The 230,686-nt window shown below is 45.0% G+C and carries 195 protein-coding genes and 1 tRNA gene (1 of these 196 only partly in view); 132 read left to right on the forward strand and 64 right to left on the reverse strand.

Going from position 1 to position 230,686, the window contains the following annotated elements; all coding sequences use genetic code 11:
• The 3 genes in view from L0U88_RS12990 to L0U88_RS13000 are tightly spaced (at most 23 nt apart) and all read left to right on the forward strand, a layout consistent with a single transcriptional unit that may run on beyond the window.
• Positions 1–657 carry the 3' portion of a TonB-dependent receptor gene (locus L0U88_RS12990; RefSeq protein ID WP_234866497.1) on the forward strand. 1,587 nt of this gene lie to the left of the window's left edge, so the window shows 657 of its 2,244 coding nt (coding positions 1,588–2,244); its start codon lies beyond the left edge, outside the window; its stop codon occupies positions 655–657.
• A gap of 23 nt (positions 658–680) precedes the next feature.
• On the forward strand, positions 681–1,025 hold the full coding sequence (locus L0U88_RS12995; RefSeq protein ID WP_234866498.1) for a phage holin family protein: 345 nt from the start codon (positions 681–683) through the stop codon (positions 1,023–1,025).
• Between the two features lie 3 nt (positions 1,026–1,028).
• Positions 1,029–3,026, forward strand: a complete 1,998-nt coding sequence (locus L0U88_RS13000) for an alpha-ketoacid dehydrogenase subunit alpha/beta (RefSeq protein ID WP_234866499.1) — start codon at positions 1,029–1,031, stop codon at positions 3,024–3,026.
• On the opposite strand, the gene L0U88_RS13005 is transcribed toward L0U88_RS13000, so the two are convergent.
• Together L0U88_RS13005 and L0U88_RS13010 are read right to left on the reverse strand one after the other, a co-directional pair.
• Positions 2,995–4,818, reverse strand: a complete 1,824-nt coding sequence (locus tag L0U88_RS13005; protein WP_234866500.1) for an ABC transporter ATP-binding protein — start codon at positions 4,816–4,818, stop codon at positions 2,995–2,997. The two genes, L0U88_RS13000 and L0U88_RS13005, sit on opposite strands and share 32 nt — an antisense overlap.
• Position 4,819: 1 nt before the next feature.
• A complete protein-coding gene (locus L0U88_RS13010) occupies positions 4,820–6,028 on the reverse strand; it encodes a dipeptidase (RefSeq protein WP_234866501.1) in 1,209 nt (402 codons plus the stop codon).
• A gap of 138 nt (positions 6,029–6,166) precedes the next feature.
• Between L0U88_RS13010 and L0U88_RS13015 the strand changes: the two genes are divergently transcribed.
• Complete coding sequence (locus tag L0U88_RS13015) at positions 6,167–6,376, forward strand: YgaP family membrane protein (RefSeq protein ID WP_234866502.1); 210 nt, start codon at positions 6,167–6,169, stop codon at positions 6,374–6,376.
• Between the two features lie 3 nt (positions 6,377–6,379).
• On the opposite strand, the gene L0U88_RS13020 is transcribed toward L0U88_RS13015, so the two are convergent.
• The 4 genes from L0U88_RS13020 to purN are packed head-to-tail and all read right to left on the reverse strand — an operon-like array spanning position 6,380 to position 10,230.
• Positions 6,380–6,919, reverse strand: a complete 540-nt coding sequence (locus L0U88_RS13020; protein ID WP_234866503.1) for a DUF8685 domain-containing protein — start codon at positions 6,917–6,919, stop codon at positions 6,380–6,382.
• Positions 6,920–6,925: 6 nt separating this feature from the next.
• Entirely contained in the window at positions 6,926–8,455 is a 1,530-nt protein-coding gene (locus tag L0U88_RS13025; protein ID WP_234866504.1) for a serine hydrolase, read from the reverse strand.
• A 32-nt stretch (positions 8,456–8,487) separates the two neighbouring features.
• Positions 8,488–9,261 carry a carboxypeptidase-like regulatory domain-containing protein gene (locus L0U88_RS13030; protein ID WP_234866505.1) on the reverse strand — a complete coding sequence of 258 codons (774 nt, stop codon included), beginning with the start codon at positions 9,259–9,261 and terminating at the stop codon, positions 8,488–8,490.
• Positions 9,262–9,300: 39 nt separating this feature from the next.
• Positions 9,301–10,230, reverse strand: coding sequence for a phosphoribosylglycinamide formyltransferase (gene purN / locus L0U88_RS13035; RefSeq protein WP_234866506.1), 930 nt, complete (start codon positions 10,228–10,230; stop codon positions 9,301–9,303).
• Between the two features lie 201 nt (positions 10,231–10,431).
• On the opposite strand from purN, the gene L0U88_RS13040 reads away from it, so the two are divergent.
• The 15 genes from L0U88_RS13040 (at position 10,432) to L0U88_RS13110 (ending at position 26,761) form a co-directional block, all read left to right on the forward strand.
• Entirely contained in the window at positions 10,432–11,679 is a 1,248-nt protein-coding gene (locus L0U88_RS13040) for a c-type cytochrome (protein ID WP_234866507.1), read from the forward strand.
• A 65-nt stretch (positions 11,680–11,744) separates the two neighbouring features.
• Entirely contained in the window at positions 11,745–14,897 is a 3,153-nt protein-coding gene (locus tag L0U88_RS13045) for a TAT-variant-translocated molybdopterin oxidoreductase (RefSeq protein ID WP_234866508.1), read from the forward strand.
• Between the two features lie 127 nt (positions 14,898–15,024).
• Entirely contained in the window at positions 15,025–16,467 is a 1,443-nt protein-coding gene (gene nrfD / locus L0U88_RS13050) for an NrfD/PsrC family molybdoenzyme membrane anchor subunit (RefSeq protein WP_234866509.1), read from the forward strand.
• A gap of 70 nt (positions 16,468–16,537) precedes the next feature.
• Entirely contained in the window at positions 16,538–17,131 is a 594-nt protein-coding gene (locus L0U88_RS13055; RefSeq protein ID WP_234866510.1) for a DUF3341 domain-containing protein, read from the forward strand.
• 21 nt (positions 17,132–17,152) lie between these two features.
• Positions 17,153–17,800 (forward strand): c-type cytochrome, encoded by a 648-nt coding sequence (locus tag L0U88_RS13060; protein ID WP_234866511.1) that lies wholly within the window; start codon positions 17,153–17,155, stop codon positions 17,798–17,800.
• Positions 17,801–17,833: 33 nt separating this feature from the next.
• Entirely contained in the window at positions 17,834–19,054 is a 1,221-nt protein-coding gene (locus L0U88_RS13065) for a quinol:cytochrome C oxidoreductase (protein ID WP_234866512.1), read from the forward strand.
• Positions 19,055–19,127: 73 nt separating this feature from the next.
• On the forward strand, positions 19,128–20,195 hold the full coding sequence (locus L0U88_RS13070; RefSeq protein WP_234866513.1) for a cytochrome c oxidase subunit II: 1,068 nt from the start codon (positions 19,128–19,130) through the stop codon (positions 20,193–20,195).
• Between the two features lie 28 nt (positions 20,196–20,223).
• A complete protein-coding gene (locus L0U88_RS13075) occupies positions 20,224–22,056 on the forward strand; it encodes a cytochrome c oxidase subunit I (protein ID WP_434801962.1) in 1,833 nt (610 codons plus the stop codon).
• Positions 22,057–22,157: 101 nt separating this feature from the next.
• Positions 22,158–23,084, forward strand: a complete 927-nt coding sequence (cyoE, locus tag L0U88_RS13080; RefSeq protein WP_234866514.1) for a heme o synthase — start codon at positions 22,158–22,160, stop codon at positions 23,082–23,084.
• A 54-nt stretch (positions 23,085–23,138) separates the two neighbouring features.
• On the forward strand, positions 23,139–23,705 hold the full coding sequence (locus tag L0U88_RS13085) for a cytochrome c oxidase subunit 3 (RefSeq protein WP_234866515.1): 567 nt from the start codon (positions 23,139–23,141) through the stop codon (positions 23,703–23,705).
• Between the two features lie 50 nt (positions 23,706–23,755).
• Positions 23,756–24,427, forward strand: a complete 672-nt coding sequence (locus L0U88_RS13090; protein WP_234866516.1) for a cytochrome c oxidase subunit 3 — start codon at positions 23,756–23,758, stop codon at positions 24,425–24,427.
• A gap of 19 nt (positions 24,428–24,446) precedes the next feature.
• Positions 24,447–24,896, forward strand: coding sequence for a cytochrome C oxidase subunit IV family protein (locus L0U88_RS13095; protein WP_234866517.1), 450 nt, complete (start codon positions 24,447–24,449; stop codon positions 24,894–24,896).
• Between the two features lie 101 nt (positions 24,897–24,997).
• Entirely contained in the window at positions 24,998–25,717 is a 720-nt protein-coding gene (locus tag L0U88_RS13100; protein WP_234866518.1) for an SCO family protein, read from the forward strand.
• Between the two features lie 5 nt (positions 25,718–25,722).
• Entirely contained in the window at positions 25,723–26,265 is a 543-nt protein-coding gene (locus tag L0U88_RS13105) for a DUF420 domain-containing protein (protein ID WP_234866519.1), read from the forward strand.
• Between the two features lie 22 nt (positions 26,266–26,287).
• Positions 26,288–26,761, forward strand: coding sequence for a hypothetical protein (locus tag L0U88_RS13110; protein WP_234866520.1), 474 nt, complete (start codon positions 26,288–26,290; stop codon positions 26,759–26,761).
• Positions 26,762–26,764: 3 nt separating this feature from the next.
• On the opposite strand, the gene L0U88_RS13115 is transcribed toward L0U88_RS13110, so the two are convergent.
• The 3 genes from L0U88_RS13115 to trmB are packed head-to-tail and all read right to left on the reverse strand — an operon-like array spanning position 26,765 to position 28,056.
• Entirely contained in the window at positions 26,765–27,178 is a 414-nt protein-coding gene (locus L0U88_RS13115) for an MGMT family protein (RefSeq protein ID WP_234866521.1), read from the reverse strand.
• Entirely contained in the window at positions 27,153–27,365 is a 213-nt protein-coding gene (locus tag L0U88_RS13120) for a C1orf53 family protein (protein WP_234866522.1), read from the reverse strand. The genes L0U88_RS13115 and L0U88_RS13120 overlap by 26 nt, the downstream gene beginning before the upstream one ends.
• Positions 27,346–28,056 (reverse strand): tRNA (guanosine(46)-N7)-methyltransferase TrmB, encoded by a 711-nt coding sequence (gene trmB, locus L0U88_RS13125; protein WP_234866523.1) that lies wholly within the window; start codon positions 28,054–28,056, stop codon positions 27,346–27,348. The genes L0U88_RS13120 and trmB overlap by 20 nt, the downstream gene beginning before the upstream one ends.
• A gap of 187 nt (positions 28,057–28,243) precedes the next feature.
• Here trmB and L0U88_RS13130 point away from each other — a divergent pair, with 187 nt between their 5' ends.
• On the forward strand, positions 28,244–29,338 hold the full coding sequence (locus L0U88_RS13130; RefSeq protein WP_234866524.1) for an alkaline phosphatase family protein: 1,095 nt from the start codon (positions 28,244–28,246) through the stop codon (positions 29,336–29,338).
• A gap of 295 nt (positions 29,339–29,633) precedes the next feature.
• Here the strand turns inward: L0U88_RS13130 and L0U88_RS13135 are convergent, their stop codons facing one another.
• The 3 genes from L0U88_RS13135 to L0U88_RS13145 form a co-directional block, all read right to left on the reverse strand.
• On the reverse strand, positions 29,634–30,302 hold the full coding sequence (locus L0U88_RS13135) for a YiaD family glycine zipper/OmpA-like lipoprotein (RefSeq protein WP_491893170.1): 669 nt from the start codon (positions 30,300–30,302) through the stop codon (positions 29,634–29,636).
• A gap of 55 nt (positions 30,303–30,357) precedes the next feature.
• On the reverse strand, positions 30,358–30,993 hold the full coding sequence (locus tag L0U88_RS13140; protein WP_234866526.1) for a porin family protein: 636 nt from the start codon (positions 30,991–30,993) through the stop codon (positions 30,358–30,360).
• Positions 30,994–31,444: 451 nt separating this feature from the next.
• Positions 31,445–31,564: transfer RNA gene (locus tag L0U88_RS13145), tRNA-Asp, on the reverse strand.
• 142 nt (positions 31,565–31,706) lie between these two features.
• Here L0U88_RS13145 and L0U88_RS13150 point away from each other — a divergent pair.
• A complete protein-coding gene (locus tag L0U88_RS13150) occupies positions 31,707–32,174 on the forward strand; it encodes an Lrp/AsnC ligand binding domain-containing protein (protein ID WP_234866527.1) in 468 nt (155 codons plus the stop codon).
• Between the two features lie 153 nt (positions 32,175–32,327).
• Positions 32,328–32,744: a hypothetical protein gene (locus L0U88_RS13155; RefSeq protein WP_234866528.1), complete on the forward strand. Its 417-nt coding sequence runs from the start codon at positions 32,328–32,330 to the stop codon at positions 32,742–32,744.
• 35 nt (positions 32,745–32,779) lie between these two features.
• On the opposite strand, the gene L0U88_RS13160 is transcribed toward L0U88_RS13155, so the two are convergent.
• The 3 genes from L0U88_RS13160 to L0U88_RS13170 are packed head-to-tail and all read right to left on the reverse strand — an operon-like array spanning position 32,780 to position 35,928.
• Positions 32,780–33,934, reverse strand: coding sequence for an ABC transporter permease (locus tag L0U88_RS13160; protein ID WP_234866529.1), 1,155 nt, complete (start codon positions 33,932–33,934; stop codon positions 32,780–32,782).
• 17 nt (positions 33,935–33,951) lie between these two features.
• Positions 33,952–35,094: a glycosyltransferase gene (locus tag L0U88_RS13165; RefSeq protein ID WP_234866530.1), complete on the reverse strand. Its 1,143-nt coding sequence runs from the start codon at positions 35,092–35,094 to the stop codon at positions 33,952–33,954.
• Positions 35,095–35,106: 12 nt separating this feature from the next.
• Positions 35,107–35,928 (reverse strand): alpha/beta fold hydrolase, encoded by an 822-nt coding sequence (locus tag L0U88_RS13170; protein ID WP_234866531.1) that lies wholly within the window; start codon positions 35,926–35,928, stop codon positions 35,107–35,109.
• Between the two features lie 97 nt (positions 35,929–36,025).
• Here L0U88_RS13170 and L0U88_RS13175 point away from each other — a divergent pair, with 97 nt between their 5' ends.
• The 8 genes from L0U88_RS13175 (at position 36,026) to L0U88_RS13210 (ending at position 50,677) form a co-directional block, all read left to right on the forward strand.
• Positions 36,026–36,466, forward strand: coding sequence for a MarR family winged helix-turn-helix transcriptional regulator (locus tag L0U88_RS13175; RefSeq protein WP_234866532.1), 441 nt, complete (start codon positions 36,026–36,028; stop codon positions 36,464–36,466).
• A gap of 58 nt (positions 36,467–36,524) precedes the next feature.
• Positions 36,525–38,321: an acyl-CoA dehydrogenase FadE gene (locus L0U88_RS13180; RefSeq protein ID WP_234866533.1), complete on the forward strand. Its 1,797-nt coding sequence runs from the start codon at positions 36,525–36,527 to the stop codon at positions 38,319–38,321.
• 356 nt (positions 38,322–38,677) lie between these two features.
• Positions 38,678–41,914, forward strand: a complete 3,237-nt coding sequence (locus tag L0U88_RS13185) for a SusC/RagA family TonB-linked outer membrane protein (RefSeq protein ID WP_234866534.1) — start codon at positions 38,678–38,680, stop codon at positions 41,912–41,914.
• Between the two features lie 10 nt (positions 41,915–41,924).
• Positions 41,925–43,805 (forward strand): RagB/SusD family nutrient uptake outer membrane protein, encoded by a 1,881-nt coding sequence (locus L0U88_RS13190; protein ID WP_234866535.1) that lies wholly within the window; start codon positions 41,925–41,927, stop codon positions 43,803–43,805.
• A gap of 72 nt (positions 43,806–43,877) precedes the next feature.
• Positions 43,878–47,198: a VCBS repeat-containing protein gene (locus L0U88_RS13195; RefSeq protein ID WP_234866536.1), complete on the forward strand. Its 3,321-nt coding sequence runs from the start codon at positions 43,878–43,880 to the stop codon at positions 47,196–47,198.
• A gap of 5 nt (positions 47,199–47,203) precedes the next feature.
• On the forward strand, positions 47,204–48,556 hold the full coding sequence (locus tag L0U88_RS13200) for a vanadium-dependent haloperoxidase (protein WP_234866537.1): 1,353 nt from the start codon (positions 47,204–47,206) through the stop codon (positions 48,554–48,556).
• Entirely contained in the window at positions 48,544–50,232 is a 1,689-nt protein-coding gene (locus L0U88_RS13205; RefSeq protein WP_234866538.1) for a CRTAC1 family protein, read from the forward strand. The genes L0U88_RS13200 and L0U88_RS13205 overlap by 13 nt, the downstream gene beginning before the upstream one ends.
• 25 nt (positions 50,233–50,257) lie before the next feature.
• Positions 50,258–50,677, forward strand: coding sequence for a Dabb family protein (locus L0U88_RS13210; protein WP_234866539.1), 420 nt, complete (start codon positions 50,258–50,260; stop codon positions 50,675–50,677).
• 102 nt (positions 50,678–50,779) lie between these two features.
• Here L0U88_RS13210 and L0U88_RS13215 read toward each other — a convergent pair whose 3' ends face one another.
• From L0U88_RS13215 to L0U88_RS13235, 5 genes are all read right to left on the reverse strand, one after another.
• Entirely contained in the window at positions 50,780–51,949 is a 1,170-nt protein-coding gene (locus L0U88_RS13215) for a T9SS type A sorting domain-containing protein (protein WP_234866540.1), read from the reverse strand.
• 263 nt (positions 51,950–52,212) lie between these two features.
• Positions 52,213–52,944: a 6-phosphogluconolactonase gene (pgl, locus tag L0U88_RS13220; RefSeq protein WP_234866541.1), complete on the reverse strand. Its 732-nt coding sequence runs from the start codon at positions 52,942–52,944 to the stop codon at positions 52,213–52,215.
• A 25-nt stretch (positions 52,945–52,969) separates the two neighbouring features.
• The gene (gene zwf, locus L0U88_RS13225; RefSeq protein WP_234866542.1) at positions 52,970–54,490 is read right to left on the reverse strand and encodes a glucose-6-phosphate dehydrogenase; all 1,521 of its coding nucleotides are present in this window, start codon (positions 54,488–54,490) and stop codon (positions 52,970–52,972) included.
• A gap of 29 nt (positions 54,491–54,519) precedes the next feature.
• Entirely contained in the window at positions 54,520–55,959 is a 1,440-nt protein-coding gene (gene gnd / locus L0U88_RS13230; protein ID WP_234866543.1) for an NADP-dependent phosphogluconate dehydrogenase, read from the reverse strand.
• Between the two features lie 79 nt (positions 55,960–56,038).
• On the reverse strand, positions 56,039–57,316 hold the full coding sequence (locus L0U88_RS13235) for a sugar MFS transporter (RefSeq protein ID WP_234866544.1): 1,278 nt from the start codon (positions 57,314–57,316) through the stop codon (positions 56,039–56,041).
• A gap of 92 nt (positions 57,317–57,408) precedes the next feature.
• Between L0U88_RS13235 and L0U88_RS13240 the strand changes: the two genes are divergently transcribed.
• Together L0U88_RS13240 and rbp are read left to right on the forward strand one after the other, a co-directional pair.
• On the forward strand, positions 57,409–58,605 hold the full coding sequence (locus L0U88_RS13240; RefSeq protein WP_234866545.1) for a TCR/Tet family MFS transporter: 1,197 nt from the start codon (positions 57,409–57,411) through the stop codon (positions 58,603–58,605).
• Between the two features lie 164 nt (positions 58,606–58,769).
• Positions 58,770–59,078, forward strand: coding sequence for an RNA-binding regulator (gene rbp, locus L0U88_RS13245; protein ID WP_234866546.1), 309 nt, complete (start codon positions 58,770–58,772; stop codon positions 59,076–59,078).
• Between the two features lie 46 nt (positions 59,079–59,124).
• On the opposite strand, the gene L0U88_RS13250 is transcribed toward rbp, so the two are convergent.
• Positions 59,125–61,554, reverse strand: coding sequence for a hypothetical protein (locus tag L0U88_RS13250; protein ID WP_234866547.1), 2,430 nt, complete (start codon positions 61,552–61,554; stop codon positions 59,125–59,127).
• Positions 61,555–61,631: 77 nt separating this feature from the next.
• On the opposite strand from L0U88_RS13250, the gene L0U88_RS13255 reads away from it, so the two are divergent.
• Genes L0U88_RS13255 through L0U88_RS13265 form a run of 3 tightly spaced genes read left to right on the forward strand, consistent with a single transcriptional unit; the run spans position 61,632 to position 64,658 of the window.
• Positions 61,632–62,000, forward strand: coding sequence for a carboxymuconolactone decarboxylase family protein (locus L0U88_RS13255; RefSeq protein ID WP_234866548.1), 369 nt, complete (start codon positions 61,632–61,634; stop codon positions 61,998–62,000).
• A 60-nt stretch (positions 62,001–62,060) separates the two neighbouring features.
• The gene (locus L0U88_RS13260) at positions 62,061–63,404 is read left to right on the forward strand and encodes an alpha-L-fucosidase (protein ID WP_234866549.1); all 1,344 of its coding nucleotides are present in this window, start codon (positions 62,061–62,063) and stop codon (positions 63,402–63,404) included.
• 3 nt (positions 63,405–63,407) lie between these two features.
• Positions 63,408–64,658, forward strand: a complete 1,251-nt coding sequence (locus L0U88_RS13265; RefSeq protein WP_234866550.1) for a DUF2264 domain-containing protein — start codon at positions 63,408–63,410, stop codon at positions 64,656–64,658.
• A gap of 71 nt (positions 64,659–64,729) precedes the next feature.
• Here the strand turns inward: L0U88_RS13265 and L0U88_RS13270 are convergent, their stop codons facing one another.
• Positions 64,730–65,743 carry a LacI family DNA-binding transcriptional regulator gene (locus L0U88_RS13270; RefSeq protein WP_234866551.1) on the reverse strand — a complete coding sequence of 338 codons (1,014 nt, stop codon included), beginning with the start codon at positions 65,741–65,743 and terminating at the stop codon, positions 64,730–64,732.
• 202 nt (positions 65,744–65,945) lie between these two features.
• Between L0U88_RS13270 and L0U88_RS13275 the strand changes: the two genes are divergently transcribed.
• Genes L0U88_RS13275 through L0U88_RS13285 form a run of 3 tightly spaced genes read left to right on the forward strand, consistent with a single transcriptional unit; the run spans position 65,946 to position 68,996 of the window.
• Positions 65,946–66,815: an META domain-containing protein gene (locus tag L0U88_RS13275; protein ID WP_234866552.1), complete on the forward strand. Its 870-nt coding sequence runs from the start codon at positions 65,946–65,948 to the stop codon at positions 66,813–66,815.
• A 1-nt stretch (position 66,816) separates the two neighbouring features.
• Complete coding sequence (locus tag L0U88_RS13280; RefSeq protein WP_234866553.1) at positions 66,817–67,905, forward strand: lipase family protein; 1,089 nt, start codon at positions 66,817–66,819, stop codon at positions 67,903–67,905.
• A gap of 47 nt (positions 67,906–67,952) precedes the next feature.
• Positions 67,953–68,996, forward strand: coding sequence for a 2-oxoacid:ferredoxin oxidoreductase subunit beta (locus L0U88_RS13285; RefSeq protein WP_234866554.1), 1,044 nt, complete (start codon positions 67,953–67,955; stop codon positions 68,994–68,996).
• Between the two features lie 299 nt (positions 68,997–69,295).
• Here L0U88_RS13285 and L0U88_RS13290 read toward each other — a convergent pair whose 3' ends face one another.
• Positions 69,296–70,162, reverse strand: a complete 867-nt coding sequence (locus L0U88_RS13290; protein ID WP_234866555.1) for a cupin-like domain-containing protein — start codon at positions 70,160–70,162, stop codon at positions 69,296–69,298.
• Between the two features lie 29 nt (positions 70,163–70,191).
• Here L0U88_RS13290 and L0U88_RS13295 point away from each other — a divergent pair, with 29 nt between their 5' ends.
• A complete protein-coding gene (locus L0U88_RS13295; RefSeq protein ID WP_234866556.1) occupies positions 70,192–70,806 on the forward strand; it encodes an L-threonylcarbamoyladenylate synthase in 615 nt (204 codons plus the stop codon).
• Here the strand turns inward: L0U88_RS13295 and rnhB are convergent, their stop codons facing one another.
• Positions 70,807–71,403, reverse strand: coding sequence for a ribonuclease HII (rnhB, locus tag L0U88_RS13300; RefSeq protein WP_234866557.1), 597 nt, complete (start codon positions 71,401–71,403; stop codon positions 70,807–70,809).
• Positions 71,404–71,468: 65 nt separating this feature from the next.
• Here rnhB and L0U88_RS13305 point away from each other — a divergent pair, with 65 nt between their 5' ends.
• The 7 genes from L0U88_RS13305 (at position 71,469) to L0U88_RS13335 (ending at position 75,753) form a co-directional block, all read left to right on the forward strand.
• Positions 71,469–72,104, forward strand: coding sequence for a Crp/Fnr family transcriptional regulator (locus L0U88_RS13305; RefSeq protein ID WP_234866558.1), 636 nt, complete (start codon positions 71,469–71,471; stop codon positions 72,102–72,104).
• Positions 72,105–72,184: 80 nt separating this feature from the next.
• The gene (locus tag L0U88_RS13310; RefSeq protein ID WP_234866559.1) at positions 72,185–73,600 is read left to right on the forward strand and encodes an MBL fold metallo-hydrolase; all 1,416 of its coding nucleotides are present in this window, start codon (positions 72,185–72,187) and stop codon (positions 73,598–73,600) included.
• Positions 73,601–73,640: 40 nt separating this feature from the next.
• Complete coding sequence (locus tag L0U88_RS13315) at positions 73,641–73,946, forward strand: rhodanese-like domain-containing protein (RefSeq protein ID WP_234866560.1); 306 nt, start codon at positions 73,641–73,643, stop codon at positions 73,944–73,946.
• A 115-nt stretch (positions 73,947–74,061) separates the two neighbouring features.
• Positions 74,062–74,313, forward strand: coding sequence for a hypothetical protein (locus tag L0U88_RS13320; RefSeq protein ID WP_234866561.1), 252 nt, complete (start codon positions 74,062–74,064; stop codon positions 74,311–74,313).
• A 5-nt stretch (positions 74,314–74,318) separates the two neighbouring features.
• A complete protein-coding gene (gene trxA, locus L0U88_RS13325; protein WP_234866562.1) occupies positions 74,319–74,612 on the forward strand; it encodes a thioredoxin in 294 nt (97 codons plus the stop codon).
• A 37-nt stretch (positions 74,613–74,649) separates the two neighbouring features.
• On the forward strand, positions 74,650–75,213 hold the full coding sequence (locus tag L0U88_RS13330) for a YeeE/YedE family protein (RefSeq protein WP_234866563.1): 564 nt from the start codon (positions 74,650–74,652) through the stop codon (positions 75,211–75,213).
• A 12-nt stretch (positions 75,214–75,225) separates the two neighbouring features.
• A complete protein-coding gene (locus L0U88_RS13335; protein ID WP_234866564.1) occupies positions 75,226–75,753 on the forward strand; it encodes a DUF6691 family protein in 528 nt (175 codons plus the stop codon).
• 65 nt (positions 75,754–75,818) lie between these two features.
• On the opposite strand, the gene L0U88_RS13340 is transcribed toward L0U88_RS13335, so the two are convergent.
• Positions 75,819–76,820: a 4-hydroxyproline epimerase gene (locus L0U88_RS13340; RefSeq protein WP_234866565.1), complete on the reverse strand. Its 1,002-nt coding sequence runs from the start codon at positions 76,818–76,820 to the stop codon at positions 75,819–75,821.
• 183 nt (positions 76,821–77,003) lie between these two features.
• Here L0U88_RS13340 and L0U88_RS13345 point away from each other — a divergent pair, with 183 nt between their 5' ends.
• The 4 genes from L0U88_RS13345 to L0U88_RS13360 all read left to right on the forward strand — a co-directional run bounded on the left by L0U88_RS13345 (position 77,004) and on the right by L0U88_RS13360 (position 82,620).
• Positions 77,004–78,752 (forward strand): DUF885 family protein, encoded by a 1,749-nt coding sequence (locus L0U88_RS13345; RefSeq protein WP_234866566.1) that lies wholly within the window; start codon positions 77,004–77,006, stop codon positions 78,750–78,752.
• Positions 78,753–78,856: 104 nt separating this feature from the next.
• A complete protein-coding gene (locus L0U88_RS13350) occupies positions 78,857–79,801 on the forward strand; it encodes a dihydrodipicolinate synthase family protein (RefSeq protein ID WP_234866567.1) in 945 nt (314 codons plus the stop codon).
• Positions 79,785–81,377 (forward strand): aldehyde dehydrogenase (NADP(+)), encoded by a 1,593-nt coding sequence (locus L0U88_RS13355; RefSeq protein WP_234866568.1) that lies wholly within the window; start codon positions 79,785–79,787, stop codon positions 81,375–81,377. The genes L0U88_RS13350 and L0U88_RS13355 overlap by 17 nt, the downstream gene beginning before the upstream one ends.
• 4 nt (positions 81,378–81,381) lie before the next feature.
• Positions 81,382–82,620: an NAD(P)/FAD-dependent oxidoreductase gene (locus L0U88_RS13360; protein WP_234866569.1), complete on the forward strand. Its 1,239-nt coding sequence runs from the start codon at positions 81,382–81,384 to the stop codon at positions 82,618–82,620.
• Here L0U88_RS13360 and L0U88_RS13365 read toward each other — a convergent pair.
• On the reverse strand, positions 82,589–83,998 hold the full coding sequence (locus L0U88_RS13365; protein WP_234866570.1) for an APC family permease: 1,410 nt from the start codon (positions 83,996–83,998) through the stop codon (positions 82,589–82,591). The two genes, L0U88_RS13360 and L0U88_RS13365, sit on opposite strands and share 32 nt — an antisense overlap.
• A gap of 135 nt (positions 83,999–84,133) precedes the next feature.
• Here L0U88_RS13365 and L0U88_RS13370 point away from each other — a divergent pair, with 135 nt between their 5' ends.
• From L0U88_RS13370 to L0U88_RS13385, 4 genes are all read left to right on the forward strand, one after another.
• Positions 84,134–86,416, forward strand: a complete 2,283-nt coding sequence (locus tag L0U88_RS13370) for a S9 family peptidase (protein ID WP_234866571.1) — start codon at positions 84,134–84,136, stop codon at positions 86,414–86,416.
• Positions 86,417–86,543: 127 nt separating this feature from the next.
• Positions 86,544–89,531: a SusC/RagA family TonB-linked outer membrane protein gene (locus L0U88_RS13375; RefSeq protein WP_234866572.1), complete on the forward strand. Its 2,988-nt coding sequence runs from the start codon at positions 86,544–86,546 to the stop codon at positions 89,529–89,531.
• 17 nt (positions 89,532–89,548) lie between these two features.
• Positions 89,549–91,144, forward strand: a complete 1,596-nt coding sequence (locus L0U88_RS13380) for a RagB/SusD family nutrient uptake outer membrane protein (protein ID WP_234866573.1) — start codon at positions 89,549–89,551, stop codon at positions 91,142–91,144.
• A gap of 59 nt (positions 91,145–91,203) precedes the next feature.
• A complete protein-coding gene (locus tag L0U88_RS13385) occupies positions 91,204–93,612 on the forward strand; it encodes a glycoside hydrolase family 127 protein (protein ID WP_234866574.1) in 2,409 nt (802 codons plus the stop codon).
• A 1-nt stretch (position 93,613) separates the two neighbouring features.
• Here L0U88_RS13385 and L0U88_RS13390 read toward each other — a convergent pair whose 3' ends face one another.
• Positions 93,614–94,498, reverse strand: a complete 885-nt coding sequence (locus L0U88_RS13390) for a helix-turn-helix domain-containing protein (RefSeq protein ID WP_234866575.1) — start codon at positions 94,496–94,498, stop codon at positions 93,614–93,616.
• Positions 94,499–94,679: 181 nt separating this feature from the next.
• Between L0U88_RS13390 and L0U88_RS13395 the strand changes: the two genes are divergently transcribed.
• From L0U88_RS13395 to L0U88_RS13415, 5 genes are read left to right on the forward strand one after another with little or no spacing between them, the layout of a single operon-like run.
• The gene (locus L0U88_RS13395) at positions 94,680–95,879 is read left to right on the forward strand and encodes an NAD(P)/FAD-dependent oxidoreductase (protein WP_234866576.1); all 1,200 of its coding nucleotides are present in this window, start codon (positions 94,680–94,682) and stop codon (positions 95,877–95,879) included.
• 34 nt (positions 95,880–95,913) lie between these two features.
• Entirely contained in the window at positions 95,914–96,231 is a 318-nt protein-coding gene (locus L0U88_RS13400) for a DUF202 domain-containing protein (RefSeq protein ID WP_234866577.1), read from the forward strand.
• Between the two features lie 21 nt (positions 96,232–96,252).
• Complete coding sequence (locus L0U88_RS13405; RefSeq protein ID WP_234866578.1) at positions 96,253–97,086, forward strand: universal stress protein; 834 nt, start codon at positions 96,253–96,255, stop codon at positions 97,084–97,086.
• Between the two features lie 50 nt (positions 97,087–97,136).
• Positions 97,137–98,210 (forward strand): COX15/CtaA family protein, encoded by a 1,074-nt coding sequence (locus L0U88_RS13410; protein ID WP_234866579.1) that lies wholly within the window; start codon positions 97,137–97,139, stop codon positions 98,208–98,210.
• Between the two features lie 44 nt (positions 98,211–98,254).
• Positions 98,255–100,492 (forward strand): patatin-like phospholipase family protein, encoded by a 2,238-nt coding sequence (locus tag L0U88_RS13415; protein ID WP_234866580.1) that lies wholly within the window; start codon positions 98,255–98,257, stop codon positions 100,490–100,492.
• Here the strand turns inward: L0U88_RS13415 and L0U88_RS13420 are convergent.
• Both L0U88_RS13420 and L0U88_RS13425 read right to left on the reverse strand, forming a co-directional pair.
• A complete protein-coding gene (locus tag L0U88_RS13420; RefSeq protein ID WP_234866581.1) occupies positions 100,476–101,216 on the reverse strand; it encodes an SDR family oxidoreductase in 741 nt (246 codons plus the stop codon). The two genes, L0U88_RS13415 and L0U88_RS13420, sit on opposite strands and share 17 nt — an antisense overlap.
• Before the next feature lie 57 nt (positions 101,217–101,273).
• Entirely contained in the window at positions 101,274–101,810 is a 537-nt protein-coding gene (locus tag L0U88_RS13425; protein ID WP_234866582.1) for a Crp/Fnr family transcriptional regulator, read from the reverse strand.
• 88 nt (positions 101,811–101,898) lie between these two features.
• Here L0U88_RS13425 and L0U88_RS13430 point away from each other — a divergent pair, with 88 nt between their 5' ends.
• Both L0U88_RS13430 and L0U88_RS13435 read left to right on the forward strand, forming a co-directional pair.
• Complete coding sequence (locus tag L0U88_RS13430; protein WP_234866583.1) at positions 101,899–102,261, forward strand: YciI family protein; 363 nt, start codon at positions 101,899–101,901, stop codon at positions 102,259–102,261.
• Positions 102,248–103,057: an RNA polymerase sigma factor gene (locus tag L0U88_RS13435; RefSeq protein ID WP_234866584.1), complete on the forward strand. Its 810-nt coding sequence runs from the start codon at positions 102,248–102,250 to the stop codon at positions 103,055–103,057. The genes L0U88_RS13430 and L0U88_RS13435 overlap by 14 nt, the downstream gene beginning before the upstream one ends.
• 103 nt (positions 103,058–103,160) lie before the next feature.
• On the opposite strand, the gene L0U88_RS13440 is transcribed toward L0U88_RS13435, so the two are convergent.
• The 4 genes from L0U88_RS13440 to L0U88_RS13455 all read right to left on the reverse strand — a co-directional run bounded on the left by L0U88_RS13440 (position 103,161) and on the right by L0U88_RS13455 (position 111,500).
• Complete coding sequence (locus L0U88_RS13440) at positions 103,161–103,370, reverse strand: hypothetical protein (protein WP_234866585.1); 210 nt, start codon at positions 103,368–103,370, stop codon at positions 103,161–103,163.
• 113 nt (positions 103,371–103,483) lie between these two features.
• Positions 103,484–106,765 (reverse strand): VCBS repeat-containing protein, encoded by a 3,282-nt coding sequence (locus tag L0U88_RS13445; RefSeq protein WP_234866586.1) that lies wholly within the window; start codon positions 106,763–106,765, stop codon positions 103,484–103,486.
• A gap of 69 nt (positions 106,766–106,834) precedes the next feature.
• Complete coding sequence (locus L0U88_RS13450; protein WP_234866587.1) at positions 106,835–108,385, reverse strand: SusD/RagB family nutrient-binding outer membrane lipoprotein; 1,551 nt, start codon at positions 108,383–108,385, stop codon at positions 106,835–106,837.
• 19 nt (positions 108,386–108,404) lie between these two features.
• Positions 108,405–111,500 (reverse strand): SusC/RagA family TonB-linked outer membrane protein, encoded by a 3,096-nt coding sequence (locus L0U88_RS13455; RefSeq protein WP_234866588.1) that lies wholly within the window; start codon positions 111,498–111,500, stop codon positions 108,405–108,407.
• Positions 111,501–112,243: 743 nt separating this feature from the next.
• Between L0U88_RS13455 and L0U88_RS13460 the strand changes: the two genes are divergently transcribed.
• The 10 genes from L0U88_RS13460 (at position 112,244) to L0U88_RS13505 (ending at position 124,410) form a co-directional block, all read left to right on the forward strand.
• Positions 112,244–113,635, forward strand: a complete 1,392-nt coding sequence (locus L0U88_RS13460; RefSeq protein ID WP_234866932.1) for a Gfo/Idh/MocA family protein — start codon at positions 112,244–112,246, stop codon at positions 113,633–113,635.
• A 97-nt stretch (positions 113,636–113,732) separates the two neighbouring features.
• A complete protein-coding gene (locus L0U88_RS13465; protein WP_234866589.1) occupies positions 113,733–114,746 on the forward strand; it encodes a LacI family DNA-binding transcriptional regulator in 1,014 nt (337 codons plus the stop codon).
• Between the two features lie 77 nt (positions 114,747–114,823).
• The gene (locus L0U88_RS13470; protein WP_234866590.1) at positions 114,824–116,503 is read left to right on the forward strand and encodes a GMC oxidoreductase; all 1,680 of its coding nucleotides are present in this window, start codon (positions 114,824–114,826) and stop codon (positions 116,501–116,503) included.
• A gap of 15 nt (positions 116,504–116,518) precedes the next feature.
• Positions 116,519–117,799, forward strand: coding sequence for a sugar MFS transporter (locus L0U88_RS13475; RefSeq protein WP_234866591.1), 1,281 nt, complete (start codon positions 116,519–116,521; stop codon positions 117,797–117,799).
• A gap of 22 nt (positions 117,800–117,821) precedes the next feature.
• Positions 117,822–119,801, forward strand: coding sequence for an alpha/beta hydrolase family protein (locus L0U88_RS13480; protein ID WP_234866592.1), 1,980 nt, complete (start codon positions 117,822–117,824; stop codon positions 119,799–119,801).
• Positions 119,802–119,818: 17 nt separating this feature from the next.
• The gene (locus L0U88_RS13485; RefSeq protein WP_234866593.1) at positions 119,819–120,550 is read left to right on the forward strand and encodes a glucosamine-6-phosphate deaminase; all 732 of its coding nucleotides are present in this window, start codon (positions 119,819–119,821) and stop codon (positions 120,548–120,550) included.
• A gap of 24 nt (positions 120,551–120,574) precedes the next feature.
• Positions 120,575–121,747 (forward strand): N-acetylglucosamine-6-phosphate deacetylase, encoded by a 1,173-nt coding sequence (nagA, locus tag L0U88_RS13490; RefSeq protein WP_234866594.1) that lies wholly within the window; start codon positions 120,575–120,577, stop codon positions 121,745–121,747.
• Between the two features lie 18 nt (positions 121,748–121,765).
• On the forward strand, positions 121,766–122,758 hold the full coding sequence (locus L0U88_RS13495) for a UxaA family hydrolase (protein WP_234866595.1): 993 nt from the start codon (positions 121,766–121,768) through the stop codon (positions 122,756–122,758).
• Positions 122,724–123,782 carry a sensor histidine kinase gene (locus L0U88_RS21090; RefSeq protein WP_234866596.1) on the forward strand — a complete coding sequence of 353 codons (1,059 nt, stop codon included), beginning with the start codon at positions 122,724–122,726 and terminating at the stop codon, positions 123,780–123,782. The genes L0U88_RS13495 and L0U88_RS21090 overlap by 35 nt, the downstream gene beginning before the upstream one ends.
• Positions 123,769–124,410 (forward strand): response regulator, encoded by a 642-nt coding sequence (locus L0U88_RS13505; protein WP_234866597.1) that lies wholly within the window; start codon positions 123,769–123,771, stop codon positions 124,408–124,410. The genes L0U88_RS21090 and L0U88_RS13505 overlap by 14 nt, the downstream gene beginning before the upstream one ends.
• Positions 124,411–124,432: 22 nt before the next feature.
• Here the strand turns inward: L0U88_RS13505 and L0U88_RS13510 are convergent, their stop codons facing one another.
• Positions 124,433–125,089: a hypothetical protein gene (locus tag L0U88_RS13510; RefSeq protein ID WP_234866598.1), complete on the reverse strand. Its 657-nt coding sequence runs from the start codon at positions 125,087–125,089 to the stop codon at positions 124,433–124,435.
• 10 nt (positions 125,090–125,099) lie between these two features.
• A complete protein-coding gene (locus L0U88_RS13515) occupies positions 125,100–125,519 on the reverse strand; it encodes a hypothetical protein (RefSeq protein ID WP_234866599.1) in 420 nt (139 codons plus the stop codon).
• Between the two features lie 57 nt (positions 125,520–125,576).
• Here L0U88_RS13515 and L0U88_RS13520 point away from each other — a divergent pair, with 57 nt between their 5' ends.
• A complete protein-coding gene (locus L0U88_RS13520; RefSeq protein ID WP_234866600.1) occupies positions 125,577–126,527 on the forward strand; it encodes a nitrilase family protein in 951 nt (316 codons plus the stop codon).
• Positions 126,528–126,534: 7 nt separating this feature from the next.
• On the opposite strand, the gene L0U88_RS13525 is transcribed toward L0U88_RS13520, so the two are convergent.
• The 7 genes from L0U88_RS13525 to L0U88_RS13555 are packed head-to-tail and all read right to left on the reverse strand — an operon-like array spanning position 126,535 to position 132,645.
• The gene (locus L0U88_RS13525) at positions 126,535–127,395 is read right to left on the reverse strand and encodes a hypothetical protein (protein ID WP_234866601.1); all 861 of its coding nucleotides are present in this window, start codon (positions 127,393–127,395) and stop codon (positions 126,535–126,537) included.
• A gap of 11 nt (positions 127,396–127,406) precedes the next feature.
• Positions 127,407–127,892 carry a GDYXXLXY domain-containing protein gene (locus L0U88_RS13530; RefSeq protein ID WP_234866602.1) on the reverse strand — a complete coding sequence of 162 codons (486 nt, stop codon included), beginning with the start codon at positions 127,890–127,892 and terminating at the stop codon, positions 127,407–127,409.
• Positions 127,879–128,844 (reverse strand): DUF4401 domain-containing protein, encoded by a 966-nt coding sequence (locus L0U88_RS13535; RefSeq protein ID WP_234866603.1) that lies wholly within the window; start codon positions 128,842–128,844, stop codon positions 127,879–127,881. Before L0U88_RS13535 ends, L0U88_RS13530 begins: the two co-directional genes overlap by 14 nt.
• Positions 128,825–129,700 (reverse strand): DUF2157 domain-containing protein, encoded by an 876-nt coding sequence (locus L0U88_RS13540; RefSeq protein ID WP_234866604.1) that lies wholly within the window; start codon positions 129,698–129,700, stop codon positions 128,825–128,827. Before L0U88_RS13540 ends, L0U88_RS13535 begins: the two co-directional genes overlap by 20 nt.
• 27 nt (positions 129,701–129,727) lie before the next feature.
• Positions 129,728–130,216 (reverse strand): peptide-methionine (S)-S-oxide reductase MsrA, encoded by a 489-nt coding sequence (msrA, locus tag L0U88_RS13545; RefSeq protein WP_234866605.1) that lies wholly within the window; start codon positions 130,214–130,216, stop codon positions 129,728–129,730.
• Positions 130,206–131,903, reverse strand: a complete 1,698-nt coding sequence (locus L0U88_RS13550) for an amidohydrolase (RefSeq protein WP_234866606.1) — start codon at positions 131,901–131,903, stop codon at positions 130,206–130,208. The genes msrA and L0U88_RS13550 overlap by 11 nt, the downstream gene beginning before the upstream one ends.
• Positions 131,904–131,934: 31 nt before the next feature.
• Positions 131,935–132,645, reverse strand: coding sequence for a YqjF family protein (locus L0U88_RS13555; protein ID WP_234866607.1), 711 nt, complete (start codon positions 132,643–132,645; stop codon positions 131,935–131,937).
• A gap of 74 nt (positions 132,646–132,719) precedes the next feature.
• On the opposite strand from L0U88_RS13555, the gene L0U88_RS13560 reads away from it, so the two are divergent.
• From L0U88_RS13560 to L0U88_RS21210, 6 genes are all read left to right on the forward strand, one after another.
• A complete protein-coding gene (locus L0U88_RS13560; protein ID WP_234866608.1) occupies positions 132,720–133,406 on the forward strand; it encodes a hypothetical protein in 687 nt (228 codons plus the stop codon).
• 30 nt (positions 133,407–133,436) lie between these two features.
• On the forward strand, positions 133,437–134,141 hold the full coding sequence (locus L0U88_RS13565; protein ID WP_234866609.1) for an energy transducer TonB: 705 nt from the start codon (positions 133,437–133,439) through the stop codon (positions 134,139–134,141).
• 10 nt (positions 134,142–134,151) lie between these two features.
• The gene (locus L0U88_RS13570) at positions 134,152–134,808 is read left to right on the forward strand and encodes an HD domain-containing protein (protein ID WP_234866610.1); all 657 of its coding nucleotides are present in this window, start codon (positions 134,152–134,154) and stop codon (positions 134,806–134,808) included.
• Between the two features lie 77 nt (positions 134,809–134,885).
• Positions 134,886–136,757 (forward strand): beta-N-acetylhexosaminidase, encoded by a 1,872-nt coding sequence (locus L0U88_RS13575; RefSeq protein WP_234866611.1) that lies wholly within the window; start codon positions 134,886–134,888, stop codon positions 136,755–136,757.
• On the forward strand, positions 136,757–138,283 hold the full coding sequence (locus tag L0U88_RS13580) for a sulfatase family protein (RefSeq protein WP_234866612.1): 1,527 nt from the start codon (positions 136,757–136,759) through the stop codon (positions 138,281–138,283). The genes L0U88_RS13575 and L0U88_RS13580 overlap by 1 nt, the downstream gene beginning before the upstream one ends.
• 71 nt (positions 138,284–138,354) lie before the next feature.
• Positions 138,355–139,416: a bifunctional transcriptional activator/DNA repair enzyme AdaA gene (locus L0U88_RS21210; RefSeq protein ID WP_234866613.1), complete on the forward strand. Its 1,062-nt coding sequence runs from the start codon at positions 138,355–138,357 to the stop codon at positions 139,414–139,416.
• Positions 139,417–139,441: 25 nt separating this feature from the next.
• Here the strand turns inward: L0U88_RS21210 and L0U88_RS13590 are convergent, their stop codons facing one another.
• The 4 genes from L0U88_RS13590 to L0U88_RS13605 form a co-directional block, all read right to left on the reverse strand.
• Complete coding sequence (locus tag L0U88_RS13590) at positions 139,442–140,353, reverse strand: diacylglycerol/lipid kinase family protein (protein ID WP_234866614.1); 912 nt, start codon at positions 140,351–140,353, stop codon at positions 139,442–139,444.
• Positions 140,354–140,386: 33 nt separating this feature from the next.
• Positions 140,387–141,346, reverse strand: coding sequence for a glycoside hydrolase family 43 protein (locus L0U88_RS13595; RefSeq protein WP_234866615.1), 960 nt, complete (start codon positions 141,344–141,346; stop codon positions 140,387–140,389).
• Positions 141,321–142,625 (reverse strand): Gfo/Idh/MocA family protein, encoded by a 1,305-nt coding sequence (locus L0U88_RS13600; RefSeq protein WP_234866616.1) that lies wholly within the window; start codon positions 142,623–142,625, stop codon positions 141,321–141,323. The genes L0U88_RS13595 and L0U88_RS13600 overlap by 26 nt, the downstream gene beginning before the upstream one ends.
• 74 nt (positions 142,626–142,699) lie before the next feature.
• Positions 142,700–143,746: a 3-oxoacyl-ACP synthase III family protein gene (locus L0U88_RS13605; RefSeq protein WP_234866617.1), complete on the reverse strand. Its 1,047-nt coding sequence runs from the start codon at positions 143,744–143,746 to the stop codon at positions 142,700–142,702.
• A 71-nt stretch (positions 143,747–143,817) separates the two neighbouring features.
• Here L0U88_RS13605 and L0U88_RS13610 point away from each other — a divergent pair, with 71 nt between their 5' ends.
• Both L0U88_RS13610 and L0U88_RS13615 read left to right on the forward strand, forming a co-directional pair.
• On the forward strand, positions 143,818–144,159 hold the full coding sequence (locus tag L0U88_RS13610; RefSeq protein WP_234866618.1) for a DUF2752 domain-containing protein: 342 nt from the start codon (positions 143,818–143,820) through the stop codon (positions 144,157–144,159).
• On the forward strand, positions 144,128–144,478 hold the full coding sequence (locus L0U88_RS13615) for a TM2 domain-containing protein (protein WP_234866619.1): 351 nt from the start codon (positions 144,128–144,130) through the stop codon (positions 144,476–144,478). Before L0U88_RS13610 ends, L0U88_RS13615 begins: the two co-directional genes overlap by 32 nt.
• Here the strand turns inward: L0U88_RS13615 and L0U88_RS13620 are convergent.
• Both L0U88_RS13620 and L0U88_RS13625 read right to left on the reverse strand, forming a co-directional pair.
• Complete coding sequence (locus L0U88_RS13620; RefSeq protein ID WP_234866620.1) at positions 144,458–145,450, reverse strand: alpha/beta hydrolase; 993 nt, start codon at positions 145,448–145,450, stop codon at positions 144,458–144,460. The two genes, L0U88_RS13615 and L0U88_RS13620, sit on opposite strands and share 21 nt — an antisense overlap.
• A gap of 51 nt (positions 145,451–145,501) precedes the next feature.
• Positions 145,502–146,809: a Gfo/Idh/MocA family oxidoreductase gene (locus L0U88_RS13625; RefSeq protein ID WP_234866621.1), complete on the reverse strand. Its 1,308-nt coding sequence runs from the start codon at positions 146,807–146,809 to the stop codon at positions 145,502–145,504.
• A 244-nt stretch (positions 146,810–147,053) separates the two neighbouring features.
• Between L0U88_RS13625 and typA the strand changes: the two genes are divergently transcribed.
• From typA to L0U88_RS13685, 12 genes are all read left to right on the forward strand, one after another.
• Positions 147,054–148,865 carry a translational GTPase TypA gene (gene typA / locus L0U88_RS13630; RefSeq protein WP_234866622.1) on the forward strand — a complete coding sequence of 604 codons (1,812 nt, stop codon included), beginning with the start codon at positions 147,054–147,056 and terminating at the stop codon, positions 148,863–148,865.
• Positions 148,866–148,934: 69 nt separating this feature from the next.
• Positions 148,935–149,459 (forward strand): hypothetical protein, encoded by a 525-nt coding sequence (locus L0U88_RS13635; RefSeq protein WP_234866623.1) that lies wholly within the window; start codon positions 148,935–148,937, stop codon positions 149,457–149,459.
• 110 nt (positions 149,460–149,569) lie between these two features.
• Positions 149,570–150,664 (forward strand): TonB-dependent receptor plug domain-containing protein, encoded by a 1,095-nt coding sequence (locus L0U88_RS13640; RefSeq protein ID WP_234866624.1) that lies wholly within the window; start codon positions 149,570–149,572, stop codon positions 150,662–150,664.
• 45 nt (positions 150,665–150,709) lie between these two features.
• The gene (locus L0U88_RS13645) at positions 150,710–151,945 is read left to right on the forward strand and encodes a TonB-dependent receptor (RefSeq protein ID WP_234866625.1); all 1,236 of its coding nucleotides are present in this window, start codon (positions 150,710–150,712) and stop codon (positions 151,943–151,945) included.
• Between the two features lie 80 nt (positions 151,946–152,025).
• A complete protein-coding gene (locus L0U88_RS13650) occupies positions 152,026–155,277 on the forward strand; it encodes a DUF1553 domain-containing protein (protein ID WP_234866626.1) in 3,252 nt (1,083 codons plus the stop codon).
• 3 nt (positions 155,278–155,280) lie between these two features.
• Entirely contained in the window at positions 155,281–156,801 is a 1,521-nt protein-coding gene (locus tag L0U88_RS13655; RefSeq protein ID WP_234866627.1) for a DUF1501 domain-containing protein, read from the forward strand.
• Position 156,802: 1 nt separating this feature from the next.
• Positions 156,803–158,131, forward strand: a complete 1,329-nt coding sequence (locus tag L0U88_RS13660) for a c-type cytochrome domain-containing protein (RefSeq protein WP_234866628.1) — start codon at positions 156,803–156,805, stop codon at positions 158,129–158,131.
• 113 nt (positions 158,132–158,244) lie between these two features.
• Positions 158,245–160,641, forward strand: a complete 2,397-nt coding sequence (locus L0U88_RS13665) for an ABC transporter permease (protein WP_234866629.1) — start codon at positions 158,245–158,247, stop codon at positions 160,639–160,641.
• A gap of 24 nt (positions 160,642–160,665) precedes the next feature.
• Entirely contained in the window at positions 160,666–161,877 is a 1,212-nt protein-coding gene (locus L0U88_RS13670; RefSeq protein WP_234866630.1) for a DUF2062 domain-containing protein, read from the forward strand.
• 6 nt (positions 161,878–161,883) lie between these two features.
• Positions 161,884–165,747: a trifunctional MMPL family transporter/lysophospholipid acyltransferase/class I SAM-dependent methyltransferase gene (locus tag L0U88_RS13675; RefSeq protein ID WP_234866631.1), complete on the forward strand. Its 3,864-nt coding sequence runs from the start codon at positions 161,884–161,886 to the stop codon at positions 165,745–165,747.
• Complete coding sequence (locus L0U88_RS13680; protein WP_234866632.1) at positions 165,737–167,254, forward strand: phytoene desaturase family protein; 1,518 nt, start codon at positions 165,737–165,739, stop codon at positions 167,252–167,254. The genes L0U88_RS13675 and L0U88_RS13680 overlap by 11 nt, the downstream gene beginning before the upstream one ends.
• Positions 167,251–168,927, forward strand: coding sequence for a C45 family peptidase (locus L0U88_RS13685; protein ID WP_234866633.1), 1,677 nt, complete (start codon positions 167,251–167,253; stop codon positions 168,925–168,927). The genes L0U88_RS13680 and L0U88_RS13685 overlap by 4 nt, the downstream gene beginning before the upstream one ends.
• A 5-nt stretch (positions 168,928–168,932) precedes the next feature.
• On the opposite strand, the gene L0U88_RS13690 is transcribed toward L0U88_RS13685, so the two are convergent.
• The 4 genes from L0U88_RS13690 to L0U88_RS13705 all read right to left on the reverse strand — a co-directional run bounded on the left by L0U88_RS13690 (position 168,933) and on the right by L0U88_RS13705 (position 174,061).
• Positions 168,933–169,589 carry a YiaD family glycine zipper/OmpA-like lipoprotein gene (locus tag L0U88_RS13690; protein WP_234866634.1) on the reverse strand — a complete coding sequence of 219 codons (657 nt, stop codon included), beginning with the start codon at positions 169,587–169,589 and terminating at the stop codon, positions 168,933–168,935.
• Positions 169,586–170,416 (reverse strand): tetratricopeptide repeat protein, encoded by an 831-nt coding sequence (locus tag L0U88_RS13695; RefSeq protein ID WP_234866635.1) that lies wholly within the window; start codon positions 170,414–170,416, stop codon positions 169,586–169,588. The genes L0U88_RS13690 and L0U88_RS13695 overlap by 4 nt, the downstream gene beginning before the upstream one ends.
• Positions 170,417–170,423: 7 nt before the next feature.
• Positions 170,424–171,812, reverse strand: coding sequence for an OmpA family protein (locus L0U88_RS13700; protein WP_234866636.1), 1,389 nt, complete (start codon positions 171,810–171,812; stop codon positions 170,424–170,426).
• 89 nt (positions 171,813–171,901) lie between these two features.
• Positions 171,902–174,061: an alpha-L-fucosidase gene (locus tag L0U88_RS13705; RefSeq protein WP_234866637.1), complete on the reverse strand. Its 2,160-nt coding sequence runs from the start codon at positions 174,059–174,061 to the stop codon at positions 171,902–171,904.
• A gap of 86 nt (positions 174,062–174,147) precedes the next feature.
• Between L0U88_RS13705 and L0U88_RS13710 the strand changes: the two genes are divergently transcribed.
• Entirely contained in the window at positions 174,148–176,460 is a 2,313-nt protein-coding gene (locus tag L0U88_RS13710) for a glycoside hydrolase family 20 protein (RefSeq protein ID WP_234866638.1), read from the forward strand.
• 19 nt (positions 176,461–176,479) lie between these two features.
• Here the strand turns inward: L0U88_RS13710 and aqpZ are convergent, their stop codons facing one another.
• On the reverse strand, positions 176,480–177,163 hold the full coding sequence (aqpZ, locus tag L0U88_RS13715) for an aquaporin Z (RefSeq protein ID WP_234866639.1): 684 nt from the start codon (positions 177,161–177,163) through the stop codon (positions 176,480–176,482).
• Between the two features lie 72 nt (positions 177,164–177,235).
• Here aqpZ and L0U88_RS13720 point away from each other — a divergent pair, with 72 nt between their 5' ends.
• The gene (locus tag L0U88_RS13720; RefSeq protein ID WP_234866640.1) at positions 177,236–178,429 is read left to right on the forward strand and encodes a porin; all 1,194 of its coding nucleotides are present in this window, start codon (positions 177,236–177,238) and stop codon (positions 178,427–178,429) included.
• Here L0U88_RS13720 and L0U88_RS13725 read toward each other — a convergent pair whose 3' ends face one another.
• From L0U88_RS13725 to L0U88_RS13735, 3 genes are read right to left on the reverse strand one after another with little or no spacing between them, the layout of a single operon-like run.
• Positions 178,430–179,614, reverse strand: a complete 1,185-nt coding sequence (locus L0U88_RS13725) for a tetratricopeptide repeat protein (protein WP_234866641.1) — start codon at positions 179,612–179,614, stop codon at positions 178,430–178,432.
• The gene (locus tag L0U88_RS13730; RefSeq protein WP_234866642.1) at positions 179,556–182,084 is read right to left on the reverse strand and encodes a beta-N-acetylhexosaminidase; all 2,529 of its coding nucleotides are present in this window, start codon (positions 182,082–182,084) and stop codon (positions 179,556–179,558) included. The genes L0U88_RS13725 and L0U88_RS13730 overlap by 59 nt, the downstream gene beginning before the upstream one ends.
• A 49-nt stretch (positions 182,085–182,133) precedes the next feature.
• Positions 182,134–184,659: a hypothetical protein gene (locus L0U88_RS13735; protein WP_234866643.1), complete on the reverse strand. Its 2,526-nt coding sequence runs from the start codon at positions 184,657–184,659 to the stop codon at positions 182,134–182,136.
• A gap of 236 nt (positions 184,660–184,895) precedes the next feature.
• On the opposite strand from L0U88_RS13735, the gene L0U88_RS13740 reads away from it, so the two are divergent.
• From L0U88_RS13740 to L0U88_RS13865, 26 genes are all read left to right on the forward strand, one after another.
• Positions 184,896–188,084 carry a SusC/RagA family TonB-linked outer membrane protein gene (locus L0U88_RS13740; protein WP_234866644.1) on the forward strand — a complete coding sequence of 1,063 codons (3,189 nt, stop codon included), beginning with the start codon at positions 184,896–184,898 and terminating at the stop codon, positions 188,082–188,084.
• A gap of 17 nt (positions 188,085–188,101) precedes the next feature.
• Positions 188,102–189,598, forward strand: a complete 1,497-nt coding sequence (locus L0U88_RS13745; protein ID WP_234866645.1) for a RagB/SusD family nutrient uptake outer membrane protein — start codon at positions 188,102–188,104, stop codon at positions 189,596–189,598.
• Between the two features lie 11 nt (positions 189,599–189,609).
• Complete coding sequence (locus L0U88_RS13750) at positions 189,610–190,299, forward strand: hypothetical protein (RefSeq protein ID WP_234866646.1); 690 nt, start codon at positions 189,610–189,612, stop codon at positions 190,297–190,299.
• A gap of 10 nt (positions 190,300–190,309) precedes the next feature.
• Positions 190,310–191,314: a DUF5007 domain-containing protein gene (locus L0U88_RS13755; protein ID WP_234866647.1), complete on the forward strand. Its 1,005-nt coding sequence runs from the start codon at positions 190,310–190,312 to the stop codon at positions 191,312–191,314.
• 120 nt (positions 191,315–191,434) lie between these two features.
• Positions 191,435–191,809, forward strand: a complete 375-nt coding sequence (acpS, locus tag L0U88_RS13760) for a holo-ACP synthase (RefSeq protein WP_234866648.1) — start codon at positions 191,435–191,437, stop codon at positions 191,807–191,809.
• A gap of 15 nt (positions 191,810–191,824) precedes the next feature.
• Positions 191,825–193,114, forward strand: a complete 1,290-nt coding sequence (gene flxY, locus L0U88_RS13765) for a flexirubin biosynthesis putative acyl-CoA ligase FlxY (protein ID WP_234866649.1) — start codon at positions 191,825–191,827, stop codon at positions 193,112–193,114.
• 56 nt (positions 193,115–193,170) lie between these two features.
• Positions 193,171–194,736, forward strand: a complete 1,566-nt coding sequence (flxA, locus tag L0U88_RS13770) for a flexirubin biosynthesis tyrosine ammonia-lyase FlxA (RefSeq protein WP_234866650.1) — start codon at positions 193,171–193,173, stop codon at positions 194,734–194,736.
• A gap of 7 nt (positions 194,737–194,743) precedes the next feature.
• Positions 194,744–195,472, forward strand: coding sequence for a flexirubin biosynthesis SDR family reductase FlxB (flxB, locus tag L0U88_RS13775; RefSeq protein WP_234866651.1), 729 nt, complete (start codon positions 194,744–194,746; stop codon positions 195,470–195,472).
• Between the two features lie 5 nt (positions 195,473–195,477).
• Complete coding sequence (locus L0U88_RS13780; RefSeq protein WP_234866652.1) at positions 195,478–196,701, forward strand: beta-ketoacyl-[acyl-carrier-protein] synthase family protein; 1,224 nt, start codon at positions 195,478–195,480, stop codon at positions 196,699–196,701.
• A gap of 68 nt (positions 196,702–196,769) precedes the next feature.
• Positions 196,770–197,027 (forward strand): acyl carrier protein, encoded by a 258-nt coding sequence (locus L0U88_RS13785; protein WP_234866653.1) that lies wholly within the window; start codon positions 196,770–196,772, stop codon positions 197,025–197,027.
• On the forward strand, positions 197,027–197,908 hold the full coding sequence (locus L0U88_RS13790; RefSeq protein ID WP_234866654.1) for a lysophospholipid acyltransferase family protein: 882 nt from the start codon (positions 197,027–197,029) through the stop codon (positions 197,906–197,908). Before L0U88_RS13785 ends, L0U88_RS13790 begins: the two co-directional genes overlap by 1 nt.
• A complete protein-coding gene (locus tag L0U88_RS13795) occupies positions 197,905–198,336 on the forward strand; it encodes a hotdog family protein (RefSeq protein ID WP_234866655.1) in 432 nt (143 codons plus the stop codon). The genes L0U88_RS13790 and L0U88_RS13795 overlap by 4 nt, the downstream gene beginning before the upstream one ends.
• Positions 198,337–198,353: 17 nt before the next feature.
• Positions 198,354–198,992: a hypothetical protein gene (locus L0U88_RS13800; RefSeq protein WP_234866656.1), complete on the forward strand. Its 639-nt coding sequence runs from the start codon at positions 198,354–198,356 to the stop codon at positions 198,990–198,992.
• A gap of 10 nt (positions 198,993–199,002) precedes the next feature.
• The gene (locus L0U88_RS13805) at positions 199,003–199,434 is read left to right on the forward strand and encodes an acyl-CoA thioesterase (protein WP_234866657.1); all 432 of its coding nucleotides are present in this window, start codon (positions 199,003–199,005) and stop codon (positions 199,432–199,434) included.
• A gap of 2 nt (positions 199,435–199,436) precedes the next feature.
• Positions 199,437–200,585, forward strand: a complete 1,149-nt coding sequence (locus L0U88_RS13810; RefSeq protein WP_234866658.1) for a beta-ketoacyl-[acyl-carrier-protein] synthase family protein — start codon at positions 199,437–199,439, stop codon at positions 200,583–200,585.
• 11 nt (positions 200,586–200,596) lie between these two features.
• Positions 200,597–201,667 (forward strand): methyltransferase, encoded by a 1,071-nt coding sequence (locus L0U88_RS13815; protein WP_234866659.1) that lies wholly within the window; start codon positions 200,597–200,599, stop codon positions 201,665–201,667.
• Positions 201,668–201,706: 39 nt separating this feature from the next.
• Positions 201,707–202,960, forward strand: coding sequence for an NAD(P)/FAD-dependent oxidoreductase (locus tag L0U88_RS13820; RefSeq protein ID WP_234866660.1), 1,254 nt, complete (start codon positions 201,707–201,709; stop codon positions 202,958–202,960).
• A complete protein-coding gene (locus L0U88_RS13825) occupies positions 202,953–203,603 on the forward strand; it encodes a hypothetical protein (protein ID WP_234866661.1) in 651 nt (216 codons plus the stop codon). The genes L0U88_RS13820 and L0U88_RS13825 overlap by 8 nt, the downstream gene beginning before the upstream one ends.
• Positions 203,581–203,850: a phosphopantetheine-binding protein gene (locus L0U88_RS13830; RefSeq protein ID WP_234866662.1), complete on the forward strand. Its 270-nt coding sequence runs from the start codon at positions 203,581–203,583 to the stop codon at positions 203,848–203,850. The genes L0U88_RS13825 and L0U88_RS13830 overlap by 23 nt, the downstream gene beginning before the upstream one ends.
• The gene (locus tag L0U88_RS13835) at positions 203,822–205,078 is read left to right on the forward strand and encodes a beta-ketoacyl-[acyl-carrier-protein] synthase family protein (protein ID WP_234866663.1); all 1,257 of its coding nucleotides are present in this window, start codon (positions 203,822–203,824) and stop codon (positions 205,076–205,078) included. Before L0U88_RS13830 ends, L0U88_RS13835 begins: the two co-directional genes overlap by 29 nt.
• Positions 205,079–205,080: 2 nt before the next feature.
• A complete protein-coding gene (locus L0U88_RS13840; protein WP_234866664.1) occupies positions 205,081–206,070 on the forward strand; it encodes a beta-ketoacyl synthase chain length factor in 990 nt (329 codons plus the stop codon).
• Positions 206,064–206,825, forward strand: coding sequence for a polysaccharide deacetylase family protein (locus L0U88_RS13845; RefSeq protein WP_234866665.1), 762 nt, complete (start codon positions 206,064–206,066; stop codon positions 206,823–206,825). The genes L0U88_RS13840 and L0U88_RS13845 overlap by 7 nt, the downstream gene beginning before the upstream one ends.
• A complete protein-coding gene (lolA2, locus tag L0U88_RS13850) occupies positions 206,818–207,450 on the forward strand; it encodes a flexirubin biosynthesis/transport protein LolA2 (protein WP_234866666.1) in 633 nt (210 codons plus the stop codon). The genes L0U88_RS13845 and lolA2 overlap by 8 nt, the downstream gene beginning before the upstream one ends.
• The gene (gene lolB2, locus L0U88_RS13855) at positions 207,428–208,063 is read left to right on the forward strand and encodes a flexirubin biosynthesis protein LolB2 (protein WP_491893168.1); all 636 of its coding nucleotides are present in this window, start codon (positions 207,428–207,430) and stop codon (positions 208,061–208,063) included. Before lolA2 ends, lolB2 begins: the two co-directional genes overlap by 23 nt.
• The gene (locus tag L0U88_RS13860; protein ID WP_234866668.1) at positions 208,060–208,443 is read left to right on the forward strand and encodes an ApeI family dehydratase; all 384 of its coding nucleotides are present in this window, start codon (positions 208,060–208,062) and stop codon (positions 208,441–208,443) included. Before lolB2 ends, L0U88_RS13860 begins: the two co-directional genes overlap by 4 nt.
• 44 nt (positions 208,444–208,487) lie before the next feature.
• Positions 208,488–208,706, forward strand: coding sequence for a hypothetical protein (locus L0U88_RS13865; protein WP_234866669.1), 219 nt, complete (start codon positions 208,488–208,490; stop codon positions 208,704–208,706).
• A 47-nt stretch (positions 208,707–208,753) separates the two neighbouring features.
• Here the strand turns inward: L0U88_RS13865 and L0U88_RS13870 are convergent, their stop codons facing one another.
• Positions 208,754–208,897 carry a hypothetical protein gene (locus L0U88_RS13870; protein ID WP_234866670.1) on the reverse strand — a complete coding sequence of 48 codons (144 nt, stop codon included), beginning with the start codon at positions 208,895–208,897 and terminating at the stop codon, positions 208,754–208,756.
• Here L0U88_RS13870 and L0U88_RS13875 point away from each other — a divergent pair.
• Positions 208,896–211,295 (forward strand): zinc-dependent metalloprotease, encoded by a 2,400-nt coding sequence (locus tag L0U88_RS13875; protein ID WP_234866671.1) that lies wholly within the window; start codon positions 208,896–208,898, stop codon positions 211,293–211,295. The two genes, L0U88_RS13870 and L0U88_RS13875, sit on opposite strands and share 2 nt — an antisense overlap.
• Before the next feature lie 135 nt (positions 211,296–211,430).
• Here L0U88_RS13875 and meaB read toward each other — a convergent pair whose 3' ends face one another.
• Positions 211,431–212,327, reverse strand: coding sequence for a methylmalonyl Co-A mutase-associated GTPase MeaB (gene meaB, locus L0U88_RS13880; protein ID WP_234866672.1), 897 nt, complete (start codon positions 212,325–212,327; stop codon positions 211,431–211,433).
• Between the two features lie 75 nt (positions 212,328–212,402).
• On the opposite strand from meaB, the gene L0U88_RS13885 reads away from it, so the two are divergent.
• From L0U88_RS13885 to L0U88_RS13910, 6 genes are all read left to right on the forward strand, one after another.
• On the forward strand, positions 212,403–213,047 hold the full coding sequence (locus L0U88_RS13885) for an LON peptidase substrate-binding domain-containing protein (RefSeq protein WP_234866673.1): 645 nt from the start codon (positions 212,403–212,405) through the stop codon (positions 213,045–213,047).
• 17 nt (positions 213,048–213,064) lie between these two features.
• Positions 213,065–213,790 (forward strand): type III pantothenate kinase, encoded by a 726-nt coding sequence (locus L0U88_RS13890; RefSeq protein WP_234866674.1) that lies wholly within the window; start codon positions 213,065–213,067, stop codon positions 213,788–213,790.
• Positions 213,768–215,138, forward strand: coding sequence for a BamG family beta-barrel-assembly machinery protein (gene bamG / locus L0U88_RS13895; protein ID WP_234866675.1), 1,371 nt, complete (start codon positions 213,768–213,770; stop codon positions 215,136–215,138). Before L0U88_RS13890 ends, bamG begins: the two co-directional genes overlap by 23 nt.
• Complete coding sequence (gene lptC / locus L0U88_RS13900) at positions 215,131–215,844, forward strand: LPS export ABC transporter periplasmic protein LptC (RefSeq protein ID WP_234866676.1); 714 nt, start codon at positions 215,131–215,133, stop codon at positions 215,842–215,844. Before bamG ends, lptC begins: the two co-directional genes overlap by 8 nt.
• A gap of 10 nt (positions 215,845–215,854) precedes the next feature.
• Positions 215,855–216,841, forward strand: a complete 987-nt coding sequence (locus L0U88_RS13905) for an aldo/keto reductase (RefSeq protein WP_234866677.1) — start codon at positions 215,855–215,857, stop codon at positions 216,839–216,841.
• A 602-nt stretch (positions 216,842–217,443) separates the two neighbouring features.
• Entirely contained in the window at positions 217,444–218,265 is an 822-nt protein-coding gene (locus L0U88_RS13910) for an SDR family oxidoreductase (protein WP_234866678.1), read from the forward strand.
• A 74-nt stretch (positions 218,266–218,339) separates the two neighbouring features.
• On the opposite strand, the gene lysS is transcribed toward L0U88_RS13910, so the two are convergent.
• Positions 218,340–219,848 carry a lysine--tRNA ligase gene (lysS, locus tag L0U88_RS13915; protein ID WP_234866679.1) on the reverse strand — a complete coding sequence of 503 codons (1,509 nt, stop codon included), beginning with the start codon at positions 219,846–219,848 and terminating at the stop codon, positions 218,340–218,342.
• 120 nt (positions 219,849–219,968) lie between these two features.
• Between lysS and L0U88_RS13920 the strand changes: the two genes are divergently transcribed.
• Both L0U88_RS13920 and L0U88_RS13925 read left to right on the forward strand, forming a co-directional pair.
• Positions 219,969–220,805 carry a UDP-2,3-diacylglucosamine diphosphatase gene (locus L0U88_RS13920; RefSeq protein WP_234866680.1) on the forward strand — a complete coding sequence of 279 codons (837 nt, stop codon included), beginning with the start codon at positions 219,969–219,971 and terminating at the stop codon, positions 220,803–220,805.
• Between the two features lie 19 nt (positions 220,806–220,824).
• Entirely contained in the window at positions 220,825–221,859 is a 1,035-nt protein-coding gene (locus L0U88_RS13925; protein WP_234866681.1) for a glycosyltransferase family protein, read from the forward strand.
• On the opposite strand, the gene L0U88_RS13930 is transcribed toward L0U88_RS13925, so the two are convergent.
• Together L0U88_RS13930 and L0U88_RS13935 are read right to left on the reverse strand one after the other, a co-directional pair.
• Complete coding sequence (locus L0U88_RS13930) at positions 221,856–222,740, reverse strand: flavin reductase family protein (RefSeq protein WP_234866682.1); 885 nt, start codon at positions 222,738–222,740, stop codon at positions 221,856–221,858. The genes L0U88_RS13925 and L0U88_RS13930 overlap by 4 nt on opposite strands.
• Positions 222,730–223,749, reverse strand: coding sequence for a fumarylacetoacetate hydrolase family protein (locus tag L0U88_RS13935; RefSeq protein ID WP_234866683.1), 1,020 nt, complete (start codon positions 223,747–223,749; stop codon positions 222,730–222,732). Before L0U88_RS13935 ends, L0U88_RS13930 begins: the two co-directional genes overlap by 11 nt.
• Before the next feature lie 81 nt (positions 223,750–223,830).
• Between L0U88_RS13935 and L0U88_RS13940 the strand changes: the two genes are divergently transcribed.
• Positions 223,831–225,711, forward strand: coding sequence for a serine hydrolase (locus tag L0U88_RS13940; RefSeq protein ID WP_234866684.1), 1,881 nt, complete (start codon positions 223,831–223,833; stop codon positions 225,709–225,711).
• Between the two features lie 14 nt (positions 225,712–225,725).
• On the opposite strand, the gene fabG is transcribed toward L0U88_RS13940, so the two are convergent.
• A complete protein-coding gene (gene fabG / locus L0U88_RS13945; protein ID WP_234866685.1) occupies positions 225,726–226,481 on the reverse strand; it encodes a 3-oxoacyl-[acyl-carrier-protein] reductase in 756 nt (251 codons plus the stop codon).
• An 86-nt stretch (positions 226,482–226,567) separates the two neighbouring features.
• Here fabG and L0U88_RS13950 point away from each other — a divergent pair, with 86 nt between their 5' ends.
• Positions 226,568–227,305: a GNAT family N-acetyltransferase gene (locus tag L0U88_RS13950; protein ID WP_234866686.1), complete on the forward strand. Its 738-nt coding sequence runs from the start codon at positions 226,568–226,570 to the stop codon at positions 227,303–227,305.
• Here L0U88_RS13950 and L0U88_RS13955 read toward each other — a convergent pair.
• Positions 227,292–228,797, reverse strand: a complete 1,506-nt coding sequence (locus L0U88_RS13955) for a GH3 auxin-responsive promoter family protein (protein WP_234866687.1) — start codon at positions 228,795–228,797, stop codon at positions 227,292–227,294. The genes L0U88_RS13950 and L0U88_RS13955 overlap by 14 nt on opposite strands.
• Positions 228,798–228,821: 24 nt before the next feature.
• Complete coding sequence (gene lptB, locus L0U88_RS13960) at positions 228,822–229,613, reverse strand: LPS export ABC transporter ATP-binding protein (RefSeq protein WP_234866688.1); 792 nt, start codon at positions 229,611–229,613, stop codon at positions 228,822–228,824.
• A gap of 86 nt (positions 229,614–229,699) precedes the next feature.
• Between lptB and metF the strand changes: the two genes are divergently transcribed.
• Positions 229,700–230,653, forward strand: a complete 954-nt coding sequence (gene metF, locus L0U88_RS13965; protein WP_234866689.1) for a methylenetetrahydrofolate reductase [NAD(P)H] — start codon at positions 229,700–229,702, stop codon at positions 230,651–230,653.
• Positions 230,654–230,686: the final 33 nt, after the last annotated feature.

Genomic DNA, 230,686 nt, shown 5'->3' on the forward strand with positions numbered 1-230,686 from the left:
TTCCATTCCAATGATACACGGGTGGTAGTAGCACAGCAGGGCCGGGAGATATTACCTGCAACCTATGGCGCAGACCTGGGAGCTATAATTAAGCTCCATCCGAAATTATTAGTGCAGCCTGCGATCTGGTACCTGTATATGGAACAGGAGTTTGTATATGTGGGAGATGCGGCGATTGTAGAACCATCTGGCAAAACCCGTCGGCTGGGTGCTGAACTGGGGATTCGCTACCAACCTTTCAGCTGGCTTTACCTGGATGCTGATATTAATTATGCAAAAGCGAGAGCGATTGAAGAAGCCAAAGGGAATGATTTTATTCCCCTGGCTCCATCACTTACCAGTACAGGAGGCATATCGGTTAGTCCGGTTAAGCGGCTTGACCTCAACTGGCGCTACCGGTATATGAAGGATCGTCCGGCTAATGAAGACAATTCCATCCAGGCCCAGGGTTATTTTGTAAATGACCTGCTAATCAACTATACGCGCAGCAAATGGGCATTGGGGCTACAGGTTGAAAATCTCTTTGATACAGAATGGAGAGAAGCCCAGTTTGAAACCGAATCGCGGTTGCGAAATGAGGTTGCTCCGGTTACAGAAATTCATTACACGCCCGGTACTCCTTTCTTTGCGCGGATTAAATGGAGCTTGTTTTTTTGATTAACTTCAACAAAACAACTGGTATGAATTTCCTGACCCGATTGCTGATCACCGCGCTGGTGGCATTTGGATTATCCTATTTGCTTCCTGGGGTGCATATGGACTCCTTTATTGCTGCTTTGATTCTTGCACTGGTACTTGCCTTATTAAATACATTGGTAAAGCCAATTCTGGTTATACTGACTTTCCCGATCACGATCATCACCCTGGGTTTGTTCCTGCTGGTGATAAATGCGGTAATTATATTGTTTGCTGCCAGGCTCGTGGAGGGTTTCAAAGTTGACGGGTTCTGGTGGGCATTGTTATTCAGTATTCTGTTATCTGTTGCGAGCTCCCTTCTGCAGGGTTCTGATGAAAGAAAATCCTAGTGTATGCAATTTGATCGAAAGGGTTTGTCCGATGAGGACCTTTTAAGATTTTACCTGGCAATCTTAAAGCCACGCATGATCGAAGAGAAGATGCTGGTACTGTTGCGGCAGGGCAGGATCAGCAAATGGTTCAGTGGAATTGGTCAGGAAGCCATTTCTGTTGGAGCAGCACTGGCATTACAGCCCGATGAATGGGTTATGCCCCTGCATCGTAACCTGGGTATATTTACCACACGTGGCATGCCGCTCCATAAATTATTCCAGCAATGGCAGGGACAAAAAGAAGGATATAGCAAGGGACGCGAAAGGAGTTTTCATTTTGGATCAGGAGAACATCATATCTGTGGCATGATCTCGCATCTGGGACCCCAATTGAGTATCGCCGATGGAGTTGCATTGGCGCATAAACTTCGCCGTGAGGATAAAGTAAGTCTCAGTTTTACAGGTGATGGTGGCACAAGTGAAGGTGATTTCCATGAGGCGCTGAATGTTTCTGCAGTATGGGATCTGCCTGTGATTTTCATCATTGAAAACAATGGATATGGACTCAGTACACCGGTATCTGAACAATATAGATGCGAGAGTCTGGTACAAAGGGCTAAGGGTTATGGCATGGAAGGAGTATGTATTGATGGGAATAATCTCCTGACGGTGTATGATACTATTAAAGGGGTACGTGAATATTGTATCCGGGAGCAGAAACCTTACCTGATTGAATGTATGACCTTCCGGATGCGGGGACATGAGGAAGCCAGCGGTACCAAATATGTGCCACCCGAATTATTTGTGCAATGGGCGGAGAAAGATCCGGTGAAAAAATTTGAGGAATGGCTCTTACTGGAAGGTGTATTAACCTACTCCCATATGGAGCAGGTTAAGGCTTCCATGAAAGCGGAAATAGAATCTGAATTAGTAAGGGCTGAACTGGGCGGACCAATTGTTCCGGTAACAACCGAAGAGCTGGAAGATGTGTATGCACCAGTTCCTGAAGTTGGAACTGATAAAGATATTGAAACAGTACGCCAGTTTTCAACTTCCCGACCGATACGCTTTATTGATGCCATTAAAGAAGGATTGAAATCCGGCATGGAAGAGCATTCCAACCTGGTGCTGATGGGCCAGGATATCGCTGATTACGGTGGGGCCTTCAAGATTACAGAAGGATTTGTGGAGCTTTTCGGTAAGGAACGTGTTCGAAATACACCCTTATGTGAAAGTGCCATTCTGGGCGCTGCACTTGGGCTTTCGCTGGAAGGATTCAAGTCGATGGTTGAAATGCAGTTTGCTGATTTTGTGAGTGTGGGATTAAACCAGATCGTCAATAACCTGGCTAAAATTCACTACCGCTGGGGGCAGCATGCCGATGTGGTGGTAAGGCTTCCTACAGGTGCCGGTGTGGGTGCGGGTCCCTTTCATAGCCAAAGTAATGAGGCCTGGTTTGTGCATACACCCGGATTAAAGATTGTATATCCTTCCACGCCGGAAGATGCGAAGGGGTTGTTGTTAGCTTCCCTTGCGGATCCGAATCCTGTTTTGTTTTTTGAACACAAGGCGTTGTATAGAAGCATAAGTGGAGAAGTTCCTGAAGCTTATTACACCATTCCAATTGGTAAAGCCAGGATCGTGCAGGAGGGAAGCGATCTCAGTATCATCACCTATGGAGCAGCAGTGCACTGGGCAAAAGAATATGCAGATCAGCATCCGGAATTAAGTATAGATATAGTAGACCTGAGAAGTTTGTTACCGCTTGATTATGATGCCATTAGGGCTTCGGTTACACGTACCGGTAAAGTGATTGTGCTGCATGAAGATACGCTGACCGGTGGCATTGGAGGAGAGATCAGTGCCTGGATCGGGGAACATTGTTTTGAACTGCTGGACGCACCTGTATTGCGTTGTGCATCTCTTGATACTCCGGTTCCTTTTAATCTCGAGCTGGAGAAAAATTTCCTGGCGAAATCAAGACTGGCTACAACAGTGGATCGTCTGTTGCGGTATTGATAACATCTTCATCGGGCTGTTCCGGGGCAAGCTCCATAACGGGAACAATTGGATCGCGTTCACCGATCTGCTGTCTCCACATGGCGTAATAAAGTCCTTTTTGTTCCAGTAATTCCTGGTGTTTGCCTTTTTCGGTAATCTTTCCTTTTTCCAGCACGAAGATGGTATCGGCATGCATAATCGTAGAAAGCCGGTGAGCAATCAGGATGGTCATCTGTTTATTGGTGGCAGAAATCTCCCGGATGGTGTCTGTTATTTCTTCTTCGGTGATGGAGTCAAGGGCTGAAGTAGCTTCATCAAAGATCAGTAATCGTGGTTCACGTAATAGTGCCCTGGCGATGGCAAGTCTTTGTTTTTCTCCCCCTGAAACGCGTTTGCCACCTTCCCCGAGGACAGTATCAAGACCTTTGGGCGAATTGGTAACCAGGTTGAGGCAGGATGCTTTTTCCATCGCGTCAAAGATCTGTTCATCTGTAGCGTCCGGTTTAACAAAGAGCATATTGTCGCGAATGGTGCCAGAAAACATTTGCGTCTCCTGTGTCACAAAGCCAAGTTGCCGCCGAACCCGGTTATAACGGAGTTGCCTGACCGAAATTCCATCAATCCGGATATCTCCTTCAACTGGTGAGTAGAGTCCGACCAACAGTTTTACCAGTGTGGATTTACCGGAACCCGATGGTCCTACAAATGCAATGGTTTGTCCAAGGCCAACGCGGAAACTGATATCATCCACTGCCTTTTGTGTTGCATTCCGGTGACGGAAGCTGACGCGGTCAAATTCCAGTTCTTCAATAGCCTGTATATCGATCGGTTCTTCGGGGCGGTATTCAGGCTCTTTCATCATGAGTTGGTTGAATACCTGCAGAGAGGCTTCCGCTTCCCGGTATTGAAGGATAATATTGCCCAGGTCCTGCAAAGGTCCGATGATGGCGGTGGAAATAAACTGCATCGAAATCAGTTCCCCGGTAGTTAATACATTCCGGAAGATGAGCCAGAGCAGGATAAACAGAATGGATTGTTTAAGCAGGTTCAGTGTGGTTCCCTGGAAAAAGGAGAGGGTACGCACTTTCCTGTTTTTCATCATTTCGAGGTCAAAGATCTGCTGCGTTTTATCTCGCAGGCGCCTGATCTCCGAGTAGGTTAGCCCAAGACTTTTAACCAGTTCAATGTTTCTGATGGATTCGGTAATACTGCCACTCATGATATTGGTCTGGCGAACAACCTGGCGCTGGATCATTTTTATTTTTCGGCTAAGCAGAGAGGTGAGTCCGCCCAGCAATAACACCCCGATTAGGAATACCGGTATCAGTGCCCAGTGTTTGGTGATGGCATACCAGATAAGAAATCCCATTCCAACAAGGGTTGAAAACAGGATATTGATAAAGGAGTTGATAAAACGTTCTGTGTCAGTGCGCACTTTCTGCAGCTTGGAAAGAGTTTCACCGCTGCTTTGGTCTTCAAATCCGTCATAAGGAAGGCGAAGGGTTTGGCGAAGGCCATCATTGAAGATTTGCATGCCGAATTTCTGCACTACCAGGCGCACCACAAAGTCTTTAAAGGTTGAGGAAATACGGGCTAGCAGGGCAACGCCGATGGCAAGCAGGAGCAGCCAGATAACACCATTGGTCCTTTCCTTTTCAGAGAGATTCTCCGGGTTAAGCGCATAGGTGTCTATGACTTTTCCGAAGATAACCGGATCGTAGAGGGCGAGCACCTGTGCCAGTGCTGCCAGCCCGAGTGCTAAAAAGACCCAACCCCGGTAGGGCTGGAGATACTTCCATAAAATTCTCATGTCATTTACTTACGGCTTTGAAGACACGTATAAAATTGCCGCCCAGTATCTTTTTGATATCCTGCCTGCTGTAACCACGCACCAGCAATGCAGAGGTGATATTCGGCATATCTTCCACACCATCCAGATCCTGGGGAGCCAGTTCTATGCCATCAAAATCAGAGCCAAGTCCGACATGGTCCACACCAATCATTCGAACTATATAATCCAGGTGATCGAGTAAAATATTCATAGAAGGCCGGAGCGCTTCTGCTTCTTCGGGAAACCGGTTACTAAGGTAACCGTCAATTTCGTAGTCTGGCATTTTTTGTTGAAGCAGAGAATCGACCACCGGTTTGTGTTTGCTGATAAAAGCAGCTTTATTGCGGTTATAGGTGCTATCCAGGAAACCCGCATAAAAATTCAGGAAGATGACACCGCCATTTTTTCCAATAGCGCGAATTTGTTCATCTTTCAGGTTCCGGGGTACAGGGCAAAGCGCATACACACAACTGTGAGATACAATTACCGGTTTGGTAGAAACGGCGATTGCATCATTGAAGGTTTGTTCACCAACATGGCTCAGGTCAATCATCATGCCCAGTTCATTCATTCTTCGTACGACCTGTTTACCAAAATCATTGAGCCCCTTTTTTTCGATGGGTGTTGGTTGCTGCCGGTCGTAATAGGTTTCATCCCAGGCTGAACTCGCCCAGGAAGTAGAGTTATTCCAGGTAAGTGTCAGGTACCTTGCTCCCCGATTATAGAGGCTATCAAGGTATTCCATTTTGTCTTCTATCATATGACCGCCTTCCACGCCTTTCATGGCGCCCAGTTTTTTCTTTCTGACTGCCATTCGGAGGTCTGCCGGAGAGTTTACCAGCATCATTTTACGCGGATTTCGGGCTACAATCGCATCCAGCGAATCAATTTCCCGCAGGGCGTGTGCAAAGGCAGTGCCTTTACCAAATCGTTCGTCGCAGAAAATGGAAAAGATCTGAATATCAATTCCGCCTCTTCGAAAACGCTCCAGGTCGCTATGCGTTTTTCCGCTCAGGTCTTCTTCAATATTCAATCCTTTCAGGGTTGCACTGGAAAGCACATCATTATGAGTGTCTACTACTATACTTTTCTCATGCAGGTTTTTTTGCGCAGGAAGCGTAAGTGACCAGGCTAGCAAAACCATGGTGGTAAACAACAAACGGAAGAACGGGATGGAAGAAAGCTGCATATGGCGAATTATGCCTTTAATATACCAAATCCGTGGCATGCTTAGGTTGGGGGAGTGGATAAAACTCACTAGCCGACCTGATCTGCATCAGTAAACCGGAGCAGATTTCAGTTTATTTTCACTGTTCAAACATAGTATATGAAAAAGAACATGGGTGGTACAGACCGTCTAATCCGCGTACTGGTAGCAGTTGTATTGGGATATCTCTATTTTTCCGGCACTGTAACCGGCACATTGGGATTGATCCTGGCAATTGTAGGAGGTGTTTTTATCCTGACCAGCCTGGTAGGATTTTGCCCCCTTTATACCCTGCTTGGATTAAATACCTGTCCCACTAAGAAGGCCTGATGTTTAATCGGAGCTTTTGTCGCCAACGAACCAGTCTTCTTTGTTTCTGAATAGTACATTGAAAGTGGTCAGGGTGCCATAGATCCGGGTGACATATTGCTGCAGGTTGATCTTCTCTTCGTCGGTCAGCACTTTATGTGCGTTGATCTGTTGCTCCATTACTCGTAAGCGATCGCGCAACATCACGATTTTGTGGAAGAACACCTCAATGGGAACTTCCTTGGCCTTGAGGGAATTGTCTCCCGGCTGGAGGATCATCGTACCATTTTTCCAGCGATCTCCCAGAGGAACAACCTCACTAACGCCGTTCCATAAGCGAAGAATCTTAAGCAGAGATTTTTCAATTTCGGAATGCGTTTCTATTTCTTCGGATACATTTTCCGGAATGATTTCTTCCAGCTGGTCATCGGTTTTATCAATTTCTTTTATTCCATGGTGGATAAAGGAGATCAGGTAGGTTGCATACCGGAGCCCTACTATAACTCCGGGTCCGAATTGTGTGTGTTGAAGTCGGGTTCCAATGCCCAGTACAAGTTGTTCCATATTCGTCTATTGTTTGTAGAATTCGTAAGAAGTAAATTCAATAAAATCAGAAACGGTGACGGTAACTGATTTTACTTTACCATCACTGATGCTAAAAGGCCATACTTTGTTGCCGAAGAGGGGATCATTGAAGCTGGCAAAAAAACGATTACCGCCCAAGGAGCCGAGTGTTGCAAAACGACCCGGGTGATGTTCAAAGCGGGCAACCAGCTGACCCTTTTCGGGTTGAAGGGTCATTTTTCCATAAACCTCATGCTGATAGGTTCCGGCAAATGCGGAAAGTGGAAGCTGTGGCGTAAGCTTTAATGCGATAGAATCTCTTTTTTCCTTGAGCGTAGCGCTTGCTCTTTTTTCGTGTTGCTCCTGTTGTTGCAGCGCCATTGCATTATAATCGCGGAAAGGGAGTCCGAGGCAGGCATCCACCAATTCCCATTTCATTGCTTCAAAAAATCCATTCGCATCGGTATTGGTTAGTACAACGATCCCGATATTTTCTTCCGGAATCAAGGTAAAGCTGGTAACAAAACCATTTACGCCGCCGGTATGTTCCACCAGTTTTCTGCCTTCATAAGATTGTAAGAGCCAACCCAGCCCGTACAAATAAAAATGTGCCCGGTTAAAGGGATGCCCGCCACTACCCAGGATGGAATGAGGTTCCATCGGTGTCTGTACCGCGGATGCAGAAAGAATTCGTTTGCCGTTGAGTTCACCCTTGTTTAGTAATGTTTGTGCCCAGAGCCCCATATCGTAGGCACTTGAAGCAATGGCACCTGCAGGCGCCATATTATCCAGGTTGCCATAGGCAACTTTTTTTAGTACTCCTTCCGTAACAGTATGGGCAGCTGCAATATTTGGCGCTTTCGCATATTGGTTGGAGTTAGCAATGGAATTTTTCATCCCGATGGGTTGAAAAAGCTGAGTGGCGATAAACTCTCCGAATGACTGGCCACTTGCTTTCTGAATAATTTCCCCCGCGATGGCAAACCCTGCATTGGTATAACCCCAGCGGGAGCGAAAACCGTACATAGGTTTAACCAGGCCGAATTTTTCTTTGACCTCCTGGTAGCTCAGATCGGAATCAAAATACATGAAATCACCCTGAAAGGTTTCATAACCCATACGGTGACTGACCAGATCACGTATGGTGAGTTCTTTGGTAACCCAGGTATCATAAACCTGGAAATCGGGAATCCATTTTTTTACTTTATCGTCGAGTGAAAGTTTGCCCTGTGATTCCAGCATCGCGAGGGCAGTGCCGGTAAATGCCTTTGTATTACTGCCGATTCCAAAAAGCGTGTGTTCATCAACGGTAGCATTGCTTCCTGTAACTTTAACCCCATATCCTTTTGCTACCAGCCATTCCCCGTTTTTCACAACTGCAATGGAAACACCGGGTATCTTCCAGGCCTGCATGGCTTTCTGAACATAGGAATCCAGACTGTCTTTCAGAAAATTGCGGGAAGATGAATGTTGTGCGGAAGCCGGGTTGGCTATCAGCAGGCAGGATGCAAGAACCGCAAAAAATAATCGGCGCATGGGAGTTTATTTACAACCTAAAAATAGCCGTATTATTCCCACCAGTTGTCTTCTTTTCTGCCTGAAATTTTTCCACCCATGGCACGAATCCGTTTGTATTGTTCCCCGGCTTTTTTCATGTACTCGAGTAATTCATACTCAGAGGCGGCCACCACTGCTTCATAAGGGGGAGCATAGTAGCGGTAGAAGGTATCCAGGTCGGGGCCTGTTATGCCGGTTATCTTGATAATTTTAGCGCGGGAGAAACGATAGGCGACATATTTATCCTGCTCTTCTTCAAGGAGGCGATCCTGGAAGGCAGCCATGCTCCTGTTTCGCCGGAAGCGGAACATGTTGATCAGTTCATTGATATCAAGTCCAACGCCAAAGTTGCCGGAAGCAGGGTTGGCGGAAGAAAGGGCAAGTCCTGGTTTTTTGTAGTCGAACACTTTTGCGTAATCCTGGCGATTCTGCATACTATCGATGCGGTAGTCTTTAGGCATCACCCTGATTTCGCGAAGGGTAGTGACATTAACGTGAAGAGATATATCGAATTGGGAGAGTGACTGAATGTTGCTGACAGCATATTTGGGTGTGGCTTTTCCCAGGTAGGAGAAATAAATGGAATCTTTTTCGTTGACAACGATACTGTAGCGCCCGGAGGAATCTGTAACGGTTCCTTTCCCACTACTGGTCAGTACACTAACAGAACCCATCGGAAAGAGCTTGTTCATTTCATATACGGTGCCGCTTACCCGCACCTGGCCTTGCAGGAGATTTGCCAGGAGGAGGCAAAGCAATACTAATATGGAACCGAACCAATTCATCCAGGGTTACAAGGGTACAACCAAAACCTGAAAATTATATCAGGACGGTTGATTTTTAACGAGTTTGCTAAGAATTACAGATTCAATAACAGCAGGGAAGTGCTGATGTTCGAGGGCATGAATCCGGTTGGCCAGGGTTTCCGGGGTATCTTCCGGAAATACAGGGCAGGTTGCCTGGAATATGGTTCCACCGTGATCGTATTGTTCGTCCACATAGTGGATGGTTATTCCTGATTCTTTTTCTCCTGCGGCGATGACGGCTTCATGAACAAAATTACCATACATGCCTTTGCCGCCATATTTGGGCAGCAGGGCAGGATGGATATTTATCATCCGGGAGGGATAGGCCTGGATCAGGGAAGGTGGCACTTTCCAGAGGAATCCGGCCAGTACGATGAAGTCGATTCCATGGGTGGTCAGTTCTGGTACAAAGCCATCACCCCGGAAAAAGCGTTCTTTTTCAATGAGCAGGGTAGGTATACCGGCTGCTACAGCTTTGTCCAGTACACCAGCTGTTGCCTTATTACTTACAACCAGGGCTACCCGGATGGAGGGATGGTTGTGGAAATGTTCAATGATTTTCTGGGCGTTGGACCCGGTGCCGGAGGCGAAGATGGCAATTGAAAATGGAGACGAAGGAGACAAGGGAGACGAAGGAGACGGGGGAATGGAGGAGGGAGGAATGGAGGAGGGGGTGTTTGTCATCTTTTGGAAGATTCGGAATAAGTAATTTTTGAAAAAGGGATATTGGCCGAAGGGAATGCTGACCAGTACTACCATCAGGGGCCAGATCAGTGTCATGGTAATAATATAGAGTATGGTCCAGCCCACAGGGTGCACTTCCGGAAGCTGTTGCAGGATTTTGCGGCCGACAATACCGGTCAGGCTACCTCCAATGGCAAAGGTGCACAGGATGGCGAGCAATTGCCATCCATTGACCTTCCACTTCTTCTGAAGTTTTTCAAACATGCTGCAAAGAAACTGGAATAACTTGAACAAAAGCGTTTACGAATGGCAAGTAATTACCATTTGAAAAATTGCACAATTCGTTGAAAAGCAAGCCCCGCGCGGCTAAAAAAAAATGAGAGATGTTGATAGATTGTCAATAACGTGTCATATTTTTGCCCCCGAATTGAGGCATTTTAACATTACCAACGATATTTCCAGCTTATGATTCACTATAGATCGATCTTGCAGAGAGTAGCACTCATTCTTTCAGTTTTGACCGTGCTTTGTTTCGATCAGGGCGTATTTGCACAGGATGGAAAGGCTTTGTTTCAGCAGAACTGTGCTTCCTGTCACGCGGTTCATAAAAATCTTACTGGTCCGGCCCTGGCTGGAATCGAGGAACGTGTTCCGGATAAGAAGTTGTTATATGACTGGATTCGTAACAGTCAGGCAGTGCTTCAATCCGGTAACAAGTATTTCAACGACTTATATGTTGCCTGGAATAAGACAGCGATGAACCTCTTCCCGAACCTGACGGATGAGGAAATCGGTGCCATGATTACCTATATTAATTCTGTGCCTGCACCCGGGGCTGCCACAGGATCTGGTGAAGCTGGTGTACAAGCAGCTGCCGCTGAAAGTGATAACTCTCTGATTTTCGGCGTGTTAACACTGATCCTGGCGATTATCGTGCTGGTATTGCTGCAGGTAAACTCCAACCTGAAGCGCCTCAGTGATGAGAAAGAAGGCATTCCTTCCTACGAGCCGGTTCCATTCTATCGTAATAAGGCCTATATCGCGCTGTTTGCGGTAGTACTCTTTATAGTTGGTGGTTATTACACTATTCAGGGTGCGGTAGGACTGGGTCGTTCCAAGGATTATCAGCCGGAGCAACCCATTTATTATTCTCACAAAGTGCATGCTGGTACCAACCAGATCAACTGTCTGTACTGTCACAGTGGTGCCCAGGAAGGCAAGCATGCCAATATTCCTTCACTGAATACCTGTATGAACTGTCACATGGCGATCAATGAATACGCCGGTGAAAAACTTTACAGAGAAGATGGAACGGAAGTAGATGGTACTGCAGAAATTAAAAAGCTTTATTCCTATACAGGCTGGGATCCGGATCAAAAGAAATATGTGAACGAGCCAAAGCCGATCGAGTGGGTGAAGATTCACAACCTGCCTGACCATGTTTATTTCAACCACGCACAGCACGTAAAAGCAGGTAAAGTTGCCTGTCAGACTTGTCACGGTGATATCCAGAATATGGGAGAAGTTTATCAGTATTCTGATCTGAGCATGGGCTGGTGTATAAACTGTCACAGGGAAACCAAAGTGCAGTTTGAAGACAACAAGTTCTACAGCATTTACGAGAAATTCCACAATGATCTGAAGAGTGGAAAGATGGATAGCGTAACCGTTGAAAGCATCGGCGGTACAGAGTGTCAGAAATGTCACTATTAATAGAATAGCATCTCAATAAACCATTTTTTATCACCAAAATCAGCACCCCTTCCGGGGTTTGGTATATGGAGCAAAAAAAGTACTGGCAAAGTTTCGGAGAGTTGAACAACTCAGCAGCACATCAGCAAAATGCACAGGATGAGTTCAAAGAAGAGTTACCCTTTGAAGGACTCGATGACAAAGGGCTGGGTTCTGCCACCACTCCTCGCCGCGACTTCCTTAAATACGTTGGTTTCAGCACGGCTGCAGCTGCAGTAGCTGCAAGTTGTGAAATGCCTGTAAAAAAGGCGATCCCATTTGTTAACCGTCCGGTTGATGCTATTCCGGGAGTACCTAACTATTATGCTACAACTTATGTAGCAGGTGGTAATGCGATTCCTGTTGTGGCAAAGGTTCGTGATGGACGTCCGATTAAAATCGAAGGAAACGAACTGTCAAGCTGGTCAAAAGGTGCTACCACCGCGCAGGTGCAGGCATCTGTACTCGACCTGTATGATACAGCTCGTCTGCGTTTCCCGATGGCAGACAAAAAAGAAGTAAGCACATTTGATGCTTTTGATAAAATGGTGGGTGAAGCGTTGGCCGGTTTAAATGGTGCACCTGTTGTACTCTTAACCAGCACTGTTAACTCTCCTTCCTCCAAAGCAGTAATTGCAGAGTTCCTGGCAAAATATCCGGGATCCCGTCATGTTCAGTATGATGGTATTTCCTACAGTGGTATGCTGCTGGCCAATGAAGCAAGCTTTGGAAGCCGCATGATTCCCTCTTATGCATTTGACAAAGCAAAGGTGATTGTGAGTCTTGGAGCTGATTTCCTGGGAACCTGGCTGAACCCAGTTGAATTCCAGCATGGATATACCCGCGGTCGTAAGGTGGATCCCAAAAATCCATCCATGAGCAAGCATTATCAGTTTGAATCCATGCTTAGCATGACCGGAGCGAATGCCGATGAGCGTTATACGCATCGTCCTTCTGAAACAGGTGCAGTAGCTGCTGCTCTGCTCTCTGCTATCAATGGTCAGGGTGCTGCTGGTATCAGCGATGCTGCTCTGAAAAAGGGAATCGAACAGGCTGCGAAAGATCTGGCTGCCAATAAAGGCCAGGCGCTGGTAGTAGCTGGCAGCAATGATGTGAATGTTCAGCTGATCGTGAATGCGATCAATGATGCGGTTGGTTCTTATGGAACGACCATTGATCTCGTGAGCAAACTGCAGAACAAGTCAGGTATAGACGCCGAGTTTGCTAAACTGGTAGAAGAAATGAATGCCGGATCTGTAGGTGCGGTATTAATATACGATGTGAATCCGGCATACGATTATTTCGATGCTGAAAAGTTCATTGCCGGACTTAAAAAAGTACGGGTATCCGTTTCTTTCAATGAGAAAATGGATGAAACCACTGAGCTCTGCAAATATTTATTACCGGCTAACCATTACCTGGAAAGCTGGGGTGATGCGGAGCATAAAGCTGGTTATATCAGCATGCTGCAGCCGACCATCGCGCCCTTGTTTAAAACAAGACAATGGCAGGATAACCTCCTGAAATGGAGTGGTAGTGCGGTAACCTATGCTGATTATTTCAAAAACTTCTGGACTACCCGTTTGGGAGGTGAAAATACTTACCTGAAAGCACTTCAGGATGGTGTTGTGGAATCACCTGCGATGGTAATGGGCTTCCCGAGCTTTAATGGCGGATCTGTAGCTGCTGCAGTTGCGGCGGTTGGATCTGCAAAAAAATCCAGTGGAACTGAACTGGTTATTTATCAGAAAGCTACGTTTACAGATGGCCGTCAGTCGAACAACCCCTGGTTGCAGGAAACTCCTGATCCGATTACACGTGCTACCTGGGACAACTACCTGATGGTTTCACCTGCCCTGGGTAAGAGTATGTTTGGTATTGATATTACCAACCCAACCCAGGCTGATGAATACGAAGCTTTCCCCAAGAAGCCGGTTGTAAAAGTAAAGCTGGGCAATAAAGAAGAAGAGTTGCCGGTATTGATCATTCCAGGCATGCAGGCTGATACCGTAGCGATGGCAGTAGGATATGGACGTGTGGATGCTATTGGTAAGGCTGCGGCAGGAGTTGGTAAAAACGCTTATAAGTTTGGCGTTTCCAATGGTACGACGGTTCTGAATACAGCAGCGGTTACTGTAGAGAAAACTGCTGGTGAATATAAAATTGCCACCACGCAGACGCACAGTTCTTATGAGGGTCGTTACGAGGTGATCAAGGAAATCACACTCGCTGATTATACTAAAAATCCAACCAAGATCCTGGATGCCCGTGCAAAAGAGCTTGAGCCCTGGGGTGGATTGGAGAATTACGAGAAAGATGGTACCATTTATCCTGTGTTCGATAAGCCAGGTATCAAGTGGGGTATGAGCATTGACCTGAACAGTTGTTATGGTTGTGGTGCCTGTGTGGTTGCCTGTACGGCAGAGAACAACGTTTCAGTTGTAGGTAAGCCTGAGGTATTGCGTGCGCATGATATGCACTGGTTGCGTATTGACCGCTATTTCGCAGGTGATCCCAATGATCCGAACAGCATCCAGACAGTGTTTCAGCCGATGATGTGTCAGCACTGTGATAATGCTCCTTGTGAGAACGTTTGTCCGGTTGCTGCAACCAACCACAGTTCTGAGGGTCTGAACCAAATGACTTACAACCGTTGTATCGGTACAAGATATTGTGCAAACAACTGTCCGTATAAAGTACGTCGCTTCAACTGGGCTGACTATACCGGAGCAGACAGTTTCGGAGACAACATGGTAGGTGGCAAGGGTGAGAATGATGTGATCCTGATGATGAACGATGATTTAACCCGCATGGTATTGAATCCGGATGTTACTGTTCGTAGCCGTGGTGTAATTGAAAAATGTTCTTTCTGTGTTCAGCGTCTCCAGGAAGGAAAACTGGCTGCGAAGAAAGCTGGTCGTCCATTGGAAGACCGCGATGTTAAAACAGCCTGTCAGCAGGCTTGCGCTGCCGATGCGATTGTATTCGGTAATGTGAACAATGCTGAAAGTGCAGTATCCAAACACCGCGCTGATAACAAGAACCGCCTCTTCTATGTGCAGGAGCAAATCCACGTGTTACCGAATGTGAGCTACCTGGCCAAGGTTCGGAATACCGGTGAAATCAGTGCGCATGAGCAGTATGGAAAGCCTCACTTCATGAATGAGGGTGGACATGCAGCTGAAGGAGGACACCATTAAGAAGTGAGAAGTGAGAATTTAGAAGTGGGAAGTGAGAAGGAATAGAAAGTCATTGAAAGAAGAGAAACTGAACTTATAAAAACCAACAAGCGAAGGGGTTAGAGCCGACGCTAAATGCTTATACGATATGGCATTATTAAGATACGAATCGCAAGTTAGAGAGCCACTGGTAACAGGTGCTAAGACTTATCACGATGTAACAGAAGACATCGTTAGGCCAATTGAAGCGGCTCCTTCCAGGTTATGGAAGATCGGTTTTACCATCTCTGTATTACTGTTGTTATTTGGGGTTTATTCTGTGTATCGTGAAGTGGTTTACGGTATCGGGGAATGGAACCTGAACAAGACCATCGGATGGGGTTGGGATATTACCAACTTCGTATGGTGGGTTGGTATCGGTCACGCGGGTACCCTGATCTCCGCGATCCTGCTGCTGTTCCGCCAGGGATGGCGTACCGGTGTAAACCGTGCGGCAGAAGCGATGACGATCTTTGCGGTAATGTGTGCGGGCCAGTTCCCCATCTTCCACATGGGTCGTGTATGGATGGCTTTCTTTGTACTGCCTTATCCAAACAGTCGCGGTCCTTTGTGGGTGAACTTTAACTCACCACTGTTGTGGGACGTATTTGCGATCTCAACTTACTTTACGGTATCCTTGCTTTTCTGGTATGCTGGTTTATTACCTGACCTGGCAACTGTGCGGGATCGTGCCAAAGTAAAATGGAGAAAAAATCTGTATGGTGTGCTTTCATTCGGTTGGACCGGTTCCACCAAGCACTGGCAGCGTCATGAAGCCCTCTCTCTTGTACTGGCTGGTTTGAGTACACCGCTGGTACTTTCTGTACACACCATCGTATCCTTTGACTTCGCAACTTCTGTAATTCCCGGATGGCATACTACGATCTTCCCGCCTTATTTCGTTGCGGGTGCGATCTTCTCCGGATTTGCGATGGTACAAACACTGCTGATCATTACCCGAAAGGTGCTGAACCTGAACGATTATATTACCATGGAACATATTGAAGTGATGAACAAAGTAATTGTTCTGACCGGTTCCATCGTGGGTATTGCTTATATCACTGAGTTGTTTATTTCCTGGTATGGACAGAACCCGTATGAAATGGCGGCCTTCAAAAACCGTTATGACCTGAGTACGCCCTATGCCTGGAGTTACTGGCTGATGATGAGCTGTAACGTAATCGCTCCCCAATTCTTCTGGTTCCGCAAACTGAGAAGAAATATCATCTTCACTTTCTTCATGAGTATCATTGTGAATGTGGGTATGTGGTTTGAGCGTTTTGTAATCATCGTTACTTCCATCTATCGTGATTACCTGCCCAGTAGCTGGAGTACGTACTACACTCCGTCTGTGTGGGAGGTCGGATTTTACCTAGGTACATTTGGATTGTTCTTCACCTGCTTTTTCGCATTTGCCAAATACTTCCCGGTTATCGCGATCGCTGAGATCAAGCATATCCTGAAGAAAAATGGTGAAAGTTATAAAGACAATATGGGTGAAGAAGAGAAGGCAACAGTGGAGCATTTCACACATGAGCATGCACACCACTAGAAGTGAGATGTCAGACGTGAGACGTGAGAAGAGAGATGAAAAAAATTAACAACAAAGAATTCGAATAAAAATGGCAAAAAAGAAATTCGTAGTTGGATGCTTTGATGACGAAAAAGTCCTTTTTCCAGCAGTGAAGAAGGTTCGTAAGGCCGGCTATAAAATTCATGATGTGTATACTCCCTTTCCTATTCACGGACTTGACCAGGCAATGGGATTACGGGATACCAGTTTGCACACAGCGGGTTTTATTTATGGTATCACAGGCACCACTACTGCCCTGACTTTCATGAGCTGGGTTTTCAATAAAGACTGGCCTTTGAATATTGGTGGTAAGCCACATTTCCCACTGCCTGCCTTTATTCCCATTACGTTTGAATTAACCGTTTTATTCTCTGCTGTGGGCATGGTACTGACATTTTGCTATCTGTGCCAGCTGGCTCCTTTTGTAAAAAAGCACCATTTCCATGCGCGTGCTACGGATGATCTGTTTGTGATGGTATTGGAATGTACATCCAGAACAAACGAGGCAGATGCCAAAGCGTTTCTGGAAAGTGTTGGTGCAAAAGAGATCAATGTTCAGGAAGCAGAAGATGGCTGGTGGCTTGGCAGGTATGCTAAGGATCAAAAGCTGTATAGCACGCCATCAGAAAATAGTTTAGCATAACCCTAGAAGAAGTCAAGAAGCATGAATAAGAAATCCATCATAGCGGTAGTTTTCGGTGCAGTGGCTTTCAGCAGCTGTAGCGACGTGAAGCGCACTCCAGGTAAGATTTACATGCCTGACATGGCATATAGCCGCGCTGTAGAGACCTATAATGACAACCGGGAGTTGCAGGCTGAAGGTATTAATTATAATGCCGAGCCAGTAGCAGGAACTGTTGCCCGCGGTGAAGAAGTAATATACAGGATGTTGAAAGACACTACTGGTACCTATGTTACTTCTGCAGCTCTCAAGAATCCACTCACTAACAGGCTGACAGAGGAAGACTATACAGAAACCGAAAGACTTTACCTGATCAATTGTGGTATTTGTCATGGTTCCAAACTGGATGGTAACGGACCTTTATACAATGATGGAAAAGGACCTTATCCGCTGGCTCCTAAGAATCTTGTTTCAGATGAAATCAAAAACATGGCAGATGGTACCATTTTTCATTCCATTACTTATGGAAAGAACCTGATGGGGTCCTATGCTTCTCATCTGACACCCAAGCAGCGTTGGATGATGGTTCAGTATATCCGTATGAAACAAAATGGAGAAACTCCGGGAGCTGCTGCTACCGACAGTACAACTGCTGCTGCACCTGCCGGCGCTGCAACTGCGATGAAATAAAAACCAATTTGACCAAACGATAAATTTTTGAGAATGTCTTTCAGAGAGCAATTTGAAATACCTGCCAAGTACAAGATGTGGTCGTTGATTCTGATGGCGGTGGGATTGGTTTCCATCCTTGTAGGATACTTTATCTATGGCCAGGGTGATGAGCATGCCGTTGCGCGCTTCTGGGCTGTATTATTGTACAACAGTGTTTATTTTCTGCTGATAGTGAATGCTGCCATGTTCTTTATCTGTGCAACTACGCTTGCTATGGGTGGCTGGCAAATGAGCTTCCGCAGGGTTGCCGAAGCAATTTCTACGGCAGTAATTCCTATCGGAATTATTACAGGTGTTATTTTAATTGCGCTTGTAGTAGGTCACCAGCATCATATTTACCATTGGATTACGCCAGATCCGAACGATCATATTCTAATGGGAAAAATTGGATTTCTGAATCCAACTTTCTTCATCGTTTGGACCAGCCTTACACTGCTTGGATGGATTTTCCTGGGTGCAAAAATGCGTTCTGTTAGTCGCGAGATTGACAACGGTGGTCCTCTCAGCGCTGAACAAGGAAAGAAATATATTTTCAAGAATACGATCTGGGGATCACTTTACCTGGTATGGTTTGGTCTTACTGTTGCATCCACTGTACCCTGGTTATGGTTCATGAGTATCGATGCACACTGGTACAGCACCATGTATAGCTGGTATACGTTTGCGTCCTCCTTTGTTGCTGGTATGGCACTTATTACGCTTTTTGTAATCTACCTGAAGAACCAGGGCTACCTGGAATTGGTAAACCAGGAGCACCTGCATGATCTGGGTAAGTTCATGTTTGCGTTCTCTGTATTCTGGACCTATCTGTGGTTCAGCCAGTACATGCTGATCTGGTATGCGAATATTCCGGAAGAAACGGTTTATTTCAAACATCGTGTTCAGGGTCCCTATCGTGGAATTTTCTTCCTGAACCTGATCATTAACTTTATTGCTCCGCTGCTGATACTGATGAGAAGAAGTTCGAAGCGTAACTATACATTGCTGGTATTCATGTCGGTGCTGATCATCTTTGGTCACTGGATCGATTTTTACCAGATGGTAATTGCGTCAGTATCGAAAGAGCATGTGGAACTGGGGTTATTTGATTTTGGTGTGGCGGCAGGATTTATTGGACTGATCATGTGGGCAACCGGAAATGCATTAAGCAAGCATTCCCTGATCAACCGGAACCATCCCTTCCTTAAGGAAAGTATAATTCACCATACTTAAGAAAAAGGAAGATTAAACAAAAGCATAGGATATAAGCTTTCATTCAAAACTTTGTATAAACACGGAATAAGACATGTCAACATTATTAATCATTGCGATCCTGTTGTTGGGTTTTATAGTGGTCTTTCAGATCGCAAAAGCCAGCGAATATGTATCTGTGTTGAAAGGTGAAAAGAAAACCTTTGAGCAGAATAACAAGATTAATGGTTTTCTGCTCCTGGCTTTCATGATCCTGGGGCTGATCGGAGTGTACTGGTGCAATGAATTGTACAAGGGCAAAATTCTTGGGGAAGCAGCATCAGATCATGGTGAGAAGATTGATACGATGCTGTATATCACTATCGCCATTACCGGGGTAGTATTTATCATCACGCAGATCCTGTTGTTCTGGTTTTCTTTCAAATACCAGTACAAGGAAGGCAGAAAAGCCTTTTACTATCCTCACAATAACAAACTGGAAGTTATCTGGACTGTAATACCTGCCATCGCTCTTACTGTACTGGTTGGATTTGGTTTGTATTACTGGTTCAAGATTACCGGTGATGCTCCAAAAGAAGCGAATGTAGTTGAGATCACCGGAAAACAGTTTGGCTGGATTTATCGTTATCCGGGTAAGGACAAAGTTTTTGGAAAGAAGTATTATAAGAACATTGACGAGGGCAAGTTAAACCAGCTTGGTTTGATTTGGGATGACAAAGCATCTCATGACGATGTAGTAACCAACGAAGCTATGTACCTGGTTGTTGGTAAACCTGTAAAACTGATCATCAACAGCCGCGATGTGGTGCATGATGTGGGTTTGGCACATTTCCGTATGAAAATGGACGCGGTGCCTGGCACACCTACTACCATGTGGTTTACGCCAAAATATACCACGGCGCAGATGAAAGAAAAAACTGGTAATCCTGATTTTGAATATGAAATTTCCTGTGACCAGATGTGTGGTAAGGGACATTATTCCATGAAGGGAATTGTAAAAGTGGTTGAGCCTGCAGAATACCTGTTATGGCTGGCCAAGCAAAAGCCCAATTATGTAATGTCAAATCCGGAGCTGGAATCTAAACCTGCTGTACCGGTTGCAACACCGGCAGACAGTACAGTAACAGCTGCAGCTAAGATTGCAGGATCTAATTCAAATTAAGGTCGTACCGAAAAACAAATAGATTTTTATGAGCCAAGAAGTGAATTTGCACGAGCAGGTGGGTGAGATGACCACGCATGAGGTTCATCATGATGAGCACCATGGTCATCACCACAAGGAAACCTTCATTACGAAGTATGTGTTCAGCCAGGATCACAAGATGATTGCCAAGCAATTCCTGATCACGGGTATGATTTGGGCAATTATCGGAGGTCTGTTTTCGGTACTTTTCCGACTGCAACTCGGTTTTCCCAATGAAACCTTCCCGATTCTTGAAGATATTCTGGGTAAATGGGCAGCAGGTGGTAAGATCCAGCCTGAATTTTACTATGCCCTCACAACCATGCACGGTACCGTTCTGGTATTCTTTGTACTGACAGCTGGTTTGAGTGGTACCTTCGCCAACTTTCTGATTCCATTACAATTGGGTGCCCGTGATATGGCTTCTCCATTCATGAACATGCTCAGCTACTGGTTCTTCTTCATTGCCAGTATTGTAATGATTTCTTCGCTGTTTGTTCAAACAGGTCCGGCTAGTGGTGGATGGACCGTTTATCCGCCTTTAAGTGCATTGGGTGATGCATCAGAAGGATCAAAAATTGGTATGGATCTCTGGTTGATTGCAATGGCATTGTTCGTGGTGTCTTCACTTCTGGGAGGTCTTAACTATATCTCTACCATTTTAAACATGCGGACCAAGGGTATGAGTATGACCCGTATGCCGCTGACCATCTGGGCATTGTTCTTCACAGCTGTGTTGGGTGTATTATCCTTCCCAGTATTGTTGTCTGGTTTCATTCTGTTGTTGTTTGACCGTCATGCCGGAACCAGTTTCTACCTTTCTGATATCTTCCTGGCATCTACTCAAAAAGCATTGCCGAATGAAGGAGGAAGTGCGATCCTGTACCAGCACCTGTTCTGGTTTCTGGGTCACCCAGAGGTGTATATCATCATTCTTCCAACGATGGGTCTGGTATCGGATGTTATGTCCGCTAATTCCCGCAAGCCCATCTTCGGTTATATGGCAATGGTTGGTTCTATGTTTGCGATTGCGGTACTGGCCTTCCTGGTTTGGGCGCACCACATGTTTGTAACCGGACTGAATCCATTCCTGGGTGCCTTCTTCGTATTATTAACATTGTTAATTGCGGTTCCGTCTGCGATCAAAGTATTTAACTGGTTGACAACGCTCTGGAGAGGTAACCTGCGGTTTACACCTGGCATGTTGTTCTCTATCGGATTTGTGAGTCTGTTCATTTCAGGTGGACTTACTGGTATCTTCCTGGGTAACTCTACTCTTGATATTCACCTGCACGATACATACTTCGTAATTGCACACTTCCATATTGTGATGGGTGTATCAGCGTTCTTTGGCATGTTTGCCGGAATCTACCACTGGTTCCCCAAGATGTATGGTCGCTATTTGAATAATACACTGGCCTATATTCATTTTTGGATTACGTTGGTAGGTGCTTACCTGATTTTCTGGCCAATGCACTACCAGGGTCTGGCAGGTGTACCTCGCCGTTACCTGGATTTCAGCGGTTGGGCATCTTTCAACCAGTTTGATGGATTGAATCGTTTTATCTCCATCGTAACCATTATGGTATTTGCTGTGCAATTGTTATTTGTATTCAACTTTATCTATAGCATCTTCAAAGGACGCAGGGTAACTTCCCAGAATCCATGGGGAGCAACCACACTGGAATGGACAACCCCAATCAATCCTGGACACGGAAACTGGGAGGGAGAGATTCCTGAAGTTCATCGCTGGGCTTATGATTATGGTAAGGATGGTCGTGATTTTGTACCACAAACCGAACCTATATCGCCCAATGAAAGTCCGGAAAGCAAGCATTGATTCGGGGGTGATAGTTGATGAATACTGAATCGAGTTAAAATGCCCTGATCAGCAATCGGGGCGTTTTTTTAGAGTGTACGATTTTTGTTTAATAATGATGAATGCAGCAGAGTGAATCAGTTCAACCGGGTAAAGAAAATGGTGTAATGACGCGGTTACGTGATTACCTCCTGCTGATAAAGTTCTCTTTGACAACAATGGTGGTGTTTTCAGCGGTAATAAGTTACCTGCTGGCACCAAAAATTGTGGAGTATGATTGGGCGATGATCTTACTATTGTTCCTGGCAGGAATGCTGGTAACAGGAAGTGCCAATACCATTAACCAGGTAGTGGAAAAAGATACAGACGCCCTGATGAAGCGCACTGCCAGCAGACCCATAGCATCGGGTCGGATGTCAGTGACGGAGGGTTGGGCTTTTGCAGTGATTAGTGGATTGCTGGGGGTATTTCTCCTCTGGTATTTTTTTAACGGATTATCCGCTGGTCTGGCAGCTTTCAGCCTCTTCCTCTATGCTTTTATTTATACTCCGCTAAAAAAGGTGAATTCCATCTCTGTGTTGGTAGGTGCATTTCCCGGAGGGTTGCCCTGTTTAATTGGGTTTGCAGCCGGAAATAATACTATCTTTTATGGAGAGCATGGATGGCGTGACCTGGGTGGATGGGCTTTGTTTGCGATCCAGTTTTTCTGGCAGTTTCCCCATTTCTGGGCGATTGCCTGGTTGTCGCACAAGGATTATGAAGCAGCTGGTTTTCGGTTGTTGCCATCTGAAAAAGGCCCTACCAAATATTCGGCGATACAGTCGATTATATATTCGGTATTTCTGATACCGGTTGGATTGACGCCTTATTTCACAGGTATTACGGGATGGGTAAGTTTGCTGATAATCCTGGTATGCAACCTGCTGATGGTAGCCCTGAGTGTCAGGTTGTATATGAAAATGGAAAAGTCCGCAGCTCGGGGTGTGATGTTTGGCAGTTATTTGTACCTGATGATTGTTTTTTTCGCCCTGGTGGCGGATAAGATATAAGGAAGAGGGAGGAAAGGAAGAAGGAGGAAAGGAGGAGTAATTAAAATTTAATGTATGAGGGTAGAAGCTATGGAGCAGCGAAAGAGGATACATCCGAATAAATTCACGATGTGGGTGGCGATTGCAAGTATCACCATGATGTTTGCGGGCTTGACCAGTGCCTATATCGTAAAGAGGAGTCAGCCCAGTTGGACAAGTTTTGAAATGCCAGTAATTTTTTGGTATTCTACCGCAGTGATGTTGGCGAGCAGTGTTACGATTTATCTTGCACTGAAAGCTTTTCGTGAGCGCGAGCGGGTAAAGTACCGGCAACTGATAACAATTACGGCTGTGTTGGGGGTGGCGTTTGTTGTACTTCAGTACTTGGGCTTTAAGGAGATCTGGGCCTCGGGTATCAGTTTTGCAGGGGCAGGTGGGGGGCAGTTTTTGTATATAATTGCCGGGCTTCATGGATTGCACGTGGTAGGAGGAGTAATTGCGTTGATCGTCTTGTTTTTTAAGGCTTTCAGCACCCGATTCCGGAATTATAACCCGGTACCGGTGGAGGTGATGAGTACCTATTGGCATTTTGTAGATCTGTTATGGCTCTATCTGATGGTATTTTTTATGTTATTGCAATAGTATATTCCGTATATCCAATTAAATTTGCGAACCAATCTTAAACACTGAACATGGCACAAGCAGTACCTGCAGAACAAAAATGGTGGAGTGGCGGAAAAAGCCCCTTCAACGTGGAGTATGGTAAACTGATGATGTGGTATTTCCTGATGAGTGATGCGTTCACCTTTGGTGCGTTTCTGATCTCTTATGGCACCATCCGTTTCGCCTCCAACTCATGGCCCGATCCCAATGAAGTTTTCCAGTCTTTCCCCGGTCTAGGAAACGGGCTTCCACTCATGTTTGTGAGTTTAATGACCTTTATCCTGATTATCAGCTCTGTAACCATGGTATTGGCGGTGCAGGCCGGTCATGCGATGGACAAGAAAGCAGTTGTAAGAAACCTGGTACTTACCATTATTGGCGGTATTGCATTTTTGAGCTGCCAGGCCTGGGAATGGACGCATTTACACCATGAAGGTGCCTGGTGGGGAAGCAACCCCTTTCTGAATGCGGATGGCACAAAAGCTACCACCAATTTTACTAATTTCTTTTTTACGATTACGGGATTCCATGGCTTTCACGTATTTAGCGGTGTGGTGATCAACATTATCATGCTGATCATGACCCTGAATAACGTATTTGAGCGGAAAGGACACTACCTGATGATTGAAAAAGCGGGCTTATACTGGCACTTCGTGGACCTGGTTTGGGTGTTTGTATTTACTGTATTCTATCTCGTATAACCATTTAAGAAACGCAATTATGCATCAAGATAATAACACTGAAATCACCTTCCATCATGAATATGATCGGGAGGCCAGCAGAAAAGAAGTAATTAAGATTACTGTAATCCTTTCTGTAATTACACTCATTGAACTAGCACTTGGCTTTTGGTTATACCTTTCTCATCAGAGCCTGGGTCCGTTTATGGTTCACTTGATCAAGGGCGTGATTTTAATACTCATGCTGGCCAAAGCCTTTTACATTGTTGCCTATTTCATGCACCTGAAGCATGAATTGCGCAACATGATTATGACTATTGTGGTTCCTTTGCTGCTCTTTGTTTGGTTTATTATTGCTTTCCTTGCGGATGGCAATTCGTACCGGAATCTGAAGAATACCTATGATCCGTATCATAAAGAACAGAGCGAGACAAAAGTGCAAAAGACAGAACACGGTAGCAAGGAAACGGATACCAAAGTTGGGCATTAAGATTTGAGGCGGATTAGATACTGACCAACTGGATAATAACTTTATTAAACAACTGAACCATCCGCCGTGGCGGATGGTTTTTAGTATTAATACTTTCGGATTTGAATAAAACAGCATTAGCAGGGATTTTTTTAGCGGTGATCGTTCCGGTGATCTGTTATTTTATCGTAGATCATTACAGTGTGGATGCTGTAGACATGCCTCGCCGGTATTATGTAGACACCGTGCTGACTAAAATTGAGGGCGGTAAAGAGATTACTGATACCGTTTGGCATAAAGTGGCTAATATCCAACTTACCAATCAGTTGGGAGAAGAAGTGAGTCTGGATGATATCCAGGGCAAGGTAATAGTAGCCAATTTTTTCTTTACCCGTTGTCCATCTATTTGTCCGACTTTGACGGTCAATATGAAAAGGTTGCAGAATGCATTAAAACTGCAGGATGTTACCCGTAAAATTGACACCACTTTTGTTCAGTTTCTATCTTTCAGTGTAGATCCGGAGCGGGATTCGGCAGTGCAGTTAAAAAAGTTTGCGGACCGGTATGGAGTTAATCATGATGTGTGGTGGATGCTGACTGGAGATAAAAAAACGATTTATGATTTCGCTTTGAATGAAGTGAAACTCTCAGCTATTGATGGTGAGGGAGTCGATTCGAATTTCATTCATACCGAGAAATTTGTACTGATGGATCGGGATCGGGTAGTGCGGGGTTATTACAATGGACTGGACAGCATGGCCATGGCTGACCTGGCAGGTGATATTGTCAAGATCTTCATTGAGAAGGATAAAAAGAAGAAACGAAATCTCTTTAGAAAATAGAAGCTATGTTATCAGCAATGATCAAAAAAAAGGATGCGACTGCAAAGTGGTTGATCGGATTGGTTTCTTTTGTTGTTTTTATAGCAGTGGTTATTTTGTCCAGAGTTAAACTGGATGTTCAGCTTGGCTTCGATGTGCATGTTTTTGCACGCATAAATGCCATGCTGAACAGTGCTGTTGCTGTACTGCTGGTTGCTGCGTTGGTTGCGGTGAAACAGAAAAAATTTCAATGGCATAAGCGGCTTATGTTCCTGGCGATTGCGCTGTCTGCCCTGTTCCTCATATCGTATATTGCACACCACCTGCTGTCGGAGCAAACACTTTATGGAGGCACGGGATGGATGCGGACTGTTTACTATTTTATTCTTATTACCCATATCTTTCTGGCCGCTATTATACTTCCTTTTATTTTGTTTACTGCCTATCGGGCAATGATAGCAGAATGGCCGGCGCACAAAAAGATAGCGAGAATTACCTGGCCAATTTGGTTTTATGTGGCTGTAACCGGGGTGCTGGTGTACCTGATGATCAACCCCTATTACACCTGAGTGAAAACCTGTAAATTGTGCCATGAGCAAAGCAACTGCGCCCTCAATTTTCCAGGATCTTCAACATCTGTACAAGACCCTATTGTATGTGCTGGTATTATCCATGTTGGCAGCATTTCTGTTGGTTCAATTTAACATCATCAATCCTGTAGTGGACATTCCAACGGATCGGCTGCTGCAGGTAGTAGCAGTGTTGTATTGTTTCGCCGCAGTGTTTGTGGGTTTGCAACTATTCCGCAGAAAACTTGAACAGATTAAGAAAAGCGATAGTACGGCCAGGGAAAAATTAAACCGATTCAAATCAGCTTCTGTTCTACAGTGGGGACTAATGGAATCTGCGGCAATATTCAGTACACTTTGTTACCTGCTCACCGGTAACTGGGCTTTTCTTGCATTGTCATTTACGCTCCTGGTAATTTTTGGAGGGTTGAATCCTTTCAAACATAAGGTGATGATTCAATTGCGCCTTAGTGAGCAGGAGGTAGCTGGTTTGTAATCCTTAGAGTTCTTCGGCCGGATCCCAAAATACATTACTGAAGTTCTGAATGGTATCGTTTAGTACAGTGATACCTTCTTTTTCGAGTAGCTCCTGCATGCGTGTAGGAGTTGGAAAATGGGCTTTGCCGGATAACTGTCCATTTCTGTTTACTACCCGCTGGGCAGGAATGTTTCGATCGGACAGAAAGGACCCATTAAGCGCCCACCCAACCATTCTTGCAGATAGTCCTGAACCGAGGCTGCGGGCAATTGCACCGTAAGTAGTAACTCTGCCTTTTGGGATCTGTTCTACCAGGTCGTATACCTGTTCAAAGAAAGAGGCAGAATTTTTTCCGGAAGGATCCAGTTGTTTGAGTTTGGTTCCGCTATTGGATTTGGTGGTTGCTGATTTATTTTTCTTTTTCGGACTGGCCATGGCTGGATTCCCGGTTTAAGCGAAGTTGCGATCTTTTTGGCTCCGGAACATTAATATAATCAAAAGGGCAATGCAAACAGCCGTTACCACAGCAGAAGCCTTTGTCCAGATGGTATTTGGCAGTTAATACGACGAAACCGGATTCGTTATAATAAAAATCTTCGCCTTCAATCAGTTGCTTTTTCATGTTCAAAAACCAGGTCGTGCAGCTTTTCATCAAAATCCGGCAGCATGGTAGCCGGCAGACGGAAAGCCAGGTAATGAATGCGGTTGCTTTGAGCGATATCCAGTCCTTCGTAATGCGTTTTTATTTTCAATTCCGGGCTGATATCCGGCAGGGCGTAGAGATCGTCTGTTTTGTTAACAAGCTCAAGCCCATAGAGTTCAATAGCCCATAAAGTAAATTGGAATAGTACGGGGGAATCTGTTTTCAGGTGAATGAGTCCACCGGGTTTCAGTAATTGCTGGTATTTGCGGAGGAATTTCGGGTGGGTAAGCCGCTTGGTGTGACGCGAGCGTCGCAACTGCGGGTCCGGGAAAGTGATCCAGATTTCAGAAACTTCAGCAGGGGCAAAATAGTTGGTAATCTGATCGATCTTGGTTCTCAGGAAAGCGGCATTGGTCTGTCTGTTTTCAAGACATTTTTTTGCTCCAATATAAATGCGATTGCCTTTTACATCAATACCAATGAAATTCTGGTTCGGGTGCAGCGCAGATAATCCAACCGTATACTCTCCTTTTCCGCAGGCAAGTTCCAGGATAAGAGGATTGGTGTTACCGAAATGCATTGACCATTTACCGGCCATGCCTTCAGGGTATTGGAAAACATTGGAAAAACTTTTGATAGCTTCAAAACGGATGAGTTTTTTTTGTCCCATGCCGGCAAAGATAGGAGGGAAGGGAGAAGGGAGGAAAGGAAGATGGAGGAAGGGAGGAATGGAAGAGGGAGGAATGGAAGGGGAAGAGGGGGATTAAGTTTTCGTGAAATGAGGTGTGCCGGGCGCAATTTGCTAAGAGCTAAAGGATTGCATTCAGTACATTTGGTAACACTAAACCCGGTAGCAAATGAAAAAGGCTGGATTATTGGTATACCTGTTATTGTTATACATTGTTAACGTACAGGCTCAATCCAAGATTGAAAATGTTATCCTTATTACTACTGATGGTCTGCGGTGGCAGGAAGTCTTCCAGGGAATGGATCCTGTGCTGGCCAATGACCGCGCCTTTAACCAGGGCGACAGCGCTGATATTTACAAGGCGTTTTGGGCTGCGGATGCGGTTGAAAGAAGGAGTAAACTGATGCCTTTTTTCTGGTCTACCATATCAACAAGCGGACAGCTTTATGGAAACCGTGCTTATGGCAATAAGGTGAACAATGCGAATCCGCACTGGTTCTCCTATCCTGGTTACAGTGAGATACTTACCGGTTATGGTGATGAGAAGATCAATTCAAATGATTTTCCTCCGAATCCGCATATAACCGTTTTGGAATTTCTGCACAAGCAGCCGGCTTATAAAAATAAAATTGCAGTATTTGGGGCTTGGGATGCCTTTGATCGCATTGTAAATGAACAGCGGTCAGGTATTCCTGTTATCAGTGCGTTTGATCCGGTTGGTGGAAGCAAGCCAACACCAACTGAACAACTGATCAATCAAATGCAAAAAGATGTGTTTAAGCCCTGGGATCTGCATGAATGCCTGGATGTATTTACGCATTTTGCAGCGATGGAAAATCTGAAAGTACGTAAACCCAAAGTGATGCAAATCTCCTATGGTGAAACAGATGAGTGGGCCCATGCTGGTATGTATAAGAACTACCTTAATGCCGCCCATATGGTTGATAAATGGATTGGGGATATCTGGAACTATGTGCAATCAGATCCGCACTATAAAAATAAAACAGCCATCATCATTACAACGGATCATGGAAGGGGTGATAAGGTTAAGGAGGAGTGGAAACATCATGGAAGCAAAATCGTAGGTGCAGATGAAATCTGGATAGCTGTATTGGCACCTGGTATTCCAGCAAAAGGAGAAGTAAAACAGCCGGTTCAATTATACCAGCAACAGGTTGCGCAGACAGTGGCGAAGTTTTTGGGTCAGACATATACTGCAACCCATCCTATTGCCCCAGCAGTGAAAGAAATATGGGAAAAGTAATCAACGTTTTAAGCTATTTACCGACTGAATTTCGATATTAAGCAGGGCTGAATTGCCGTTCCTGGAATGAATGGTGGATCGTCCGTTTATGACTACCAGCGTCCTGGAATCCGGAGTAAGAACTGATCGTCCTGCACCTCGGCCTGAAGGATGTTTGAATCCTGTAGATTAAAATCCTTGATTATGGTGCGCAGAACCAGATCAGGGTAGTGCGAAACAGCTTCCTTGAGTGTACCGAGCCTGCAATTTTTGAGTGCTGTGAGAATGCTATGTTTTTTAGAAACTGTCATACTGTTTATTTTGAGGCTTCTTTTTTGGCATCCTCTACCATTTTTTCATTGGCATAAATGGCAAACTCAACCCTTCTGTTTTTAGCCCTGTTTTCTTCGGTACTGTTATTAAATTTTGGCTGGTCTTCGCCATACCAGGAAGTACGGATCCGACTGCTTTTAATATCCTTTTGTTCAAGATAAGAAGCTACTGATTGCGCCCTTTGCCTGGAGAGCCGCTCGTTATAAGAATGGCTTCCCTTATTATCTGTATGACCCTCTATCAGAATATAGGTATTGGGGTATTTTTTCAGGATATCAGACAGGTCTGCAATTCTTTCAGCGGCCACGCCAGTGAGGTTGGACTGATCGAATCCGAAGAGCACTCCTGAGTCGAAGGTTACATTTATACCTTCACCTACCCGTTTAACTTCTGCACCGGGAATTTTTTCAATTTCTTCTGCCTGTTTATCCATTTTCCGACCAATAACACCGCCGGTAACACCGCCAACTGCAGCCCCTATAATGGCGCCTACAGCAGTATTACCTGCAGCTTTTCCAACACCTGCACCCAGTACGGCACCACCGGCTGCTCCGATGGCTACCCCTTTCTGCGTTTTATTCATGGATTTACAACCTATGGTTGTTGTACTCACGATGCTGAAAGCAGCTGCAACCCATGCAGCCTGCCTTATTTTATTTCCTATGCTGTTGTTCATATGGTGTAGTATAACGTTAATGAATATGCGATTACTGAACTTTTCCGATGCCGAAGCTTACGCCAACATTGATTCCGATATTTCTGTTTTTCTGATCAATGGAAGCTGCTTCCATTATGTCAGTTAAACCATGATAGTAATTCAGATCTACGTTTAGCCAGGTACGTTCAACCAATCGGTAATTAAAGCCTGCACTGGCAGCCACTCCCAGATCAACTGATTTTGCAAAATCGGAGGCTTTGGTTTCAACAGTTGTTTTAGTATCGCCTGCAATGGTAGTTGCTTCGTTTTTACCTCCAATTAGAAAACCAACTGAAGGGCCCACTGTTAATTTTGGTCTGAATGCGTTTCCTCGTTCACCAAAAAAGTACATGAGTTTTAGCGGAACACGTACATAGTCGAGTCGTGTTGTACTGGTAAGGTTGGATGTGGAAGTTTTTCCCCCTTCAATTGACCATTTAAGATCTGCGCCAAATCCCCAATTTGTTTCTGTACTGTATGTTAAACTAAGGCCCAGGTTACCAGCAGGCTGATAGCGGCTATTCGTTGAATTGGAGAGCCAGGTATGGCCAAATCCGGCAGTTCCGCCGAGGGATAAATTGTCTTGTGCTATTACGCTGCCACTGATGGTAAGCGCAGCAAGGGTAATGCGGATGCTTTTTTTCATGTTCTGAAGTTTTTCAGGGCATGAAAAAAATTATGCCAGGGAGGAAGTGAGAAGTGAGACGTGAGAGGTGAGACGTCAGAAGTGAGAAATGAAAAAAGCCCCTCAGTGAACGGAGGGGCTACCTAACAGCTGTAAACACACACATGAGAAAAAACAGTGTGTACCAATGGCATGCAATCGAAACCGATGCGGCGGTACAAAAAAATCCCGCGTTTAGGCCGGGATTTTTAAATGCTGTAGGGGGAGGAGTCGAACCTCCACGGGGCAGTTAGCCGTAGTACAATGCTTAGTGGTCAACCCTGGTCGGCTTTATTACAGTCCAGTTTGCACTGAACAGCAATACCAGTCGGCTCTATGCTACGTTTATCCTGTAATCCCCACCCTCGAGACGAGAGGGCATGTCTGCCAAAAATTTCATCACCCCACAGTGTAAAGAGCAACTATTAAAAGTTGGCTGTAGGAGGAGGAGTCGAACCTCCACGGGGCAGTTAGCAAGTTTTCACTTCTTTGTCCTGTAATCCCCACCCCCGAGACAAGGGGGCATGTCTGCCGAAAATTTCATCATCCCACAGTATGTTCTAAGAACTTTGATAGTGCAAACATACAGCAAAAGGCCAATTCATTGCAAATATTTCAAACAAAATTTAAAATATATTGAAATCATTCAAATAATTGTATATTGCAATAGAATTTATCAAAAAATACTTTCTAAAATGGCTGGAAAATTGAATTTAGACAAACTGGATTATCAGATTATCCAGGAGATGATGGAAAATGCCGAAACTTCCTATGCTGATTTGGGTAAAAAGTTATTCGTTTCCGGTGGAACCATACATGTCCGCATCAAAAAATTGCAGGAAATGGGCATTGTAAAAGGGAGCCGCCTGAATGTAGACCTGAAATTACTGGGGTACGATGTAATTGCCTTTATTGGTATTTACCTGGAAAAAAGTTCGCTGTATGACAATGTTGCGAAAGAGCTGAGCAAGATTCCAGAGATTGTACGGATGAATTATACAACTGGTAACTATAGTATCCTCGCGGAGATCATTTGTAAGGATATCAACCATTTAAGAAATGTATTGCATGACCAGTTACAGAAAATAAAGGGAATTGAGCGAACCGAAACCTTTATTTCGCTGGATGAGAGTTTGAACAGGAATGTGGAAGTACGGATATGAGCATGGAAGAGGGAGGAAAGGAAGAGGGAGGAAGGGATTGTGGAAGTTCTTCTCACGTCTCACATCTGACGTCTCACATTCTACGTTTCACATTTCTTGTGGTTCTAGGGCAGAAGCCCTATCTTTAGACTAAACGTATAATTTACACATTACATGAAATCCGTTTTAGCCAGATTACTGCTTGCCTCTTTAACTGCTGCCATCCTGTTACCTGCTTGTAGTGGTGGTGGAGATGATCCGGAACCTGCAGAAGAAAACCTTGTAATAACCACTACTCCCGTTTTAAATGGTCAGCAGGAAGCAGTGGCTCCGGGACCCAATTTCCCATTGACTGTAACGGTAACTTCCAAAATGCCTCCGCAGGGAGTGCGTATTGAAGTATCTGCACGCCCGGATGGAAGCGGCACGACGGCTTTCTTTACAGCTAATCAGACTACTTCCAATGCTACTACCATTTTCACAATAACGAATACGCCTCAATTGACGGTTTCGCGGGTTACTGTAACTGTTACTTCTGTTTCAAAACCAAGTAATACCAAGACGGGTTTTTATCTGTATTCACGGAAGTGAGATGTGAGACGTCAGATGTGAGAAGTGAGAAGATATCAGGAGCGAACGTCGAGGGCGTCGCGAATGCCGTTGCCAATAAGATTAAAAGCGAGTACCAATAACATAATTGCAAAACCCGGTGCCAATGCAAGCATTGGGTTATTTGTTATAATAAAATTATAGTTCTCCTTAATCATGGCCCCCCAACTGGGCTGAGGAGGCTGTACGCCCACGCCTAAAAAACTAAGCCCTGCTTCCACCACAATAGCAGATGCAAAATTTGCTGCCGCCACCACCAATACAGGTCCCATTATGTTGGGAAGGATATGTTTTACAAGTATTCTGAAATCCCGGTATCCCAGTGCTCTGGCCGCCTCCACATATTCCAGGTTTCGGGCTGCAATCAATTGCCCACGGACCAGCCTGGCCACATTCACCCACATGGTTAGTCCCACCGCTATAAACACCTGCCAGAACCCCTTACCCAATAGCAATGTTATCGCAAATACCAGTAGAAGCGTTGGAATGCTCCAGATCACATTTATCAGCCACATGATTACCTGGTCCGATTTGCCCCCATAATATCCGGCAATACTTCCGAGCAAAAGCCCGATTGTGAGTGATAGTACCATTGCGATACCACCAACCAGTAAACTGATCCGGGTACCTATGATGAGCCGGCTCAGCATATCGCGGCCGAATTTATCTGTTCCCAAAAGAAACCGTTGCTCTTTAATATATCGGTCTGGGTTAACCGAAGTAATCGATTGCTGGTTGTTCAGTTTTTGATCGGAGCTTGTTGTCCGGTTGGAGGCAGCCTGGTCAGCGGAAAAAAGTGTCAGCGGAAAAGCTACTCTTTCGTACAAGTCTTCATCGATGAATTGTTGCACAACAACTGAATCCTGGCCCCATTTATGACCACCAATCGGGATGAACGTGAAGCGATCGGGTTGTCCGTACAGGGTACGTTTCCACCAGGATACTTCAGGGGGTTGAGGAGATTTTGGGAGTAAGAGGAATTGCTGCCGGAAACCAGGAGGGCGACTTGCAATTTCAACGATCATGCGGTTGGCATCCGGGCTACTATCAGGGCTGATCCAATACCCGGATATTGCCAGCAATAATGCAAGGAAGGTAATCAAGCCTCCAATAATGGCGGAAGGTTGTCGTATTAACTTCAACCAGACAGAGGGCGATTGAACAGCTGACATGTGATAAAAATAAACAATTAGCGCACTTGACGACCCTTCCATTGATAGGTTCCGAACTGTCCGAAGGTTCCTGCTGCTACCGTATAAATAATATGAAGGGGTTGATAAAAGGGAAAGAAAGTCACAAGGCGGGAGTAACCGAAAAATGCACCTACCCGAATCATAAAGGGCCACTCAATAAGGGTTTTAATCAGTATCGCAGGCAGCGCAATCCACCAGAGCTTTTGCATAAAGAAACCGGATATCAAAAGAATTAGTAAGAGCAGATTTAGAAGGTAAACTAACAAAAGCACCCATTTTAGCTGGGATTCCTGATAGGTGCGGGCTTTACTCGCCCAGCGTATTCGTTGCTGAAGAAAGCTGGTGATGTCGGGCATGGCAGTTGTTTCAACGATTGCCTTTTTACTTTTCAGGTAAGCGGATTTTCCTGGAAAGCGGGCGGCAATTTTTTGATGCAGCAGCATGTCATCTCCGGAGGCAAGCTGGTCTATTCCTTCAAATCCGTTGACATCGAGAAAAGCAGCTTTCAGGTAAGAAAGATTGGCGCCATTGCTCATAGCATGAAAGCCTTTGGAAATGGAAGCACCGGTGATTCCCTGAAGACTGATAAAATCCAGGGCCTGAAAATGGGTAAGCCAGGAAGTACCGCGACGAATTTTTACCGGTCCGGATATAAAGCAGGCGCCTGTTTTCTGCTGGTAAAAAACATGTTGGAGGATCCAGTCGGGCGGCAGTATACAATCTGCATCCGTAGTCAGTATCAGCTCCCCGGATGCTTCGGCAATACCGGTTTCAAGTGCCTTTTTTTTATAGGAATTGAGTGGTAGTCCGGGTAGCTTATCTGCCAGCCGGATTAGTTTAATTCCCTGGTTCGCATATTCCCTCACAATCGCAGCGGTGTTGTCTTCGGAATGATCATCTATTACAATACATTCCCGCAATTCAAAAGGATAGCTTTGTTTCAGATAAGATTCTAAACAGGCACGGATAGTAAAGGCTTCATTCCTTGCCGGAATCAAAACAGAGATTTTTAATGCAGGTGTAAAGTTTGACGGAATCTCATCCTGTATGGCTAGTGCCTTCCAGTTCCAATGGTAGAATGCAATAAGTGCGGCATATAAAACCAGCAGCAGTAATGTTATGAATACCAGAATGGTCATCAGGTGGAAGCATCAGGAGCCCGGTTCGTGAATAGGCAGCCGGATTGCTGCGGCAATATTAGGCGTAATGGCCGGATCGAGCAAACGGTGCCCCGTATTTAGCAAGATGGTGGTTGATAATGCAGCATTATTTTCCTGCATCCGCCGGCCATGGGAAGGTGGTATAATCCGGTCAAATTTTCCGAAGAATTGCCTTAGTGGAATTTGATTTGCTATTAGTTGATCTTTTAATTCCGCCTGGTTTACTTTAAAGTTTTTGTAGAAGGTCCAGCGTTCATACAGATCTTTCCTGGCCTTTTCCTGCATCAGGAACTGAATAGAGAATTTGTAAATACCCGGATGCAGCAGTTTCAGTGACCTGACAATTTTCATGGCTTTCAGAAACCATTGAGGTTGTTGCATCGTAAACTTAAAGAGGCGATTCCCCCAACCAGTTTGAGTGGCGATCCAATACCATGGGTTGCGATGAAAACCATCTGGTGCAAACAACCAAAGTTCTTCTATTGGCAACCTGGTGTTGGTAGCCAGGCAGCTGACCAAACGCCCTCCCATGGAATAGCCTGCGAGCACCACGGAATTAATCCCATGCTCCTGCATCAGCAATCGGATTATTTCTTCCAGGTCTGCAGGCGCAAATGGGGTGTCGGCTTCCCAGACTGATTTCCCATGAAGTGGCAGATCGGGACAAATGAACGTATACTCCCTGCTCATTTCAGCAGCCAGGGGGTGAAAGGAAATTCCGCTTTCGCCATACCCATGAAGAGCAATAACCCAACGGGGACCGTTCCCGATCAGCTGATAGTGCAGGTATTGATTCCGGAAGGAAATCTTCATGTTGGAAAGCGGATTTTTTTTCCGTCCGAAATTAGCAGGAAAAGATTGCAGGAGTCAATAAAATTTAGTACATTCGAATAGTTGTTTAACTAACTATATGCCAAACAACCAATTTAAGAAAGGAGAGTTATACAGTTTTATTACGGGTAAGGCATCGACAGCTATAGCGAGGCGGTTACAGAAAAAATTCAATTCGGCTCAACTGAACCTGACCATAGAGCAATGGAGTGTATTGTATCATTTATGGAAAGAGGATGGGATTAGTCAGCAGGAATTATGTAATGCCACTTTCCGGGATAAACCCAGTATTACGCGGCTGGTGGACAATCTCGAAAAGTTGAAACTGGTAAAGCGGGTGGCATCGAAAGAAGACCGCCGGATGAATATGATTTACCTGACGCCGGAAGCACGCAAGATGCAGGAAGCATCGATGGACTTGGCGGAAGAGACCTTGAATGAAGCGCTGACCGGTGTACCGGCTGATCAGGTGGAGATATGTAAAGCGGTGTTGCAGATTGTCTATGACAATTTGAAGTGAGACGTCAGACGTGAGATGTCAGAAGAAATTGATCCTTTAACTATTTAATCATATAACTATGTCCAGTGCATCCCAACAACAAGCGACCGTCCTGAAGGGTGGTGAATGGCTGATCAAGGAAAGTTCCCCGTTTGAAACCTTTATACCGGAGGATTTTAACGAAGAGCAGCAAATGGTAAAAGACATGTGTGCCAGTTTCCTGGACACGGAAGTTTTACCTATTGTAGACCGGATTGATAAATTGGAGCAGGGTTTAATGCCTTCCCTGGTGGAGAAGGCGGGTGAGCAGGGCTTGTTGGGAACATCGATTCCGGAGGAATTCGGCGGACTTGGGAAAGATTTCATTACTGCTACCCTGGTTAACGAAGGCCTGGGCGGTGGATTTTCTTTTTCTGTAGCAGTAGCGGCACATACCGGGATAGGCACACTGCCCATTCTCTATTTTGGAACACCGGAGCAGAAGGCCAGGTACATTCCGAAGCTGGCAACCGGAGAGTGGAAGGGTGCGTATGGATTGACAGAGCCGAATTCCGGTTCTGATGCGTTAGGGGCCAAAACCACGGCTAAGCTATCCGAAGACGGGAAACATTATATTCTGAATGGGCAGAAATGCTGGATCACCAATGGTGGCTTTGCTGATGTCTATACTGTATTTGCCAAAGTGGATGGTGATAAGTTCACCGGGTTTATTATAGAGCGTGGAATGGAAGGATTTACGCAGGGTCCGGAAGAACACAAAATGGGTATCAAAGGATCCTCCACTGTTCAATTGTATTTCCAGGATTGTAAAGTGCCGGTTGAAAATGTACTGGGAGAAATCGGTAAGGGGCATATCATCGCTTTTAATATCCTGAATATTGGTCGCCTTAAATTATGTGCCGCCGCACTGGGTGGAGCCAAGCGGGCATTTAATACCTCCATCGAGTATGCCAATACAAGGGAGCAGTTCAAACAGCCCATCAGCAATTTCGGTGCGATTAAAAACAAGATTGCGGAAATGGCAATCCAGATCTGGGTATGCGAATCGGCACTTTACCGTTCCAGCAAATGGATCGACAATAAAGAAGTGGAATTACTTGGCAGCGGCAAACCCTTTAATGAAGCTTTGTTAGGAGCTGCGGAAGAATACGCCATTGAATGTGCCATGCTGAAAGTATTTGGAAGCGAGGTATTGGACTTCGTGGTGGATGAAGGGGTACAGATTCATGGAGGAAATGGATTCAGTGATGAATACATCATTTCAAAAGCGTATCGAGATAGCCGGATTAACCGGATCTATGAAGGAACGAATGAAATTAACCGGCTGCTTACCGTTGATATGGTTTTAAAGCGCGCCATGAAAGGCAAGTTGGATTTGCTTAACCCGGCCATGGCGGTCATGAAAGAACTCATGAGTATTCCAGATTTTGGTTCGGGTGATGAGCAACCATTTGATGCAGAGAAAAAACTCATCGCGAATTTCAAAAAGGCCATCCTGATGACTGCGGGGGCAGCTGTACAGAAGCTTCAGATGAAGATAGAAGCTGAACAGGAAATCCTGATGAATATTGCCGATATGGCCATTCTGACTTATAATGCGGAATCCGCCTTACTGCGCCTGATGAAGCTGACCGACCAGCGTGGAGAAGGACAATGCCAGCTGGAAGCTGATATGGCAAGAACCTATCTGTATGATGTGGCCGATAAGATCAATAAATATGGAAAAGACGCCATCAATGCTTTTGCGGATGGTGATGAGCAACGTATGATGCTACTGGGCTTGAAACGCTTCACTAAAGCGGCGGCCTTCAATAGTAAGGAAGCAAGACGAAGGATCTCCGCGAAAATACTTGCGGACAATCGCTATCCCCTCTAAAATTCATATTTTATAAATGTTTACACTTAAGGAGCCTAAGGCTCCTTTTTTTATACCTACAAGAATTTGAACATATGTTTAGTTTTTTTTAACATTTTTTAAAAAAAATATTAAGTGTTTGATTGACCGTTATAAATTTTAACATATATTCAACATTGTAACCAAGCTAAAACCAATTTTATGTCACGATTGCTGCTCTGGCTCCGCCATGTTCGGGGTGACCTATTCCTCTTATTTAAAATTCCCTGTTTATCTGTTGATAGCTAATGCTTTACGTCCGATTTTGGCGATAAAGCAGGGTGCGCAGGACGCACCTGTTAACTCTAATCCAATTCAATCATTTTTAATCTACTTAAATGAATGCTTCATTTAAACTCAACCAGCTAAATGGAAAGGGCTTTGCTGCCCTGATCCTCGCTGCTGCGCTCGGGCTGGGGGTTTCGTCTCCATATCCCGTTCTCGCTGCTCCGGATGGTTATGCGGAAGCTCCTTATCAGCAGGGGCGTGAAATCAGCGGACGTGTAACGGACGAAAAGGGAAATCCCGTATCCAATGCAAGTGTAACGGTTAAAGGACGTTCTTCCGGTACCACAACGAATGACGATGGTTTATTTAAACTGACTATTGGGGAAGGCGATAAAACGCTTGTTTTCAGCTTTGTTGGATATAAAACCCTGGAATATGACCTGACGGCATCCAATTCTGTTGCGATCACGCTGTCTGCTGCCAATGAGCAGTTATCAGATGTTGTGGTAGTGGGATATGGTACCCAACGAAAGGTTACAGTAACCGGTGCGGTGGCGGCGGTAAAAGGAGATGCGCTGGTAAAATCACCGGCGGTTGATTTGTCGAATTCACTAGCAGGTCGTTTACCCGGACTGGTCGTAATTCAAACCAGTGGTGAACCAGGTTATGATGGTGCCACCATGCGTATCCGGGGTAATAATACCCTTGGTAACAGTAGTCCGCTTATTGTAATTGATGGTATTCCTGACCGTGATGGTGGTTTGGGTCGTTTGAATCCAAAAGATATTGAGTCCATCTCCGTATTGAAGGATGCGTCTGCGGCTATTTATGGAGCACGTGCGGCAAACGGTGCGATCCTTGTAACTACCAAGAGAGGGGCTTCCGGCAAACCAAAGATTACGTATGATTTCAACCAGGGCTGGAGCCAGCCGGCAAGGATTCCGAAAATGGCCAACGCTTATCAGTATGCCACCATCATGAATGAATTGCCGATTTACCGGAATGTGGCTCCTGCCAACTGGGCTGCTGCCTGGGAGTCTATTCAGGCCACAGGCACCTATCCCGGTGTACCCAGCGTTCAGTATTCACCTGAATCTGTACAGAAATTCAGGGACGGAAGTGATCCCTGGGGCCATCCTGATACCGATTGGTTTGGGGATGCATTTAAGACCTGGTCGCCACAATCCAGACACAACTTGCAGTTGACAGGTGGTAATGAGAATGTACGGTACTTTACCTCATTAGGATATGTTCACCAGGATGCTTATTATAAGAACTCAGCTACTTATTATAAGCAGTATAATTTCCGCACCAACCTGACAGCTAAAGTAAATCCATACATCAATGTCAATGTAGGAATTCTGGCCAGACGAGAAGACAGGAACTTTCCTACGGAAAACGCCGGTGCGATCTTCAGAATGCTGATGAGAGGTCGTCCTACTGAGCCGGAAGTATGGCCAAATGGATTGCCGGGGCCGGATATTGAGAATGGACAGAACCCATATGTAATTACCACCAATGCTACCGGTTACCAGAAAAACCCTACAGATTTTGTGCAGGGCAATGGTTCCGTTGAAATAACCAATCCCTGGATCAAAGGCCTGAAGCTTACGTTGTCGGGTGCTGTGGATAAAACCACATCCACCAACAAAACCTGGCAGACTCCATGGAGGCTTTACAGCTGGGATAAGATCTCCTATGAGGCAGATGGTGTAACTCCTTTGCTGGTTGGGGCCATACGTTCGAATTTTACTGATCCACGTCTGACACAGTCCTTCTCTTCCATTTTGAATACGAACCTGACAGGGATGCTGAACTATGATACCCGAATCGGGGATGATCATTCAATTGGAGTGTTAGTGGGGGTTACCCGTGAAACTTTTTCGGGCGAAGGATTCCTTGCTTACAGGAGAGATTTCCTTTCGACTGCAGTTGCGCAGATTGCAGCAGGTGGAACTGCTAACCAGCGTACTGATGGTACTGCGTATGAACGTGCCCGTTTGGGTTATTATGGTCGTGCTCAGTACAACTACAAAGAAAAATACCTGGCAGAATTTATCTGGCGTTATGATGGTTCCTATATGTTCCCGGAAGATTCCCGCTTTGGTTTCTTCCCCGGAGTTTTATTGGGATGGAACGTTTCCAATGAAAACTGGTGGAATGTTAAGGCCGTTAATAACCTGAAATTACGTGCGTCATATGGCCAGATGGGTAATGACCAGATCCTTTACAATGGTGTACTACAGGAGTTTGCCTATCTATCCATTTATGGGAGCGGACAATACCCGATCAATGGTCAGGTACAGAATACGCTGTTCGAGCGGTTGCTGCCCAACCCCTTCTTTACCTGGGAACGTGCGCAGAACTATAATATCGGTATGGATGCGAGCTTTCTGGATAACAGGTTTGATCTGACATTGGAATATTTCTACAATAACCGGACAAAAATCCTGATACCCAATACGGGTGTTACGCCGGGTTCGTCTGGTATTGCGGATCGTTTGCCACCACAGAACCTGGGTGAAGTAGACAACAGGGGCTTTGAATTTGCTTTGAATTACAACGCAAGAGCAGGCAAAGACCTGGTTATCCGTGCCGGTATCAATGGTGGTTATGCGAAAAACAAAGTGGTGTTCATGTCTGAAACCCCGGGTATTCCGGATTATCAGCGGATGGAAGGTAAGCAGATCGGAGCCTTCCTGGCCTTCCAGTACGATGGAGTATTCCGTGATGTGGACGACATTAATAAAAATACGGTTGACTATAGTGGGGTAACCGGTCAGCTGTTACCGGGAGATATGAAGATCAGGGACGTGAACGGAGACAATAAGATCAATGCCGATGATGCGGTTAGACTGGATAAAAACAATACCCCCACCTTTAACTATGGTGCAACCTTTGATCTTCGCTACAAAGGATTTGATATGAGTATGTTGTTCCAGGGAGCTACCGGAGCGTTGATCAGAATTCAGACAGAGTCCGGAGACATTGGTAACTACCTGGAATATTTCTATAAGAACAGGTGGTCCATTGACAATCCCAGCAGTGTGCATCCAAGATTGGCCAGCAGGGGTGATACTTATTTCACCGGAGGTAACTATGGTAATAACACATACTATATGTTCAGTAAAAACTATATGCGTCTGAAGAATATTGAAATCGGCTATAGTTTATCACCCGAATTACTGCAGCGCATTAAGATCAGCAATCTCCGCGTGTTTGCGAACGGATTGAATGTATTTACCATCGATAAGATGAAAGTGTACGATCCGGAGGCAACTGTTGAGAGTGGTGTTTATTATCCGCAGGCGAGAGTGATCAACCTGGGCTTTAGTGTAACTTTTTAAACTAGTACAGATGAAAAACGGGAAAATAATTACCACGATCGCATTGGCAGTTTTAGTAACAGCCGGTGCTTGTAAAAAAGACTTCCTGAACACGGAACCTCAGAACGAGTTTTCAAGTGAGTCGACCTGGACCGATGGTCCGCTTGCGCAGGCATTCGTGTTCAATGTGTACTCCTACCTGGGTTATGGTGGGTTTGAGGAACAGATGCTGGCTGCTTATACGGATGAAGCGATGTTTACCCATGCAGGAAGAAATATCAACACCTTCACTGAAGGAGCCGAAACCCCTTCGAACCCTGCCTGGTTCAGTGGCACGTATAGCTGGAATACCATGTATGAAGCAATACGGGATGCAAACATTGCCATCAACAGATTGCCTGGCGCATCCTTTGATGATCAGCCATTAAAGGATCGTCTTCTTGGAGAAGCCTATTTCCTGAGAGGGTATTACTACCAGCAGCTGATGCGCTTCTATGGAGGTGTTCCGCTGGTTAAACGTCCGTATGGACTAAATGAAGATTACAGCATTGAGAGGAGCAGTTTTGAAGCAACTGTGGCTTCTATTGTATCTGACCTGGATAGTGCAGCCCTGTTGCTGGATGGTAAACCGGTTACTCCCGGTCGCGCTTCCAAATTATCAGCAATGGCATTAAAATCAAGAGTATTGCTGTATGCTGCCAGTGATTTACACGATGCGAATACCGCAAAATCTAAATCTGCTACACTCAGCTCATTCTCTAATATTGAATTGGTAGCATATAATGGTGGCGACAGAACAGCACGCTGGCAAGCGGCAAAAAACGCAGCTAAAGCAGTGATAGATGCAGGCACCGGATATAAGCTCGATCTTACAGCTCCGGTATCGGCCGAGGAAGGCAAGAATAACTATGTTTCGTTATCAATGGGTGGCGGTAGTAAGGCTGCGGAAGCGGATGCAGCTGCGGCAGCTGAACTGATCTTTTTTAGAACACTTTCCGGCTTATATACACAGGAAAGCAACTGGCCACTGGGTGGTTTGCATTTTGGAATCAACAATGGTCCGAATGGTTATCATAACTGGGGAGGAAATACGCCTATTCAGCAACTGGTAGATGATTATGAAATGATGGATGGCAGCAAATTTGACTGGAATGACCCGGATCATAAAGCGGACCCCTATACTGGTCGTGACCCCCGCTTTTATGCAACTGTGCTGTATGATGGTGCACCCTGGAAACCCCGGCCTTCTGATGTAATCGGACTTGATCCGGTAAGCCAAATCCAAACTGGTTATTACAACAACGGATCCGGAACCATCAATGGTATTGATACCCGTGCCTCTTCCGTAGAAAACTGGAATGGATCCAGGACGCATTACTACAACCGCAAGTTTATTGATCCAAACCCGGCGTTACCGGATAACCAGTCCAATTTTCAGCTGGTACCCTGGCCCTTCGTCCGCTACACAGAAGTAGTGCTGAATTATATTGAAGCCTGTATAGCATTAGGTGAAGAAGCTGAGGCCCGGGCATGGCTTAACAAAATTCGTTTCCGTGCAGGTATGCCGGCTGTAACAGATGCTGGTCAGGACCTGGTCAACCGTTATCGCAACGAAAGGCGGGTTGAACTTGCCTTCGAAGAGCATCGATATCATGATGCCCGCAGGTGGATGATTGCGTCTGAAACAGTAGGCAGAGGTATTAAGAGCATCATCGTAAATGGTACACTGAAAAGTGGAGCCACTCCGCATATTCCGTATCGGCATGATAAGTCGCGGTATAACTATACCTATACCGTGGTGGATAATAACGAAAACGAACGGAGGAAATGGGATGATAAAATGTATTACCGTCCTATCCTGAGGGATGAAATGAATCGGAATGACAAGCTGATTCAGAATCCAGGATACTAATAAGAAAGATCAGAAGAATAAAAAGAATCTATTCCTAAATTGGGATAGATTCTTTTTATATAGAACTGTTTCATGAAATCACCTAGTTTATTTATACTACTATTGGTCGTTTATTTAACGGCTTGTAATAACCAAAACGAACCGGCTTCTACTCAGGCTGAAAACGGCCTTTTTGAATTATTGCCGGCAGAACAAACCGGAATCGCCTTTGAGAACAGGCTTACAGAAGGGTTGAATACAAATATCCTGATGTATGAATATTTTTACAATGGAGCAGGGATTGCAACCGGTGATTTCAATGGTGATGGACTCGAGGACTTATACTTCAGCTCTAATATGGGAGAGAATAAGTTCTACCTCAACAGGGGTGATTTTAAGTTTGAAGATATTACCCTGCAAACAATGGCAGGAGGAAGGCCCGGACCCTGGAAATCCGGCGTGAATGCAATAGACATCAATGGGGATGGAAGGCTGGATATTTATCTATGTTATTCCGGTGCCATGCCGGCGGAAAAAAGAAAGAACCAATTGTTTGTCAATACCGGCAATTCTCCGTCGGGTATACCGGTTTTCGAAGAGAAAGCAGAAGCTTACGGACTTGCACAAACGGGTTTCAGCAATCAATCCTATTTTCTGGATTATGATCGGGATGGCGATCTGGATATGTTATTGATGAATCACAATCCCAAGAATCTTCCCATTCTGAATGATGTGCAGACCCGGCAAATGAATGCGCAGGATAATCCGGAAAAAGGAGTCAGACTTTTTAAGCAGCAGGATGGAAGGTTCACAGATGTAACTGTTGGTTCAGGCATTAATGGTTCTGAACTTTGTTACGGATTGGGAATTGGAATCGGCGATTTCAACAATGATGGCTGGCCTGACTTTTATCTTTCAAACGATTATGCAGTGCCTGATTTTCTGTATATCAACAATCAGAAAGGAGGTTTTATCAACCAGTTGGAGACAGCCATGGGACATACCAGCCAGTTTTCAATGGGTAATGATGTTGCGGACATTAATAACGACGGGTTGACGGATATTTTCACCCTGGATATGCTACCGGAAGATAACCGCAGGCAAAAACTGCTGATGTCACCTGATAACTACGAGAAGTTTTCAGTGAACCTTAATAACGGTTTCTATTACCAATACATGCGCAACATGTTGCACCTGAACAATGGCAATGGGACCTTTAGTGAAATAGGACAGCAAGCGGGGGTTTCCAATACGGACTGGAGTTGGTCGGCCTTGTTGGCTGATTTTGATAATGATGGATGGAAAGACCTGCACATTACAAACGGTTACCTAAAGGATTTTACCAACCTTGATTTCATTCATTACATGAATTCCTATATAGAGCAAAAGGGAAGATTACAACGGGAGGATGTAATGGAAATTATTCAGCAAATGCCATCTTCCAATGTAAAGAATTACATTTTTAAAAATACAGGAGCATCCGGTTTTAAAAATATGGCTGCCAGCTGGGGAGTGGACCAGGTATCCAATAGTAATGGCGCTGTGTATGCCGATCTTGACAAGGATGGTGACCTGGACCTGATTGTTAATAATATCAACCAGCCTGCTTTTGTATATCGGAATACCGCTGCTGCACAAAGTGACAATAACTACCTGGGAGTTAAATTACTGGGCAATTCGCCAAATACCTTAGGTATTGGAGCAAAGGCGGTGTGTTATAGTAAGCATGGTATACAGGTGCTGGAGCAATATCCTGCAAGAGGTTATTTATCCAATGTAAGTTATCAGTTACATTTTGGAACTGGTAAGGATTCTATCGTGGATTCATTGGTTGTAACCTGGAACAGTGGTAAAGTGCAGGTCCTGAAGCAGGTTGGCATAAATCAGGTTGTCACCTTACAGGAAAAAGATGCACTTGAAAAACCCCGGTTACCCATTGCTTCTGATCCCATTTTCAGGGCAATTGCAAGTCCGGTTAAACACAGCATTGCAGACAATGCCATCAATGATTTTAACCGGCAATCGCTGTTGCTGCACCAGTTTTCGCATGAGGGTCCCTGTATGGTGAAGACGGATATCAACAAAGACGGACTGGAAGATATATTGATAGGGGGCACTCCTGGTGAACCAACTGCATTGTACATTCAAACAGCGGGGGGCGGCTTTTCACAAAAAAAAATACCGGTTTTTGAGCAGGATAAACAATTCCAGGATGCTGCAATAGCTGTGTTTGATGCTAACGGAGATGAATATGCGGACATTTATGTAGTAAGCGGGGGGTATCATGATTTTCAGCCGGGTGACGAACGACTGCAGGATCGGTTGTATATCAACTCTGGCAAACTGGAGTTTTCGAAATCAGCCGGACTTCCGGAGTTGCGTTCCAGTAGTTCTACAGTTGCTGTGGAAGATATCAATGGAGATGGTTCATTGGATCTTTTTGTGGGAGGAAGAGTGGTGCCCGGCCGTTATCCGGAACCGCCGGTATCTGCTCTACTGGTGAATGACGGAAAAGGTAATTTCAGGAATGCTACTGCTGAACTGGCGCCGGAACTGGAAAAAATAGGCATGGTAACAACGGCGCTATGGGTGGATCTGAATGGCGACAAGCAAAAAGAATTGATTGTGGCAGGTGAATGGATGCCGGTTTCCGTATTTGGAAATCAAAATGGAAAATTAAAAAATCGTACTGCTGAATTTTTACCGGATGCTGAATCTGGATTTTGGAATACAATAGTGACAGCCGATGTAAATGAAGATGGAAAACCGGATATACTGGCAGGCAACCTGGGATTGAATACACAAATACGTATCAGTAAAAAGGAACCGGCTGAAATGTATTATGCCGATTTTGACGGGAATGGTTCGGTTGATCCGATATTCAGTATGTATTTGCAGGGGAAAAAGTATCCGTATCTGACGCGTGATGAATTGATTGGACAGCTACCGGTTATGCGTAAACGATTTTCGAATTTCAAAACTTACGCGGATGTAACGATGGATGAACTCTTTGATAAGTCTGCATTAAACAATGCGGACCATTTGCAGGCAACTCAAACGGAGACGGTTCTTTACCTCAGTACTGCAGATGGAAAGTGGGTGAAATCATCGTTACCTGCTGAGGTACAATACTCACCGGTATATGCCATCGAACCCCTGGATTTTAATGGAGACGGTCACCTGGATATTTTATTCGGTGGCAACAGCAGTTCAGCAAAAATCCGGCTGGGCAAGATGGATGCCTCTTATGGCGGATTGCTGCAGGGGGACGGAAAGGGAGGATTTGCATGGGTTTCCAATAGGAAATCCGGACTGGCTATTCGCGGAAACATCCGATCCATTCTTCAGGTAAATGATAAACTATTAATTGGAGTAGTTGGTGAACCAGTAAAAGCAGTTACAATTAGAAAATAAACAGAATGCTGAACGGAGTCAATAACCGAAAGTATTGCTGGCCACTGATATTGTGGACGATCCTGAGTTGGTCCTGCAAACCTTCCGTATTCCCTCCGCCAACGGATGCGGAATTGGCCACGGCATGGGCAGAAATGACCACTTACCTGACGCAAAATACGCCTTCCAATTCGCCAACATTTGCATCAAGAGCCTTTGGATATATCGGACTTACGATGTACGAGTCCATTGTACAGGGATATTCAGATTACCAATCTGTTGCCCCTCAATTGAATGGATTGGGTTCACTGGCCTTACCTGAAAAACGGTTTGATTACAATTGGCAACTTGCATTAAATGCAGGCCAGGCAGAAATACTCCGATCTATTTATATACAAACCAGTGCATCCAATAAAAAACGAATTGACTCACTGGAAGCGGCAATTGAGCAGCGATGGAGAAAACAGGTGAAGGATGAAGAGGAGCTTTTACGATCCATTCAATATGGCAAAACCATCGCCATGCAAATTTTTGAGTGGTCAAAAACGGATGGTGGTCACAGGGCTTATTTAAAAAACTTTGACAAACAACTTCCGATCCGGACATTTCCTGGTTCGTGGAAGCCGCCGTTGTATGCACAGTCGTTCAGTCATTATCCACTTCATCCGCATTGGGGCAAAAATCGATGTTTCCTGGTAGCGGATTCAGTGATGGACGCACCGGTACCGTTGCCATATGATACGACACCCGGGTCTCCGTATTTTGAACAGTTCCGGCAGGTGTATGAAAAAAATAAAATGCTTACCCTGGAGGAAAAGGAAGCCGCTATCTGGTGGGGAGATGATCCTGATGTAAGTTTTACTCCACCTGGTCATTCCTATTCATTGGGAACCATAGCAATCCGGCAGCAGCAACCGGATCTGATCACTTGTGCGGAGACCTATGCGCGCATAGGTATTGCCGTTGCAGATGCCTTCAGGAATTGCTGGAAGTGGAAATTTCAATATTATACGGAGAGGGCCAATACATTTATACCAGAATATATTGATCCAAACTGGGAGTCATTCTGGCCGGATCCGCCATTCCCGGCCTTCCCTTCAGGGCATGCCATTCAAGCAGCGGCGGCAGCAACAGTTCTGACAGACCTGTATGGAGATTTCTTTCGGTTTACGGATAGCTCACATATAGGAAAACCGGAAGATCCAATTCGCAAAGTTGGTTTTAAGGCCAGAACCTTTAACTCCTTTTGGGCTGTAGCGGAAGAAACAGCTAATTCACGATTTTATGGAGGTATCCATATACCTATGGATAATGAGAAAGGATTAGAGAAAGGAAAAGAAATTGGTCAAAATGTAAATCGCCTGAAATGGAAAAAATAATTGTCCTGTTAAACGGCTTAATCCTGCTTGCATTTTCTCCATTAATGGCGCAACTGAAGTTTACTGATATTAGTTCAGAAGCAGGTATCCGGCATGTATATAAAGTACATGAGGGATTGTTTGGCGGTGGTGCCTGTGTATTTGACTTTAATAAAGATGGATGGGAAGACCTGTATATTACAGGAGGTAAAAAATCAGATCAGCTGTATAAAAATAATGGGGATGGAACATTCAGCGAGATACTGGAGACTACAGGTTTAACCACTACCCGTAATTATGTTACCAATGGAGTGGCAAGTGCGGATATCAACCGGGATGGCTGGCCTGATCTGGTGATTACTACAATGACAACCATTAAAAACCCACCGGTTATTCCGCGAGCGATTAATTTATTATTTCTGAATAATGGGAAAGGAGGGTTTCTGGATGTGACCAAAGAATTTGGTTTCGGAGAACTACTTTCATTTAGTACTGCTGCAAGTTTTGGCGATATCAACGCAGATGGCTGGCCGGATCTCTATATTGGTAACTATTTCAATGAGTTTACAGGCAACCTGGCGAGCATTACCGATGAAACTGTGGTGGGTGCGAATCAGATTGCAAAAGGCTATTTGTTTCTGAATGAAAAAGGGAAGCGATTTCGGGAGGTGGGTGCAGGGTATGGCTTGAATATAGCAGGGTTTGGATTTGGCGGGATCTTTACAGATTTCGACAATGATCGGGATCAGGATTTGTATATTAACCATGATTTTGGGTATAAGCGTACTGCAAATCTCCTGTATGAAAATAAATACCCTTCCGTTTATTTTCAGGAAGTAGGTAAGCCTACACAAATGGACTTACGTATCAACTCAATGAGTGCAGCTGCGGGTGATTTCAACAATGATGGTTGGATGGATTATTATATGACCAATATCCGGTTTAACTGGTTTATGGTAAATGAGGGGAAAGGGAAATTTTTTGTCAATCGTGTTAAGGAATTGGGTTGTAATTATATCGCAATCAGTTGGGGAGCGAATTTTGCGGATTTTGATCAGGATGGCGATCTGGATTTATATGTTGCAAATGGTGACCTGAACCCTAACTGTAATCCGATTGGCGATTATTTTTTTGAAAATACGGGGGGCAGGTTTCAGGAAATTGCAAGGCAGGTTGGATTGCAGGATTATGGTATGGGAAGAGGCTCCGTGGTATTTGATTATGATAAGGATGGTGATCTGGATGTGCTGGTGGTTAACCAGGAAGCAATTTGCGCCGAATACCCTGCCAGTTCTGTTACCCGCTTATACCGCAATGATTCGAAAACCGGAAACTGGATCTCCGTAGGATTAGAAGGTGTAGATGCAGAGTCCAATGGGATTGGCTCCCGGGTTAAACTGGTAGTTGGAAAAACTGCGATGATTCGTGAAATTGATGGCGGCGGATCGAGTCATGTTTCTCAGAATTCCATTCTTGCACATTTCGGGATTGGGGCTAATCAACTCATTGATTCTTTGATTGTGCAATGGACGGGTGGAAATACACAAGTACTCACCAATGTGAAACCCAACCAGTTTTTGGTTATCAGGGAAATACCAAAGCCGACAAAAAAGATGAATTGGATGTATGGGCTGATAGCTTTTGGGGTTGTGATGGCTGGACTTACCGTATGGGTGCTGCGCAAAAAAAAATCGTAGTTTCAACACTTTAAAGCAAGTAAACATGGATACACAATCCCGTCGTGAATTCATTTCATCAACCGGAAAACTTACAATTATGAGCGGATTAGGACTTGGCGCGGCCTCTTTGGAAGAAGAAACTGCCCAACTCAGGAACAAGTTTATACATCATGTATTCTTTTGGCTTAAAAATCCCGATAGCCAGGAAGACAAGCAAAAGCTGATAGCGGGTTTACAAAGACTAACCAAGGCTAAAACGATTGAATCAGCTCATATCGGTGTTCCTGCAGCTACCAATCGGGAGGTGATTGAGCGCAGTTATCAAGTGTCCTGGCTACTAGTATTTAAAAATGATGCAGACCAGGAAGTTTACCAGAGTGATCCAATACATCTCAAATTTATTGAGGAATGCAGCATGCTTTGGGAGAAAGTGGTGGTGTACGATAGTGTTCAGGCCAAATAAAAAAAAGATTCCTGGCTGCGCTTGTTAGAAAACGGACAGTCCAGGAACTCTACCAGAAGTGATCCTCTACACCTTCCAAATTAATCGAACCGTGTAGTATTTTTAAAGCACCATGATTTTGATGGCTTCACCATTCACCTGCATAACGTACATACCTTTTTGCAGTCCCTGGTGATCAAAAGCGTGACGGTTGCTATTGAAATTGATTTGTTTTACAAGTTGACCTGAGAAGGAGAACAATTTGATATTTCTTGCTTTCGACTCAGAGAATATTAATTCCGTACGACCAACCTGGTTGATAACACGCATGGTGCTAAAGCTTTGATTGATCCGGATAACATCTGAATAAACCATACGATCCAGGATGTTTACACCACGTACGCGGTAGAATCCATTCTGCAAAGGTGTTTTGTCAATGAACGTATATTGACCGGTGCGACCATTAACTGTAGCTACCTGGCCGATTGTTTCATATTTCATACCATCTTCAGAACGCTCTATATAGAAAGTTTTTGCCTCGTGATTATCAGCGGTAGTAAAGTTGATGCGGTTCTGACCGTTTTCAGCAAACCCTTTGATGCTGGTAAATTCCAGGGGAAGGGTTGAAAAGTCGTAGAAATAACCGGTTGAAAACTGAACAAAATTGTTGCGACGCTGGTTGCCATTGCTGTTAAAACTTCCAGAAATCCGGATCCGTCCGGTCAGTGTAAATCCATTGGCAAGTGTTGCATCCAACAGGTGAACGGAGTTATTGTCGCGCGGGTTTACGGTAAAGGTTTCCTGAATATTTCTGCCATTCAGTACCAGTTGGTCAATAATCATGGTACCACGATTACTTCCATTGTTTCCAATACCCATATCCAACTGCAGGTAATTCATATTGGCCAGATCTGCACTTTTGCGATTTCCTAAAAAATTGCGGAGGTTATTTATCTGTCCATTTTCTCTGTCTTCACGACGACCTCTGTTATCATATGTTTCTACTTCATTATTGAATTCATTCCTGGAAGGATTGTAAACAATTGTGAAACGGATTTCCGGTTCATTTTCAAAATCAAAATCATCGCTATTTCCTCTTGCTGTTAAGTCCGGAGTCCCGTAAATCACTTCAGCATCACCTTCGTTTGGATGAAGTCCCTGAAAACGTTGAGCCAATAAAGCATTTGATCGGTTAGCGGGAATAGCCCCGTTGTTGAACTGCGCTTCGCTCGTAACAGCGCATAAGATGATCAGGCAGAGCATGGGTATGCTCTTAAGAAGAATAGTTTTCATTTCTGGTACGATTAATTTTTTAATCGGCTTTTGGTAGGACGAGGATCGATTCTGGTATAGGGTTGATAAGGTTTAATCTGTAGATCGGTATAGGGTTTCTACCGATGACAACACAAAGGTAAACACTTAGATTAATTCTACTAAGGGTAAGCACCTATATTCGATGATAAGGCGATTTTCTTCGATGAATAGCATTTTTACCCAAAAAAAACCGTAGTTCTTCGGGTCTAACCGTATTTTCTGCAGGAATTCAGGGGGAGGGATCAACGACGTTCGAGTGCTGCGGCAGCAGCCTCATCCACCATCCAGATGGTAGTTCCTTCCGTGGCTTGAACGGATTGGGAAGGGTATTGGTCGATATCTCTTGGTCCTTCAAGTACGTTTGCCAATGCTTTTGCCTTACCCGAGCCGGTAGTGAGGAATAAGATACAGCCTGATTGGTTGGCAATCGGCCGGGTAATGGTTACCCGGAACATATCCTGTTGTTCCAGGAAAAAAGAACTGCACCACCGGGTGTTCTCATGAATTACCTCTGTATTTGGGAAAAGAGAAAGCGTATGGGCGTCATCACCCATACCAAGGATGAGAAGATCAAAGCTATGTGGTTGATTGTCAAAGTATTGATGTAGTATTTTTTCATAGGCGGCGGCTGAATCAGCCGGACTATCATAATCCGTCCGCATAACATGAATTTGCTCTTCCGGGATATTCACTTTATTTAACAGGGTGTCATACGCCATCCTGGCATTATTGCGATCATCTTCCAATGGAACATACCGCTCATCTCCCCAGAATACATGGATTTTACTCCAATCAATTTGGCTTTGCAGGGGTTCTTCCGCCAGTAGCTGGTGCAGGCGTTTGGGTGTGGAACCACCTGATAAACAGATGGTAAAACGATCCTGCCGGCTCAGTACTTCTTTGATCCGGTGAACGATGAAATGTGCTGCTTCGGTTGCTACTGCTTCAGCATTGGGGAAGACATGGAGTTGCATATACTATAAAGTTTTACCGGTCGGGTTAGCGATCTTTGTGAGGCTCGGGTAGAGAAGCCCAGTTCCGTCCATCCCGGGCGATCAGGGCTTCTGAGTCTTCTGGTCCCCAGGAGCCTGGTGTATAATTCGGGAAATCGACCGGCGGTCGTTGTTGCCAGGCTTCCAGTATAGGCATAATCACTTTCCAGGCAGCTGCCACCTGATCCTCCCGCATGAAAAGGGTAGCATTTCCTTCCATCACATCCAGGAGCAGGGTTTCATACGCTTCGGGTTCATGTTCTTCGTAAGCATCCTGGTAACTGAAGATCATGTCAACCGGGCTGAGGGTAAGATCCTGTCCAGGTCGCTTGGCCTGGAAACGCAGCCGGATATCCATTTCCGGAGCGATACTGATGGTCAGGCGATTCGCCCTCCAGGTTTCAGCAGATTCCGGCGGGAAAGCATAACTCGGAGCAGCTTTGAATTGAACGGTTACGATGGTCTCCTTGTCTGCCATACGTTTACCGGTGCGTACATAAAATGGAACATCCTGCCAGCGCCAGTTGTCAATGTAAAACTTAACTGCGGTAAAAGTTTCCACTGGTGAATCGGCAGCTACATTTTTTTCCTGGCGATACCCTGTCACTTCCTGGCCTTTCATCCAGCCTTCGCTGTATTGACCGCGTACCGCTATTTTGTGAACTTCTTCTTTAGAGATTTTCCGGATGGCGTGCAATACATCTACTTTTTTATTCCGGATCTCGTCGGCATCGAAACTTACGGGTGCTTCCATGGCTACCATGCAAAGCAATTGCAGGATATGGTTTTGCACCATATCACGGAGGGCGCCGGAGCTTTCATAAAAATCGCCCCTGCCTTCCACTCCTACAGTTTCGGAAGCGGTAATCTGGATATGATCGATATAATTCCGGTTCCAGATGGGTTCAAACAGTGCGTTGGCAAAACGGAGTGCGAGGATATTCTGAACGGTTTCCTTTCCCAGGTAGTGATCGATCCGGTAAATCTGTTTTTCATCAAACATACCGGCCAGCAATTTATTCAGCTCCAGGGCAGATGCGAGATCGTGACCAAAAGGTTTCTCTACAACTACACGGGTGCATTTGGTGTCTGCACAGATATTGAGCGGTCCCAGTTTGCTAACGATACCCGGCACGAGTTGGGGTGCTACAGCCAGGTAAAAGATCACATTGGGGTGCTCTCCGTATTCCGCTTCCTTGATTTTTACGATCTCGGCAATTTTTTCATATTCCTCCTCCTTTTCAGCATCCATCTGGAGATAGGCAACATGATCAGCGAAGACCTGCCATTTGCCACCCTGGTCATCTTTACGGCGACTGAATTGCTGAATCCCGTTAAACAGGTGTTTGCGATAAGATTCATTATCATAAGGGCGGCGGCCGATACCCACGATGTCAAATTTTTCGGGCATCCATTCGTCGATAAAGAGATTATAGAGGGCAGGAGAAAGTTTACGGTGATTGAGATCACCACTTCCACCGAAAATAAAAATCAGAGAAGAGGCAGGTCTTTTATGAGTAGCAGACATGATTTTTGAGTTTGTTGAATTTGCAGTTCTCAGGTCCATTGGGTATGAAATTTCCCTTCGCGATCCACTCTTTCATAAGTGTGTGCACCGAAATAATCGCGCTGGGCCTGTAAGAGGTTCAGCGGCAATCTTCCGGTAGTGAACGCATCATAATAGCTAAGGGCTGTCATGAGTCCGCCTGCAGTAAAGCCATTCAATGCTGCCAGGCTCACCGTTTTCCGCAGAGAGCTGATTTGAATGGCTACTACGTTTGCGATTTTACCATCGAGCAGCAGATTACTTATGGAAGGGTTGCGCAGGTAGGCTTCGTAAAAATTTTCCAGCAGGGTAGACCGGATGATACAACCACCGCGCCATACTTTAACGGCGTTATGCAACGGAATATCCATGGACAATTCTTTGGAGGCGGTATGCAGCATGGCCATGCCCTGCACATAGGAAAGAATTACTGCTGCAAAGAGTGCTTTGCGGCAATCCTCTGCCAATGCGGCTTTATCGAGTGACAGCGATTCAGATGCGGAAGCATGGGAATGCCGGCTGATTAACTCAGTGTGCAGTTTTTCAGCGGTTAAGCGATCGGTTTTTAGGGCTGAGATGGCCCGCATGGTAACGGCCATATCAATAGTGGGAATAGCAACTCCCAGGTCCATCGCGATCTGGGAAGTCCATTTACCAGTTCCCTTGGAGCCTGCTTTATCAAGAATCTGATCTACCAGGTGTGTCCCTGTTTCAGGATCCATCTGTTTGAAGATGGCAGCGGTAATTTCAATGAGGTAGGATTTCAATTCGCCTTCATTCCAGGTAGTGAAGAGCTGGTGCAGTTCTTCATTGCTGAAATTTCCACCCCGACGCAACAGGTCGTAGGTTTCGCAGATGAGCTGCATGATCGCATACTCGATACCGTTATGTACCATTTTCACGAAATGGCCGGCAGCTCCCTTGCCCATATAATCCACGCAAGGCTCATTATTTACTTTGGCTGCGATGGAAGAAAGGACAGGCTTAAGTTGTTGCCAGGCGGTTTCATCTCCACCAGGCATCATGGAAGGACCTGTGCGGGCACCTTCTTCGCCACCGGAAACGCCGATACCGATAAAATGGATTCCTTTGGGTTGCAGGTATTCGTACCGGCGAAGTGTATCCCTATAGTAGGTGTTGCCACCGTCAATAATGATATCGCCCTTGCTGATAAGCGGTAAGAGGCTTTCTATTACATCGTCCACGGGTTTGCCGGCAGGAACGAGGATCATGATACGACGCGGCAGGGAAAGTTGCGCCACCATTTCTTCGAGGGTATTCACCCCTTTAACGATGGTACCGGGAGTTGCAGCAGCTTCAAAGTCCCGGGTTTTCTTTGGATCTTTATCAAAACCGATGGCTTTAAAGCCGTGATCGGCAACATTCAGGAGGAGGTTGCGGCCCATTACGCCGAGCCCTACCATACCGAAATCAAAGGTTTGGTTGTCCATTGCAGTTGGTTGGATAGGCCGCAAAGGTAAGCAGCAATGCCGAACCATTGGTCAGCATTCTGCCCAAGGCTTCTGAAACCTATGCAAACGTTTTTCCGGCTTTGAATCCTTTGGCTGCGTAATAGAGGATATAGAGATAAGCCGGAGCTGAGCAGAGGAAGAAGGACAACTGGTTGGAAAGTCCCTGTGTATCCTTAAGCCATCCGTATAAAGGCGGCACCACTGCTCCACCGGCAATACCCATAATCAGAAAGGCGGAACCGATCTGTGTGTATTTCCCAATACCATCGATTGCCAGCGGAAAGATGGCGGGCCACATAAGGGCATTCGCGAGTCCAAGTGCTGCAATCAGGAAAATAGCGGTGTATCCTGAAGCAAAATAGATCCCTACGGAGATCAACAACCCAAGAATGGCGGAATAGCGAAGGGCGCCCTGTTGGGAAAGGTATTTTGGAATTGTGAAAATGCCGATGATATATCCCAGCAGCATAGCGAAGAGGGTATAGGAGGTAAAATACTTGGTTTCATCCAGGCTCATCCCCATTGCTTTGCCATAGGTTCCGATGGCATCACCGGCCAGCACTTCCACTCCAACATAGAGAAAAAGGCAAAGTACGCCCAGGAGAAGGTGTGGATAGGAAAACACAGACGCGCGGGCGGGATTGGTACCGGAAGCTTCCTCCTTTGGTTCTTCAATTTCAGGTAATCCGGAGCGATAGGTCAGGAAGGCCAGAATAAATAGGCAAATGGCAATTATAATGTAAGGTGGAATGATTCTGGCAGTCAGTTCGGTCAGCAGTTCGGATTTGAGCACGGGATCGGAGGTTGCCAGTACCTTTTCTTCAATGGCCTGCGCATTTTTGAGTACGATTGCACCCAGGATAAGCGGACTTAGGATACCGGCAATCTTATTACAGACGCCAAGAATGCTGATACGTTTGGCAGCGCTTTCAATTGGCCCGAGTATGCTGGCATAAGGGTTGGAAGCGGTTTGTAAAAGTGCGAGTCCGGCTCCCTGTACAAACAGGCCAACCAGGAAAAGTGTGAAACTCCGGTCGTTGGCAGCGGGTATGAAAACCAGGGAACCCAGGGCCATCACAGCGAGGCCGAGTGCCATGCCATTTTTATAGCCGGATCTTTTCAATATCCAGGCGGAGGGGATGGCGAGAAAGAAATAGGCCATATAAAAGGCGGTAGTAACAAAGAACGCCTGCATATCGGATTTAAGTTCGCAGGCTAGTTTTAAGAAGGGGATTAGTGTACTGTTCAACCAGGTGATAAAGCCAAAAATGAAAAACAAAACGGCGATAATAGCCAGTGCATAGGTCTGACTCTTAGGTGTTTGGGTTTGGTTCATGCTACTACGTTCAGGACTTCAAAATACAATGTTTGACATAATAAATCTTATGCAATCGATTCCGTATGTAATTTGCAGTCCTTAATGCATATATGTTGAAGAACCGGAAAGCCGCGCTGAGCTTCATTTTCATTACTCTCATTGTTGATGTAACCGGATTAGCTATAATCATACCGGTTATACCTAAATTAATCAGTGAACTAATAGATGGCAATGTAAGTGATGCGGCAGGTTATGGCGGATGGCTGGGGTTTGCCTATGCAATTACTCAATTCGTTTGTGCGCCGGTGTTAGGTAACCTGAGTGATCAGTATGGCAGGAGGCCAGTATTGTTATTCTCGTTATTGGGGTTTGGTATTGATTATGTTTTAATGGCATTTGCTCCAACCATCGGATGGTTGTTTGTAGGCAGAATTATAGCAGGATTGTTTGGTGCCAGTATTACTACAGCCTCTGCTTATATTGCTGACATCAGTACGCCTGAAAACAGGGCACAGAACTTTGGAATGATAGGAGCTGCATTTGGGTTGGGATTCATCATAGGACCTGTATTGGGAGGGATACTGGGAGAATACGGAGCGCGCATTCCTTTTTTTGCGGCTGCGGGGTTGAGTCTTCTGAATGCCTTATATGGTTATTTTGTTTTACCCGAATCGCTGTCAATAGCCAACAGGCGTAAATTTGAATGGAAGCGGGCAAATCCCCTGGGATCATTCAAGCAGCTACGCAAATATCCGGAGGTATCCGGGCTTGTCATTTCCCTGGTATTGATTTATGTGGCGGCGCATGCGGTGCAAACGACATGGACCTATTATAACATTGAAAAGTTTGGATGGTCAGAGCAGATGATCGGGTATTCACTGGGATTGGTGGGATTGATGGTGGCCCTGGTGCAGGGAGGCTTGATCAGGATAGTAATGCCAAGGCTAGGGTATCAGCGAAGCATTTATACAGGTTTATTTTTGTACAGTCTTGGTTTTCTGCTATTCGCTTTTGCAACGGAGAGCTGGATGATGTTTGTTTTTTCTGTTGTGTATTGTCTGGGTGGTATAACGATGCCATCCATACAAGGTTATATATCCACAGTAGTTCCACCCAGTGAACAGGGAGAATTGCAGGGTGGATTAACCAGCCTGATGAGTGCCACTTCCATTGTGGGGCCACTTCTGATGACCGGGCTGTTTTCCTATTTTACGAAAACCGGCACACCGCTGTATTTTCCGGGAGCTCCTTTTCTGGCTGCTGCGGTATTGGTATTGATTAGCGGATTGCTGGCAAGAAAAGCCTAGGATAAGGATACATTTGGCGGAACCAGTATTATAGTCTAGCTTTGCTGCGTTATTGAGTTATTGATCCCGGTTAGGATCGAGTTATTCTGCTACGCAAATTCTGCTATCTGATTTCTCCCGCCCGTATCGTATCGCTCATTTTTTATTATCATTTTTTTATTTACATGAACATTTACGTTTCAAACCTGAGCTTCAATGTTGAAGACGAGGACCTTAGAGAATTTTTCGCTGAGTATGGCGAAGTAACATCTGCCCGTGTTATCATGGACAAATTCACCAACAAAAGCCGTGGTTTCGGTTTTGTTGAAATGTCTGATGATGCAGCTGCCCAGAAAGCAATCGCTGAACTGGATGGTGGTATGGTAGAAGGTCGTGCTATCCGCGTAACTGTTGCCAAGCCTCGTGAAGAGCGCAGCAACAACGGTGGTGGTGGTAACCGTCGCTCTTTCAGCAACAGCGGAAGCCGCTGGTAATCTGATTTAACCGGTCAGGTTAACCTGACCGGTTATTCTTTCTCTTTTATTCAACGATGCGTTCCATACGTGTCAGTTTTCCTTCCACGTTAACTCCTTCCACAATTATTCTCCAGCGTTTTGTGCTATCGTTGTTGTAAACGGTAAACAGAATTCTTCGGTTGTCTTTATCAGTTATAATAAAGGGATTCCAGAAAAGTGTAGTGCGGTTGTCCGCCTGATCGTGCCGTTGATCATACCGCATGTAATCAGGAGAATAAAATTCTTTTTGAGGCACATATCCCGGAATGGTGGCAAAGTTTAATCCTTTGATATTATCATTGGCAGCTGCACCTTTTTTGGTATATACAGCGATAGCACCTCCGCTACCACCGCCGGGAGCGCCCAGGAAGGGCGGCCGGAATACCTTTACCATGGCAATATCGGTCATTGGAATATTCTGTACCATAGATAAGTCACTGATCATCTCATTCAAAAAGAGAGAAGGAACTCCACCTCTCCAGCTCATCGACATATTTGTGCCCATGCCTGAAATCTGTAGTCCCGCCACTCTACCCTGGAGGTATTGCAATACGGTCATAGCTCCTCTTCCAGCCGGATCATCTTCAACAATAAACGTATAATCATTTTGTCCGCGGAATAATCCGGAAGTATATTCTTCCTCCATTTTTTCCTGTTTGGACTTAACTTTTGCTGTTACAGTTACTCCTTCCAGGGTTTGAACTTTACGTGCGGCTTCTGCAGCAGCGAGATTTTTTTCTCCCATCAGCAATGATTTTTCAACCGCTTTCGGATCCAGCCTGGTAAATACAGGAACAGGTCGACCGGCAGTGGAGAAAGGAATTGCGCCCGGTAAAAAGGCGGGCTTCACATCTATCAGTGCTTTGGTAGTCAGCAGTTTGTTTTTATCATTATTGAACTGGTAATAAAGTTTGGCAGTATCATAAAAGACCATACCTCCCAGTTTGAAATTTCCATCGCTGGCAACCGGAATGGAAAGAAATTGCTGTCCGCCACCTTTTAGTGTAAGGATCCCTGTTAGTTCCTGGTTCGTAAGTTCACTTTTGGTAAGGCCGCTTACTTTACCATTGGCAGTGATATAATCTTCCGGCTTGTGTTTGATTTCAGGAAATTTACCGGCCAGTACATCTTCCCATTTGAACCGGCGCCATCCATTGGTCATCATAACGAGGTCCAGGTGCCTGGCTACTGAATCTGCTTCGCTGGAAAAATAATAACCTGGTTGATGGATATACCCTTTCAGATCAGGGCTGAGCAATAAACCGGAGTAAATATCTTCTTCGCCCTTTTGAACCGGATTGATATCTGCATCGGTAACGGACAGGGAGAGATTACATTGAATTTCGTCAGGAACATCAATCTGGATTACGTTTCGATCCCGCTTGGTCATTCCTTTCAGGGGTACATTCAGATCGGTAATAAAATAATAATCCTGGCGGTTTACAAACACAATCCGTTCTGCCAGTGGTTTATTATCTTCTGTGAACAGCGTTACCTGTACGATGCCGGCAGGTACATTTTCAATAGGAATAACCGCTTTCACCTCTGCGGATTTAGTCAGGTTCACTTTAGCGCGATAAATCATTTGCTGCTGGGTTTGTGCCACCACCTGTACTGCTTCAACAGCCGGATTTTCTCCCTCTTTTCTTTTTACGCTGTATTGAATGCCGGCCAGGTTGTTTTCAAGTTTCAGCACAACTCCCTGGGATTTAATTGCAGGCAGGTTTTTTTGCTGGATTTTACCGGCCGGATCTTTCCAGCTGGCTTTATAGGATTCACCTGCCAGGGGTGTCAGTTCAAAGAATCCCATACCATTGTGGGTGGATGAGAAACTAGCTACTTTAGCTCCCTTTGAGTTCTGAATATCCCCGCTAACGGAAATTGGTAGTCCTCTTTTGTCAGTTGCTTTAAAAGCCACCCGGGAGGGAACACCCTGCACCAGGTCGCCGCCTTCGGGAAAGAAATCAAGGAAAAACTGAGGCGTATTGGTGGCTGCTGGTTTAGCCGCAGCGCCGGTATTGGCTGCTGGTTGTAAAACCGGAATTGCTTTAGTATAAAGGAAGGAGGAATCGAAATTGAGCATCCAGCGGGTATAGGCCCGAATGTACACAATGGAATCCTTCAGGTTTTCGGGCAGATCGAAAGCGGCGGCGGCACCACCGACAGCAATGGGGCTGATCCGCCGGTCGAGAATTTTTCCTCCCGCGTCGATCAGTTCCGTGTACAGGTTATTACTGATAGTGGTGATGGTAGAGCCCACCATTATATAAGCTTTCAACCAGATGGTTTCCCCTGGGGTATAGGCTGCTTTATCGTATTGTACATAGATTTTTTCCTGGGGGTATTCATTATCCAGTTTAATCAGTACGGAGTCAATCAATTGGGCTTTGGCTCCCAGGGAGCAGGAAATTACCATTGCCAGTACGGCCAGAAATCTGTAGTTCAGTAGCTTCATAATCGGTAAACTTCAAGAAGGCTCAATATCCTTAATTTTTTTTTGCCTTCCTACATTTGCCAAATTAAAGAAAATGTATGAGTACGTTAATTCAGGAATTTAATGATTACCGGGCGAGAATGAATGAGGTCATCCTCAGTAAGAATAACCTGGTAATGAAAAGATTGTGGAATCTTGATACCAATACTTACGATGAGGGCGCGCTTGATAAGAAAACCAAGGAAATGCTGGGATTGGTGGCCAGTATGGTCTTGCGCTGTGACGACTGCATAAAATATCACCTGGGAAAAAGTTTCGAGCTGGGGGTAACAACGGAGCAGGTATATGAAGTATTTGCGGTAGCCAATATTGTTGGAGGTACGATTGTAATTCCGCATACACGGAGAGCGGCTGAATATTGGGAGGAGTTGGTGAAAGCTTCAGAAGGATCAGGTAAAAACCAATAAGATCGCAACCCGGATACCGTTGAAATTACCCTTAATTTCAGGGCAATAAACGATATTCTGATGCTAGTTTCAGTCCTTTCAAAATTCTCGGCCTGTATTGGCGGGCTCGCTCTGTGTATTTCATTGCAAGCCCAGATTTATACACCTGCTCCAGCCAACCTGGAAGCCAGAAAAACATTTCAGGATAACAAATACGGATTATTTATCCATTGGGGTTTGTCGAGCATGCTGGGGGATGGAGAGTGGGTGATGAATAACCGGAATATCAAGGTGGAGGACTACAAACGATTGTTGCCGGCATTTTATCCTGCGCAGTTTGATGCGGATAAGTGGGTGCAGACAGCCAAGAATGCCGGAATGAAATACATAGTTTTCATAACGCGCCATCACGATGGATTTTCCAATTGGGATACCAAACAATCTGATTGGAAAATCACCAATACGCCGTTTAAGCGGGATGTGTTGAAGGAACTGGCGGCTGCCTGTAAAAAGGAAGGTATTAAGCTGGGTTTGTATTATTCCACGCTGGATTGGTACCGCGAAGATTATCCGCATGAAACCGGCCGTACCGGACAAGGAACAGGCCGCACCGGCAAAGGGAATTACGCCTCTTACCTGCAGTTCATGAAGAACCAGCTCACCGAATTGCTGACGAATTATGGTGAAATCATGTCGATCTGGTTTGATGGGCATTGGGATCAGACCAACCCGGAAGGAGCACATGACAGAAGTTCGCGTATAGATTGGCGTTATGAGGAGATTTATGGATTGATTCATTCCCTTCAACCGCAATGTATGATTGGGAACAATCACCACCTGACTCCCTTACCCGGAGAAGATTTCCAGATGTTTGAAAGGGATTTGCCCGGCGAGAATAAATCAGGGTTGAGTTTCCAGGAAGCTTCACAGGAAGTGCCGTTGGAAACCTGTGAAACCATCAATGGTGCCTGGGGTTATGATATTAAGGATCGCAGGTATAAAACAGTAAAACAGGTGATTCAGTTACTGGTGGGGGCTGCAGGAAGAAATGCCAATCTTTTATTGAATGTAGGACCAATGCCCAGTGGTCTGATACAGCCAGAGTTTACAGATACCCTGGCTGCAGCCGGAAAATGGCTGGAGAAATATGGTGAAACTATTTATGGAACACGTGGGGGGCCGATAGCGCCACAGTCCTGGGGAGTGAGCACTCAAAAAGGGAAGAAAATTTACCTGCACGTATTCAAACAGCCCTATGGAAACATGATACTGTTACCTGGGTTTAAGGAGAAAGTAAAGCAGGTGCAGGTATTTATCAATCGTCAGCCGGTAAAGTTCAAACAGCAGGCCGAAGGGTTGATAATACAAACCGAAGGTATTTCATTTGACAGCGCAGATGAAGTCATAGATATAGAACTGCGTTAAGCAATGACAGCAAGAAGAAAATTTCTGCAAACAGCATCTTTTCTGGGCCTGGGATGGATTTTTCCAGAAAAGATGATGCCCGGCAAGGGGGCTGGTGTGCCTGTCCTGTCAGATAGCAGGGTTTTCTGGTATGAGTTGCTAAGTAAAATAGCTCTTCCCATACTTGATCCAATGAGCAGGGGACAGTTAAAGGCAAGTATGCAGATCGAATACAGTCCTGCCTGGGGTGCTCGTGATAAAACTGTGGCATATATGGAGGCATTTGGACGATTGATTGCTGGGCTCTCACCCTGGCTGGCCCTACCTCAGGATGAGACACCGGAGGGTAAGTTGCGTACTAAAATAACGGAGCTTCTGTTGAAAGCGCATACCCACGCTGTAAATCCAAACTCTCCGGATTATTTAACCTGGCACAGGGAAGGTCAGCCGTTGGTGGATGCTGCATTTATTGCCCATAGTTTCCTGCGTGCACCAAAACAAACCTGGGATATGCTTGACGGCAATACCAGGAAACGGTACATTGAACATTTTAAATCTCTTCGCAGAGTTAAACCGCCTTACAATAACTGGTTGCTATTTGCAGCTATGGTGGAGGCGTTTTTATTCTCAGTAGGGGAAGCATATGATCCTTTTCGGGTTGATATTGCGCTGAGAAAACACGAAGAGTGGTATGCAGGGGATGGCTGGTTTAAGGACGGACCTGTTTTTCATTTTGATTATTACAACGGGTATGTAATTCATCCAATGTTACTTGACATACTGAAAGTGTTTCAGGTACAGGGAAAACAACAGGAAGAAAAGTACAGGCTTGAACTAAAAAGAATGCAGCGGTATTCTACATTCTTAGAACGGTTGATTTCTCCTGAGGGAACGTTTCCTGCATTTGGAAGGTCGATCACGTATCGGTTGGGGGCATTCCAACCGCTATCACAGCTCGCACTAATGGATCTATTGCCGGATGGGGTTTCGAATGGGCAGGTAAGAGCCGCCTTGTCGGCTGTTGCAAATCGTATGTTTGGAGTTGAGGGAAATTTTACGGATAAGGGTTATCTCAGATTAGGGTTTGCAGGCCATCAACCTACTATCGCTGATTCTTATTCCAATTCAGGAAGTATGTACCTGACTTCTTTAGGATTTCTTCACCTCGGCTTACCGGCTGATCATGCATTCTGGACAGCACCTGCGGAAGACTGGACATCCCGGAAAGCATGGTCAGGTCAACCCTTCAACAAAGATTACGCGGTTGATTATTAACTATTACTCGGTCTCCCGCCCCCCGCCTCCTTTCTCCCGTCTCCTTTCCTCCATTCCCCCCTCTTCCATACTCACCTCTTATGCTCTACCAGCTCGCCATCAATGAGAATATTTTGAGGGGCAGGTTGTTGATCTTCCGGCGCATCCATTAGTTGCATCAGGATTTCCGCAGCCTTTCTTCCCTGTTTGCCAGGGTATTGTTCAATGGAGGCCATAGGTGGACTTTCAAGATAGCCGGAAATGGGGAGGTTAGCATAGCTGACGAAAAATATATCCTTGTTATTTTTAATTTTTTTGGACTTACAATATTGAATGGCGTCAAGGGCAACATAATCGTTAATCGCCAGGACTGCTGTGGGTGGCTGTTTCAGGCTGAGCAGACTTTCCATAGCTTCGGCTGTCCCTTCCCGTGTGAGATCGCAATAGGCTACCAAACTGAGATCAATTTTGAGCCTTTTTTTTTGCATCACTTCCATATAAGTATCCGTACGTTCTTTGGAAGACTTCATTTCTTTGGGGCCATTGATGATACCGATTCTGCGATGCCCTTTTTCCATCAGGAATGTAATTGCCTGGTGAGTTCCCTGCGGCATGTTAAAGGCCACTTTGTTATAGGCATTGGAGGCGGGTACACGGTCAAAGAAAACGACAGGAATTCCATATTTCTCCAGTACTGCAAAATGATCCAGATTTTTGGTATGCTTGGAAAGTGAAACAATGATGCCATCCACCCGCTGGTTTTTCATGGCTGTCAGAATTTCAATTTCGCGCTCAACATTATCCTGGGACTGTCCGATCAGCACATTGTATTTATGCTGCATGGCAAGCTCTTCAATTCCACTGATGGCACCTGCAAAAAAATCTTCAATCAGGTAAGGAAGTATTACGCCGATTGTAAAGGTTTTTCGCTGTTTGAAGAAAATAGCGGTCTGATTGGGTTCATAGCCCAATTCCCTGGCAAGTTCCTGCACCCTGGTTTTTGTTCTCAAGCCGATACTGGGGTGATCATGTAAGGCGCGGGAGACGGTTGAAACAGAGATTTTCAGCTGTTTTGCAATTTCTTTGATCGTTGGTACCTTACTCATGTTTGGCAGTGGGTTCGAATCCTAAAAATAACCATAAATAAACTAAACCGAAGGCGGTTTAAATTGTAATATTGTTCCTGGAATTCGCCTCTGATAGCAGCAGTAAACTTTTTACAAAATGAAAGTATATCCACCTGACTGCTTCTTCTTACTCTTCGTATTTCCAACAGTAATTTTTAATCTTAGTTTAATCTAATAACATATGGGAAAGCTTCTCCGGGTTTTATTTGTATTTATCGTACTGGCCGGTTGTAACAATGCTTCAGACAAATCAGTGAGCAGTAGCGTAGCATTGGTTGACAGTATTCAGTCTTCCACTAATCATTACTGTTATGAAAATGCGGCTGGAACTGATTCCATCCGGCTGAGTATTGACCTGGTTGGTACCGATGTGTCTGGTGAATTGCTTTATGCCATACGCGGTAAAGACAGAAACGAAGGTTCTGTACACGGAGAATGGTTCGGCGATACATTGGTGCTTGACTATATGTATCAGTCGGAGGGAAGCTTATCATCCCGCCAGGTTGTGTTTATAAAACAGGATAGTATACTGGTGGAAGGATATGGTGCCAGTGAGGAAGTGGATGGGAAAATTCGCTTTGTCAACAGGGCTGAACTTTCCTTTGGCCAGGGAATCAGGTTAAAAGAGGTGAACTGTGAAACACCCCTTGCGGCTTCCAGTCCGGTTGCTTCAACTGCCCCAATTCAGTTAGAGCAGGGTAGTGAAGTGTTGTACATGTATCGGTGGGAGTTAAAAGAACTGAATGGTACAACCATAGAAGAAGCCAGGCGGGGTCAGTTTTTTCTCCTCTTTACACCTGGTCAGGTTGGAAGGGTTTCAGGAAAAGGTGGCTGTAACCGGATTTCCGGCAATGTTGAATTGTTGGAAAACAGGGGCTTAAAATTTGGGGCAATTGCCAGTACTAAAATGGCTTGTCCGGATATGGAGCAGGAAGCAATTTTTCTGAAATCACTTGCAGAGGTAAATCAATGGAAGATTGTAAACAATGTGTTATACCTGCAAAAGGATGGCTCTAATCTGGCATTATTCCAGTCTGTTACAAACAAATAATATGGCAAAACATAGTGTATGGCTAGCAGGATTGCTGCTGTTTTTTATTGAACTACCTGCCCAATCGCTTCAACCCGGTTTTGATAAAGCAGAATATGAAGAGTTGATAAAAGTTTCGGTTCGAACTGCAAAGGAAAAAGCGTATGCCGATACGTTTCCGGAACCTCAGCGTTTTCAGATGGTGTATGAATCGCCTGTGATGGGACTTGAAAATCTGTGGGACTTATGGACAGACAAAAATGGGCAGGCGGTGATCAGTGTAAGAGGTACCACCACCAATATGGATAGCTGGCTTGCCAATATTTATGCTGCCATGGTTCCGGCCAGGGGGACTCTCCAGTTAGAGGAAGGATATAATTTTGATTATCAGCTGGCCACGCATCCACAGGCGGCGGTTCATGTGGGCTGGTTGCTGGCAACCGGCTACCTGGTTCGTGACATCTTACCAAAAATTGATTCAACCTACCGGTCGGGTACCAAAAATATCCTGATCATGGGGCATAGCCAGGGGGGAGGGATTGCCTATCTGCTGACGGCTCATTTATACAGTTTGCAACGATCAGGGAAATTACCGGCGGATATTCGTTTCAAGACTTACTGCAGTGCCGGACCAAAGCCTGGTAATCTATATTTCGCGTATGATTATGAGGCTATGACCTACGGGGGATGGGGATTTAATGTGGTGAATGCGGCCGACTGGGTGCCGGAGGTTCCACTTTCCATACAAACGATCCAGGATTTCAACAATACCAATCCATTTACCAATGCGAAAGCCCTGATCAAGAAGCAGAAATTTCCGGATAAACTGGTCTTGAAGTACGTGTACAATCGTCTGAGTAAACCAAGTATCCGGGCGCAGCGGAATTATCAGAAATACCTGGGAAAACATACTTCCAAAATCGTGGGTAAAAAATTAAATGGCTTCCAGGCTCCCGGGTATTATAATTCCAATCATTATGTGCGTACCGGGTCCACAATAGTGTTGCATCCGGATGAGGAGTACCGGATGCGCTGGCAGGATAGTGAAACAGATATGTTTGTGCACCACCTGCACAGCCCCTACCTCTTCCTGTTGCGAAAACTACCATAATACCACCCGACGGGTAAAAAACTTAACTTTGCGGATTATTTGAGGATATGAGTACAATTGAAGCGGCCCCGGCACCAATACCGGGATTAACACCCAAGGATTTTGCAACGGATCAGGAAGTGCGCTGGTGCCCTGGATGCGGTGATTATTCCATCCTGGCACAGGTGCAAAAAGTGATGCCTGGAATTGGTGTTCCAAGAGAAAATATTGTCATTATTTCCGGCATTGGTTGCAGCAGCCGCTTCCCGTATTACATGAATACCTATGGAATGCATTCCATTCATGGGAGAGCTACCGCCATTGCGAGCGGATTGAAAGCCACCCGTCCGGAACTGAGTGTCTGGATTGTAACCGGAGATGGCGATGGATTGAGTATTGGAGGCAATCACACCATCCATCTGCTGCGTCGCAATTTTGATGTAAATATCCTGCTCTTTAACAACCAGATTTACGGCCTGACCAAGGGCCAGTATTCACCTACTTCTGAGGAGCATAAGGTTACCAAGAGTACACCATTTGGGTCAATTGATCATCCCTTTAACCCACTTGCCCTGGCAATGGGTGCGGATGCCAGTTTTGTTGCCCGAAGTATGGATCGTGATCCCAAGCACTTACAGGAAATGCTGATCCGCAGTCATGCGCACAAGGGTTCCTCTTTCCTGGAAATCTATCAGAACTGTAATATTTTCAACGACGGTGCCTTTGAGATATTTACAGAGAAATCAACCAAACAGGAACAGGCCCTTTTCCTTGAACAGGGCAAGCCACTTTTGTATGGAGCAAATAAAGACAAAGGGATCCGCTTGGATGGATTGAAGCCTGTATTGGTAGACCTCAATGCAGGATTCAGTGCCGACGACTGCTGGATTCATGATGAAAGAGATTTTTACAAAGCCCAGATATTGGTTCGACTCTTTGATGATCCCCGGATAGAAGGACATATGCCAAGGCCATTCGGTGTTTTCTATGAAGCGGATCGTGCCTGTTATGAAGATATTATGGCGATGCAGATTGAAGAAGCAATTTCGCTTAAGGGTGACGGTGATCTTGACCGCCTGTTACGCGGTTCTGAAGTCTGGACCATTCAATAATCAGCCTGTTATATAGTACAAAAAATAAGCCAGCGATGGAAATCGCCGGCCTGTGCTTACCTCTGAAACCACAAAAAGAAAGAGGTTATATATGGGTTTTCAATAATCTCAGTTGGTATGCAAACGGATTGCACACAATAAATAAAGGGGGTAATCGATCAGATGGCTTTGTCAGGATAAGGCAAGCTTCGCAATACTAACAGGAAAGGGCAGGAATTGGAATCGCAGGAATTGGACTATAGGTTAAAATGTCTAAAAAACTGGTTAAAATTAAAGCCTGAAGCAATACAACACAAAAATTAATCGGAAAAATCTACTATTTTCTTTCTTTTGTACGCGTACCACCAGTTCGGCATTGTTTTTTTCATCAGCGTATCAATATTTCTCATACCGAAAAGATTCCAGGCACCATGCAGCTTGCCTTCCAATGACTGTTGCAAAGCGCGGAGACTCATCGCGAAGCCACTCTCCAGGTATTCCATGTGGTGCCAGTATCCTGCGGGCATGAAGAGTGTATCGCCATGTTCAAGTACCAGATCAAAGCCGGCTGCCTTTTTCAGGAGAGGAAACTCCTCCAGGTTCAGTTTGGATTGGGCAGGGTCATAATACTTTTCAAAGTTCGCAAAACTCAAAACTTCCCAGGGTTTACGGTAGATATAACGATGCTGGTTGTAGGGAAACAGTAAAACACGCTTGCGACCAATAAATTGGGTGTGCAGAATATGCGACATATCAATATCAAAATGCATATGGGTAACGGAACCCTGGCCACCTATAAAAAGCATTGGAAATCGCTTCACAAAGCCTTTCAGATAGGCATCCGGCCATGAAAAATCCTTCACTAACTGAGGTGCATGGGTAAAGAGGTTGAACAAAAAGATACGAAGTTCAACAGGGCCTTGTTTTATCTGGTCGATATAATCGCCAAAAAGCATATAATCGTCAGCTGTATTGATGGGAGTTCGGGCATCACTTTTGATGTTATTATACACTCCCACTTTTACGGAACCTACTGCATCTTTAAAATAATCCCAGTTCCATTTCTGGAAAGCAGGCCACTGTTGAGAGAGCTTTTTGATAACAACGGGTATTCCTTTGTTGTAATAAAGGCTTTTGAACTCATCCGGACTGATTGAATCCCAAACATCAACTGATTTCAATAGCATAGGTCTGGTGTTTCTTCTTAACTTAGAATATGCTTATTCATGTGCATCCGGAGAATCCGCAACCGCGGGCAATCCGGACCATTGTTGATACATTACGTGAGGGAGGGATTATCATTTATCCAACCGATACGATTTATGGTATTGGTTGTGATATTTTTCAACCTAAAGCGATTGAACGGATCTGCCGGATCAAACAGGTCGATCCTGCCAAAGCACAGTTATCCTTTATCTGTTACGACCTGAGTGATCTAAGCCAGTATACCAAATCCATCTCCACGCCTCTGTACCGTTTGTTGAAAAGTCATTTGCCTGGTCCGTATACGTTTATTCTTCCGGCCAGTAAAGAGGTCCCAAAAATATTAAAAAGCCGGAAAGATACCATTGGACTTCGTGTACCTGGTAATAATATAGCCCGTACCATCGTTCGGGAGTTGGGGCATCCCATTTTAAGTGCCTCTCTGCCGGGGGAAATGGTAGAAGAGTATACCGATCCGGAAATGATCCAGAGCAATTTTGGAAAACTCGTTGACGTGGTGGTAGACGGGGGCATTGGTGGCTGGACTCCTTCCACCATCATAGATTGCACACAGGATCCACCGGAACTGGTTCGCCAGGGAGCGGGAGAATGGTCAGAATCAGAATGATCAGAATAAGGATGGGGTCACCGGATTGATCTGGAAACTTTTACGATGGAATTCACAGAGTCCGTATTGCAGAATGGCATCCCGGTGAACTTTTGTGCCATACCCTTTATTTTGTTTCCAGCCGTACTGCGGATAAGAATAATGCAATTGGTTCATGTGATCATCGCGACAGGTTTTGGCAAGAATGCTTGCGGCAGCTATTGACGCGTACAGGGAATCACCCTTGACAATACAACGGTGAGAAATACCCGAAAAGGAGCGAAAGCGATTCCCGTCAATGAGCAGGAGTTCCGGTTTGGTAACCAGGCTCTGAATAGCGAGGTGCATGGCTTTCCAGGTAGCCTGCAAAATATTGATGCGATCGATCTCTGCTTCTTCCACGGATGCAACAGCCCAGGCTACTGCTTTTTCCTGGATGAAACCACGTAATTCGTACCGGTCTTTTTCCTTTACCTGTTTGGAATCGTTGAGCAAGGGATGATAGAAATCGGAAGGCAGGATAACAGCGGCTGCGAATACAGGTCCGGCATAACAACCCCTACCGGCTTCATCAATTCCGGCTTCCAACAAATCCTTCTGGTAGTAGTTTTTAAGCATCTGCAGGCTCAAAAATAGAAAGAATCTTTTGTCGTATTTTTATTGGTTTACAAAAACTCAGAAATATGTCAGTAACTGAAATCAGGGAGCATTTTCCAACTTTTGAAAAGGAATTGATCGACGATATAGAAGCAAAAAGTGAAATCCGTTCATTTACAGCAGGGGAACAACTGATGCGCACAGGGCAATATTTTAAAAGCACCATGCTTATTGTGGAGGGACTCGTAAAAGTTTACCGGGAAGATGACCAGGGGAATGAGTTTTTCATGTACTACCTGCAGCCGGGGCAAGCCTGTGCGCTGAGTATGGTATGTGCTGTAAAGCAGGAAACCAGCCAGATTATGGCTAAGGCGGTAAAAGATACCGAGGTGATCAGTATTCCGCTGGCCTATATGGACGAATGGATGGGAAAGTACAAATCCTGGTACCATTTTGTTCTGGAAACTTATCGCGCACGGTTTGAAGAACTGCTTGTAACCATTGATCATATCGCGTTCAGGGCGATGGACGAACGGCTGGAATTCTACCTGAAAAAACATGTCCAGACACTGGGGTCAAAGATCATTCCTATCAGTCATCAGGAGATTGCGGACGAGCTCAATTCATCCCGTGAAGTAATTTCCCGATTGTTAAAGAAAATGGAACAATTGGGCAAGGTTAAGCTGCAGCGAAACTCAATAGAAGTGATCCACCTGAGCTAGTGGAAGAATGTGACAAAAGTCATAGACCAGGGCTTTAATTAGTATCAAATTTGTGTTCGTAACAGCCAAATTATAGCAACATGAAAATCGAACAAATATATACGGGATGTCTGGCACAGGGTGCCTATTATATTGAAAGTGCAGGTGAGGCAGTGGTAATAGATCCGCTTCGCGAAGTGGAACCCTACCTGGAGCGTGCCAAAGCAGATGGTGCCAGCATTAAATATGTTTTTGAAACCCATTTCCATGCTGATTTTGTAAGCGGTCATATCGATCTGGCAAAGAAAAGCGGAGCCGCGATTGTATACGGTCCAAATGCAAATCCCAGTTTCGATGCCTACATCGCTAAAGACGGGGAAGAATTCAAAGTCGGTAAACTGACATTTAAAGTAATCCATACACCTGGCCATACGATGGAGAGTACCTGTTATCTTTTAAAAGATGCCCAGGGAAAACATATCGGACTGTTTTCAGGTGATACTCTGTTCATTGGAGATGTAGGTAGGCCAGACCTGGCGCAAAAAGCAGCAGACATGACACAGGAACAATTAGCCGAAACACTTTTTGATTCCTTAAGAAACAAGATCATGCCGTTGGCGGATGATATCATCGTATATCCTGCCCATGGTGCCGGCAGTGCCTGTGGAAAAAATATGAGCAAGGAAACAACGGATACATTGGGCAATCAGAAGAAAACCAATTATGCGTTGAGAGCGGATATGACAAAAGAAGAATTTGTAAAAGAAGTAACAACCGGCCTGATGCCTCCTCCGGCTTATTTCCCTCTGAACGTGATGATGAATAAAGAGGGTTATGACAGCATTGATGAAGTGCTGGAACGCGGACAACATGCCTTATCACCTGCGGCGTTTGAAGTAGCTGCAAATGAAACTGGTGCGTTGATATTGGATACCCGTGATCCACAGGTATTTGCAAAAGGATTTGTACCGAACTCCATTAATATCGGGATTGACGGAAACTTTGCTCCCTGGGTTGGCGCCCTGATTCCGGATGTGAAACAGGCGATCCTCCTGGTGGCAGAACCCAACCGCGTAGAAGAAGTGGTAACAAGACTGGCCCGTGTGGGATATGATTATACCATTGGTTACCTGGAGGGTGGATTTGAAGCCTGGGAGAAAGCAGGTAAGGAAGTGGATCGTATTAAGTCCATTACTGCTGAAGAACTGGCCGCGATTGCTGCAAAAGAAGACGTGCATATCCTGGATGTGCGCAAAAACAGTGAGTACCTGAGTGAGCATGTTGAGAATGCGGAGAATGCACCGTTGGATTATGTAAATGAGAGCATGCTTAAAGTAGATAAAAACAAAACCTATTATGTGCATTGCGCAGGAGGTTATCGTTCTATGATCTTTAATTCCATTCTGCGTGCAAGAGGATATGATAATCTGATTGATGTAAAAGGTGGATTTAAAGCAATCAAAGAGAGCGAAAAGCTGAAGGTGACGGATTATGTGTGTCCGAGTACGTTACTGTGAGATGTGAGACGTCAGAAGTGAAATGTAAAAAAGAAAAATTATGATGAATATTTTTAAATCAATGTTTGGTCCGGCTGAAGATTTTAAAGCCCTCAAAGAAGCAGGTGCAATCGTGCTGGATGTGAGAACTCCGGCTGAATTTCAATCCGGACATGTAAAGGGATCTGTAAACATTCCCCTGGACATTCTCAATAAGCAGTTGAATAGTCTGAAGAAAGAAGGTAAAGCAATCATTGCTGTTTGCCGGTCTGGAAACAGAAGTGCAATGGCGGTGTCTCAGTTGAAAGCGGCTGGGATTGAAGCGTATAATGGTGGAGCATGGAACAGCTTGCAGGGGAAGATCTAAGAGGTGAGACGTCAGACGTCAGACGTGAGAAGGGAGGAATGGAAGAGAGAAGAATGGAGGAAAGGACAAAGGAAGAGAGAGAGAAATGGTTAATGGAGGATAAAAATTAGTAAAAATGGAAAGAGTATTAAGGGGTTGGAATTTCATGCGTTGGTTGAGATTGGGTATTGGGGTGTATGCGCTGGTGGCTGCGGTGCAGCAACAGGAACTGATACTTGGCATTGCAGGAATCTTTCTGACAGCAATGGCAGTGTTTGGATTCGGATGTTGTGCAGGCGGTTATTGTGCACCTGCGCCCAGAAGAAATTCCCGCACTAACACAACCGGAACTTCCATCCAATTTGAAGAAATAAAATCAGATAATTAAGTACCATGAATAAATTTCAGGAACTGATCAATTCTGACAAACCCGTGCTGGTTGACTTTTTTGCAGAGTGGTGCGGCCCTTGTAAAATGATGGCACCCATACTAAAAGATGTGAAAAACAAACTGGGTGATGCGGTTACCATTGTAAAAGTGGACGTGGATAAAAATCCGGATGCGGCCCGCCAGTTTAATATTCAGGGGGTGCCCACGCTGATGGTTTTTCAGAACGGAGAAGTCAAGTGGCGCCAGAGTGGCGTTGTACAGGCGCGTCAGTTAGAACATGTTTTAAGTTCGGTGTAAACAATAAATTCAAAATCGTAAACATTAATCGATCCATATGCTTGAATGGTTAAAGCAGCCCTGGCCCTGGTATGTAGCTGGTCCGCTGATTGGGCTTACAGTGCCTACACTGTTAATTTTAGGAAACAAAAGTTTTGGGATTTCATCCTCCCTCCGGCATGTTTGTGCAGCCTGTATGCCTGCCAAAATTCCATTCTTTCAGTACGATTGGAAAAAAGAACTCTGGAATATGTTTTTTGTGTTGGGGATCTTTTTAGGTGGAGTGATTGCCGCCTGGTTGTTGTCAAATCCTGACCCCATGGTAGTTCATCCGAATCTACAGGCAGAAATGGCCGGATACGGAATTACTGACTACAGTGGGCTGGTACCAAACGAAGTTTTTAACTGGCCTGCACTTCTTACTCCGCGAGGATTTATAATGATGGTTGCGGGAGGTTTCCTGGTTGGATTTGGTACCCGTTATGCAGGAGGTTGTACTTCTGGTCACGCTATTATGGGTATCAGTAATCTTCAGATGCCTTCTGTGATTGCTACCTGTTGTTTCATGGTTGGCGGATTTATCATGGCTAACCTGATCCTTCCCTTCATTTTATCACTTTAAGATTTATTGAAAATGTCAACTACCAATACATTTGTTCAAAACCAGGAACCAAAGGTTCATGATACAGATTTTGAAGTCCGTTCACTCGACACCATGTGTGTTAGCGATACCGAAATTAAAGAGCCCTGGTATGGCAATCTGAAATACCTGCTGATAGGTGTGTTATTCGGGATTGTTTTTGTAAAAGCTGAAATCATCAGCTGGTTCCGGATTCAGGAAATGTTCCGCCTGCAAAGCTTCCATATGTACGGCGTGATCGGATCTGCCATAGCGGTTGGCATGCTTTCTATCTTCCTGATCAAGAAATTCAATATTAAAACCATTCATGGCGAGAAAATTGAATTCCATGATAAGAAATTCAACAAAGGACAGATCTATGGTGGACTGCTCTTTGGTTTAGGTTGGGCGATCACAGGTGCCTGTCCTGGTCCGTTGTTTGCACAAATCGGAACCGGAGCTACAGCTGTGGTGGTTACCTTGCTGAGCGCTATTGCGGGAACCTGGGTGTATGGAAAGTTCAGAGAGAAGTTGCCGCACTAAGAAGGTGAGACGTCAGACGTGAGACGTGAGAAGACGTGAAAGGTGAAAAGTGAAAGGTGAAAAAATCAGAGGACCTGGAAGCCGTAGGCATAAGGGTCGTCTTCGGGGTCAATGGTGATGGTATTGTATCCATACACTTTGGCCCATCCTTCAATACCTGGACGGATAGCCGGTTTACCGGCTATCGTTGTTTCCTCCTCGATCGTTCCAATAAAAGTGGATCCGATTATACTTTCATGGATAAACGGATCTCCTTTTTTCAGTAAACCTTTGGTATACCATTGCGCCATTCGTGCAGAAGTTCCGGTGCCACAGGGACTGCGATCAATGGCTTTATCTCCATAGAAAACCGCATTTCTTGCTGTGGATGCGGGATTGAGTACAGCACCTGTCCAGAGAATATGTGAACAACCCCGGATGGTTGGATCATCCGGATGCACGAATTCATATTGCTGGTTGATTCGTTTTCTCAACTCCCTTGCCCAGGCAATTAATTTATCCGCAGGATACTGTTCCAGTCCGGCAAAATTCTTCTGCACATCCACGATCGCATAAAAATTGCCTCCATAAGAAACATCGATCACCAGTTCTCCGAGTTCCGGGCAATCTACCGTTAATTCAGTTGCCGCGAGATAAGCCGGAACATTGGTAAGCTTTACAGATTTTACTTTATTGCCTTCCTGTTTGTAGGTGATTTCCACCAATCCGGCTGGCGCTTCCATTCTGATACGGCCTGGAATTTTAGGTGTAATCAATCCTTCTTCAACTGCAATGGTAATGGTACCAATCGTGCCATGGCCACACATAGGCAAACAGCCACTGGTTTCTATAAAAAGTACTGCTACATCATTGGCAGCATCATGTGGCGCATATAAAATGGAGCCGCTCATCATATCATGCCCACGAGGCTCGAACATCAGTCCTTTCCGGATCCAGTCATAGTTGTTCAGAAAATGCTGTCTCTTCTCACTCATGGTTCGGCCTTCCAGTGTTGGTCCGCCACCAGCTACCAGTCGCACCGGATTTCCACAGGTATGCGCATCGATACAGAAAAAAGTTTTCTTCATATAGAATCCTGAATATCCGAAATTACGGGTAGTTAAGCTAGTGCAATCACCTGTATTTAGTGAAAACTTTACAGATTTTAGCCAATCCCTTTATTGGTTAAATTCTGAGAATGACAGGCTAAACCAGGTTTATCTCTTCCCTTCGATTTCCAGTATGTTTGATCCAAACAGGCAGCGTTACATATGAGTACTAAATTATTTCGGATGATCCTTTGCAGTGGAATACTGCTTGGGGTGTTAACAGGAGGCAGTGTAGCTGCCCAGATAGATACCAAAAAAGAAATCTCCAGCCAGGCATCGGAACTGACCCATACCATACAGCAATATAAAGCGGACAGGGGTAGCCTGAGCCGGTTTTATTTCCTGGAAACATCTCCGGAACGTATTGAACGGATGAAAGAATTGACCCAGCAATACCAAAAGTTGCTGGATCGCTTTTCCTACAACCAGCTTAGCATGGATGGCAAGGTTGACTATGTATTATTCAGCCGGAATCTGCAAAATGAATGGAACCTGTTGGAGACTGGTGAGGCAGAACTCCCTATCGCGAAAGCCTATGTTACTTTTTCAGATGAATTGTTTGGCTATGAAAGAAAAAGAAGGAGGGGTGCGGTATTGCCAGCAGCAACCTTGGCCGGCGAATGGCAGGGTTGGAAAAAACAATTGGAAGAACGCATTACTGCAATAGAAAAAGATCAGCAACTAACACTATCGATGGCCTATGCAGTTCAGAAAAGACTGGAAGATATTCAGGTAGCTGCAAAATCCATTTATGATTTTTATTATGGCTATGATCCCCAATTCAGCTGGTGGATGGAACAACCCTATAAAGGAACCGACAGCCTGATCAAACGGTATAGCAGTGCTGTAATGGCAAAGGCAAGAAAAAACTCCGCGGCGGCAGATGATGGTAGCGGGATCCTGGGCCGGCCTATAGGAGCTGCGGAACTGAAAAGACAGCTGGAACTGGAATTCATCCCTTATACAGCTGAAGAATTAATAAAGATCGCAGAGGAAGAATTTGCCTGGTGTGATAAGGAATTATTGAAGGCTACCAAAGAAATGGGTTTTGGAACCGACTGGAAAGCAGCTATGGAGAAAGTGAAGAACAGTTATGTGCCGGAAGGCAAACAGCCTGAGATGATCCTGGATCTGTTTAATCAGAGTGTAGAATTTATCAAAAAGCATAAACTGGTAACGATACCTCCTGTTGCAGAAGAGACCTGGAGGATGAATATGATGTCACCGGAAAGGCAATTGGTCAACCCCTTTTTCCTGGGGGGAGAAAGTATTATCATTTCCTATCCCACGCATACCATGGCTCAGGCGGATAAGTTGATGAGCATGCGGGGTAATAATCCGCATTTTTCAAGAGCAACGGTGCATCATGAATTAATTGCAGGGCATCATTTGCAGATGTACCAGAACCAGCGGTATAAAACCTATCGTAATTTTTATACGCCTTTCTGGATTGAGGGATGGGCCCTGTATTGGGAGATGATTCTTTGGGATATGAATTTTCCACGCGGGCCAGAAGATAAAATCGGGATGTTATTCTGGCGTATGCATCGTTGTGCGCGGATCATTTTCTCCCTGAACTATCATTTGGGTAAATGGACACCTCAGCAGTGTATTGATTTCCTGGTGGATCGGGTAGGTCATGAGAGGGCCAATGCGGAAGGAGAAGTGCGCAGATCTTTCCAGGGCAATTATGGACCACTTTACCAGCTGGCTTATATGATTGGTGGCTTACAGTTTTACCAGTTGAAAAAGGAACTGGTGGATGGGGGAAAAATGAGTTATCTGCAGTTTCATGACCGGATTCTGCAGGAACACCAGATGCCGGTGGAAATGATTCGCCATATTTTAACCAACAAGCCGCCGAAGAAGGATTTTAAAACGGAATGGCGCTTTTATCCCAAACTCAAATAAAAAGATGCCAGTTAAAATTGGTAAATTTTAGATTAAATGCCGGATAGCTGGCTGCAAACACATGTTCTAATTTCGAATCAACATAACAAGCAAAACTACATTCTATGGCAAGTATAAACTGGAGCGGGGTGTATCCGGCTCTGCTTACGCCTTTCAATCAGCAGGAAGAAATTGATTTCGATCTATATAAAATCAACCTGGATGCCCAGGTGGAGGCAGGTGTGGATGGAGTTATTATCGGAGGATCACTGGGTGAAACCAGCACGCTGTTAGGTGAAGAAAAAAGAGACTTACTCATTTATTCAAAAGAAGTGGCGCCTGCTCATATCCCGGTACTAGTGAATATCGCAGAGCAAAGTACAAAAGTGGCAATAGCCCTGGCACAGGAGGCTGAACAGCATGGAGCTGATGGCTTGATGCTGCTGCCACCCATGCGATACAAGGCGGATGACCGCGAGACAGTTGAATTTTTTAAAGCGGTAGCACGTAATACCTCCTTACCGATCCTCTTATATAATAATCCGGTTGATTATAAAATTGAGATCACGCTGGACATGTTTGAACAATTGCTGGGTTTTGAAAACATCCAGGCAGTTAAGGAATCAACCCGCAACACGATGAATGTAACGAGAATGCTTAACCGATTTGGTGAGCGGTATAAAATCTTAACCGGCGTTGACCCGATTGCATTGGAAAGCCTGCTATTAGGGGCTCATGGCTGGGTAGCCGGACTTGTAGATGCATTCCCTCGTGAAACCGTTGCGATTTTCCGCCTGATAAAAGCAGGTCGTTATGAAGAAGCAGTTGCTATTAACCGATGGTTCCTTCCCCTCTGTGAGCTGGATATTCATCCGAAACTGGTACAGTATATTAAGCTCGCTGCAAAAGCAACCGGTATCGGATCTGAATTTGTAAGGGCACCCCGTTTATTGCTGGAAGGAGAGGAGTTGACACGTGTACAGAAAGTAATTGATGATGCATTGGCCTGTCGCCCTGAATTACCCGATTATCTCAACCTGCAAACAGTATCCAATGCTCAGTGGGCTTAGTATTATTGGTCGGAACCGCGGAGCTGTAACTGCTCATCAATTGAACGCAAAAAGTCCGGTTACCGGTCAATCCTTACCGGAGGAATTTCATATAGCAAGTCCGGATGAAATTAACCGGGCATTGGAACTTGCGGCAAAAGCAGCACCTGAATTCAGTTCATTAAAAGCGGAACAACGAGCAGCATTTCTTGAAACGATAGGGGAAGAGATAATGGCTATCGGTCCGGCTTTACTGGAGCGGGCGCATCTTGAAACCGGATTACCGGAGGCAAGACTGAGTGGAGAAAGAGATCGTACTGTTAATCAGTTAAAATTATTTGCTGCTGTACTGCGCGAAGGAAGCTGGGTGGAAGCTGTTATAGATACAGCCTTGCCGGATCGCAAACCTTTGCCACGCACCGATCTCCGTAAAATGAATGTGGCGATTGGGCCGGTAGCAGTTTTTGCTGCAAGCAATTTCCCCCTGGCATTTTCAACGGCCGGAGGTGATACAGCAGCTGCCTTGGCTGCAGGTTGTCCGGTTATTGTAAAAGCGCATGGGTCACATCTGGGCACCAATGAACTGGTTGCCATTGCTATTCAAAATGCTTCCATAAAGTGTGGCATGCCGGATGGAGTATTTTCATCGCTTATAGGTGAAGGTGCTGCATTGGGTCAGCAACTGGCTAAAGATGAACGCATCAAAGCAATCGGGTTTACCGGATCTTTTAAGGCAGGTATGGCTCTTTTTCATACTGCAACCAAAGAGCGAAAAGAACCCATCCCTGTTTATGCCGAGATGAGCAGTATTAATCCGGTGCTGTTGTTACCTGCTCTTGTAAAAGCGGATCCGGAGGCACTTGCGGCACAGTTGGCTGCTTCGATAACATTAGGTGTTGGACAGTTTTGTACCAATCCGGGATTATTATTCATACTGGAAGATGCAACTACAGACAAGCTCGTTCATGCGCTTACAGAAGCCCTGAAAAAAGCTGCCGCCGGCGTGATGCTGAACAGTTCCATCTGCCGGAGTTATTATACTAACCGAACCCACCTTAAAGGAATAGCTGGTGTGAAGGCATTACTGGAAGGAGAGGACGCTTTTGACAGTTGTAAAGGAAGCGCTGCCTTGTATGAAGTAAGTGCTGCTGAATTTTTGAAGCAACCCGCATTGCAGGAAGAAATTTTCGGTCCTGCATCTCTGTTAGTAAGATGTAAATCAAAAGCAGACATGCTGCTTGCCATTCAGCATATGCAGGGACAATTAACCGGTTCTGTCTTTGGACAATTAACGGAGTTGGATGATTTCAGAGATTGCATCACTATGCTGCAAAGTCGCGTGGGTCGTTTAATCTTTAACCAGGTACCAACCGGTGTAGAAGTTTGCCATGCGATGGTACATGGAGGCCCTTTTCCTGCTACCACCGATGCAAGCTCTACTTCAGTAGGAGCTTCTTCCATTGAACGCTTTTTGCGGCCGGTATGCTGGCAGAATTGTCCGGCTGATTTTCTTCCTGAGGCCTTACAAAACAACAATCCATTAGGGATCATGCGCAAGATCAATGGGCAGTACACCCGGGATCCCATAACCAGTTAAAGAAATGAAAGCGGTAATTATAGGAGGCGGAATCATTGGCCTGAGCAGTGCGTATTATTTATCGGAAGCGGGTTGGGAAGTAGAGGTACTGGAGGCCGGAGATTTTGCTGATAACTGTTCTTATGGTAACCTGGGCATGGTTGTGCCCAGTCATTTTGTGCCCTTGGCAGCACCCGGAATAGTAGCACAGGGGGTTCGCTGGATGTTCAATTCCAGCAGTCCGTTTTATATAAAACCCGGATTAAATTCAAAGCTGATCAACTGGGGATTAAAATTTCTTCGCAGTGCGAATGCAAAGCAGGCGGAAGCTGCAGCCAGGCCTTTGCTGGAACTGAACCTGTTCAGCAAATCACTATATGAAGAACTTGCAACGCAACTGAATTTTGGCCTGAAGAAAAAGGGCATCCTGATGTATTTCAAAACGGAGTCGGTTGCGGAGGAAGAAAATCATCTTGCTGAAAAGGCGAGGGCAATGGGGTTGGATGCTATTTACCTGAACAGGCAGGAATTGCTTCACCTGGAACCGGAGCAACAGCCGGATGTATTGGGAGCAGTGCATTATCGTTGTGATGCGCATTTGCATCCCAATGCTGTAATGCGTGAAATGATTAACATACTGAAGCAAAAAGGCGTCATCTTATCAGCTGGTAAACCACTTCAAAAAATAGTGCGTGATCAGGATCAGATCAGGGAAATCATCGCAGGTGGTGAATCGATAAAAGCTGATCTGTTTGTAATGGCCAGTGGCTCCTGGTTACCTGAAACCATGAAGCAGGCAGGCATATCCATTCCACTGATGCCAGGCAAAGGATATTCATTTACAGGAAATGAAGGCGGACCTTCATTACGTATTCCAGCTATCTTATGTGAAGCAAGGGTTGCTATTACGCCAATGGCAGGCCAACTGCGTTTTGGAGGCACCATGGAACTGGCCGGTTTCCAGCATAAAGTGAACATGAATCGGGTGAGAGGCATAGTGGAATCAGTACCCAACTATTTTCCGGCTATGAAGCTTGAAATGCCCCAGGAAAAGGAAGTATGGTATGGATTCAGACCCTGTTCTCCGGATGGGTTGCCCTATATCGGGTTTGCAAAAAATAGCAGGAACCTGCTGGTTGCAGGAGGGCATGCCATGATGGGACTCAGTTTAGGTCCCGCTACCGGAAAGCTCATTGCAGAATTAGCACAATCCAAAAGCACTTCCGTTGATATCAGTGCGTTTGACCCGAATCGTTTTTCCTGATTGCATAATAGATAGGAATTCCCAGCAGGGTGATGATCAATCCCGGCCAGGTATAATTCGGTTTGAAAAAGATCAGCAACACACAGAAACTCAATCCCATCAAGATATAGAGAATTGGCAGAACCGGGTATCCAAAGGCTTTGTAAGGCCTTGGATGATCCGGTCTTTTTTTGCGCAGAATAAAAATGCCTGCGATGGTCAGCATGTAAAAGGCAACAACCACAAAGGATATCATATCCAGCAGCTGGCCATATTGCCCGCTTACGCTCCAGGCACAGGCAAAAAGACACTGAAACCAAAGCGCATAACCAGGAACGTTATTTCCATTCAGTGTACCTGCTTTTTTGAAAAAGAGTCTGTCTTTGGCCATGGTATGATATACTCTTGCCCCTGCAAGAATCAGTCCGTTATTGCATCCGAATGTGCTGATCATTATCATGACTGCAATAATGATGGTACCTGCAGGACCAAAAATTACCTGTGCAGCAGCAACACCGACCCTGTCTTTTTCAGCACCAGCGATACCATCAAGTGGAAGCACTGCCAGGTAAACCAGGTTGGTGCATACATAGATGATGGTAACCAGCAGTGTTCCAAGAAACAAACTCAGGCCGATATTGCGTTGCGGATTTTTGATTTCCCCTGCAATAAACGTGACATTGTTCCAGGAGTCGCTGCTGAAAATTGAACCAACCATGGCTGCAGCGATAGCACCCATAACCGCAATCCCTGAATATAGTTCAGTACCCTCACCAGGAGTGAATTTGCCAAGGAGCCAGGGCAAATCCCAGTTCTGTTTCCATACCTCAGGCTGAAAGGCGAATAAACCAAAGAGGATCAATCCGAGCAAGCTGAGAATCTTGGTAAGCGTAAAAGTGGTTTGAATGAGTTTTCCACTTTGAATACCTCGGGTATTTATAAAAGTCAGCAATATAATAATGACAATGGAAAGCAACTGTGCTGCAGAAAAATGGAAGCTGCCAATGGATAACAGGATGGAATCTTCTCCAACAGCCGGGAAAATATATGCGGTAAATTTTGCAAAGGCAACAGCTACTGCTGCAATGGTAGCTGTTTGGATGACGGAGAAAAAACTCCAGCCATATAAAAATCCAATAAGGGGATTATAGGCTTCTTTCAGGTAAACATACTGACCACCTGCTTTCGGAAACATGGCACTCAGTTCTCCATAACTGAGTGCTGCAGTAATGGTCATAAAGCCGGTGATCAGCCAGATGGCGATCAGCCAGCCGGCACTTCCCACATTGCGGGTGATATCTGCACTCACAATAAAGATTCCGGAACCAATCATCGAGCCGGCAACAATCATAGTTGCATCCAGTAATCTAAGGGTAGGCTTAAAGTTCGAATCCTGCATACAGTTCTTTTAGGTAAAGGGAAATTAAGGAATTCATTTTCCTCCAAGCAATTCGGGTTAAAATCTGAACAGCTTCCGCTAAATCAGGTAAAACTCCGCCTGGCAGCTACGGTTAAGTTTGAAAACAAAAAGGCTATGATCAGAATAGTATGCATTCTGCAGGTTATGTTGCTGTTAAACGCAGAGTTGGTGTTGGCGCAATATAAAAGGGAAACAAAACCCTGGTGGCCTACCAGGGAAGAGATTCTGGCCCGATATGAGAAAGCAAAATGGCTGGACAGTGCAGCAAAAACAGCCGTATACTATCAGTCTGTTCAACCAGTTTGGGAAGAAAATGGTACCGGCTTCTGGTTTAAACGAACACATCCCGACAGCACGGTTGAGTTTCTGAAAGTGGATCCCACAAAAAGAAATCGTTTCAAGGCATTTGATCATCAACGGCTGGCGGATAGTTTGTCTTTTGTTGCCGCTAAAAGACTTACTGCTGATCGGTTGCCCATCACAGTTACAACTGTGAACCGAACAGCCAATAAAATCGAATTTAGTTATGATCAAAAAAGATGGCAGGCAGATCTAGGTACGTATTCCATAGAGGCAATTTCTCTGAATGAAAGATTCGGGCGCCGAAATTCCAATGGAACAGGTTGGACCCGCAGGAGTCACTGGATGAGCTTTGGTACAGATGCCTTGTCCCCTGATAAGAAATGGAAAGCAGTTGTAGTGAACAATAATATTCAGATTCAATCTGAAAATGGAGAAATAAAAAAGCAGCTTACCACTGATGGTACAGATACTGCAACCTACGGATCTGTTGCCTGGTCGCCGGATAGTAGGTATTTTATTTTTTACCGAATTGTTCCTTACAAAGACTCCGTCATACATTATATTAAAAAAGCAGTAGCGGGCACCAGCCGTGGGCAGCATTATGCCATTCCCTACAAGCAACCAGGAGATCCATTCACTACCTATGAAATGATGGTGTACAGGCTGGGTGAAGAACGTCCGAAAAAAATACAGACCCCTATCATGGATTTCTTCAGTGCTCCTTATCTGCATTTCAGTAAAAAAAGCCCGGGGAAATTTTTGTTTGAGAGGGTGGATCGTGGTCACCAGCGATTTCGCATACTGGAGGCTGATAGTGAAACCGGACTTGCACGTACCATATATGATGAGCAATCCTCCACCTTTATTTATGAATCCAGAATTTTTACAGATTATAATTTAGATAAAGAAGAATTGATTCTCAGTTCTGAAAAGGATGGCTGGCGGCATTTGTATTTACTGGACATAAGCAGCGGAAAAATTAAAAACCCCATCACATCCGGCAACTGGATTGTCAGGGAAATTGACAGTATTGATTATAAAAAAAGACAGATCTGGTTCCGCGCTTCCGGCATACAGCCGGGAGAAGATCCTTATTATGTACACCATTGCAGGATCGGCATGGATGGAAAAAACCTGGTTGTGCTGAATCCTGAACGCGGTCATCACCAGGTGAGTTATTCACCTGATGGCAACTATTTCCTGGATACGTATTCAGAAGTAAACAAGGCGCCGGTAATTACCTTGCGTTCTCCAGTGAATGGTAAACATATAATGACGGTGGAGCAACCCGATACGAGCAGATTACTACAATTGAAGCTGCCGGCGCCTATGCCTTTCACAGCAAAAGCACGTGATGGAATTACTGACATCTGGGGTGTAGTGTGCTGGCCAACTGATCTTGATTCTGGCAAGCAGTATCCGGTGATCGAAAATATATATGCTGGTCCGCAGGATGCTTTTGTACCCAAATCTTTCCTGCCTTACAGTGAGATGCAAAGCCTGGCTGCTTTGGGTTTTGTGGTTGTTCAGATTGATGGCATGGGAACAGCCAATCGTTCCAAAGCTTTCCATGATGTATGCTGGAAAAACCTGGCAGATGCAGGATTCCCCGACCGGATCAACTGGATCAGATCACTGGCCCAGTCATATCCATGGGTAGATACTAACAGAGTGGGATTGTATGGAACATCTGCAGGTGGACAAAATGCATTAGGTGGATTATTGTTTCATCCCGGCTTTTATAAAGCGGCCGTATCAGCCTGTGGTTGTCATGATAACCGCGTAGATAAACAATGGTGGAATGAACAATGGATGGGTTATCCATTAGGTAAACACTATGAGGAACAATCTAACATCACCAATGCCGGTAAACTGAAGGGTGAGCTATTACTAATTGTGGGTGATGAAGACAGCAATGTACCACCAGAATCAACCTATCGTGTGGCAGATGCACTTATCAAACAGGGAAAACATTTTGAAATGCTGACTATTCCCGGTATGGGACATAGCGATGGCGGTCCCTATGGCCGTATTCGTAAACGCGACTTTTTTGTGCGCTCACTTCTTCACCTCCTGCCTCCCCAGCGTAATTAAAAGGGGCTAATATCTGGTAACAATTAAATAAAATGTGTGAATCCATAGCTGTTTTCTCGTTCTACATTTAAGTGTAAAAATTACAATTAACCGATTGCTTTCTGTCACAACCAAAAATTGTCAAGCTATGAGAATTTCTTTCGGGAGGATCAGCGCTCTGCTTTTCTTTCTACTAATGACTGTATTTCTTGTTGGTGCCGGGTTAGAAGTCCGCGCCCAGGAAAGATCACCCAACCAGGTAAATGGAAAAATTACCAATGAGGAAGGTGTTCCGCTGCCGGGTGTATCGGTGACGGAAATTGGTACACAGAATGGAACTACTACAGATGAAAAAGGAGAATTTGTTTTAACACTGAGCCGGGCCAACGCGAAAATCCGGATCAGTTCTGTAGGATTTGCCAGCCAGGATATTGATGCTGCAGGGCGTTCCACTCTTTCCATACAAATGAGCGCAGCTCAATCCAGCCTGGATGATGTAGTAGTAGTGGGATATGGCAAGCAGAAAAAAGGCGAAGTAACAGGTGCCGTGGCGAATGTGAAAAGAGAAGATTTCACGCAAGGGTTTGCGCGGGATGCGGGACAATTGATCCAGGGTAAGGTAGCCGGACTCGCAATAGTTACTCCCAGTGGTAACCCCAATGCCACCACGCAGATATCATTAAGAGGAAATAGTACGATATTGTCTACAACTGAGCCGCTCATATTAATTGATGGTATCCCCGGCTCACTGAACACGGTTGCACCGGAAGATATTGAATCCATAGATGTATTGAAAGATGGATCTGCTGCTGCGATTTATGGAACCCGTGGTACCAATGGAGTAATCCTGATCACCACGCGCAAGAGAAGTGGAAAAATGCCTGCTACACTGAGTTACGACAGTTACGTGAGTGTGCAGACCATTGCCCGCCGCATGGAATTCCTGGAAGCCGGTGATGTACGGAAACTGGTAAATGATGGATTTTACCCCGCCACCTATGATAAAGGAACCAGTACCGACTGGTTAAAGGAGATCAGTCGCAATCCTGTAAGCCATGTACATAATGTATCGCTGCAGGGTGGCACTGCGCAATCCAATTATATAGCAACGCTTAATTTGCGGAATTGGGAAGGTTTGTTCAATCGTTCCGATAACAAACAGTTTACAGGTCGTATTGATCTGAATCATTCCATGCTGGATAACCGGTTGCGCTTTAACGTTAGTTTATTGGGCAGAAACCGGAAGTATTTCTCTGGCCCGAACTACGATTATATTTACCGGCAGGCAATCATTCGCAACCCAACCGACAGTGTGTATGATTATTTAGGTCGCTGGAAAGAAGATCCCAACGCCTATAATTATGACAACCCGGTTCGCAGTATTGAAGAAACATCTGGTGAATTCCGTACCTCAGAACTTCGTTTGAACGGTAGTGTGATTTTCTCTCCCATAAAGGATCTGAATATCAAACTCCTGGTATCGAATGTGAAGATCAATTCACTCTCTGGTTATTCCGAGACCTTTAATCACCGTGCATCTGTGGTGAATAACAGGACAGGGTATGCATCCCGCACCACCAGCCTCTTCCAGGACAACCTGCTGGAACTTACAACGGATTATACCAAATCATTTGGTCAGCATCGGGTAACCGTGCTGGGTGGATATAGCTGGCAGGATGTGACCAGTGAAGGATTTAACGCTGCCAACTCCAATTTTCCAACAGATCTCTATACCTATAATAACCTGGCAGCCGGTGATGCACTCCTGTTGCAGAATAACAGTGCCTTTGGATTGGGATCCTTTAAAACCAATCATAAGCTGATCGGGTTCTTCGGCCGGGTGAATTATTCACTCAGTGAGAAATATCTCCTGATGGCCAGTATGCGCTATGAAGGATCTTCCAAGTTTGGAGCCAACTATAAGTGGGGTACATTCCCCGCGGTTTCAGTTGGATGGCGACTTAACAGGGAATCATTCCTGGCAAATGCTGATTTCCTGGATGACCTGAAACTCCGGGCAGGATTTGGTATCACCGGTACTGTTCCGACCGATCCTTATCAGTCGCTCATTTCACTAACGTATAGCAATAACCGCTACCTGTACAATGGTCAGTGGATCCAGCCAATTTCTCCCACCAGGAACCCCAACCCAGATTTACGCTGGGAAAAAAAGGAGGAATACAATATCGGATTGGATTACGCCATGTTCCGCGGTCGCCTGAGTGGTAGTATTGATTTTTACCAGCGTAATACCAAGGATATGTTGTACAACTTCCCGGTTCCGGTTCCACCCAACTTGTTTGGTACCACCCTGGCGAATGCAGGCAGCATGTTAAACCGTGGTGTGGAAGTTTTGGTGAATTATGATTTTATCCGCAAGAAGGATATGGATTTCAGAGCCAACCTTACCTATTCTGCCAATAAGAATAAACTGATTTCCATTTCAAATGATTTGTATCAGACAACCAATGATTTCTTTTTCGCAGGGTATACCGGTGAGCCCATCCAGGAATCAACACACCGCGTGAAAGTGGGTGAATCAATCGGAAATTTCTGGGGTTACAAAACCATTGATGTAGATGCAGATGGCAAATGGATCATTGAAGGCGAGGATGGAAAACCCAAGCCGATCGGACAGTCTACCCCTTCTGATAAAAAAGTGCTGGGTAATGGTATTCCAAAACATGTAGCTGGACTCAATCTCTATTTCCGATACAAGAGAGCTGATATCGCTGTAAACATGCGTGGTGCATTTGGTTACCAGATTCTGAATTTCCAGCGTATGTATTATGAGAACCCCAAGATCAAGCAATACAATATGCTGAAATCAGCATTGGACCCGGTATATGGGAAAAGAATGCTGGATAATGACCTGGCTTATGTATCCCATTATATTGAGGATGGCGACCACTGGAAAGTGGATAACGTAACGCTTGGATACAGCTTTAATGTAACAAACAGCAAGTATTTCCGTACCGCACGGATATATGCATCAGCGCTTAATCTGCTTGTGCTGACCGGCTATAAGGGAATCGACCCAGAAGTAAACCGGTTGGGGTTAGATCCGGGCGTGGATTCAAGAGATAAGTATCCTACTACCAGAACCTTCACTGTGGGAGTAAACATTGGTTTTTAAAGTAAAAAAGAGTAATCATGAAACAACATAAAATTCTAAGTATCTCAGTATTGATGGCAGGTGCACTCCTGCTGAATACAGGATGTACCAAACTGGATGAGGAAGTATACGACCAGGTATTGGAAACTTCTTTTCGTCCGTCTGAAAAGGATATTCCGGCAATTATCGGCCCGGCTTATACCATCATGCGTCCCATGTATGCGGGCTGGCAGGGAAATTTTGATCTGCAGGAAGAACCGGCTGATGTAATTGTAACACCGGCGCGTCCGAATGGATGGTATGATGGTGGTACTTACCAGCGGATGCACAACCACGAGTGGAACCAGGTGCAATGGCAACCGCAGAACTTGTGGAACAACTGTTACAATGGAATTAATACCGTGAACCGGATTCTGTTCCAGATTGAATCTGGCTCCATTCCAATTGCCAATGGAAAAGATGCGCTGGTATCAGAATTGAAAGCGCTGAGAGCATTTTATTATTCACTCTTGGTGGATACACATGGCAATGTACCATTGGTAACGGATTTCTCGGATGCTACCTTGCCGCAACAGGCAACACGGCAGCAGGTATATGAATTTGTAGAGAAGGAATTGCTGGAGAATATGAACAACCTGAGTGTGGTTGCGGATAAATCAATGTATGGACGCATTAATAAATGGGTAGCTAAAGCAATACTGGCACGCCTTTACCTGAATGCGGAAGTATATACTGGAACTGCGCAGTGGCAGAAATGTATTGAACAGTGTAATGATATCATCAATGCAAACATTTATATCCTGGAGCCGAATTACAAGAACAATTTTGTAACGGCGAATGAAAATTCAAAAGAATTGATTCTGGCAGTTCCTTATGATGAGGTATTTGCAACACAGAATTCCATTCATATGAAAACCCTGGCAACGGCCCATCGTAATGTGTTGAATATGGCAGCGCAGCCCTGGGGTGGTAACTGTGCAGTTCCTCAATTCATTGATACCTATGATCCGGATGATTCAAGAATGAAGGATACCTGGATTATGGGACCTCAATACAGTGTAACTACTGGTGAAGAGATCCTGAATTATACCCGTCATGTTGATGGCATTGCGCTTGCAGGATTTTTCCAGGGTTATCGCATCGGTAAATATGAAATCAAAGTTGGTGCACGTGGTGGTTTAAGCACTGATTTTCCGGTATTCCGATATGCAGATATCCTCATGATGAAAGCCGAGTCGTTGCTCAGAACAGGAAATGCTGCAGATGCCGCAACCCTGGTAACACAGGTTAGACAGCGTGCATTTGCAACCACCAATCCGGCTAAGGCTGCTGTTACAGCAGATGATCTTACCAAAGGAAGTGTTTACAATTACGGTTACTGGAAAGATGGTGCTGTTACCGAAGTACAGGGTGGTGCAGATATTCCCTTTGGTCGCTTTTATGATGAACTGGGATGGGAGTTTGCTGCTGAAGCGCATCGCCGGCAGGATATGATCCGGTTTGGTGTATTCCATCGCAAAACCTGGTTCAATCACCGGCCCAAAAATGATGGCAAGATGAGAACCCTGTTCCCGATTCCGGAAGCAGAATTGAATAAGAATCCCAATCTTGCACAGAATCCGGATTACAGATGATTTACGTATATTGTTGTATAAATGTCATTAATACATTTATATGTTAAACTGAAAAAAGCATGAGAAATTTCCGTTTATCGATTGTACTCGCCACTGGTTTGATAACACAGACCGGAATTGCACAGGACGCTCAACACGATTACCCGATACAACCGGTGCCTTTTACGAAAGTGCATTTTCATGATGCTTTCTGGGCACCCAAAATTGAAGTGAATGCAAAAGTGAGCATTCCCTATACCCTTCAGAAATGTCGGGAAACCGGACGCATTGATAATTTCCTGAAAGCTGCGGGCAAAATGCCCGTGGGGAAAATCACAGAGTATCCATTTGACGATACAGATGTCTACAAGCTGATTGAAGGAGCTTCCTATTCGCTGCAGACCAAACCTGATCCGGAGCTTGAAAAAACACTGGATACCCTCATCAGTATCATTGCTGACGCGCAGGAACCGGATGGCTATCTCTATACTTTCCGCACCATGAAACCGGATACCCTGCATCCCTGGATCAGTCCGAAGCGTTGGGAAAAAACTCCGGATCTGAGTCATGAATTATACAATTGCGGGCACCTGTACGAAGCTGCAGTTGCGCATTACCTGGCAACCGGGAAACGTAATTTCCTGGACATCGCACTAAAAAATGCAGATCTCTTATTGCGTGATTTCGGTCCGGGGAAAGCAGCCTATTTTCCTGGTCACCAGGTGGTTGAAATGGGATTGGCCCGCCTCTATCGCGTCACTGGCAAAAAGGAGTACCTCGACCTGGCTAAGTTTTTCCTGGATATCCGGGGCAATGGCAATATCAAGGGATCAGAATATAGTCAGTCGCACAAGATGGTAACCGACCAGCACGAAGCAGTTGGGCATGCAGTTCGCGCAGCCTATATGTACACCGGTATGGCGGATGTTGCTGCACTCACCGGAAACAAAGAGTATATCAATGCCATCCAGGATATCTGGAAAGATGTGATGGAACACAAGCTGTACCTCACCGGCGGTATTGGTGCAACAGGGCATGGTGAAGCATTTGGCGCTGCTTATCAGTTACCCAATATGTCGGCCTATGCAGAAACCTGTGCCTCCATTGCCAATGTGTACTGGAACAGTCGCATGTTTTTAATGAACGGAGATGCACAGTATGTGGATGTACTGGAGCGCATTTTATACAATGGCTTGTTATCAGGAGTATCCTTGAGCGGCGACCGGTTTTTCTATCCCAATCCACTGGCATCAATGGGGCAGCACCAGCGAAGTGCCTGGTTTGGTTGTGCCTGTTGTATCAGTAACATGACACGCTTCATGCCATCTGTTCCCGGATATGTATATGCGAAAAAAGAGAATGATCTCTATGTGAATTTATACGTGGCCAGTACTTCGGATATAGAACTGCCGGCAGGGAAACTGCAACTGGAGCAGGTGACAGAATATCCCTGGAAAGGGCAGGTTGGGATGCTGATAAAAGAGGCACCCTCCAAATCATTTACCATAAGGTTGCGTATTCCCGGCTGGGCAAGGCAGGAAGCAGTACCAGGAAGTTTGTATGCATTCCTGGATACACAAAGAAAGCCCATTCGAATCCTTCTGAATGGGAAGGCGGTTGAGTATAAGATGGAGAAAGGTTACGCGGTAATCAATCGCAGCTGGAAAAAAGGAGATAAGCTGGAACTGGAGTTGCCCCTGGAAATTGAAAAAGTAATCGCCAACCAGCAGGTGAAAGATAATATCAATCGTTTTGCCCTGCAGCGCGGACCAATTGTATATTGTATAGAGGGACCAGACAATAAAGACAATGCGGTGAATAATATTGTGGTGGATCGTTCAGCAGGAATTCAGGCCAACTATGAACCGGAATTATTGAATGGGGTAATGGTGCTGACTGCAAAAGGGAGCAGTACTAAAAGACAGGTGAATACAACAGCACTCCTGCGTTCAGAGCAAACAGTAAAAGCTATTCCCTACTATTCCTGGAATAACCGTGGTGCAGGAGAAATGCAGGTTTGGATTCCCTATGCAGAATCTGCAGCCTTACCAATGCCGGCGCCAACCATTGCGTCCAAAAGTAAAGTCAGTTCATCACAGAAGAACCCCCGTATGCTGAAAGGGATGAACGATCAGTATGAGCCATCGAGTTCACAGGATCGCAATTCCATTTACCTGCATTGGTGGCCAAAGGAAAATACAACGGAGTGGGTGCAATATGATTTTGATCAGCCGCAAACCGTGCACTCCAGCAAATTCTACTGGTTTGATGATGGTCCCTTTGGAGGATGCAGGATTCCTGCCGGCTACCAACTGCTCTATGAAAAAGATGGCAACTGGCTACCGGTGGAAGTGGAGCAGCAGGATGCGATCACCAAGGATGCCTATAACAGCATCCGGTTCAAACCGGTTAAGACCAAAGGGCTTCGACTGGAGGTCAAATTACCGGAGAAACATTCTGCAGGTATGCATGAATGGATCGTGAACTGATTTAGCTGGCAACATCATAAGCGTGCAGCGTGTAGGATTCTACATATTCGCTGGGTGATTTGCCCAATACAGCTTTGAACACGCGATTGAAATTGGTAATGCTGTTGAATCCGCAGGTATAAGCAACCGTTGAAATACTGTCGAACCCGCCTTCCGTGAGTTTCTTACAAGCCTCATTGATTCGAACTTCATTGAGGAAAGAAACAAAGGTATGGCGGGTTCTTTTTTTGAAAAACCGGCAGAAAGCCTGTGGTGTCATATGTGCCTGTTTCGCTACATCGTCCAGGGTTATCTGCTCTGCATAATTGCTCAGGATAAAATTATAGATCCTGCCAAGACGCAGTCCTTCATTTTCACTGAACTGGACCATTTCGGAAACACTTCCCAGTTCCTTTAATTGGGAGGATGCACAACAGGCTCGCATCAGTTCCAGGAAACTGATGATCTGATCAATGCCGGATTGCTGCTCTATTTTTAACATCAGACTGCTGATTTCATCCGTCATTTCCTCTGGCAGGATAAAACCGGAACGATATTTCTGCAGGAACTGACGAATCAGTTTGGTCTCCGTGAGATCAAAGAGGAAATGCAACTTGCCGGAGGGATTGAAGAAAATGGTCAGGGCTTCTACTTCCAGGTTCCCGCCATAATAAATGGGATCGTTTTTAAAAACATGGGGCTGATTGGCACCAATACAAAAGATTTCATTCGCCCGAAAGGGGTACATATTGTTTTCCACTACGAGGGTTCCTTCACCCTTAATGATCCAGGTCAGTTGAACTTCATCGTGCCGGTGTAAATGCTGGTACATAAAGGGGAGCCTGTCTCGTTGAACAATGATGTTCTTCTCGCCCGGAACCGGAATGGTGAATTGCAGGACTTTCATGTTCAGTTAATTAAGTGTAGGAATGACAGTAATTTAATGTATTCCATTAAATTATCCCCCAATAGTGAAAATATGATGATAAGCGGTTAAAATCTGGGCAAACCAAAATCAGTTTTGGGAGTGACCCCGGTCACAATTGCCCGCTGCCCCGCTGTTTACCTTTAGTATTCAATGCAATGCCATGCAACAACATCATCAAATCTTAATTATAGGAGGGGGCAATGCCGGTATTTCGGTAGCTGCTCAACTGCTTCGTAAAAGAAAATCGCTCCAGATTGCCATCATGGAGCCATCTGATAAACATTACTACCAGCCTGCCTGGACATTAGTAGGTGCCGGCACCTTCGATATACATGATACCGTACGATCCGAAGCATCAGTGATGCCATCCGGCGTGAACTGGATCAAAGAGGCTGCGGCCAAATTTGAACCGGAGTCCAACAAAGTGATCAGTGCTAACGGCAATGAATACACGTATGACTACCTGGTCGTTGCACCGGGTATTCAACTGAACTGGCACCTGGTGAAAGGCCTGCCCGAAACCCTGGGCAGAAATGGTGTTACTTCCAATTATTCTTTTGACCTCGCGCCTTATACATTCGAATTATTAAAAGGTATGAAGGAAGGAGATACAGCTTTGTTTACAAGTCCGGGTACCCCGGTAAAATGTGGCGGAGCACCTCAAAAAATCATGTACCTCACAGCCGATTACCTGCGTAAACACGGATTGCAGGGTAAAACCAAGGTGGAATTTGTAACTGCAGGCGGCGTGATTTTCGGCATCAAAAAATATGCGGACCAGCTCATGAAAAAAGTGAATGAGTATGGTATTGAGCTGCATTTCAAACACGACCTGGTAGAGATTGATGGTCCGGGTAAAACTGCCACTTTTAAAGTAACCGATCCCCAGGGCGTGTCCAGTTATATCACCAAACATTTTGACATGATCCATGTGGTGCCTCCTCAAAGTGCACCGGATTTTATTAAAAGCAGTCCGCTTGCCAATGAAGCCGGCTGGGTGGATGTACATAAGTTCACCTTGCAACACAATCGGTTCCCCAACATATTCGGATTGGGAGATGCTACCAGCACCCCCAATGCCAAAACCGGTGCAGCAGTTCGCAAGCAGGCACCTGTATTGGTGAAGAATCTCTTAGCTGTAATAGATGGTCAGCCCCTGCAAGGAAATTATACCGGGTATGGAAGCTGTCCGCTGGTAGTGGGATATGGCCAATTGATCCTCGCGGAGTTTGATTATGACAACAAACCAATGGAGACTTTCCCCTTTGACCAGGCCAAACCCCGCTGGAGCATGTGGGCGCTGAAAAAATATGTCTTACCCTGGATGTACTGGAATAAAATCCTGAAGGGAACAGCCTAAGCAATTCTTGCGTAAATTGGGTGAAAGAGCTGGCATGACTGCAGACAAACCTACTCCTACACGCACCAAGCTATCCTTAACAGATGAACTGGCGGTAGAAAGGACCCGCCTGGCCAATGAACGTACTTTATTGGCCTATATCCGATCAAGTTTGTATTTTTCCATCGCCGGACTTACCCTGAATAGTTTTTTTCAACTGGAACTCGGCTGGTTGCTGGAGCTGGCATTCTGGCTGGTAGCAATAGGGATACTGATCAGTGGGATCATCCGGTACCGTCGTGTTGCTAAAAAACTGAATATCTCAGCATTTGCGCAGAAACGATGGCATTTATTAATGGAAGAAGAAGTTTAACGCATTGAATAAAAGAAGCACATGGCGAATATTTTAGTTCCTTTTGATTTTTCCCCCAATGCCATCAGTGCATTGGACCAGGCCTTATACATCGCAAAAGATAAGGGATTGACAATCGAAGTATTGCATATCCTGAATTTTAAAGCAGCACATGATTATCCCAACGAATGGCATATTGACCCGCACCATGTTGATTTGGGCGCGATTGAAGCAAAACTGGCGGAGCTTGTTGCCGAACGCAGTTCAGCCTGCTGTGGTGAGGCGGCACCTAAAGTAACTACCTCGGTTCGGGAAAGTGTCATGATTAATGGCGGGATCATCAACCACATGCTGGAAAACAAAGCCGAATTAATTGTAATGGGTACGCATGGAGCTTCCAATGCCGTGGAGCGTTTCTGGGGCAGCAATACCAGCACCATGATCAACCATAGCTTATTTCCGATATTGGCAGTACCGCGCGACTGGCATCCGGTGAAACTGGAAGAGTTACTGGCAGCCATCTCCCTGAAGGAAGCAAAAACCTGCCTGCCGAAATTGGCAGAATGGGCCAACTGGTTCAACGTTAAGGCAGAAGTTATTTCACTGACTTCAGTACCCGAAGCCGACCAGGATGAAATGGAAGCTGCTGTAAGGGCCTATCCCGAGATCACCGCACACCTGGTTCCCAAGAAAGATGACCTTCCCATGTGGAAGAACCTGGTGAATTATACTGCTGATCGCAAAAAAGCAGCCCTGCTGATGTTTGTTCATGAGCGGAGTGTATTTGATAAACTCTTCAATTACAGCATTACTTCCAAGGTAGCCGATGGCATTCATATCCCGCTGTTGGCAATTCCTACTACTAAAAAGTCCTGAGTTTCAACAGTGGTTGGCGTAACCACCCCAATGGGATAACTTTGCGGGCCATGGAAACCATTCGTCAGCAAAGAGGACAACGAGCCGTAGCCATTTGGCTGCTCATAGGGGTAGGAATGATCATCGTACAGATTTTATTGGGAGGAATTACCCGGCTAACCGGGTCCGGACTCTCCATAACTGAATGGGAAGTGGTGACAGGTACCCTGCCGCCCCTGAATGAAGCCGGATGGCTGGATAAATTCCGGGAGTACCAGCAAACCCCTCAATACCGCCTGCTGAATACCGATTTCAACCTGGATGATTTCAAGTTTATTTTCTTCTGGGAATGGTTTCACCGGTTTTGGGCCAGGCTTATTGGAGTGGTATTCGTAGTGGGATTTGTTTACCTGATTTCAAAGCGGTACCTGAAACGTGAAATGGTGAATCCCCTCCTGACTCTTTTTGTGCTGGGAGCACTGCAGGGAGCTGTAGGCTGGATCATGGTGGCCAGTGGCTTAACCGGTGATGCAGTTTATGTAAAGCCTACCCGCCTGGCCATGCATTTTGTGCTGGCGCTTGGTTTACTCTCCTATACTTTCTGGTTTGCCTTACAATTACTGGTTCCCAACCAGGAGCGGCGGGATGCACCCCAGGTAAAAAAGTTCACCTGGATCCTATTGGCCTTATTGACCCTGCAATTGGTGTATGGGGCCTTAATGGCCGGACATAAAGCTGCGGCAGTAGCATCTACCTGGCCAACCATCAATGGGGCCTGGGTACCGGAGGGAATGGGAAGTCACAGTCCCTGGCTGATTAACCTGATTGATAATACTATTACTGTTCATTTTATTCACAGAAACCTGGCTTACCTGATCACCATCCTGGTGATTCTCTGGTACCGAAAAGCAAGCCTGGAAACCATCTCACCAGCTGCTCGTGCTTATATACGCTGGCCCCTGATGCTGGTGGTGGTGCAGGTATTGCTGGGAATTTTATCCGTATTAACCAGCAAATCCATTGTGCCTAATCAATGGGGCAATTTTGAATGGATGGCCCAGCTACATCAATTGGTAGCAATGTTCCTGGTTTTATCGCTGGTGGGCATGTTGTATCTTTTCGGTGAGCGCAGGCAGCGCGCATAATTTGAGACTTGTCTAAACGTTCTAAGAGTGTATCTTGGAACGCGATGAAGCAACGCCTGAAAGCCATATTCTATTCTTTTGCCGTACAACTGGTGTTACTGCATTTCAAGAAATTCCAGATCCTGCTGATCTTCTGGCTGGCACTGTTTGGGGCGGTAAGTGGCAACTTCATGGCCAGTTTTGGGGTAGATTCCCTGTATTTATCACCGGAATACCTGGGCAGTGTAAATGCTATTTCAGCCGGGATTGTAGGCATGTCGGTCGGCATCTTCATCATGAGTTGGAACATTACTACGTTTATCCTCTTCTGCCGGCATTTCCGGTTTTTGGCAACTACCACCAGACCATTTCTGAAGTATTGCATCAACAATGCAGTAATTCCATTGCTGTTCCTAGTATTTTATTTTGTGAACGCGGTTGACTTTGATCTGCACAAGGAATTGTTGTCCGTAAGTGAAGTGATGACCCTGGTAGGAGGGTTTTTAATGGGACTGGTACTGATCATTTTTCTTTCGCTGGCTTATTTTTTCGGTGCGGATATCACGATTGCAAGGAACATGATCAGCCTGGATCCTTCACCCATGGCCTTACACAGGGGAGTGAAACCGTATATTGTATTAAACAGTGGTGGCAGCCGGTTAATCAAGGTAACGACGTATTTGAGTGGCCGCCTCAATGTAAAAGCAGTACGCGATGTGACCCACTACAGCAAAGAATTCCTGGAAAGTATTTTCAGTCGCCATCATTTTGCAGCAGTCTTATCCATCTTCATAGCTTTTGTGTTTTTGATGCTGGTGGGATTTCTGCTCGATTACGAAATGTTCAAGCTGCCGGCAGCAGCAAGTATCACCATCTTTTTTGCGATCCTGGTATCGGTAGCCGGAGCCTTTTCTTATTTCCTGCAAAGCTGGAGTGTTCCCTTTGCGGTGGTGTTAATCATCGTATTGAATCTGTTGTATCGCTATGGGGTGATCGATCCAACTAATAAAGCGTATGGATTGAATTATTCAAAAGAGATTCAGAAAGCAGCATATACGTCCGCTAATCTTGCAGCATTAAATACTGCTGAAAGGGTGACTGCTGATTCCCTGAGAATGGTGCAGGTGCTGGAAAACTGGAAAAGAAGGCAGGGGGTGGAGAAGCCACATCTGTACATCGTAAACGTAAGTGGAGGAGGAACCCGCAGTGCTACTTTCACAATGGGAGTGATGCAGAAACTGGACAGTATCTGTGGCGGTCAGTTGATGCGGAAGACCTTTATGATCACAGGTGCTTCGGGTGGTATGCTGGGAGCAGCTTATTTCAGGGCATTATCCAGGGAGCGGGACCTGGGCAAACCGATCCGGTTGCAGGATCCTGTATATGTGGATGATATCTCGAAAGATTTACTGAATCCGACCTTTTCTTCCTTTGTGGCGCGCGACCTGGCCGCACCTGCGCAGAAGTTTCAGGTGGGAGAATATGAATATGTAAAAGACCGGGCTTATTCTTTTGAACAGCAACTGAATAAAAACACCCGGTATTTACTGGATAAAGAATTCAGTGCGCTGGCGAAAGAAGAACAGGAGGCCCTGATGCCTACCATGATCTTTAATTCAGTAATTACGCGGGATGGCAGGAAAATGCTGATCAGTACCCATCCGCTCAGCTTTTTGATGAAACCATCGGGAGATCCGCGTTTACAACTTCCTACAGATCCGGATGCAGTAGATTTTGCAGCCTTGTTATCAAGGCAGGATCCGATGAATCTTCGCTTACTCACGGCACTTCGTATGAATGCTACTTTCCCCTATGTGTTACCAAATGTTTGGTTACCGACAGATCCGGTGATTGATGTGATGGATGCGGGCCTGCGGGATAATTATGGCATTGAAACAGCAGTACGGTTTATTCATGTTTTTCGGAACTGGATCAAAGAGAATACTACCGGTGTAACGCTTTTGCAGATCAAAGATCGCCAGGGTGGTGGATGGGAGCATCCTTTTGAGTCGAAGGCGGTTTCTGAAATTGTGACCAAGCCTTTGTTGTTGCTGCAACTGAACTGGTATAAAATGCAGCAGTACAATCACCAGGATCAGTTGGGCATGGTGAGTGATTTATTACCCGGACAATTCAACCGGATCAGTTTTCATTATCTGCCGGAGAAGGAAGAAACCAAGGCAGCTTTGAATTTTCATCTTACACAGCGCGAGAAAGTGGATATCCGGCATGCGTTGGATAACGAACTCAATGCGTTAGGATTTATACGGTTTAAGGAATCAATAACTATTGGAGCTGATTGATTTTTTTAAAGGCAAATCGAGGTGCAAGTCTTTGTAAAAAATAAAGTAGTTGCACTGCACCAACCCGAATTTCTGTTTGCTTATTTTCTATACCCTTCAACATTTTTTCTACAGCCTCTTTTGGTTGGATGGCAATTTTGGGTGCAGCTCCTTTATGCCAGGGCGTATTCACCACCGGAAATAAGACTTCAATGATTTCAGTAGGGTTCGGTTTGATTTGCTCTCTCAATACCTGGGTGAATGAATGGAGAGCTGTCTTAGTTGAATTGTAAATGGGGTAGAGGGTTCTTGGCGTATATACGAGCCCGGTAGTGATATTTATGATTGCGGCATTTGGTTGAGTACCCAATAAGGGTAGCAGCTGATGAATCAAATGAATGGGTGCAATAAGATTCGTTTCAATTTCTTTCACTGCTTTTTCATAACCGTTTGGGTCTAAAGTGAAATTTTCACGATGAACAATCGCTGCATTGTTAATGAGTACGTTCAGTTGGGGATGATTATCTGCAAGCCAGGCAACCAGTTTCAGTCGATCGCTTTCTAGGGCAAGATCACAGGTGTAGATATGAATACCGGGGACTTGCCACTGCGCTTCTAAAAGCGTTTCTTTATTTCTTCCGCAAATAATTACAGTGTTATTGAGTGCACTGAATTGTTTGGTCATTTCCAGTCCGATTCCGGAGCTGCCGCCTGTTATCAGGATGGTATTGCCAGATAGTTTCATTTCAATCAATTTTGCAACGAAACTAGGAGGCTACGAAGACCTGGAAATTGATCTATGTTAACCGATCATTTTTTTGCGGATGCGGCTTAAGGATTCAGGTTGTATACCCAGGTAGGAAGCAATCTGTTGTTGTGAAATTTGTTGCTCGAGTCCGGGAAATTCCAGCAGAAAGTTTCGATAGCGTGTTTCGGCATCTAATAATAGCAGATCGCGTTCGCGTTTTTCTTTGGATGCATAGCCTTTTTCAAGAGCCCTGATGAGGAATTTATCCCAGTAGGAATCCTGTTCCTGTAGAGAGAGCCAGCTTTTGTAATTGATTTCAAGCAGGGTGGAAGTTTCGAGTGCCTGAATAAAATATAAGGAGGGAGATTGGTTGAGCATGGAAGTATAGGAAGCCAACACATTACCGGGAGCAATAAAACTTTTGGTGAATTCGATGCCTTTATCGTTCTGATAGTAATAACGAATGAGACCGGATTGAACAAGTGCAAACTTCCTGGGAACCTGTCCTTCCCGAATAAAAAAATCACCTTTTTGCAGGATGGTTTGCTGGCCGATACCCTGTAGTATAGCTAAATGCGACGCATCAATCATAGTAGGTTCCTCATGTATGGTGCTTAAATTTACTAAAATAGCTGTCCGGTTTTGGGGACTTCACCTGTTATCTTTAAAACAAATCAGTATGCAAGAGTATGTATTGATCTTTCGTCATGAAGACGGAAAAGAAGTTGCTTCACCTGAGCAAATGCAGGAATGGATGAAGCAGACCATGGACTGGATTTGCACCATTGCCGCGAAGAACAAGTTTGTGAGTGGAACCGGTCTTCCCTTTGAGGAGGCAAAAGTTGTGAAGGCAACCGACAAGGGATTGATGGTAACCAATGGTCCGTTTGGGGATATCAAAGAAACCCTCGGCGGTTATATCATTGTAAAAGCGGATTCTGTGGAAGAGGCAGTAGAATTTGCGAAAGGGAGTCCGGTGCTTCAGGGAATTGGCAACAGTGTGGAGGTACGCAAAATAGCCAGTGGGGATGGTATCCATTAAGCAGGATACTGCCCAATTGGTGCCCCATTTATTCCGGTCGGAATTCCGGAAAATAACCACGCATATCTGCCACCTCTATGGGCGGGGGATATTGTTGGAAATGCCAACTGGCGCTGTATTGCAGGAGCGACTTGACATGGTATTGTTAACAATTTATCTCCTGTTTACGGAGGGTTATTATTCGGAAACGAAGGAGGAACTGATACGGGAGGATTTGTGTTTTGAAGCAATGCGACTGGCGTACCTGTTAACAGAGCAGGCGCCAACCAATAGTCCGAAAGTGCGGGCATTACTGGCCTTGTTTTGTTTTCAGGCATCGCGGTTTCCGGCACGCAGGAATAAGAATGGGGAATGGTTGTTGTATGATCAACAGGATGCTTCCTTGTGGGACCAGGGACTGATTGCAAGGGGAGTGGAGTGGTTGCACAAGGCAAGTGTGGGTGAAGAGTTTAGCTTTTATCATTTGGAGGCAGCAATCGCCTATTGGTATACGAGGCCGGAGGATACAAAAGAAAAATGGGCAGCAATCGTTGGGTTGTATGATCAGTTGGTTGAATTGAAGGCATCGCCTGTTGTAGCACTGAACAGGATTTTTGCAGTGTATAAACTAAGAGGTGCGAAAGAAGCGATTCAACTGGCTGATCAGTTGCAACTGAAGGACAATCCGTATTACTACATGTTGTTAGGTGAGCTGTACAGTAACCTGGATAAGGAATATTCGCAGGAATGTTTCAGGAAAGCCTATCAGTTAGTGAATACAGAAGCAGATCGTAGGTTTGTTGAAAAGCGGTTGTAAACAGAAGCATACAGATGTGTTTGTCCGGGTTCGAAATACTGGAAAACAACAGGCGCATCGGAAGCCCCCGGCATGATCGGCTGAAGTCATGATATTGTTCATGCTATGTATCACCTGTTGGGAGTTTTCCTGCCATAGCGGGAAAGGTGGTCCAGGGACCTCCATCAATACGGATGGAAATGCCATCATTCATCGGGATGATATAATGGATCGCTTTGAGCGTGATCTTCTCTCCCAAACCCACGGTAGCCACTATGGGTGTAAGTTCTATAGATGCGATCGCTGACCAGTCGCTGAAATGATTCGTTTGCACAGAAATAGTTTTGCGCACTAACCCGACTCTACGTTTGGAAACAAGTCCTAAATCTAATTTTCTATAATCCTGTTTTAGTATTAAACCGGTTTAAAAAAGAATCCACTTGCTTTTTATTTTTTAGGATAAACATACAGCACGGGACCATCATTGACAGCCACCAACATTCCTGGTTTTTTGTCAACCCGTATGGATTGCATATTTCTCACATCTTTTCTAAAATCCAAGCCACTAAACTGTTGTGGTAAAAATTCAAATTTATTCTCTCCCTTGTTAACCAGTGCCACACCATGGCTGGCACTATATTTTCCAAACCTGATCCTGGCAAAACTGTTACCGCCTGCCAACAAAATATCTGGCTTTTTATCTGCATTCAGATCCATTACGGCAGCCGCATAAACTGGACCATATTGCGCCTCCAAGGGAAGGGAAAGTGGCCTGAAACCTGCGGCACCATGGTTTTCCAGAAGCACTGTTTCCATGGCTGTGGCTTTAAGCGTAATGGCATCCTTTATCAATTCAGGAGAAAACAGGGTGTTTGAAGTAGCAGATGCATAGTCTTTATAAGACAAGTACTTTTTCTTGATAATAGGTACCTGGTCAGCCAAATCATCTCGCGAAACAGCAGGATAAGATACGCCATGGATGTAATAGGAAAGCAGGGGGTCGATGGTGCCATTCCCGTCAAAATCCTTGTAGGTGATGGTAACGGGCTCCGCTGGACTGGCCTGGAATTGCGTATTCCTGCCCTGGTTTCCCAATACCAGGTCCAGGTCCCCATCTCCGTCCAAATCGGCGGGCTGTATCAGGTTCCACCAGCCAAAACTATCGTGGGTGATGTATTTTGAGGAAGCATTTTGCAGTACGCCCTTTTTATTGTCAAAAACCATTACCGGCATCCATTCACCCACCAGCACCAGTTCAGGGGATTGGTCCGCATTAAGATCCATCCACGCAGATCCGGTTACCATTCCCACCTTTGCGAGCCCCGGCGCCGCCAGATCCGTAATATCAGTGAACTTTCCTTTCCCATCATTCTGCAGCAAATAACTTCTGGGTGCAACTGGATAGTTTCCGGGCACAATCCTGCCGCCGGCAAAAACATCCAAATCTCCATCCCCATCAAAATCAACCGTGCTAACAGACCCGGTACTGGTAAGCATAGAGGGCAATGCTCCCTCGTCCCGCATGAAATTTCCCCTGCCATCATTGAGGTAAATCCTGTCCTGTAAGGCTACATCGTTTGCCCTAAATTCATAGCCGCCTGAAGCAACGTACAAATCAGGCGATCCGTCGCGGTTAAAATCAGCAAAAACTGCTGCCACATCTTCACTTGCAGCGTCCTGCTTGAATGCACCGCCGGGACTGGATTTAAATGCACCACTGGCATCCTGCATGAAAAGCTGACCGGCCTGTTGTGCCGCCCCTCCCAAATAGAAATCATCCATGCCATCTTTATTTACATCAGCCACCGCTAAGCACGGCCCCAGGCGGCTGTAATAGGATGGCAGCAGCCGCTGTACCGAATAATCATTGAAAGTGTTTTCAATATGCCTGGCAACCGCAAGGGTATCTGTTACCAAAGCAGGCGCTTCAGCATGAGCAGGCAAAGCGTTGCCTGCAGGTGAATAGGCTACTGTCAGGGTTGAATTTACGGCAACGGATGTGGGCCTTTGTACTTCACCGTTAGGCCAGTAAATGACAACCGAATCAATGCGCTGGTGATTTCCCAATCCAAACACCAGTGTCGGATCCACAGAACTCTGGAAACCACGTACCGGGTATTGTTCCTGAAAATATTGTTCACCACCACAGTAAATTTTGATTTTTGAACCTACACCCTGCCTGTTTCCTGAAGGTCCTTTTAACTGCACGCGCAGGTAGGCATTTTTTTGTGAGGTCTCATTGTTATTCCGAAAAATACTGGCTTCCTCATTCGAGTTATTTACAACCAGGTCCAGATCACCATCATTATCGAGGTCCCCATACGCAGCACCCGCCGAAACAGTTGCCCTCGATAAGCCCCAGGCCGATGCCTGGTTGGTAAAGGTGCCGTTCCCATTGTTATGAAAGGCATAGTTGCTGATTTTATTGTCGGGCATATTCCTCAATACCTCCTGCACTGCGACTTTCTGGTTGGACTGTTTCGCCATAACTGCTTTGTTCATGGTGTACTGGATGAAGTCCATATCTGTATAGTCTTTCACATATCCGTTGGATACAAAAAGATCCTTGAATCCGTCGTTATCGAAATCTGCAAACAGGGGCGCCCAGCTCCAGTCCGTGTTGGAAATTCCTGCCAGTTGTCCCACTTCCGAAAAACTACCGTCCCCATTATTTTTCTGCAGCATGTTACGACTGTACTGGTAATAGAATCCCTTTTCAAATAAATATTGAAACTTTTCAAAGTTTTCTGCACCACTATGCATCTTCTGCGTGAAATTATCTTCAGGCAGCATATCCAGGGTTACAATATCCGTTAGTCCGTCATTATTAAAGTCCGCAGCATCGGACCCCATGGAATAGAGGGATACATAGTCAAAATACCTGGATACCGATTCCGTGAAATAGCCATTTGCGTTATTTAGGAAATAATAATCGTGCTCATTAAAATCGTTTGAAAGGTATATATCCGGCCAGAGGTCATTGTTGAAATCAGATATTGCGATACCTAGTCCGAATGAAAATACATTGGACTGAATATTCGCCGCAGCACTAACGTCAGTGAAACGGCCATTGTTGTTCTGGTAAAGCTTGCTGGAAAAGTCCGGATTGGATTTATTTCGCAGGGCCGCATTTTCCAGCGCCCCCGTGGTGAACTGCTGTAATGAATGATTGATAACGAAGCAATCCAGATCACCATCCCTGTCATAATCAAAGAATGATGCCTGGGTAGAATATCCGCTATCATCGAGTCCGTATTCGGCTGCTTTTTCGGTAAAGCTGAGGTCGCCATTATTGATAAACAGCAGGTTTTTCCGCTTTTCCGGCAGCCCGTCAGCACTCCGGCAGATATAAATATCCAACAGGCCATCAGTATTGATGTCAACCATAGACGCGCCAGTACACCAGCCCTGCTTATCCGAAACACCACTTTTGGCCGTTATGTCTTCAAAACGGAAATCGCCTTTATTCAGGTAGAGCCTGTTTTTCACCATATTTCCGGTGAATAGAATATCTGAAAGTCCATCATTATTAATATCGCCTATTGCCACGCCTCCGCCATTATAGAAATAGGTATAATTCAGAACATTGAATTCTTCCGTTTCTTCCAGTATATTCCTGAATGAAATACCTGTGCGGTCCTTTTCCAGCTGACTGAACTGAATGGACCGGTCTTCTTTACACGATGACAGAAGCAGGAAAAACACAATAGTAAAATAGAGGACACGCATAACAATAGATTTCAGTAACAATAAAACTACATAAGGAAAAAACACCGCCGAAGCGGTGTTTTTGATGCTTTAATTTTTATCCCACCACAACTTGGTGCTGGGTTTATCGGGCCCATCCAGCAGCTGTAGGGCAGCTTCAACAGCGGCACCATTTGTCCGCTTTTCCAAATCAATAAATGGAAGACGACGTATCCTGGTACCCACAGGCAGGTCCGGGTTATCACTGTTTACCAGGGGATACTGCTGCAGCACACCCATTCTTCGAAGATCCGCCCAGGCCTCAAATCCATCGGGGAATAAAGCCAGCCATTTTTGCTGGGCAATCTGCCGAATCTGCATAGAGGGATCTGCGCTCCACTTAACCGGGTAGTTGTTTACTGCAGGGGATGCCATTCCATCTTGTGGCGCAACTGGTTTGTTTTCGCTATTGGTATAGGCTGAAATGGCTGCCGCATCATTTATACCCCATTGATTCATGGACACTTCAATACCCTTTTCATATAGCTCTTCTGCCGTTCCTCCCATGTTCCATCCATTCAATGCACCTTCCGCACGCAGGAAATAGGCTTCAGCCGCATGCATAATATTCCTGGGGGTACTCAGGTTATTGTTCCAGTTGGCACCACTTCCTGTTACCCAACGGGTTCCGACATTGGAATTGTTGTCATTAGAATTCAGGGACTCCCCAAGCTGTGCGGGACTCAAACCGTTTCTCAATCCTTCGTATGTGCCAGTAGCGGAAGCCGGTTGAAAATACACACCAATCCGGGGATCTTCATAGCCCTTTAACACAGACTCCATGGTTGCACTCATCCTGAATTCATTCCACCCTGCTATACCTGCCAATCCATTCGCATCATTGCCTGCGGGAGTGGCTACCATATAGGCATCATCGGCAGTGGTGGTCATCACACCATCGGCAACCGCCGACTCGGCCTCAGATTTCGCGCGTGCTGGATCAGCTTTTGAAACCCGTAAGGCTAAACGAAGTTTAAGTGTATTGGCAAACTTCAGCCACTTAGAAACGCTTCCTTTGTAAATAAGATCAAAATTTCCATAAGGAGCTGCAGACTGGTTGGCTTCCAGCACATCAATTGCAGCATTTAATCTTTTAAAGAAATCATCGTAAATCTTATCCTGCGCGTCATAGGGTATAGAATTCAGGGGCTCACCTGCCTTGAAATATGGAATCGGTCCGTAATAATCTGTAATCCTGTGGAAAGACCACACCCACCAGATATTTGCCAGTGCATTTTCCGCAGAACCGGCATCTGTTTCACTCAGCAAAGTACGTAGCTGTGGCACTACTTCGGTATACTGAGGGAGCCAATGACCGGGTAACCAGTCAAATACTATTGTATATCTGTCACTTGCAAAATAAGTAGCGGATGTTGCATAATACTGGGCATACAGGTCCGCGAAAAGGTTTTGTGCTACCTGATAGTCAGCATATTTGTAGGATGCCGCCGACTGAGCCTTTGAAAAGAGAAACGGATATTCAGAAGCCCCCAATGAGGTAAGCTTGGTTTTATCGGTATTTAACTCTTCGAAATTTTTGGTACAGCCAGATAAGTAAACTGTTCCAGCCAGGATAATACCTGCTATTAATTTATTTTTCATAAATACTTTTTTCTGGGTTTTAGAATGATAATTTCAGGTTGAAGCCAATACTTCTGGTAGACGGCATATTGCCATATTCAACACCCTGGAAGTTAGATGCACCCAGGCTCAACTCCGGATCAAAATTCATTTTACGTTCTCCAATACCAGGAATATCCAGGATAGAGCTACCCCTATACAGGAAGAAAATATTCCTTCCCACCAGTGAAAGCTTGGCGCTCTTTACAAACTTGATGGGGAATTTATCAAATTGATATCCGATGCTCAATTCCCTCAATCGCACGTTGGTGGCGTCGTAAGTAAAGAATTCACCCCAGGAATAACGTCCGCCGGATACAGTAGTCCAGAATGTTTCGGCATTAATGGCTGCAGTGTTCTTGGAACCGTCTTCCTGAACAGCATCCAGTACCATATTGCCATCGCGGAAAGCTTCGGTATAATCTGCAGTACCATCGAAGGCAAAATTCGCATCAGTACCGGACGTTACCACGCCGCCAAAACGACCATCAACCAGTGCAGATGCCACCCAGTTGCCATAGCTGAACGTATTGCCAAAACCAAGATTGAATTTGGGGTTGAAATTGCCTACATATTTTGTATCGGCAGTTCTTACCGGCTTGCCCTGGTTGTCAACGAGGTATTTGCCATCCTGCTTTGCCCATCCATACGCATATAGATCACCGTAAGCGCCACCTACTGTAACTGCAACATTGGCTGTTCTGCCGAATGCACCGCCAATAAAGGCTGTATTAATATCGGGACTAAGCTCTATGATCTTGTTGCGGTTTGCAGACATATTCAGAATCATATCCCAGGTGAAATTGCCGGAACGGATCGGCTTACCGGTAATGCTTGCTTCGAAGCCCTGGTTTTCGATATTGCCGGCATTGATATACTGGAATTCAAACCCTGAAGCCGGGGCAAGTCCCAAACGAAGCAGCTGGTTCTTTGAATTCGTCTTGTAATATGTAAAATCCAGTCCCAGTCGGTTATTGAAAAACCTCCATTCAGTTCCAATTTCAAGAGCTGTGGTCAGTTCAGGCTTCAAATTTGTTATGGCCTTAGTTCTATCCTGGCTAATGAAACCACCGGTTCCTCCCTGGCTAAAAGTGTAGGTCTGAGCAAGTAGATAAGCTGGAGCATCATTACCTACTCGAGTATAAGATGCTCTAAGTTTGGCATAGGAAATTGAAGTTGGAAGATTCATCATTTCAGACAAAAGCGCTGTGATCCCAAAGGAAGGATAAAAATAACTGTGTGGCTTTGGAAGTGTTGACGCCCAGTCATTCCTGGCAGTAACATCCAGGTACAGGTAATCCCTGAAGCTCAATTGGGTAGTTCCATAAACAGAATGTAACTCAGTTTCCACATTTGAAGTGACAGTGGACAGATTGGCTGCAAAAGAAAGGTCGTACCTGTTTGGAACCTGCAGGCCATTGGCATTTGTAATGGAGGTATTGAGTTTTCTTTTCAATACGGATGTACCCAGGTTATAGTTGATAGAAAAGTCATCGGATATTTTATTGTTGCCGCTTAACAGCAGATCCATATTCTCTTCGGAAACCCGAATATTACCTACACCCATAGACCCTCCGGCTTTTGCAAACAGCAAGGTATTGTTTGCATACTTCTCCAGAATATTGTCATCGTACCTGTCATAGCTAACTCTTCCCTGAACACTTAACCAACTGGTCAAATCATATTTCATAGAAACAAGCCCATTAATCCGGTTTCTAATTTCATCCCGATGGGTGTTCTTCACTGTCCAGTAAGGATTCATGTAAATAGAGGAGGTAGTCCAGTAATTTTGGGTTTCGATTCCTGATGAATTGATGCTACTATAATTCTTCACATCATCAAGGCTTACGTTCCTGGGCATTTTATAAAGGTTCATCATCACAGAACTTTCTTCACCCAACCTGGGTTTGTTGTAAAGGTTCTGCACCGTATAGGTTGCTTTCGCGTCTGCCGACAGTTTACTGCTGATTTTGGAATTGATGCGAAAGTTGATGGTGTGTCGGTTCAACTGGTTATCTGGTATAATACCATCCACATAATTGTTGGTATAAGAAAAATAGGATTGTACTTTCTCAAATCCCCCGCTCACTGCTAAAGAGTTATTTACATTCGTACCCGTACGGAAGAAGTCTTTGATATTATCGGGTTGGGCATTGAGAGAAGTCTGTTTACCTGTCCAGTCAGTAACCTGCTGACCAGACATTTTTTGTCCCCAGCTTTGCCCGGCATTGGCAGAATAATTACCGCCGTTTCCCTGGGAATACTGGTTCTGAAACTCGGGCAGTATCATTGGCTTATCAAATGCCACACCGGTATTTACGTCCACGCCAAGCTTACCTGATTTACCCTTTTTTGTGGTGATCATAATTACACCATTCGCTGCTCGGCTACCATACAGAGCGGAAGCTGCCGCTCCCTTCAGTACGTTGATAGACTCAATATCATCCGGATTGATATTTGCTGCACCATCACTTCCATTCTGGCCACCAAAATCATTGTTCACCTGGCCACTGGGTGTGGAGTTGTCAATAGCTACCCCATCTACTACAATAAGTGCATTGTTGTTTCCCTGGATAGAACGGTTTCCGCGCAATACAATGCGTGTAGCACCACCAGGTCCGGAGGCAGACTGGTTCACCACCAGGCCGGCAACTTTACCAGACAGGGTGTTTGCAAAGTTCGCATCACGCACTTCATTGATACTCTCCCCACTGATTTTCTGAGTGGCATAGGTTAAAGATTTTGTTTGTCGCTGAATACCCAATGCTGTTACTACTACTTCACCCAGTTCGCCGTCAGTTTTTTGTAAGGAAATAACGGCTTCGGTTTCATTTTCTGCTATCATTACATCCATCGATTGAAAACCTACAGATGTAACAACCAGGGTGACCTTGCCGGCAGGAACGGTCAAAACAAACACACCGGCATTGTCGGTAGAGGTTCCCCCGGTTTGTCCTTTTACAATTACTGTAGCCCCCTGAATGGGCTCTCCGTTTGCGCCCATTACTTTACCCCGGATCACCTTTGTCTGGGCCTGGGTTAGCAATGTTAGCAACATTAAAAGTTGCAAAACAACTAAGCTTCTAAATTTTCGCATGGCAGTTTTTATTTGATTTCTGAATAATTCAACAGACAATTTTTTTTGCCTGAATTATTGTCTGCTGGTCTAATGTAGTTATAACCGTAGTACAAAATATCGGCTGAACGGACTATAACGTTGTAGTAAATTTTCTTTTGTTCAACTCTGTAATGTCTAATCCGAATGGAAGTATTTTATGCTTTCTGCTAAAATTGAAAACAAAAAAAAGAGAATACAGAAAATAAAAAACAAAGGAGAAGATCCTTTTATTACCTGCGTTGACAGACCATTTGCTTTATGATCATTATGACCAAACCGGAAAACTTTTGAACAACAGTGGTAGTACTAAAACATGCAGTCCGGAACATGTTCTCCAACAGACCTTGTATTTCCAATTTTCATATTTGTATCAGGAAGCACAGTTTATATCCTTGAAAAAAAGAACCTTGCAGGGAGCGAGCAGTACTTCCTGATTACATCAAAGAGGACATTGCTCATTCTGCTGATGAGAATTGGCTTGTACTGGTTTCCCTTCCTGCAGCATCAGTCATCAGTATGAGAACTTTCCCTCTTCCCAATGGTTCAGATCCCTTGTGTCTAACTGGAAGCGTTTGCTGATTACGATGTTTCTTGTTCAAAGGGAATCCTGTCGGTTAGGCTGAAATTATTGCTTAGCAGCTGATCACTGATTTTTTATAAAACGTTTTACTGGCAGTGCTTCACCGATTTATCGCTAATTTTTCAGGACAAATATTTTCATGATGAATGATATAACAAGAAGATCATTTATAAAAAACACTGCAATGGGAACCGCTGCTGCGGCCTTCCTGTCATTCCCGGTACAAATGATGGCCAGTGAAAAAGCAAGCCTGGTAAGGGTTGGGTTTATTGGCGTCGGGTCCCGCGGAAGACTTCATATGGAAGAAATGCTAAAGCGGAAGGATGTTGAAATAGTTGCAATTGCTGATCCTGCTTCAACAAGTATTGGGAAAGCCCTGAGCCTGGTTCGCAAATATGGCAAAAAGGAACCAAAGGTTTTTGGCAACGGCAATTATGATTTCAAAAACATGTTGAAGCTTGCTGAACTGGATGCCGTGTTCATTGCATCGCCATGGGAGTGGCACCTGCCGCAAAGCATACTGGCCATGGAATCAGGCAAGGCTGTTGGCCTTGAAGTTGCCGGTGCTATTAAACTGCAGGATTGCTGGGATTTCGTCAACACGTATGAAAAAACAAAATCCCCCATCATGATGCTGGAAAATGTTTGCTACCGCAGGGATGTTATGGCGGTGCTGAACATGGTGCAACAAAAACGATTTGGTGAGCTATTGCATCTACAGGGTGGATACCAGCACGATTTACGTGCCCAGCTTTTTAATACATCGCCGGAATGTTGTAAGGGTGTAGAATTCGGGGAAAAAGGAATCGGATCGTCCAGGTGGCGCACGGAATATTATCAGAAAGTAAATGCTGAAATCTATCCCACGCATCAGTTAGGGCCAATTGCTGTAATGACCGATATCAATCGGGGCAACCGGCTTACCAGCCTGAACAGTATGGCCACCAAAGCAAGAGGCATGAACCGATATGTTGCTAAAAATCTGGAGGGTGGCCCGAATCATCCTAATGCTAAACTCAAATTCAAGTTGGGTGATATTGTAACCACTTCGCTGCAAACAGCCAATGGGGAAACCATCGTTCTTACTCACGACACCAATTCTCCCCGACCGTATAATCTTGGATTTAAAGTACAGGGGACCAATGGTATCTGGCAGGAATTCCAGGAAGGCCAATTCAACCAGGGCATGATCTATTTTGAAGACAGCAGTCCCGCCCATACATGGGAAAACCCCCAGAAGTATCTGGAAGAATATGATCACCCCCTATGGAAAAAATTCGCAAAAGAAGCAGAGGGATCAGGCCATGGAGGAATGGATTTCTTTGTTGACAATGCCTTTATTGAGTGCATCAAGCGCAAGGTAGACTTTCCGCTGGATGTATATGACCTTGCAACATGGAGAAGTATCACACCCTTGAGCGAAAGATCAATTAATGAAGGCGGACAACTGGTGAAAGTCCCGGACTTTACAAGAGGGAAATGGAAAACAAGAAAGTCCTTTGGACAGATTTTTTCGCCTGATGCGACTTTTTAGGCAGTAGTTTTGAATTATAATTGGTAAGTTATGGTATTTCTATACCGTAACTTTTTTTATCGCTGTACAACATTAGCAGTCAGAATATTTTATTACCATGGAGAAAAAGCCAGTAACAATTAAAGAAATTGCAAGGCGACTGAACATTTCAGTTTCAGCCGTATCCAAGGCTTTACATGACGACCCCAGCATCGGCCTCCGAACCAGGATGAGGGTAAAAGCCATGGCGGAAGAGCTCAAATATGAGCCCAACCAGACTGCTATTTTTCTACAAAAAGGTCGCACGAACACCATTGGGGTAATTGTACCCAGCCTGGTAGAATCATTCTTTCCACAAGTCATTAGCGGAATAGAAGAGGTAGCAAACAAACACAATTATGTGGTTTTACTGGGTCAGTCCATGGAAGACCCGGAAAGGGAGCAAATGCTTCTCGAAACCATGAAAAAACACCGGGTAGATGGTATACTTATATCTATCAGCAAAAACACTTTCCAGTACGACCACCTCAGGAAGGTAAAAGAAAGTATTCCACTGGTATTCTTCGATCGTATTCCAGACATGAAAGAGATTCACTATGTTGCCTGCAACCTTGTTTCTGGCACTGTGCAGGCAATGAATTATCTGCTGCAACAAAAGCACCGGGTCATCGGTATGGTCAATGGGCCAGAAAAACTTTTTTCCAGCCGGGAGAGACTGGAAGGATTTCGCCAGGCACTTAGTAAGAGCAGGTTGAAATATGATCCATCGCTGGTGGTAAATTCAGATCTATCCAAAGAAAGTGTTATCCAGGCGGTTAAAGAACTTCTTGCCAATAAACGAAAACCAACAGCACTGATCGCCTTTCATGACAATGCAGCCATTGAAATTATTGAATACCTGAAGTCTATCAGGAAAGACAAATCCATTCCTGTAGTAAGTTTTGCCAACCTGCCCATGAGCTCCCACACTATGTTCAAACCAGCCGCATCAGTAGAACAATATCCATACCTGCAGGGCCAGAAGGCAATGGAAGTCCTGATAGATGTACTCAACAACAAAGAAACCGACCAGGGTGCCAATACTGCGTTTTATAAAATCATCCTGGACTCCAGGCTGGTTCTCCTAAAATAGTAAAACGTTATATTAAATTCTGTGGCGCTTAGTTTGATACATTCACCTCACAAGAATTTATATTAAACTGTTCACTGATGTCAGAATTTGAATTTGATGCCATTGTGGTAGGTTCCGGAATCAGTGGTGGCTGGGCTGCAAAAGAACTCACAGAGCAGGGACTTCGTGTGGTAATGCTGGAAAGAGGAAGAAAATTTGAACACCTGAAAGACTATTCCCATGCGCAAAAGGAATTCTGGCACTGGCCCCATCGCGGAACCCGTACGCGCAAAATGATTGAACAATACCCGGTGTTAAGCAGGGACTACCTGATGGATGAAAACCTGATGGATTACTGGCCATTGGAAGAAGAAAATCCATATACAGAAATCAAGCGTTTTGACTGGTTTCGAAGCTACCAGATGGGCGGGCGATCAATTATGTGGGGAAGGCAGAGCTACAGGCTAAGCAATTTTGATTTTGAAGCCAATGCAAAAGACGGAATAGCCATAGACTGGCCGATACGATATGAAGAAATCGCCCCCTGGTACGACCATGTAGAGAAATTTGCCGGTATTAATGGATCCTACGAACAACTACCACAACTTCCGGATGGCGTATTTCAGCCTCCCATGAAAATGAATTGTGTGGAAACTGACCTCGCCCAAAAGTTAAAAACACATTATCAAGGCAGGAGAGCCATGATAATAGGCAGGTCAGCCAATCTTACCGAAGCGTTACCTGGAAGAAACAAATGCCAGTACCGCGATAAGTGTGCCTTGGGTTGTCCATTTAGCGGCTATTTCAGCACGCAGTCTTCCACCCTTCCCGCGGCCCTGAAAACTGGTAAACTAAGCATCCATACCTGGAGTATTGTAACCAGGATCCTGTACGACAAGGACACACAAAAAGCAACAGGAGTTGAAGTGCTGGATGCAAGGACCAACGCAACCTATGTGTATAAGGCGAAAATCATTTTCCTGAATGCTTCTGCACTGAACAGCACCTGGATCCTTATGAACTCTGCAACGGATATCTGGCCGGAGGGGTTGGGTAGCAGTAGTGGCGAATTGGGTCATAACCTGATGGATCACCATATAGGAGCTGAAGCTTCGGGTGATGTTACCGGGTATGAGGACAAATACTACTACGGAAGACGGCCCAATGGAATCTATATTCCACGCTACAGGAACTTATTTGGCGACAAACGCCCTTACCTGAGGGGATTTGGCTACCAGGGTAGTGCCAGCAGGGAAGGATGGAACAGGGAAGTTGCCGAGTACCTCATTGGGAAAGAGTTAAAAGAGCTGCTATCCGAACCCGGCTCCTGGCGTTTTGGTATTGGTGCTTTTGGTGAAATGCTGCCGTACCATGACAATCGGATTACCCTCGACCGGCAGCGGAAAGATAAATGGGGGCTTCCAACACTCGCAATTGATTGCGAAATCCGAGAAAACGAGCGTATGATGCGCCGCGATATGGTAGGAGATGCCGTTGAAATGCTGGAGTCGATGGGCCTCACCAATATCCGCTCTGCTGATGAGCCTGGTGCACCCGGACGTGCCATACATGAAATGGGAACCGCCAGGATGGGCCGCGATCGCAAAACCTCGGTTCTGAATAAATGGAACCAGGTATGGGACGCAAAAAATGTTTTCGTTACAGATGGTGCCTGTATGACATCATCGGCTTGCCAGAATCCTTCGCTCACCTATATGGCGCTTACTGCAAGGGCAGCCAATTACGCAGTGGAAGAATTAAAAAAAAGGAATCTTTAAGCATCAATTGCCATCATGCCATACGAACACCAAACTTCAATCAAACGTCCTAACCAACTAGTCTACCCAATACTGATCATTGGTGTACTCTTTTTCATTTTCGGATTTGTGACCTGGCTGAATGGCACCCTTATACCCTACCTGAAAATTATTTGTGAGCTGGAAAATGATACCCAGGCTTTTTTAGTGGTCACAGCTTCCTATATGGCCTATTTTTTTCTCGCATTACCGTCTGCCTCCATCCTGAAAAAAATCGGTTATAAAAAAGGCATGTCTGTCGGGTTATTGGTGATGGTAGCCGGCACGCTCACCTTTATCCCGGCGGCAGATCAACGCAGTTTTGGCCTGTTTTTACTCGGCCTGTTTTTACAGGGTGCAGGTATGGCTTTGTTACAAACTGCCTCCAACCCATATATCAGCATCCTTGGCCCAATGGAAAGTGCGGCCAAACGAATCAGCATTATGGGAATCGCCAATAAACTGGCCGGCGTAATAAGCCCCCTGATTCTGGGAAGCCTGTTGCTGGCCAATGTCGGCAATATCCAGGTGCAGCTGAACAATAACAGTAACCCGGAAGCCAGGGAAAAACTCCTGGGAGAGCTGGCATCCAGGATCCATTTTCCATATATCATCATGGCCCTGGTACTGGTCGCCCTGGCCATTATGATTCACAAATCCTCCCTGCCTGAAATACAGGAAGAAGCTCCAGTACAAGAAAAAAAATCAGATGGGCAAAGCATATTTGGATTCCGTCACCTTTGGCTGGGAGTGCTTTGCATCTTCCTGTATGTGGGAGCAGAAGTAATGGCGGGCGATGCCATTGGAATTTATGGAAATTCCATGGGCATGCCCATTGAGGATACCCGCTATTTTACCTCCTTCACCCTGGCAGCCATGCTGGTTGGGTACATCATTGGAATCATCAGTATTCCCAAATACGTTTCCCAGCAACAGGCATTAAAGCTATCGGCAATATCAGGCATTATTTTTACCGCAGCCACCTACTTTACCAACGGATACCTCTCGATTACCATGATAGCATTGCTTGGCCTGTCAAATGCGCTGATGTGGCCAGCCATATTCCCATTGGCAATTTCCGGCCTCGGTTCCAAAACCAAAACAGGATCCGCACTGCTAATCATGGGTATTGCAGGAGGCGCAATCATTCCGCTGCTATTCGGTGAACTGAAAAGTATCCCATCAATAGAATTCAAAGCCGCATTCGCAGTGCTGCTTATTCCCAGCTATTGCTATATCCTTTACTATTCACTGGCTGGGCACAAACCAAGGCAATAAACCAACCAAGACCTTTCGGAAAATGTATATAGACGTAAGCAAAAAAGACAGGCAGGCAGGAAAAAGTTCTCCGCCCAAAAAACCGGATACCATTAGGGATCTGCTGACAGACCAGGCGGGAAAGTTATTCCAGACGCATAAGCTCCCGGCCAGCAGGCAGGAATGGGCGTCCATGAAAAAAACAATATCCGAATGTATTATTGAAAAGGCGGGAATCCAATTTTACCCCGAACTCCCATTCAACCAGGTTATAACGGGACGGTCCAGGAGAATGACTTATTCAATCCAAAACCTGTACTTTCAAACCCTTCCAGGCGTGTACGCTACAGCAAATATGTACATTCCCGATGGGGACGGCCCCTTTCCCGCGGTAATCAATTTCCACGGACATATAATCGATTCAAAGCTGGACCAATCTGTTCAGAACAGGGCACATATGTTGGCCCAAAACGGATTCGTGTGCTTTTGCATGGATGCCTTCGGAACCGGGGAAAGATCTGTACACCCAAAAGGATCAGATTATCATGGCGGCATGGAAGGAGCCAGCCACTTCAATCACGGGCAAAGCCTCCTGGGTATTCAGGCTTCCGAAAATATACGTATTGTTGATCTCCTGCATTCTTTCGACTTCATAGATCGAAACAATATTGGAGCCACCGGAGAAAGCGGGGGTGGCAACCAGGCCATGTGGCTGGCAGCAATCGACGATAGAATTAAGGCGGTAATGCCTGTTGTAAGCGTTGGCACATTTGAAGCGTTCATAATGGCGCACAACTGCGTATGCGAAACGCTCCCCCATGGACTGCAAATTTGCGAAGAAGCCCATGTTTTGGGAATGATTGCGCCCAGGGGTTTATATGTGTGCAATGCCCTGCAGGAAAAGCATAGCGCTTTTGCCACTGCCGAAATGATTCGGACAGTAACAAATACGGGCAAGATTTACCGGCTGGAAAACGCTGCGGAAAACTTTCAGATCCAGATATTCAACAACGAACATGAATATTCCGGCGAAATGCAGCAGTCCATGATCAACTGGTTTATTAACCGGCTGAAAGCGCACCAAAACCAGGTAACCGTTAATTTGAAAAAAGCAACTCTTAGCAAGGAGGAACTGTGCGTTTTCAATTACGAACCAAGAAACAGGAAAATTATTACCCAACCGGAATACCTCCGGATGACCAGTGAAAGACTCTTACACAGGAAAGAATTCAAGTACGGCGCAAATACGGAAAGAGCGGCATTGAAGCAAATACTAGGACTGGCTGAACCTTGGGCGCTGGATGCTAACGGCACCCAACCGGCAGGCGGGAGCCATACCATACACCTGAAAAGCAGGTCCTGTCAATATCCCACTCCCTGCAGCTATTTGACCAGGCCCGACAAGCCCAATAACATTACCATCTGCCTGGACCCCCGGGGAAAGGGCGCCGCTTTCCATGAGCTACCGGCCGCCCACCCATCTGAAAACCTGGTGGCAATTGAGCTTTTGGGAACCGGGGAATTTTCCTCCCCGACAGCCAATTTTTTCGATTCGGAAACTATCCCCTTTCACACCATCTCCAGGTCTTTGCTCTGGATGGGCAGGACGGTAATGGGTGAGTGGGTAAACCAAATACACCTGGCAACACAATTCGCCAGGGAAATGCAGGCAGCAACGTCGGTTCAGCTGGTGGCTTCTCGGGAAGCTGCTGTAGCAGCGATACTTTATGCGGCCATTTTTCAGGGCGTCGATAAACTGTTGCTCTCCGATGCTCCGCTGAGTTACCAGTATGAGGAACAGCATACAAGCAGGGCTTTCAACATGTCTGTTATTTTACCCGGAATAATTCCATGGGGAGACCTGGTGCACGCCATGGCTCTGTCAGATGCCGAAATTCATTGCATAGAGCCAAAAAACATTCATGGTACCCAATTATCAGACCAACAACAGGCAACAATCAGCGAAAGATTCAACCAAATAAAAGCGCACTACCAGACTCGCGCAACCCTTAATTTTCAGTAACTACATAATACAAACACATGCAGGTTCATATTCAAGCAAACGCCACGGAGCTGGGCAAAGAGGCCGGAAGGCAGGCTGCAGCAATCATACAACAAGCCATTCAGGAAAAAGGCCAGGCTAACATCATATTGGCAACCGGGGCCAGCCAGTTTGAAACGCTTCGGTACCTCGTCAATGATAAAGATATCCAATGGTCATCGGTGGTTGCTTTTCATTTGGATGAATATATTGGCATGCCGGATAGCCATCCTGCCAGCTTCCGAAAATATCTCCGGGAACGATTCATCGATCAGGTAACGCCCCTCAAAGAAATATTCCTGATCAATGGTGAAACTAACCAGGAGGCCGAGTGTCAGCGCCTTTCGGACGCCATTGCCCAATACCCAATTGACCTTGCCCTGGTAGGCATTGGGGAAAACGGCCACCTCGCCTTCAATGATCCCCCGGCAGATTTTGATACCAAAAGCCCATACATAATCGTTAACCTGGATGAAGCCTGTCGCAGGCAGCAAATGGGTGAGGGTTGGTTCCAAACATTGGAAGAAGTACCCTCCCAGGCCATCAGCATGTCTGTTCATCAAATTATGCAAGCCAAACATATCATCTGTTCCGTTCCCGACAAACGCAAGGCGGAGGCAGTTCGGAACAGTTTGAAGCAAGCAGTCAGCAATCTTTACCCTTCGAGCATTCTCCAGAACCACCCAAATTGCGATATCTATCTTGACCAGTTTTCCGCATCCCTTCTTTAACCTCACCGTTCAGCCTGTATTTGCATGAAATCTATTATCAGGAATGGGAAAATCATTACCAACGAGGGAATACTGCCGGATGGTTCCGTTGTCATAGAAGACGGCGTTATTTCGCATGTGGGCAATTGGGTCGGCGAGATCCCCGGTTATGACACAATTGATGCAACGGGCTGCTATGTTGCACCCGGGTTTATCGATTTGCACGTACATGGGGGCGGGGGCCATGATTTTATGGATGGCACAGTTGAGGCGTTTGAACAGGTTCTTCACACCCACCTGCTGCATGGAACCACCTCCATGATGCCCACCACGCTAACCAGCACTCCGGCAGCATTAACCCGTGTGTTGGATACCTATGAAAAAATCGCCGGAACAAATGACACGGGGGTAGGCTTGCTCGGCCTGCACATTGAAGGCCCTTATTTCGCCATGAATCATCGCGGCGCCCAGGACCCAAGGTTTATAAGAGCCCCGGACCCGGATGAATATATTTCCCTCCTTAACCGGTATACCTGCATCAGCAGATGGAGTGTGGCCCCTGAGCTGGAAGGCGCACTCAATATGGGATTGTATTTACGGGAAAAGTGCATCATTGCTTCCATCGCGCACACTGATGCCGTGTATGAGGACATCAGGCTGGCAGTGCAACACGGATTTACCCTGGTTACCCATCTGTATTCCGGCATGAATGGAGTGATCCGCCGTGGTGCATACCGCTTCGCCGGAACCGTGGAATCGGCCTTCCTGATGGATTGCCTGGATGTGGAAATCATTGCCGATGGAAAACATCTCCCGGTACCGCTACTGCAGCTAATTTATAAAATCAAAGGTCCTGACAGAATTGCCCTGGTCACCGATGCCATGAGGGCTGCAGGTACCACCCATACGGAAAGCATACTTGGGAACCTGGAAAACGGATTGCCTGTAATCATTGAAGAGCAGGTAGCCATGTTGCCAGATAAAACCTCCTTTGCCGGCAGCATTGCCACTGCCGACCGGCTGGTCCGGGTCATGTGGAAAGAGGCAGGAATACCATTATCAGATGTCATTAAAATGATGTGCCACACTCCGGCAAAAATTGCAGGCGTATCAAAGCATAAGGGCGAACTGTCAACCGGAATGGATGCCGATATTGTAATTTTTGATGAATCTGTACAGATCCAACAGGTATTCATCGGCGGCACCAGGAAAATATAATACAAGAATACTACCATCATGCAAAACAGGATATTGAAACTGGGTGCCACCGATTCCGTGTTGGTGGCCCTCACCAATCTTCACAAAGGTGAATCCATTACCCATGGCGACAGGTCTATTTCCTTAATGGAAGATATTCCGGCAAAACATAAATTTTTTATCCGCGACATGGCCGTGGGTGATGCTGTGATCATGTATGGCCTGCTGGTCCGTAAAATGACGGCGCCTGCCGCATCAGGCTCAAGGGTACATACCGGCAATGTACATCATGCCACAGAACCATACGACTACCATGGATACCGTTCCGTTTGGGAACCCCCTGATATCTCCAGATTTAAAGACCTGCGCTTCTCAGGCTATCACCGGTCTGATGGCCGGGTGGGTACAGCCAACTATTGGATTTTTATTCCTACGGTTTTTTGTGAAAACAGGAACCTGGAAGTAATTCGGGAGGTATTGGAGAACGAACTGGGATACGCTTCTACAGAAAAATATAAAGCCTTTACGCGCCACCTGTTGGCGGCATACCAGGAATCCGGCACACTGGAAGATATACAGGATTTCTCCCTGCCACCGGCGCCCGCCAGTAACAACAGTGGCAACCGGCCATTTAAGCATGTGGACGGAATTAAATTTCTGGAGCACCAGGGGGGATGCGGAGGCACCAGACAGGATTCGGAGCTACTGGGTAAACTGCTTGCCGCCTATGCCCATCACCCCAATGTTGGCGGCATTACCATCCTTAGCCTTGGCTGCCAGAATCTCCAGCTAGAGGAATTAATGCAACAAATTACCGGGCCCAATGGCAGTTTTGATAAACCCCTGGTAGTGTTGGAACAACAGCAGGTCGGATCAGAGGAGGAGCTGGTTAAAACTGCTATCCGACAAACTTTTGAAGGCCTCGTGAAAATCAATCGGCTGGAAAGGAAGCCCGCTACCCTGGACAAACTTTGTATTGGCGTGAAATGTGGCGGCAGTGACGGCTTTAGTGGAATATCAGCGAATCGGTGAAAAAAGCAATACAGTGATCCAACTGGATGATATTTATAAAGGATTGTCGGAATCTTATGAAGGGCTGCAGGAGTATAAAAAGGCGATGACTTATCACAAACTGTATGTTGTAAACTATGATAGCACAAATGGTGTGAAGCATAAGCAGAATGCTGCAGCTTTAGAAGTGAAATACCGTACAGCTCAAAAGGAAAAGGAACTCGCCGCACAGCAATTGGAGTTGGTAAAAAGCAGTCAGTATACATATGCCAGTATTAGCGCTGCTATTATGCTGCTTTTGGTATCGGGAATGGGCTTTATTCAGTACCGGAACAAGAAGAAAGAATATGCGAGGGAGATGGCATCGCTACAAAAAGATAAGGAGATTCAGTTGTTACAAGCTGTTATGCAGGGGGAGGAGAAGGAAAGAACAAGGGTTGCCAAAGACCTTCATGATGGTGTAGCGGGTATGCTTGCTGCTTCCAAAATGCATTTCAACAGTATTGGCACTCAGTATGCTGAGCTGGTTCAATTATCAGCATTTAAACAGGGACTGAATTTGCTGGATGAAGCGGCAACAGAAGTACGTAAGACTTCTCATAACCTGATGCCGGAGATTCTTTTGCAATATGGGCTGGATCAGGCTATCCGGAGGTATTGCAGCAATATCAATAATTCCAGGGCTATCAGTATAATCTATGATTCATGGGGAGAGATCAACCGGTATAACGATAGTTTTGAGTTATCGGTTTACCGTATTGTGCAGGAATTGCTCAACAATATTGTGAAGCATTCCAAAGCAACACAGGCCCTGGTGCAGGTAAGTCAGCAAAACGAGGTATTGTCCATCACGATTGAAGATAATGGTGTAGGTATGCAGGAAAATAAAGAAATGGATGGAACAGGCCTTCAAAGTCTGGCCTCAAGGGCAAAAGCCATGAATGGCAAGATTGAGCTGGAAAGTCGCCCGGGTCATGGGGTATGTGCCTACCTGGAATTTGATATCAGTGAAATGGAAAAAACAGCAAGCCATGCAACCAATTAAACTGGGCACAACCGATGACCATGAGGTAGTGATTAATGGTTTGAAGGCAATGCTTTCAAGTGATGATGGTGTAAGTATTATCCTGACTGCAAATAATGGTGCGCAATTACTGCAGCAATTGGAGGCGCAGCAGCCGGATGTATTGCTTATGGATATCCAGATGCAGGGGATGGATGGAATCGAATTAACAAAGCAGGTGCATAAGCTTTATCCATCTGTCAGGATAATTGCTTTCAGCAGTTTTGATGATACCCATTATATCCGGCAGATCCTGCGTAATGGTGCAGTAGGATACTTGTTGAAAAATGCTGATCAGTCAACCATCCTGCAGGCTATTAAGGTAGTAATGGAAGGAGAGGAATATATAGATGAATCACTCAAAAGGAACCTGTTGCAGGAAAGCATTTTTGGTAAGCGTCGTTCCATTTATGAGGTGCCGTTGACCAACAGGGAGAAGGAGATCCTTAAACTCATAGCGGAGGAGCACACGAACCAGCAAATAGCTGAAAAACTTTATATCAGTTTGCGCACAGTGGAAACTCACCGGCTGAACCTCACCCAAAAGCTTGGGGTTAAAACCCCTGCCGGGTTAGTAAAGGAAGCGATTAAACGAGGCTTGATTGCTTAGTTGTTAAACACAACAAGAATGTTTAAAAAGGAAGACTGGACCAGTAGGTATATCCTCCTTTAAGTTTGTAAAGAATAATGAATATGGAAGTGATCGTACCAAAAACTACCATGTTTTTACCATGCTGAACACTTTGAAAATCATAGATGTGAACAATCTCTCCGCTTTGCAAGGTCTTTTTTGCCTGGGAAATGGCAAGTCCGACAAAGACACCAAAGATGCTCAGGAAGCAAAGCATATAACCGGCAAGAATCCATTTAAAAGCAATTTTCTCGGGTTGGAAAGCCTTCTTGAAATTGGGTGTTGGGATGGTCGCTTCCGGATTTTTTTGTAGCAAAAACAATCGGGCTATTTCAAGGTCATATGCATTCCATTCATTGGGTTCAGCAAGAACTGCTGACAATTCATTTGCAGAATAAGATGAAAAGTAGTGTTCAAAATCCGGATGTACGAAATCCTGATTGGCCTGTTTTACAAATAGTTCATTGACTTTGGGAAAATCCTGCTGCTGAATTTTCACCTCAATTACAGGATCAGGGGTTTCACCTATAAAAATGCTTCCTACCTGGCTGGTATCTTTTTCAATTTTATACGGTATTTGAAGGTCTGTCAGAATATCGGTTAACATGCTGGCATCTTCCTGCGTCAGAAATCTGGAATAGGTTGCGAAATTTTTCATAGAAAGGAAATTATTGTCTCCCTGGTTCAGTTCCAGTGAAATTGATGCGTTTGAACATGACATCCGGACTGTTTTCGTCTTTGTGCAAGCGCAGAAAACGTTCACTTACTTCCAGAATCTGGATGGCATCACCTTCAATTAAAAGCATATTATCAACAACCTTGTAATCGGTTATTGAATTATTTTCTTTAACACCTCCGGGTTGATCAGATTCATATTGACCCATTGGTGAAAACCGGATGGTCAATCCCTTATTTGACTTGTTAAAAGTCTTCAAATCATCTTTTCGTGCTGCTGAAAGGTTCTCTTTGGAATAAAACTGATAAAACTCCCATTTCCCAATAATCATTTTTGCATAATCAGGAGTACCACAGGAACTGATTGCTGCAAGTATAAAAATGGAAATACAGACTCGAATTGAATTTTTCATTGTAGCCAAGATATTTATTAGATTTAGAAACTGCAATAGGGGCTAAAAGAAAAATCCATGCAAAATCTTAAAGTAGCAACTGCTCAATTTGAAAATCGGTCGGTTGATAAGTCGTATAACTTATCGGTAATGGATTCGCTGGCAGCTAAGGCTGCGGCAGATGGCGCGCAGGTAATTGCTTTCCATGAGTGTTCGGTGACGGGATATAGTTTTGCCAGGAAATTATCGCGGGAGGAATTGCTGGCGCAGGCAGAATTAATTCCAGAAGGGGAAAGCATTTCGCAACTCAGGCAAATAAGCGCCCGCCACAATATTGTGGTGCTGGCAGGATTGTTTGAAAAGGATCGGGAGGATAAAATTTATAAAGCCTATGTATGTGTGGATAGAAATGGTCTGATAGCTAAATTCAGAAAGCTGCATCCATTTATAAATCCTCATATTCTGCCTGGTACTGAATATTGCGTCTTTGAACTATTTGGCTGGAAGTGTGGCATTCTGATTTGTTATGACAACAATATTATTGAAAATGTACGAGCAACCAAATTGCTGGGGGCGGATATTATTTTTATGCCACATGTAACGATGTGTACGCCGTCTACACGTCCGGGTGCCGGATTTGTTGATCCTGCCTTATGGGAAAACAGGGAAGCGGATCCAACTTCACTGCGACTAGAATTTGATGGCATGAAGGGAAGGGCCTGGTTAATGAAATGGTTGCCGGCAAGGGCTTATGACAATGCTATTTATGCCATCTTCTCCAACCCGATTGGCATGGATGATGACCAGCTGAAGAATGGTTGTTCCATGATTTTGGATCCTTATGGTGATATTATTGCGGAGTGCAGAAGTTTTGAGGACAGTTATGTGATCGCAACCCTGACTCCTGAGAAGTTAACCCTGGCAGGAGGGCATCGGTATCTGAAAGCCAGACGGCCAGAGTTGTACAGAGACCTGATAGGGAAAGAACATCAATCTAAGCAGAAAATAGTTTGGCTGGAAAAGAAATAGAGCTTGCTTAATAATATTCATACGTATAACGGGTAACAAAGCTTTCTTTTTCGGATGATTTGTTCACGATATGGGATAGTGTTCCGTCTTTGTTGTAATAATATTCTTCAATGTAGCTATCCGGCACGGAAAGTGTTGTTTTATAATAGTAGAATTCATAATTAGTACATTGTCCAGCGACATTATACAACCAATAATATTCATAATTGGCATTCTTCATTGTTATAAATGTTCCGTTTCCATGTTTTTTTCGAATATACCGGATGCTGCCATGGTGATCATTCACAATACTATCCAGCAGGCCATCTGCATGGTAGTAATAGTGACTATTTTCTAAAACACGCCCTGTCTGATCGACTCTCTCATGTGAGATCATATTTCCCTGTGCATCGAAGGATTCGGTAGTGAGTATATAATTTGCTGTATCTACCATTGAAATGGAATGCAGTTTATCCTCTTTCCAAACTGATTTCTGTTCGGGATACTTATTGCCTTTGGTATCAAAATAGGTTGCTTTTGCCACCTGACCAGTAGGGTGATACTCGAATAGACTTGTTATGCAGAGGTCGGATTCCACTTGTGGTGTTTTTGGCAGGCAGGAAATAATACTTCGAATGTCACCTTTACTGTCTACGGATATAATTTTTATATAAGTTGTCTTACTTGCCGTTGGCGGGTCTTTAATAGCTGTAATCTTTTTGATTCTTGCTGCCCGTCTGATAGCCTTTGTATTTAGCATTGTATCTGAAAGATCACCTACTGAAGCACTTTGGGGATAACCATGCGATTGTATTTGAGCACTAGATTCCGGAATGTAACCAGTTAATAACAAAATCGCCAGATAGAACACTTTCAGCTTTTGAATCATAGATAAATATTTCACTTTATCAGTTTTCTATTCTTATCATACAAGCCTACCAGCAAACTATTCCCTTTAGTATCTATCCGCAGTCCTCCATACCTGGCGGAATCATAATTGGCAGCTTTGCCTTCCTGGAAAAAATATGACTCAGCACCAATGTTGATATTCCAGGGCTCGGGAGCTGTATAGCGTATCAATTGTTCCCCTGGTTGAATGGGTTTACCATCGCTTTGTATTCTAACCGGTGATGCAACACCGGCCTGATCCAGCTTTACTACAAGGAAGCCACGTTTGGGTACGCTATCCTCACTGAAATCGCGGGCGATTTTATAATTCAGCTGCATGTAATCGCCCTGCATAAGGGATCGGGGATCTACTGGTGCCAGTTCCAGCAATACCAGTTGGCCAGTTGTCAACAGCTTTTCTTTTTCCATGATGGAATAGAGAAAATAACCCAGCACTAAAAGCAGGTTGATCAATATAAGCCAGTTAAATTTTTTCATCCAGTCGTAATTTTTTTGATAGGATAAAATAGAGTACCAGGAATATGATTCCGGAAACCAGTAGGAGAATTGACTTCGTTAACAACGTAAAGGTCAAATCATAGTAATACTGCGATATAAAATAGATGCTACTGATTATGGCAAGTATGAAACCGGTTTTATATCCAAACTGGAAAGCTAATAACAGAAGAAAAATGGCTCCCGCTATCGAAGGTGCAAACAAGGTAGGAAGCAGGAACAGCAATGCTGCAATCTGTAGCTTTAAAGACCAGCCACTTGCTGGTTCGAAATATTGTTTGCTGATTGAATGAACCAGGTATAAAACAATAAGTATGATGCCTGCAGAAGCAATCCAGAAATGCGCCGGCGATATAGGTATTGTATATCGGATACCAGGCAGTATCAATGCACTTAAAAATGCCACGGTTATGGCTGTTCGGATGGCAGGATATTTTTTAAATCCATCCTGTTTGCTGTAAATATAATAGCAGCCTGCAGCTAAAATGGGAATGTAAGCAAGTATAATTTCGTGCAAGTCGTTGATCAGGATGATGGATACAATGCTTGCATGAACCGACAATAAAGCAACCAATGCCAACACTAAATTTTGGGTAATAAAGAAGCAGATAGCCCCTATCAATATATAGATCAGGCAGATTACTGTATTGGATGCTCCAAATTCACTCAGTCCCAGTCCGGTCATGAAACCACCTATCAGGAAAAGCGAAATGCTCATCGTATCCAACAGCACATTGTTGTATTGTTTATCCAACCAGATGGCAATCGCAATAAATAGCAATCCGCCTGCTACCTGTGCAACGGGGGATTCAAACAGTCCGACGATTAATAGAAATCCTACGAAACTGGAGCTGGCAAGTATCCCCCCAATAATGGAAATTATTTTTATGGGAAGTGAAACCTGTACCGGTGGTTTAGTTTCCATGTTGCTCATGTGCCCATTTTTTTTGAAGGTCCAGCAGATACTTGATCGTTACCGTAGCACTGCCTATAATAAAAAAGCTTGCCAGCAGGAAACCGCCTGAGTCATCTGAAATTCGGAGAATCCAGGTAGTAATCAGGATGATCAGGCTTAGCGGGATAATCGACAGATAAAAAAGCGAATGTTGTTTGAATCCATACCAGATACCTGTTGCATAAGCAAGTGCTGCCAGCAGGACAAGCAACCAGAAATCGAACTCCTTATTTCCGAATATTCCTATGATGATTCCCAGCGTGGAAAAACTGATGGCAGCCAGTGCTACCAGGTTGGTGAACCAGGTGGGAATTGTCTTTCCTGCTTTCAACAGGACTTTGCTCACGATCAGTGCTACCAGGTTTACGAGGAAGAGAATAGTGAAAACCAGTTTATCTGACCAATGATTGGCTACCTGATCGGCATATAGTAAAATCGTCGTGTTGATCAGTAATAGATACAGGACCCATAAGGGAGGAAAATTTGCCGCCAGCACCCAAATCGAGATGAAAACTGTCCAGGCAAGGAAAAAATCGTAGGCATTTGCACCGGTTTGATAGATCTGCCCGTACACAGCAAACAATACCGCCACCAATGCCGCTGAAGCGGTTAACAGAATGTTTCGGATCAGCGGATCAAATTGCGGCCTTAGGGAAAGAAGCGTGGTTGCAATAAGGAGTCCGCCTGTAATCGAAAGCTTTGCCAATTTTGGAAGGGCATCCCAATTGTAGGCAAAAAAGAAAATGATTCCAGCTACTGTAAACCCAATACCCAGGGTCAGCAGCAGGATCCGGACAAAACGGTACCAATCCTGCTGGCTGGGTGGATGATTCATATTGGTTAAGGTTTTAGGGTGGGTGATTTACAGTTTCCACTCGGGTCGTTCGAAATGGCAGGTATACCCGAATGGATTTTTTTGCAGGTAATCCTGGTGTTCTTCTTCTGCCTCCCAGAAATCTGTGGCAGGTACCACTTCGGTAACAATTTTACCCGGCCATTTACCCGAGGCTTCCATCTCTTTGATGAGTTGAAGAGCTGTTTGCTTTTGTTCTTCGTCCAGGTAAAAAATGGCGGACCGGTAAGAAAGCCCGATATCATTTCCCTGGCGGTTTTTGGTGGTAGGGTTGTGGATCATGAAAAAATATTCGAGCAGTTTCCGGTAGGAGAGCACATCCGCATCAAAGCTGATGGCGATGCCTTCAGCATGGGTACCATGATTGCGATAAGTGGCATTGGGAACATCTCCGCCAGTGTATCCAACAACGGTGTGTTTTACGCCGGGCAGGTGCCGGATCAGTTCTTCCACACCCCAGAAACAACCACCGGCCAATATTGCTTTTTCAGTTCTCATTGAAAATTATTTTACCATCAAACAGCGTTAAAACTACTTTTGTTTTGGCAATATCCATAGCAGGGATAGAAAACAGATCCTGGTTAAACACGATGATATCTGCAAGGTAACCCGGCTGCAATTTGCCTTTGCTGTTTTCCTCGAAGGAGGAGTAAGCGCCACCCTGGGTATAGGCTTTTAATGCATCCTGGATGGTGATTCTTTGCTCGGGTACCCATCCGCCAGGTGGATGTCCTTCAGGGGTTTGCCGGTTCACCGCAATATGCAATCCACGTATAGGATCGGGGGTGGTACAGGCCGGCCAATCACTGCTGAAAACCAGGTGCACCTTGTTCTTCAACATGGACTTCCACATAAAGGCATGCGGAATTCTTTTTTCTCCTACAGCTTTTGCCCATACTTCGATATTGCCCGGATCTGCATGAATAGGTTGCATGGAAGCCATCACGCCCAACTTTGCAAAGCGGGGAACATCCTGCGGGTTACATTGTTCGATGTGTTCAATGCGATGGCGCCTGGCTTTGGTGCCATTTGTTTGGTGTGCTTTTTCATAGGCATTCAATGCTTCCCGCACCGTGCGATCTCCAATGGCATGGGTATAAATCTGGAATCCTTCTTTATCAAACCGGTTTAAAAGCGATTGATATTTTTCAAGAGGCAAAGCAAAATCACTATTGGCATGCGTGCCATCGGGTAAGGCATCACTATAGGGTTCCAGCATGGGAGAAGTGTGCGATTCAATTACGCCATCCAGCATGAATTTAATACTAACGGCTTTGAGTAGGGGATGGCTTTTGGTGCGGTTTTTTACTTGTATGAATTGCTGGATGTCTTCTTCCTTTGTGTTTTTGCCGGCACTGAAGGCAGTGGAAGACCGAAGGGTGAGTTCTCCTTGTTTAAGCAGGGTTTCATACAATTGGAATTCAGCAACAGAGCCACTGGCATTTTGAATACTGGTGATACCGAGTCGCGCTGCATATTTCATACCTATGCGAAGTGCCTCCAGTTTTTCTTCTGTAGTGGGAGGAGGAACTATTTTCTCAACCAGGCTGCCGGCTGCTTCTGTGAAGGCACCTGTTGGCTTTCCCTCCGGATCTTTAATGATGGAACCAAATCCATCAAATTGGGTTGTACTGGAAATGCCAGCCAGTTCCATTGCTTTGCTGTTCACCCAGATACTGTGCCCATCATAGGCATCCAGCACAATCGGGCGGTCGGGACTGATTTTATCCAAAGCGATGAGAGCTTCCTTGTTGGGCATTCCTCCTTCAAAGAGATTGTACTGCCAGCCCATACCGGTAATCCATTTTTTGTTGGGGTGATCTTTTACAAATTTTTCAATTGCGGATAGGGCTTCTTCCAGTGTTTTCGCCTGGTAGAGATCAACGCCTGTGAGTCCCATGGACCCGGAAAGAAAATGGGTATGGGCATCGTTGATACCTGCTGTTGCGAGTTGGCCGTTGAGGTCAATTAGTTGAGTGGATTTCTGTGCCAGTTTTTTGATGTCGGCGTTTGATCCGATATGGGTAATGGTGTTACCGGTTATGGCAATTGCTTCGACAAATTCTGCATCATTGCCTGTCCAGATTTTTCCATTGAATAATATGAGTGTGGGAGCGTTGCTATTTTGAGCAAACAGGAGTTGACTACAAATGAGTAGTGCGGTAAGTAATAGGAGGAATCGCATAGTAATTAAAATTACAACTAAGCCGGTGTATTTATACTTTGTTCCATGCAAGAACCTGTACTCCTTCTGAATAATGGGTGCTGTCGGGAGGTATGCTGCCAAGGTTTAACTCGCCAACTTTATAATGGAGCTGTTGTGTTTTTATTTCAACCTCCGCAAGGGGCCATTCCAGGTGATGAATATCGAAGGTATAGATTTGATCCTGCTGCACCAGGTGGAGGCAATACCGTTCCGTGAGCCAGGTATCTAACAATGATTTATGTAAAACAGGCTTACCGATTTGATAGGAGAGATCCAATTGCTGATTTGCTTTTGGATTGACGGAGTTGTATGTTTCGGAACCTCGATGCATCCTTGCTTTCTGGTATGGAAGTCCCGATAGCATTCTGGCAAGAAAAGCTGAAATTGTTTTTTCTGCTTCAATACTCAGGAAATAAACACCCGCTTTGTTTTCATGATTCGTATAGGTCCGGAGATTTATCTCATGAAAAGTTGAAATCGGGGGAAAAGCAGGTAAGAGCCTGGGCCGGATATTTTTCATTGTAAAAGCTACAACGGAAACATAATAGTCGCCATTAAATGAGTCAAGGTTTAGTTTTTCCGGAACTAAAGGCCGTAAGGTTTCAAAAGGAATTTTCCAATGAAGAAAGAGGGCGTTTATCCATTCCTGGTAATAATTCCAGTTATTGGCTGGAAGAGGAAATGGACGATGATGAAGCTGGGATAAAATTATTGATGACATCACAAATGCGCATATTGTATTTAATTTAAAGGTAATTTGGTTGAATACTTGTAGCAACAAATTAATGTGATAAAATGAAATTGTATTTTCTTTTTCTATTAGGGTTACTTAATCTCACTTGTACTATTTCTCAATCATCCAAAATAGATAAAAAAGTGCAACCTATTTCTGAAGATGAATTTAATAATAAGACAAAGCATTTACCTTTTTTCGATGATTATATTAGTCCCTACGAAGCCTTAGTGATAAAGGGTGATGATAACAAGTACTATATCAATCATAAAGGGGTGTGTTTTGTAGTCGATAATCTTTCGACAGCTGATTCTCTATTGAAGAAGCGTAATGAGATTAAACCATCCCCCGAAATGATTAAGTACCTGGATAATCTTTCTGCTATTCAAATTGATTCCATTTCAGCAATAGTCATTCACTCATTGCAGAAATTAAATGTAGAAATTCAGGTGTTTGATGATGATGGTATCCATAAAATAGATGAACAGATAGCGGTACTTAAAAATAGAGAAGCATTACTGCCTGCTTTCTATCTCATAGTAGGAGAATATTTTCGGTATGTTACGAATAATGAATATCAATGGGATAAGTTAACAGATAGTACGTACAACAAATCAATTCCAACATTAGTAAATATTAAAACAGGTCAGCCTGTTCAATTTTCGTTGGAAGTATTTCAACCTTGTTCAAATCTCTCAGTTTCTACCCCATTGTATAATGCATGTCAGATTTTTTTTTGGAAATTGTAAAATAAGAAATTCATTCCCTAACTTTCAGCCATGCGTGTAGTATTCCTGAGTTTACTGATGGTGTTGTCTGTGCTGTCTTTTGCACAGCAGCCTGGGGCGATGCCAGAGGTGAAGAAATTCTATTTCAAGAGCTTTTTCGATCGGGTAAAATCCCCTCAGAAAGGAGCCGATTTTGTGGAAACGGTAACGGTTGGAGCAGACAGTATCACACATGTCGAGATCCGGCATATTACCCTGGACCAGATTGTGCTGGATGCTTTCCTGAAAAAAGAAGAACCGGTAGGAATGTGGTACTATCATCTTGCCAATGGTGGTCGCCTCCTGAATTATGATTTCAATTTAGTCTATGGATCTGCAGCACCGGATTCTACTGAGAAAGCATTCTTTGTGCCCAACCTTCCTGAAATAACCAATCTCCTGGTTGATGTGCCGGAGAAAAAGTATGTCGCGCCTGAACTGGCAACCGGCGATGGCGATCTTTCTCAATTCATGCAGAACAACCTGGTTTTTCCCTACTATTCGATGGTGAATAAACAATATGGTCGCGTGTTAATTGGATTACAGATTGATGAAGAAGGTACTGTTTCCAGGATTACTGTTGAAAATGGCGTGAATGTTTATCTTGATAAAGAAGCCATGCGGATCATGAAAAAAATCCGTTTTCGATCGGGTGCTAAATTGGATGGTCAGCCAAAACGAATCTATTACCGCCTCTACATTTCTTTTTTCCAATAAGTTGAGTCCGATGGATAATGAACTACTAATTAACCGTACGGTTGATTTTGTAAAAGAACAATTGGCTAATGCAGAAGGGGGGCACGACTGGTGGCATATTCATCGGGTATGGAAAACTGCCAAAACTATTGCTGAGCAGGAGCCCGTGGCCAACCTGGAGCTGGTAGAACTTTCCGCGCTGCTTCATGATATCGCTGATTCCAAATTTCATGGAGGCGATGATACGGTGGCTCCCAGGATAGCTGGAGAGTTTCTGGCATCGCAGGGTGTGGATCCCGCAATTATTCAGGAAGTACAATTGATCATTTCGCATATCTCATTTAAAGGCGGACATAATAAAGGAACGTATCAATCACTTGAGTTGTCGATTGTACAGGATGCGGATCGCCTGGATGCAATTGGAGCCATCGGTATTGCCCGGGCTTTCAATTATGGCGGATTCAAAAACCGGCCCCTGTATGATCCGGCACAACCACCGAACCTGCAGAAGACGGTGGAGCAGTACAAATTCAATAATGATCCAACCATCAATCATTTTTACGAGAAGCTGTTTCTTCTGAAAGACCGGATGAATACAGCTACAGGGAAGGCAATGGCGGAACAGCGACATGCTTTTATGGAAGCCTATGTGGAGCAGTTCTATGCCGAGTGGGATGGACATCGCTGATTTTATGCAAACGTTTTCATCGGTGGCTTTCAGGCTTATTCGGTATTTTCAGGACTTCATAAAAATGCTTGATTACCATGAAGTCAGTAGTTCGTATTGTTTGCCTGATGCTTTTTGTTGCGGCAGGCCAGTTTGTGCAGGCGCAACCCTCCCTCCTCCCAAAGCCTGAAAAAATAGTGATGGGCAGTTCAGGAGATCCCTTTCTGATCTCTCCACAAACTGCTGTGGTTGTGGCAGATAAAAGTCTGCAATCCAGTGCCGATTTTTTGAACAGTTACCTGTTGGATCGGTATGGTTTAAAACAGGCAAAAATTAAAAAAGGGAAGCAACTCAATTCGATTCAACTGCGGTTGGGTAATACAGGTTCTACCGTTTCAGGGGCATATCAACTGGAGGTTTCCGGGAAGTCAATTACGATCACCGGAACAGATGCACCGGGCGTTTTTTACGGTATTCAGACATTGATCCAGTTGTTGCCAACAGATACGGCTGCTCTGTTAACCATTGCTCCCATACAGGTGCAGGATGCGCCGCGTTTTCAATACCGGGGTATGATGCTAGATGTGAGTCGCCATTTCTTCCCTGCTGATTTCATCAAGAAATATATTGATCTGCTGGCACTGCACAAAATGAATCGCCTGCACTGGCATCTGACAGATGACCATGGCTGGAGAATTGAAATCAAGAAATATCCTCAGCTGACGGCCGTAGGTGCCTGGAGAAATGGAACAGTTATTGGCAATTATCCGGGACAGGGAAATACCAATCAGCGTTATGGTGGATTTTATACGCAGGCAGAGGTAAAGGATATCATCCAGTATGCAGCGAAACGACATATTACCATTGTGCCGGAGATTGAAATGCCGGGACATGCATCTGCTGCGATTGCTGCTTTTCCTTTTCTGAGTTGTTTTCCGGATCAGCCAACATTTATCAACAAGTTTCCATCAGAACTAAGCAAGCAAAAAGGTGGCAAGCAGGTGCAGGAAACCTGGGGCGTGCATACAGATGTATACTGTGCGGGAAACGATACGGTATTCAGTATGATGCAGGATATCCTCACAGAAGTAATCAATCTTTTTCCTTCTGAATATATCCATATCGGGGCGGATGAGTGCCCTAAAGACAACTGGAAAAAATGTCCGCGTTGTCAGCAACGAATCAAGGACCTGAAGCTGAAAGATGAACATGAACTGCAATCTTATTTTGTACAGCGCATTGAAAAATTCATCAATTCAAAAGGACGTGTACTGATCGGCTGGGATGAAATCCTGGAAGGCGGACTGGCACCCAATGCAGTAGTGATGAGCTGGCGGGGAGAAGCAGGTGGAATCGAAGCTGCCAAACAACGCCATGATGTGATCATGACACCCAACAGTTATGTTTATTTTGATTATTTCCAGGGAAAACCGGCTTTGGAACCCATGGCCATTGGAGGTTACCTGACCCTGCAGCGAGTGTATTCCTATGAGCCGATTCCTGCTTCCTTAACAGCAGAAGAAGCAAAACACATCAAAGGCGTGCAGGCCAATGTGTGGACCGAATATATTTCCAGTGCAGATAAAGTGGAGTATATGACCCTGCCCAGGATGGCAGCGATAGCTGATATTGCCTGGACAAGCCATCCGAAGGACTGGAATGATTTCACGCAACGTTTGGAAGTACAGTATGATCGTTATCGGTTTTGGAATTACAATGCAGCGCAGAGTGCGTACAATGTAAAGCAGTCGGTTGTAATAGATAGCGACCAGAGCAAAGCGACTATAAGTTTCAGTACGGATAATTATCAACCGGAAATCTATTTTACGCTGGATGGATCTGAACCAACTACTAAATCTACCTTGTATAAAAAGCCCTTTGATGTGCGGCGTTCGGTAACTGTCAAGGCAGCGAGTTTCAAAAATGGAAAGCAGGTAGGAAAAACAACGATACAACAGATTGTGCTTTGATGAAATTATTGCTCGTTTATACTATAACGTTAGTTGGTTTGTTGTTTGGCTGTTATACGGTCGAAGCTCAGCAGATGAAAGATCGGCCGAATGTGCTGGTTATTTATACGGATGACCTGGGTTATGGGGATCTCAGTTGTTATGGGGCCACCAAACTGCAAACTCCGAATATTGATAAACTGGCCAGGCAGGGACTTCGGTTCACCAGGGCTTATACCACCTCTGCCACCTGTACGCCATCGAGGTATGCCTTGATGACGGGACAATATCCCTGGAGAAAATCGGGTACGGGAGTACTGCCCGGTGATGCTGCACTGATTGTGCCAACCGATAAAACCAGTTTGCCCAGGGTATTTAAGCAGGCAGGTTATAGAACGGGAATAGTGGGGAAGTGGCATTTGGGGCTGGGAACTGCAGTAGCAAAGGATTGGAATGGAGGCATCAAGCCGGGACCCAATGAGGTTGGATTTGATTATTCCTTTATTTTTCCCGCAACAGCGGATAGAGTGCCAACAGTGTTTGTGGAGAATCATCGAGTAGTGGCGCTGGACCCTGCAGATCCGATTGAAGTAAATTATAAAGAAAAAATCGGAGATGAACCTACCGGTAAGGAACAGCCGCATTTGTTGAAGATGAAAGCGTCACCAAATCACGGTCATGATCAGACGATTGTGAATGGGATTGGCAGAATAGGTTATATGAAGGGTGGCAAAACAGCCAGGTGGACAGATGAAGAAATGCCACTAACCTTTCTTTTAAAAGCACAGGAGTTTATAGGTGTGGATTCAAAGGAACCATTTTTCCTGTTTTATTCATTGACGGAGCCCCATGTGCCGCGAATGCCTTCCACGATGTTTAAGGGAAAAAGTGGCTTAGGATTCAGGGGAGATGCGATCCTGCAAATTGATTGGGCAGTAGGTGAAATTCTGAAGGTATTGGAGCAGTCCGGAAAGCTTGAAAATACCCTGATTCTTTTTTCGAGTGATAATGGGCCTGTCCTGGATGATGGATATGAAGATGGCGCGGTAACTCAATTGAATGGTCATCGTCCGGCTGGTGAGTTAAGAGGCGGTAAGTACAGCATATTTGAAGCAGGAACAAGGGTGCCCTTTATTGTATATCATCCAAAATTGGTGAAGCCTGGAACCAGTGAAGCGATGGTGAGCCAGGTAGATCTGCTGGCTTCCTTTGCGAGTTTTCTGAAAGTTAAATTACCTGCAGGTGATGCCCAGGATTCACAAATTCAGTGGGCTGCAATCATTGGTCAGGCTGCTAAAGGAAGAGCTTCCCTGGTGCTGAACGGTGCCAGTTATGCATTGGTGAGTGATAACTGGAAATATATTAGGCCCTCCAATGGGCCGGCGGTTTACCAGTTAACCAATATTGAGTCGGGGCATTCAGAACAGGCACAGTTGTATGATTTGTCGGCTGATCCCGGGGAGCGTGTTAATCTGGCTGAAAAGTTCCCGGAGAGGGTGAAAGCACTTGCTGCAGAGTTGAAATTGCTAACTACAGGCAGCAACTAAAAAATACCTGTTCATTTTTCGGTGGTGCGGGTGCTTGCGGTGGTGTTCTTTTGTATGCTTAAATTTAATACATGGCCAGCGCACTCACTGATGATCGCATGTACCAGGCCCTGGTAGAGAAGGACCCGGAATTTGAAGGAGTTTTTATAACCGGCGTAAAAACGACGGGAATATTTTGTCGCCCTACCTGCACAGCGCGTAAACCCAAGCGCGAGAATGTAGAGTTTTTTCCGGGGGTACGGGATGCCATTGCTGCAGGGTATCGGCCTTGTAAAGTTTGCCGGCCCATGGAGCAACCTGCTGCAACACCGGAGGCTATCCGGGGCTTGATCAGAGATCTTGAAAATGATCCTTCTATCCGGCTAAAGGATTATGATTTGAAGCAGCGTGGATTTGAACCAGCTACCCTGCGACGCTGGTTTCTCAAGCACCATGGCATGAGCTTTCATGCATTTCAACGGATGTTGCGGATCAACAATGCTTTCAAGAAAATTCAAAACGGCGAGTCGGTTACAGGTGCAGCATTTGATGCAGGATATGAATCCAACAGTGGCTTTGTAGAAGGATTTCGCTCGATCTTTGGGGTAACGCCCTCCAAATCAAAAAATGCTGGTATGATTGACTGTAAGCGAATTGAAACACCTTTGGGTACTATGCTGGCATGTGCAACCAGCAAAGGCATTTGTCTGCTGGAGTTTTCAGATCGTCGCATGCTGGAGACAGAACTGGTGTATTTGTCGAAGCGACTGAATGCGACCATTGTGCAGGGGTCTAATCCGCATTTTGAATTACTGGAAAAAGAACTGGCAGCATATTTTGAAGGGAAGCTCAAAACATTTACAACTCCTATTGATCTGATTGGAAGTCCGTTTCAGCTGGAAGTCTGGAATCAGTTATTGACCATACCTTATGGTAAAACGCGTTCTTATAAAGAGCAGGCGGACGCCCTGGGGAAGCCCCTGGCAATAAGAGCAGTAGCCAATGCAAATGGGTTGAACAAGATAAGTATCATCGTGCCTTGTCATCGTGTCATTGGATCGGATGGTAGTTTAACGGGCTATGGTGGCGGGTTGTGGAGAAAGGAGAAACTGCTGCAACTGGAAGGAGCGCCCATCCGCTTATCACTTTTTTGAAATCAGTTGGGTGCTTTTTGAGCAGTTAAATAGGCTGAATCAGCTGAACGCATCGCGGCAGTATCCGAATGTTCAGGGTTTCCAGGCTTTCTTTGGGTTCGCCATCAATATGTAAAGGCGCCAGATCCTTGTTGCGAATCTGGATTTTAGCTGTTTGAAAATATTGGATGGTTCCGGTTTGCTCTTCAAGTGCACTTGTAAGTTGCCCGGTTCTTACCTGCTGCATGAGGGCAAAAGGAAGTATCGCTTTATTCATTTTGGGCACAACTACGATATCCAGTAATCCATCATTAAGGCTTGCCTTTGGCGCTATGGTAAACTGGTTTCCAAATTGATTGCTGTTGGCAACGCTGATAAAAAAGGCATCGGTCTGGATCACATGTTCTTCCACTACCATTTCGAAATGATAGGTAGTAGCAGTGAAATAATTCTTGATGGTTTGCTGGGTGTAGGTAAGCAGTCCTCTACCTGGCTGTTGTGCAAAATCATGGGCTACTTTGGCATCAAATCCGAGTCCGCATAACATACAGGCGAACTGTTCATTTACCAGGAAGGCATCAATATAGCGGGCTTTTCCTGTGAAAGCAAGTTCAATCGCTTTTTGCGGGTTTTTGGGAATACCTGCGCAATACGCGAGACCGTTTCCGGATCCGCAGGGTACAATTCCAAAATGGATGTCCAAATCCCGGAGATCACTCATGACGTTGTTGACGGTACCATCTCCTCCGCAAATAATTACATCGGTATATGCTTCTTCTTCAATTCGTTGCCGAACAAAAGAGTAATCGCCACTGGCAACAGTTGGTAGGACAATAGCCTGCGACTTGAACCTTTCGGCGGTCTGTTTGACTAAATCAGCCAGATCGGCTTTAGGCCTGGTTCCGGAAATCGGGTTGACCAGGAAGATCAGTTTTTTCTGCGAGGGGTCCACTCTCATGCATTACCCTTTGGTTAAGGCAAAGCTAAGGGATCAGGGCTGTTTAAGATGCTTAAATTCTGCTGCGGAAATTTTAATAACGGTACCATGGCGGGCGCCTGCAGGAAATCTGAGTTGCGGGCTCATATCTTCCCATTGGCGCAAATCTTTTGACCGTAAACAGGCATACTGTTTGGCAGTATACTGATCATAGTACATCCACCAGTAGCCCTTATGGTAAATCATAGTGGGACCTTCGGCCCAGGTTTTACCGGAAATAGGTTCAGATGGTTTGGAATAGGGGCCAGTCAGTTGTTTACTGGTGGCGATCCGAATATTTTTCTCGGGCGATGGTTTCAGTGTTTCATCTTTCAGCAATAGGGTGTAAGTGTTGCCGGTTTTATAGATACTGGCATCAATCACATTAAAACCCTGGTCGTAGAGCAAGGCGGTTGGCGTGAATGATTTAAAATCCCGGGTTAGTGTGTAATAGATGCGGTGATTGTATTTATCATCTCCATTTCCTTCTGTTTTTGGGAAGCGACCAGGTATGGTCGATGACCAAAAGATGATGTATTGTTTGGTATTCGCGTCATAAAATACTTCCGGTGCCCAGGTATTAAGGGTGGCAGGCTCCTGTTTCATAACAGGGATGAATACCTGCTCAGACCAGTTAACCAGATCTTTCGAGTGTGCATAACCGATACCCTGATCATTCCAGCTTACGGTCCAGACCATATGAAAACGGCCATCCCCTCCGCGGGTAATGCAGGGGTCGCGCATCAGTTTATCATTGGCAACAGTGGGGGTAAGAAAAGAGGAATCTCCTTTAAGGGAGGCCCATTGTAAACCATCATAACTATATGCCAAATGAAGTCCGTCTTCTCCATTGCCCTTGAAATAGGAAAAAATAAGTACACTATCGATCTTGATTGCCTGGGCGGAGGAAAATACTGGCAGCAATCCGAAGATCACTGCCAGCAGGAGTTTATACTTTTGGAACTTTATATCCATTTTGGTAATTAGCTTTCAGCAGGGCGTTGGCAGCTTTGCTGTTGAATTGTGATTTAGCGTTGTCCCATTTGAGCAGTTCCTTTGTGCGGAAAGCGATGTTACCTAATTGACAAACCTGTGCGGTTAAGGATGCCTGTTGGATGGGCGTATTCAGTTTAGATGGATCTTTTGACTTGATTGCTTCCAAAAAATTGGCCATATGTCTTTCGAGAGAATCTCCTTTGTCCTTTTGAAACTCCACTGGCTCCATCTTTCCTTTTTCTTCTTTCACATACCATCCTTCCCGGTTTAATACCAGGGTACCGTTGTTACCGATAAAGGCAGTGCCATGTGTTAGTCCATATGGACCGAGATCGATACCGGTTGCGTGTTCCCAAACGATGTTAAACTTATCGTATTCAAACACAGCAGCCAGGGTATCCGGCGTTTCAGAAGCGTCATCCGGGTAGGCCATTTTACCACCGGAAGCCATCACCTGGTTGGGGAACTGGGCTTTCATGCCTAATAAAGCATAGTCCATCATGTGTACCCCCCAGTCGGTCATGAGTCCGCCTGCATAATCCCAGAACCATCTGAAATTAAAGTGAAAGCGATTCGCATTAAAAGGCCGTTTGGTGGCGGGACCCAGCCATCTCGTGTAATCTACACCGTTAGGAACTGCAGCATCCTGTCTGATGGGAACCGGTTTCATCCAGCCCATATAGGCCCAGGACTTGACAGTGCGGATATTACCCAGCTTACCACTATGCACAAAATTGACAGCTTCCTGGAAATGAGGTGCACTTCGTTGCCACTGGCCAACCTGAACGATGGAACCATAGCGTTGCTGGGCAGCTTCCATAACCCGGCATTCTTCTACTGAGTTACCACAGGGTTTTTCAACATAAACATGTTTACCGGCGGCACAGGCATCCACCATCTGGATACAATGCCAATGATCTGGTGTGCCAATGATCACAATATCTATATCCTTATTATCCAGTAACTCACGGTGATCCTTATAGGTTTTTACCGGCATACTGCGGGAAGCGAGTTCTCCGGCTCTTTTGGTTAATACATTTTCATCAACATCGCAAAGTGCGATACAGCGAACATTGGGTTGTTTAAGGATTGCCTGGAGATTACTCCATCCCATTCCGTTACAACCGATCACACCTACATTGATTTGATCAGCGGCGCTCAGTTTGCCGGAAAAAGAGTTTGCGAAAGAAGGCAGGGCAGTTACACCCAGTGCAAGTGTTGCGGATTGCGCGAGGAAACGTCTACGTTGGTTTGACATGACGGCTGGTTTGGTTTGTATGGATTGGTAATATACAAACTAAATCGTTAAACGCCATGCGGTACTGTTGGTCTTTACCACCTCAGGAGGGCACTTGCCCAGGTGAATCCGCTTCCGAATGCTGCCAGGCAAACCAGGTCGCCGGCTTTGATCTTTCCTTTTTCCCAGGCTTCACAAAGGGCGATGGGAACTGAGGCGGCAGTGGTATTACCATACTGCTGAATATTGTTATAGACCTGGTGATCGGCCAGCTGGAGTTGCTGTTGTACAAACTGTGCGATGCGCAGGTTGGCCTGGTGTGGGATCAGCATGTTGATATCGGAAGCCTTTAATCCGTTTGCTTGCAGGGCTTCATTGATGACTTCCGGAAATTTAACCACGGCTTTTTTGAAAACAGCGGGACCATCCATATAGGGAAAGTTCTGAGCCTTGTCAATCATTTCATGGCTCATGAACTGTTCTCCGATGGTGGCGCCTTCTTTAAAATCAGCATAGTGGCCCCAGTGATTGGCATGGGTACCAGGGTTGTACATGGCAAGCAGTTCAGCGCTTTCGCCATCACTGTGAAGGTGCGTGCTCAGGATACCCTGGTTGGAATTTTCGGTAGGTTGCAACACCACTGCGCCGGCACCATCTCCAAAGATCACTGCAACATTGCGCCCGCGGGTACTGAAATCAAGCCCGAAGGAATGTTTCTCACTACCTATCACGAGGATGTTTTTATACATCCCTGTTTTTATGAACTGATCAGCTACCGATAATGCATAAACGAAACCACTGCACTGGTTGCGGATGTCGAGAGCGCCAATCTCTTTCATTTTCATGGCCCGTTGAACCAACACGCCGCAGCCGGGGAAATAATAATCAGGGGAGAGGGTAGCAAAAACAATGAAATCAATATCCTGTGGGGTGATTCCTGCTCTTTCTATTGCGATTTTGGCAGCTTCCACACCCATGGTTGTGGTGGTTTCACCCTGGCGGTCGGCATACCTGCGTTGGGTGATTCCTGTTCGTTCGCGGATCCATTCATCACTGGTTTCCATATACTGGGTCAGGTCCTGGTTGGTCACAACATTCTTTGGAACATACATTCCTATTCCCGCAATCTTTGATCGGAGCATGGCAAACAATTATCCTGCAAATATAATCACTCCACCCGCCGTAAAGGAGTGAAATTTCGTAGATTAGGAAGATGCGTTATAAGTGGATCAGACAAAACCTGGAAGTGTTGTTGTGGGTGGGTGCTATTCTGTGGCTGGCCATAGGAGTGGACTATCGTGCAACGGCAGCAGGATTTTGTCCCTTTCGGATGTTGGGACTTGAAGCCATTACAGGGTTGGAAGGATGCCCGGGTTGCGGGTTGGGAAGAAGTATCGCGGCAGCGCTGCATGGTGAATTCAGACTTTCCTGGCAGCATCACTGGATGGGGATTCCGGCCCTGTTGATTATATGCAGCAGAATTGTAACTTTAATACGAACCCAAATTAAAAACCAACCCGGATATGATGGATACCTACCTGATGAGTCTGCCTGACCTGCAGCCCGAAGAGGCTGCGGGAATCAAAGACCTGACCAGTAAAATGAGTGAATCACAAAAGAATCAGTTTCTGATGATCTATAGCGGCAAGCGCAAAAAACCGGGTGAGATCCTGCTGCTAACCTGCCTTGGGTTCGTAGTGGTGGCAGGTATTCAACGATTTGTTGTTGGCCAGGTAGGCATGGGAATACTCTACCTGTTTACCGGTGGCTTATGCCTGATCGGTACCATTATTGACGTGGTAAATCATAAAAAAATCGCAACTGAATACAACCTCCAGCAGATGTACGAATCATCAAGGATGGTTGGCCTTTAATTGCAGCAGCCAGTCGGTAATTTCTTTTTCAACACCAGCGGCATCTTTTGATTTGAAAGGAGAGGCGATCACATGATCACCGGTATTCGGCATGGCGATTTCTTTCTTCAGGGCTTCGGGTGTGCCTACCTGTTGGAACATTTCGCGCATGGCGGAGACTTTCACCACGGGATCCTGTTCCTGCTCGTTTTTATAATAGTAGAGCAATAACAGGGGTTGTTTGACTTTGGCAAATGTTTCCGGCGTCATGGTAGTTTCCAGCAATTCCTCCAGGGCAACAGTGGCTTCCAGTCGGTATGGTGTGTTCCAGTATTGTTTATAAGTGGGACGGTCATCCGAAGCAGTCCGGTATTTACCACCCAGCACCAGCTGTGCAATCTGTAAGCCCCATGGATTGTTCAGCAGCCAGGCATTTGGATCATTAATCGCAATATTGGGTGATAATAACACCAATGCATATACGTCGTTCGGATAGGTGGCGGCTAGTTGCAGGGCGTTGGTGCCCCCGGTAGAAGTACCCATCAGAATAACTTTTTTGCCAAGCTGTTTACCAACTGCCAGGGCTTCCTTGGCCGACTCCCAATATTTTTCAGGAGTAAGATTGGCCAATGCATCACTGGTATCGATGCCATGTTCGGCTAAGCGTGCCAGGTAGAGATTGGCGCCCATAGCTTTAGCTGCATGCAGATGAGTAGGTGCTCCTTCAAATTGGGAGGCACTGAAACCATGCAGGTATACAATTGAATATTCGGTAGGCTGGCGCAGGGAATCATTGTTCCAGATTATGCGGGCCTCATTATCCGGCTTCAGTTTAAAGGAGGCTTCTTTATTGCGGACATAGGTCTCCACTTCCGGAGCATCAGGAACTACGGGCATTTGAGAAGAATAGTCCGGGGTGGAAGGATTGGGTCCTGCCATATAGGCTACTGCCAGAACAACCGGGATACCAAACAACCATTTTTTGCTTGCCATAAAAGGAATGCTTTGCAGGCAAAATAAGCATTCCTTTTATGAATCCGGTTATTAACACTGAACGGGCACTACGATTCCTTCCTTCCGGCTTTTCTCAGCTGCAAATCCCATCAGGTGACTTTCGATAGAAGCTTCCAGGGTGGAGGTCAGCATATTCGGATCATTGGCATGTACTGCCATAACAAAATCAGCCATGAGTCGGAAATCACCTCCGCCATGCAAGTCGGTTGTTTCTGCCCATTTTTCTTTTTTACCATTCTGAAAGCTGGTAATAACCATTTCGGTCATATCGCCCACAATATCACCGTGACTGCCCATCACGCGGGTACGCCGGCCTTCATAGGAAGTGAAAGCCTGCAAAGAGAAGCTTGCAGTAACGCCGCCTTCAAATTGAAGGTTGGCAACATAATGATCTGGCTGGTCATTGTCCATCCGGTATACGCATCTGCCATAATCAGTTGTGCGTAACTGTTCCATTATATAATCCCCCTGTGCATCCTTGTCTTCGGGCAGATCAAATACATAAGTACGCTCCCGCAGTTTGTGATAAATTTTGATCGCAGAATAGGGACATTCTTCTTCCACTTTGCAACCATCTGTACATCTATGGGTGCTGCCTTCTGGTGCATTTTCCTGGCGGAACCATCTTAGGCCACCAAATGCATGAACTGCGGTACAGGGTTTACCCACCAGCCAACGAAGAATATCAAGATCGTGGCTGGCTTTTGCCAGAATGATAGGTGTAGTGGTGGTACTGTTTTTCCAGTTCCCTCTTACATAGGAATGGGTCATGTGCACATGCTCGATGGGTTCCAGGTGCTGGATACTGATCAGTTCGCCGATGGCACCACTTCTGATCAGGCTGCGGAGTTTGCGGAAATAGGGGGCATATCGCAATACATGGCAAACTGCTACAATTTTTCCGGAGGCATGCGAAGCTTCCAGGATCTGGCGGCATTCTTCTTCTGATGGGGCGATCGGTTTTTCCAGCAATACATGATAACCTGCTTTGAGAGCGGCGAGGCAGGGCCCCACATGCAGGCGGTCAGGTGAAGCGATGATAACAGCATCTGCGAAGCGCGGTCTTGTAAAAACATCTTCCCAATTGAGAAAGCAGTTTTCAGCCGGTATTTTATGTGTAGTAGCATAGCGCTGGTTTCGGATTGGGTTGGGTTCTGCTACCCCGATGATATCAAACTGTTGTGGATACTGGGAGGCAAACTGTCCGTATACATATCCCCGGCGACCGGCACCAATCACAATAGCCGTAACCGGTTTTTCAATTGTTTCAAAACGTTCGGGTAACAGAATATGGGTGGTCTTATCATCATAGGGGAACTCCTTAAAATTCTTCGTCATAACCAATCTGTTTTATCGTTCAAAAAATAAGGTGAAAGGTACGAAGGGCGGGGAGAGGGGGAGATGAGGATTTGGTTAAAAAATGGAGGAAAGGAAGATGGAGGAATGGAAGAGGGGACTGCTGATTAACAGGGTGTTATGATATATAACATAATCTTTATGGGAATTTAGCTTGTGGGGCGGGCAAATAGCTGTACCTTTGCGCGCCCAAAGGCAAATTTTGTTCGGGGACAGAAATCGAGTTATGAATATTAGGAATATAGCCATTATTGCACACGTTGACCATGGTAAGACTACCCTGGTTGACCGGATTCTTCACACCACCAAAGTGTTCCGCGAGAACCAGGATACAGGTGAACTGATCATGGACAACAATGATCTGGAACGCGAAAGAGGAATCACCATCTTTAGTAAGAACGCAGCTGTTACTTATAAAGATACCAAAATCAATGTGATTGACACTCCGGGTCACGCCGACTTCGGTGGTGAAGTGGAACGCGTATTAAAGATGGCCGATGGGGTGATCCTGCTGGTTGATGCTTTTGAAGGTCCCATGCCACAAACCCGTTTTGTGTTGCAGAAAGCCCTTCAGCTGAACCTGAAGCCCATCGTGGTAATCAACAAGGTAGACAAGCCGAACTGTCGCCCTGATGAAGTGCATGACGCTGTATTTGAACTGTTTTTCAACCTGGATGCCACTGAAGAACAACTCGATTTCCCCACCTTCTATGGTTCGGGTAAAAATGGCTGGTTCAACAGTTCCAACACACCCTGTGAAGATATCACCCCGTTGATGGATGGCATATTGCAGTATGTTCCGGAACCCAGAGTGGAAGAAGGTCCGTTGCAAATGCAGATCACCTCATTGGATTATTCATCTTTCCTTGGACGAATTGCAATTGGTAAAGTGCAGCGCGGTGCAATCAAGGAGAACCAACCGATCGCATTGATGCAGGCGGATGGTACGATCAAAAAGCAGCGGGTAAAAGAATTGTATGTGTTCGAAGGCATGGGTAAGCGTAAGGTAACAGAAGTGTTAGCCGGAGACCTGTGCGCAGTAGTAGGATTGGAAGATTTCAATATTGGAGACACCATTTCTGACCAGGAAGTAATGGAGGCATTACCAGTGATCAGTGTGGATGAGCCAACGATGAACATGCTGTTCAGCATCAACAACTCTCCTTTCTTTGGTAAGGATGGTAAGTTCGTGACTTCACGTCACCTGCGCGACCGCCTGATGAAGGAAACTGAAAAGAACCTTGCACTTCGGGTATTCGATACTGATAGTGGTGATAGTTTCCAGGTTTATGGTCGTGGTATTCTGCACCTGGGTGTATTGATTGAAACCATGCGCCGGGAAGGATATGAACTCACAGTAGGCCAGCCACAGGTTATTTTGAAAAATATTGATGGCAAGCGTTGCGAGCCCTATGAGGTGCTGGTAGTGGATGTGCCACAGGAATTTGCATCTAAAGTAATCGATCTGGTTACCCGTAGAAAAGGTGAAATGCATGTGATGGAAACCAAGGGCGATATGCAGCACCTGGAATTTGAAATTCCTTCACGTGGATTAATTGGTCTGCGTACACAAATGCTGACTGCTACAACCGGAGAAGCTGTAATGGCGCACCGGTTCCTGGAATACAAACCCTGGAAAGGACCTATCCCCGGACGTAATAATGGTGTATTGATTTCCAAGAATACCGAAAAGACAACCGGTTACTCTATTGATAAATTACAGGATCGCGGAACCTTCTTTGTGGATCCGGGAGAAGATGTATATGCCGGCCAGATTGTGGCGGAAAACATCAAGCCGGGCGACCTGGTGGTGAACGTTACAGAAGGTAAGAAACTGACCAACCACCGTGCCAGTGGAAGTGATGATGCAACCCGCATTGCGCCTAAAACGCTGATGAGCCTGGAAGAGTGTATGGAATATATCCAGCACGATGAGTGTATTGAAGTGACGCCGAACTTTATTCGCATGCGTAAGATCCATTTGGATGAAAACGAGCGCATCCGCCAGGCGAAGTCAATGAAGGCCGAAGAAGTTTGATAAAAGCAGAAGATGTTTAATAGTTAAGGCTGTCTCACCAGAGGCAGCCTTTTTATTATATTCGTGCTGGTGCGTACCATTACAGGCATATTTTTACTGATTGTATTTTCCAGCAATATCACAGGGCTGCTGGTTGTATTTAAATTACAGCAACTGCAGATTCGAAGAGAGATAAAACGTCAGATTAAAAAAGGCGTTCCGGAAAATGAACTTCATCTTATAACAGTAAAACAGGGACAGGAAGAGCAGCTCGACTGGCAGAATGAGAAGGAGTTTATTTATAAAGGAACCTTCTATGACGTAGTTCGTAAGGAAACGGGGGCAGCGGGCACTACGCTTTATTATTGCATCAATGATACCCAGGAGGAAGAACTCTTTGCCAACCTGGATGCTCTTATAAAACAGTATTCCGAAAAGCAGCAGTCAAAAGGAAAAATGGCAAAGAAGCTCCTGAAACTGGCTCCGGTTGTTCTTAGCAGAGATATGCCTGGTACGGAACTTACAGTAGTAACAGTTGATCCTTTACAAGGCAGTTATTCCAACCAATACAATTCTCCCATTCTTGCTATTCCGGCACCACCACCCAAAGCCTGAGCTCCCAAGTAATTTTTAGTGTCTCAAAATCTAACGGATTTTTTCCCGGTTAGTGGCATGCGCCTACCTGGAAAAGCCATCCGTATTCATTCTTTCATCTGAATTAAAAAATGAAAAAACTATATCTGTCGCTTTTAAGCGTAGGGTTTGTCGCGCCCTTACTGGCCCAAACCCCTCAGGCAAAAGGCAGCGTAACAAGTGCTGAAACTGGAGCACCGCTACCTTATGCTACCATCCGTGTGGCTGGTTATAAAACGATCACAACTGATAAAAATGGCAGGTTCATGCTGCCTTGTAAGGACTCTGCGCAACTAACGGTAACCCATATAGGATTTGAACCCTATCGTGGAGAATTTGCATGTGGACAGGAACTGAATATTCAGCTACAGGAGAATTCCCAAACACTGGATGCGGTGGAGATTTCAGCGAGCTCCAATCCCAATAAATCCATGTTGTACCAGCCGGCTGCTGTTGCAAGGATTGGATCAACAGAACTCAATCGGGGTACCGGACTTTTACTGGATGATGCAATTAACACCAATGTAGCCGGGGTGTTTATGCAACGCCGCACCTTCTCAGCCGGGCAACAGTTTAACATTCGCGGGTATGGAAATGGTACCCGTGGTACCAATGGGATCAATAGCAATTTCGATGGACAAGGTTACAAGGTGTACCTGAATGGAATTCCTATAACCGATGCGGAAGGCATTACATTGATGGATGATATTGATTTTGGTTCGGTTGGCCAGGTGGAGATAATTAAAGGTCCGGCTGGTACCTTATACGGACAAGCAATTGCAGGGGTTGTACATCTGCAAACAAAAAAGCCGGAACCGGGTCGATCTGTTTTGAGTCAGGAGGTATTGCTTGGCAGTTATGGACTGCAACGTTATACGACCAGTTTACAGCTCAGTACAGAAAAATCAGCCTTGCTGGTAAATTATGGACGTCAGCACTTTGATGGCTTTATGCCACATACCAGGTCGGATAAGGATTTTGTGAACCTGGTGGGTGAATTCAATCCGAATGCAAAACAGACCATTACCAGTTATTTCGGCTATAGTAACAGTTATGAGGAGCGCAATGGGGAATTGACCATCGCTCAATATGAGAACCTGGATTATTCCGGAAACCAGGCCTATATTAAAAACAATGCACACTCGAATGTCAAAACCTTTCGTGCGGGTATTGGGCATGCATACTAGTTTAATTCAAATTTCTCCAACAACACCACGCTGTTTGGAACCGGTTTGATCAGTGATGTAAGTTCTGCAGGTGGCTGGACAGATAAATCGGCGGTTAATTATGGATTGCGTTCAACTTTGGACACCCGGTTTGAACTGGGAACCGGAATATCACTCAGTGGTATAACCGGACTGGAACTGCAGCAACAGCAGGCGCAGATCCTCGGTTATCCGATGGTGGCGGACAGTTCGAATTTGGCAGGTTATCGAATTCCGGGAGTGCTGCGCAGTAACCAGGTAACCACCACCGGTTCTCTGTTATTGTTTACAGAATGGACCCTGGCATTACCTGCTTCTTTTTCAATAACAGCAGGCATTGGGCATAGCCGAATGGATATTGCGTTGAAGAATCGGTTGTATGCACCTGCAACTGCTATACCAACCCGGTATAGTGCAGGCTATCATAACATGTATGCACCGCACCTGGCGGTGAATAAAGTGTTTTCGGAAAAAGTATCCCTGTATGCTTCATTCAGCCAGGGATATAAGGCGCCTGTAAGTTCTTATTTTTTCATACCGGTAACAGGAGAAGTAATCAGCGGATTAAAACCTAAAAAAGCGAATCAATTGGAAATTGGATCCAAAGGATCGTTATTGAAGAAGCGGTTGCAGTATGAAGTGGCTGCTTTTTATACGGTCTACCAGGATAAAATGACAACCATTGCAGTACCCAATTCGGCCAATACAGCCACCTCCTACGTGTATGTAGCAAACGCAGGAGAGCAAAAGAATCTGGGACTGGAAATTTCATTGAAAGGAACAGCGTATGAGTCGGCAGGATTTATCAGGGCAATTCATCCATTTACAAATCTCACATTATCGCATTTCCGCTATGGTAAGTTTCAATACGAACAATTGAGCAGCGATAAGACAAGTACGGTTGTGATGGATTTTACAGATAAAACGGTGGTGGGGGTACCGCCGGTAGTTTTCAATACTGGATTTGATTTGACAACCCAGTCAGGATTTTATTGGAATCTGACCTACAATTATCGTGATCCAATGTATTTCACATCTGATAATAAAAAACAGACAGCGAGTTACCAGTTGTTGAACACTAAAATCGGTTACTCACGCCATTTGTTGAAGCATTTAGCTTTAGATGCCTATTTGGGATGTAACAATCTGACGGGTCAACAGAATTATGTAATGGTATTTCTGAATCAGTTACCGGATGCCTATTTGCCGGCGCCCAGGGAAGCTAATTTCTTTGGTGGCCTGAATCTGAAGTACATTTTCTAAGCTGGAATAGCTAAAATAGTTTCAGAAAAGAGCATTTTCACAGAAGGCCGTCTTTGGGATATTGGGTAAATTGACAGACCATGTTTCAAAGGCGGTTTTTCTATTTGTTGAGCAGGTCAATTGGCCTGTGTTGCCTGGTTTCTTTCCTGCTGACAGGCTGCGCGCCTGACCTGCCGGAGGAGATTGAACAGGCCTATGAGCAATTGCCCGATAAAGTGGATTATAACCTGCATGTCAAACCCATTTTGTCGGATAAATGTTTTGCATGCCATGGTCCCGATCAGGCAAAAAGAGAAGCCGGACTGCGACTTGATCTGCCTACAGCAGCCTATGCGGAATTGCCTGAAACACCTGGTAAGGTGGCGATTGATCCGGGCAGCCTGACCAACAGTGAACTGTTTCATCGCATCTTGTCGGAGGATCATGACTACCGGATGCCTACACCGGAATCCAACCTGCAATTAAGCACGGAAGAAAAAGCCATCCTGATCAAATGGATCAAACAAGGTGCAGAATACCAGCCACACTGGTCTTTTGTTACACCAACAAAACCAGCTGTTCCAACAGTTAAGCAAAAAGAATGGGTACAAACACCGGTTGATGCTTTCATCCTGAAAAAACTGGAAGAAAAAAAACTGGCACCCGCAGACAAAGCATCAAAGGAGCTGTTGCTGAGAAGACTTTCCCTTGATTTAACCGGCCTTCCGCCAACGGAGGAAGAGATCCGCGCGTTTGTAAACGACAATTCGCCGAAGGCAGTTGAAAAGCAGGTGGACAGATTGCTGCAATCGCCTCAGTTTGGTGAAAAGATGGCGGTCGACTGGCTGGACCTGGCAAGATTTGCTGACTCACATGGGTATACGGTTGATGGATTAAGAGATGTATCAGCTTACCGTGATTGGGTGATTGCTGCTTTCAACCGCAATATGCCCTATAATCAGTTTATAGAATGGCAGCTGGCGGGGGACCTGTTACCGAATCCAACCAAAGAGATGAAAATTGCCACTGCCTTCAACAGGATGCATCCGCAAAACCTGGAGGGTGGTGTAATTGAAGAAGAGTTTCAGACTGAATATGTGGTGGATCGGGTGAATACAGTGGGAACCGCTTTTCTTGGACTCACCATCAGTTGTGCCCGCTGTCATGATCATAAATACGATCCGGTATCACAGCAAAATTTTTATGAGCTCTACAGTTTCTTCAATACGGTACAGGAGGCTGGGCAAATATCCTTTGACCTCACTATGCCATCCCCATCCATGCTGCTCACGGATGATGAAAAAGACAATGTGCTGGCCTTACTGAATCAGAAAATAAAAGAACAGGAGAAAAAATTGCTTACTAACCAGAAAGCATATACGAAACAGGCGCAGCAGTGGATTGACCAGGAGAAATATAAATCTATGCAGCAGGTAAGCCTGCCCGTTACCGGCTTGCAGACCTCCCTGAATTTTGATGGCGGGCATCTTCGTTCGGGTGGTGGAACTTCTAATATCACTGCTGCCATGAAGCGGGATTTGAGTTATTCAGCCGGAGATCCTCCCAAATTTGTTGCATCTCCCGGTGGGAAAGCCTTACTCCTGAATGGAGATGAATGGCTGGATCTGACACCGGTTGGCGCTTTCAAAAGGAATGATCCTTTTACGATCAGTATCAACTGCTGGATACCCAAAGATTTCCAGGAAGGGGTGATTTTTCATAAGACCATCGCGGAGCGTTTATTCAATTATCGTGGGTATCATCTCTATTATAAAAATGACCAGCTGGAAATGGGCATATCCCATGCGGCACCCTCCAATGCACTGACAAAGGTTTCGAAGCAACCCATACCAAAAGAAGAATGGATTCAGCTGACCATGACCTATGATGGATCTGCTACAGCAGCAGGCATGCACTTGTACCTGAATGGGAAGCTCATGCAGATGGAGATCACCATGGATCAGCTCACAAAAGATATACTGCCACCCTGGAATGCAAAGCTGGGTTTGCAGGTGGGTGCCTGGGATCGCGGTCTCGGTTTCAAAAACGGAAAAGTGGAAGAAGTGCTGGTATACGATCGTGCATTGAGTTCACTGGAATTACTGCAATTGAGTAATGCAACAGAATGGAAGTCGCTCTTCAGTAAACCCGCTTCTTCCTTGACTGCCAGCGAAAGAACACTGCTCCAGGATTATTACCTGGCCACCCAGGTTCAGACACTGAAACAGGACGCAGCATTGTTAAAAGCTGCCAGGCAGGAGCTAACGGATACGCTTACCCGCATACCCGAACTCATGATCATGCAGGAGAGCAAACAGCCGAAAAAATCCTATATCCTGGATCGCGGACAGTACGATGCAAAAACAACCGAAGTATTTCCCAATACCCCGGAAGCCATCTTTCCCTATAATTCCAAATTGCCTAAGAACCGCCTGGGATTGGCTAACTGGTTAACGGATCCAAAACATCCGCTAACTGCAAGGGTGGCTGTGAACCGGTACTGGCAATTATTCTTTGGCAAGGGATTGGTCAAAACAACCGAGGATTTTGGTAACCAGGGAAGTTTACCTACCCATCCGGAATTGCTGGATTGGTTAGCAGTAAGTTTTGTGGAGTCGGGTTGGGACCTGAAGCAGCTCATCCGGCAACTGGTTTTATCAGCCACCTATGCTCAGAGCTCTGTCGGTTCAGAAAAAAGCAGGCAACTGGATCCGGAGAATCTTTACCTGAGTCATGCTACTCCAACCAGATTAACTGCAGAGATGCTCCGCGACAATGCACTCGCTGCAAGTGGTTTGCTGGAACGTTCGATCGGAGGAAAAAGCATCAAGCCCTACCAGCCCGCGGGTTTATGGGAAATCAATAATACCAGTTACCAGGCAGATACAGGAACCGCAGTTTACAGAAGAAGTTTATACGTGCTGATCAAACGATCGGTTCCCAATCCAACCTTGGCCACTTTTGATGCGGGAGATCGCAGTTATTGTGTAGTACGGCGGCAGGCAACCAACACTCCCCTGCAGGCATTGGTAACACTCAACGATCCGGTTTTTGTAGAGAGCTGTAAAGTGATGGGAGAGCAAATGGTCAGAATGGGAGGCACTGATAAAGCTATTGAAACCATCTTTCTTCGGTTAACCGGACGCAGACCAGATCAAAAAGAGAAAGAGATATTGTTAAAAGCAAAAGCCAAACAACTGGCACTCTTTAAAAAGGAGCCGGGGAAACTGAAAGGATGGCTGGAGGCAGGCCAGTATAAAGTGGATGCATCCCTGCCAAAAGAAGAGATTGCTGCAAATGCTGTTGTAGCCAGCCTGATTTTAAATTCTGATGCTACCATCACCAAACGTTAAACTATGTGTGATTCTCATACATCTCCAAAACCACCCGGATGGTCGCCCGACCTGGATCAGTTGCAAAAGCAATTGGATCGGCGTCGATTTCTCACACGAACTGCTATGGGCCTGGGTTCCATTGCGCTGGGATCGTTGATGGGTAATACCCTGCTTGGTAAATCCATCAGCAAAATCGCGGCTGAAGATGCATCACTCAGCCTGGAGCAGGAAATCCTGCAGGCCATTCCGCACCTGGTACCAAAGGCAAAAAGGGTGGTTTATCTGTTCATGAGTGGAGGGCCATCGCAATTTGAAACCTTTGATTACAAACCGAAGCTGCTGGATATGTTCGGGCAGCCCTTGCCGGATTCTGTGCGCCAGGGACAACGCTTAACAGGTATGAGTGCGGGACAGGCCATACTGCCCGTGGTGCCATCTATTTATAAGTTTAATCAATACGGAAAATCGAATACCTGGGTCAGTGAATTGTTGCCGCATACAGCGCAGGTAGTGGATGATCTCTGCATCATCAAGAGTATGTATTCGGAAGCGATCAATCATGATCCGGCCATCACTTTTTTTCAAACAGGTAACCAATTGCCAGGCAGGCCATCTATAGGTTCCTGGATCAGTTATGGCCTTGGAACCGATAACCAGAATCTGCCTTCCTTTATCGTGCTGGTATCCAAAAATGCAGTGAAAGATCAGCCTTTGTATTCCCGCTTATGGGGCAATGGATTTTTGGCAAGTGAACACCAGGGCGTGCAGTTCCGCGCGGGTAAGGATCCTGTTTTATTCCTGGATAATCCGGAAGGATATGATGGCGAAGACAGGGAGGAAATGTTGCAATCATTGAAGGAGCTAAATACGTATCAGAATGAGGTGAACAAGGATCCGGAAATGGAAGCAAGGATTGCTCAATATGAAATGGCCTATCGCATGCAGACCTCCATACCTGAGGTAATGAGCGTGAAAGATGAGCCGGATGAAGTGTTTGAGTTATATGGTCCGGATAGCCGGGATCCCGGCACCTATGCAGCCAATTGCATACTGGCGCGTAAGCTGCTGGAGAAGGATGTGAAGTTTGTACAACTCTACCACCAGGGGTGGGATCATCATGGTGGCCTGCCTGCAGGTATGGCCAAGCAATGTAAGGATACCGATCAGGCAACTGCTGCACTCATCATAGATTTGAAACGGAGGGGATTACTGGAAGATACACTTGTGATCTGGGGCGGTGAATTTGGTCGGACCGTTTATTCACAGGGCAAATTATTTCCGGATAATTATGGACGGGATCATCACCCGCGCAATTTTGCCATGTGGATGGCAGGGGCAGGAGTCAAGGCCGGAATCAGTTATGGCGAAACGGATGATTTCAGTTACAATATTGTAAAGGATCCGGTGCATGTGCACGACTTCCAGGCCACCCTCTTACACCTGATGGGAATTGATCACGAGCGCTTCACCTATAAATACCAGGGCAGAAGATTCAGGCTGACCGATGTGCATGGTAAAGTGATAAAAGGAATTCTAAGCTGAGATGATACTACTTGAAATCAGCCAGTTCCTGGGACGATTGCATCCACTTATCGTTCATCTACCCATCGGGATACTGTTTGTTATTTTACTATTTGAGCTGCTGGGATATAAGAGCAGGTATAGCTATTTGAGGGATGCCATCCCTTTACTCAGCTGGCTGCTTTTTGCAAGCACCCTGTTCGCAGGTATTTTCGGTTATATCTTATCGTTGGATGGCGATTATCCGGGACCGTTAGTAAGTCAACATCAGTGGGCAGGCATTATTTTATGCATACTTGCACTTGGCATGGCCTTGCTGCAATCGGACAGGTTTCGGCAAAAACGCAGGTTGCCGGTAGTTGTACAAACCTCGCTGTGGGTGGTGATAGCAATGCTCACCACCTATGCCGGTCACCAGGGTGGAAGTTTAACGCATGGTGAAGATTATTTAAGCCTGGAACTGCTGAAAGAGCAAAAACGTCCGAAACCTGATTCGGTAGAAGCGGCCCTGGTGTATGAAGATGTCATCCAGCCCTTATTGATCCGGCGTTGCGGGCAATGTCATAATGAGGGTAAGAAAAAAGGACAATTATCGGTTACCAACCTGGCTAAGTTGTTGAAGGGAGGAAAAACCGGTCCGGCTTTGGTGCCTGGTGATCCTGAAAAAAGTGAACTGATCCATCGGATCAAACTGGATCCATCAGATGAAAAGTTTATGCCTACGGATGGTAAAACGCCCCTGACTGCCGAAGAAACGATCCTGCTGACCTGGTGGGTAAAAGAAGCTGGTGCGGCAGAAGGAAAATCGCTGACCAACCTGGAAGTTTCACCTGAAATCCGATCCATTGTTGCGAAGCAATTGGGGATGGAAGCCGGGAATGGTATAGAAACTTCAAATGAAACGACAGAGCAACTGAATATACCAGCCGGGCTCGCAATAAAAGCAGACAGCACGGCAATTCAGCAATTGAAAGCAGCCGGATTCATGGTGCGGTTGCTGTTGCGTGAACCGGAATTATTGGATATCACCTTACCGGAAGGCACTAAAGTAGATTGGAAAGCACTTGAGCCGTCACTGGGTAGCTTATCCAAACATACCATCTGGCTCAACCTGGCTGGCAATAGCCTGTCTGAAAAAGACCTGCAGGTGTTGACACAGTTCACCAACCTTGAAAAATTGCGGCTGGATAAAAATCCCGTGGGTGATGAGATCCTGCCCTTATTGGAGCCCCTCCAGCGGTTGGAAGCTATCAATTTGGTCGGGACGCGGATCAGTGAGGCGGCACTGGCAAAGCTAAAATCTGCCGGCACTATTAAAAGAGTCTATTTTTCGGAGACCTCATCGCCCTAATTAAAATCGTACAGCAACTGTTCGAAAACGAACACTGATTGACTTGATAATTTTGCTAAAATTCAGAAAATCAATTTATTAGAGACTGGCATAGGGGTTGAATCAGAAAAAGCATGTTTCGAAATTACCTGCTTACAGCCATTCGCAACCTGCGCCGGAATAAGATCTATTCCCTGATTAACATGCTGGGACTCAGTTTGGGTCTCGCTGCTGCCATCCTTATCCTTTTATATGTGAAGGATGAAGTCAGTTATGATCGATTCCATGCGCAGTTGCCACAGATTTACAGGGTTTACAATACCAGTGTAAATGAAGAAACCAAAGAGGTTCGGAAATCAGCCATCACCGGCTATTTCCAGGGACCCCGATTCTCCGCCTCTGTGCCGGAAATCAAGTCCTTTACCCGGTTACAGAACAACTCGGTCGATTTAAAAAAAGGCACAGAAATTACATCGCAGGACATGTTCTATGCGGACTCTGCCTTCTTTGATATATTCAGTTTTCCCCTGCTTCATGGTACTGGTTCCAGTGCACTAAAGGACAGGCGTTCAGCGGTTGTATCTGAAAAAATGGCCATTTCCTATTTCGGCAATACAGATGTGATAGGCAAGACGATGCTGATCAAACAGGAAGATGGTGCATTTGAACCCTATACAGTAAGTGCCGTTGCAAAGAATTGTCCGGAAAACAGCAGCATCAAATTCGAACTGCTGTTACCGATGGTTGTACCACCACAGGAAGCCACCAATGATGAAAACTGGTTCAATTTCTTTTTGAATACGTTTGTCGTATTACATCCCAATGCGGACAAAGCAGTAGTCGAGAAAAAAATCCAGGCAGTATTTGATAAGGAATCCGCTGATATCATGAAAGAGCTGTCGGCGAGATTCAATGTGAAACTGACAATGGACTATGGACTGCAGCCCTTTTCGGATATTCATCTCAGTAAGGACATGGGTGCTACCAATGGATTGGCAGGAGCCAGCAATCCCATGTACTCCTATATTCTTACCGGAATTGCCTTATTTATCCTGCTGATTGCCTGTATCAATTTTGTGAACCTTACGGTTGCGCGGTCCATCAAACGTGCAAAGGAAATTGGAATTCGGAAAGTGGTAGGTGGCAATCGTTCTCAATTGATCTTTCAGTTTTTGGGCGAGTCGGTAGTCATCTGTTTGATCTCCTTTCTGATGGCACTGGTTATTTCTCAAAGCCTGTTAGGATTTTTTAATCAGCTCTCGAATAAGGCTTTGTCGCTTGCATATCTCTTGGATCTGAAACTGATAGCAGGCTTCATCGTATTGTTCCTGGTAACCGCGTTCCTGGCGGGTTTCTATCCTGCCCTGGTTTTATCTGGTTACGATCCGGTGAAAACATTGTACAACCGGTTTTCCCTGGCTGGAAAAAATTATTTACAGAAATCATTGGTGGTAGTTCAGTTTGCACTGGCATCCTTCCTGATTGTTGGAACACTCACGATTTATTCCCAGTTTGAATACCTTACGAGTTTTGAAAAGGGGTATGATGATTCCAATATGGTATTGGTCAACAACTGGCGGATGAAACACAGTGAAGCAGATCTCTTCCGGAATAAGTTGAAAGAACATGCCGGCATCCAGGATGTCAGTTTCAAAAATGGTGGCTCCTGGGGAACCCGGGCCAGGGTAAATGGTACACAGGAAATCCAGTTTGCTTATGAAACGGTTGGGGTTAATTATCTCCCGCTGTTAAAGATTCAATTGAAGGAGGGAAGGAATTTTTCAACTGATTTGCCAACTGATTCCACCCAGTCGGTACTGGTGAATGAAACTTTTGCCAAAGAGGCTGGCTGGACAGATCCCATTGGAAAAGAAGTTGATTTCTGGTACAGAGATCAGAAGCATACGGTAATTGGCGTAGTGAAAGATTATCATTATGAAGGATTACATGAAAAGATTGGTCCGCAATTGTTTACAATGTTGCCTTCCAATCAATATGGTCTGGCCCTGATCAAGATAAAACCTGGAAGTTCTACAAGTGCCTTGAGCCATATTGAAAAGACCTTCAAGTCTGTTTTCCCGCTCAACCCTTATTCTTATGAGTTTATGGACCAGGTAAATCTTCAACAATATGAATCAGAGGAGCGCTGGAAAAAGATTATGTTGTTCAGCGCGGTGATCACCATCTTCATATCCTGTATCGGCCTGTTTGGATTGGCTGTATTGTCAACCGAGAAAAGAACCCGTGAAATTGGAATTCGTAAAGTATTAGGCGCATCTGTGCAGCAGGTAGCAACCATTCTATCGAAGGATTTCCTGTTGCTGGTGGCGATATCCCTGCTCATTTCCCTGCCGCTTGCCTGGTTGGCAGCCAACCGCTGGCTGGAAAATTATCCTTACCGGATCCAGCTGGGATGGAGTTTATTTGCGCTTGGGGCCTTACTGGTATTGGGGATTGCACTATTAACTGTTAGCTTCCAATCCATTAAGGCGGCGCTGCAAAACCCGGTCAGGAGTCTTAAAGTGGACTGATTTTTTCGTTACTTGCGGTTTGAAATGGAAGGCAGACCGTACATGCGCGAACAACCGGAATACCAGGATGCATTTGAACAACACAAGGCAACCGTACTCATCCCCACTTATAACAATGCGGGAAGTCTGGCTGCTGTGCTGCGCGATGTGCTGACCTATACCAACAGGGTGCTGGTAGTAAACGACGGTTCTACTGATGATACATTAAAAGTGCTGGAACAGTTTCCCCAGGTTCAACTGGTGAGTTATGCGCAGAACAGGGGAAAGGGATTTGCCTTGAGGAAAGGTTTCGAAAAAGCCCTGGAGCTTGGGTTTGATTATGCCATCACCCTGGATGCAGACGGACAACATTTCGCCAAAGACCTGCCTACCATGCTCAACTGCATTGAGCAGTACCCCAACACTATTGTGGTAGGTGCACGCAACATGAACCAGGAGAATGTGCCGGGTAAAAGCAGTTTTGGCAACCGGTTTTCCAATTTCTGGTTCTGGTTGTATACCGGCAAAAAAGCACCGGATACGCAAAGTGGGTATCGCCTTTATCCCATCCGGGCAATGAAGAAGATCCGGTTTTATACCCGCAAATATGAGTTTGAAGTGGAGGTGCTGGTGCGTTCGGTATGGAATGGATTGAATGTTGAGTTTGCACCTATCAGTGTATATTATCCCCCGGCAGAAGAAAGAGTTTCTCATTTTCGTCCCTTTCGTGATTTCTCCAGGATCAGCGTGTTGAATACAGTGCTGTTTTTTATTGCCTTTCTTTATATCAAACCAAGGGATTTTTTTCGGTCGCTTTTCAGTAAAGAAAAAAGAGCAGCGCTCTTAAATGAATTACTGGAGTCGGATCATAGTCATGAACGCAAAGCTGCATCCATTGGATTTGGTGTATTTATGGGCATTGTACCGATCTGGGGTTTCCAGTTGATTGTGGCGATCTTTTTGTCTGTATTGCTTAAACTTAACAAAGCCCTGGTAATAACTGCTGCCAATATCAGCATACCTCCCATGATTCCCTTTATTTTGTATGGGAGTTTCCTGGCTGGCGCTCCCTGGATGGGTGAGCAGGCAACTGCGGTTCCCCTGCCCAGCGAACTTAGCCTGGATTCGATCAAGGTTAACCTGCAACAATATATCAGTGGAAGTATTACACTGGCTGTTGCAGCAGGACTCCTGTTCGGAATCGTCTCCTACATTTTTATGAAATTGGTGAACAAAAAAACCGGACCGGTTTTATAGTCCCGTATGCAGAATCCTTTTGTTCAAATGGATCGCTTCTTCAGGAAACATCGACTTGTTTTCTGGATTGTATTCCTGGCTTTTGTCGGGGTCACTGCGCTGCTGGCTTCCCGGATCAAACTGGAGGAGGATATCACCAGCATTATTCCAAGGGATGAAAAGACCAATGCGCTGAACGAAATCTTTCAGCAATCCAAATTGCTGGATCGTATGATCCTGACTGTTGGAACCAGGCAGGCTGAAGCACCCGACCCGGATTCCCTGGTAGCAGTGGCCGAGGAACTGGCGGATTCTATTGCTTCACAGTTACCTGAATATGTGAAGGAATTACACCGGGAGGTAAAAGAAGAAACCACGCTGCAGTTGTTTGATGCGGTACATCAGCACCTTCCGATCTTCCTGGAAGAACGCGATTATGAAAGCCTGGATTCTCTTACACAACGTGATAAGATAAAGGAAACACTGGAAAGGAATTATGCGACCCTGCGATCACCAGCCGGATTGGCGTTCAAACAATTCATAGCGCGTGATCCGGCAGGGATTGCCTTACCAGCACTCAGAAAACTGCAATTGTTACAATATGATCAGCAGTTTGAATTATACGACAATCATATTCTGACACGGGATGGAAAGCAATTGATTCTTTTTCTGACACCAGAGTATCCAAAAAACAATACAGCGCAGAATGCGGTTTTCCTTGAGAAACTGGATCAGTTGCTGGAAACATTTCAACAACAATATCCTACCTATAGCATCACTTATTTTGGCGGAACGGCAGTAGCTGTTGGTAATGCGGTACAATTAAGAAAAGATACACTGCTTACGCAGGGCATCATGCTGGCGGTGCTGGTTATTTTTCTGGCCTTGTATTTCAGAAGGTTCTTTGCTCCGGTACTGATATTGGTACCCGCAATTCTGGGCTCCCTGCTCGCGCTCTCGGTGATTGCACTAACCAAGGGTTCCATATCAGTAATTGCACTGGCAACAGGGTCAATTATTTTAGGGATAGCAGTCAACTATTCGCTGCATGTGTTCAATCACTACCGGCACCAGCCGGATATGGAAAGGGTGTTGCGCGATCTGGCGCATCCTATGACCATTGGAAGCATTACCACCATTGGCGGATTTCTTTGCCTGCAATGGGTGCAGTCTGAAATGCTGCGCGACCTGGGATTATTTGCCGCCATCAGTTTATTGGGGGCTTCTCTTTCCTCGCTGATTTTTTTACCGCAACTGATCAGCCGAAAACAGCAACCGACAGCGCATGCGTCTGCAGGCTGGATCGATCGGCTGGCCTCTTACCGGATAGAGTCGAATAAAAAGTTAGTGGTTACGATTCTGCTGCTCACCTTGTTTTTTGTTTTTTTTATTCGCAAAGTGGGATTTGAACCCGATATGAATAAAATGAATTTCATGTCGGAGAAACTCCGCAAGGCAGAGCAGGAAGTGAACCGGCAGAATGCATTCGCGCTTCAATCCGTGTATATCGTATCCAATGGAAAAGACCTGCAGCAGGCATTGGAGCGAAATGAATCTGTGGTGAAGCGATTGAATGAAATGGGTGGTACAGGAGTGGTGAAAAAATATTCCGGGCTGTCAGCCATATTGATATCAGATTCCCTGCAACGCGAACGCCTTCAACGCTGGAATAATTTCTGGACGCCGGAACGCAAACAGGCTGTGCTGCAGTTAACGAAACAGGAAGCAGCTGCCATTGGATTTAGTGATCAGTTAATCCAATCTGTAGAGAGTATGCTCAGTACAAGCTATGAGCCACTGACTGATTCAGCGGCCATTAGTTTGTCGCCCGAACTGCTGGAATCCTATATACTTCCCACTGATTCACAAACCCGGGTACTTACGCTGGTAAAAACAGCTCCCGAAGACAAGTCCTTTATCTACACCGAGTTTGACTCACGGGAAGGCATAACCGTATTGGATATGCAGTATGTAACCGGCCGGCTGGTGGATATGGTACGGGCCGATTTCAACAGCATCAGCTGGATGGTTGCTGCGATTGTATTTATTGTACTACTGATTTCTTTTGGCAGAATTGAATTGACCCTGATTGCCTTTATACCCATGCTGATCACCTGGGTCTGGATCCTGGGAATCATGGGATTGTTTGGAATCAAGTTCAATATTGTAAACATTATAATTTCGGCACTGATCTTTGGATTGGGTGACGACTACAGTTTGTTTACACTGGATGGATTGTTGCAGGAATACAAAAACGGCAAGAAAAATCTCTCCTCTTTCAGGTCTTCGATTTTTCTTTCTGCCATTACAACTGTAACCGGACTGGGGGTATTAATCTTTGCAGAACACCCTTCCTTAAAAAGTATTGCACTCATCGCCATACTGGGAATTGTGTGTGTGGTGTTGATCTCACAGGTGATGATTCCTTTTTTGTTTCATCTGCTGATCACCAACCGGGTGAAAAAAGGAATGCAGCCATTTACGTTCTGGAGCCTGGCCAAATCTGCTTTCGCTTTTCTCTATTTTGTAATCGGGTCATTGGTATTAACATTGGTTGGGCTGCTCCTCGTTAAATTCAATCCTTTTGCAGGCGAAAAAGCTAAGTATCTGTTTCACCGGATTCTTTGTAAATACACCTGGAGCCTGATGTATATCATGCGGAATGTGACCAAACGAATTCACAATCCGGGTGGAGAGGATTTTTCCAAACCTGCTGTGATCATAAGCAATCACCAGTCGTTCCTGGATATCCTTTCCATTGTGATGCTGCATCCAAAAATCATTTTGCTCACCAACGACTGGGTATGGAATTCACCTGTATTTGGATTTGTTGTGAAGATGGCGGATTATTTCCCCGTAAACAAAGGTGTGGAAAGCAATATTGATGGTATCCGTGAACGTGTGAAAAATGGTTATTCGGTAGCCGTATTTCCTGAAGGCACCAGGTCCTATGATGGAACCATGAAACGGTTTCACAAAGGAGCATTTTACCTGGCAGAGGAATTGGGAATTGATATTCTGCCAGTAGTGCTGCATGGTACGGGTTATACCATGAGCAAGGGTGATTTCATTTTAAAAGATGGAACTATCACGATTGATATTTTACCCCGAATTAATGCGCAGGACCAGGTTACTTACGGAGAAGGTTATGCGGAAAAAGCAAAAAAATTAAGTCGCCAGTTTAAAGAGTGGTACGGTGAGCGCAGCCAGCAGTATGAATCGGTGGATTGGTATCGCGAACAACTGGTATACAACTATATTTATAAGGGCCCTGTGCTGGAGTGGTATATGCGGATCAAGACAGGGCTGGAAAAGAATTATTCACTCTTTGATCAATTGGTACCGGCATCCGGACATATACTGGATATTGGTTGTGGATATGGTTTCATGTCGATGATGCTGCATTTTCGATCAAAGGGCAGAATTATCACTGCACTTGATTACGATGAGGAAAAAGCCAGTACGGCGCAACACTGTTACGGCCGGGGTGCTGCTTTACAATTTCATGCAGGCAACGCTTTGGACTTTCCCATGATGCAATATGATGCGGTGTTGATTTGTGATGTATTGCATTACCTGTCGCCGGCAGATCAAAAGGCATTGATTCGGAAGGCGCTTGATCATTTGAATCCGGGAGGTAAACTGATCATACGGGAAGGAAATGCAGAAATCCGCGACCGCCACAGGGGAACTGAATTATCGGAGTTTTTTTCCACCCGGGTGTTTGGATTTAATAAAACATCCGCCAACGGGTTATCCTTTTTATCGGGGGCCACTATTCATGAATTAGCGATTGAGAAAGGATATACCTGTGAAGAAATAGAAGCTTCCCTGCGCACCAGCAATACTGTGTTTGTACTCCAAAAACCAGCTGTAGCCTATGTTGCCTGAGTACGATATAGTAATTGTCGGATCTGGATTGGGTGGCCTGCTTTGTGCTGCCCTGCTTGGTAAGGAAGGTTACAGTGTATGTGTGCTGGAAAAAAACAGGCAGTATGGTGGCAGTTTGCAGACCTTCTCAAGAGATAAAACACTGTTTGACAGTGGGGTTCATTATATCGGGGGACTGGCACCCGGACAAACACTGCACCAGGTGTTCAGTTATCTAGGTTTGACAGATGCGTTAAAATTACAGCAACTGGATACCGATGGATTTGACCGGATTGTTTTTCTCGAAGATGGTACTGAGTATGCCTTGGCACAAGGTTATGATCGGTTTGCTGCCAAACTCAAAGAGGCATTTCCGGGTGAAGAGTCGGCCATTGATCAGTATTGCTCAACCATTCGGGAGATCTGTTCCAGGTTTCCCATGTACAACCTGAGAACAGGAGAAGGGATGAGTGAGAAAGAGGGCGTTATGGGCATTGATACCCTTGCGTTTTTACAATCCATCACCACCAACCAGCGACTGCAGGAAGTATTGGCAGGAAATAATTTTTTATATGCGGGTGAACCAGATAAAACTCCCTTGTATGTACATGCGCTGGTTGTCAACAGTTATATCGAAAGTGCCTGGAAGATACTGGACGGTGGATCACAAATAACCAAACACCTCGTGAAACTGATCCGCTCTGCGGGTGGAGATTTGTTTAACCACACAGAAGTGATAAAACTGGAAGGAGATGATGAGCGTTTAACCAGGGCCGTTACCAAAGATGGAAGACAGTTCAAAGCGAAACATTTCATATCCAACCTGCATCCGAAACGTACCCTTGAAATTACGGAGTCGCCACTTCTTAAAGCAGCGTATCGAAACAGAATAAAAAAACTTGCTGACACGGTATCGAGTTTCAGTTTGAATGTGGTATTGAAGCCGGGAGTATTTCCATATTTGAATCACAATTATTACCTGCACCGTCCGGGTGCAGTTTGGGAGGCAGTGGAAGCAAAGCCCCAGGACTGGCCCTTATCTGCGGGTGTGTTTTTTACTGAGGATGCAAATCACCCCGGATATGCGGAATCGCTAAGCATCTTAACTTATATGTCGGCCGGTGAATGGGAGCCCTGGAAAAATACTTTCAATACCGACAGCCAGCAGGGTGAACGAGGGAATGACTATCATCGCCTTAAAACAGAAAAGGCTGAATTATTGCTGGACCTGGTGGAGAAAAGATTCCCGGATCTCAGGGAGGCTATCAAATCCTACTTCTGTGCAACGCCACTTTCTTTCAGGGACTATATTGGTACGGATGATGGAAGCTTATATGGGATTGCGAAAGATTACCGCAATCCAATGGCTACTTATCTCCCGACGCGGACCAAGGTTCCGAATTTATTTTTAACAGGACAGAATGTGTTATTACACGGAATTTTGGGAGTAACGATCACTGCCCTGACCACCTGTGCGGAATTCGTGCCGGTTGAGGAGTTGTTGAAAAAAATAAGAAGCGCAACATGAGTAAAGCAAATAAAACCATAGGCTGGAGAATTGGCAGAACCCTGTTGATTATAATGGGAATATTGTTGTTGCTCCTGTTAGCCTTGTTTATCTACCTCGTACAGTTATCTAAAATTGAGCCACCGACCATCACTGACCGATCTGCAGACCAACTGCAGAGAACCGAAGTATCAGACAGTTTTTATTATCTCAACAATAACTGGTTTCATGTTTCACGGTCTGGCTTATACGAATTGTATGTGGAAGGCAAACCCTATGAAAGAGGTGTGATCAATGGAAAGCTTACTAAGGAACTGGTGCAGCGACAGGAAGATCATTTTAGCGCCCAGATAGAAAAGATGATTCCTTCCACTTTCTACCGGCATTTCCTGAAATATTTTATTGGATTTTTTAATCGGGATCTGCCCAACCAGGTGAAGGAGGAATACAAAGCTGAAATCTATGGTGTATCACAGGCCGCTTCAGAAAAATACGGCTATATAGGAACGCCGTATCAACGCATCCTGAATTATCATGCGGCGCATGATATCGGCCACGCTTTGCAAACCATGGCCCTGGTAGGATGTACATCTTTTGGAACCTGGGGGTCGCATTCCAGGGACAGTTCCTTTATAATTGGTCGGAATTTTGATTTTTATGTAGGGGACCGCTTTGCCGATGATAAGCTGATCGCTTTTATAAAACCAGATAGTGGATATGGATTTATGACCGTAACCTGGGGTGGATTTACAGGTGCCGTATCAGGCATGAATGAAGCCGGACTAACGGTAACGATCAATGCTGCAAAAACGGATTTGCCTCCCGGGTCTGCAACTCCTGTTTCATTGGTTGCGAGGGAAATATTGCAGTATGCAGGTAATATTAAAGAGGCAATTGCTATTGCCGGATCGCGAAAAATGTTTGTCTCGGAATCCTTCCTGGTGGGTTCGGCGGCTGACCAGAAAGCAGTTGTGATTGAAAAGACACCCGAGGCACTGGATGTATATGATCCCAACCAGAATTATATTATTTGTGCGAATCATTTTCAGAGTCCGGAATTAAGTAAACTCCCCTCTAACCAGGAACAGATCGCTGAAAGTGCATCTGCCTACCGGTATAAAAGAGTGCAGGAATTATTGGCGCAAGCTAAGGAGAACACGGTTGAGCAGACCATCAATATATTGCGTGATACCCGCGGACAGCAGGGTGCAGATATTGGTTTGGGAAATGAGAAAGCCATCAATCAGTTGATAGCACATCATGCTATTGTATTTGAACCGAATAAACGATTGGTATGGGTATCAACAGCGCCCTGGCAGGAGGGACAGTTTGTATGTTATGATCTGAAAAAAGTGTTTTCACTGCGCGGATTAAAAGAGGAACGTGAAATTGTAGACAGCAGTTACCTGATACCTGCGGACACATTAATGCAGACCGCAGAATTTAAACGATTTCTTCAGTTTCGTGCATTTAAACAGCGGATACTGGATGGAGGCATAGTTGCACCTGATAGCATCGTAGCAAGCAATCCGTCTTATTATCATGCGTATGTACTGGCAGGTGATATGGCAGTACAATTAAAAAAGCCGGCGGAAGCGATTCGCTATTACCGCCAGGCTTTGACAAAAGAGATTGCCACGGTTCAGGAGAGAAAATCAATTGAGGATAAATTGAAAAAATTCGGAGGTAATTAAACTTATTATTGCTCCAATTGACCCTCTTTTGCTTTTTGTTTCATTTGATCGTTGGCGATAACGGCCAGCTCTACCCGACGGTTTTTCTGGCGGTTCACTTCACTATCGTTTGGAAATTTTGGTTGTGTTTCGCCATACCATTTTACTTCCATTCTGTTTTCTGTTATTCCTTTGGAGGCGAGGAAAGCTTTTACTGATTCAGCTCTTTTCTGGGATAGCGTCATATTGTATTCATCCGAACCTGTATCATCGGTATGGCCTTCAATAACAATCAGTGTTTCGGGATAACGAACAAATACATCTGCTGCTCCGGACAAATCAGTTTTGTAGGCATCACTGATGACAGCGCTGTTGATGGTGAACATAAGTCCGGAGTCAAAAGTAACATTGATTCCTTCTCCTACCCGTTCCACTTCAGCAGTGGGTACAGCCTGCTTTAGTTCGCGGGCCTGCTGGTCCATTTTTTTTCCGATGAGATTACCTGCCACACCACCGATGGCAGCACCTGCAAGTATTCCCCAGATACTGCCCTTCGAAACTGCAGCACCGATAGCTGCGCCGCCTACCGCACCGACGGCTGTTCCTTTTTGTTGCTTGTTCATGGTAGCGCAGCCGCTAAATAAGAGCGCGACGGATAAAATCGGTAACAATACTATTCTCATAAATCTTTTTTACAAACAAGTGAAGAAAACATATCCCATTTCATTTCTCTTAAGCCTTTATCGATTGCGGTTTTGATTTCCCTGCAAACCAGCTCTTTTTCTGTATCCGTCATTTTTGTTCTCAATTCCTGTGCATTGGTGGTACCATATTTTTCCTGTACCATTTTCATTCTAGCATTCATCCGGGTGACATACATATCCAGGTCGGATTTACCCATCGATACAGATTTGTCATAAGCTTCGAAAGCAGCATCATAGTTCCTCTCTGTCACCCGCCAGTCGCCTTCCAGTAAATAAAATTGTGCGTTTTGCGGATCAAGGGATTTTGCTTTTTCCAGGTAAAATGCTGCACTGTCTTTGTTGTTTAATTGCTGTTGGTGCAGATTTGCCAGTAGGGCATAATTGGAAGCCTTCGCTTTATTGTCCCGATTCTTTTCTGTTAAGGAAATCAGTTTTGAAAAGCAGTTACTTGCTTCCTGTGGGCGGTTGAGAGCATTGAACGCCATCGCTTTTTGAAACCAGGCACTGATACTTTTGTTTTTTGATGCTTTCAATGCCAGATCACTTGCAGCAAGTGCTTCTTCATATTGACCCAGACCATTTAGGGCTGCTGCTTTTCCGGATTGAATTTGCTCCCTGGCATCTTTGGTCTTACAGCTCTTTTCCATATTGGAATATGCTTCCAATGCTTCCGCATGTTTTTTCTCTGCCAGCAAGGCCGCAGCAGCTTTTGATTGCTCATAACATTTGTTGCCCATGGTGAAGGTTTGCCCTGCGGCAACCTTCACCAGGAGACAACAAAGAATTAAGATGAATTGATTCTTCATATAGAAATTATTGAACACTCATCTCCACTCTTCTGTTCAATGCCTTACCCTTACTTGTTTTATTATCAGCTACCGGATTGGCTGATCCAAGTCCTTCGGTAGTAATCCGGCTCTCGTCAATGCCTTTGCTAACCAGGTAAGCTTTGGCAGCATCGGCACGTTTTTGAGAAAGTGGATTGTTGATTTTATCTGTTCCTGTATTATCTGTATAGCCTGTCAGTTTTGCAGATACTGTTTTGTACTTCTGCATGTAATCAACCAGCAGGTCCAGTTCTTTTTTACCAGCTGCGGTTAATACTGCTTTGCCTGATGCGAAGGTTACTTCGTTTGCCTGGAAATTCTCAACAGCCGGACAACCCAGCATGGCAGCAACACCTGCAACCGTTGGGCAGCGATCTTCTTCATCATTAATGCCATCGCCATCTGAATCCGGAATCGGGCAGCCATTGTATTTGGCCAGGCCTTTTTCATTGGGGCATTTATCTTCTTCGTCGTTAATGCCATCACCATCTGTATCCGGAATGGGGCAACCATTGTATTTGGGCAGTCCCACTTCATTGGGGCATTTATCGTTTTCATCATTTACGCCATCTTTATCAGTATCCGGGATAGGACAACCGGCGTATTTTTCAAGTCCGGGTTGGTCGGGGCATTTATCCACTTCATCATTAATACCATCACCATCCCGATCCGGAATGGGACAACCCTCATAGCGGGCCAAACCTGCCTGGTTGGGACATTTATCTTTTGGATCGGGAATGCCATCGCCATCTGAATCAGCCGGAATCAACTTTCCAAACAGTTTGAATTTTAATCCGGCCTGTATATTTTGATTAAAATATTTGGCATCTCTTGTTGAGTTGGTATTATCCATATTGGTTATACCATGGAAATACCTTCCGAATAAAACAAGCCGGCCATGCGGATTGATTTCAACTCCACCGAAAGCAGACAGACTGGTAGATTTGAAGGCATCTTTATCAACAATGCTGTTTTCATCTTTTACAGAAGTGGTGAAGTTTACCTGAGGACCAGCAACAATTGCAAAAACATCGCCCAGGTGTAATTTCAGTTGAAGGGGGATGGAGAGATATCCAATCTTACCATCCCGCAACAGGGTTCCAACATCCTGCGATTCGTATTGAAGCTGGGAAAAGGTTAATTGGGGTTCAAATGAAAAACGTTTACTGATGGGAAAGTTAACCCAGGCACCGGCTGTCCAACCCGGACGAGTATCGTACTTATCGGGAACAGAACCGGTGACTCTGAATTTATTAAAATCCATTGCACCCAGTAATCCACCACTAACGGTGTAATGTTCCTTTACAATGGTCTGGGAATAGCTGATCAGGCTGCCTGCGAGTAAAAGCAGGAGCAGTACAAATGGTTTTCTCATTCCTGTAGCATTTTAGTATGAATAAATGACTACTACAGGCCTTTAACCGGTAATTAAATATATTGATTATCCGATATATCAAAAATTATTTATTGCAGGAAGTCGAAATACGTTGCTTTAAGTGGTCCGGGATTTCCACTTGTTTGTTTAACTGTTAGTTTGATATAACGGCCCTGTTTAGCTGATGCGAATTTATAACTGCGTTTACTCGGGTCATTTATAATATTTCCAAACTCAAATACTCCTGCAGACTGCCAGTTTTTAGCATCTGTGCTGGTGAAAATTTCGCCTTTTTGCAGCAGGCCATTTTTAGTATGATTGGGAGGCAGGTAGGCAAATCCGGATAATGCATAGGTTTCACCCAGGTCTATCTGAATTTGTGCGGTTGTAGCTTCGATTGTTTTCCAGTTTACAGGTGAAATTCCAATCTGATCGGAAGTAACTGCCCCCATCTCATTGTTGGCAAATGCGACTGCTTTTATTTGCCCGCCTTTGAATTCAAACGGCGAAGTATAAAGAGAAGACTTATCTGAAGGAGCAGAGCCATCGGTGGTGTAATAAATTTTTATTCCGGAATTGATATTACCTCCATAGTTTTCGCCGTGAGGCTTCCAGTTGAATGTTTTTTGAACAGGCAGGATGGAGAGTAAACCATCTTTCGTGCGACTAAAACTCAGTTGAGGAGGACGTGTCTTATAATAATGCGCAGCAACTTCTGTTATAGCGGGCAGGTACCTGGTACCAGTGATGTGTAACCGAATACGATCCGTCGTAATTTCCGGAAACCGGAGGATGCGTTTGTAACCGATATTGGTAGCTGCGGCGATCTCCTTCCATTCATTATTGATCCATGCTTGCAGGGTATGGCTGGTAACCCTTTCACCATGAGATTTAACAGCTTCCTGAATCACAAACCGATTGATGGTTACAGGTTGTGGCGTTTTGATTTCTATAGCTGAAGAGGTGTCTTTTACAAAATAATAAGTGTTGTCTTGTTTATCCAGTAATCCAGCAGGGGCATCTGCGTTTTGCAGCAGGTTATTGGAATAGGTAGCGGTGATTCTTTTGCCAACTTCTTCCAGCACTCCAACATCTTCGGGTGAAAATTTTCCATCCCGGTTGGGCGGTATGTTTAAGAGGAAGGTGGAATTACCTCCCACAGAACGTTCATACATATCAAATACATCATCGGCACTACGGACTTTCTGTTCGGTATCGTCTCTGTAAAACCAGCCTTCACGGATGGAGGTATTGGTTTCAGCCTGCTGGTAGTGCAGGAATTTTGCTTTGTAGAGTTGTTCTGGATGACCAAGAGAATCATCTGTTAGGTCTGCGAAATTATTCATCAGGGCAGGATCTGTGTCATAAGGCATTACATTCCATTCAGTACTACGCGTATTACCGGATTCATTACCACACCAGCGAATATCCTGTTTTCCGAAAATCACGGCCTTGGGAGCAAGCGTGTGAATTAGCTTCTTCCATGCCAGGTAATTGTATTGTTGGCCGCCTTTGGTTTTGGGATGTGCACCATCAAACCAAACTTCATCAATGGGACCATACTCTGTCAGCAATTCAAATAACTGGTTCAGGAAATATTCGTTGTAGTCATCCACTTCAAATTCGAAAGTTGTGGTATTGGCAAAAGGCCGGCCCTCCACAGGGCGGGGAATGGTTCGTTTACTGATAGGTGAAAGATTGCCATACAAACCGATTTTGCTTTCGATCTGGAAAAGATCAGCGGGTGACAGATAGACGCCCAGCTTAAGTCCGTATTTTTTACAGGAGGCGCTGAGGTCTTTCATGATATCGCCCTTGCCATTTTGAAAAGGAGAAGACATGATACCATGTGTGGTATACCGGCTTTGCCAGAGAACAAATCCATCGTGGTGTTTCGCGGTAAGAATCACCATTTTCATACCGGCGGCCTTCATGGCAGCACACCACTGATCAGTATCGAGTTGTTGAAGGTTGAATATTTTGGGGTCTTCCATACCATTGCCCCATTCCATACGGGTGAAGGTATTTGGACCAAAGTGAATAAAGGCGATGAACTCATTTTTCAATGCTTCGTATTGGTTATCGGTAGGCACTACATGGGCTGCTTTCAGCAGGATGGAATCAGGTGTATCCGTTTCGGTAATAGCCACCGTACTGGCAGGGGTATACAGATTTTCCTTAACACTTGGAGAGCAGGAGAAAATTCCGGCAGCTATCAGGAAGAGCGAAGCAACTTGAAGTGGTTTCATACTGATTAAAATAAGGCATTAAATTAGTTTAAGTTATGGGTAATTATTGACTCATTCTTGTTCATTCAATGGCCTATATTCACTGTATGAGAGACAATTCAATCAAAAAAATATCAAGGCAGGGTTTCTTAAAGGAAGCTGGTTTGCTGACGGGTGGTATTTTTCTTTTTCCAATTCATGCTGTTTTTGGAGAAGAAAAAAACAATTGGGTAACCTATCAGCTGGTAGTTCCTGATAATGCAAACAAGATTGAAATGGAAGCTGCGGAACAATTGCGTCAGCAGTTACTTCAACTATCAGATTTCAGTCTTCCAATAGTTAAGGAGAGTGAGTATAAGTCCGAACCTGCTTTTTTTATTGGAAATACCCGCCAGGCCAGGACTGAAATTGTTGCCCGAAAGCTTGAGCAGGACAGTATCTTAATCAAACCTGAAGGGAGGAATCTCATACTTGCAGGAGGTGGTGAGCAGGGAGTACTGTATGCGGTATATCATTTCCTGGAATTGATTGGTTTTAGAAAATTTACCTCAACTGCCACGTTTGTTCCGAAGGCTGCAAGCATTCAGTTTCCGGAAAAAGAAATAGTACATGTTCCATTTCTAAAATACCGTACAACCAACTATAAAGACACACGTGACCCTGCCTATAGCAACTGGCATAAGCTTTCATCCAGAGAAGTATGGGGATTATTTGTACACACGTTTAACGAGTTGGTTCCACCTGATGAATTCGGAACAACGCATCCGGAATATTTTTCATTGATTAATGGCAACCGGTTGCCAGGAACACAAATTTGCTTATCGAATCCACAGGTGCTGGAAACAGTAGTAAACAAGTTGCAGAAAAAAATAAATGAAAAACCTGCGGCCATTTACTGGTCGGTAAGCCAGAATGACAACGATCAGCATTGCCAATGTACAGAATGTACCAGTCTTAATAATCAATATGGGGGTGTTCCCAGTGGCTCCATCATTTATTTTGTGAACCAGGTAGCGAAGAAGTTTCCAGGGAAAATTATTTCAACACTCGCCTATTGGTATTCGAGAAAAGCACCGGCCAATATTACCATTGAACCGAATGTCAATATTATGCTTTGTAATATTGAAAGCAGGCGGCACTTACCTGTTTATACTACTGATCCTGCATTCTCAAAGGACCTGACCGATTGGGGTAAGTTGACGAATAATATTCTGATTTGGGATTACAATATTCAGTTCACTAACCTGGTGAGTCCGTTTCCAAATCTTCACACGATTAAACCGAATATTCAATTTTATAAAGAGAATCGGGTCAACGCTTTGTTTATGCAAGCCAATGCCCAGGCCGGGGGCGAAATGGCTGGCCTGCGCGCCTATCTTATCAGTAAGCTGATGTACGACCCGGATGCAGATGACAATTCCATCATTAATGAATATTTGGATGGTTATTATGGGCCAGCTGGTAAATACATCCGGTTATATATTGACAGTATGCGGGAATCGCTTTTAAAAAGTGGAGCGCAACTCAATATTTTCGGCGGACCAAGTGATGCAAAAGAATCCTGGTTGTCGATAGAAATGATGCAGCAGTATAACCGAATTTTTGATCAGGCAGAGGCAGCAGTCAAGAACAATGCGGAGTTACTTAAAAGGGTAAGGATTGCGAGGTTACCCATCATGTATGCAGAGATACAGATTGGAAGAAATGAGCTGGACACAGCAAGAAGTATGTTTAAACGCATATCCGACAAAAAGATAATTGTAAAGCCTGAAATGAAAAATTTGGTAAAAGAATTTGTTCAACTGTGCAAAGAAGATGGAGTTACCAGGCTTCAGGAAAGAAGCACACCTCCTGATGATTTTCTTCAATCCTATAACAGGATTTTTAAAGGGATGGAAGAAATGGATAAGGTTATTTCAGTTGGTAAACGTATCATTCCTATTAGTTTTCCTGAAAAGAGCCAGGCAGCAATTTCAGCTTTGACGGATGGAGTCCTGGGTTCTTATGAATCATGGAGCAATCCGGATATACATTGGGTCGCTTATAAAGGGCAGCATATGGATTTTGTACTTGATTTGGGAAAACTGATGACCATCAATTCAGTATCTATGGATTTTCTGAACGTACAAGCCCAGGCAGATTGGAATCTGCTTGTTTTACCCTCCTTTGTTAGCTATGCTACATCCGTGGATGGCCAAACCTATGGTGCAGCACAAAAAATTGAGAACCCTCATAATCCGAACCCGTTTGAGAATCCAACCATCATCAACGTTCCTTTTCACACCTTCCGTGCAACCTTTAACCGTACCAAAGCAAGATATATAAAAGTGCATGCGGAGAGTATGTTGCAGTTACCATCCTGGCATATCAGAAAAGGACAGCCTGCCTGGTTGTATACCGATGAGATTATTGTAAAATAAAAACCGCAGTTGGTTTTGATCAGGTTGGCTCATCCAACAGGTATTTGTATGAGAGTCCGGCTACAGCGGCTCCGATAATTGGAATCAGAATAAACAGCCAAAGTTGTTCTATAGCCCATCCTCCTACAAAAACAGCCTGACTGATACTGCGTGCCGGATTCACAGATGTGTTGGTAACCGGTATGGAAATAAGATGAATCAGGCTAAGCGCCAGACCAATTGCAATGCCTGCAAAGCCATTTGCTGCACGTTTTGCAGTTGCTCCGAGAATAATAAAAAGAAACATGGCGGTCATTACGAACTCTGTTGCCAGCGCTGCTTTTAAACCATATTTTCCGGGAGAATGTTCTCTGTATCCGTTTGCCGCAAAATCACCAATCTGGGATCCATTGCCGGTAACTACCACATACAAAAATGCTGCTCCCAGTATGGCTCCCAACACCTGTGCGAGTATATACATGGGCGCCAGCCGGGCTTCAAACTTCCCGGCAGCAACTAATCCTATGGTTACAGCAGGATTCAGGTGTGCACCAGAAATAGGACCCAAAGCATAAGCAATAGTTAGTACTGTTAACCCAAATGCCAGTGAAACTCCCAGCAAGCCAATGCCAACTCCCGGAAATGCTGCAGCCAATACCGCACTGCCACATCCTCCGATCACCAGCCAGCAGGTGCCAATGAATTCAGCCAGATAAATTTTCATATATAAATATTTTGGTGGAAAATGAGATATGAAAAATTACTATATATTATTTATATACGTGAAATTTATTATATGAATGATCGAATGGGAAAATTTTTTCTTTGTTTTTTATTGTTACCTGTTAGTCAGCTCTTAGCTCAACCAGCCACTGAAAGCAGGGACAGTACGGCTGTTCAATTCAGGCTGTATGGCAGTTTCCGGGGGCATTTTGCGGCGTATAATAAAGAGGTGGAAATCCAGGAAAATGCTTCCCGCCTGGGTTTTGAAATCAGCGCAATACGGAAGGGGATCCGGTATTTTGCCGGACTCGAAATGCAGGTAAATATGTTCCGGTCGGCAACATCTTTTAACCTAAGTGCCAGCACAACGGGTGGGTACCTGCAAGCCGATCGTAACCAGGACCGCCAGCTATTGTCCAGCAGACTGGGATACATGGGAGTTGACCTGGGCAAATGGGGTACTGTTGTTTTGGGAAAGCAGCGCAGCATCTATTATGATATCACAGGTTATACCGATCGGTTCAATGTATTCGGGGGTGGCGCAAGTGCCACTTATACTGCGGGTACAGATGGGGGTTATACCGGAACGGGCAGAGCAGATCAGGCATTGACCTACCGGAATAGTACCGGCAGGTTTTCTTACGGAGCACAATTCCAGTTTCTCAACAGCAATAATAACCGTTGGCTGGATGGATTAGCATTTAATTTACAGGTTCAGCTTATTGAGCAGTTAAAATTTGGAATTGTTGTTAACCAGTCTTTTTTAAATCCCTCCCTTATCAATTCAGGAGAGTTTATTGGATTGAAAGGAAACCCCCGGTATTATGCGGCAGGAGTAAACTACAGAGCTGGCAATTGGGAAATAGCCGGACTTTTATCAAGGCAACAAAACGGAGATGCGGTTAATGGAAGGATTATTGATCCGGTGAATGGAATCAGCAATCCGGTGGTTGTTTTTGAAGCAGTGGGTGGAGAGCTGTACTTCAATTATCACTGGAAGAAAGTATCAGTACTTCTGGGCGGAAATTATTACCAACCCGATACAGATATCTTTACATCCAGAGGCGAACGACCCATAAATGCAGCGTTTAAAAGAAGATACATAATTGCCGGAGCAGCGTATCAACCCTTTAGGCTGTTAAAATTTTACTCGGAAGCCCGAATAGCGAATGGAACAGCTGCACTTGGCTCGAGAGAACCATCTGTATTTACAATTGGAATACGACTGGATGCTGAAGGCGTTTTTTCTAAAAAATTGTATGATTGATTATTCAGGCCACTTATAATTATTTGACCACTCCAGGAAGTTTTCTACAATTGATTCATTTTCTGTAATCCATTCTTGAATGTATTCTTCACCTGTAGTTACAAAAGCAATGTATGAAAACACTTCAGTAAATCCCTTTTCTTTCATTTCAATAAAATAGGGTACATAGTAACTCCAGTAAAAACCGGTACCTGATTGCTTTTGTTCTTTTAACGAACTAATCATTGTTTCCAGTTGATTCTGGAATTTTTTAACAGGTGACAATATAAGACGGACTGAATCAGTATTTAATCCCTCATTGAGAAACATTAATAATTCGGTAGTTGAAAAATTATTGTCAGACTTGTTTAAAGCAGATGTAAACAGATCTGCACTAATGTTTATAGTCATGCTATTTTCTCCGGTTTTTTTTGTTGCCGCGGAGAAGAGACTACTCATAAGTTTGAAATTATCACTTGTTCTTTGTGATGCGGGTTCAATAGTTATAAATCTTGCAAATGCCAAATAAGATTGAACCGGCTTTTTTAAACTCTTATTCATTCGCGCAATGCCATTATGAGAACTGGCATGAAGCGGATTAACCTGCACTGCTTTTTCGAAACTTTGCAAGGCTTCATTTGGCTGATTCATTCCAGCAAGGGTAACGCCTTTATTAAAGTGTAACTGGTAATAATTGGGAAACTGAGAAATGCCCTCATCATATATTTTTAATGCCTCTTTTTGTTTTCCTAATTGATCTAATGAATTTCCAAGAGTAACATAACCCGAGGAGAGATCGGAATTGCCTTTATTCTTTTTAATTGTTCTTTTACAGATTTCAGCTGCTTCCTTGTAATTTTCAAGGGAAAATAATGTTAGTGCCTTTTCAAGGTTAGCTGCAACGTTATTTTTCTCTAAACTTAGTGCAGCATCATATTTTGCAATAGCTTCCTGGAATTTTCCTTCATTATGTAATTTTACACCTTCTTCCAAAAGCGTTTTAATAGCACTCTCGTTAGCTTGGGAATATCCTGCAAGCGTAAGCAGGGTACTGCATAATAGGATAAGGGCTGTTCTCATGGCGGTTTTTTTCTTATAGAGATCAAAATACAGTGCCCTTTCCATAAATGCAAGCAAACAATAATTCTTACCAGCTGCTTGTTCTTGAACTACGGCCTGAACTGGTAAACACTTTTGCTTTAACACCTTTCTGTATCTCGATCGGTCCGGTATACTCCATTGATTTTTCTGTGGGTTCTGAACCATCTGTTGTATATCGGATTTTCATTCCCGGAAACTGAACATTCAGCAACAGCTTACCATTCTCGATTTTCATACCCGGCGGTGGTACGCGATAGGCAAACCCGCCTGCATAATAATCAAGCTTTGGTAATTCCTGCTGACCAACCTGATTGGCAAAACGATTCCAGTCTGCCGCATAACCTTCCGCGGCTTTAGCTGGATCAGCGGAGGTTGCCCATTCCGGGTCTTTTGACCAGGCACGTTCTGACAAGCCCAATAATTTCGGCAGGATCATGTATTCCAGGTTTGCTTCACTGCGCAGTGTTTCTGACCAGATCAATCCCTGCAAGCCAACAATATTTGATTTACCGAAATCGGTTAGCCGGTCCTTGCCAACAAATGCATCTGCTTTAACCGGATTACCTGCTGCATCTTCTTTTGTATTGCGGAAATAATCGTACGGAATAAAATAGAATGGTTTGTCTGCATCTGTAAATCCTCCCCAATAGTAACCAGGCTCGTCGGGTGATCTCAGGTAGGACATGTCGAAGTAATAATTGCTTACAGGAGACAGAATCACTTTATATCCTGCATTTGCGAGTCGGTAGGGCAAGTCTTCATTACCCCAACCCACCATATTATTCCAAACATGTAACCGGTAACCTTCATTTGCCAGTCGCGGATTTACAATCAGCTTCGATTGTCCCTGCAGTTTTGTCTTCCGCATGCCTACTTCTTCCCAACCCGATAATTCCAGTCCACGCTTCTCAAGAATTTTCTGCACTTTGGTAAAATAATAGTACCAGAGATCATCCACATTTTCCAGCGTTGGATCTTTTTCAATAAGGGCTTTACATTCCGGTGAACCTTCCCATACGCCGGCCGGTACTTCATCCCCACCCATGTGAATAGTTGTCAATGGAGCATCGGCTTCTTTATAAATACCTCTAATGTCATCTACTACCTGCTCTATGAAAGTATAAACTGATGGAAGTGCCACACACATCACGTTATCTGTCCAGGCTTGTGCAGTACTGTATTTCGACTGATCCATTGTGTCTCTCAGTAAATACTTCAGTGCCTCTGCTTTGTTTCCTTCTGCCATAAATTTCCGGTAACGTGCATCCATTGATTTGATAGCCGCTCTTGCATGACCGGGTGTTTCAATTTCAGGTATGATCTGAATATGACGAGCTTTGGCATAGCGCAGGATGTCAATAAAATCTGCCCGTGAATAAAATCCGCTCGCAGATAATTTACCGGTCTCTGGTCCGGCCCCATAGGAGGGAGGCAGGTTGTTTTTGCTGTCCAGCGGATGACCTCTCTGTGATCCAATGGCCGTCAGCTCTGGAAAAGAAGGCATTTCAATCCGCCAGCCTTCATCGTCATTGAAGTGGAGGTGAAGGGCATTCAATTTATAAATCGACATCAGGTCGAGCATGCGAAGAAGTTCCTGCTTTGGCTGAAAATTTCGGGCGATATCAATCATCAGGCTTCGAAATCCGAATCGGGGCGCATCTTTTATTTCCACTGACTGAACCTGTATGCTACCGGCTTTATTCTTCCATTGAACCGCGGGTATCATTGCCTGCAAACTCTGGATTCCATAAAATATTCCCGCGCCTGTTCCGGCACTTATGATAACACCATCCGGCTGTACAGACAGTTCATAAGCCTCTCCGGACAGGTTGTTTTTTTTCAACTGAATGGCTCCCTTACTGTCTGGGCTAGCCGAACTTACCGGCAGCGCTTTTCCAAACAAATGAATTCCCTGCTGCGACAAATAATTTGCTTCTGAACCAAAGGTAGGATCGGTAAAAATGGTAGTCTGGGCATCAAAGCTGAAACTACCATTGCCTGCAATCATGCTAAGAGGACTGGGAATTATAGCAGGCGTATTAATTGATTGCAGGGTTGCCGATGCATATTTCACGTAGAGATCTTCATGCGTTATATAGTTGATGGTTGTGTCACTGAAACGACCATGCTTTATACCGGCAAGATTGTATCCCTTCATGGGCTCCTTGTCCCAAACCAGGTAGATGCCATTGGGGGCAGCAGAGTGATTTAATGAATGACCGATTGTAGGGTACTGAAAACTTACTGCATTTCCCCTTTTAAGCGGGAGTGCTCCTTCTACCGGGAAGAGGCGGTATAAATCTCCATTTACATGTTCAATCCGCAACCCGTTTGAACTGGTAGGTACAGCTTCCCGGCTACAGGAAAAATAAATAGTCCAGCCAGTTGCAGGAAACGCTGTTTTACCAATATTCGTCAACTTTAGCTGGTTAAGTGCATTAAATTCCTGGTTGAAATTGTTGGTAAGCAGGGTCCATTCCAGTTCAATAGGAACCAATGGTGAGGTCTTTGGTTGAGCAACCACAGGCGAAGAAATTGCCAGTACGAGGGAAAGAATCAGAAAAGCCAACTTCATTTTTACAGATTGTGGACTAAAAATAGTCCACAATCTGTAAAAACTGCACTTATTCCAGTTTTCTCTCCCGCAAATTCCAGGGATAATTGTATTTCACTTCTATAGCATCTTTCCATTCAAAACTGTCTGAAACCCCTTTTGAGTCGGTTATAGTCAAACGAACGGAGTATTTGCCTGGTTTGGCTGTTTCATAATCTATAATAGGATTTTGTTCGAAAGAACTTCCCTGAACGGAACCTGGGAATTCCCATTTCCAACTGCTTCCTTTTCCAGCGATCGCCGAATGATCGTAGAAAAACACCTTCCATTCATCACTCTTTCCTGAAGGCAATTTTGTTTTATTCAAAGCAAAGAGCGCCTTGGGACTGTTTTCTTCAACCAGCGATGTTTCAAAAAGTCCGCGGTGTGTACCAATTCGAAGGAGCTGTTTGTCGTAGTTTATCATCAAAAAATTTACAGAGCTATAAGGAAGACCCTTACCTACTGGTTCCCAGGAATTCAGGTTTTCACTTGTATAAAAGACTCCTGGGTAACATCCAAGGTAAATACCTCCTTTTGTTCCCCGTTGAAATGCTGCTGTAAGAATTTCATTTTTAGGTAAGGATTGACTGCGGAAATCCGACCAGCTTTGCCCTCCATTTTTCGACTCCAGTACTTTTATTTCATTTTGAAATCCAGACACAGTGAGAAATAGATGATTGGGATCCCGGTCATCGATAACAATATCCGAAAATCCATATTTAATTGCTTTTTCGTGGTCGGGTGTAATAAGTTGCCAGGTTTTTCCGGCATCCATGCTTTTATAAACTAAGGAAGGTTTGTTGCAAATTGCATATACATATTCCGGATTACTGACACTCAATCGTACTCTTTTGCCATATGCTTTTTTAGGAAATTCCAATAAGGTGTCAATTGTTTTCCCATTATCCGGTGTAAAAACGATTCTGCAGGTATCATATCTCCAATGAGGTTTATCCTCATCAACAGCATAAAAAGAATAAATATTGGTAGGGTGAAATTCAACATTCCTGTAGGGGATATAACCAAAGCTGATGGGAGATGGAACTGAAGTTGCCTCATCTCTTAAAAATTTAGGTCGTTTAATGATTTGATGGTTATAAGGAGTAGCATAGATATATCTATCGTCAAAAGGGTTAACAGATGCAGTCATTGCATCGCCACCACCAAAGTGATACCAGTCTTTTCCATAAATTTTTTCATCATAAATCATGGTACCACTATGGTCTACTCCAATTGCCATTACCTCTGATTTAAAAGAAGTACTGAAACCCCAAAGATCCTGTCCGCTATAGCCCTCCAGTCTGGTTTGAACCCTGGTTTGCAAATCAATATGATTAACTCCACCATCGTTTACCAGCCAGACATCATTACCAATAATTTTCGCATGCTGAATATCTCCATGGATATGGTAATTGCCTTGCTTTCTTAGATAATTCCATGTAGTGCCGCCATCTGTACTAAGGGCTGCGCCCGAACCTGCCAGCACCATGGTTTTAGGATCTTTATCTGAAATGGCAAAAGCGGTTGCCCAACCAACCTGCTGGAAATTTCCTTGCCAGAAGGACTTATCCGCATAATCGAAATTGTACTCGTTTTTATTTTCATCGGCACTGTACGGATGGAATAAGGAAAAATGCGAATCAATCATTCTATAATTATTGGCCTGTGGAACCAATTGAAAACTTTTCCCTTTGTCTTTACTTACCAGAAAAGTTCCCGCCAGTTGTTTTTTATTTTCCTTTTTTACAGTGGTAGGAACCATGGCATCTCCAAAAATTGTTACGTACAATTTGTCGGGATCCGCAAGGCTAACTGAAGCTGTAATATCGTGGAGACGCACTAGTTTTGATGTATCTGGTAGTCCTTTCGTAACTGAAGTAAAATTATTGCCGCCATTGGTTGACCGGATAATAGAAAAAGCATTAGGCGTTTTTTTATTTGCACCACCGCTATAAATAATTTCCCCTGATCCTGGATGGTATTCAAGAAACTGACATAACCAGTCGGGTTTGATCAAATTCCAGTTAAGCCCGCCGTCTACTGATTTGTACAGGCTGTCATTGACTGCTGCGATTAATTCATTTTCATTCCTTGGAGATACTGTGAGTAAGGTTCTGTCATCATTTAGTTTCTGCCGGTCGGGACATGGTAGTTTTTGCAAAATATTCAAACTGGTGAATTTCCAATTCAAACCACCATTTTCTGATTTCAAAATACCTACCGTACTGGCTGCATAAACAATTTTGGGATTGGATGGTGCGATTTGAATTTTTTTGACATTTTCAACAGGGAGTTCTGCGGTAACACATTTCCAGGTAATTCCTTTATCAGTGCTCAACCATATTCCCGAAGACATTCCACCAATAAAAATATGATCCGGTTTTGTTGGATGAATGTCAATAGTACGATATACTCCTAGGCCTGGTGCACTTGTTTCTCCGGTTGATTTATGAATGGAAAAGGGACCCAATGCCCGCCAGTTCTCATATTTTAATTGTGCAAAAACTGAAATGGATAGTAGAAGTAAACTGACGATGAGCTTGAATTTCTGCATTCTTTTTTTTATGAAACTATCGCGACTTTACAGAGACTGCGAATGCAAACGATTGCTTAATTTTTGTTCCTTGGGTTATATCATAATTTGAAAAAATAGCGCAAACGTTTGATTACAAATTTCAATCGTTTGCGTGTTGATTGGTGTTCTCTCATTGAATCGGTCACATACCGAATAAGAATGCTTTGCAATTAATTTAGTTCTGTATAAACAATTTCAAAACAAACTGCTAAACTATGCTTGTGAGATTACAAGTGGTTGTACAACTGCTTTTAGCTGCACTTTGTGTGCTATGCCCATCATCGGAATTATGGGCACAGGAACGACAGATTACAGGGGTGGTCCTCGAACAGAAGACTGGCCAGCCGCTAGAAGGGGCAACCATCACACTAATTGGAGCCAACCGTTCTGTTCTATCAGATGCAGATGGCAGATTCAAGATGCAATTGCCACCAGGTAAGCAAACAATCACTATTTCATTTGTTGACTTTGAGACTGCCAGAGTATCCATTGGTGAGGGGCAACAGAATTTAGTACTGCGTTTGACGGAAAAGAGTAATAAACAACTAAGTGATGTGGTGGTAGTAGGATATCAAAAGCAGTCGTTAAAAAAGACAACTTCGGCTGTTCAGGTGGTATCTGGTAAATCCATTGAAAATATGCCTGCACCTAGTTTCGATCAACTTTTACAGGGAAAAGTTTCAGGCATTAACATTCAGAATTTTTCTGGTGAACCTGGCGTGCGTAATACCTTTACTGTAAGAGGTAATTCAACCATTGTAACTGACCTCAATTCTGGTGTTGATGATGCAAGAACATTAAGTACGCCGTTGTATGTGATTGATGGTATTCCTATTTCAATCACTGACCTTGAAAGTTCAGCAAGTACTGGTACCAACTATCTTGCCGGAATTAATGTGAACGACATCGAAAGTATTGTTGTTCAAAAGGATGCGGCTGCTACTGCAGTTTGGGGATCCCGTGGTGCTAATGGTGTAATTGTTATTAAAACAAAGCGTGGAAAAGCAGGAAAACCGCAGATGCGTTTTTCTTATTATACAGGACTTACGCAGAAGCCAAATCTCATGCGTACAGTAGCTGGCGCAGAAGAACGTTGGCAAAAACTGGGACTCATGCGTGATTATGGAACCTATCAAAATCTGTCAAATATTCCTCAGGTTCTATCTGACAGTCTTAACCCGGCTTTTAATAATGCTACTGATTGGCAGGATCTTTTTTATCAAAGTGGTTTAATAAACAATGCCGACGTAAACATATCTGCAGGTAGTGATTTATTGAATTATCGTCTGGGTATCAACTACTATGATGAAGATGGGATTATTCGTCAAACCGGTTTTAAGCGTTATTCCATTCGTGGAAATTTTGATTTCAAAGTGTCTAAAAAATTCAATGTCAATCTAAATCTGAATGCAACCAGGTCAGATCGTAAAAGAGGGTTAGGCAGGGGGCGTAATGATATCGTTCCGATTAATGCAGCTACTATGCCGGCAACCTTTTATGCGTTATCAGATGCCGACAAAGAGTTTTATTATGGGGGCTATGATAAACAAAAAGATAAAAACCAAACTGATGCCTTCTCAGCTTATGTACAGGCTAACTACGATATCGTAAAAGGTATTCAGTATTCTTTCCAGGGTTCATTAAGTTCTACAACTGATAAACGAAACAGATTTCAGCCCGGAGAAATTACACCTGATGGAAGGTCCTATGCGGGCTCTTTTCAGAATAATTACATGCAATATTATCTGGCCAACATCTTAACTGGCACAAAAACCATTGGCGACAAACACAATTTCGGAATGGTATTGACGCAAAGTTTTCAATTGGATGATAAATCCGGGTCAGTGATTGAAGGATTTGATGTTCCTGATGACAATATCCAGGTTGTTTCAGGTATTCAGCAACGTAATCTATTTGGTTATTCGTATGCTCAACAGGCAGGATTATTATCTTTCATGGGTCAGTTATCTTATGACTATGATCAGAAATACATTTTGAATCTTTCCTGGAGAGGGGATGCCAGCTCCAGATTCGGAAATGATTCCAAGTGGGGATATTTCCCGGCTGTTTCTGCTGCTTATATTGTATCAGATGAAAAGTTTCTGCAGAATGTTTCATGGATTGATTTATTAAAAATCCGTGGTAGTTACGGATTATCTGGTTCAATGCCTGATGATTTTTATGCTCCCTATAATGTTTGGGATGTAAACCAGGGCTTGTACAATGGTACGATCATGGCAACTCCCTCTTTTCAGAAACCAGTTACACTTCCTAACCTGACCTGGAATAAATCAGATCAGACAAATATTGGTTTTGATTTATTTATGTTCAAGAACAGGGTGAATCTGACAGTGGATTTTTATCGGAGAAATTCAATGAACCCGATATTGAATCTGCCTTTCCCGTTCTTTACAGGTTATACGTCACAAACGTATAATGCCTCGCTTAATATCCTTAATGAAGGGATTGACATTCAGTTGCAAACCAGAAATCTTGGTAAATCAAGTCCTGTTCAGTGGACGACCAATCTGAATATGTCGTTCAATAAAAACAGGATATCATCTTTACCAAATGGCAATAGAACTTTCTTTACAAATAGTTACAATTACAACCAGGAAATGATTTTTGCGGTTGGTCAGCCGATTTATACCTGGGCTCAAATGCGTTATTCCGGTGTATATAACAACCAGGCCCAGATTCCGGTTAATCCGCTTACTGGCCAGCCGATCAGTTATTTTAAAACCTATTATCCCGTACGTCCAGGATTTCCTATTTGGGAAGATGTGAACAATGACTGGGATGTGTGGAGCGATGAAGATAAGGGTGAAGCAAAAGGGGATCTGGTTGCAACTGGGAATCCAAATCCCAAACTCACAGGAGGATTGTACAATGAGTTTACTTACAAAAATTTCTCGCTTGGAATCCTCTGTACCTATACTATTGGCAGAGATATCATTAACAACCATCTTTCTTCCCAGTTTCAGAATGTTTGGAATTTTGGAGGCATCAATAATTTTGCGGCCCAGCGCCTTCCTGATCTTAGCCAGTTTAATTACTGGGTTCCAGGTGATGCAACAAAGGGAGATGACAATGCTGCCAGCTTTCCAAGCCTGAGTCCATATGGTCCTAATTATTATCAATTCCTTCCTTTCAGCACCATGTGGAATGAGAACGGTAGCTATTTTAAAATCAGGAATATTAGTTTGGGCTACAATTTCAACAGGGCGCTTGTTCAGAAACTGGGTGTTCAGAATATTCGGTTGTACAGCATAGTGGACAATATCTACAATTTCCAAAAGGCAAATGTTCCGGATGCAGAATTGGTTAGTCCGCAAGGTGAATACCGCGGTACGGCTTATCCGCTTCCAAGAAAGTACACCCTTGGTTTTGAAGTATTATTTTAATCTAATTCATTGTTATCATGAAAATGAAACCGTTTAATATATTGCCGGGAAAAACAGGCATCTACCCGGCGCTGGTTTTACTAATCGCAATATTGGTAATGACCAGTTCCTGCAGAAAATACATTTATCTTGAACCTAAAGATGCCACATACGATCAGGTTTTCTGGACAAATGGAAGCAATGTTGAAAAATCGGTAAGCGGTGCATATGGCATTCTCCGTTCCGCTTTCAGAGATGAACGCAGTTATTTTGTATTTGGTGATCTGCCAACGGATGCGTTCAGGCTTGATGGTGGTACATTCTGGAATTACCAGGATTTGCTTTATGAAAGACGTTTCACCTACAGTTATGCCCCTTATCTTGAACAAAGCTTACACAACTGGACAAGGTTTTACCGAGCTGTCAATCAGACCCATCTGATTATAGAAAATACAGAAAAAATTGATGTTGACAAGTTCAATGGTGGCCAGGAAGAAAAGAATCAATTACTGGGAGAAGGCCATTTTTTAAGAGCCTTTACCTATTTCTACCTTACAAGGGTTTGGGGTGATCCTGTAATAACCAGAGAATCAGTGAAAGATCCTACAAAAGTACAGCCCATCGGAAGATCAAGTGAAGCAGAAGCGATAGACTATTGCATTGAAGATCTTCAGAAAGCTACTCAGTTATTATCCTTTAATGCACAAACAGGTCTTGGTAAAACGAGGGCAGATAAAGGCGCAGCTTTTGCCTTATTGGCACAGGTGTATGCCTGGAAGAAAGACTATGCCAATGCTTCACGTTATTGTGATAGTGTAATAGTATCGAACCAATATGCACTCGAATCAACTGAAAATTATTCAAGCATCTGGATGGGTAATTCCCAGGAATCGATTCTGGAAATGTTTATGAAACATGATGATGCCAATACAGAAGCAACTGATTTTTTCTTTGGCAATTTTTTGCATGATCCGCTTGTAAGAGGAAAAGCATCCTGGACCAGTTGGAATGTCAATGCTGAGTTGGCATATCAGCTTTACGATACGGCTGTAGATGAGCGGTTTAAATCTACGATTGGACTCATAAATACCGGAACACCAGCTTTGCTTAAATACAGTAACGTAAATTATTTTGACCCTTCCAGGCCACAGACATATGTTGTGGACAATAACCTGGTATTGATCCGCCTAGCAGATATCATACTGTTAAAGGCGGAAGCAGCCTATCATCTTGGAAACGAGGGACTGGCTCTTCAATTGTTAAACGAAGTAAAAGAAAGAGCCGGTTTAGAAGAAGTTACACTAAGCGGAGATGCTCTTTATTTCGAATTGATTTATGAAAGATACCGTGAACTAATGGGGGAAGGAGTTTTGGCTTTCGATTTAATTCGCATGGGAAAATTGGTAGAATTATTTCCTGATGCGTATACCCAGGAAAGAATTAGTAAAAAAGGATATTACTGGCCTTTGAACATGCGAACACTTTTACCACAGGATCCGCTGTTAACACAAAATGAATGGTGGAAAAATCATTAAACTTAATAACTATGAAGAAGATCATACATACAACAGTATTGTTTGGCGCGCTGGTCATGTTTTTTTGTTCCTGTAAGCGCGATGATTATTTCATTGGTGGTTCAAAGCACAATGCAAAAGTTGACATGACTACCTATGATTATTTAAAGTCAAATTCTCAGGGTTTATTTGACACCTTATTATTACTGGTAGATGCTGCCGGTGTGAAGGAGAAAATCAATAAACCCGGGATCAGTTTTTTTGCACCAACTGATTATTCAATCAATGGTTATCTGAATAAAAGAGTGGCGGAAGAACAAAACATTGATCCTTTCAGAAAATGGACTATTGACTCAATGATAAAGTATGAGCTCCCCAAATTCAGGGATTCTATTGACGCTTACATTGTTGGGGAAAGTATAGACTATTCCACGATGACCCAGAACGGAAAGCTTTTTGGAACCATGCTGCCTGGCAGCCAGGTTGTTGTTTCATATGAAGAAACCCGCGATCCGGCGCTTGGTTATAATCCGAATGTCTCAACCATACCCAGGATTGTTTATTACACTTTTCTGTTCGGTCCGATAGCTCCTCCCATTGTTGCTCAGAATATTCCAAGCACCCTGGGTAAAAGGGAGCGTGTGCAGACATCCGGAATACAATCCAATTCGGGTATGATCCATGTCCTGAATAATCAACACACATTGTTTTTCAGAAAGTAAAAATCAGGTAATGAAAAAACTAACATATTTATATATGCTCCTCCTTCTTTCAGGAGTGCTTGCTAATACCGGCTGTAAAAAGCTGGATGATGGGTTTTTAAGTCCGATCATTCGATATGAAGAAGACCCAATTATAATACAGAGGGGAAGAGTCAAAGTGAGCTCTGCGCTTAACTTTGACGGATCCAGCAGACCAGTTACAGTAAAATTGCTTCATGTGTACAACAGGGTAACAGGGGCAGTTATGGATTCCGTTTTTTCTAAGCAGTATGAAATAAAAGGGTGGACTGGTTTGTATGATCCTAAAAGTGATACTACGCTTGAACTGATTGGTGCCAAGCAAAAGGAGATGCAGGTAAACCCGATCGTTATAAATCCTGTAAGTGGCCAGCTGGAAGCGAATTTTACTACTATTTACGTTCCATTAGGTCAATATGAGTTTGATCTTGAAATTTCTAATGCCGGTGGTACAAAAGTGTATGAAAAGATTGGAAAATTTGACCTGGTTGACGCCAAACCTTATGAAGCACATCCTGAAATAGGAACACCCTATAACAGAATGATCAAGGTTGGTGATGAAAATACTGGTTCAAATTTATTAAATCCAGAAGTAACTATTAAAAGAACAGCAGATGCTCCTAATAAAGTAGTTGTGCGATTCATGGATAAAAATGGCGTGACATTTAATCCTAAAGCCAACGAAATTCAGCGGAGACCCTATCCCGGCAATAATCCGCCACAGCCTTTCCTCCAAACTATGCAGGATTATTCACTGGCTACGGACTTGTATGATGATCGCATGGAGTTTTCTTATGGAGTTGTGCCCTTTCCTTTAAGTTCACTTGGAAATGGCTTCAATTATTACTACAGGATTCCTGCTAATCTCTTTACGCACGATAATCAGACCAGTTTCCCGGATGGTACTTATTCTGCAAATCCGAGATTTGTATTCAGGGCCTTTGTGCCCGGAACCTATGAAGTTGAATTCAAATTAATTGATTTGACCAAGAAGTAGGAGGATACTTAAAGAAGCGTATAAACCTGAGCAGTAACACGAAATAGGTGTTTCTGCTCAGGTTTTCTGCATTTCAGAGGTTTCAAAAATTGGAGTAGTTTTGGAGCATAAGCATATTTAATGATTGTAGGAACCGGCATCGACCTGGTGGAAACGGATCGGATTCAGCGAAGCCTGCAGGGTAAGGAAGGTTTCCGCCAACTGGTTTTTTCGGCCGGGGAAATTGCCTATTGCGAAAAGCAGGCCAACCCTTACCAGCATTATGCTGCAAGGTTTGCAGCCAAAGAAGCTTTTCTGAAAGCACTGGGTACCGGATGGATAAATGGAACCGCTTTTCATGAAATAGAAATCATACATAACGAACAGGGGCAGCCGCAGATCAACCTGCTTGGACAAACCGCTCAAACAGTTGCCGGTCGCAGCATCCGGCGTATACATGTATCTTTGTCGCACCAAAAATCCATGGCTACCGCAGTGGTACTGCTGGAAACCTGAGTTTTCAACAATCGTATGAATTCACCCGAAATTTCATTTAATCATGCTGAGCAAATCAGCTCCCTGCAGGAAAAAAAATTGCAGGAACTGATTCAATATGTTGCTGCAAATTCCCCTTTTTATCAGGAACGCTTTGCCGCTTGTGGAATAAATCCGGCCGATATCAGGAATCTGGAAGATCTGCAACAGCTTCCGGTTACTACCAAAGAAGAATTGCAATTGAGGAACTGGGATTTCTGTTGCGTGCCGCGTACTGAAATTGCGGAGTATATGTCGAGTTCGGGTACCCTGGGCGCTCCGGTAACCATCGCCTTAACGGAAAAAGACCTGGACCGACTCGCCTACAATGAACTTTGTTCTTTTAAAATGGCCGGTGGCACGGCAGCCGATACCTACCAGCTCATGTTAACCCTCGACCGCCAGTTTATGGCCGGGATTGCCTATTATATGGGGATTCGCAAATTGGGCGCTTCCCTGGTGAGGGTTGGTCCGGGTGCCCCCTTCCTCCAGTGGTCTACCATTCAGCGGTTAAACCCCACTGTTATTGTAGGTGTGCCATCCTTCCTGGTCAAACTCATTGAATATGCCGAGGCCAATGGTATAAATCTGAATACCAGTTCGGTTCGGAAAGCCATCTGTATCGGGGAAACCATTCGCCAGCCCGATGGTATGCCCAACCGGCTTGCCAATCGGATTACAGATGCCTGGAATATTCAACTTTATGGCACTTATGCTTCCACAGAAATGCAAACTGCATTTACTGAATGTGAGGCAGGCAGTGGCGGTCATCTCAACCCCGAATTAATAATAGTGGAGTTGCTGGATGAAAACAACCAGGCGGTAAAACCCGGAGAACCCGGTGAGGTAACCATTACTACATTGGGTGTGGAAGGCATGCCACTGGTACGATACAAGACCGGGGATATTTGCATTCAATATGCGACTCCCTGTTCCTGTGGGCGGAATACAATCCGCCTGAGTGGGGTGATCGGAAGAAGACAGCAAATGATTAAGTTCAAAGGGACTACGCTTTATCCTCCGGCGATCTATGACCTGCTTAGCGAGATCCGGGCCATCCGGGAATACGTAGTTGAGCTGAGAAGCAGTGAATACGACCTGGACGAGGTACGTCTGCACCTCGACATTCCTGAACCCTCCGAAAGCCTGTTAACCACAATCCGGGAAAAACTGAGATCCCATTTAAGGGTGATCCCTGAAATAATTTTGGCCTCCACTGCGGAATTGCAGGCACTTCAGTTTCCTGAGGGCGGCAGAAAGCCGCAGAAATTGATCGATCACCGCTAATTGCGGCAATTTTATGCATAATACCTATTTTTGAGCCCTTTCAATACCACTAGAACGTGACAAATTTTACGATCGAAAAGCAACTGACCCTATCCGATTTTCGGAAAATCGTGCTGGAAGAAAGGCCGGTTTCCGTGCACTCTTCCATTCTGGAAAATGTTGCGAAGAACCATGATTTTCTCAAAGGCTTCGCTTCCAATAAAATCATTTATGGTATCAATACCGGCTTTGGCCCGATGGCCCAATACCGGATCAGCGAGCAAAACCTGAATGCGCTTCAATACAACCTGATTCGTAGTCACAGTACCGGTAGCGGTCAGCCGATTGACCCCACCCTGGTGCGCGGATTACTATTGGCCCGGCTGAATAATTTCCTGCAGGGTTATTCCGGTGTCCATCCGGAACTGGTGGAACTGCTGGTTGAATTGCTCAATAAAAAAGTCTACCCTGTTATCTATGAACATGGTGGGGTAGGAGCAAGCGGAGACCTGGTTCAATTGGCTCACCTGGCACTTACCCTTATTGGAGAAGGGGATGTGTGGTACCAGGGTGTAATCAGGCCTACCGAAGAAGTATTTGCTGAACTTTCGATCCAGCCACTGAAGATTCATGTGCGTGAGGGACTGGCACTCATCAATGGAACGTCAGCCATGACGGGCATTGCACTGGTTAATCTGCTGCAGGCGAAAAAGCTCCTGGAATGGTCGGTGTTTTTATCAGCCATGACCAACGAAGTAGTAGAAGCCTACGATGATCATTTCTCGCATGAGCTGAACCATGTAAAACACCATCCCGGTCAGCAGGCCGTTGCCAAAATGATGCGTTCCCTGCTGGGCGACAGTCATATGATCCGCAGCCGTAAAAAGCATCTGTACGAAGGAGATAAAATGGATCAGGATGTGTTTGAAGACAAGGTGCAGGAGTATTATTCACTTCGTTGTATCACGCAGGTACTCGGGCCTATTCTTGACACCATAGAACAGGCTGAAAAAGTTATTGTAGCGGAATTCAACTCCGTAAATGATAACCCGATCATTGACCATGAGAATGCAAATATTTTCCATGGAGGTAATTTCCATGGCGATTATGTATCGCTGGAAATGGACAAACTGAAGATCGCGATCACCAAGCTGAGCATGCTGAGCGAAAGGCAGTTGAATTACCTGCTGAATGCCAGGCTGAATGAAAAATTTCCGCCATTCATGAACCTGGGAACACTGGGACTGAATTTTGGTATCCAGGGAATGCAGTTTACAGCTACTTCTACGGTTGCTGAAAACCAGACTTTCAGCAACCCAATGTACATACATAGCATCCCCAATAACAATGATAACCAGGACATCGTGAGCATGGGTTCCAATGCGGCCCTGCTAACCCGTCGGGTGATCAATAATTCCTTTGAAGTTTTGGTGATCCAGATGATCACGCTGCTGCATGCCGTGGATTACCTGAAATGCCAGGATCGCATGGCTTCTGCGACAAAGGGATTGTATGAAGAAATAAATGCCATTTTCCCCAGTTTTGTGGACGATGCGCCCAGGTATAAAGCCATCGCTAAAGTGAGGGCTTATTTTGAGAAATCAGAGCCGGTTGTGAGTAAGGCCATCCGTCAACAACAATAATACGCGTATGAAATCTGCATTGGTAACCGGGGGATCCCGTGGTATTGGTCGCGCCATCTGTATTAAAATGGCCGGATTGGGCTATCATGTACTGGTGAATTACAAAGGAAATAAAGTTGCGGCTGAAGAAACCCTGGAAGCGATTAAAGCTGCAGGCAGCACCGGTGAGTTACTGGCCTTTGATGTGGCTGATAAGGAGCAGATAAAAACCGTGCTGGGTGGATGGATCGAAGCCAACAAAGAAAATCCGATTGAAGTGCTGGTCAACAATGCCGGCATTAAAGATGATACCCTGATGATGTGGATGAAAGATGAGCAATGGGAATCGGTGCGGGCGACCAGCCTGGATGCATTTTTTTATGTAACCCGCGAAGTGCTGAGCGGAATGCTGATGAGGAGGATGGGAAGAATCATCAATGTGGTGTCTTTATCAGGCTTAAAGGGTATGCCGGGACAAGCAAATTATTCTGCTGCGAAAGCCGGTGTGATTGGTGCAACCAAGGCCCTTGCCCAGGAAGTTGCCAAGCGGGGAGTTACTGTTAATGCAGTAGCTCCGGGATTCATCCAAACGGATATGACGGAAGGACTTAATGAGCAGGAATTAAAAGCAATGATTCCTGTACAGCGCTTTGGAAAACCCGAGGAAGTGGCACATGCCGTCGCATTTTTGGCTTCGCCGGATTCTGGTTATATTACAGGCACCGTTTTATCAATCAACGGAGGACTATATACGTAACTGGCATGAAGAGAGTAGTGATTACTGGCATGGGGATTTATTCCTGTATCGGCAAGAACAAGGATGAGGTGAAGCAATCCCTGTACGAAGGAAAATCTGGTATTATCCTGGATCCTGCCCGGAAGGAATTTGGCTACCGCTCCGGCTTGACCGGATTTGTAGAGCGGCCTAATCTGAAGGGACTGTTAGACAGGCGGGCGCGTATCATGCTGCCTCAGCAGGGTGAGTATGCGTATATGGCTACATTGGAAGCACTCCAACAGGCAGGTATAACCGATGAAATGCTGGATCGCATGATCATTGGTGTTTTATATGGTAACGACAGTTCTGCTGAACCGGTCGTAACCGGTACCGATCTGATGCGGGAAAAAAAGGATACCACCCTGGTGGGCTCAGGTTCCGTATTCCAGGTGATGAATTCCACCGTTACCATGAACCTGGCAACCATCTTCCGGCTTAAAGGTGTGAATTTTACTGTGAGTGCGGCCTGTGCAAGCGGTAGTCATGCGATCGGGTTGGGTTATCATTTTATTAAATCCGGATTGCAGGAAGCGGTGATCTGTGGCGGTGCACAGGAGATCAATATTTATTCCATGGGCAGTTTTGACGCCCTTTCTGCTTTCTCTATTCGCGAGAACGATCCTACAAGAGCTTCCCGTCCATTTGATAAAAACCGGGATGGATTGATACCATCGGGTGGAGCGGCTACGGTTATTCTGGAAAGCCTGGATTCAGCGTTGGCCAGGGGGGCGAATATTTTGGCAGAAGTGGTGGGATATGGGTTCTCATCCAATGGGGAACATATTTCCAACCCAACAGTGGATGGTCCGGTCAGAGCGCTGACCATGGCGTTGAAGGATGCAGGCATTGAATCAAAGGAAATCTTCTACATAAATGCACATGCCACCTCAACTCCCGCAGGCGACAGCAGTGAAGCAAGGGCGATTCATGAGGTATTTGGGGCTACGCGTCCTTATGTGAGTTCCACCAAATCCATGACTGGTCATGAGTGCTGGATGGCCGGGGCCAGTGAGATCGTATATTCAATGCTGATGATGCAAAATAATTTTATCGCTCCCAATATAAATTTTGAAGAGCCCGATGAAGATTCGGCTCGTATTAACCTGGTAACCAAAACAATCGATACAGAATTCAGTTGTTTTCTGTCCAATTCTTTCGGCTTCGGTGGAACCAACTCATCGCTGATCGTAAAGAAATACGACAATTAATCACCAATTATCGACGTTTTATCCTTTTCTGGAATATAAAAAACCTTAACCGACTTAATTTCGCCGCTATGACAATGGAGCAACTTATTGAGAAGATTAATTACCTCCTGGTAGAGGAATTTGAAGTGGACGCGGAAAAAATTACCTCTGAAGCGAACCTCAAAGCAACTCTTGAGCTGGACAGCCTTGATTATATCGATATGGTGGTAGTGCTGGAACATCATTTTGGATTCAAAGTGAAACCAGAGGATTTTACTTCCATTGAAACCATTCAGGATTTTTACGATTATACCGCCCGCCGCATCCATACTAAAGAACTAGTATAATGGCAAGCTGGCAGGGAAGATCCCAGGCCCTTCCGCTGGGTTACCGGATTTTCGTTGTGGTTTTAAAGCGGTTGGGATTAGCTCCCGCCTATGGTCTTCTCCGATTTGTTGCAGCCTGGTATTTTCTGTTTTCCAGGAAATCTACCAGGGCGCTGAATATTTATTTTAAGGAGCGACTTGCTTATTCCCGTGGGAAGGCAACCAGGGCTATATACCGAACCTATTATCATTTTGGTCAGACCCTGATTGATAAAGTAGCTGTGATGGCAGGGTTAAATACCCCCTTCACGTATGATTTTGATGGAGAAGAATGGCTGCACCAGATGGTGAAAGAGGGTAAAGGCGGATTGTTGCTCAGTGCACACATGGGCAATTGGGAAATCGCCGGACACCTGTTGAAGCGACTGAAGGCACCTATTAATGTGGTTATGTACGATGGGGAGCAGGAGCAGATCAAAGCCTACCTGGAAAAAGTAACTGGTGGCAGGAATATGAAGCTGATCATTATCCGGGAGGATCTCAGCCATATTTTTGCTATCAATGAAGCCCTTCAAAGAAATGAACTGGTATGTATGCATGCAGATCGTTTTCTGGAGGGAAATAAAACAATATCCACCCAATTCCTGGGGAAAACCGCTAATTTTCCGGCTGGTCCCTTTTTACTGGCGGCCAGCCTGCAGGTTCCGGTTAGTTTTGTGTATGCTTTTAAGGAATCTAACAAGCACTATCATTTTTTTGCCAGTCCACCTGTCTTGTACAGAGAAGGTGCAAAACAGGAAAGAATATTGAAAGCGCTGCAGGATTTTGTGATGGAGACGGAGAAAAAAATCAGTCTTTATCCAACCCAATGGTTTAATTTTTACGATTTCTGGAAAGCATGATACTACTAAGCAAAGATCAACTGGCCTCTATTTTACCACAACGACCTCCATTTGTGATGATAGACGCGCTGGTTGCAGATGATCCTTTCTCTACTGAAACAAGTTTTGAAATCCTACCCTCCAATATCCTGACCCATAACGGAAAAGCGACTGCTGCTTTATTGGTTGAAAATATCGCCCAAACAGCAGCGGCAGGGGCTGGATATAAAGCTTTGCAAGGAAATGGACCGGTTTTGGTAGGTTTTATAGGAGCCATTAAGAACCTTGAAATCCATTCACTACCCGAAGTTGGAGCCCAATTGAAAACGATCACCAGGCAGGTCAATGCAGTTTTTAATGTATCGATTGTTGAAGGAACAGTGTACCGGGATGATCAGCTGCTGGCCTCCTGTGAAATGAAAATTTTTCTACAGGAACCCAAATCATAACCATTAATACTACAACCATGAAAAAAAATCTCTTATTCCTTTTATGCGGCATCTTTCTGTTTTCTACTAATTCATTGTTCGCACAGAAAAAAGCAGATATTCTGAATGAAGCTACACCGATGACTTACCTGGGGGTAGATTTTTCCAGGACTAAAGTGATCAATGACTTTGCTGCAACTGCTTCAGATATTAAGAACCGTCATTTCCCTGGCATCAACCAGGTAATTATTGCAGAGCCCAAGAAATTCGACTGGCCCAAATACCTGGATCGCGGAAACATCTCCAATGATATCGCTGCCGTTACTGCTATCAATGAAAAAGTGGATGAAAAAGATATCAGCAGCACTTCTACTGCAGACGAAACACATCTGAAAGAGTCGGATATCCAGGGTATGGTGAACAAATATGATCTTTCAGGCAAAAAAGGTGTAGGCCTTGTAGTAATCATGGAATCACTAAGTAAGCCTGCCGAAGCAGCATCCATGTATATTACATTCATCGACATGGCTACAAAAAAAGTTTTGTACACAGAGCGTATGGTAGAAAAAGCCGGTGGTTTTGGCTTCCGGAACTATTATGCCAGCACGATTTATAAAGCCATGCAAACCATTAAAAAATCAAAACTCAAGTCCTGGCGCTCCAGCTTCGGGTCCTGAGCTATAACCTATGAATAAAGGAACCCTTTCGTTTACCAGAGAAATTGCCGTACGCTTTAATGAAGCTGATCCGCTTGGCATTGTTTGGCACGGTCATTATGTTCGTTATTTTGAAGACGGGCGTGAAGCTTTTGGTCAGGCATTCGGACTAAGTTACCTGGATATTTACAAACATGGATATTCAGTTCCTGTAGTTAAGATTGACCTGGATTATAAGAAATCACTTAAGTATGGCGACCGTGTAATAATTGAAACGGAATTTATTCCCTGTCATGCTGCCAAGTTGCAATTTATTTATCGGTTATACAATGCCGTTACAAAGGAACTGGTAGCGAAAGGTTCCACAACTCAGGTATTTCTGGATCATCCCGAAAATAATCTGCAACTTATCAATCCGCCTTTTTTCGAAGCGTGGAAGCAAAAACATTTAGGTGCCGGCTAAAAATGAAAACGCGTCCCGCATATATCGTAGCTCATCATATGGTAACACCATTGGGAAGCGGTACCGCTGCCAACCTGGATGCTATTGCTTCCGGAAAATCGGCGGTAACAGATAATCTTCACCAGGTTTTCCAGGGCCAGGGTATTTGCGGGGCTTTGTTCAGTGAAGAGCAATGGAAGCAAATAAGGGCGCCCTATGATACGGATATTACCCATTTCGAAGCGCTTTTGTTACATTCTATCGAGGCTGCCATTGCAACTACCAACTTTACACTGAATGATCCGGCAACAGTTTTGATTCTGGCTTCTACCAAGGGAAATATCGGGGAATTGCAGGAGGGAAACGAAGCAGCAGCTGAGCGTGTCGGATTACATGAATCGGCAAAAAAGCTGGGATTGCTGTTGAATTATCACAGGCGCCCACTGATTGTTTCCAATGCCTGTATATCCGGGATGACTGCCTTGCTGGTTGCAAAAAGATTGCTACAATCAGGTCAATATAAACGTGCAGTAGTAGCAGGAGCCGATTCTATCAGCCCCTTTATAATAGCCGGTTTCAAATCATTCCAGGCCTTGAGTACATCCGTATGCAAGCCATTTGATAAAGAGCGGAACGGGCTGAACCTGGGTGAAGGCGCGGCAACTGTTTTGTTAAGTACAGAACCTGCCGGTACCTGCCTGGCCGTAAGTGGCGGTGCTACAACCAATGATGCCAATCATATTTCAGGTCCATCACGAACCGGTGCGGAAATGGCACATGCAATTAAAAATGCCATGAAGCAGGCGGGTGTTTCTTCAAATGAAATCGGATTTATCTCTGCTCATGGTACTGCTACACCCTACAATGATGAAATGGAATCGAAAGCGTTTCAGCAGGCAGAACTTGAAAAAGTACCTGCCTTCAGTCTGAAGGCCAGTTTCGGGCATACGCTCGGAGCAGCCGGACTGATCGAATCAGTCATCTCAATGGAGGCTTTTCAGCGTGGCTGGATCCTTCCATCAGTAGGATATTCCAGCCATGGTGTAAGCGCACCTGTGACCATATCAACAAGCTTAATGAAGGGGGTACCCCTTCAACATTTTATAAAAACAGGCTCGGGATTTGGAGGATGTAATGCCGCCCTTGTCTTTTCGAAAACAACAACCCAATAGTAGTATCCAACATGAATCATTTTTCTAAAGACAGATTAACAGCAGTTGAAGCAAAAGAAGCTGCACAGCGGGTCGCTTTTGGTCCCGTTATGTTCCAGGCGGCACAGGCCATGCGCAAGAATGGATTATTACAGGTAATTCGTGATGCTGGGAAAGCTGGTATTACCATAGAAGAAGCTGCTTCCCGGTCGGGATTATCACACTATGGGGCAAGAGTGCTGATGGAAGCAGGACTTGGGATGGGTGCGTTTCTGCTGAATGAAGACAAGTACACCATTACCAAAATGGGTTTCTTTCTCCTGTCTGATCCGTTGACGAATGTGAATATGAATTTTATTGATGATGTATGTTACGACGGATTGGCATCATTGGAGGAAAGTATTGCAACCGGCAAACCGGAAGGACTGAAGGTATTCGGCGAATGGAATACGATTTATGAAGCGCTTTCCAAACTTCCACCACAGGTGCAGAAAAGCTGGTTTGAATTTGACCATTATTATTCGGACGGATCTTTTCCTTTGGTGCTGCCCATGGTATTTGCAACCGGGGTAAAGAAGATCATTGACATCGGTGGAAATACCGGGAAATGGTCTATTTCCTGCGCACAGTATGCACCGGACATTTATGTTACCATAATGGATCTGCCCGGGCAGGTATCGATGGCGCAGGCAAAAATCAGGGAGCTTGGACTGGAAGACCGCATAACCTTTCATCCGGTGAATATCCTGGATGAGAACCAGCAATTCCCAAAAGGGCATGATGGTATCTGGATGAGCCAGTTTCTGGATTGCTTTTCTGATTCAGAAATAACGTCTATCCTTAAACGCTGTTATGAGGCCATCGATGAAAATGGATATGTATTTATTCTTGAGAATTTCTGGGATTGCCAGCGTTTTGAGGGAGCAGCTTTCAGTGTGCAGATGACCAGCCTCTATTTTACGGCACTTGCCAATGGTAACAGCCAGATGTACGATTCGAAAGTATTCAAGAAATGTATTCATGATGCAGGACTTTGTATTGAAGAACAGATCGATCATATCGGAGAGGGCGGGCATACCCTGCTGATCTGCCGTAAAGCATAACCCAACAACAGCCAGTATTTCAATCCTAAAACAATCGACGTGAAACATGTACAAACAGATGTGCTCGTAATTGGTGCCGGTCCCTCCGGTTCCGTGGCTGCTTCCATCATCAAGCAAGCCGGGTACAACGTAATCATGGTTGAAAAAATGAAATTTCCCCGTTTTGTAATTGGTGAGAGCCTTTTACCCCGATGTATGGAAGCATTGGAAGAGGCGGGCTTCCTGGAAGCGGTGAAAGCAAAATCCTTTCAGCAAAAGAACGGTGCGAAATTCGTTAAGGATGGTATGATTTGTGACTATTCCTTTGCCGATCAGTTTACTAAAGGATGGAGCTGGACCTGGCAGGTGCCAAGAGCTGAATTTGATAAAACCCTTGCCGATTGCTGCGAAGCAATGGATATTCCATTGCATTATGAAACAACGGTTACGGACATACGCTTTAAAGGATCCGACTCCATTACAACAGTAGTGGATAAAAATGGAGAAGCGTCAACCATTGGTGCAAGATTTATTGTGGATGGCAGTGGATATGGACGGGTTATCCCTAAATTGTTTGGGTTGGACAGGCCATCCTCTCTGCCCGGCAGAAAGGCGCTTTTCTGCCATATGAAGGACGAAAAAAGGCAGACTGTACATGAACCCAACCGGATCACCATCGTAACGCACAAACCGGGTGTCTGGATCTGGGTGATTCCTTTCGCGTCTGGCATTACTTCGGTTGGCTATGTGGGTGATCCTTCTTTCTTTGCAAATTACAGCGGTACAAATGAAGAGGTGTACAATGCCCTGTTGGAAGATGAACCTTACCTGGCTGAACGATTCCGTGGTGCGGAGAAACAGTTTGAAGTAAGAGTGCTGGAGTCCTGGTCTGCTACCTGTGATAAATTTTACGGCGAAGGATTTGTATTAACCGGTAATGTAACCGAATTCCTGGATCCCATCTTTTCTTCCGGAGTAACCCTTGCAACTGTGTCCAGCCAAACCGCTGCGCACCTGGTGATACGGAAATTGAAAGGAGAAGAAGTGGATTGGGATACAGAATACATGGATCATATGATGCAGGGAGTTAACACCTTTCGTACCTATGTGAATTGCTGGTACGACGGTACACTGGATACGATTTTCTTTTCAAAAAATCAGCAGCCGGAAATCAAGAACATGATCTGTTCGGTATTGGCTGGTTATGTATGGGACAAGGAAAATCCTTTTGTCAGAGAACACAACCGACAGGTAAAAAAACTGGCAAGAACACTTACGTTGAAACAAATACTGGAAGAGGATAGGAATGAGTAAGGAACTGTCAGGCAATTATTGGATAAACAAAGCTGCGAAAATCGGTTCGAACCGGGCTTTTCGGAATCAGCAAATCTTCCTGGAAAAACCGGAACTCACCACGGATGAATTTCTTGTGGCATTGTACCGGGAGATCGGTATGGAATATCCAAAATGGTTCAAGATGGACCGCTTGTCCAAACTGGGCATGCTGGCTGCTGAATTGGCATTAGGTATGCCGGGTGGTAACCTGGCAGATCCGTTTGGCTCGGCCGTTGTTTTGGCTAACCGGCACTCCAGCCTGGATACAGACCGGAAATTTGTGGAACAACTAAAAGAAATTCCAAGTCCCGCTGTATTTGTTTACACCCTTCCCAATATTGTAACCGGCGAAATCAGCATCCGCCATGGGTTTAAGGGCGAGCAGGCATTTTTTATAGACGATCTTTGTCCGGTTGAATTTATGGTGAATTATGTCCAGACACTATTTGATGAAGGAAACACCCATACCTGTTTATTTGGCTGGGTAGATATTCTGGGTGAGCAGTACAATGCAACGCTCTACAGTGTATCCGGTGTTCAGGAGGATTCAGTACATTCAATACCATTTACAAGTAAAAACGTATATCAATATTTTGATCATGAACAGGGAGCAGTTAGTTGAAGAATTAAAACAGCAGATCATTGAGCAATTAAATTTACAGGTGCAACCGGCTGATATTGTAGCCAGTGATCCCTTGTTCAATGAAGGCCTGGGACTTGACTCCATCGATGCATTGGAACTTATTGTGTTGATGCAGCAGAAATACCGCATCAAACTGGCTAATGCAGAAGACGGGCCGAAAATATTTCAATCGGTAGATACGATGGCTGATTTCATTCTTGCCAACCAAACTCCGCAAGCAGGCTGATATGCAGCAGGCGGTGTACATAGCGGGCAGGGGTGCGATCTCGGCAATCGGTAAAAACCGGGAAGAAAACCTGGAGACCTTAAAGAAGGCAGAAACAGGCATTGGTTCTATCCAATATCTTTCAACTGCCCATGCAGGCCTGTTCCCGGCTGGAGAGGTGAAGGCAGATAATGAAGAGCTAAGTAAAATGGCCGGTTGGACGGGCACCAATAGCAGGAGTTCTCTGCTGGGGTTTATTGCTGCGCGCGAAGCCTTACAGGAAGCCGGATTGATGGAGGGAAATCGGGTACGCCATACTGTTAGTGGAAAGCGACTGAAAATTGGTTTGATATCTTCTACAACCGTTGCTGGTATGGATCTTACTGAAAATTTTTTCCCTGCTTTTCTCCAAAACCGAAAAGGTGGTAAACTCCGGATGGTTCGTCAGCATGAAGGAGGAGCAACAACTGAGCGAATTGCACAGGCACTAGGCATAAGAGATTATGTAAACACAATCAGTACAGCCTGTTCTTCTTCTGCTAATGCCATCATGCTGGGAGCACGTTTACTGAAGGCGGGAGAACTGGATGTGGTGATAGCGGGAGGAACGGATGCCCTCAGTAAGTTTACCCTGAATGGATTTAACACCCTGATGATTCTGGATCAGCAACTTTGCCAACCTTTTGATCAGAATCGCCGGGGACTCAATCTGGGTGAAGGTGCGGGATTCCTGGTGTTGGTTGGTGAAAAAGCGGCGGAACTCCTGGGAGGTAACTATCGGGTTCGCGTGGCGGGATATGCCAATGCCAATGATGCACATCACCAGACCGCCTCATCACCTGACGGTACCGGCTCCTTTCTTGCTATGAAAGGGGCGTTGGAAATGGCAGGAATTACTCCGGATCAGGTTGGCTATATCAACCTGCATGGAACCGGAACGCAAAACAATGATTCCTCCGAAAGCATTGCAATTGAAAGAGTATTTGGAAACCGCTATCCCGCTATGAGCACTACAAAGGGATACACCGGGCATACGCTGGCAGCTTGTGGCGGATTGGAAGCTATTTACTCCTGTTTTTCATTGGAGCAACAACTCTTGTTTCCCTGTTTGCGCATACAGCATCCGGTTATAGAAAATCCGGGTGTGGTAGTAACCGAACTCCGCACTGTAAACGGATTACAGCATGTATTGTCCAATTCCTTTGGATTTGGTGGTAATTGTTCATCTTTATTATTCTCACTGAGGTAGTCATGTATATAAATGGAGCTTCCGCCATATCACCCCTTCCGGTTTTTGATGCAATGACATCCGGTATTTCTTTTATTCCCGGCGAAGGCAACCGACTGACAGCTTATGAACCAGCTTATAATAACCTGATTGATCCCAAACTGATCCGACGGATGAGCCGTGTTATCAGGATGGGAGTGGCTACCGCGATGGATGCCCTTCGTCAGGCCGGTGTTTCCAATCCGGATGCCATCATAACCGGCACTGCCTATGGCTGCCTGGAGGACACGGGTATTTTTTTGAAACGACTGGTTGAAAACGGAGAGGAAATGCTGACTCCAACTGCATTTATACAGTCTACCCATAATACAGTTGGTGCCCAGGTGGCATTGTTACTGAAATGCCACTCTTACAATAATACTTATGTTCAACGTGCACAATCATTTGAACGATCGCTCCAGGATGCACGGTTATGGTTAACCGAACATCCGGGTGCATCGGTTTTGGTAGGTGCCGCAGACGAACTGACCGATTATAGTTATGCACTCCTGGAACGATTTGGCCTGTATCGTCACCAGGCAGGAGGAGAAGGTGCTGCCTATTATCTGGTAACTGATGCTGCTTCAGAGAAAAGCTGGGCCAGGGTTGATCAGGTGTACACACTATTTGATCCCGGTCCGGAAGAGCTTCAGGATCTTGCTGCTGCTTTGTTGCAAGAGGCATCCGGACAAATAGATTTATTGCTGTCCGGTGAGGAAGAGATGGATTACAACGCTGATCAATATGCGAAAGTTTCATCTGTTTTGGGATACGGTCTGCCGGTAATTCGTTATAAAAAATATTGTGGTGTCTATCCTACAGCTACTGCATTTGCCAGCTGGCTGGCAGCCTGGTGGTTGAAAGCAGGGAAAGTGGAAGTAGATGGATTGCAGCTTCTTTCGCCAGGGCGGATCCTGATTTACCAGGCAGATCCATCCGGCTATCATTCATTTATCTTATTGTCCGCATGCTGACCTTTAAAACAAGTTCGGCACTGGTGATCCTCGCCTTATTGGCGATTTGGCTTATCGGCCTGCCGGTATGGGCAGGGATTGTAGTGGTATTGATCTATGTAGGCGGGTTAGTCTGGGGCAGTATCCGGGTATCTTCACAATTCTATATGCCATCAATTTGCAGTGGAAAAACAGCTGCAAGGCAAATTGCCATCAGTTTTGATGACGGTCCGCTGCCGGAGTATACAGCTGCTATTCTGGATAGCCTGTCTGCCGCAAACGTGCCGGCTTGTTTTTTCTGTATCGGAAAAAGGGTGGAACAATATCCCGAACTGGCCAGCAGGATCGTGGAACAGGGGCATATCATCGGAAATCACAGCTATAGCCATCATGCCTTATTTGATCTGTATTCTCCGGGGCGAATGAAGGAAGAACTGGAGCAAACCAATAGGCTGATATATGCTGCCACGAAAAGGAAGCCAACCTATTTTCGTCCGCCTTATGGAGTAACCAATCCTAATCTTGCGAAGGCAGTAAAAAAAACGGGTATGACAACCATTGGCTGGAATATCCGGTCTTTGGATACGGTAGCGAAAGACCAGGAAAAATTACTGGAAAAACTGTGGAAGGAGCTTAGGCCGGGAGCCATCATTTTGTTTCACGATACCATGGCAATAACTGCAGCGATGCTTCCGGAATTTCTGCAGGGTGTAAAAGCAAGGGGTTATGAAATCGTACCAATTGACCAACTGATTAACGAAGATGCTTATGCGTAAATTATTTCTAGTCATACTGGTTATCACTGCAACTGCGGTGAATGCTCAGCATAAGGGATATACAGCGATACCGGATCTGGGATCGTTTAAATCTTCTTTTACGGCAAAGTCGGCCCAGGTAAATTCGATCCGCGCTGATTTCACGCAGGAGAAAAATCTGAGTCTGCTGGCAGAAAAAATTGTTTCGAAGGGCAAATTCTGGTTTCGTAAGGAAACCCAGGTGCGCATGGAATACCAACATCCTTTTCAATACCTGATGATTATAAATGGAAAGAACATTTATATTAAAGACGGGCAAAAGGAAAATAAAGTGTCAGCCCGTTCCAATAAGCTCTTTCAGAAAATCAATCAATTGACCATTGACTGTGTGCAGGGTACGGTTTTTACGAATCCTGATTTCAAAGTGAAGGCATTTGAAAACAAATCGCAGTACCTGGTGGAGATGGTTCCGGTAGCAAAGGATATGCAGGACTTTTTTTCAACCATCCTGGTAACGATCGATCGGAAAGATTACTCGGTAGCCAGTATTAATATGATAGAAAAAGGGGGCGATAATACCCTAATCAGTTTTCAGAACAAGGAAATCAACCAGGCGATACCCGATGCGGTTTTCCAGTACAAATAAGCTGTTTCTACTATTACTGCTGGTAACGGTTATGAATAGTTGCCGTTCCATCTATAACAGTTATCCGCCGGTTTCGGTAAGGCAGGATTGTTTGATGGAACTGGCTCCCCGTTTTCAGAATGAGTTATACAAAGCGCAGGTAGACATCACCGGTAGATCGCTGGGTGGATTATTACTGATTAAAAAGATGCCGGATTCTTCCACCAGGATCGTTTTCTCTACGGAAATGGGAGTAAAGTTTTTTGATTTTGAATTCAGGGAAAATGGTGAATTTAAAGTCGTTGATATCCTCAAAAAATTAAACAGGAAACCTGTGATATCCGCACTACGACAGGATTTTGAAATCCTGCTCATGCAGGAGAGGGGGAAAATACCCGAAAGAATTCTTGAACACGGAAACTATCTTTATCATGGTTATTCAAAAGGCAAAAAACAGGCCTGGTATTTGACGGATAAAAATTGTCAAAATTTGGTAGGTGCGGAACTTTCTTCTACAAGAAAACCATTAGTGCGATTGAATTATTTCTACCAGGGCACTGGCAATCCGGACTCAATACAGATCAGACATCTGAATTTTTCATTCAATATAGCACTCAAAAAACTCGAGCGATGATACTCACAGGCGAATTTTTCACCATACATGCTCTTGAAAAAGGGGATGGGATGGTAAAAGCCGGACTATTATGGAATGCGGAGCACCCCATTTTTCAGGGTCATTTTCCCGGGCAGCCTGTCGTGCCAGGAGTATGTATGATCCAGCTGGTTCAGGAGATACTGGAACAGGCACTCGAAAAACCGGTTGAACTGGTGTCCAGTTCGCAGGTGAAATTTTTACATGTGATTGATCCACGTCAATTCCCGGTAACGGATCTCCTTCTTCAATATAGTGTAACTGAAAAAGGTACCTACCAGGTAAGCTCCACCCTGATGAAAGAAACCACCAATTTTATGAAGATGAATGCGGTGTTTAACGCTCCGGTGTTAAGCAAATAATCCACCATTGGAAAAGCTTCCCTAAATTTGTCAAAATTTGTGTTATGCGACTGGTGAGATGGACAATGATGCTCCTGTTTGTTGTAGTGCTTTCCAATGCTGCCGAAGCACAGTGCTCTATCTGTACAAAAACAGCCCAGCAAATGGGCGAAAAGCCTGCCAAAGCCCTTAATTCCGGGATCATTTATCTCGCTGCTACCCCTCTTGCGCTGATGGGCTTTATTGGTTATCGTTGGTGGAAATCCAACCGCGATATGTTCTGATACATGTAATCTCTTTCTAGCTTCCCGTCTCCCTTGTCTCCTTTGTCTCACATTCCTTCCGTTTGCTGCTCCAGTGATTCCTTCTCCATCCTTGCCATCTTCCATTTCTCCGTCTTCCATTCCTCCCTCTTCCTTTCTTCCTTGCCTCCTTTGTCTCCCGTTTCCTTATTTTTAACAAAACACACCATCATGCGCATTTTATTACTGCTGCTGATTCCTTTGTTTTCATTGGGACAGGCTCTTCCCTCCATCGAGGAAAAAACAAAAGGTCTTGAAAAAGCAGCAGGGTTTATCCCCTTTTATATAGATAAAGACAATGGAAAAATCTGGCTGGAAATAACTGAACGCGACCAGGAAATTCTTTACTGCATTTCCCTGCCGGCCGGATTGGGATCCAATGATATCGGGCTGGATCGCGGGCTGCTTGGTTCTCAGCATGTAATCCGTTTTAAGCGGAACGGGAAAAAATTGTTTTTGCATCAACCCAACTATGACTACCGGGCAAATAGTAAAGACGCGCTGGAGCGAAAAGCGGTAGAAGAATCCTTTGCTTCATCCATTGTATGGGGCTTCCCGATAGAAGCGGCAACAGGCAATACCTACCTGGTGGATGCTACTGATTTTCTATTACGGGATGCCATGAAAGCAGGTACCCGTATCCGCTCTGCCAAACAGGGATCATTTGTTCCGGATAAAACCCGGAGTGGCATTTATTTCGAAGCGATAAAGAACTTTCCGAAAAACACAGAACTGGAAGCAACTGTAACACTGGTTAATAATGATGGTGAAGTGGGACCACAGGTGCGGTCGGTCGCCGCCAACCCGGATGCCATATCCCTTCGCATGCATCATTCTTTTGTTGAATTACCAGACGATGGGTACAGGCCAAGAGCCTTTGATCCGCGTGCAGGTTATTTTCCGATTTCCTATTATGATTACAGCTCTCCAGTTTCGGAGCCCATTGAAAAATATTTTATCAGGCGCCACCGCCTTCAAAAAAAGAATCCCAAAGCGGCCATCAGTGAGCCCGTAAAGCCAATCGTTTATTACCTGGATAATGGCACACCTGAACCAATCCGTTCTGCATTGCTGGATGGTGCCCGCTGGTGGAATGAAGCCTTTGAGGCAGCCGGATTCAAAAATGCATTCCGGGTGGAACTGCTTCCGGAAGGTGCAGACCCTATGGATATCCGTTATAATATGATCAACTGGGTGCATCGCTCTACCCGTGGCTGGAGTTACGGAGCATCGGTTACGGATCCCCGTACAGGAGAAATTATCAAAGGTAATGTTACCCTTGGTTCGTTGAGGGTTCGACAAGATTATCTCATTGCCCAGGGACTGCTGGCACCATTTGAAAAGGGAGTACCTGCCAATGATAAAATGTTGTCAATGGCACTGGCCAGACTAAGACAGCTGGCGGCACATGAAGTGGGACACACACTGGGAATCATGCACAACTATGCCTCCAGTGTCAATAACAGGGCCAGTGTGATGGATTATCCTCATCCGCTCATCCGGTTAACTGCCAAAGGAGAGATTGACATGAGTGAAGTCTACGATACCAAAATTGGTGACTGGGATAAGCTGGCTATCGCTTATGGATACTCGCAGTTTGCAGATAATACCAATGAAAGTTCAGCTCTTGATAAACTGCTTCGGGATGGTGCAGCAAAAGGACTGCTGTTCATCGCAGACCGGGATGCCCGTGCACCCGGTGGTTCGCATCCGCAGGCGCATTTGTGGGATAATGGAACCGATGCAGTAACGGAACTGAAAGAAGTGATGAAGGTCAGGACAAAAGCACTGGATGCATTTGGAGCCAACTCCATTCGAAATGGTACTCCCATGGCAATGCTGGAAGATGTTTTGGTGCCGGTATATTTTTATCACCGTTACCAGGTGGAAGCTGCTGCCAAACTGCTGGGAGGTGTTTATTATAGTTATGCTGTAAAAGGAGATGGTTCTCCGGCTATGAAAATGGTGACAAAAGAAGAGCAATTAAAAGCACTGGATGCCATCGCGCAAACCCTTGATCCTGCGGCGCTGAGAATACCCGATAAGATTTTACAATTGATTCCACCAAGGCCGGCCGGGTATAGTGCCTCACGCGAATTGTTTACCAAGCGAAGCGGACTGAATTTCGATCCGCTCGCACCTGCAGAAACGGCGGCTGATCTGCCATTCTCTTTTATTTTTCATCCTGATCGCATCAATCGAATGGAAATCCAGGGACAACAGGGAGGACTCTCCGCAGGTGAAATGGCAACGAAACTGATAGAGCTAACTTTTAAGGCTAACCGAAAATCCGGAATGGAGGCAATGATCCAGCAACAAACAGAACAGGTATTGCTTACCTACCTGCTGAACTGGTCGGTCAATGAATCCTTATCCATTCCGGCGCGCGCCCGGGGTGCTGCAGTAGTCAGGGAGTTAAAAGAATGGCTCGAAGCTTCCCTGAAAAGCACAACGGATACTTCTTTAAAAGCCCATTATAATTACGCACTGGAACGAATGAAAGCCCCGGATAAAGCAAAACCTACGCAGCATGCGGTGATACCACCAGGGGCACCGATAGGATGTGAATGAGGAAGTGAGATGTGAGACGTCAAATGTGAGACGTCAGACGTCAAACGTGAGACGTGAGAAGTGAGACGATGGAAGTCTTTCCGTTCTCACGTCTCACATCTCACGTCTCACGTCTCACATTTCACATCTCACGTTTTAAAATTGCTGCACAAACTGATACAGGTTAAATGCATGTCGCCTTTGTAAATCTTCAATGGCTTCTTTCAAGCGTTGTTTATTTACATCTTTCATGCGGTTGCGTTCGATAAGATGATAGGCGCGTTCAGCGAGTAGCCAGGCACGTTTATCTGACTCTTTGTGTATGACAAGATGTGCTTCAATGGCCTGCAGCCAGTCGGATATGCCCTGCTTTTGAGATGCAATTGTTTTGATTATTGGAACTTCCGTGGAGTGTCTGCTGAAACTAGGCGCAAGCATGCTGCGGAGATTGCGCAGGAAGAGATCCGCATCGGGCCGGTCTGCTTTGTTTACAATAAAAATATCCGCAATTTCCATGAGTCCTGCTTTCATGGTCTGAATCTCATCACCGGCTTCCGGAACCAATACCACGGTGGTACAATCTGCCAAACCGACTATTTCGATTTCACTTTGTCCTACCCCTACTGTTTCCACCAGTATGTAATCAAATGGAGTTACTTTTAACAGTTCCGTTATCTCAATAATATGCGGATGTAGTCCTCCTAAAGAACCCCGTGTAGCGAGCGATCGGATAAAAACCGAAGGATGATTGTACCAGCTGCTCATCCGGATCCGATCGCCGAGTACAGCACCAAGATGGAAGGGTGATGAAGGGTCCACACATAAAACAGCTACCGATTTTTCCTGCTGCACCAGTGCCCCAATCAGGGCATCCACGAGGGTTGATTTTCCGGCTCCCGGAGGTCCTGTAATTCCAACGATTGGGGTGGTATGATGCGGTAATGCCTTCAGCAATTCTTCATAACCGGGAACTTCATTTTCGATCAGTGAAATGCAGCGTGCAATGCTTTTAATATCGCCGTGTAAAATCTTTGACAAAAGTTGATCCCACATAGGATGAAGGTAGATAATCTTGCAGAATCCGGGTTTGAATCGCCTTTTGTTCTTAATATTGTTTGCTTTACGCTTATGACCAATTTTGTTCCGATATTTCCCCTTGGTATCGTGGTGTTTCCAGGTGAACAATTGAACCTCCATATTTTTGAACCTCGTTATAAACAACTGATCCAGGAATGTGTGGCCGACAATAAAATGTTTGGCATTCCAACCGTGCTCAACAATCAACTGGGTGAATGGGGAACCCTGGTAAGAGTGAAAAAAGTGAGCAAGTTATACGACAACGGAGAAATGGATATTGAAACGGAAGGGCTCACCGTTTTTAAAGTGCTGGAAGTGGTGAAATCCATTCCCGATAAATTGTATAGCGGAGCCATTGTTCATTATCCCCAAAACGTAGAGGGTAGGGGTAATCCCGAGCTGATGCGAAAACTGATCAGCAGTATCCGGGAATTGCATCAGGTTCTTAAACTGGATAAAAAATTTAATAAACCGGACGAGCTGCTGGTTAGTTATGATGTGGCGCATCATGCCGGACTTTCGGTTCAGGAAGAATATGAATTACTCAGCCTCCTGCATGAATTGCAGCGACAGGAATATCTAAAGCGCCATCTTGCCAAGGTATTACCGGTACTGGCGGAAATGGAGCAGCTAAAGGAAAAAGTTAAACTCAACGGCCATTTTAAAAACCTATCTTCGCTCGATTTTGAGTTGTAAATCCAGCGAAATCCCTTATGGCGCGCATTACGCTTTGTTTTGATTTTGGAAATACCCGCCAGAAAATGGCCATTTTCACCAATGGTGAATTTTCTGGTGTCCGTTTGCTGGAAAGCCTTGAGCCTGCGGCGATTGCACCCTTGCTGGAGGAATTTCCCGCAGAGAAAATCATCCTCTCCTCTGTTATGAATCATCCGCCTTCGTTGGAGGTACTTCTAGCAGAAAAGGCTCATTTTCATAAGCTTTCACACCTTACCCGGCTGCCTTTTACTACACCGGTTGGCAAACCCGAAACAATCGGTGCCGACCGCCTCGCATTGGTGGCTGCCTCCGTTAATCTATTTCCTGGGAAAAACAACCTGGCCATCGCACTTGGCACGGCCATTACCTACAATTTTGTAAATCGGAACCATGAATTCCTGGGCGGGGGTATTTCACCCGGTATGGAAATGCGGTTTCGCAGCCTGAAAGATTATACGGCCCTTCTGCCCCTGGTTAAGGAAGACTGGAATTTCCCCCTCGTGGGTTATGATACGGTCACCAATATCACCAGCGGCGTGATTCTGGGCATGGCCAAAGAGATCGATGGTTTCATTGATGCCTACAAAGAAAGGTATGGGAACTTTAACGTGCTGTTAACCGGGGGTAATTCGGCCTATTTTGTCCCCCACTTAAAAAACAAGATATTTGCCGACCAGAATTTAATCTTTAAAGGACTGTATGCGATCAGTGAGTGTAATTAAACAACCAATAAACCTTCTGCTCTTAACCGTACTGCTGTTTTGTGGGATGGTGACCAATGCCCAGGAAAACTCGCCGTACTCCCGTTATGGCTGGGGTAACCTGGTTCCTTCCACCCCGATCGTGACCAGAGGAATGGGCGGTCTTACCACCGGTTATGTTGATTTTGATGAGCGTTATGATGTAAAACAGGGTGTTCCCCGTTACCTCAAACCCCAATCCATCAATTTTCTGAACCCTGCTTCCTATGCGCGGCTGAGAACAACCTCCTTCGATATTGGCTTCGAAGTAGAAAATCAGGTGTTGCAGGAGCGGAATGTTATCGAGAAATACAAAGCCACCTTCGCCAATATATCCTACCTCCAGTTAGGAGTACCAATTAGTCGGAAACGAAATTTTTCCATGGTGTTGGGCCTGAGACCCATTAGCCGGATCAACTACCAGATTCAGTCGTATGGACGTGAAATCAATCCTGAAACTGGAAACAGCGTAGATTCAACCCTCACGCTATACCAGGGCAAGGGCGGATCTTACCAGGCCTATATGGGATTGGGTAAAGGTTTTGGAAATTTCAGCATTGGAGCCAACCTGGGTTATTTCTTCGGTACCAAGGACTTCGGAACCCGCAAATCCTTTATCAACGATAGTGTGGTTTATTACAAAGGAAATTACCAGACCAAGATCAATTTTGGTGGTTTGTCAATTAATACGGGTATTCAGTACCGGGCTAAACTAAGTAAGGATATAAGGTTGGTATTAGGAGCAACGGCCACTTTCTCCAGCGAATACAATGCTAATAGAGATATTATCCGGGAAACTTTCGAATATGATGCTTCCGGAGGAACTTTTATAAGGGATTCCGTTTACCGCGAGGAAGGTGTTCAGGGCACTGTTATTTTTCCTTCTACCTATTCCGGCGGTTTCACCATTGAACGTCAGGATAAATGGATGTTGGGTGCAGAGTATTCCACCACTTCCTGGGATGACTTCCGGCTTTATGATGCCAAAGATTCGGTTGGTTCAACTTATATGTTTCGTATCGGCGGGCAGTTTATTCCGAGCGCATACGGATCCAATTATTGGGGAAGGGTAACCTACCGGGCCGGCTTTAACCTCGGAACCGATTATATCCGGTACGGAGGTGAAGAGTTGAAAAAGTACACCGTGACCATGGGATTTGGTTTTCCTGTTCGTCCAAACCGATTCAGTAATCAGTTTACCATGCTGAACCTGGGCATTGAATTTGGAAGAAGAGGTACGCCAGAAACACGCCTCCAGGAAAATATGTTCCGGATCTCACTGGGCGCTACCCTAAGTGATCTCTGGTTCGTGAAGCGGAAATATGACTAATTTTTGTCACGATATAAGTAAGTCAAAATTAACAGCACTGTTAGGGTGCTGTCTTTTTTTTGGCCTGCTGCTGACTGCCTGCGAAAACAGCCAGGAAGAACTGGAAGCACTTTCCAAAAATCGGATTGCTGTTGAAGAAGCAAAATCCATTGAGAGTTATCTTAGCCAGGGAGGAAAGATGAAAGCCAAATTAACGGCACCTGTGATGAACCGGTATCAGACTGATTCTCCATATATTGAATTTCCCTACAGTTTGCACGTGGATTTTTATAACGATAGCATCCTGGTTCAAAGTGAACTGTTTGCCAAGTATGGCCGCTACCGGGAGACGGAGCAGAAAGTATTTTTGCGGGATAGTGTGCTGGTGTTCAATAACCGAAAAGACACCTTGAAATGTGAGGAACTATGGTGGGATCAGAACAAAGAAATTTTCTATACTGATAAAGATGTTCAGATCCACCAGCCGGATAAAATTATCTTTGGGAAAGGACTGGAGGCGGATCAGTCGTTCAACTGGTACCTGATCAAACAGATCACAGGCCAGGTGATGGTACCCAAAGGAGGGTTTGGCCCCGCAACCCCGGCAGATTCTACTGGTGTTGCCACTGATACCCTGAACACCCCGCCTGCCCGCCCAACGGGTCAATCGCCCGCCGCTCCGGTGGCTGAACCCATACCATCGGTTCCGCCAAAAAAAGAAAACTAAAACGCAATTCATGATATACCGTCGCATGGGCCGAACCGGCCTTCAACTCAGTGCACTCAGTTTTGGTAGCTGGGTAAGTTTTCACAAGCAAATTGGTGATGCTACTGCGAATGAACTGATGAGTATCGCCTACGAACAGGGAATCAATTTCTTTGATAATGCAGAGGGGTATGCGCTTGGTGAGAGTGAAAAAATGATGGGCCGGGTACTAAAAACCAAAGATTGGGATCGTAGTTCCTATGTATTATCCAGCAAAGTGTTTTTCGGCTGGCGCAAGGAGAATAAACCCAATCAAACGGGCCTGAGCCGAAAACATATAGTGGAAGCCTGTCACGAGGCGCTGGACCGACTTCAGACCGATTATCTGGATCTTTATTTCTGTCACCGTCCCGACCCCGCTGTTCCGATTGAAGAAGTGGTTTGGACCATGCACAACCTGATTACCCAGGGTAAGGTACTCTATTGGGGTACCAGCATGTGGAGTGGTGCTGAAATCATGGAAGCCCATCGCGTTGCGCAACAATACCGCCTGATTGGTCCAGTTGTGGAACAGCCTCAGTATAACCTCTTTGAACGTATGAAGATGGAACAGGATTACCTGCCAGTATTTCAGAATGTGGGAATGGGAACCACCATCTGGAGTCCGCTGGCGGCGGGTTTCCTGACCGGAAAGTACCTTCAGGGCATGCCGGAAGGAAGCCGGCTGGGGCTTGAAGGATTTGAATGGCTCAGGGATCGCTGGCTGCAGGAAGAAAAAATCGCGAAACTGAAAAAACTGAATGAATTGGCTGTGGAGTTGGGCGTTTCCATTGGTAACCTGGCGATCGCCTGGACGCTGGCCAACCCGAATACAACTACTGCCATATTGGGGGCCACCCGCAAAGAACAGCTGGTTGACAACCTGAAAGCCCTGGATGTGTTGCCATTGCTGACACCACAAGTACTGGCAAGAATCGACGAAATCATGGGAAATAAACCCTTCCTCAACCTCGCTTAATTTTCCCATTGGGTAACCAACGGGTTCTAAACTCTTTCAGACAGCTTGAGTGATAAAAGTAAAAAACCCGATGCAATGGACTGCATCGGGTTTTTTAATTCTTTGTACGTTCAGAACCAACGGGTCTCGGCCATCGATAGGTACAAATTTTTTTCAGGACGTGGTCATTCTCTAGGAATTGGATCTGATACTGGATTCTAAAAACTTACTACTTTGTCAGGTCAACGAGATCGAATCACTTGGTCTTTCTTCGGAACATTGGTTTTTTCTTGGTCTTTCTACCGAATAATTGGATACTTGGTCTTTTCTTGGATATTGTGATGCTCTTGGTTTTTCGGCTTTCGCCTTTAGGATCTTGGATACTTGGTTTTTTTTGGATCTTGGATGTCCGATTTACATCGGTCTGGTTTTTCTTTAGGATTTGGGTGATTTGATATCGATCACTGACATAACAAAAGTATAAACCACCTGCAACCTGCACAAGAGTGCTATTGCTGAATTTGCCCGCTTCATGATTTACTGGAGATTTCGTAGAATTACGAAAGGAAATTTGGTAGAACTCACCTAACTTTCGTTAGTATATTGAAAATAAACGATTTGTCATGTCATTTAAGAATAAAAACATCCTGATTACGGGCGGTTCCAGGGGTATCGGAAAGGCCATTGCGATGCGATTAGCCGCAGATGGGGCCAATATTGCGATTGCTGCAAAAACTGCGGAGCCCCATCCCAAACTGGAAGGCACCATTTATACGGCTGCTGAAGATATAAAGGCAGCCGGAGCGGGAAAAGTACTTCCCCTGCAGGCGGATATCCGTTTTGAAGAGAGTATTGAACAGGCGGTTCAGTCTACAGTTTCCGAATTAGGTGGTATTGATATACTTATTAATAATGCCAGTGCGATCAGTTTAACCCCAACTGAACAAACCGAAGCCAAACGCTGGGACCTGATGCATGGGATCAATGTGCGGGGAACCTTCCTGATGTCTAAAGCCTGTATCCCGCATCTTAAGAAATCGCACAATCCGCATATTCTGAATTTATCTCCACCGCTGAATATGGATCCGCGCTGGTTTGCTCCCCACCTTGCTTACACGATGAGCAAGTACGGGATGAGTATGGTAGTTTTCGGATTGGCAGAAGAATTAAAGCCCCATCGTATTGCCGCCAATGCCCTCTGGCCTAAAACCACGATTGCAACGGCTGCAGTTGAAAACCTGTTGGGAGGTGATTTTCTGATGCAAAGGAGCCGCACTCCAGAAATTGTAGCCGATGCGGCATATTACATTCTGCAACGTCCTTCCTTTGAATGCACCGGGAACTTCTTTATTGATGAAGAAGTCCTTTCCGCGGAAGGCATCACAGATTTCACCAAGTACGCCGTGAATCCGAACCAGAAGCTGATGAATGATTTGTTTGTATGAGGAAGTGAGACGTCAGACGTGAGAAGTGAGACGGAATTCCTCTTCTCACATCTCACGTCTGACATCTCACATTTTTACGCTTCCGGTCTCATCTGCGGGAACAACAGCACATCCTGAATAGACGGCTGGTTGGTCAGTAACATACACAGACGATCAATTCCAATACCAATTCCTGCGGTTGGTGGCATGCCATATTCAAGTGCACGGAGAAAATCCTGATCAATGAACATAGCTTCGTCATCGCCCCGTTCCATTAGTTTAACCTGCTCTTCAAAGCGTTCCCGCTGATCAATCGGATCATTTAATTCAGAATACGCATTTGCGATTTCCTTTCCATTGATCATCAGCTCGAAACGCTCTACCAGTCCGGGTTTGCTGCGATGTTTCTTTGTAAGCGGACTCATCTCCACCGGGTAATCAATTATAAAGGTTGGCTGTATATAAGTGTGCTCACTGGTATCACCAAAAATCTCATCAATCAGTTTGCCTTTTCCTATTGTTGGAGCTACATCAATCTTCAGTTGTTTGCAAACTTCCCGTAATCCCGCTTCATCTTTTTCACTGATATCGATGCCTGTATTCTCCTTGATTGCATCAAATATGGAAATGCGTTTGAAAGGAGCTTTGAAACTGATGATTTTTTCGCCCACCGGAATTTCCGTTGTACCATGCAATGCGATTGCTACTTGCTCAAGTAATTGCTCGGTAGTTTCCATCATCCAGTTGTAATCCTTATAGGCGGTATACCATTCCAGGATCGTGAACTCAGGATTATGGGTGCGATCCATTCCCTCGTTTCGGAAGTTCCGGCTGAACTCATACACCCAGTCGAACCCGCCAACGATGCAACGCTTCAGGTATAATTCATTGGCAATACGCAGATAAAAAGGAACATCCAACGCATTGTGATGTGTGATAAAGGGGCGAGCCGCTGCACCACCAGGAATCGCCTGCAATACCGGAGTATCCACTTCTAATGCTCCACGATCATTCAGAAAATCGCGGATGGTATTGATCATCTTGCTGCGCTTTACGAAGGTATCACGCACCTGCGGATTGATCACCAGGTCGGCATAGCGCTGGCGGTATTTGAACTCCGGATCCGTAACCTCGTCGAATGTTTGGCCATCAGCCTCTTTCACCACCGGCAGTGGTTTCAGCGATTTGGTCAGCATGGTGAGTTCCGTCACATGTACAGATGTTTCACCGGTTTTGGTTGTGAAAACAAATCCTTTCACCCCGAAAATATCTCCAAGGTCGGTAAGGTGTTTCCAGACTTTATCATAGAGGGATTTGTCCTCACCCGGACAAATATCATCACGTCTTACATAAATCTGGATCCGACCGGTACTGTCCTGCAGTACCGCGAAACTGGCTTTTCCCATATCGCGCACACTCATGATGCGGCCGGCCAGGCATACTTCGGCGAAATCGGCTTTATTCTCTTCGCCTTTATAATGACTTTTAATATATGCGGCGTTGGTATTGACAGGGTAAAGTGGCGCAGGATAGGGGTCAATGCCCAGTTCCTGCAGCTGGTTCAGTTTCTCTCTTCGGATCAGTTCTTGTTCAGATAAATGCATGCTGCCAAAATTTGAAGCGCAAAAATAACGCATCCACTGCAAAGCCAGACATTACAATTCTTTAATACATGGTTTACATGGGGGTAATATCCTTTGGGCAATTTTGGTAAACATCCCATTATGGAAAGACGTCCCCTTGATGTAGCCATCCTATCCGATCTCCACCTGGGTACTTATGGAGCCAAAGCCAGGGAAGTGCTGAACTATCTCAAGAGCATCGCACCTCAAATGTTGATCCTTAATGGGGATATCATTGATGCCTGGCAGTTCAGCAAACATTATTTCCCGGCGAGTCATATGGCAGTGGTGAAAGAAATTCTCTGTATGCTGGCCAAAGGAACCAGGGTTATCTATATCACCGGCAACCACGATGAGATTATGCGAAGGTATTCCGGGGTTGAACTGGGTAATTTTCAATTAACTGATAAACTGGTGATTGAAATCAATTCCAAAATGACCTGGATCTTTCATGGTGATGTTTTTGACAATACCACCCGCGGCTCCGCGAAATTCTGGGCTAAACTGGGTAGCAATGGATATGGTTTTCTGATGTTGCTGAATCGTGGAATCAATGCTGTGATGAAGGTGTTGGGACGTGAACGGGTGAGTTTATCCAAATCCATTATGGCCGGTGTGAACAAAGCGGTGATCCGTATCAATGATTTTGAAATGACTGCGGCCGAGATCGCCATCGAAAAGAAATATGATTATGTCATCTGCGGACATATCCATCAACCACAGAAACGCCTGGTGGAAACGGAAGCAGGGAAAGTGATGTATCTGAACAGCGGTGATTGGGTGGAGCATATGACATCGCTTGAATTTTATCAGAACGACTGGCATATCTACACTTACGATGAAAAACAATTTGCCAACAGTAAACTGGAAATTGAAAAAACGGAACTCACTGTCGTGACCGATGAAGTGAATTTTTATGTGCAATCGCTGGCGATATAAACCCTAAAAACAAACAAGGATGAAGATTTTTTATGCAGTACAGGCTACAGGAAACGGACATATCAGCCGGGCCGCGCAATTGTTGCCATATCTGCAACGCTATGGAAAAGTGGATGTATTCCTGAGCGGAGCCAATGCCCAGTTGCAGAATGAGTTACCGGTTCGGTACAGGAGCAAGGGGCTGAGTCTTTTTTACAATACAAACGGGGGATTACATTATAATCGTATTGCTTCCCAATTGAATCCATTGCGGTTGTGGAAAGAGGTTAGAGACCTGCCGGTTGAAAACTACGATGTGGTTATCAATGATTTTGAATCTATTACGGCGATGTCATGTCTGTATAAAAAAGTTCCCTCTGTAAATCTTGGACACCAGGCGGCTTTTCAGTCAGATCGGGTACCGCGACCGGCAAAGCAGGATTTCTTCGGAGAGTGGCTTTTAAAAAATTATGCCAGAGCTTCGCAGCATATAGGACTGCACTTCAAAAAGTACGACGACTTTATTTTTGAACCCGTAATTAAAAAGGATATTTTACAGGCAAGTCCCCGGAATATGGGACATATCACGGTGTATCTTTCTGCCTACAGCGATCAATCGCTGATCCCGGTTTTTCAGCAACTCAGGGCTTTTAAGTTTGAAGTATTCTCCAGGCAGGTCAGTCGCCCGGAAGAACATAAAAACGTAAAGCTACTGCCGGTAAATCAGCGCCTCTTTAATGAAAGCATGATCAATTCTTTTGGAGTAATTACAGGTGCCGGATTTGAAACACCTGCGGAAGTATTACACATGGGTAAGAAACTGATGGTGATTCCTATACAAGGACAATATGAGCAGTTTTGTAATGCGGCCGCACTTGAAACATTTGGTATTCCAGTGCTGAAAAAAATTGATATCGGTTTCTGTTCCCAATTTTTGAAATGGATTGGTACAGAACAGAGAAATGAGCTGCAATACAATAATAATATCCCGGAAATTCTCGATTACCTGATGGACAATTATCCATCAAAAGGAGTTTCACTGGAATTACTGTACCCGGATTTGATGATCGGCTAATTCAGTGCCAGCAATACCTGCCAGGCTTCCGCAACTTTTTGCTGATCCAGTAATTCTTTTGCATAGCGATGCAACTCCAGTTCCATTTCATCGGGAGTAACCGAGTAATATTGAAAGATATTTTTCAGGCGCTCATCGTGGAAGGAAGGATCCACATCCGGAATGGCCCTTACATTAGCCAGTTGCCCGAGATTATTGCCCGTTAAAATGCTGCTGTTGCGGATGGGGGCCGGTAGTGCATCCACCCCGATTCCCAGCTCCGTATTGGGTTTCTCCACTTCGAATAAATTGGAAGCATCCACCTTGCAATACCAGTTGCCTCCCAGGCGGGCAGTCAGTTCCAGTTTACACTGATCGATCATGGTGCCGGCTTCATTGAGGATACTATCGGCCACGTGCATACGAAGTACTTCACAAATGACCAGGCAACCTGCTCCTCCTTCTGTTCCCAGCTCTTTTGTTTCAAGCACTTTGCATTCGAGTTGCACCTTACTTTCCTTTACCCGCGGAGGTTTCACCAGGCTGGAGGCTTCTGGTGTAAAACCTGCCTTGATGAATTCATTGGTTCCTTTCGGGTATTCACAACTCGCGAGCGACATCTGTTGTACCATCTCGTAGTCCACAATATTGATCACAACTTCCGGAACCTCCAAAACATTTTGCAGTGTGTGCTTGGTAGTATTATCGCGTACCCGCCTGGATGGGGAAAAAACCAGGATTGGCGGGGTGGATGAAAACATATTAAAAAAAGAAAACGGGCTCAGGTTTACTTCTCCATGAGCGCTGATGGTAGAGGCAAAACAGATGGGCCTGGGTCCGATCGCATGTTGCAGCCACTGTTGTTTTTGGGGGGCAGTCAGTGTGTTGAAATCAATCTGCATGGCCGGATTTTTTTCTTGCCAGAATAGAATAATCAGTGGGTTCTGCTACAATGGTATTGCTTAATACACCAAGCTGGTCGATCGTTAATTCCACTTTATCGCCATCGTTCAGCCACTGTGCTACATAATTAGGATCATTGAGTTTTCCTGTTCCATTTAACTCCAGGAAACAACCGGTTCCAACGGTGCCACTGCCTATCAGATCACCAGGATGTAAGGTTACACCATAGGAACAGCGTTCTATGATTTCAGCGAAGGTCCAATCCATATCACCGAGGTTTCCATCGCTCACCTGTATGCCATTCACGTGACATTGCATGCGCAGGTTCCAGTTCTTGCCGGTATGACCGGGTTTTGGCGCAATTTCAAAAGGCTCCAGTTCGTCGAGTGTTACCAGCCAGGGACCGATCACCGTAGAAAAATCTTTTCCCTTGGCAGGTCCCAGGTTGAGCAGCATTTCTTCCATTTGCAGGCGGCGCGCACTCATATCATTCATGATCATTAGTCCGCCTATGTATTGGTCTGCTTCCTCCGCTTTGATGTTTCTTCCTGCTTTGCAAATAACGATGGCAGCTTCCAGTTCGAAATCCAGTTGTTCAAAATGATCGGGCATACATACTATGTCACCGGGGCCCTGGATGCTGGTATGATTGGTGAAATAAAAGATAGGATATTGATCGAATTCAGGAATCATGGGTACGTTTCGGTTCCGGCGTGCGGAAGCAACATGCTGGCGAAATGCATAGCCATCGCGGCAACTGGTAGGGAAAGGAATGGGTGCCAGGAGATAGGCTGCATCATAGGGGAGGCCTCTTTCTTTGGGGATTCGTCCCATCTTCACCATCTCTTCACCCTTCAATGCCAGGGGATAGGAGTCCTCCCAATATTGCAGGAACATACCCATTGAGCCGGGTAGATCGGGGTGGAGGGTTTCCATCGCGTAAATGTATCCATCAACATAAATACCCAACTGATCGTGTCCTTCCACTAAATAGGAAACCAATTTCATGTGTACTGTTTTAGCAAGCTTTGAAAGGGTCAAAAATAACAGGAATAATTATCTTCCTGTTTAATCAAGTGTTGAATTACCATGAATCTGTTCAAATTCCGGATTGGAATGATCGGGTTATTGAGTTTGCTGGGTGTTCAAATAAAAGCCCAGCAACGATTGCATGATGTGGCACTGGAGCAACGCATCCGGGCAGCTGCGAGTCCGGCTTTGAAGAATGTATTAGATCATCCCGAGATCTACCAATATCAACTGATTTATACCGAAATCACCAGGAATAGCTCGAATCAGCCGGTTTTCAGGCATCAGTATCTGAATGTCAGTGATTCAATGTATTTCAATCCGGCTTCTATGGTCAAATTTCCAGTGGCATTGATGGTGATGGAAAAGATGGATTCGCTGCGGTCCCTTGGAATAAATCCGCTGACCTTGTTAAAAACAGATAGTTCAGCGCCTAAATCTTTGCTGGAGCTAGTAAGAGAAGCAATGATTGTGAGTGATAATGTAGCTTACAATAAATTGTTTCAGTTCCTGGGGCAGGAGGCGATCAATGTCCGGCTCCAGGAAATGGGTTATACCGGTAGCCGGATCACACGTCGATTTATACCATTGACACCGGAGCAGCATCGGGTTACTGAAGCGGTTCAATTGTTAACCAGTGATGGCCGTTTACTGATGGAACAGCCAGCGATAAAAAGTGCTTTCCCCTTTGATTTCAGTCGCAGGATCCTGGTGGGCAATGCGCATTACAACTGGTCGGATTCACTGGTGCAGGAACCCTTTGATTTTACTACTCATAATCGTATACCCTTGCGGGATATGCAGCAAGTTTTGCAGTCCTTCCTCTTTCCTTCCAGCGTGCCTGAACGGCAGCGTTTTCATTTATCCGATGAAACGCGAAAATTAATGCTGGATGCGATCAGTGAATTGCCTTCAGAGTCCAGGTTTCCTGTTTTTGATACCACTGAATTCTTCGACAGTTATTCCAAGTTCTTTTTGTACCGTGATGGGAAAAGGAAAGTGCCGGATCATATCCGGATCTTTAATAAAACTGGCTGGTCCTACGGTTACCTGATTGATGTGGCCTATATCCTGGACAAGTCCCGCAATCGCGAGTTTATGTTAAGCGGGGTGATCTATGTGAACAGTGATGGTATCCTGAATGATAACCGCTATGAATACGATTCCATCGGTTACCCCTTCTTCCGCGAGATCGGTGAAATCCTGCTTCAATCCACCGTGGTGGATGCCACCCGCCATAGGCGGACAAGCTCCCGACCGGTCAGCGCAATCACAAGGGGCGATAGTACACGAAAGGCGCTTGCGCTGGTGTTTACCGGGCATGAATTCGGGGAAGGCGGAGCCACCATCCGGCGGGTATTAAAGAAGAAGGGAGTGAAAGCCTCCTTTTTTCTTACCGGCGATTTTTACCGGAACCTGAAACTCCAGAAACTGATCCGGGAGTTAAAAGCAGACGGACATTATATGGGTGGACATGGAGATAAGCACCTGTTATGCTGCGACTGGTCCAACCGCGACAGCCTGTTGGTATCAAAAGAGATTTACCAAAATGATATTCGAAACAATGAGGAAGCCATGCGGGCGGTTGGCATTGATGCATCACAATCAGTCTACTTCATGCCTTCCTATGAATGGTACAATGATAGCATCGTTTGGTGGACAAAGCAGTTAGGACGTCACCTGGTTAATAATACATCAGGTACCTTGAGCCAGGCAGATTATACCCGTATACAGGACAAAAATTACAGAAACACTGAAACAATTTTTGCTTCTATAAAAGATCGGGAGACCAAATACGGCTTAAATGGGTTCCTGCTGCTATTGCATGTTGGCACTGGTCCAGGCAGGCCCGATCCCTTCTGGAATCGGCTGGAAGAATTGATCACCTGGTTGCAACAGAGAGGATATCAATTAGAAACAGTACCTTCTTTGTTAGAGTAAGGCTTTTTTACCGGTTATTGATAGAGTCCGCCGCAGGCGCTGATTACCTGGCCGGTTACATAAGAACTCATCGGACTGGCCAGGAAGAGCGTTACATTGGCAATTTCTTCTGCTGAACCAAAGCGGCCCAGCGGAATTTGTTTCAGGTATTCATCGGCTCCGCTGCCTTCTTTCAGATAGTGCGTCATATCGGTTTCTACAAATCCCGGAGCGATGGCATTACAACGAATATTCCGGCTGCCCAATTCCTGCGCAATCGATTTGGTAAATCCGATTATCCCGGCTTTGGAGGCGGCATAACTTGCCTGTCCGGCATTTCCCTTCATCCCAATAATGGAACTCATATTGATGATACTGCCGGATTTTGCTTTCATCATCGGACGAATCACCTGCTTGGTCATATTGTAAACCGATTTCAGGTTGGTATTGATTACTTCATCCCATTGATCCGGAGTCATTCTGAGCAATAGATTATCTTTCGAAATACCTGCATTGTTCACGCAGATATCAATGCCGCCAAACTGTGCAATGACATCATTTACCAGGGTTTCGCAATCTTCGAATTTGCCCGCATTACTGCGATAAGCTTTCGCTTTTACACCCAATCCGGCCAGTTTTTGTTCCAGGGCGGCGGCTTTTTCCGCACTACTTTCACTGACATAAGTAAAGGCGATATGTGCACCCTGCTCAGCCAGTTTCAGGGCGATGGCTTCCCCAATACCCCGGGCAGCGCCGGTTACGATTGCGATCTTATTCTCCAGAAGTTTCATTCGTCTAAAAATTAGCTGTGAAATTAGGTAGTTTTATGAATTTGGCTATTTTTAAATCGAATAAACCTTAAACCTAATTACAACCTATGGTCTGGTACTCTAGAAAATTTTACGGACTAAATGTGCATGATAACTGGTTTTCCATTCGTCCGGGAATACTGAACAAATTTTTGATTCACTCTTTTAACCATGTTAGAGAAGACAAATGGCATCCCTTCCTGATCAGAGAAGCTAATTATACGGTTGAGTTGGACCTGACCAAATCGAAAGAGAAAATTTTGGATGATTTTGCCCGAACGGTAAAAGCCCAGGTTCGGAAATCAGAAGAAGATGGGGTAATCTGCTATTTCGATAACAACATTCCGAAGTTTGTTGCATTTTTTAATGAGTTTGCAAAAAGTAAAGGATTATCCCCCGAAACAAATGAACGTATTGCTTTCTTTGGCGATTCCCTGCGGATCAGTTATGCAGAATTAAACGGACAAATTTTAGCTGCACATACTTATGTATATGACCCTGAACAAAAAATTGTCAGGCAGATGCACTCCGCTTCCAAACGATTTGATGAAAACTTTGATCGCAATAAGATAGGACGTGCCAATAAGTATCTGCACTACCGTGATATGCTGGCATTCAAAGATGAAGGAATTGAGGTCTATGATTTCGGAGGGTATTCACCACCCAATAGCAAGGATGTAATTGATAGCTTGTTGCAGTTCAAACTGGATTTTGGAGGAGTAAAAAAAGTATCCAGTAATTATTTCACATTGCCCTACTACATTATGCGAAACCTGTACATCAAATTTGGTTCTACAAAAAACTAAGGATGGATTCCAGGATGGTACGGTCATTACTGAGACGGGGAACTTTATGTTGACCGCCCAGTTTGCCGCGTGAACGCAGCCATTCGTTGAAGAGGCCTTTTTTCACTGCCCTTACAACGGGCATCCGTAAGGCAATGTCTTTTTGTCTTTTTGCTTCGTAATCACTGTTCAGATTCTTGAGCGCTGAATCCAGCTCATAAGCAAACAGGGCCAGGTCTTCCGGTTCTTTTTCAAACTCCACCAGCCATTCGTGAGCACCGTTGCCATGCTGACTGAAATAGATCGGGGCAGCTGTATAGTCATTTACTGCAGCACCTGTTTTTTCACAGGCGGATGAAATGGCTTTATCTGTATTGTCCACAATCACTTCTTCGCCAAATGCATTGATAAAATGTTTCAGTCTACCACTTACCTTGATGCGGTAAGGAGCAAGGGAACTGAACTGGATGGTATCCCCAATGATGTACCGCCAAAGTCCGCCGGTAGTACTGATCACTGGCGCATATTGCTTGCCCAGTTGAACTTTATTCAATCCAACCGTGTTCGGGAACTTTTTGCCATATTCTTCAATTGGCATGAATTCATAAAAAATTCCGTGACGGGTGAACAATAACATGCCATCAGCATCCGGACTATCCTGTGCTGCGAAGAACCCTTCGCTGGCATTGTACATTTCCAGGTATTGAATGTCTTTTCCGATCAGTTGCCTGAATTGCTCACGGTATGGTACAAATGAAACTCCGCCATGCATGTATAATTCAAGGTTGGGCCATACTTCTGCGATGCAGGATTTGCCCGTCATCTCGAGTATGCGCTTCATCAAGACCAGGGTCCATGTCGGGACTCCTGAAATTGAAGTAACATTCTCCGGTATGGTATTAAGAGCCAATTGTTCAATCTTATGTTCCCACTCATCCATTAATGCAATGGATAAGTCAGGTGTTCTCAACCAGTGTCCCCAAAATGGTGAATTCTGCAGGAGCACGGCGCTCAAATCACCGTAACTGATATCTTCTGTTGCCTGGCTTACCTGGTGGGATCCACCAATCACCAAACCCTTACCGCTGAGTAATTCGGAGTCGGGATTGTGCCCATAATATAGGGTCAATACATCTTTAGCACCCTGGTAATGATTTTCTTCCAAACTCTCATCGCTTACAGGAATAAACTTGCTTTTATCGCTGGTTGTACCACTGCTTTTGGCAAACCAGCGGATGGGGGTATTCCAGAGCAGATTTTCTTCGCCCTGCAGCATGCGTTCAATGAAAGGCTTCAGATCCTCATATTCATGGACGGGCACGGTTCTTTTGAATTCTCTTACGGTAAACAGGCGATTAAACCCGTACTGGCGGCCGATTTCGGTGTATTGAGCGGAGGTCACTAATTCCTGTAATACCTCACGCTGAGCGGCTACCGGGTTGGCAACCCACTGCTCAATTTGCCAGAGCCTCAGCCGGGCAAGTCTCGATATGGCTGGCGAGATCAGTTTCATACTGCTGGCGGCAAAATACGAAAATTAGTCTTCAAACTGGGGTAAATCGCTGATCCCCTTCATCACTTCTTCGTGCAGATAATCTTTTCGTTTGAGTTCGAAGTTGCGGCCCAGGTACAACCGGCGTACCTGTTCGTCGTCTGCCAGCTCCTCTGCGGTACCATGTTTGAAAATTTTTCCGTCGATGAGAAGGTAGGCACGGTCACAGATGGACAGGGTCTCATTTACGTTGTGATCGGTTATCAGGATGCCAATATTTTTATACTTTAAACGGGCTACCACCGTTTGAATATCTTCTACCGCGATCGGATCCACCCCTGCAAAGGGCTCATCCAGCAGGATAAATTTCGGATCTACCGCCAATGCCCGGGCGATTTCAGTTCTTCTTCGTTCACCTCCGCTCAGGCTGTCGCCATTGTTTTTGCGAACATGGTGCAATCTGAATTCATCCAGTAATTCTTCCAGTTTATTCTTTTGTTGCTGGCGGGTAAGTTTAGTCATTTCCAGTACAGAGCGGATATTATCTTCCACAGAAAGGGAGCGGAATACAGAAGCTTCCTGCGGCAGATAGCCGATTCCCAGCTGTGCTCTTTTATACATGGGGAGTTCTGTTATATCCCTCTGATCCAGGAATACACGCCCCTCATCGGGTTTTATCAATCCCACTACCATATAAAATGTGGTGGTTTTGCCGGCGCCGTTTGGTCCGAGCAGACCTACAATCTCGCCCTGTTTAACCGAAACGGAAACATGATTTACAACAGTCCGGCTGGCATATCGCTTTACCAGTTCATTGGTGGTGATAACTAAACTCAAGGGATCCTGCTTTTGGCAAAAATACCTTGTTATATCCTAACGGCATCCTAAGTTTGCAGATAGTTTATTAACAGGCAAGCGTAATCATGAAGGTAATTGAACATATAAACCAGGCGAAAGATACATTGATTTCATTCGAGGTGCTTCCGCCGTTGAAGGGAAAGGGCATCAATGCGATATACAACCACCTAGATCCACTGATGGAATTCAAACCGTCCTTTATCAATGTAACGTACCATCGAAGCGAGACGATGTTCAAAAAGCAGGCGGATGGCAGTTTTAATAAAATTGAAGTTAGAAAACGCCCCGGTACCGTTGGTATCTGTGCGGCCATCATGCAGCATTATAATGTGGATCCGGTACCTCACCTCATTTGTGGCGGTTTTACCAGGGAAGAAACGGAGAATGCATTGATTGATCTCGCTTTCCTGGGTATCGATAATGTGCTGGTGTTAAGAGGGGATGCAGCAAAGAACGAAACTTTTTTCGAGCCCGAGCCAGGGGGCAACCGTTATGCAATTGATTTGCTGAAGCAGGTAATTGATCTGAATCATGGCATTTACCTGGAAGAAGAGGTGAAGGATCCTGGAAAAGGTACTTTTTGTGTGGGTGTGGCCGGTTATCCGGAAAAACATTTTGAAGCGCCTAACAAGGCTACCGATATCGCATACCTGAAAGCAAAAGTGGAAGCGGGTGCGGAATATGTGGTTACCCAGATGTTCTTTGACAACCAGAAATACTTTGATTTTGTACAAAGTTGTCGCGCTGCCGGTATCAATGTGCCCATTATTCCAGGGTTAAAACCTATTACCAACAAAAAGCAGATGACCATACTACCCCGGACCTTCCATGTGGATCTTCCGGATGAACTTTCCGCTGAAATTATGAAGTGTAAAGCGGATGCAGATGTTGAACTGGTGGGCACCGAATGGCTGCTTAACCAAAGCCGCGAATTAAAAAAAGCAGGCGTCCCTGTCCTGCATTATTATACGCTTGGAAAGCCTAAAGTGATCTGGAATGTGGTGAAAGAGCTTGTATAAAGTGAGACGTGAGACGTGAGATGTCAGAAATTA

The sequence above is a fragment of the Flavihumibacter fluminis genome, assembly GCF_021491375.1.
GTDB classification, from domain to species: domain Bacteria; phylum Bacteroidota; class Bacteroidia; order Chitinophagales; family Chitinophagaceae; genus Flavihumibacter; species Flavihumibacter fluminis.

Bases quoted from the DNA above. Each gene is read 5' to 3' on its own strand.
- L0U88_RS12995 (WP_234866498.1), top strand. From the start codon at position 681: ATGAATTTCCTGACCCGATTGCTGATCACCGCGCTGGTGGCATTTGGA.
- L0U88_RS13000 (WP_234866499.1), top strand. From the start codon at position 1,029: ATGCAATTTGATCGAAAGGGTTTGTCCGATGAGGACCTTTTAAGATTT.
- L0U88_RS13005 (WP_234866500.1), bottom strand. From the start codon at position 4,818: ATGAGAATTTTATGGAAGTATCTCCAGCCCTACCGGGGTTGGGTCTTT.
- L0U88_RS13010 (WP_234866501.1), bottom strand. From the start codon at position 6,028: ATGCAGCTTTCTTCCATCCCGTTCTTCCGTTTGTTGTTTACCACCATG.
- L0U88_RS13015 (WP_234866502.1), top strand. From the start codon at position 6,167: ATGAAAAAGAACATGGGTGGTACAGACCGTCTAATCCGCGTACTGGTA.
- L0U88_RS13020 (WP_234866503.1), bottom strand. From the start codon at position 6,919: ATGGAACAACTTGTACTGGGCATTGGAACCCGACTTCAACACACACAA.
- L0U88_RS13025 (WP_234866504.1), bottom strand. From the start codon at position 8,455: ATGCGCCGATTATTTTTTGCGGTTCTTGCATCCTGCCTGCTGATAGCC.
- L0U88_RS13030 (WP_234866505.1), bottom strand. From the start codon at position 9,261: ATGAATTGGTTCGGTTCCATATTAGTATTGCTTTGCCTCCTCCTGGCA.
- purN (WP_234866506.1), bottom strand. From the start codon at position 10,230: ATGTTTGAAAAACTTCAGAAGAAGTGGAAGGTCAATGGATGGCAATTG.
- L0U88_RS13040 (WP_234866507.1), top strand. From the start codon at position 10,432: ATGATTCACTATAGATCGATCTTGCAGAGAGTAGCACTCATTCTTTCA.
- L0U88_RS13045 (WP_234866508.1), top strand. From the start codon at position 11,745: ATGGAGCAAAAAAAGTACTGGCAAAGTTTCGGAGAGTTGAACAACTCA.
- nrfD (WP_234866509.1), top strand. From the start codon at position 15,025: ATGGCATTATTAAGATACGAATCGCAAGTTAGAGAGCCACTGGTAACA.
- L0U88_RS13055 (WP_234866510.1), top strand. From the start codon at position 16,538: ATGGCAAAAAAGAAATTCGTAGTTGGATGCTTTGATGACGAAAAAGTC.
- L0U88_RS13060 (WP_234866511.1), top strand. From the start codon at position 17,153: ATGAATAAGAAATCCATCATAGCGGTAGTTTTCGGTGCAGTGGCTTTC.
- L0U88_RS13065 (WP_234866512.1), top strand. From the start codon at position 17,834: ATGTCTTTCAGAGAGCAATTTGAAATACCTGCCAAGTACAAGATGTGG.
- L0U88_RS13070 (WP_234866513.1), top strand. From the start codon at position 19,128: ATGTCAACATTATTAATCATTGCGATCCTGTTGTTGGGTTTTATAGTG.
- L0U88_RS13075 (WP_434801962.1), top strand. From the start codon at position 20,224: ATGAGCCAAGAAGTGAATTTGCACGAGCAGGTGGGTGAGATGACCACG.
- cyoE (WP_234866514.1), top strand. From the start codon at position 22,158: ATGCAGCAGAGTGAATCAGTTCAACCGGGTAAAGAAAATGGTGTAATG.
- L0U88_RS13085 (WP_234866515.1), top strand. From the start codon at position 23,139: ATGAGGGTAGAAGCTATGGAGCAGCGAAAGAGGATACATCCGAATAAA.
- L0U88_RS13090 (WP_234866516.1), top strand. From the start codon at position 23,756: ATGGCACAAGCAGTACCTGCAGAACAAAAATGGTGGAGTGGCGGAAAA.
- L0U88_RS13095 (WP_234866517.1), top strand. From the start codon at position 24,447: ATGCATCAAGATAATAACACTGAAATCACCTTCCATCATGAATATGAT.
- L0U88_RS13105 (WP_234866519.1), top strand. From the start codon at position 25,723: ATGTTATCAGCAATGATCAAAAAAAAGGATGCGACTGCAAAGTGGTTG.
- L0U88_RS13110 (WP_234866520.1), top strand. From the start codon at position 26,288: ATGAGCAAAGCAACTGCGCCCTCAATTTTCCAGGATCTTCAACATCTG.
- L0U88_RS13115 (WP_234866521.1), bottom strand. From the start codon at position 27,178: ATGGCCAGTCCGAAAAAGAAAAATAAATCAGCAACCACCAAATCCAAT.
- L0U88_RS13120 (WP_234866522.1), bottom strand. From the start codon at position 27,365: ATGAAAAAGCAACTGATTGAAGGCGAAGATTTTTATTATAACGAATCC.
- trmB (WP_234866523.1), bottom strand. From the start codon at position 28,056: ATGGGACAAAAAAAACTCATCCGTTTTGAAGCTATCAAAAGTTTTTCC.
- L0U88_RS13130 (WP_234866524.1), top strand. From the start codon at position 28,244: ATGAAAAAGGCTGGATTATTGGTATACCTGTTATTGTTATACATTGTT.
- L0U88_RS13140 (WP_234866526.1), bottom strand. From the start codon at position 30,993: ATGAAAAAAAGCATCCGCATTACCCTTGCTGCGCTTACCATCAGTGGC.
- L0U88_RS13150 (WP_234866527.1), top strand. From the start codon at position 31,707: ATGGCTGGAAAATTGAATTTAGACAAACTGGATTATCAGATTATCCAG.
- L0U88_RS13155 (WP_234866528.1), top strand. From the start codon at position 32,328: ATGAAATCCGTTTTAGCCAGATTACTGCTTGCCTCTTTAACTGCTGCC.
- L0U88_RS13160 (WP_234866529.1), bottom strand. From the start codon at position 33,934: ATGTCAGCTGTTCAATCGCCCTCTGTCTGGTTGAAGTTAATACGACAA.
- L0U88_RS13165 (WP_234866530.1), bottom strand. From the start codon at position 35,094: ATGACCATTCTGGTATTCATAACATTACTGCTGCTGGTTTTATATGCC.
- L0U88_RS13170 (WP_234866531.1), bottom strand. From the start codon at position 35,928: ATGAAGATTTCCTTCCGGAATCAATACCTGCACTATCAGCTGATCGGG.
- L0U88_RS13175 (WP_234866532.1), top strand. From the start codon at position 36,026: ATGCCAAACAACCAATTTAAGAAAGGAGAGTTATACAGTTTTATTACG.
- L0U88_RS13180 (WP_234866533.1), top strand. From the start codon at position 36,525: ATGTCCAGTGCATCCCAACAACAAGCGACCGTCCTGAAGGGTGGTGAA.
- L0U88_RS13185 (WP_234866534.1), top strand. From the start codon at position 38,678: ATGAATGCTTCATTTAAACTCAACCAGCTAAATGGAAAGGGCTTTGCT.
- L0U88_RS13190 (WP_234866535.1), top strand. From the start codon at position 41,925: ATGAAAAACGGGAAAATAATTACCACGATCGCATTGGCAGTTTTAGTA.
- L0U88_RS13195 (WP_234866536.1), top strand. From the start codon at position 43,878: ATGAAATCACCTAGTTTATTTATACTACTATTGGTCGTTTATTTAACG.
- L0U88_RS13200 (WP_234866537.1), top strand. From the start codon at position 47,204: ATGCTGAACGGAGTCAATAACCGAAAGTATTGCTGGCCACTGATATTG.
- L0U88_RS13205 (WP_234866538.1), top strand. From the start codon at position 48,544: ATGGAAAAAATAATTGTCCTGTTAAACGGCTTAATCCTGCTTGCATTT.
- L0U88_RS13210 (WP_234866539.1), top strand. From the start codon at position 50,258: ATGGATACACAATCCCGTCGTGAATTCATTTCATCAACCGGAAAACTT.
- L0U88_RS13215 (WP_234866540.1), bottom strand. From the start codon at position 51,949: ATGAAAACTATTCTTCTTAAGAGCATACCCATGCTCTGCCTGATCATC.
- pgl (WP_234866541.1), bottom strand. From the start codon at position 52,944: ATGCAACTCCATGTCTTCCCCAATGCTGAAGCAGTAGCAACCGAAGCA.
- zwf (WP_234866542.1), bottom strand. From the start codon at position 54,490: ATGTCTGCTACTCATAAAAGACCTGCCTCTTCTCTGATTTTTATTTTC.
- gnd (WP_234866543.1), bottom strand. From the start codon at position 55,959: ATGGACAACCAAACCTTTGATTTCGGTATGGTAGGGCTCGGCGTAATG.
- L0U88_RS13235 (WP_234866544.1), bottom strand. From the start codon at position 57,316: ATGAACCAAACCCAAACACCTAAGAGTCAGACCTATGCACTGGCTATT.
- L0U88_RS13240 (WP_234866545.1), top strand. From the start codon at position 57,409: ATGTTGAAGAACCGGAAAGCCGCGCTGAGCTTCATTTTCATTACTCTC.
- rbp (WP_234866546.1), top strand. From the start codon at position 58,770: ATGAACATTTACGTTTCAAACCTGAGCTTCAATGTTGAAGACGAGGAC.
- L0U88_RS13250 (WP_234866547.1), bottom strand. From the start codon at position 61,554: ATGAAGCTACTGAACTACAGATTTCTGGCCGTACTGGCAATGGTAATT.
- L0U88_RS13255 (WP_234866548.1), top strand. From the start codon at position 61,632: ATGAGTACGTTAATTCAGGAATTTAATGATTACCGGGCGAGAATGAAT.
- L0U88_RS13260 (WP_234866549.1), top strand. From the start codon at position 62,061: ATGCTAGTTTCAGTCCTTTCAAAATTCTCGGCCTGTATTGGCGGGCTC.
- L0U88_RS13265 (WP_234866550.1), top strand. From the start codon at position 63,408: ATGACAGCAAGAAGAAAATTTCTGCAAACAGCATCTTTTCTGGGCCTG.
- L0U88_RS13270 (WP_234866551.1), bottom strand. From the start codon at position 65,743: ATGAGTAAGGTACCAACGATCAAAGAAATTGCAAAACAGCTGAAAATC.
- L0U88_RS13275 (WP_234866552.1), top strand. From the start codon at position 65,946: ATGGGAAAGCTTCTCCGGGTTTTATTTGTATTTATCGTACTGGCCGGT.
- L0U88_RS13280 (WP_234866553.1), top strand. From the start codon at position 66,817: ATGGCAAAACATAGTGTATGGCTAGCAGGATTGCTGCTGTTTTTTATT.
- L0U88_RS13285 (WP_234866554.1), top strand. From the start codon at position 67,953: ATGAGTACAATTGAAGCGGCCCCGGCACCAATACCGGGATTAACACCC.
- L0U88_RS13290 (WP_234866555.1), bottom strand. From the start codon at position 70,162: ATGCTATTGAAATCAGTTGATGTTTGGGATTCAATCAGTCCGGATGAG.
- L0U88_RS13295 (WP_234866556.1), top strand. From the start codon at position 70,192: ATGCTTATTCATGTGCATCCGGAGAATCCGCAACCGCGGGCAATCCGG.
- rnhB (WP_234866557.1), bottom strand. From the start codon at position 71,403: ATGCTTAAAAACTACTACCAGAAGGATTTGTTGGAAGCCGGAATTGAT.
- L0U88_RS13305 (WP_234866558.1), top strand. From the start codon at position 71,469: ATGTCAGTAACTGAAATCAGGGAGCATTTTCCAACTTTTGAAAAGGAA.
- L0U88_RS13310 (WP_234866559.1), top strand. From the start codon at position 72,185: ATGAAAATCGAACAAATATATACGGGATGTCTGGCACAGGGTGCCTAT.
- L0U88_RS13315 (WP_234866560.1), top strand. From the start codon at position 73,641: ATGATGAATATTTTTAAATCAATGTTTGGTCCGGCTGAAGATTTTAAA.
- L0U88_RS13320 (WP_234866561.1), top strand. From the start codon at position 74,062: ATGGAAAGAGTATTAAGGGGTTGGAATTTCATGCGTTGGTTGAGATTG.
- trxA (WP_234866562.1), top strand. From the start codon at position 74,319: ATGAATAAATTTCAGGAACTGATCAATTCTGACAAACCCGTGCTGGTT.
- L0U88_RS13330 (WP_234866563.1), top strand. From the start codon at position 74,650: ATGCTTGAATGGTTAAAGCAGCCCTGGCCCTGGTATGTAGCTGGTCCG.
- L0U88_RS13335 (WP_234866564.1), top strand. From the start codon at position 75,226: ATGTCAACTACCAATACATTTGTTCAAAACCAGGAACCAAAGGTTCAT.
- L0U88_RS13340 (WP_234866565.1), bottom strand. From the start codon at position 76,820: ATGAAGAAAACTTTTTTCTGTATCGATGCGCATACCTGTGGAAATCCG.
- L0U88_RS13345 (WP_234866566.1), top strand. From the start codon at position 77,004: ATGAGTACTAAATTATTTCGGATGATCCTTTGCAGTGGAATACTGCTT.
- L0U88_RS13350 (WP_234866567.1), top strand. From the start codon at position 78,857: ATGGCAAGTATAAACTGGAGCGGGGTGTATCCGGCTCTGCTTACGCCT.
- L0U88_RS13355 (WP_234866568.1), top strand. From the start codon at position 79,785: ATGCTCAGTGGGCTTAGTATTATTGGTCGGAACCGCGGAGCTGTAACT.
- L0U88_RS13360 (WP_234866569.1), top strand. From the start codon at position 81,382: ATGAAAGCGGTAATTATAGGAGGCGGAATCATTGGCCTGAGCAGTGCG.
- L0U88_RS13365 (WP_234866570.1), bottom strand. From the start codon at position 83,998: ATGCAGGATTCGAACTTTAAGCCTACCCTTAGATTACTGGATGCAACT.
- L0U88_RS13370 (WP_234866571.1), top strand. From the start codon at position 84,134: ATGATCAGAATAGTATGCATTCTGCAGGTTATGTTGCTGTTAAACGCA.
- L0U88_RS13375 (WP_234866572.1), top strand. From the start codon at position 86,544: ATGAGAATTTCTTTCGGGAGGATCAGCGCTCTGCTTTTCTTTCTACTA.
- L0U88_RS13380 (WP_234866573.1), top strand. From the start codon at position 89,549: ATGAAACAACATAAAATTCTAAGTATCTCAGTATTGATGGCAGGTGCA.
- L0U88_RS13385 (WP_234866574.1), top strand. From the start codon at position 91,204: ATGAGAAATTTCCGTTTATCGATTGTACTCGCCACTGGTTTGATAACA.
- L0U88_RS13390 (WP_234866575.1), bottom strand. From the start codon at position 94,498: ATGAAAGTCCTGCAATTCACCATTCCGGTTCCGGGCGAGAAGAACATC.
- L0U88_RS13395 (WP_234866576.1), top strand. From the start codon at position 94,680: ATGCAACAACATCATCAAATCTTAATTATAGGAGGGGGCAATGCCGGT.
- L0U88_RS13400 (WP_234866577.1), top strand. From the start codon at position 95,914: ATGACTGCAGACAAACCTACTCCTACACGCACCAAGCTATCCTTAACA.
- L0U88_RS13405 (WP_234866578.1), top strand. From the start codon at position 96,253: ATGGCGAATATTTTAGTTCCTTTTGATTTTTCCCCCAATGCCATCAGT.
- L0U88_RS13410 (WP_234866579.1), top strand. From the start codon at position 97,137: ATGGAAACCATTCGTCAGCAAAGAGGACAACGAGCCGTAGCCATTTGG.
- L0U88_RS13415 (WP_234866580.1), top strand. From the start codon at position 98,255: ATGAAGCAACGCCTGAAAGCCATATTCTATTCTTTTGCCGTACAACTG.
- L0U88_RS13420 (WP_234866581.1), bottom strand. From the start codon at position 101,216: ATGAAACTATCTGGCAATACCATCCTGATAACAGGCGGCAGCTCCGGA.
- L0U88_RS13425 (WP_234866582.1), bottom strand. From the start codon at position 101,810: ATGATTGATGCGTCGCATTTAGCTATACTACAGGGTATCGGCCAGCAA.
- L0U88_RS13430 (WP_234866583.1), top strand. From the start codon at position 101,899: ATGCAAGAGTATGTATTGATCTTTCGTCATGAAGACGGAAAAGAAGTT.
- L0U88_RS13435 (WP_234866584.1), top strand. From the start codon at position 102,248: ATGGTATCCATTAAGCAGGATACTGCCCAATTGGTGCCCCATTTATTC.
- L0U88_RS13445 (WP_234866586.1), bottom strand. From the start codon at position 106,765: ATGCGTGTCCTCTATTTTACTATTGTGTTTTTCCTGCTTCTGTCATCG.
- L0U88_RS13450 (WP_234866587.1), bottom strand. From the start codon at position 108,385: ATGAAAAATAAATTAATAGCAGGTATTATCCTGGCTGGAACAGTTTAC.
- L0U88_RS13455 (WP_234866588.1), bottom strand. From the start codon at position 111,500: ATGCGAAAATTTAGAAGCTTAGTTGTTTTGCAACTTTTAATGTTGCTA.
- L0U88_RS13460 (WP_234866932.1), top strand. From the start codon at position 112,244: ATGAATGATATAACAAGAAGATCATTTATAAAAAACACTGCAATGGGA.
- L0U88_RS13465 (WP_234866589.1), top strand. From the start codon at position 113,733: ATGGAGAAAAAGCCAGTAACAATTAAAGAAATTGCAAGGCGACTGAAC.
- L0U88_RS13470 (WP_234866590.1), top strand. From the start codon at position 114,824: ATGTCAGAATTTGAATTTGATGCCATTGTGGTAGGTTCCGGAATCAGT.
- L0U88_RS13475 (WP_234866591.1), top strand. From the start codon at position 116,519: ATGCCATACGAACACCAAACTTCAATCAAACGTCCTAACCAACTAGTC.
- L0U88_RS13480 (WP_234866592.1), top strand. From the start codon at position 117,822: ATGTATATAGACGTAAGCAAAAAAGACAGGCAGGCAGGAAAAAGTTCT.
- L0U88_RS13485 (WP_234866593.1), top strand. From the start codon at position 119,819: ATGCAGGTTCATATTCAAGCAAACGCCACGGAGCTGGGCAAAGAGGCC.
- nagA (WP_234866594.1), top strand. From the start codon at position 120,575: ATGAAATCTATTATCAGGAATGGGAAAATCATTACCAACGAGGGAATA.
- L0U88_RS13495 (WP_234866595.1), top strand. From the start codon at position 121,766: ATGCAAAACAGGATATTGAAACTGGGTGCCACCGATTCCGTGTTGGTG.
- L0U88_RS13505 (WP_234866597.1), top strand. From the start codon at position 123,769: ATGCAACCAATTAAACTGGGCACAACCGATGACCATGAGGTAGTGATT.
- L0U88_RS13510 (WP_234866598.1), bottom strand. From the start codon at position 125,089: ATGAAAAATTTCGCAACCTATTCCAGATTTCTGACGCAGGAAGATGCC.
- L0U88_RS13515 (WP_234866599.1), bottom strand. From the start codon at position 125,519: ATGAAAAATTCAATTCGAGTCTGTATTTCCATTTTTATACTTGCAGCA.
- L0U88_RS13520 (WP_234866600.1), top strand. From the start codon at position 125,577: ATGCAAAATCTTAAAGTAGCAACTGCTCAATTTGAAAATCGGTCGGTT.
- L0U88_RS13525 (WP_234866601.1), bottom strand. From the start codon at position 127,395: ATGATTCAAAAGCTGAAAGTGTTCTATCTGGCGATTTTGTTATTAACT.
- L0U88_RS13530 (WP_234866602.1), bottom strand. From the start codon at position 127,892: ATGAAAAAATTTAACTGGCTTATATTGATCAACCTGCTTTTAGTGCTG.
- L0U88_RS13535 (WP_234866603.1), bottom strand. From the start codon at position 128,844: ATGAGCAACATGGAAACTAAACCACCGGTACAGGTTTCACTTCCCATA.
- L0U88_RS13540 (WP_234866604.1), bottom strand. From the start codon at position 129,700: ATGAATCATCCACCCAGCCAGCAGGATTGGTACCGTTTTGTCCGGATC.
- msrA (WP_234866605.1), bottom strand. From the start codon at position 130,216: ATGAGAACTGAAAAAGCAATATTGGCCGGTGGTTGTTTCTGGGGTGTG.
- L0U88_RS13550 (WP_234866606.1), bottom strand. From the start codon at position 131,903: ATGCGATTCCTCCTATTACTTACCGCACTACTCATTTGTAGTCAACTC.
- L0U88_RS13555 (WP_234866607.1), bottom strand. From the start codon at position 132,645: ATGTCATCAATAATTTTATCCCAGCTTCATCATCGTCCATTTCCTCTT.
- L0U88_RS13560 (WP_234866608.1), top strand. From the start codon at position 132,720: ATGAAATTGTATTTTCTTTTTCTATTAGGGTTACTTAATCTCACTTGT.
- L0U88_RS13565 (WP_234866609.1), top strand. From the start codon at position 133,437: ATGCGTGTAGTATTCCTGAGTTTACTGATGGTGTTGTCTGTGCTGTCT.
- L0U88_RS13570 (WP_234866610.1), top strand. From the start codon at position 134,152: ATGGATAATGAACTACTAATTAACCGTACGGTTGATTTTGTAAAAGAA.
- L0U88_RS13575 (WP_234866611.1), top strand. From the start codon at position 134,886: ATGAAGTCAGTAGTTCGTATTGTTTGCCTGATGCTTTTTGTTGCGGCA.
- L0U88_RS13580 (WP_234866612.1), top strand. From the start codon at position 136,757: ATGAAATTATTGCTCGTTTATACTATAACGTTAGTTGGTTTGTTGTTT.
- L0U88_RS21210 (WP_234866613.1), top strand. From the start codon at position 138,355: ATGGCCAGCGCACTCACTGATGATCGCATGTACCAGGCCCTGGTAGAG.
- L0U88_RS13590 (WP_234866614.1), bottom strand. From the start codon at position 140,353: ATGAGAGTGGACCCCTCGCAGAAAAAACTGATCTTCCTGGTCAACCCG.
- L0U88_RS13595 (WP_234866615.1), bottom strand. From the start codon at position 141,346: ATGGATATAAAGTTCCAAAAGTATAAACTCCTGCTGGCAGTGATCTTC.
- L0U88_RS13600 (WP_234866616.1), bottom strand. From the start codon at position 142,625: ATGTCAAACCAACGTAGACGTTTCCTCGCGCAATCCGCAACACTTGCA.
- L0U88_RS13605 (WP_234866617.1), bottom strand. From the start codon at position 143,746: ATGCTCCGATCAAAGATTGCGGGAATAGGAATGTATGTTCCAAAGAAT.
- L0U88_RS13610 (WP_234866618.1), top strand. From the start codon at position 143,818: ATGCGTTATAAGTGGATCAGACAAAACCTGGAAGTGTTGTTGTGGGTG.
- L0U88_RS13615 (WP_234866619.1), top strand. From the start codon at position 144,128: ATGATGGATACCTACCTGATGAGTCTGCCTGACCTGCAGCCCGAAGAG.
- L0U88_RS13620 (WP_234866620.1), bottom strand. From the start codon at position 145,450: ATGGCAAGCAAAAAATGGTTGTTTGGTATCCCGGTTGTTCTGGCAGTA.
- L0U88_RS13625 (WP_234866621.1), bottom strand. From the start codon at position 146,809: ATGACGAAGAATTTTAAGGAGTTCCCCTATGATGATAAGACCACCCAT.
- typA (WP_234866622.1), top strand. From the start codon at position 147,054: ATGAATATTAGGAATATAGCCATTATTGCACACGTTGACCATGGTAAG.
- L0U88_RS13640 (WP_234866624.1), top strand. From the start codon at position 149,570: ATGAAAAAACTATATCTGTCGCTTTTAAGCGTAGGGTTTGTCGCGCCC.
- L0U88_RS13650 (WP_234866626.1), top strand. From the start codon at position 152,026: ATGTTTCAAAGGCGGTTTTTCTATTTGTTGAGCAGGTCAATTGGCCTG.
- L0U88_RS13655 (WP_234866627.1), top strand. From the start codon at position 155,281: ATGTGTGATTCTCATACATCTCCAAAACCACCCGGATGGTCGCCCGAC.
- L0U88_RS13660 (WP_234866628.1), top strand. From the start codon at position 156,803: ATGATACTACTTGAAATCAGCCAGTTCCTGGGACGATTGCATCCACTT.
- L0U88_RS13665 (WP_234866629.1), top strand. From the start codon at position 158,245: ATGTTTCGAAATTACCTGCTTACAGCCATTCGCAACCTGCGCCGGAAT.
- L0U88_RS13670 (WP_234866630.1), top strand. From the start codon at position 160,666: ATGGAAGGCAGACCGTACATGCGCGAACAACCGGAATACCAGGATGCA.
- L0U88_RS13675 (WP_234866631.1), top strand. From the start codon at position 161,884: ATGCAGAATCCTTTTGTTCAAATGGATCGCTTCTTCAGGAAACATCGA.
- L0U88_RS13680 (WP_234866632.1), top strand. From the start codon at position 165,737: ATGTTGCCTGAGTACGATATAGTAATTGTCGGATCTGGATTGGGTGGC.
- L0U88_RS13685 (WP_234866633.1), top strand. From the start codon at position 167,251: ATGAGTAAAGCAAATAAAACCATAGGCTGGAGAATTGGCAGAACCCTG.
- L0U88_RS13690 (WP_234866634.1), bottom strand. From the start codon at position 169,589: ATGAGAATAGTATTGTTACCGATTTTATCCGTCGCGCTCTTATTTAGC.
- L0U88_RS13695 (WP_234866635.1), bottom strand. From the start codon at position 170,416: ATGAAGAATCAATTCATCTTAATTCTTTGTTGTCTCCTGGTGAAGGTT.
- L0U88_RS13700 (WP_234866636.1), bottom strand. From the start codon at position 171,812: ATGAGAAAACCATTTGTACTGCTCCTGCTTTTACTCGCAGGCAGCCTG.
- L0U88_RS13705 (WP_234866637.1), bottom strand. From the start codon at position 174,061: ATGAAACCACTTCAAGTTGCTTCGCTCTTCCTGATAGCTGCCGGAATT.
- L0U88_RS13710 (WP_234866638.1), top strand. From the start codon at position 174,148: ATGAGAGACAATTCAATCAAAAAAATATCAAGGCAGGGTTTCTTAAAG.
- aqpZ (WP_234866639.1), bottom strand. From the start codon at position 177,163: ATGAAAATTTATCTGGCTGAATTCATTGGCACCTGCTGGCTGGTGATC.
- L0U88_RS13720 (WP_234866640.1), top strand. From the start codon at position 177,236: ATGAATGATCGAATGGGAAAATTTTTTCTTTGTTTTTTATTGTTACCT.
- L0U88_RS13730 (WP_234866642.1), bottom strand. From the start codon at position 182,084: ATGAAGTTGGCTTTTCTGATTCTTTCCCTCGTACTGGCAATTTCTTCG.
- L0U88_RS13735 (WP_234866643.1), bottom strand. From the start codon at position 184,659: ATGCAGAAATTCAAGCTCATCGTCAGTTTACTTCTACTATCCATTTCA.
- L0U88_RS13740 (WP_234866644.1), top strand. From the start codon at position 184,896: ATGCTTGTGAGATTACAAGTGGTTGTACAACTGCTTTTAGCTGCACTT.
- L0U88_RS13745 (WP_234866645.1), top strand. From the start codon at position 188,102: ATGAAAATGAAACCGTTTAATATATTGCCGGGAAAAACAGGCATCTAC.
- L0U88_RS13750 (WP_234866646.1), top strand. From the start codon at position 189,610: ATGAAGAAGATCATACATACAACAGTATTGTTTGGCGCGCTGGTCATG.
- L0U88_RS13755 (WP_234866647.1), top strand. From the start codon at position 190,310: ATGAAAAAACTAACATATTTATATATGCTCCTCCTTCTTTCAGGAGTG.
- acpS (WP_234866648.1), top strand. From the start codon at position 191,435: ATGATTGTAGGAACCGGCATCGACCTGGTGGAAACGGATCGGATTCAG.
- flxY (WP_234866649.1), top strand. From the start codon at position 191,825: ATGAATTCACCCGAAATTTCATTTAATCATGCTGAGCAAATCAGCTCC.
- flxB (WP_234866651.1), top strand. From the start codon at position 194,744: ATGAAATCTGCATTGGTAACCGGGGGATCCCGTGGTATTGGTCGCGCC.
- L0U88_RS13780 (WP_234866652.1), top strand. From the start codon at position 195,478: ATGAAGAGAGTAGTGATTACTGGCATGGGGATTTATTCCTGTATCGGC.
- L0U88_RS13785 (WP_234866653.1), top strand. From the start codon at position 196,770: ATGACAATGGAGCAACTTATTGAGAAGATTAATTACCTCCTGGTAGAG.
- L0U88_RS13790 (WP_234866654.1), top strand. From the start codon at position 197,027: ATGGCAAGCTGGCAGGGAAGATCCCAGGCCCTTCCGCTGGGTTACCGG.
- L0U88_RS13795 (WP_234866655.1), top strand. From the start codon at position 197,905: ATGATACTACTAAGCAAAGATCAACTGGCCTCTATTTTACCACAACGA.
- L0U88_RS13800 (WP_234866656.1), top strand. From the start codon at position 198,354: ATGAAAAAAAATCTCTTATTCCTTTTATGCGGCATCTTTCTGTTTTCT.
- L0U88_RS13805 (WP_234866657.1), top strand. From the start codon at position 199,003: ATGAATAAAGGAACCCTTTCGTTTACCAGAGAAATTGCCGTACGCTTT.
- L0U88_RS13810 (WP_234866658.1), top strand. From the start codon at position 199,437: ATGAAAACGCGTCCCGCATATATCGTAGCTCATCATATGGTAACACCA.
- L0U88_RS13815 (WP_234866659.1), top strand. From the start codon at position 200,597: ATGAATCATTTTTCTAAAGACAGATTAACAGCAGTTGAAGCAAAAGAA.
- L0U88_RS13825 (WP_234866661.1), top strand. From the start codon at position 202,953: ATGAGTAAGGAACTGTCAGGCAATTATTGGATAAACAAAGCTGCGAAA.
- L0U88_RS13830 (WP_234866662.1), top strand. From the start codon at position 203,581: ATGAACAGGGAGCAGTTAGTTGAAGAATTAAAACAGCAGATCATTGAG.
- L0U88_RS13840 (WP_234866664.1), top strand. From the start codon at position 205,081: ATGTATATAAATGGAGCTTCCGCCATATCACCCCTTCCGGTTTTTGAT.
- L0U88_RS13845 (WP_234866665.1), top strand. From the start codon at position 206,064: ATGCTGACCTTTAAAACAAGTTCGGCACTGGTGATCCTCGCCTTATTG.
- lolA2 (WP_234866666.1), top strand. From the start codon at position 206,818: ATGCGTAAATTATTTCTAGTCATACTGGTTATCACTGCAACTGCGGTG.
- lolB2 (WP_491893168.1), top strand. From the start codon at position 207,428: ATGCGGTTTTCCAGTACAAATAAGCTGTTTCTACTATTACTGCTGGTA.
- L0U88_RS13860 (WP_234866668.1), top strand. From the start codon at position 208,060: ATGATACTCACAGGCGAATTTTTCACCATACATGCTCTTGAAAAAGGG.
- L0U88_RS13865 (WP_234866669.1), top strand. From the start codon at position 208,488: ATGCGACTGGTGAGATGGACAATGATGCTCCTGTTTGTTGTAGTGCTT.
- L0U88_RS13875 (WP_234866671.1), top strand. From the start codon at position 208,896: ATGCGCATTTTATTACTGCTGCTGATTCCTTTGTTTTCATTGGGACAG.
- L0U88_RS13870 (WP_234866670.1), bottom strand. From the start codon at position 208,897: ATGATGGTGTGTTTTGTTAAAAATAAGGAAACGGGAGACAAAGGAGGC.
- meaB (WP_234866672.1), bottom strand. From the start codon at position 212,327: ATGTGGGATCAACTTTTGTCAAAGATTTTACACGGCGATATTAAAAGC.
- L0U88_RS13885 (WP_234866673.1), top strand. From the start codon at position 212,403: ATGACCAATTTTGTTCCGATATTTCCCCTTGGTATCGTGGTGTTTCCA.
- L0U88_RS13890 (WP_234866674.1), top strand. From the start codon at position 213,065: ATGGCGCGCATTACGCTTTGTTTTGATTTTGGAAATACCCGCCAGAAA.
- bamG (WP_234866675.1), top strand. From the start codon at position 213,768: ATGCGATCAGTGAGTGTAATTAAACAACCAATAAACCTTCTGCTCTTA.
- lptC (WP_234866676.1), top strand. From the start codon at position 215,131: ATGACTAATTTTTGTCACGATATAAGTAAGTCAAAATTAACAGCACTG.
- L0U88_RS13905 (WP_234866677.1), top strand. From the start codon at position 215,855: ATGATATACCGTCGCATGGGCCGAACCGGCCTTCAACTCAGTGCACTC.
- L0U88_RS13910 (WP_234866678.1), top strand. From the start codon at position 217,444: ATGTCATTTAAGAATAAAAACATCCTGATTACGGGCGGTTCCAGGGGT.
- lysS (WP_234866679.1), bottom strand. From the start codon at position 219,848: ATGCATTTATCTGAACAAGAACTGATCCGAAGAGAGAAACTGAACCAG.
- L0U88_RS13920 (WP_234866680.1), top strand. From the start codon at position 219,969: ATGGAAAGACGTCCCCTTGATGTAGCCATCCTATCCGATCTCCACCTG.
- L0U88_RS13925 (WP_234866681.1), top strand. From the start codon at position 220,825: ATGAAGATTTTTTATGCAGTACAGGCTACAGGAAACGGACATATCAGC.
- L0U88_RS13930 (WP_234866682.1), bottom strand. From the start codon at position 222,740: ATGCAGATTGATTTCAACACACTGACTGCCCCCCAAAAACAACAGTGG.
- L0U88_RS13935 (WP_234866683.1), bottom strand. From the start codon at position 223,749: ATGAAATTGGTTTCCTATTTAGTGGAAGGACACGATCAGTTGGGTATT.
- L0U88_RS13940 (WP_234866684.1), top strand. From the start codon at position 223,831: ATGAATCTGTTCAAATTCCGGATTGGAATGATCGGGTTATTGAGTTTG.
- fabG (WP_234866685.1), bottom strand. From the start codon at position 226,481: ATGAAACTTCTGGAGAATAAGATCGCAATCGTAACCGGCGCTGCCCGG.
- L0U88_RS13950 (WP_234866686.1), top strand. From the start codon at position 226,568: ATGGTCTGGTACTCTAGAAAATTTTACGGACTAAATGTGCATGATAAC.
- L0U88_RS13955 (WP_234866687.1), bottom strand. From the start codon at position 228,797: ATGAAACTGATCTCGCCAGCCATATCGAGACTTGCCCGGCTGAGGCTC.
- metF (WP_234866689.1), top strand. From the start codon at position 229,700: ATGAAGGTAATTGAACATATAAACCAGGCGAAAGATACATTGATTTCA.